164 protein-coding genes, 2 pseudogenes and 1 riboswitch are annotated in these 182,508 nt (G+C 40.2%); of the genes and pseudogenes, 33 read left to right on the top strand and 133 right to left on the bottom strand.

Annotation, left to right across the window (positions count from 1 at the left end; translation table 11 throughout):
• The 20 genes and pseudogenes from HNQ85_RS07695 to HNQ85_RS07600 all read right to left on the bottom strand — a co-directional run.
• On the bottom strand, nucleotides 1-1,883 hold a 1,883-nt coding region (locus tag HNQ85_RS07695; RefSeq protein WP_181537162.1), incomplete at its 3' end, for a Calx-beta domain-containing protein.
• Nucleotides 1,884-2,014: 131 nt separating this feature from the next.
• Nucleotides 2,015-2,131, bottom strand: a pseudogene (locus HNQ85_RS07690) (flagellin); the annotation flags it as partial.
• Nucleotides 2,132-2,474: 343 nt separating this feature from the next.
• Nucleotides 2,475-3,266, bottom strand: coding sequence for a flagellin N-terminal helical domain-containing protein (locus HNQ85_RS07685; RefSeq protein WP_181537161.1), 792 nt, complete (start codon nucleotides 3,264-3,266; stop codon nucleotides 2,475-2,477).
• A 161-nt stretch (nucleotides 3,267-3,427) separates the two neighbouring features.
• Nucleotides 3,428-3,613, bottom strand: coding sequence for a hypothetical protein (locus HNQ85_RS07680; protein WP_181537160.1), 186 nt, complete (start codon nucleotides 3,611-3,613; stop codon nucleotides 3,428-3,430).
• A gap of 2 nt (nucleotides 3,614-3,615) precedes the next feature.
• Nucleotides 3,616-3,858, bottom strand: a complete 243-nt coding sequence (gene csrA, locus HNQ85_RS07675) for a carbon storage regulator CsrA (protein ID WP_181537159.1) — start codon at nucleotides 3,856-3,858, stop codon at nucleotides 3,616-3,618.
• A gap of 14 nt (nucleotides 3,859-3,872) precedes the next feature.
• Nucleotides 3,873-4,310 carry a flagellar assembly protein FliW gene (gene fliW / locus HNQ85_RS07670; protein ID WP_181537158.1) on the bottom strand — a complete coding sequence of 146 codons (438 nt, stop codon included), beginning with the start codon at nucleotides 4,308-4,310 and terminating at the stop codon, nucleotides 3,873-3,875.
• 17 nt (nucleotides 4,311-4,327) lie between these two features.
• On the bottom strand, nucleotides 4,328-4,918 hold the full coding sequence (locus HNQ85_RS07665; protein ID WP_181537157.1) for a DUF6470 family protein: 591 nt from the start codon (nucleotides 4,916-4,918) through the stop codon (nucleotides 4,328-4,330).
• Between the two features lie 143 nt (nucleotides 4,919-5,061).
• Nucleotides 5,062-5,973: a flagellar hook-associated protein FlgL gene (gene flgL, locus HNQ85_RS07660; protein ID WP_181537156.1), complete on the bottom strand. Its 912-nt coding sequence runs from the start codon at nucleotides 5,971-5,973 to the stop codon at nucleotides 5,062-5,064.
• A 16-nt stretch (nucleotides 5,974-5,989) separates the two neighbouring features.
• Nucleotides 5,990-7,639: a flagellar hook-associated protein FlgK gene (gene flgK, locus HNQ85_RS07655; protein WP_181537155.1), complete on the bottom strand. Its 1,650-nt coding sequence runs from the start codon at nucleotides 7,637-7,639 to the stop codon at nucleotides 5,990-5,992.
• A gap of 35 nt (nucleotides 7,640-7,674) precedes the next feature.
• A complete protein-coding gene (locus HNQ85_RS07650) occupies nucleotides 7,675-8,172 on the bottom strand; it encodes a flagellar protein FlgN (RefSeq protein ID WP_181537154.1) in 498 nt (165 codons plus the stop codon).
• 56 nt (nucleotides 8,173-8,228) lie between these two features.
• Entirely contained in the window at nucleotides 8,229-8,495 is a 267-nt protein-coding gene (gene flgM / locus HNQ85_RS07645) for a flagellar biosynthesis anti-sigma factor FlgM (protein ID WP_181537153.1), read from the bottom strand.
• 82 nt (nucleotides 8,496-8,577) lie between these two features.
• Nucleotides 8,578-8,973 carry a TIGR03826 family flagellar region protein gene (locus HNQ85_RS07640; protein WP_181537152.1) on the bottom strand — a complete coding sequence of 132 codons (396 nt, stop codon included), beginning with the start codon at nucleotides 8,971-8,973 and terminating at the stop codon, nucleotides 8,578-8,580.
• A gap of 58 nt (nucleotides 8,974-9,031) precedes the next feature.
• Nucleotides 9,032-9,469, bottom strand: a complete 438-nt coding sequence (locus HNQ85_RS07635) for a DUF327 family protein (protein WP_181537151.1) — start codon at nucleotides 9,467-9,469, stop codon at nucleotides 9,032-9,034.
• A gap of 11 nt (nucleotides 9,470-9,480) precedes the next feature.
• Nucleotides 9,481-9,738, bottom strand: coding sequence for a flagellar biosynthesis protein FlhB (locus tag HNQ85_RS07630; RefSeq protein ID WP_181537150.1), 258 nt, complete (start codon nucleotides 9,736-9,738; stop codon nucleotides 9,481-9,483).
• Nucleotides 9,735-11,597 (bottom strand): hypothetical protein, encoded by a 1,863-nt coding sequence (locus tag HNQ85_RS07625; protein WP_181537402.1) that lies wholly within the window; start codon nucleotides 11,595-11,597, stop codon nucleotides 9,735-9,737. Before HNQ85_RS07625 ends, HNQ85_RS07630 begins: the two co-directional genes overlap by 4 nt.
• A 60-nt stretch (nucleotides 11,598-11,657) precedes the next feature.
• Nucleotides 11,658-12,371 (bottom strand): phosphoribosyltransferase family protein, encoded by a 714-nt coding sequence (locus tag HNQ85_RS07620; RefSeq protein WP_181537149.1) that lies wholly within the window; start codon nucleotides 12,369-12,371, stop codon nucleotides 11,658-11,660.
• Entirely contained in the window at nucleotides 12,368-13,867 is a 1,500-nt protein-coding gene (locus HNQ85_RS07615) for a DEAD/DEAH box helicase (RefSeq protein WP_181537148.1), read from the bottom strand. Before HNQ85_RS07615 ends, HNQ85_RS07620 begins: the two co-directional genes overlap by 4 nt.
• 107 nt (nucleotides 13,868-13,974) lie before the next feature.
• Nucleotides 13,975-14,817: a DegV family protein gene (locus tag HNQ85_RS07610; protein WP_181537401.1), complete on the bottom strand. Its 843-nt coding sequence runs from the start codon at nucleotides 14,815-14,817 to the stop codon at nucleotides 13,975-13,977.
• 243 nt (nucleotides 14,818-15,060) lie between these two features.
• A complete protein-coding gene (locus HNQ85_RS07605; RefSeq protein ID WP_181537147.1) occupies nucleotides 15,061-15,747 on the bottom strand; it encodes a response regulator transcription factor in 687 nt (228 codons plus the stop codon).
• Between the two features lie 39 nt (nucleotides 15,748-15,786).
• Complete coding sequence (locus HNQ85_RS07600; protein ID WP_181537146.1) at nucleotides 15,787-16,932, bottom strand: sensor histidine kinase; 1,146 nt, start codon at nucleotides 16,930-16,932, stop codon at nucleotides 15,787-15,789.
• 423 nt (nucleotides 16,933-17,355) lie between these two features.
• Between HNQ85_RS07600 and HNQ85_RS07595 the strand changes: the two genes are divergently transcribed.
• Nucleotides 17,356-17,997, top strand: a complete 642-nt coding sequence (locus tag HNQ85_RS07595; protein ID WP_181537145.1) for a YigZ family protein — start codon at nucleotides 17,356-17,358, stop codon at nucleotides 17,995-17,997.
• Between the two features lie 13 nt (nucleotides 17,998-18,010).
• Complete coding sequence (locus tag HNQ85_RS07590; RefSeq protein WP_181537144.1) at nucleotides 18,011-19,033, top strand: LCP family protein; 1,023 nt, start codon at nucleotides 18,011-18,013, stop codon at nucleotides 19,031-19,033.
• A 99-nt stretch (nucleotides 19,034-19,132) separates the two neighbouring features.
• Here HNQ85_RS07590 and HNQ85_RS07585 read toward each other — a convergent pair whose 3' ends face one another.
• On the bottom strand, nucleotides 19,133-20,197 hold the full coding sequence (locus tag HNQ85_RS07585; protein ID WP_181537143.1) for a glycosyltransferase family 4 protein: 1,065 nt from the start codon (nucleotides 20,195-20,197) through the stop codon (nucleotides 19,133-19,135).
• A 449-nt stretch (nucleotides 20,198-20,646) separates the two neighbouring features.
• Here HNQ85_RS07585 and secA2 point away from each other — a divergent pair, with 449 nt between their 5' ends.
• On the top strand, nucleotides 20,647-23,013 hold the full coding sequence (gene secA2, locus HNQ85_RS07580) for an accessory Sec system translocase SecA2 (RefSeq protein WP_181537142.1): 2,367 nt from the start codon (nucleotides 20,647-20,649) through the stop codon (nucleotides 23,011-23,013).
• A 13-nt stretch (nucleotides 23,014-23,026) separates the two neighbouring features.
• Nucleotides 23,027-23,905, top strand: a complete 879-nt coding sequence (locus HNQ85_RS07575; RefSeq protein ID WP_181537141.1) for an accessory Sec system S-layer assembly protein — start codon at nucleotides 23,027-23,029, stop codon at nucleotides 23,903-23,905.
• A 90-nt stretch (nucleotides 23,906-23,995) separates the two neighbouring features.
• Here the strand turns inward: HNQ85_RS07575 and HNQ85_RS07570 are convergent, their stop codons facing one another.
• The gene (locus tag HNQ85_RS07570) at nucleotides 23,996-26,503 is read right to left on the bottom strand and encodes a phosphodiester glycosidase family protein (RefSeq protein ID WP_181537140.1); all 2,508 of its coding nucleotides are present in this window, start codon (nucleotides 26,501-26,503) and stop codon (nucleotides 23,996-23,998) included.
• A 1,008-nt stretch (nucleotides 26,504-27,511) separates the two neighbouring features.
• Between HNQ85_RS07570 and HNQ85_RS07565 the strand changes: the two genes are divergently transcribed.
• The 3 genes from HNQ85_RS07565 to HNQ85_RS07555 all read left to right on the top strand — a co-directional run bounded on the left by HNQ85_RS07565 (nucleotide 27,512) and on the right by HNQ85_RS07555 (nucleotide 30,748).
• A complete protein-coding gene (locus tag HNQ85_RS07565; protein WP_181537139.1) occupies nucleotides 27,512-28,174 on the top strand; it encodes a hypothetical protein in 663 nt (220 codons plus the stop codon).
• A gap of 30 nt (nucleotides 28,175-28,204) precedes the next feature.
• Nucleotides 28,205-29,410, top strand: coding sequence for an efflux RND transporter periplasmic adaptor subunit (locus HNQ85_RS07560; RefSeq protein WP_181537138.1), 1,206 nt, complete (start codon nucleotides 28,205-28,207; stop codon nucleotides 29,408-29,410).
• Nucleotides 29,411-29,482: 72 nt separating this feature from the next.
• On the top strand, nucleotides 29,483-30,748 hold the full coding sequence (locus HNQ85_RS07555) for a polysaccharide deacetylase family protein (protein WP_181537137.1): 1,266 nt from the start codon (nucleotides 29,483-29,485) through the stop codon (nucleotides 30,746-30,748).
• Between the two features lie 30 nt (nucleotides 30,749-30,778).
• Here the strand turns inward: HNQ85_RS07555 and HNQ85_RS07550 are convergent, their stop codons facing one another.
• The 9 genes from HNQ85_RS07550 to HNQ85_RS07510 all read right to left on the bottom strand — a co-directional run bounded on the left by HNQ85_RS07550 (nucleotide 30,779) and on the right by HNQ85_RS07510 (nucleotide 47,089).
• Entirely contained in the window at nucleotides 30,779-31,135 is a 357-nt protein-coding gene (locus HNQ85_RS07550) for a hypothetical protein (RefSeq protein ID WP_181537136.1), read from the bottom strand.
• A gap of 116 nt (nucleotides 31,136-31,251) precedes the next feature.
• Entirely contained in the window at nucleotides 31,252-37,212 is a 5,961-nt protein-coding gene (locus HNQ85_RS07545) for an S-layer homology domain-containing protein (RefSeq protein WP_181537135.1), read from the bottom strand.
• A 228-nt stretch (nucleotides 37,213-37,440) separates the two neighbouring features.
• The gene (locus HNQ85_RS07540; protein WP_181537134.1) at nucleotides 37,441-37,920 is read right to left on the bottom strand and encodes a JAB domain-containing protein; all 480 of its coding nucleotides are present in this window, start codon (nucleotides 37,918-37,920) and stop codon (nucleotides 37,441-37,443) included.
• A gap of 190 nt (nucleotides 37,921-38,110) precedes the next feature.
• Complete coding sequence (locus tag HNQ85_RS07535) at nucleotides 38,111-38,617, bottom strand: sunset domain-containing protein (RefSeq protein ID WP_181537133.1); 507 nt, start codon at nucleotides 38,615-38,617, stop codon at nucleotides 38,111-38,113.
• Between the two features lie 227 nt (nucleotides 38,618-38,844).
• A complete protein-coding gene (locus HNQ85_RS07530; RefSeq protein ID WP_181537132.1) occupies nucleotides 38,845-41,757 on the bottom strand; it encodes an S-layer homology domain-containing protein in 2,913 nt (970 codons plus the stop codon).
• 603 nt (nucleotides 41,758-42,360) lie between these two features.
• On the bottom strand, nucleotides 42,361-43,770 hold the full coding sequence (locus tag HNQ85_RS07525; RefSeq protein ID WP_181537131.1) for an O-antigen ligase family protein: 1,410 nt from the start codon (nucleotides 43,768-43,770) through the stop codon (nucleotides 42,361-42,363).
• Nucleotides 43,771-43,853: 83 nt separating this feature from the next.
• A complete protein-coding gene (locus tag HNQ85_RS07520) occupies nucleotides 43,854-44,963 on the bottom strand; it encodes a glycosyltransferase (protein ID WP_181537130.1) in 1,110 nt (369 codons plus the stop codon).
• A gap of 96 nt (nucleotides 44,964-45,059) precedes the next feature.
• On the bottom strand, nucleotides 45,060-45,791 hold the full coding sequence (locus HNQ85_RS07515) for a WecB/TagA/CpsF family glycosyltransferase (RefSeq protein WP_181537129.1): 732 nt from the start codon (nucleotides 45,789-45,791) through the stop codon (nucleotides 45,060-45,062).
• A 23-nt stretch (nucleotides 45,792-45,814) separates the two neighbouring features.
• Complete coding sequence (locus HNQ85_RS07510) at nucleotides 45,815-47,089, bottom strand: nucleotide sugar dehydrogenase (protein WP_181537128.1); 1,275 nt, start codon at nucleotides 47,087-47,089, stop codon at nucleotides 45,815-45,817.
• Between the two features lie 268 nt (nucleotides 47,090-47,357).
• On the opposite strand from HNQ85_RS07510, the gene csaB reads away from it, so the two are divergent.
• From csaB to murJ, 3 genes are all read left to right on the top strand, one after another.
• Nucleotides 47,358-48,470, top strand: coding sequence for a polysaccharide pyruvyl transferase CsaB (csaB, locus tag HNQ85_RS07505; protein WP_181537127.1), 1,113 nt, complete (start codon nucleotides 47,358-47,360; stop codon nucleotides 48,468-48,470).
• Nucleotides 48,471-48,495: 25 nt separating this feature from the next.
• Nucleotides 48,496-49,668 carry a glycosyltransferase family 4 protein gene (locus HNQ85_RS07500; RefSeq protein WP_181537126.1) on the top strand — a complete coding sequence of 391 codons (1,173 nt, stop codon included), beginning with the start codon at nucleotides 48,496-48,498 and terminating at the stop codon, nucleotides 49,666-49,668.
• 82 nt (nucleotides 49,669-49,750) lie between these two features.
• The gene (gene murJ, locus HNQ85_RS07495; RefSeq protein WP_181537125.1) at nucleotides 49,751-51,274 is read left to right on the top strand and encodes a murein biosynthesis integral membrane protein MurJ; all 1,524 of its coding nucleotides are present in this window, start codon (nucleotides 49,751-49,753) and stop codon (nucleotides 51,272-51,274) included.
• A 124-nt stretch (nucleotides 51,275-51,398) separates the two neighbouring features.
• Here the strand turns inward: murJ and HNQ85_RS07490 are convergent, their stop codons facing one another.
• Entirely contained in the window at nucleotides 51,399-53,300 is a 1,902-nt protein-coding gene (locus HNQ85_RS07490; protein ID WP_181537124.1) for an S-layer homology domain-containing protein, read from the bottom strand.
• 284 nt (nucleotides 53,301-53,584) lie between these two features.
• On the opposite strand from HNQ85_RS07490, the gene HNQ85_RS07485 reads away from it, so the two are divergent.
• Nucleotides 53,585-55,210, top strand: coding sequence for a hypothetical protein (locus tag HNQ85_RS07485; RefSeq protein ID WP_181537123.1), 1,626 nt, complete (start codon nucleotides 53,585-53,587; stop codon nucleotides 55,208-55,210).
• Between the two features lie 48 nt (nucleotides 55,211-55,258).
• On the opposite strand, the gene HNQ85_RS07480 is transcribed toward HNQ85_RS07485, so the two are convergent.
• Nucleotides 55,259-56,260, bottom strand: coding sequence for a C40 family peptidase (locus HNQ85_RS07480; RefSeq protein WP_181537122.1), 1,002 nt, complete (start codon nucleotides 56,258-56,260; stop codon nucleotides 55,259-55,261).
• 263 nt (nucleotides 56,261-56,523) lie between these two features.
• Between HNQ85_RS07480 and HNQ85_RS07475 the strand changes: the two genes are divergently transcribed.
• Nucleotides 56,524-60,141, top strand: a complete 3,618-nt coding sequence (locus HNQ85_RS07475; RefSeq protein ID WP_181537121.1) for a S8 family peptidase — start codon at nucleotides 56,524-56,526, stop codon at nucleotides 60,139-60,141.
• Between the two features lie 77 nt (nucleotides 60,142-60,218).
• On the opposite strand, the gene HNQ85_RS07470 is transcribed toward HNQ85_RS07475, so the two are convergent.
• From HNQ85_RS07470 to wecB, 6 genes are all read right to left on the bottom strand, one after another.
• Nucleotides 60,219-62,141, bottom strand: coding sequence for a S8 family peptidase (locus tag HNQ85_RS07470; RefSeq protein ID WP_181537120.1), 1,923 nt, complete (start codon nucleotides 62,139-62,141; stop codon nucleotides 60,219-60,221).
• A gap of 90 nt (nucleotides 62,142-62,231) precedes the next feature.
• A complete protein-coding gene (locus HNQ85_RS07465; protein ID WP_181537119.1) occupies nucleotides 62,232-63,626 on the bottom strand; it encodes an N-acetylmuramoyl-L-alanine amidase in 1,395 nt (464 codons plus the stop codon).
• A 170-nt stretch (nucleotides 63,627-63,796) separates the two neighbouring features.
• Nucleotides 63,797-65,128: a UDP-glucose dehydrogenase family protein gene (locus HNQ85_RS07460; RefSeq protein WP_181537118.1), complete on the bottom strand. Its 1,332-nt coding sequence runs from the start codon at nucleotides 65,126-65,128 to the stop codon at nucleotides 63,797-63,799.
• Nucleotides 65,125-66,027 (bottom strand): UTP--glucose-1-phosphate uridylyltransferase GalU, encoded by a 903-nt coding sequence (gene galU, locus HNQ85_RS07455; RefSeq protein ID WP_220129143.1) that lies wholly within the window; start codon nucleotides 66,025-66,027, stop codon nucleotides 65,125-65,127. The genes HNQ85_RS07460 and galU (HNQ85_RS07455) overlap by 4 nt, the downstream gene beginning before the upstream one ends.
• A 222-nt stretch (nucleotides 66,028-66,249) precedes the next feature.
• Complete coding sequence (locus HNQ85_RS07450) at nucleotides 66,250-66,639, bottom strand: hypothetical protein (protein ID WP_181537117.1); 390 nt, start codon at nucleotides 66,637-66,639, stop codon at nucleotides 66,250-66,252.
• Between the two features lie 118 nt (nucleotides 66,640-66,757).
• Complete coding sequence (gene wecB, locus HNQ85_RS07445) at nucleotides 66,758-67,903, bottom strand: non-hydrolyzing UDP-N-acetylglucosamine 2-epimerase (RefSeq protein ID WP_181537116.1); 1,146 nt, start codon at nucleotides 67,901-67,903, stop codon at nucleotides 66,758-66,760.
• A 201-nt stretch (nucleotides 67,904-68,104) separates the two neighbouring features.
• Between wecB and tagU the strand changes: the two genes are divergently transcribed.
• Nucleotides 68,105-69,040 (top strand): polyisoprenyl-teichoic acid--peptidoglycan teichoic acid transferase TagU, encoded by a 936-nt coding sequence (gene tagU, locus HNQ85_RS07440; protein ID WP_181537115.1) that lies wholly within the window; start codon nucleotides 68,105-68,107, stop codon nucleotides 69,038-69,040.
• A 37-nt stretch (nucleotides 69,041-69,077) separates the two neighbouring features.
• Here the strand turns inward: tagU and HNQ85_RS07435 are convergent, their stop codons facing one another.
• The 4 genes from HNQ85_RS07435 to HNQ85_RS07420 all read right to left on the bottom strand — a co-directional run bounded on the left by HNQ85_RS07435 (nucleotide 69,078) and on the right by HNQ85_RS07420 (nucleotide 73,301).
• Nucleotides 69,078-69,878, bottom strand: coding sequence for an SGNH/GDSL hydrolase family protein (locus tag HNQ85_RS07435; protein ID WP_181537399.1), 801 nt, complete (start codon nucleotides 69,876-69,878; stop codon nucleotides 69,078-69,080).
• A 169-nt stretch (nucleotides 69,879-70,047) separates the two neighbouring features.
• The gene (locus tag HNQ85_RS07430; RefSeq protein ID WP_181537398.1) at nucleotides 70,048-70,722 is read right to left on the bottom strand and encodes a CpsD/CapB family tyrosine-protein kinase; all 675 of its coding nucleotides are present in this window, start codon (nucleotides 70,720-70,722) and stop codon (nucleotides 70,048-70,050) included.
• Nucleotides 70,723-70,735: 13 nt separating this feature from the next.
• A complete protein-coding gene (locus HNQ85_RS07425) occupies nucleotides 70,736-71,479 on the bottom strand; it encodes a YveK family protein (protein WP_181537114.1) in 744 nt (247 codons plus the stop codon).
• Nucleotides 71,480-71,888: 409 nt separating this feature from the next.
• Nucleotides 71,889-73,301, bottom strand: coding sequence for a C40 family peptidase (locus tag HNQ85_RS07420; protein WP_458296501.1), 1,413 nt, complete (start codon nucleotides 73,299-73,301; stop codon nucleotides 71,889-71,891).
• Between the two features lie 210 nt (nucleotides 73,302-73,511).
• On the opposite strand from HNQ85_RS07420, the gene HNQ85_RS07415 reads away from it, so the two are divergent.
• Nucleotides 73,512-75,110: a hypothetical protein gene (locus HNQ85_RS07415; RefSeq protein ID WP_181537113.1), complete on the top strand. Its 1,599-nt coding sequence runs from the start codon at nucleotides 73,512-73,514 to the stop codon at nucleotides 75,108-75,110.
• Complete coding sequence (locus tag HNQ85_RS07410; protein WP_181537112.1) at nucleotides 75,103-77,859, top strand: DEAD/DEAH box helicase; 2,757 nt, start codon at nucleotides 75,103-75,105, stop codon at nucleotides 77,857-77,859. Before HNQ85_RS07415 ends, HNQ85_RS07410 begins: the two co-directional genes overlap by 8 nt.
• Nucleotides 77,860-78,065: 206 nt before the next feature.
• Here HNQ85_RS07410 and HNQ85_RS07405 read toward each other — a convergent pair whose 3' ends face one another.
• Nucleotides 78,066-78,563, bottom strand: coding sequence for a hypothetical protein (locus HNQ85_RS07405; protein ID WP_343046494.1), 498 nt, complete (start codon nucleotides 78,561-78,563; stop codon nucleotides 78,066-78,068).
• Nucleotides 78,564-78,794: 231 nt separating this feature from the next.
• On the opposite strand from HNQ85_RS07405, the gene HNQ85_RS07400 reads away from it, so the two are divergent.
• Nucleotides 78,795-79,205, top strand: coding sequence for a helix-turn-helix domain-containing protein (locus HNQ85_RS07400; RefSeq protein WP_181537111.1), 411 nt, complete (start codon nucleotides 78,795-78,797; stop codon nucleotides 79,203-79,205).
• Between the two features lie 238 nt (nucleotides 79,206-79,443).
• On the opposite strand, the gene ssb is transcribed toward HNQ85_RS07400, so the two are convergent.
• Complete coding sequence (gene ssb / locus HNQ85_RS07395) at nucleotides 79,444-79,788, bottom strand: single-stranded DNA-binding protein (protein WP_181537395.1); 345 nt, start codon at nucleotides 79,786-79,788, stop codon at nucleotides 79,444-79,446.
• 522 nt (nucleotides 79,789-80,310) lie between these two features.
• Here ssb and HNQ85_RS07390 point away from each other — a divergent pair.
• On the top strand, nucleotides 80,311-80,751 hold the full coding sequence (locus HNQ85_RS07390; RefSeq protein WP_181537110.1) for a YwpF-like family protein: 441 nt from the start codon (nucleotides 80,311-80,313) through the stop codon (nucleotides 80,749-80,751).
• Nucleotides 80,752-80,956: 205 nt separating this feature from the next.
• On the opposite strand, the gene HNQ85_RS07385 is transcribed toward HNQ85_RS07390, so the two are convergent.
• From HNQ85_RS07385 to HNQ85_RS07355, 7 genes are all read right to left on the bottom strand, one after another.
• Complete coding sequence (locus HNQ85_RS07385) at nucleotides 80,957-81,514, bottom strand: REP-associated tyrosine transposase (RefSeq protein WP_181537109.1); 558 nt, start codon at nucleotides 81,512-81,514, stop codon at nucleotides 80,957-80,959.
• An 83-nt stretch (nucleotides 81,515-81,597) separates the two neighbouring features.
• A complete protein-coding gene (locus HNQ85_RS07380) occupies nucleotides 81,598-82,944 on the bottom strand; it encodes an aspartate kinase (RefSeq protein ID WP_181537108.1) in 1,347 nt (448 codons plus the stop codon).
• A 98-nt stretch (nucleotides 82,945-83,042) separates the two neighbouring features.
• Nucleotides 83,043-83,471, bottom strand: a complete 429-nt coding sequence (locus HNQ85_RS07375; protein WP_181537107.1) for a DUF1284 domain-containing protein — start codon at nucleotides 83,469-83,471, stop codon at nucleotides 83,043-83,045.
• A gap of 133 nt (nucleotides 83,472-83,604) precedes the next feature.
• A complete protein-coding gene (locus HNQ85_RS07370; RefSeq protein WP_181537106.1) occupies nucleotides 83,605-83,856 on the bottom strand; it encodes a hypothetical protein in 252 nt (83 codons plus the stop codon).
• Between the two features lie 523 nt (nucleotides 83,857-84,379).
• Nucleotides 84,380-84,901, bottom strand: coding sequence for a competence protein ComK (locus HNQ85_RS07365; RefSeq protein WP_181537105.1), 522 nt, complete (start codon nucleotides 84,899-84,901; stop codon nucleotides 84,380-84,382).
• Between the two features lie 467 nt (nucleotides 84,902-85,368).
• On the bottom strand, nucleotides 85,369-86,388 hold the full coding sequence (locus tag HNQ85_RS07360; protein WP_181537104.1) for a DNA sulfur modification protein DndB: 1,020 nt from the start codon (nucleotides 86,386-86,388) through the stop codon (nucleotides 85,369-85,371).
• The gene (locus HNQ85_RS07355) at nucleotides 86,388-87,482 is read right to left on the bottom strand and encodes a DNA sulfur modification protein DndB (protein ID WP_181537103.1); all 1,095 of its coding nucleotides are present in this window, start codon (nucleotides 87,480-87,482) and stop codon (nucleotides 86,388-86,390) included. Before HNQ85_RS07355 ends, HNQ85_RS07360 begins: the two co-directional genes overlap by 1 nt.
• A 231-nt stretch (nucleotides 87,483-87,713) precedes the next feature.
• A riboswitch (cyclic di-GMP riboswitch) is annotated at nucleotides 87,714-87,799 on the top strand.
• A gap of 398 nt (nucleotides 87,800-88,197) precedes the next feature.
• Here HNQ85_RS07355 and HNQ85_RS07350 point away from each other — a divergent pair.
• The gene (locus HNQ85_RS07350; protein ID WP_181537102.1) at nucleotides 88,198-88,767 is read left to right on the top strand and encodes a hypothetical protein; all 570 of its coding nucleotides are present in this window, start codon (nucleotides 88,198-88,200) and stop codon (nucleotides 88,765-88,767) included.
• Between the two features lie 162 nt (nucleotides 88,768-88,929).
• Here the strand turns inward: HNQ85_RS07350 and HNQ85_RS07345 are convergent, their stop codons facing one another.
• Nucleotides 88,930-89,079 carry a DUF3789 domain-containing protein gene (locus HNQ85_RS07345; protein ID WP_181537101.1) on the bottom strand — a complete coding sequence of 50 codons (150 nt, stop codon included), beginning with the start codon at nucleotides 89,077-89,079 and terminating at the stop codon, nucleotides 88,930-88,932.
• A 256-nt stretch (nucleotides 89,080-89,335) separates the two neighbouring features.
• On the opposite strand from HNQ85_RS07345, the gene gloA2 reads away from it, so the two are divergent.
• Together gloA2 and HNQ85_RS07335 are read left to right on the top strand one after the other, a co-directional pair.
• Complete coding sequence (gene gloA2 / locus HNQ85_RS07340; protein ID WP_181537100.1) at nucleotides 89,336-89,722, top strand: SMU1112c/YaeR family gloxylase I-like metalloprotein; 387 nt, start codon at nucleotides 89,336-89,338, stop codon at nucleotides 89,720-89,722.
• A 107-nt stretch (nucleotides 89,723-89,829) separates the two neighbouring features.
• Nucleotides 89,830-90,132: an SdpI family protein gene (locus tag HNQ85_RS07335; RefSeq protein ID WP_181537099.1), complete on the top strand. Its 303-nt coding sequence runs from the start codon at nucleotides 89,830-89,832 to the stop codon at nucleotides 90,130-90,132.
• Nucleotides 90,133-90,233: 101 nt separating this feature from the next.
• Here the strand turns inward: HNQ85_RS07335 and HNQ85_RS07330 are convergent, their stop codons facing one another.
• Nucleotides 90,234-90,665, bottom strand: coding sequence for a VanZ family protein (locus tag HNQ85_RS07330; RefSeq protein WP_181537394.1), 432 nt, complete (start codon nucleotides 90,663-90,665; stop codon nucleotides 90,234-90,236).
• Between the two features lie 175 nt (nucleotides 90,666-90,840).
• Here HNQ85_RS07330 and HNQ85_RS07325 point away from each other — a divergent pair, with 175 nt between their 5' ends.
• The 4 genes from HNQ85_RS07325 (at nucleotide 90,841) to HNQ85_RS07310 (ending at nucleotide 95,201) form a co-directional block, all read left to right on the top strand.
• The gene (locus tag HNQ85_RS07325; protein WP_181537098.1) at nucleotides 90,841-91,665 is read left to right on the top strand and encodes a VanZ family protein; all 825 of its coding nucleotides are present in this window, start codon (nucleotides 90,841-90,843) and stop codon (nucleotides 91,663-91,665) included.
• A 233-nt stretch (nucleotides 91,666-91,898) separates the two neighbouring features.
• A complete protein-coding gene (locus tag HNQ85_RS07320; protein WP_181537097.1) occupies nucleotides 91,899-92,882 on the top strand; it encodes a Gfo/Idh/MocA family protein in 984 nt (327 codons plus the stop codon).
• A gap of 386 nt (nucleotides 92,883-93,268) precedes the next feature.
• Nucleotides 93,269-94,789 (top strand): aldehyde dehydrogenase, encoded by a 1,521-nt coding sequence (adh, locus tag HNQ85_RS07315; RefSeq protein ID WP_181537096.1) that lies wholly within the window; start codon nucleotides 93,269-93,271, stop codon nucleotides 94,787-94,789.
• A 73-nt stretch (nucleotides 94,790-94,862) separates the two neighbouring features.
• A complete protein-coding gene (locus tag HNQ85_RS07310; RefSeq protein WP_181537095.1) occupies nucleotides 94,863-95,201 on the top strand; it encodes a DUF779 domain-containing protein in 339 nt (112 codons plus the stop codon).
• A gap of 154 nt (nucleotides 95,202-95,355) precedes the next feature.
• Here HNQ85_RS07310 and HNQ85_RS07305 read toward each other — a convergent pair whose 3' ends face one another.
• Nucleotides 95,356-95,673, bottom strand: coding sequence for an STAS domain-containing protein (locus tag HNQ85_RS07305; RefSeq protein WP_181537094.1), 318 nt, complete (start codon nucleotides 95,671-95,673; stop codon nucleotides 95,356-95,358).
• A 460-nt stretch (nucleotides 95,674-96,133) separates the two neighbouring features.
• Between HNQ85_RS07305 and HNQ85_RS07300 the strand changes: the two genes are divergently transcribed.
• The gene (locus HNQ85_RS07300) at nucleotides 96,134-97,183 is read left to right on the top strand and encodes an S-layer homology domain-containing protein (RefSeq protein ID WP_181537093.1); all 1,050 of its coding nucleotides are present in this window, start codon (nucleotides 96,134-96,136) and stop codon (nucleotides 97,181-97,183) included.
• A 48-nt stretch (nucleotides 97,184-97,231) separates the two neighbouring features.
• Here HNQ85_RS07300 and rbsB read toward each other — a convergent pair whose 3' ends face one another.
• Genes rbsB through HNQ85_RS07270 form a run of 6 tightly spaced genes read right to left on the bottom strand, consistent with a single transcriptional unit; the run spans nucleotide 97,232 to nucleotide 102,945 of the window.
• Nucleotides 97,232-98,161, bottom strand: a complete 930-nt coding sequence (rbsB, locus tag HNQ85_RS07295; RefSeq protein ID WP_181537092.1) for a ribose ABC transporter substrate-binding protein RbsB — start codon at nucleotides 98,159-98,161, stop codon at nucleotides 97,232-97,234.
• Nucleotides 98,162-98,191: 30 nt separating this feature from the next.
• Complete coding sequence (gene rbsC / locus HNQ85_RS07290) at nucleotides 98,192-99,142, bottom strand: ribose ABC transporter permease (RefSeq protein ID WP_181537091.1); 951 nt, start codon at nucleotides 99,140-99,142, stop codon at nucleotides 98,192-98,194.
• The gene (locus HNQ85_RS07285; protein WP_181537393.1) at nucleotides 99,142-100,617 is read right to left on the bottom strand and encodes a sugar ABC transporter ATP-binding protein; all 1,476 of its coding nucleotides are present in this window, start codon (nucleotides 100,615-100,617) and stop codon (nucleotides 99,142-99,144) included. The genes rbsC and HNQ85_RS07285 overlap by 1 nt, the downstream gene beginning before the upstream one ends.
• A gap of 50 nt (nucleotides 100,618-100,667) precedes the next feature.
• Nucleotides 100,668-101,066: a D-ribose pyranase gene (gene rbsD, locus HNQ85_RS07280; RefSeq protein WP_181537090.1), complete on the bottom strand. Its 399-nt coding sequence runs from the start codon at nucleotides 101,064-101,066 to the stop codon at nucleotides 100,668-100,670.
• Nucleotides 101,063-101,959, bottom strand: a complete 897-nt coding sequence (gene rbsK / locus HNQ85_RS07275; RefSeq protein WP_181537089.1) for a ribokinase — start codon at nucleotides 101,957-101,959, stop codon at nucleotides 101,063-101,065. Before rbsK ends, rbsD begins: the two co-directional genes overlap by 4 nt.
• Nucleotides 101,956-102,945 carry a LacI family DNA-binding transcriptional regulator gene (locus tag HNQ85_RS07270; RefSeq protein ID WP_181537088.1) on the bottom strand — a complete coding sequence of 330 codons (990 nt, stop codon included), beginning with the start codon at nucleotides 102,943-102,945 and terminating at the stop codon, nucleotides 101,956-101,958. Before HNQ85_RS07270 ends, rbsK begins: the two co-directional genes overlap by 4 nt.
• 514 nt (nucleotides 102,946-103,459) lie before the next feature.
• Between HNQ85_RS07270 and HNQ85_RS07265 the strand changes: the two genes are divergently transcribed.
• The 5 genes from HNQ85_RS07265 (at nucleotide 103,460) to HNQ85_RS07245 (ending at nucleotide 108,620) form a co-directional block, all read left to right on the top strand.
• Entirely contained in the window at nucleotides 103,460-104,737 is a 1,278-nt protein-coding gene (locus HNQ85_RS07265) for an ABC transporter substrate-binding protein (RefSeq protein ID WP_181537087.1), read from the top strand.
• 121 nt (nucleotides 104,738-104,858) lie between these two features.
• Complete coding sequence (locus HNQ85_RS07260) at nucleotides 104,859-105,869, top strand: carbohydrate ABC transporter permease (RefSeq protein ID WP_181537086.1); 1,011 nt, start codon at nucleotides 104,859-104,861, stop codon at nucleotides 105,867-105,869.
• 14 nt (nucleotides 105,870-105,883) lie between these two features.
• A complete protein-coding gene (locus tag HNQ85_RS07255; RefSeq protein ID WP_246326812.1) occupies nucleotides 105,884-106,735 on the top strand; it encodes a carbohydrate ABC transporter permease in 852 nt (283 codons plus the stop codon).
• 136 nt (nucleotides 106,736-106,871) lie between these two features.
• Nucleotides 106,872-107,558, top strand: a complete 687-nt coding sequence (locus HNQ85_RS07250) for a DUF624 domain-containing protein (protein ID WP_181537085.1) — start codon at nucleotides 106,872-106,874, stop codon at nucleotides 107,556-107,558.
• A 42-nt stretch (nucleotides 107,559-107,600) separates the two neighbouring features.
• On the top strand, nucleotides 107,601-108,620 hold the full coding sequence (locus HNQ85_RS07245) for a substrate-binding domain-containing protein (RefSeq protein ID WP_181537084.1): 1,020 nt from the start codon (nucleotides 107,601-107,603) through the stop codon (nucleotides 108,618-108,620).
• 199 nt (nucleotides 108,621-108,819) lie between these two features.
• Here the strand turns inward: HNQ85_RS07245 and HNQ85_RS07240 are convergent, their stop codons facing one another.
• The 36 genes and pseudogenes from HNQ85_RS07240 to HNQ85_RS07065 all read right to left on the bottom strand — a co-directional run bounded on the left by HNQ85_RS07240 (nucleotide 108,820) and on the right by HNQ85_RS07065 (nucleotide 146,256).
• Entirely contained in the window at nucleotides 108,820-111,570 is a 2,751-nt protein-coding gene (locus tag HNQ85_RS07240) for a dynamin family protein (RefSeq protein ID WP_181537083.1), read from the bottom strand.
• A 595-nt stretch (nucleotides 111,571-112,165) separates the two neighbouring features.
• Nucleotides 112,166-113,137: a UDP-glucose 4-epimerase GalE gene (galE, locus tag HNQ85_RS07235; protein WP_181537082.1), complete on the bottom strand. Its 972-nt coding sequence runs from the start codon at nucleotides 113,135-113,137 to the stop codon at nucleotides 112,166-112,168.
• A gap of 448 nt (nucleotides 113,138-113,585) precedes the next feature.
• Nucleotides 113,586-114,020, bottom strand: coding sequence for a VanZ family protein (locus HNQ85_RS07230; RefSeq protein ID WP_181537081.1), 435 nt, complete (start codon nucleotides 114,018-114,020; stop codon nucleotides 113,586-113,588).
• 404 nt (nucleotides 114,021-114,424) lie between these two features.
• Nucleotides 114,425-115,111: pseudogene (gene galE / locus HNQ85_RS07225) on the bottom strand (UDP-glucose 4-epimerase GalE); the annotation flags it as partial.
• A 255-nt stretch (nucleotides 115,112-115,366) separates the two neighbouring features.
• Nucleotides 115,367-116,479, bottom strand: coding sequence for a glycosyltransferase (locus HNQ85_RS07220; RefSeq protein ID WP_181537391.1), 1,113 nt, complete (start codon nucleotides 116,477-116,479; stop codon nucleotides 115,367-115,369).
• Nucleotides 116,480-116,548: 69 nt separating this feature from the next.
• Nucleotides 116,549-117,499 (bottom strand): glycosyltransferase family 2 protein, encoded by a 951-nt coding sequence (locus HNQ85_RS07215; RefSeq protein ID WP_181537080.1) that lies wholly within the window; start codon nucleotides 117,497-117,499, stop codon nucleotides 116,549-116,551.
• A 7-nt stretch (nucleotides 117,500-117,506) separates the two neighbouring features.
• The gene (locus HNQ85_RS07210; protein ID WP_181537079.1) at nucleotides 117,507-118,820 is read right to left on the bottom strand and encodes an O-antigen ligase family protein; all 1,314 of its coding nucleotides are present in this window, start codon (nucleotides 118,818-118,820) and stop codon (nucleotides 117,507-117,509) included.
• A gap of 13 nt (nucleotides 118,821-118,833) precedes the next feature.
• Nucleotides 118,834-120,033, bottom strand: a complete 1,200-nt coding sequence (locus HNQ85_RS07205; protein WP_181537078.1) for a CDP-glycerol glycerophosphotransferase family protein — start codon at nucleotides 120,031-120,033, stop codon at nucleotides 118,834-118,836.
• A gap of 4 nt (nucleotides 120,034-120,037) precedes the next feature.
• Nucleotides 120,038-121,276: an oligosaccharide flippase family protein gene (locus HNQ85_RS07200; protein ID WP_181537077.1), complete on the bottom strand. Its 1,239-nt coding sequence runs from the start codon at nucleotides 121,274-121,276 to the stop codon at nucleotides 120,038-120,040.
• Between the two features lie 29 nt (nucleotides 121,277-121,305).
• A complete protein-coding gene (tagD, locus tag HNQ85_RS07195) occupies nucleotides 121,306-121,701 on the bottom strand; it encodes a glycerol-3-phosphate cytidylyltransferase (protein WP_181537076.1) in 396 nt (131 codons plus the stop codon).
• A 28-nt stretch (nucleotides 121,702-121,729) separates the two neighbouring features.
• On the bottom strand, nucleotides 121,730-122,407 hold the full coding sequence (locus tag HNQ85_RS07190) for a sugar transferase (RefSeq protein WP_181537075.1): 678 nt from the start codon (nucleotides 122,405-122,407) through the stop codon (nucleotides 121,730-121,732).
• 15 nt (nucleotides 122,408-122,422) lie between these two features.
• The gene (gene galU / locus HNQ85_RS07185) at nucleotides 122,423-123,307 is read right to left on the bottom strand and encodes a UTP--glucose-1-phosphate uridylyltransferase GalU (RefSeq protein WP_181537074.1); all 885 of its coding nucleotides are present in this window, start codon (nucleotides 123,305-123,307) and stop codon (nucleotides 122,423-122,425) included.
• 864 nt (nucleotides 123,308-124,171) lie between these two features.
• On the bottom strand, nucleotides 124,172-124,939 hold the full coding sequence (locus tag HNQ85_RS07180; RefSeq protein ID WP_181537073.1) for a tyrosine-protein phosphatase: 768 nt from the start codon (nucleotides 124,937-124,939) through the stop codon (nucleotides 124,172-124,174).
• Nucleotides 124,940-125,337: 398 nt separating this feature from the next.
• The gene (locus HNQ85_RS07175; RefSeq protein ID WP_181537072.1) at nucleotides 125,338-125,697 is read right to left on the bottom strand and encodes a hypothetical protein; all 360 of its coding nucleotides are present in this window, start codon (nucleotides 125,695-125,697) and stop codon (nucleotides 125,338-125,340) included.
• A gap of 87 nt (nucleotides 125,698-125,784) precedes the next feature.
• On the bottom strand, nucleotides 125,785-126,222 hold the full coding sequence (gene fabZ, locus HNQ85_RS07170) for a 3-hydroxyacyl-ACP dehydratase FabZ (RefSeq protein ID WP_181537071.1): 438 nt from the start codon (nucleotides 126,220-126,222) through the stop codon (nucleotides 125,785-125,787).
• Nucleotides 126,223-126,393: 171 nt separating this feature from the next.
• A complete protein-coding gene (locus HNQ85_RS07165) occupies nucleotides 126,394-126,633 on the bottom strand; it encodes a DNA-directed RNA polymerase subunit beta (protein ID WP_181537070.1) in 240 nt (79 codons plus the stop codon).
• An 18-nt stretch (nucleotides 126,634-126,651) separates the two neighbouring features.
• Nucleotides 126,652-127,485 (bottom strand): flagellar hook-basal body complex protein, encoded by an 834-nt coding sequence (locus tag HNQ85_RS07160; protein WP_181537069.1) that lies wholly within the window; start codon nucleotides 127,483-127,485, stop codon nucleotides 126,652-126,654.
• A 138-nt stretch (nucleotides 127,486-127,623) separates the two neighbouring features.
• Entirely contained in the window at nucleotides 127,624-128,460 is an 837-nt protein-coding gene (locus HNQ85_RS07155; protein WP_181537068.1) for a flagellar hook-basal body complex protein, read from the bottom strand.
• A 215-nt stretch (nucleotides 128,461-128,675) separates the two neighbouring features.
• The gene (gene mreB / locus HNQ85_RS07150; RefSeq protein WP_181537067.1) at nucleotides 128,676-129,677 is read right to left on the bottom strand and encodes a rod shape-determining protein; all 1,002 of its coding nucleotides are present in this window, start codon (nucleotides 129,675-129,677) and stop codon (nucleotides 128,676-128,678) included.
• Between the two features lie 121 nt (nucleotides 129,678-129,798).
• Nucleotides 129,799-130,056, bottom strand: a complete 258-nt coding sequence (gene spoIIID / locus HNQ85_RS07145; protein ID WP_181537066.1) for a sporulation transcriptional regulator SpoIIID — start codon at nucleotides 130,054-130,056, stop codon at nucleotides 129,799-129,801.
• A 329-nt stretch (nucleotides 130,057-130,385) separates the two neighbouring features.
• Nucleotides 130,386-131,351, bottom strand: coding sequence for a M23 family metallopeptidase (locus HNQ85_RS07140; RefSeq protein WP_181537390.1), 966 nt, complete (start codon nucleotides 131,349-131,351; stop codon nucleotides 130,386-130,388).
• Nucleotides 131,352-131,493: 142 nt separating this feature from the next.
• A complete protein-coding gene (gene spoIID / locus HNQ85_RS07135; protein WP_181537065.1) occupies nucleotides 131,494-132,528 on the bottom strand; it encodes a stage II sporulation protein D in 1,035 nt (344 codons plus the stop codon).
• Between the two features lie 438 nt (nucleotides 132,529-132,966).
• Nucleotides 132,967-134,280, bottom strand: coding sequence for a UDP-N-acetylglucosamine 1-carboxyvinyltransferase (murA, locus tag HNQ85_RS07130; RefSeq protein ID WP_181537064.1), 1,314 nt, complete (start codon nucleotides 134,278-134,280; stop codon nucleotides 132,967-132,969).
• A 31-nt stretch (nucleotides 134,281-134,311) separates the two neighbouring features.
• Nucleotides 134,312-135,061, bottom strand: coding sequence for a YwmB family TATA-box binding protein (locus HNQ85_RS07125; protein ID WP_181537063.1), 750 nt, complete (start codon nucleotides 135,059-135,061; stop codon nucleotides 134,312-134,314).
• A gap of 312 nt (nucleotides 135,062-135,373) precedes the next feature.
• Nucleotides 135,374-135,613: a DUF1146 family protein gene (locus tag HNQ85_RS07120; RefSeq protein WP_181537062.1), complete on the bottom strand. Its 240-nt coding sequence runs from the start codon at nucleotides 135,611-135,613 to the stop codon at nucleotides 135,374-135,376.
• A 74-nt stretch (nucleotides 135,614-135,687) separates the two neighbouring features.
• The gene (gene nuoN / locus HNQ85_RS07115; RefSeq protein WP_181537061.1) at nucleotides 135,688-137,196 is read right to left on the bottom strand and encodes an NADH-quinone oxidoreductase subunit NuoN; all 1,509 of its coding nucleotides are present in this window, start codon (nucleotides 137,194-137,196) and stop codon (nucleotides 135,688-135,690) included.
• Between the two features lie 5 nt (nucleotides 137,197-137,201).
• Entirely contained in the window at nucleotides 137,202-138,728 is a 1,527-nt protein-coding gene (locus tag HNQ85_RS07110; RefSeq protein WP_181537060.1) for an NADH-quinone oxidoreductase subunit M, read from the bottom strand.
• On the bottom strand, nucleotides 138,728-140,587 hold the full coding sequence (gene nuoL / locus HNQ85_RS07105) for an NADH-quinone oxidoreductase subunit L (RefSeq protein ID WP_181537059.1): 1,860 nt from the start codon (nucleotides 140,585-140,587) through the stop codon (nucleotides 138,728-138,730). The genes HNQ85_RS07110 and nuoL overlap by 1 nt, the downstream gene beginning before the upstream one ends.
• A 78-nt stretch (nucleotides 140,588-140,665) precedes the next feature.
• Complete coding sequence (gene nuoK / locus HNQ85_RS07100) at nucleotides 140,666-140,980, bottom strand: NADH-quinone oxidoreductase subunit NuoK (RefSeq protein ID WP_181537058.1); 315 nt, start codon at nucleotides 140,978-140,980, stop codon at nucleotides 140,666-140,668.
• Nucleotides 140,980-141,489, bottom strand: coding sequence for an NADH-quinone oxidoreductase subunit J (locus HNQ85_RS07095; protein ID WP_181537057.1), 510 nt, complete (start codon nucleotides 141,487-141,489; stop codon nucleotides 140,980-140,982). The genes nuoK and HNQ85_RS07095 overlap by 1 nt, the downstream gene beginning before the upstream one ends.
• Nucleotides 141,486-141,905 carry an NADH-quinone oxidoreductase subunit NuoI gene (gene nuoI / locus HNQ85_RS07090; RefSeq protein ID WP_044749367.1) on the bottom strand — a complete coding sequence of 140 codons (420 nt, stop codon included), beginning with the start codon at nucleotides 141,903-141,905 and terminating at the stop codon, nucleotides 141,486-141,488. The genes HNQ85_RS07095 and nuoI overlap by 4 nt, the downstream gene beginning before the upstream one ends.
• An 18-nt stretch (nucleotides 141,906-141,923) precedes the next feature.
• Nucleotides 141,924-142,925 carry an NADH-quinone oxidoreductase subunit NuoH gene (gene nuoH, locus HNQ85_RS07085; RefSeq protein WP_181537056.1) on the bottom strand — a complete coding sequence of 334 codons (1,002 nt, stop codon included), beginning with the start codon at nucleotides 142,923-142,925 and terminating at the stop codon, nucleotides 141,924-141,926.
• Nucleotides 142,925-144,025 (bottom strand): NADH-quinone oxidoreductase subunit D, encoded by a 1,101-nt coding sequence (locus HNQ85_RS07080; protein ID WP_181537055.1) that lies wholly within the window; start codon nucleotides 144,023-144,025, stop codon nucleotides 142,925-142,927. The genes nuoH and HNQ85_RS07080 overlap by 1 nt, the downstream gene beginning before the upstream one ends.
• Before the next feature lie 3 nt (nucleotides 144,026-144,028).
• A complete protein-coding gene (locus HNQ85_RS07075) occupies nucleotides 144,029-145,381 on the bottom strand; it encodes an NADH-quinone oxidoreductase subunit C (RefSeq protein ID WP_181537054.1) in 1,353 nt (450 codons plus the stop codon).
• A 3-nt stretch (nucleotides 145,382-145,384) separates the two neighbouring features.
• Nucleotides 145,385-145,897 carry a NuoB/complex I 20 kDa subunit family protein gene (locus HNQ85_RS07070; RefSeq protein WP_027408015.1) on the bottom strand — a complete coding sequence of 171 codons (513 nt, stop codon included), beginning with the start codon at nucleotides 145,895-145,897 and terminating at the stop codon, nucleotides 145,385-145,387.
• On the bottom strand, nucleotides 145,888-146,256 hold the full coding sequence (locus HNQ85_RS07065; RefSeq protein WP_181537053.1) for an NADH-quinone oxidoreductase subunit A: 369 nt from the start codon (nucleotides 146,254-146,256) through the stop codon (nucleotides 145,888-145,890). Before HNQ85_RS07065 ends, HNQ85_RS07070 begins: the two co-directional genes overlap by 10 nt.
• A 155-nt stretch (nucleotides 146,257-146,411) precedes the next feature.
• On the opposite strand from HNQ85_RS07065, the gene HNQ85_RS18045 reads away from it, so the two are divergent.
• Nucleotides 146,412-146,597 carry a DUF4258 domain-containing protein gene (locus tag HNQ85_RS18045; protein ID WP_407638471.1) on the top strand — a complete coding sequence of 62 codons (186 nt, stop codon included), beginning with the start codon at nucleotides 146,412-146,414 and terminating at the stop codon, nucleotides 146,595-146,597.
• A 375-nt stretch (nucleotides 146,598-146,972) separates the two neighbouring features.
• Here HNQ85_RS18045 and HNQ85_RS07060 read toward each other — a convergent pair whose 3' ends face one another.
• The 24 genes from HNQ85_RS07060 to prfA all read right to left on the bottom strand — a co-directional run bounded on the left by HNQ85_RS07060 (nucleotide 146,973) and on the right by prfA (nucleotide 167,252).
• The gene (locus HNQ85_RS07060; protein ID WP_181537052.1) at nucleotides 146,973-147,836 is read right to left on the bottom strand and encodes a DUF4097 family beta strand repeat-containing protein; all 864 of its coding nucleotides are present in this window, start codon (nucleotides 147,834-147,836) and stop codon (nucleotides 146,973-146,975) included.
• Nucleotides 147,826-148,395 (bottom strand): HAAS signaling domain-containing protein, encoded by a 570-nt coding sequence (locus HNQ85_RS07055; protein WP_044749360.1) that lies wholly within the window; start codon nucleotides 148,393-148,395, stop codon nucleotides 147,826-147,828. Before HNQ85_RS07055 ends, HNQ85_RS07060 begins: the two co-directional genes overlap by 11 nt.
• On the bottom strand, nucleotides 148,382-148,711 hold the full coding sequence (locus HNQ85_RS07050) for a PadR family transcriptional regulator (RefSeq protein WP_044749359.1): 330 nt from the start codon (nucleotides 148,709-148,711) through the stop codon (nucleotides 148,382-148,384). Before HNQ85_RS07050 ends, HNQ85_RS07055 begins: the two co-directional genes overlap by 14 nt.
• Before the next feature lie 392 nt (nucleotides 148,712-149,103).
• Entirely contained in the window at nucleotides 149,104-149,508 is a 405-nt protein-coding gene (locus tag HNQ85_RS07045; protein WP_181537051.1) for a F0F1 ATP synthase subunit epsilon, read from the bottom strand.
• Nucleotides 149,509-149,533: 25 nt separating this feature from the next.
• Entirely contained in the window at nucleotides 149,534-150,955 is a 1,422-nt protein-coding gene (atpD, locus tag HNQ85_RS07040; RefSeq protein ID WP_181537050.1) for a F0F1 ATP synthase subunit beta, read from the bottom strand.
• Nucleotides 150,956-151,002: 47 nt separating this feature from the next.
• Nucleotides 151,003-151,860 (bottom strand): F0F1 ATP synthase subunit gamma, encoded by an 858-nt coding sequence (locus HNQ85_RS07035; protein WP_181537049.1) that lies wholly within the window; start codon nucleotides 151,858-151,860, stop codon nucleotides 151,003-151,005.
• An 89-nt stretch (nucleotides 151,861-151,949) separates the two neighbouring features.
• Nucleotides 151,950-153,458, bottom strand: a complete 1,509-nt coding sequence (gene atpA, locus HNQ85_RS07030; RefSeq protein WP_181537048.1) for a F0F1 ATP synthase subunit alpha — start codon at nucleotides 153,456-153,458, stop codon at nucleotides 151,950-151,952.
• 25 nt (nucleotides 153,459-153,483) lie between these two features.
• Nucleotides 153,484-154,020 carry a F0F1 ATP synthase subunit delta gene (locus HNQ85_RS07025; RefSeq protein ID WP_181537047.1) on the bottom strand — a complete coding sequence of 179 codons (537 nt, stop codon included), beginning with the start codon at nucleotides 154,018-154,020 and terminating at the stop codon, nucleotides 153,484-153,486.
• A complete protein-coding gene (gene atpF / locus HNQ85_RS07020) occupies nucleotides 154,017-154,532 on the bottom strand; it encodes a F0F1 ATP synthase subunit B (protein ID WP_181537389.1) in 516 nt (171 codons plus the stop codon). The genes HNQ85_RS07025 and atpF overlap by 4 nt, the downstream gene beginning before the upstream one ends.
• 462 nt (nucleotides 154,533-154,994) lie before the next feature.
• A complete protein-coding gene (gene atpE, locus HNQ85_RS07015) occupies nucleotides 154,995-155,207 on the bottom strand; it encodes a F0F1 ATP synthase subunit C (RefSeq protein ID WP_071460981.1) in 213 nt (70 codons plus the stop codon).
• A 55-nt stretch (nucleotides 155,208-155,262) separates the two neighbouring features.
• Nucleotides 155,263-155,973, bottom strand: a complete 711-nt coding sequence (gene atpB, locus HNQ85_RS07010) for a F0F1 ATP synthase subunit A (protein ID WP_181537046.1) — start codon at nucleotides 155,971-155,973, stop codon at nucleotides 155,263-155,265.
• A complete protein-coding gene (locus tag HNQ85_RS07005) occupies nucleotides 155,973-156,365 on the bottom strand; it encodes an ATP synthase subunit I (RefSeq protein WP_181537045.1) in 393 nt (130 codons plus the stop codon). Before HNQ85_RS07005 ends, atpB begins: the two co-directional genes overlap by 1 nt.
• 5 nt (nucleotides 156,366-156,370) lie before the next feature.
• Nucleotides 156,371-156,592, bottom strand: coding sequence for an AtpZ/AtpI family protein (locus tag HNQ85_RS07000; RefSeq protein ID WP_181537044.1), 222 nt, complete (start codon nucleotides 156,590-156,592; stop codon nucleotides 156,371-156,373).
• A 300-nt stretch (nucleotides 156,593-156,892) separates the two neighbouring features.
• Nucleotides 156,893-157,522 carry a uracil phosphoribosyltransferase gene (gene upp / locus HNQ85_RS06995; protein ID WP_181537043.1) on the bottom strand — a complete coding sequence of 210 codons (630 nt, stop codon included), beginning with the start codon at nucleotides 157,520-157,522 and terminating at the stop codon, nucleotides 156,893-156,895.
• 145 nt (nucleotides 157,523-157,667) lie between these two features.
• Complete coding sequence (gene glyA, locus HNQ85_RS06990; protein WP_181537042.1) at nucleotides 157,668-158,906, bottom strand: serine hydroxymethyltransferase; 1,239 nt, start codon at nucleotides 158,904-158,906, stop codon at nucleotides 157,668-157,670.
• A 96-nt stretch (nucleotides 158,907-159,002) separates the two neighbouring features.
• Complete coding sequence (locus HNQ85_RS06985) at nucleotides 159,003-159,578, bottom strand: TIGR01440 family protein (protein WP_181537041.1); 576 nt, start codon at nucleotides 159,576-159,578, stop codon at nucleotides 159,003-159,005.
• A 26-nt stretch (nucleotides 159,579-159,604) separates the two neighbouring features.
• On the bottom strand, nucleotides 159,605-160,051 hold the full coding sequence (rpiB, locus tag HNQ85_RS06980; RefSeq protein WP_181537040.1) for a ribose 5-phosphate isomerase B: 447 nt from the start codon (nucleotides 160,049-160,051) through the stop codon (nucleotides 159,605-159,607).
• A 197-nt stretch (nucleotides 160,052-160,248) separates the two neighbouring features.
• A complete protein-coding gene (locus HNQ85_RS06975) occupies nucleotides 160,249-161,538 on the bottom strand; it encodes a methyl-accepting chemotaxis protein (RefSeq protein ID WP_246326811.1) in 1,290 nt (429 codons plus the stop codon).
• A gap of 147 nt (nucleotides 161,539-161,685) precedes the next feature.
• Entirely contained in the window at nucleotides 161,686-162,120 is a 435-nt protein-coding gene (locus HNQ85_RS06970) for a low molecular weight protein arginine phosphatase (RefSeq protein ID WP_181537039.1), read from the bottom strand.
• 219 nt (nucleotides 162,121-162,339) lie between these two features.
• Complete coding sequence (locus HNQ85_RS06965) at nucleotides 162,340-162,894, bottom strand: manganese efflux pump MntP (protein WP_181537038.1); 555 nt, start codon at nucleotides 162,892-162,894, stop codon at nucleotides 162,340-162,342.
• 61 nt (nucleotides 162,895-162,955) lie between these two features.
• Nucleotides 162,956-163,999, bottom strand: coding sequence for an L-threonylcarbamoyladenylate synthase (locus HNQ85_RS06960; protein ID WP_181537037.1), 1,044 nt, complete (start codon nucleotides 163,997-163,999; stop codon nucleotides 162,956-162,958).
• Nucleotides 164,000-164,227: 228 nt separating this feature from the next.
• Nucleotides 164,228-165,115, bottom strand: a complete 888-nt coding sequence (gene spoIIR / locus HNQ85_RS06955; RefSeq protein ID WP_246326810.1) for a stage II sporulation protein R — start codon at nucleotides 165,113-165,115, stop codon at nucleotides 164,228-164,230.
• Nucleotides 165,116-165,322: 207 nt separating this feature from the next.
• On the bottom strand, nucleotides 165,323-166,186 hold the full coding sequence (gene prmC, locus HNQ85_RS06950) for a peptide chain release factor N(5)-glutamine methyltransferase (protein ID WP_181537036.1): 864 nt from the start codon (nucleotides 166,184-166,186) through the stop codon (nucleotides 165,323-165,325).
• Nucleotides 166,176-167,252 (bottom strand): peptide chain release factor 1, encoded by a 1,077-nt coding sequence (gene prfA / locus HNQ85_RS06945; RefSeq protein ID WP_181537035.1) that lies wholly within the window; start codon nucleotides 167,250-167,252, stop codon nucleotides 166,176-166,178. The genes prmC and prfA overlap by 11 nt, the downstream gene beginning before the upstream one ends.
• A gap of 368 nt (nucleotides 167,253-167,620) precedes the next feature.
• Between prfA and adhP the strand changes: the two genes are divergently transcribed.
• Nucleotides 167,621-168,634 (top strand): alcohol dehydrogenase AdhP, encoded by a 1,014-nt coding sequence (adhP, locus tag HNQ85_RS06940; RefSeq protein ID WP_181537034.1) that lies wholly within the window; start codon nucleotides 167,621-167,623, stop codon nucleotides 168,632-168,634.
• 167 nt (nucleotides 168,635-168,801) lie between these two features.
• Here adhP and HNQ85_RS06935 read toward each other — a convergent pair whose 3' ends face one another.
• From HNQ85_RS06935 to HNQ85_RS06880, 12 genes are all read right to left on the bottom strand, one after another.
• Nucleotides 168,802-170,259: a sigma-54-dependent transcriptional regulator gene (locus HNQ85_RS06935; RefSeq protein WP_181537033.1), complete on the bottom strand. Its 1,458-nt coding sequence runs from the start codon at nucleotides 170,257-170,259 to the stop codon at nucleotides 168,802-168,804.
• Nucleotides 170,260-170,284: 25 nt separating this feature from the next.
• A complete protein-coding gene (locus HNQ85_RS06930; RefSeq protein WP_181537386.1) occupies nucleotides 170,285-171,934 on the bottom strand; it encodes a sensor histidine kinase in 1,650 nt (549 codons plus the stop codon).
• A gap of 8 nt (nucleotides 171,935-171,942) precedes the next feature.
• Nucleotides 171,943-173,091, bottom strand: a complete 1,149-nt coding sequence (locus tag HNQ85_RS06925) for an iron-containing alcohol dehydrogenase (protein ID WP_181537032.1) — start codon at nucleotides 173,089-173,091, stop codon at nucleotides 171,943-171,945.
• Nucleotides 173,092-173,289: 198 nt separating this feature from the next.
• Complete coding sequence (locus HNQ85_RS06920; RefSeq protein WP_181537031.1) at nucleotides 173,290-173,742, bottom strand: hypothetical protein; 453 nt, start codon at nucleotides 173,740-173,742, stop codon at nucleotides 173,290-173,292.
• 80 nt (nucleotides 173,743-173,822) lie between these two features.
• Nucleotides 173,823-174,446, bottom strand: coding sequence for a thymidine kinase (locus HNQ85_RS06915; RefSeq protein WP_181537030.1), 624 nt, complete (start codon nucleotides 174,444-174,446; stop codon nucleotides 173,823-173,825).
• A 237-nt stretch (nucleotides 174,447-174,683) separates the two neighbouring features.
• Nucleotides 174,684-174,884, bottom strand: a complete 201-nt coding sequence (gene rpmE, locus HNQ85_RS06910) for a 50S ribosomal protein L31 (RefSeq protein ID WP_181537029.1) — start codon at nucleotides 174,882-174,884, stop codon at nucleotides 174,684-174,686.
• 163 nt (nucleotides 174,885-175,047) lie between these two features.
• Nucleotides 175,048-176,331 (bottom strand): transcription termination factor Rho, encoded by a 1,284-nt coding sequence (gene rho / locus HNQ85_RS06905; RefSeq protein ID WP_181537028.1) that lies wholly within the window; start codon nucleotides 176,329-176,331, stop codon nucleotides 175,048-175,050.
• 258 nt (nucleotides 176,332-176,589) lie between these two features.
• Nucleotides 176,590-177,552, bottom strand: coding sequence for a class II fructose-bisphosphatase (glpX, locus tag HNQ85_RS06900; RefSeq protein WP_181537027.1), 963 nt, complete (start codon nucleotides 177,550-177,552; stop codon nucleotides 176,590-176,592).
• Between the two features lie 31 nt (nucleotides 177,553-177,583).
• Nucleotides 177,584-178,867 carry a UDP-N-acetylglucosamine 1-carboxyvinyltransferase gene (locus HNQ85_RS06895; RefSeq protein WP_181537026.1) on the bottom strand — a complete coding sequence of 428 codons (1,284 nt, stop codon included), beginning with the start codon at nucleotides 178,865-178,867 and terminating at the stop codon, nucleotides 177,584-177,586.
• 161 nt (nucleotides 178,868-179,028) lie between these two features.
• On the bottom strand, nucleotides 179,029-179,673 hold the full coding sequence (gene fsa, locus HNQ85_RS06890) for a fructose-6-phosphate aldolase (RefSeq protein ID WP_181537025.1): 645 nt from the start codon (nucleotides 179,671-179,673) through the stop codon (nucleotides 179,029-179,031).
• Between the two features lie 575 nt (nucleotides 179,674-180,248).
• Nucleotides 180,249-181,106 carry a class II fructose-bisphosphate aldolase gene (locus tag HNQ85_RS06885; RefSeq protein ID WP_181537024.1) on the bottom strand — a complete coding sequence of 286 codons (858 nt, stop codon included), beginning with the start codon at nucleotides 181,104-181,106 and terminating at the stop codon, nucleotides 180,249-180,251.
• A 214-nt stretch (nucleotides 181,107-181,320) separates the two neighbouring features.
• A complete protein-coding gene (locus HNQ85_RS06880; RefSeq protein WP_181537023.1) occupies nucleotides 181,321-181,689 on the bottom strand; it encodes a response regulator in 369 nt (122 codons plus the stop codon).
• A gap of 177 nt (nucleotides 181,690-181,866) precedes the next feature.
• Between HNQ85_RS06880 and HNQ85_RS06875 the strand changes: the two genes are divergently transcribed.
• The gene (locus tag HNQ85_RS06875) at nucleotides 181,867-182,394 is read left to right on the top strand and encodes a DUF2529 domain-containing protein (RefSeq protein WP_181537022.1); all 528 of its coding nucleotides are present in this window, start codon (nucleotides 181,867-181,869) and stop codon (nucleotides 182,392-182,394) included.
• The last annotated feature ends 114 nt before the right edge of the window (nucleotides 182,395-182,508 follow it).

Raw genomic sequence — 182,508 nt, 5'->3', positions numbered from 1 at the left:
TTCTTTGTACTGCCATCGCTCATGTTCGCCACAATACTGATCGGCACACTTTTCCCAGGTGCTACCGTCACATCCACTGGGGTTGCTGTCAAGCTTTTTACGCCGTCATATTTATTTTTAATAGTAATCATCGCTGTACTGTTTATGCCAAGTAATGCCCCATTACTGGGAGAACTTAGCTTAATGTAGGCTGTTTCATTATCATCATCTACATCGTCGGATAATATCTTGACATAAAAGGATTTTGTGGTCTCTCTGTCTCCAAATGTCAACGTCCCAGATGTGCTTTCAAAGTCACTCTCAGACATAGCTGTACCGCTATTCACTTCGTAATTGACCGTAATGGGACCCTCTGAGCCTGATAGACGGTTGACGGTGACCATAAGATTATCACCTTCAGAAGCATAATAGGCTGAAGAGGAAAGTTCTAAAATACCCGGGTTAGTTCTCTCATTGTCAACGATTGTAACGGTTGCACTAGCTTTTTCGCCTAATGTCACACCATTAGTGGGATTACTTAGATTAATAATGAACCCTTCTTTTTCCTCAGTAATCCCATCATCAATAATTGGAACAGTCAAGGTCTTAAATTTTTCTCCTGGGAGAAACGTTATTGTACCAGTGACAGGAATAAAATCCTCCCCACTTTTTGCTTCTTTTTCTACTATAGAGTAATCTACATTAAATTCCCCATCAATTCCATTATTTCTCATAACAGTAACACTTACATTTCCTGCATCTTCAAGAACACCGAAATTTGTTGAGATAAATTCTACACTTTGGGCGGTAGAATGGCTTTGATCAACGGTAATGTTTACAATGGACGTATCAAGTAACGAACCATCCCCTCTAATCTCTATAGGAATAGTGTATGTTCCTTCTAAAGTTCCTGGCGGGATATGTACATTCACCTTTACCGTTTTTGATTCCCTTGGGCCTACATTAATGAAAGTAGATGGACTAAAAGAAATCCAAGATTTAAAATCTTCAGGAACATAAAAACCAAGTTCTTTGATATTTAATACTTCCTCACTTACCATTTCTATAATCTTAGATGAAACATCCTCCGCAGAAGCTAACGAGTAATATTGTCCATTTGTTCCTTCCAGACCATCAAATCCTATAGATACACCTTTGAATGTTGCCGCTGCCTCAGCGGAACTACCCGCCTGAAGAGCCAGCACCATTATCTTCTTGTCTCTAAGTGACTGAACAACTGTTTCGAAATCCAAATCGTCAGATGTATTTGCAATGCCATCTTCACCCGGGTCTCCCCCGAAATTGTAACCCGCGAAATCCATGTCATGGGTAGGAGCATCTCCAATTAAAACAATGATTTTTTTTGAATCCTCTCTCCAGTTCATTGAAGGTTTTGATGCTTCAAACAGCGCACGCGTATAACTTTCAGGCCAATCCCCTCCACCGGATGCGTAAAGAGACTGAATTGCATCAGACACACTGGAAATATCATTGGTTAACGTCTGTTCAATATAATACGGTTTATCTCCACTACTTCCGTATGTAGAATAATAGCCCGAATAACTGTAACTTCCATAATAGTCACGAAATGAAACTACACCAAAGTAGGCGTCCTCAACCTTACTTCTTATGTTGTTCATAATATCTATCGATCTTCTTTTAGCATTCTCTATCTCCGCTCCCATACTCCCTGTGGTGTCAATAACAAACACAACATCAAGCTTTTTGATGGGCGGGGTTCCGGTCGTAAATACCAAATCAAACTCGGTACTCTGATTTGGAGCCATATTTAGATCTATTATGTCAGGAGATAACCATGCCTCAAGAGCATATGTCATGTTCGGATACAAAATTAATAGGAATTGAGAACAAATAATAATAAAAGTTTTTATTAACCTCTTCATCACCGCTCTTAGAACTAAATAACCAATTAAGGTTAATAATTCTAAGGTTCACCTCTCTTTAATCAAGATGGTATGGTATAGAAAGAAAGACTCTGGAAATCTCCAGAGTCTTAGAATTACTTTTGGTAAAATTAACGGAGTAGTTGCAATACACCTTGCGGTTGTTGGTTAGCTTGAGCCAACATCGCTTGTGCTGCTTGAGAGAGGATGTTGTTCTTCGTGAACTCCATCATTTCCTTCGCCATCGTGCGAACATCCACTTTCGTGAATGACTAGACTATATCTTCACCCTCAGCTTTACCTGTTAGGGGCCGGGCACTTCGGATCCACCATGTCTCTCTTCATGGCCTCACCTACGGGTTTCATCGCCATAGCTTTCGCCTTAGGCGGTATACCCTAGTCGTTGAACCTTCTCCAGAGTTTCCTCACAGGAGCTTGGCTGCTCGGTTGCCCAATCCTTTGACTTTTCAAGCCATCACGCTTGCCGTTTCCAGCTACGTTGTGGCGTCAAAGGCTCTAAGGGGTTTCCAGCAATTCACCCGGTTATCCTCACTAGCCGTTTCCAGCTAGGACGACTCTGCCTGTTGCTGACTACGCAGCTAAGGCATAATCTACGTCACGGATACGAGACTCAGCAGCTGTTAAGTTCTCAGCTGATGTGCCTAAGTTGTTGATTGTGTGCTCTAAACGGTTAGTATAAGCACCTAATTTTGAACGCTCAGCTGACACTTTATCAATTGCAGTTTGGATAGTTGTAATCGCATTGGTAGCAGCTGTTGCATTAGAAGATATATCAATTCCAGCTGTTACTGTAGCATCCCCACCTGTCGAAGCAGCTGCTCCCGTTGCAACTCCTAGGGTAACAGCATCCATCGCCTTAATTGATAATGTGATAGTTTGGCTTTGGTTAGCACCAATCTGGAATGTTAAATCAGCGGCGCCTGCTACAGAAGAAGTGCTGTCTTTAGACCCATCTAAAAGCTTCATAGTGTTAAACTCAGTCGTATTTGAAATACGTGTAATTTCATTTGCTAATTGATCTACTTCCTCTTGAAGTCGCTGACGGTCAGTAGAAGTGTTAGTATCGTTCGCAGCTTGAACTGCTAGCTCACGCATGCGTTGAAGAATGCTGTGAGTTTCGTTTAACGCACCTTCTGCTGTTTGGATTAAAGAAATCGCGTCTTGTGAGTTTTTGCTAGCCATTTCTAAGCCACGAATTTGTCCACGCATTTTTTCAGAGATCGCAAGACCTGCTGCGTCGTCGCCTGCGCGGTTGATGCGAAGACCAGAAGATAATTTTTCCATTGATTTTGATGCAGCATTCGTACCAACTGTTAATTGACGATACGTGTTAAGAGCTGCAATGTTGTGGTTAATTCTCATTTTGTTTTCCTCCTTGAATTTTTTGTTATTCCACGTCCTTGTGGAAGTAATTTTTCAATTCGCAGATAGATAGAAAGTCGGCCGCCTTTCGTCTCTATGCTGCTTTCACTTTTATTATCGGCATGAGTGTTTGGTAGTTTAATAGGTTGTTATAAAAAATTTTATATTTTTATGTCGAGAAATTGTGAAAATGGCGAAGGCTGTTGGATTTCTTTAATGATGCGCGCTGGGTCATCTTTATGTTTGTTGATTATTTCATTTAACGCTTGTTCGGCAATTTGTTTGTTGTCTTCAACAATGCGCGCGATGACGCCTGGGATTTGTACGCCACCGATGCTAACGCTCATGACTATTTCCCCCCTTTCAAGTTTTTCAACTGCTTGTTTAATTCGTGTAGCGATGCTTCGGAGGCGAGGATGGCTTCATTATTTTCGTTTTGGATGGCGAGATAGATTTCTTTCCGATGAATTTCGACATGTTTCGGTGCGTTAATGCCAAGCTTGACTTGATCTCCGCTAATGGCAAGAACAGTAATTTCAATATCATCGCCGATTTGAATCGCTTCTTTCAGTCTGCGCGTTAACACTAGCATCTCTCTCGCCCCCTTTATTTTGCCTCGACTTTGTTTGGGAATAGCCGATGTTTCGTTTTATACGGTGTATTCGTTAAAATCACTTGTTTGCCGAGTTTCTTTTCGTAATTTAAGACAATTGGTGCTTGTAAGTTCGCGGTTGTATTGTCAAACGGATCGGCAACTGTCAAAATCACATATACAGCCACTTCTTTTTCTGAAGAAAGCTCGAGCTGTGTTACCGTTTGCTCATCCAGTTCAATATCGTAATCTGGAAAATACCCAAACGGATCAATCATCGCAAACCCGAGCGCTGGCGTTTTGACTGATTGTAAAATAACAAATGGAGTGTCTTCCAATGGCAATAGGACAAATTGTTTTTCGTCTAAAAAACCCGGAATACCGCACTCAAAATGAAAAATATCCTTTTCATTAATTTCAATTTCACCATGATATTTTGTACGAAGTTTCATCGTTTCACACCTTTTTGTTAAATCGAAATTTCAAAATTAGTACCAACAAACCGTAAGTTAACGAAATCGATTTTTAATGAATTACGCTGCGCAAGCTCTGTCGTCACTTTCCCCGGTGTATAGTTGATAATTGGCTTGTTTATTTTTGTATTATTAATCGGTTTATTGACCTTTACATCAATATGCACTTTCGCCGGTTCAAAGTTCGTTTTTACACTGAACAGAGATGGAATCCAAGTAATATTCAAATCATATATCGGGTCTTCACTGTTTTCTTTTGCCTGATCGGCAATCGGGTCGCCGCCATCTTCAATTCTCATCAACTCATCCCCTTGACGAGACACGCGCGCTATCCCTTCTAACCAATCTTCATAACCTTGTTGCGCAAATTCTTCAATGCGGCGGAAAATATGTTTCAAATCCATATCTTCCCATGCTTTTGTTTGGTCAATGGTTAGTTTTGATGGTGTCGTTTCAATCTTCATTTCTGCCGGAGGTTGCTGCAGGTGAAGTTCTGCTGGCGGCTGTTCGATTTCCTGCACAGGCGGAGTCGTCTCAATCGCGATTTTCGCAAAGGTAGATTGTAAGCGAATTTGCGGCAGTTGCATGTTTCATCCCCTCCTAGAGGAAAAGAGGCTGACCTAACAGTGTCTGACCTCACGCGAAATCCATCATATATAGTGTTCTTATCTCACATTATGTACTATATATTGTGGTTTTGGGGTCTGACACTTACATTCGGGTCAGCCTCTTAACGTAAAAAGTCAAGAAGCGTTGGCTGAATAATGCGGGCACCAACACCTAGCGCGGCGCGATGCACGCTTTCTTGTGTTTTTAAGTCAGTAATGACGCGCTCAATATCAGCATCTTCGTTATCCGATAAAATACGGTTGGCGATGACTTCTTGCTGGTCAATTCTTTCTTCCATTAATTCAACTCGATTCAAACGCGCTCCTAATTCCGCGCGAGCGCTAAGTAAACTATTAATATGTTTATCAATATAACCAAGGTATTGGTTTATATCTTTTCCGGATTTTGTCGCATCATTTAAGTCATTATTTAAAAATTTTAAATCACTAAATAATCCGTTTCCGTTTGCTGTTGTTGCCGTATTGTCATAATTAAATACTTTTGTCGGATCAACGTTTACCGAAATATAAATTCCTTTTGACAATTCAATTTTCACTTCTCCGGTGCTAGGCAACTTAGGTGGAACCACGTTTAAATCAACAGGCTGTATAAGTGTATCAGTTCCATTAAAAATGTATTTATCTCCAACTTTTGTGTTTGCAATGGAAACTAAATGATCAGTCAGCTGCTGAATCTCTTGCGCAATCGATTCACGTTGGCTTGCTTCGTACGTATCGCTGCTCGCTTGAACGACAAGTTCGCGAATGCGTTGTAATGCTTGTGTCGCTTTATCAAGCGCTGCATCCGAGTTTTCAATCCAGCTGTATGCCTCAGAAAAGTTTCGCTTATATTGTTCAACTTCCGTTAAATTTGTGCGGTATATCATCCCTTTCATTGCGATGACTGGATCATCTGAGGGACGATTAATTTTTTTCCCTGTTGCTAGTTGATCTTGATATTTGCCAAGTCGCGCATAACTGGCACTTAAGTTTCTAAGCATATTTCCGGTTAACATTCCTTGTGTTACGCGCATGTTTGTTCACCTACCTCTATCTACCTACAATGCCCATGCCGTTAATAATTTTGTCTAACATCTCATCAATGACGGTAATTTGACGTGCCGCTGCATTGTAAGCATGCTGGAATTTAATCATGTTCGTCATTTCTTCATCGAGGGATACAGAGCTGACTGACTGGCGACGCTCTTCTACGGACTGACGTAATACCTCACTGTTATTTTTTAGCCGCTCGGCTTGCTGTCCATCAACGCCAAGCTTTCCAATCCATCCCTCGTAATTTGACTTAATTGTACCGCTTGCTAGACGCGGTGGTGTCGATCCCAGAGTAGTTAAATCGATAGATATATCTATTAAATTCACTGTTCCAGAAGATAAAAGTATTTGTCCAACATTTGCTAGATTCAGAGCATTACTACCATTTCCGGATTCGCTTATTCCTGATGCGTTCAGTTTTGTTGATGCCGCAATTTTCGAAAGATCATCGATTGCCGATGATAACTTAATGTTCTTAGCAGCTCCCGGAACGTTTAATGTTGTGTCATCAAAGAATTCAACACCATTTGTATTACTGTTAAGTCCGTAACCCTGTTTATGAATAGCGTTAAATACTTTTCCAAATGTGTATGCTAAATTATCTAAATTGCTAATCATGTCTGGATAAATGCCGTGTACACTATTAGAAGAATCAACATAACCAAATGACTCCATTAATCCACGTAACTTACCTGATGGAAAGATAACTTGATTGGTCGCCGATGTGATTGAAATAGAATTTCCGCCTAACTGGACGCTGTCAATATCACCCGTCGGCGTTTCTTTAATTCCGTCTCCGTCAATATCTTGACCGTTTGGAAGAGAAAATGAATTAGCTAAACTACCTTGAACTAAGTAAATTTTATTGCCGCTGCCATCCACAATCGGATTACCATTGCTGTCCACAAGATAGACATTGTATGTTCCTTCAGCAATCTTTAACGCATTTCCACCGTTTGGAACTTTCTCAACTTGTACGTTCACTAATTTTGACAGTTCGTCAATCAAGCGGTCGCGCTCATCGTACAAATCGTTTGGCAAATAGCCGTGCGGCTCAATTTCGCTGATTTGCTGGTTGATTTTGCTGATTTGTTGTGCCAGAGAGTTAATTTCTGTAATTGTAACACCAATTTCATTACCTAAATCCTTTTTAATTTGCGATAACGAGTCATGCAAGTAATGAAACGTTTCAACAACCGCCAATCCGCGTTGACGAACGACCGAACGCGCCCCTTCATTTTCCGGATTAACACTTAAATCTTGCAGCGCTTGCCAAAACTGATCCATCGTTTTCGCTAAACCGCTGTCTGATGGCTCGTTCATGATATCTTCCATTTTCTTTAAGGCATCTGCTCGCGCTTCCCAATAACCAAGCTTGTTATTTTCCCCACGATATTGAATATCTAAAAAGCCTTCACGCACACGTTCAATAGAATCCGCTTTTACCCCTGTTCCCATTTGTCCTGGAATTTGCGGGCGGTTCATCGAAGCTGGTGGATATGGCTCTGTCTGTGCAAAATTGACGCGTTGACGCGAATAGCCTGGTGTGTTCGCGTTCGCGATGTTATGACCGGTTACATATAACGCTGATTGTTGTGTATACATTCCTCGCTTGGCCGTTTCTAAGCCATGAAACGTTGACCGCATCGTCTGTTCCTCCAATGCCTGAAAATTGCTTTTTCCTATGCCTTTGAATCAAATATCGACCGACTGTTTTCATACTGTGGTGTCGTGGCGGCGTTCGGTATTCCATAGTTCACTTCTTGCGGTTGCGGCATAATCATATCTAATGTCATGTTGACAAATTGTAATGATTGCTGTGTAAGCTGTTGGTTTAATAGATTAATATTTTTAAGCTCCGAAACTACCGCTGATAATTCATCTTTTAATCTCTCAAGTACCGACCGCTCTGATTCTTCCACTAATTCAATGCATGTCGTTAATGTCCGCTCATGCTCATGCTTGCCTGCAGTATTCACCATCGCTTCCACAACATGCATCCGTTCCCGCTCAACTTGATTAATCGCTGCAATATATTTTTGTTCTTGTTTCATAATTCCGCTGAGGGCTTCCATATCGCCTTTTTTTAATACTTCCGTTTTTTGGTTTGCTAACTCCAACAAACCTTTATGCAGTTTCACATGCTTTTCCAGCAACTCGATTAATAGTTTGACAGACAATCCAATCTCTCCTTAAACGTACATAAAAATTAAACCAGTATTATGGGAATACTGATTTAATTTTCAAAGTAAAACTTGTATATACTTTTCGCGATAGCCTCTGGATCAATTTTATATGTTCCGTTTTGTACTTGTTCTTTTAACTTGCGCACTTTCTCTTGACGCTCGATCGTCCATTGAGAAACTTGCTGCAGTTCTTTCGCCGCCGCGGAAATTTCTACTTTATCTTGCTTATCAACAACCTTTTTCACCTGCATCTCTTTATCATCTAACTGACGTCTGTAAGGATTCATTCCCGCCGGTCCAAAATGATTAATTCGCATGCCGCTCCCTCCCTTTTTCGATCCGCTTCCGTATCTTTCTATTTATATTATCGTCAAAAGAATAGGATTGTTTACAAAACGATCATCTTTTTTTTGCATAATAAATCGTGCCGATTTGACGTTTTTTCTCTTCTTCTTTTTGCAGTTTTTCTATTTGTTGATTCAAGTCTTTTAAACAATCAGCGCACAGTTTTCCCTCTCTGATTAACGTACCACAACAGTCGCAAGGATACCCTAAATTCGGGAATTGTACGAGTTTTATACGCCCGCTTTTAATGAATTTAATCAACAGCGATTCCTTAACCCCTGTTGCGTCTACCACTTGCGTCATGGTCGCCATGCGGTTTTCCCTTTTGCGCAAAAAATTATAAACTTTCTCGAACTCCTTTTCTTCTTCTCGATAACAATTCTCGCAAATATCGCGAAATTTGTTTTTAACGAATAAACTGCCGCAACTTGCGCAATTTTCTAAGTTCATGGTCCTGCCCCCAATGCTTTCGATCTATTTCTTTCATTATAAGATCACTAAAAACCTATTACGTATAAATATTAATAATTAACCCTTGAATTTCCCCGATTTTACTCAAAAGATCGATTCCTTCTTTTTCCTGTTGTAAAACTGCATTCGTTAAGTCGAGCAATTTTTGATTGACTTCTTTTACAACTTTGTATAGCCGTGAACGCCCGCTCCAATTGAAGCCGCGCTGTTCCGATAATTGCAAACCATTTTTTACAGCATCATCAAGCAGCGTTTTCACGAGCTTTTTATATTTTCGCAAATCTTCTACCGAACGAGATTCCGCTAAAATTTTTCCTTGTTCTTCAATTTCTTTCACAAGTTGCTGAAACCGTTCAAGTGCGAGTTCTTCATTCTGCTTTGCCACGACTTCTGCAAATGATACAGACGCTGATGCTGTTGCTTCCTTTTTACTTACGTTCATCATGTTGGCTTTGGTGATTTTTTGAATTTCCACATCCATCTCTCCTATTGTTGTTCAATGCTCTTAATTAATTTTAAAATTTCTCCAATGACTGCATAAAGCTGTGAAGGAACGCGGTTTTCCGGGTCTGCTAAATGTTCGACAAGCGATGGATCATTTTGTAATGGAATGTTTTGTTGCTGCGCTCTTTCCATCATTTGCTTCACGGCGCTTACATTGGACGAAGGGGCCGCTGAAAGCTGATTGGCTCCTTCTTCATAGCTTGTTAACGCGGAAAAATAATGTTGATAACCATTTTTCATACCGTAACATCATAACCTTTCTCGCTATTTGTTTCTTTCGCTTGCGTTGTTTCCGTAACTGCTTTTTGCTCTTCTTGTTCATTCATTTTCGTAAAAGTAATTCCTTTTACATTGTAGCCGATTGCTTCCAAGTTTTCCTTAGCCATCTCTGTTAACGATTTTAATGCTTCGGTAAGTTTTACATTGTCCGTTTTAATGGTAAGTGTTAAATTTCTTTCTAGTGCTTGAAGCAAAATCCCGATTTTCCCGTGTTTTTCCGTATCAAGCAAAAAGTATAGACTGCAATTTTGCCAATCAAGCTTTCCCCCATCATTGCGGGAATTTAAATAAACATTCACGGTTTCAATTTTCCCCTGCAATAACATCGGCAATTGATAAAACATCGTTTGCATATGATGGTTAGCGTCAAATTTACTTAACAGCTGCTGACCTGTCATATTCGTTAAAGCGTGCTCGGCTTGCTGAGCAATCATGCCATGTTCTCCTTGGCTTAATTTCATTAACAACGCCTTTATATTTTGCGGCTCGATGGCTGGCTGCTTAAACAATAAGGCTCGAGAAACATCTTTTTCATGCTGAAACCCTAATTGTCGAAACTGTTCAAACATATTTCGCGCTGAAACTTCCTCACCTAGCGGAAATTTTAATGTTCTGGCCATTTGCGAAAGAAGCTGCTGCTTTGGTGTTGCTTCTTGCTCGTTTAAATGAAAAGTAGAAACAAAATGCTTTATTTTTACATCTGCCGGTTGAAAGCGAAGATTTTCCATAAATTGCTTCACTTCGTTCACGATTTTTAAAGCATCGCTCGGCTTTCCCACAGTAAGCAACTGCTTCGCTTCCGCTAACTTCGCGCTTGCCTGAAGCATTTGTTTCTCTGTTTTCATGTCGGTAAAAAGCATAAATTCTCCTTGCAAAATGGCACGATCCAATGTGTGAATCACAGCCTCAATAAATTGCTTTGCCTGCTGGCGCGCCTGCACTTGTCCGCTATCAAGCAAAAATTGAACATTCTCTAATTTTTTATTGATCTCTGTTTGTAACTTTTTAAAATCTAGCGTCATTTGCGAAAGCTTTTCCGTAATCGTCTTCACGATGATATCTTTCGTTTGGACAGGTATGGTCTGAAACCATTCCTCATTCCAATACGGTAGTTCCGTTCGTTGTCCGTCCGTTGCTTCTACTACTTCTGCAGAAATGCTGCTATCCTTTTGCGAGATGAATGGATCTTCTAATAAGTCTGTTTTTGTTTGAGAAGGGAAAAGCTTGTTTTCATTGTTAACCGGTTCCCTGTTGTTCTCCTCCGAAGATGGTAAATGTGACAATAGATTGAGATGATCGGCCAACTGCGTTAATACCTCACCGAACGGTTCACCATGCAGCGCTTCATGGATGGATTGTAAATGGAATTCGGTGATTTCAAGCTTTTTATTAGCCAGTGCCTGTATCGTTTCCAATTTTTCGTTTAGCGTTCCTTTCGCTTTTTCGAAAAAACGTCTTAATATCGCTTTCTCTTCCTTAGATAGGCGAATTCCTTGCGCTAGCAAAATTTGTTCGGCTTTCTCTAATTCACTAGCAGGGAGCAACCCTGTGACTGCATCATTCGCTTCCGCTGTTTGCGGTACGACTTGCACTTGTAAAACATGATCTTTCATTCCGGTAATTTGCACAGCAAATTGATCTTCATTTGGTATTTCACCTTGAAAGCGAACGTGCACATCCTGCCCTTTAACCGTTACAATCGCCTCATTGTTGCTTAATCTTTCCTTCATTGTCGCGAAAAATGTTTCTCCCTCTTTTAAGGAAAACGATAATGGATTAGCCATTGACCCGCTTATGATGAAATCGTTGCGAATTTGCATATATTTCACGCTCCGCTCTATCCTTTACTATTTTTAATATCGGCATGTTTACCCTAGATATTAACCTCTTGCTAATGTGAATGAAGAAACAGAAGCGGCATCAGCCTCAAGCAACACTTTCGCCGCATGTCTTAGCGTCGTTCCTGTCGTGTAAATGTCGTCGATGAGGACAATACGCTGGTTCGCTAAAGAGATGGGTTCCGCTAATTGAAACACGTTTTCCGTTTGTAATCTCTCGCGGCGTGATTTTTTTGATTGTTTTTCGTGGTGATGACGTGTGAGGATATCGTGGATGGGGAGATTTAATAGCTCAGCGAGCGCTTTTGCCTGGTTAAAGCCTCGTTCGTATAAACGCTCCGTGCTGAGAGGAATCGGAGCGATGAGGAACGTATCATCAAAATGACGAAAAAATTCTCGAGAAAAATCCTCTTCAAACGCTTTGACAATCGCGTAATCACCGCGAAACTTCCAAAGGGAAACCACTTCTTTCATAAAGTCATTATATAAATAAACAGAGCGGTTTTTCGTTAAAACATCTTTCCAATCGTCATCTTCCTGCCAGCGAATACAGTCGGTACATACGGGGCCTTGACGATAAGAGGAGTCCAGATGCTGAAAAGGCCGCCCACAACTCTCGCACATTTCCCCGCTAATGAATAAAAATGAGCGGCGGCATTTTTCGCAGAGAATGTCGAGGTTCTTCAATGTTAATACATGCTGCCAAGTAACAATCGGATGGTAAGGTGCATGGCAAATCAGACAAGAATGCGTCACTTTGTTTTCAACAGCCCCCTTTTTGCCGCTTCTTTGTTCATTTTTTCAATGTGCTGTTTCGCAGCCATCATTTCTTTTGTTTTTCCGTAATGAAAAAAACGAACATCGCCGCTTGGATATTGTGCGCTTCTGCCAACGCGCCCGGCAATTTGCACGAGCGCTCCCTCCGTAAAAATGCGGTCTTCGGCACCGAGTACAGCAACATCGATATTCGGGACCGTCACACCGCGCTCTAAAATCGTTGTCGTTACAAGAAGCGGAAGTTCTCCTTTGCGAAAAGCAGCAACTTTTTCTTTTCTTGCCGGGTCTTCAGCGTGAACCCCTTCGATATTCGAATTGAGCTTTTTTAAAATCGCGACTATCTTCTCTAAAAGCTCGATGTGCGGCACAAATAGAAAAGCTTGCTTGCCCCCAACAAGACGATCATGAATCCACGCAAGAACGTTGCGGGGCAAAGACTGCTTCTTCACTGCTTTGCGCCAATTGCCACACCATTCAAAGGTAGGAACTGGGAGCGGAAAACCGTGATAGCGGGCCGGAATCGTCACAGCTTTTCGTTTTCCTTCTTTCACATCTTGCTGCCACTGGCGATTCGGTGTGGCTGTTAAATAAATAACAGAGGACGGCTCTTTTCTTGCTTTTTCCGCGGCATACTGTAACATCGGCTCGACTGAATACGGAAACGCATCAACTTCATCAATGATCATCACATCAAACGCTTTGTAAAATCGAAGCAGTTGATGTGTCGTAGAAATCACAAGCGGTGCTGTTTTGCCGCGGTCTTCACTGCCGCCATATAAGGCGATGACAGGAAGGTGAGGAAATACTTGTTTGAAGCGAGGAGCCAGTTCTAGCACCACATCGGTCCTTGGGGTAGCGATGCAGACCCGCTTTCCTAACTGCAACGCCCGATGGATTCCTGGAAACAATACTTCTGTTTTCCCTGCTCCACACACCGCCCAAACAAGCAGTTGGTCGTTATGCTCGATGGCTTGTACAACCGCTTCAGCCGCCGATTGCTGCCCTGATGAAAGGGTGCCGTGCCAATGTAATGCATCGTCATACATTTGTCCTCTCACCGGTATGCATGAAACAATGAGCGGTGTGCAGGCACTCACCCTTCCCATCGTAATGCATTTGCGGCAATATGGGCATGGTTGCTGGCAACGAGAACAGAAGAACGAAGCGAATAAATGAGCTTCTTCATTGCCGCACCGTTCGCAGCGATAGCCTTTCGTTGTTTTCGTAATGCCTTTTTTGTACATGACATATCCTTGTTCATAATGCGCATGAATTAATTCAATCGGAAAAGGAAGTTCATCAAGAAGCAGTTGTTTTCCTTCAAGGAATGAGAGAAGTTCAGTGGAGAAAGAAAAGTGAGGATGAACAGGAAAAGAAGGAAGATGCTCAAAACAGCTAATAGGCATTGCCTCTTTCCCCTGCACTTTCGCCAGCGGCTCTGGGATGAGGCGGTTATTTTCGAGGATAAAACGCATAGCAGCCCTCCCTGAATGAAATGAAGTTTTTCGTACTGTTTTCTATGGTCCTTACCATTTCTAAATAACGCCGCGCTCATTGGCACGGCGTTTCATTCTGGACTACATTAAAGTTTATACCAGCCAAGTCCAAGCGCACCTTCACCTAAATGAGTGCCGATGACTGGCCCGAAATAACTAATCATAAACTCTACATGCGGATAAGTTTGCGCAAGTTCATTTTTCCAAGCTTCCGCTTCTTCCAGGCGATTCGCATGAATAACAACTGCCTTCATCGGCACACCCGTACTTGCGTCTTCAGCAAACAATTCTTCAATGCGCTTGATCGCTTTTTTGCGCGTGCGAATTTTCTCAAATGGCACAATGACTTTATCAACGAAATGAAGAAGCGGCTTTACTTGCAGCAAACTTCCGATGAATGCTTGAGCACCGCTGAGGCGGCCGCCCCGCTGTAAGTGCGATAAGTCATCGACCATGAAGTAAGCGCGAACCGTCTTTTTCATTTCATCCAAGCGGGCGATAATTTCCTCAGGGCTTTTTCCTTCAAGTGCCATCTTGGCTGCTTCCATGACATAAAAACCTTGCGCCATGCAGCTAATTTCGGAATCATACGGATACACTTTGATTCCTTCTACCATATTGGCAGCCGAAACAGCCCCTTGATAGGTGCCGCTAATTCCGCTTGAAAGATGAATGCTAATGACCGCATCGTAATCTTTCGATAATTTTTCGAACGTTTCTACAAACAAACCAAGCGGAGGCTGAGAAGTAGTCGGAAGCTGATGATGCTTTTTCACCTGCTCATAAAATTCATCGGCATGGATGTCTACTTCTTCCCGATATGTTTCATTGCCGAACACAACACTAAGAGGAATCATATGTATATGCAATTTTTCGCGAATATCTTGCGGAATGTATGCCGTACTATCGGTTAAAATTGCCGTTTTCATCATAAGTACCTTCCTCATTCTTAGTTTCTATATAAGTATTCTATATGAAAATGGAACAAATTTCATTATAAAAAAGGGGCTGACCCATAAGTGTCTGACCTCACGTGCATGTCGCAATATATAGTTCATCGATCCAATATGATGTCCTATATATTGTATTGTGGGGTCTGACACGTTGTTTGGGGATCAGCCTCTTTGTCCACTGCCTTAAGCGGAACATAACGAACGCTAAGATTTCTCTTCTTAACGAACTTCCACCCATCCGTTTTTAATCGCCATAACAACCGCTTGCGTACGGTCATTTACATTCATTTTTTGCAAAATATTGCTGACATGGTTTTTCACTGTTTTTTCGCTAATAAATAATGCTTCACCGATGCCGCGGTTGCTTTTTCCATCAGCAAGAAGCTGCAATACCTCACATTCGCGGCGCGTCAGTAAATGAAGCGGCAAGCGAACTTCTTGTTTTTGTTGGTCTTTAAAAGCTCCATTTTGGTCTTCTGTCGCCAAGCGGCGATACTCTTTTACAAGATTGTGTGTCACTTTCGGATGCAGATAAGAGCCGCCCTCTGCCACAACTTTCACCGCTTCAATTAATGCATCCGCATCCATTTCTTTTAATAAATAGCCCATCGCTCCTGTTTGCAAAGCATGTGTCACATAGTTTTCATCATCATGAATAGACAAGATAATCACTTTTGTATCAGGATATGTCTTTATTAATTGGCGTGTCGCCTCAATTCCATTGATATTTGGCATATTAATATCCATGATGACAACATCCGGCTTATACTGTTCAACAATGCTTAATACTTCGCTTCCGTCTGATCCTTCTGCTACTACTTCAAAATCTTTCTCAAAATCTAAAATTCGTTTGACACCTTCACGAAACAATTGATGGTCATCAATAATGACGATGCGCGTTTTCATGTCACGTTCCTCCTTTTTTACTTCTATCCTAAATCGGATTTAAAGGTCTAATGGAATTTGAATCGCCACAACCGTACCGGCACCAATTTTTGAGCGAATCTCCAATTTCCCCTCCAACAAGTCAACACGTTCTTTCATTCCAATCAAACCAAACGCATTTTCCTTCTTTACGCTTGTATCAAATCCTTTTCCATTATCTTTCACGATAATAAATATGTAGTGATTGTTCATTTCGATTTTTACCTGGATTTCTGTCGGTTCCGCATGTTTTAACGCATTTTGCACAGATTCTTGAATCAAGCGAAAAATCGCTACCTCAAAGCGAGGAGGCAGTCGTTTTTCTTGTCCAAGATGAGAGAAGGAAATTTTTGTTACTTTATTATATTCTTCGACCGTTTGTAAATATTTTCTTAGTGTAGGAATTAAACCTAAATCATCAAGTGCCATTGGTCTTAAATCATAAATAATTCGCCGCACTTCGTATAATGCAGAACGAACCATTTTTTTAAAATCGCGCAGCTCTTGAATGGTTGCATCTGGTCCGCTCTCCCGGCAAATTCGTTCCAATAAGTCGGAACGCATCATCACATGAGCAAGCATTTGCGCAGGACCATCATGAATTTCCCGCGATAGTCTTTTTCGTTCTTCCTCTTGCGCCTCGATAATCTTTAAGCCAAACTCCTGCTTTTGTCTTGCCCCTTCGATAAATTCACCAATTTGCCGAAAATCGCTGTTTAAATAGTTCAACACAACCGTAATTTGGCTGATTAAGTGTTCCGCCCGCTCAATCGTTTCCTTTAAGCGAATCAAACGCCGTTCAATCTCATCGCGGCGCGCACGCAGCTGCCGCTCCTGTTCACGAATCATGGTTAATTTCATATGTAAGTCATGCGCTTTTTCATAAGCATCCCGAATCTCCGCTTCCGTATAGCGCGTAAAATTGCGATTCACCTCAGAAAGCCGTTGCCGCGCCAAGCGGCTTTGCGCTTCTAATCTGTCTCCTTCATGAATAACTTTATTGACAAGCTCCTTTGTTTGTGCCAACTCATCAAGCAGCCTTTCATACTCCTGCCGTGACTGTTCGCCAATCTGAAAAATTTCGTCTTTACTGTCGTGAACTGTGTCAATTATTTTTTCGACAATTTTATCTAATTGTTTAGCGTCAAACTGTTTATTAGAACACATCTTCATCCTCGCCTCGATGTAAGTAACATTTTTCCACGTTATGACACATGATGAGGTGGAAAAGGAGTTAAAGTTTGATACGTTCATACAAAAATGGTCTCAAAGCAGATATGTTTCATTAGTTATTGATCGCTCTACATACAAATGACCAATAGTACAAACAGGCAAATTTTTCAGACATTTATTCTTCTAAATTTCCAATTTTAAACGAAAAAAATTTTTATTTGAAGGAAGAAAAATGTCGATTTATAATAGAAAAAGCAATTATATATGCAAAAATTCAGCAACTGTAGCGCAAATTTATTATAACATGTTTTTTATTACTTAATAGTAATATTTTCGTAACAATTATGTTTCAAAAGTGCTTCTCTCCTCATTTTGTCGCAATCGATTTTAAGCAAATGATAACGAGGTGTATTCGCTTTGTTGGAAAAATATTATACAGTTAAAGGCTATGGAGAAAATGAAATTGTGATTGAGAAATCACGATTTATCTGCTATGTGCAACGAGCAACAACAGAGGAAGAAGCGGTTCAGTTTATTCAAGAAATTAAAAAGAAACACTGGGACGCCACACACAATTGTTCCGCTTATTTAATCGGTGAACACGACCAAATTCAAAAAGCAAACGATGATGGCGAACCGAGCGGTACAGCGGGTGTACCTATGCTCGAAGTCCTAAAAAAGAAAGGCTTAAAAGACACGGTCGTTGTCGTTACCCGTTATTTCGGTGGAATTAAGCTCGGTGCCGGAGGGCTCGTGCGCGCTTACAGCAAATCCGTCTCAGAAGGATTAAAAACAACAGGAATTGTTGAACGACGCTTAATGCGAGTGATGCATACAAAAATTGATTACACATGGCTAGGCAAAGTAGAAAATGAACTCCGCTCATCCGTTTACGAAATTAAAGAAATCCATTATCTCGAAAACGTCGAAATTGAAACGTATGTCGAAGAAGGACAAAAACAAGCGTTTATCGAGTGGATGACAGAATTGACAAATGGAAAAGCGGAGATTTATGAGGGAGAGGCCGTGTATTTAGAAAAGGAAATTAACGAAATTTAAAGGAGAACAAACTATGTCGATCAATCAGCGTTATCCTAAAATACAAAAAAGGAAAAGAAAAAGAAGAAGAAGGATTATAAAATTGATATTTTTCACATTTTTATTCTTTATTCTTGCAGGATCATCATACGCTTATTACCTATTGCATAAAGCCCAAAGTGCTGTGAACAAGTCTTATGAAGAATTCCGCCCTGATGCTGAAAAGCGAAACTTAAAAGAAGAAAGCTTTTCTATTTTGTTCATCGGTGTCGATGACAGCGAATCAAGGAAATTTCATGAGTCCACACGGACGGATGCGCTTATTTTAGCAACGTTCAATCCAAAAGATGAATCAGTGAAAATGGTCAGCATCCCACGTGACTCTTATGTATATATTCCCTCTGAGGAAAGCTATGATAAAATTAACCACGCTCATGTATACGACGGTGTAAAAGGCACAGTCGAAACGGTAGAAGAACTGTTTGATATTAAAATCGACTACTATGTGAAAATGAACTTTTACGCTTTCATTGATGTTGTCGACGCCTTAGGCGGCATTAAAGTAGAGGTGCCATATGACATCTCTGAAAAGGATTCAGAGGACCATCACAATGCCATTGTTTTGAAAAAAGGCGTACAAACATTGAATGGTGAGGAAGCTTTAGCGCTTGCCAGAACCCGTAAAAAAGACAATGATATTGAACGTGGAAAACGACAACAGGAAATTATTAAAGCCATTGTGAAAAAAGCTGCCTCAATGCATGCAGTTACAAAGTATGACGATATCATCGAAGCAGTCGGCAAAAATATGAAAACAAATTTAACGTTTAATGAAATGATGTCCCTTATTAGTTATGCCACAACAGGATCAAAGTTAAACATTGATTCTTACACATTAAAAGGTACCGATGACTATGTAGGCGACGCATATGTTTATCGTCTTGATGAACAATCATTAGAAGAGGTTAAGGAAGTATTTAAACATCATCTTGACGGAACAGCGTACACAAGCAACGATTATACCCAGCAAGCGCAAGCAAACAATGATCATCAATAAAAAAATAGACGCTTCATTTGAGGCGTCTATTTTTGTTCGTTCAAAAACAGGTTACATTTCACATAAAAAACAGCTCTTACACAATGGTAAGAGCTGTTTTTATTTCACCTGATTTTTTACATATGCATACCGAATGCCTCTAACTACCTTCAAGAGAGGCTGGTAGTTCTTGTCCACTAATCCAATCTTTTCAACAATCAACTCAATGGCTATGAGCAATACTGCAATGACAAGGAGAGATCCCCACATGGTGGCTCTCGAAAAGATGATCGCTGCAACACCGAATGCAGCACTCATACCGTAAATGATTAAAACGGTTTGTCGATGGCTATACCCTAATCGTAAAAGACAGTGATGTAAATGTGACTTGTCAGGAGCGGACAATGGTTTTTTCTTCACAATCCGGCGAATAATCGCAAAGAACGTATCAGAAATCGGCACTCCTAAAATAATGACTGGAACGATAAACGAAATCGCTGTTACGTTCTTAAAGCCCAGCAAGGACAGTACCGAAATCATGTAACCCAAAAATAACGCTCCTGTATCTCCCATAAAGATTTTTGCCGGATGGAAATTGTAAATCAAAAATCCTAAAATGCTGCCGAGCAAAATAAATCCCATGCTTGTCACGAACACATCGCCTTTTAAAATCGCCATCCAAGACATCGTAATCAATGCGATGGCAGAAACCCCAGCAGCTAAACCATCCAGTCCGTCGATTAAGTTAATCGCATTCGTAATCCCGACAATCCAAAGAATAGTTAAAGGAATGCTTAAAAAGCCAAATTCTAATTGAGAACCAAACGGTAAGTTGATGTACTCAACTTGTACACCGCCAAACACAACAACAGAAGCAGCTAATAACTGTCCTGCTAATTTAACTTTTGCAGGAAGTTCGAATAAGTCGTCTAAAAACCCGGTAACAATAATGATTACACTTCCCAATAAAATCGGGATTTCATAAGCATTGTCAGGATCTAAAAACAAAATTCCGACAATAAAACCAATGTATATAGCCAAACCGCCTAAACGCGGCATAATTTTCTGATGTACTTTTCGTTGGTTTGGTCGATCCGTCGCACCAATTTTAAACGCCAGCTTTTTGACAAGCGGTGTTACAAGTACGGAGGTGACGAAACAGATCAATAAGGTCAAATAAACCATGTAGACCCTCCTTAACTTTATCATAACCACTCGTTGCTTTTTTCTTCACAAAAATCATTCCGTATATTACGCAAAATATTGACAAAAATAAGAAGGAAAAATGCCTAGTTGCATCCACAATGTGGATTATAACACAACCTATGTAAACTCTTAAACAATTATTTTATTAAAAATTTGTAACAGAATGTAACAGAATGTCATTTATGTCATATATATCATTCGACAACTTGTCCACTAAAAAAGAGGGTAAATTCCTTCATTCGTCCATGAAGAAAAAGCAAAAGAAACGCTGGTAATCCTGTTTGCTTTCAGACAAGCTTCGTATCCCCCTATTTCCTGTTAAAGCTTCCGCCATTCCAAATAGAATATTATACCAATTATTCACATTTCTTAATTATGGCTAATTTGGTATACTATATTAGAATTTGGAATAAGGAGCGTAAGTAGGCATGCTTTCACTTTTGAAGAAAACAATAGGAGACGTGAACGAACGCCGATTAAAAAAATATAGAAAACTTGTTGAACAAATCAATGCACTTGAACCTCAAATAGAAAAACTAACCGATCAAGAATTGCAAGCTAAAACGGTATATTTCAAAGAACAGTTAGCTTCAGGAAAGTCAATCGATGACATTAAAGTAGAAGCGTTCGCTGTTGTAAGGGAAGCTGCCAAACGCATACTTGGCATGCGCCATTTTGACGTACAGCTCATTGGCGGTCTTGTCTTAGCGGAAGGAAATATCGCTGAAATGGCGACTGGAGAAGGAAAAACGCTTGTCGCCTCGCTTCCAAGCTACTTGCGGGCGCTTGAAGGAAAAGGTGTTCATGTGATCACCGTCAACGACTATTTGGCCAAACGCGACAGAAACTTAATTGGTCAAATTCACGAATTTCTTGGCCTTACAGTAGGTCTCAATCTTCCAATGATGTCCCCGGAAGAAAAGAGACAAGCATATCAAGCTGATATTACATATGGAATCGGTACGGAGTTCGGATTCGATTATTTGCGCGATAACATGGTGTACCAGCTTTCTGATAAAGTTCAGCGCCCTTACCATTACGCGATTATCGACGAAATAGACAGTGTTTTAATCGATGAAGCGAAAACACCACTCATTATCGCAGGCAAAATGCAATCGAGCCCTGAGCTTCATTATATTGCAGCACGTTTGGCAAAACGGTTCCAACGCGATGTTGATTACACATACGATGAGGAAACAAAAGCGACAAGCTTGACGGATACAGGTATTGAAAAAGTGGAAAAAGCGTTTGGCGTTGACAATCTCTACGATTTACAACATCAAACTCTTTACCACTATGTCATTCAAGCTTTACGGGCGCACGTTATATTTAAGCGCGATGTCGATTACATCGTCCGTGACGGTAAAGTGTTGCTTGTGGACATGTTTACGGGCCGAATTATGGAAGGACGTACATTAAGCGACGGGCTTCATCAAGCAATTGAAGCCAAAGAAGGCCTGGAAATCACGGAAGAAAACAAAACACAAGCTTCGATTACGATTCAAAACTACTTCCGTATGTATCCGATTTTATCAGGCATGACAGGAACCGCGAAAACAGAAGAAAAAGAATTCCAGCATGTCTATGGAATGGATGTTATTTCTATTCCGACCAACAGACCGAAAATACGCGTCGATCTGCCTGATAACGTATATGCAACAAAACATGACAAATACGTAGCGGTTGTAAAAGAAGTAAAAAAACGTCATGAAAAAGGGCAGCCGGTTTTAATCGGCACCACTTCAATTCTTCAATCGGAAAAATTAGCCGAATATCTCGATCAAGAAAACTTACCATATGAATTGTTGAATGCAAAAACCGTTGAGCAAGAAGCAGAATTAATCGCACAAGCTGGACAACGCGGCCGCATTACCATTGCGACGAATATGGCCGGACGCGGAACGGACATTATTTTAGGAGAAGGCGTTGCAGAGTTGGGCGGGCTTCATGTAATAGGAACAGAACGCCATGAAAGCCGAAGAATCGATAACCAGCTGAAAGGCCGAGCTGGGCGCCAAGGCGATCCAGGCTCCAGTCAATTCTTCATTTCGCTTGAAGATGATATGTTCCGTCGCTTTGCCAAAGAAGAAACAGAAAAGCTAAAACAAAAATTGAAAACCGATGAGACTGGACGGATCTTAAACAAAGATATTCATGAATTTGTCGACAAAGTACAACGAATTGTCGAAGGTGCGAACTTCTCCATGAGAGAATACAATTTAAAGCTAGACGACGTTATAAATGAGCAACGAAACGTAGTCTACCACATTCGCGATAAAGTATTAAAAGAGAATGATAGACTTGCTCTCATCATTCCGATGATTCAATCAGCATGTAACCAACTCATCGAAAAATATTGCTCAGAAGAACAAATACCGGAAGAATGGGATCTTGAGGCTCTTGCTGCAGAACTAAGCAATCTTATGTATCCGGAGCAAATCTCGTTTACACGTCCATTAGAAGACATGGACGAAGTAAAAGAGCAAGTAAATCGTGTACTAGATTCCTATATCCATCATCTAGAAAACTGGAAAGAACACGAAGAGCTGCAAACAACGTTAAAACAAGTAATGCTGATCACCATTGATCAAAATTGGATTAAACACTTAGAAAATATGACACGCTTAAAAGAAGGAATCGGCATGCGTTACTATCAGCAAGAAGACCCGATGAGACTGTATCAAAAAGAAGGATTCGAACTATTTACAATGATGTACAACACAATTGAAAGAGAAATCAGTTTTCATCTTTCTCAGCTAATCAGACCATTCATGCAAAGCCATACAAATGAATAAGGAGGTGTCTGCATTGTTATCATTTTTTAAGAAAAAGAAAAAAAGCGGAGAAGACAGTGCTGTTTCCGCCCAAGAACTAGTCAGCGAAACAGATGTGGCGAATGATGAGGAAATTGAGACGGAGCTTTCCTTACATCCGTCATGGAATCTTCCTCTCGAGCAACAATATGTGCTGCGATTTTTAAATAACGAACTAAAGCCGTTAAAACCAAATCAAATTTCGCTGTCCGGCATTGATTTAGCAAGAGAGACGGATTATGTGATTGTATCGGCCTTTGTGCGCCACAGCTTGTCCAAGCCTATCAAACTGGAAAAAGCAACGCTTTTATTGTTAAGCCCGGACAATAAAATCATCGCCCGAAAGCAATTTGATTTAGAGGAACTTGGCGAGATTCCGGCAAAAAGCAGCCGTCCTTGGCATTTTATCTTTGAAAATTCTATTCTAAAAACCGATGAAATTCCGAATGAAGGTTGGAAACTTGCTTTCGAGTTAAAGCCGCAGCATCGTTTAGATTTAGAAGAGAGCTGGGAGCAAAGTCTCTCCGATGAGGATAAAGAAAAATTGCGTCAGCTTGTTGCGCAGCTCGAACCACCAAAGCCAGGTGAAGTAAACTTTCTTGGCTTGCAGGCAAAGCTGACAGAGGAACACGAATTACACGTAACGGTTTTCATTCGCAACGGCAGCGAGCAAAACATCCAGATTCAGCAGCTTCCTCTTCAAGTAGAGGACGCTTCCGGCGAGGTCATTGCCCGCGGTGGATTTACGCTCGACCATTTCGAAGTCAAAGCGAATACGACAAAACCTTGGACATTCATTTTCCCAAAAGAGTTAGTACAAAAAACATCACCGGACTTAAGTAAATGGAAAGTGTATCCAATCCAACAACAATAAAAACGTCGCTAAACGCCGATTTTTTAGGTGATGAAAAAACAAAGAAGCCTGTTACCTTCATGGGTAACAAGCTTCTTTTTTATAGGTAAACTATTGAACGAAGAAAATGGTTTTATAGTCTTTAACAAGTGCCTTGCCTTTCTTTGAAGCAACCCCTTTTGTAATGACGAGACGGTAGAAGGTTCCTTCTTTATAAGCTGAACCTGGGGCGTAAACCTTCACAACTTTCTCTGTTTGATCAAGCTGGACGGAAATATCTTGACGGTTGCCGAATTGATCTTCGACATAGACCGTTTTAGCTGTCACGGTCTTAGGGTTTAACGGCATATTAAACGTTACTGTCCATGTTTTCATTTTATCTACTTTTTTTGCATTTGCGTTAGATTCAAAATATTTCTCTTTGTGGCTTGAGCTATAGACAGCTTGAACTTTATCAAAATATAAAACGCCCTTTCCTTGTTTAGCCGCGGCAGGCTCGGCGACATACATTTTTTCCAAACGGATTGGAAGCGCGATATTTTCAGGAAGCTTCGCCTGAACATATTTCCACCCGTACCAATCGAGTCCACCTTCCTTTGTGAAATCAATGGTTACTTCCTTGCCGTTCCCGTCACGTACTTTCCCACGGAGCCAATGTCCTTTTCCATCTCCATATACCCAAAGACCAATCGAGTCCGGCTTTCCGGCAAGATGAATCGGCTTTTTCGCAACAAGATATGAAGCTGCCGTTCCGGCCTTGCCAAGAGAAAAATTATATGTGAGCTTAACCGCTCCTTTTCCCTCTTGGGCTTCCTCTTTACCGACAGCGCTAATGGATGAGCTCGCCCGAATATTTTCCGTTTTCCAATTAGCGAAAGAATCAAAGGAGTCCAAAACAACCGGCTTGTCCGTTACTTGAACAGGAATCGTTACTGATTTGTTTCCAAATACCGCTTTGATGGAACCGCTGCCTTCCCGTTCTCCTGCTGTAAACACACCATTTTTATCCATCTTCCCAACACCGCCGGAAACCGACCATGTCACGGCCTCTGGCCCAAAATTGAACGGTTTGCCGTTTTCGTCTAAAGCTTTAACTGTGATTTTCTGTGATTTTCCTTTGCCAATCACAAGCGACTTAGGTTCAACGGATAACTGATGCGGGCTGGATACCACTGTTACCGGAAGTTTTTGCTGCGCTTTTCCGTATTTGACAATCACATATCCACTTCCCGGCTTTTCGGCCACAAACACGTTTCCTTCCGCACGTCCAATATTTCCGATGACTTCTAATGTGATTTTATCATTGGAAAACGAAAGCGGATTATAATATTGGTCTAATACATAATGAAGCTTGTAAGCTACTTTTCCGCCAACAGCAATTTTTCCAGATTGTGCTTGCGCAGCGGATAAATAAGAAGGCTCACCTAAAGGAGCGGTATTGACTACCTCTAAAATAGAAGAAACCGCTCTTTCCCTTCCATCAGACGGTGAGTTCACAATGGTCGCAAACGTTTTACCAGGATTTCGAGCCACCATCGTTGTAGAACCGCCGCCATCCAAATTAATAGCTTGATAGCCACCAAGCTGAACGATATACTGTGCAAATTCTTTTAAAGTCATTCCGTTGCTGTAGCCGCTTTTCCGGCCATCTACTGTAACAAGAAACACGCGCGTTCCCGTTTGGTCAATCGCAACTGCCGAATGAGGATGACGTTCATAAGCACGCGGGCTTCTTTCATCAATCGTCATTTGCACTTTTCCTTTTTGCACAAGCAATGGACCGCTTGCCACCATAAATTTGCTATCTTTCCATTGGCTATTAAGATCAATGGTTAATTCAACCTGATCGCCGATGGATAGCTGTCGAATAGCTTCCACTTTTTCCCCTTGGGCGGAGATGACAAAACCGTCCTTCGGAATCGTTGCACTGCTTTTCTGGCCATACGGACGAATGGATATGACTTTTCCTTGAATTTTCTCGCCAAATTTTGCTTCTCCATCAATTCGCTTGGTCACATTGGCAACAACGACTTCCAGTCCATATGGATTCGTTCTCGTATTAGGAAATCGATAGCTTGATGTATACAAAATACTTTCGTTATCATCCCGCGCCTTATTAAATGAGTCGATTTTGTATGTTTTTCCATGATGCGAAAGTTTAATATCTAACTGAAATGAATCGACAATCGCCTTCCCGTCTTTAGAAATGCCAAAAGCAGCGGGAGTATGCATATAGTCGTTAGAATCGTAGGAAACAGCTCCTAAATTAATAATCTTATTATCTTTTGCAAGCAAATAGGCTGGCTCTCCACTGTCCACATGGAAAAACGACCCATTGATCGCTCCGATGACACGGTGTCCCGAATATGTATGCTGCTTCGCCAGCGATGATGTAGTTGTTAATTTTGTCAATGGATTAGGCAGCCCGAGCTCAACTGTCGTATAGGGTGTAGAAAGCTGAACATCTAGAACATGAAAGGCATAATTTTTCCCCGAACTAGCTTTTCGTTCTTTGATCAATGTCACCCCTTGTGAAATTTTTATTTGTTCTTTATACTGCGCTGCTTTCACGAAAGGGTAAGAAACGATGGACTGCATCCAAACGACTATGATCGACAATAAGAATATTCTCCTAAGTAATTTCATAATTTTGGATATCCCCCTTATTTTCGTTACTACAAACTAATAAATTATTATATTTATATTTCCATTAAAATCCAATAGATTCGACAATCTTCTCGCCATCCTTTTTAATTTTTTACAAAAAAAGAAAAGATATCTACAAAACTGTAGATATCTTTCCCGGCATCAACCCGTCCATCGCACTCTACTCTATATTCAATACAAAACGGAAGATGGACTTCACTTTTATTCTACCACAACTAGTATCCTATACAAGTAAAAATATGAAAATATTAGATAAATTGTATGAATAACCTTTATTAATCATTAATTACCTAAATACGAATATTTTTCAAACTTTGGATATCATTATATTAAACAAATATTCACTATTCACCATTTTTACAAAAAGGTCGATTTTCTCCGATTAACCAATCCAAGTGATCATGAAGAACATTTCTGTTTGCTGAAATTTCCAATTATGCTGTTTCGGTACGATATGTGAACGACTTTACATAGAATGAACCGATTATACAACCTCGTTCTTTGATCCTGCAGACGTACTGCTTATGAAGCATACAAAACATTCATGCTAGTTTTACTGTCTATCCCCTAAAGCAACCCATATTCTCCGTATTATTTATTAGAATGAAACCAACCTTGTCGTTAATTGTCGAATTGGTAACCATGATTATTTCTCCCTATTTCACTGATTTTCTAATGATATCTCTATCATTCAGGCAAAAAATCGATCAATGTAAAAAATTACTTCTCGACAAATTTTGTCGAATGTTGTAGAATAAAGTTGCGATAAGCCTTAGGTTGATAAGCCAGTTTACAACTCCCTTAACTGGCTTATCTTTTTTTTTGCTTTTTTTTCTCTCCTTATTTCTTCCTCTTACATAAACAGGACTTCCCAAAAAATATTGTTTAAATTTGTCAAAAAATCCATTACAATATGTTTATGTCTACCCAATAAAACTATGCATGCTGGAGGCTTGCAAAATGATATATCATGTCGAGCTGTTAAAGGGAATGTTTCGACCAAAAATAAAATTTTCTCAACTTAAAGAAGCAGAATATGTGAAAAATATAACAGGAAAAATTCTTCTTGTTTTACTTTTGAGCGCTATCATTTCATTCCTTCGTGCTTATTACGGGATTGGAACAGAAGAACTAATAGGGAAAATGGAGCAGTATACAAAAGAGCAATTTGTACTTGCACAGTTCTTTTTTGCTCTCGGTCATGTGTTAGGTGGATTGATAATCCCTTTATTATTTCTATTCCTTTCTTCGGCGATTTTTTTCTTTCTTTTTGATGTCAATTTTGTGAAACTATTAGCTATTCACGCTAGCGTTCTACTCATTTATGTGCTGGAAGAAATCCTTCTCTTCCCATTACAATTATTTTTAGGAATAAAAGATACATTTTCACCGTTTACACTTGGCGTTTTGGGGCCATACATAACCGACAGTCCTTTTGTATGGACGTTACTCCGCTCCATTTCATTATTTTCTATCTGGGCAATGCTCATTCAAATGGTTGCCCTTGAACAATTAACGGAAAAACCAAAACGCGCGATCATGACAGCCGTCATTGCCGTCTACGTCTTTTTCGCTTTATTATCAGCAATCTTGACTGATATTCCGTTTGAAAAACTTTTATAACCTATTTCGCACTTAAAGGTGGGAATGTCGTTGAAACGATGGAAGATTTATTTGCTTATTGTCGCAATTGTTATAGTTGTGTGCACAAACCTTTACTTCATTTTTTATAAAGAAAGCAAAATTCCAAAGTCTGTCTATGTCAATCAAATCAGCTCAGCAACAAAGACAGATATGAAAGAAACAGTAAAAACCGTCGGGATGGCTGCACCGTCAGACCGGCAATCAATTTATTACAATCCAGAGTTAGGTCCAATTGACCAAATCCTTGTTAAAAAAGGGCAAGAAGTGCAAGTCGGCACGCCTCTTTTACAATATGAAAGTACGGAATTAGACAATGAAAAAGAGCGATTAGAGTTAAAAAAGCAACGAATCGATGAACAAATCGAAAAACTAGCTGCTGATATTCAACATTACGAAACAATGAAATCTTCCTTACAATCTGAAAATCTTGAAAAAGAGCAATTAGATAAAGAACTACAAGAACTAGAGCAAAGCATTAAACAAACAGAATATGAACAAACGTTACTGGAATTAGAATTAGAAGAATGCGAACAGCAATTGAAGGCGGTAACGGAGAAAAGTGAGCAACTCGTTGTAAAAAGCGAAATTTCTGGCATTGTTGAGGAAATCGGTTATGACACAACCAAACCGCTCATTACGATTGCTTCCATTCCACCTGTTATTAAAGGAAAAATTTCAGAAGAAGAAATCGAAAAGCTATCTGTCGGACAAAATGCCATTGTCACACCGCGAACCTTCCCAAATCAAAAATTAACAGGCTCTATTATGGACATCGGCAAACTACCTATTGAAGAAGCAAGCGTTAAACAAAAAAGCGAGTATCCATTTACCATACAGCTCAAAGAACAAGCAGAACAGCTTCGCCTTGGCTACCATGTAGATGTAACGATTATTACGAAAGAGAAAAACGGCATCATTACCGTGCCACATCAAGCCGTATGGAAAGAAGGAACGAAATCGTTTGTTTATGTCATCCAAAATGGCCAACTAGAAAAGCGAAAAGTGAAGCTGGGAATGAAACAGGGAACAAACCAAGAAATACTTGAAGGAATCAAAGAAAAAGAACGAATCGTTTTACATCCAACAAAACAGATGGATAACGGAATGGCTGTCATAACAACGCTTGACTGGAAACAAATCGACAAGAAAATGATAAAAGAAGGGTCAAAACGGGAAATGCTGAAACAATTCCTTAACGGATTTTTTACTAAATAAAACATATAAAAACTCTTTAAATGATAGATTTCAGGAAATTCGTTGAATCGATAGATTAATGGGGGAAAGGTTTTGAGAAAGCGGCTATTGCCTTTTATATTATTTGCTAGTTTATTTATATTGGCGGACAAAGTCCATGGGGCTTCTACCCAATATATAAAAGTCTATACAGACACGCCGATATATGACTTTATTGCAGATGATCGAGTGAGAGTGGGAACATTGTTGTCGGGACAAACTTTCCCACTTCTTCATGAAGACGAAAACTATTATTATATTCAATTTGGAAATGACCAAGCATTTTTAGAAAAGAATCATAAAGTAGAGTTGATAAACCAGGCTGTTCATGATAACGATGACACCGCTCGAAAGAACTCACAATCAACTGTCATTACAACGAGACAAACGGTTGTATATAATAGTATTTCTTCAAACCAAAAAGGGTTTGCTATTATCAATACAAATATAAGGTACCCGATTGTCTCTGTTAATGGAAATTGGCTAGAAATTAACTTTGGAAATCGCCGCGGTTATATTCATAAAAAGAATGTCATTGATGATTATGGCGTTCCTGTTCTGATGTATCATCATATGTTAAGAGACGAAGAAAATAAAATGTTTAAAAACAACAGTATGGTCATTTCGGTAAATGCATTTGAAGAACAAATGCAGTATTTACACAAACAAAAATATCGAACGATTCACCTGCAAGAGCTAGAAGACTATTTAAATAAACGAGCGAACCTCGTTGGTAAAATTGCCGTTATTACATTTGATGACGGGCTGTTAAGCAGCACCAAATATGCATATCCTATTCTCAAAAAGTATAAATTGAAGGCCACTCAATTTTTAATTGTCTCAAGAATCAGACTGTCCGAAACTCCCTTTGACCCTGACTCTTTGCAATATTTTAGCGCGATCACCATGAAAAACACGAGTGATGTATTTGACTTTCAACATCATACATATAACATGCATCTTAGAAACAGAGAAACAAATGTACCTTTTCTAATTGAGAAGTCATTTGAGGAAATTCAAGCAGATTTCATGCAAGGACAACAAGTGATCGGAAAACATCATAAGGGAGCAGAAAATGTTAAATATTTAGCATATCCGTGGGGACAATATGATGAAAAAACGATTCAAGCAGCTAAATCGGTCGGAATTACCATGGCATTTACTACAGAAACAGGAAATGTAAAAATAGGCGATGATCCATTTCTGCTTAAAAGACAAGGAATCGGGCCTAGACATTCCATGGATGATTTTATTAAAAAACTAAATGGGACATATACTGAGCAATCCCCTTCTAAAAATGGTGCTGACCCATTGTTTTAGGTCAGCACCATTTTTCTATCAATGATCCTTTTACTCATTCTCATTCGGATCAAAAATTTGAACCGATTGAACTTCTACGTCGTTTTCGTAAGGCATTTCTGTTGTCAACATGATGACCTTTCCGTTACGTACAAACAACTTATCGACGTATCCGTCCACAAACCAGCTATTAAGAATTTCAAACGATGTGCTATCGTACATAGTAACGAAGTCAGCGTCACTCGTATAAAATACGCCTTGTGCCGGATCGAATGCAATGGCTGAAAATGGATCAATCGTTGTTACATATGTCATGTTTGTACTTTTTAAAGTCGTTGCACGGAAGATGGTTCCTGCATGATTAAAAATGTACTTACCATCCGTTGAAACCGTCATTTCCGGTTCCATTTCGTAGTCTCCATGATACGGAGAATCATATTTTCCTGTAAATTGTCCGTTCGAAGTGTCAGACCCCACAACTACCATATATGGTGCGTGAGGTCAGACACTGATGGATCAACCTCTTACTTTAACACTTTAACGTGTTGGGGGTCAGACCCCAACACGTTTAGCATGCGGTAGAGCATGACGGCTGTTTCGGCGCGTGTTGTTTGTTTCTTTGGTTCGAAGTTGCCGTTGGAGCGACCGAAAATAATTCCAAGCTCGGCTGCTTGTAAAACGGCTTTTTTAGCATAATCATTGATTTGTTTCATATCATTAAATTTCTTATTTAATGGAAGGGATTGTAACAGTTTTTCATTTTTATATTCAATCGCACGTATCATCATCGCTGCCATCTGCTCTCGAGTGATATTCGCATCCGGATGAAAGGAGCCATCTTTCGCTCCGTAAACGATTCCCGCGCGGTATGCAGCTTCTATTGATTGAGCAGCCCATGCTTTTTCCATTGGAACATCCTTAAAAATCCCTTTATACTCTTCTGTGCGTATTTGCATCGCTCTTACAAGCAACACAGCAAATTCCGCTCTTGTCAATTTTTGCTCTGGCGCAAATGTATCGTCCGTTTTTCCATGAATCACCCATTTTGAAGCGAGCGATTCAATCTCTCTCTTCGCCCAATGTTGATGAATATCTTTAAATGTTTTATCGTTAAAAATGACAGCAAAAGTGGATAAATGTTCTGTTGGAATAACCCAATAATCGCCTCTCAATTGTCCTCCTGCATATTCCCATTTTTTAAGTTCTTCATTGTAATACGCGCCTGTTGTCTTATCTTTTTGAACCGGCTTTTGAACCTTTAAGTAGAGCTCAATCGGTTCAGGGAATTGGCTGATTGCTTCTTTTTGGTCATTCGTAATTGTCACATCTAAAATCGTAGACTTTATTTGTTGAACAGGAGGTTGTTCAAAGTCTTGCTGCTTTCGTTCTTTTAAACGTATGTTTATACCGGAGCCTGATTTTCCATTTATATATTTTACATTCCCCGGAGACAGCGAAACTGTATAATGGGTATTGACAACAAGAGTTAAAGGTTTATTACTATTGGCCATTTTGTCAGCGATATCTTTTGCGAGCGAAACAGTCATATTGGCGGTTTGGTTCGATTTTGTTAAATCAATCTTCCAATCCTGGTCCGTTTCTTTGACCATTTCTTCCGTAACGTTTATAACCTCTCCTTCAGGCTGTTCCGGTATTGGCGTTGTTGTCCCGCCGTTCCCGCCAGTTCCTGGATTAGCCGTCTGTTTCCTGGTTATGAAAGTCCAAATAGTTGAACGGGATGTTCCCTTAAAATCATCACGCGCAATAACATACCATCCATACTCTTTTTCCGCCGATAGATTCTTCCATTCAACCTCAGCTGTTTCATTGTCTCTCACTTTAGCTGCTACGCCAATTTTTTCATCTGTAAAAACATTTACTTCAAATTTGTCTGTCGCTACTACTTTTTCTCGTGGTTGCAAATTTAAATCAATGACAAATTCGTCTTTTCCAGGGTATGTGGCACTATCATAATAGTTGTATCGGTTTAAGTATGGGGAGTATGTTTTGACATAAATTTTGTTTTCAACAGGACTTACGTGAAATAGCCGCATAAATCCCTGTCCGCCTTCAGGTCCGCCCTGGTAGTTAGCGAGCATTTGATATACTTTGCGGTCCGGCGTGCCGTCTTTGTTATCATCGATTTCATCAATTAATGTTTCGCTGTCATGATAATGTCCACAAAGCACTGCAATTACGTTTTTATTCGGTACAACAACTTCCTCATAAATTTTATTGCCAATCGGGCTGCGGTTTCCTGAGACAAGCAAATATTCATGGAAATTCAAAATCGCCATTCGGTCAGGATATTTCGCAAGCACTTGATTCATCCAAGCAATATCGTCGTCACTAACACCCCATCCCATGTAAATCATAATGAAATCGTTTCCGTTTACGCTTATCAGATCGTAATGCCCGCGATTGTTTTTATACGATTCTCCGTAATAGTCTTTTCCTTTAAAACGTTGTTCGCCAAAGTATTTGCTGTATTGGTTATAGTCGCCTGTTTTATGACCAACATCATGATTTCCAGCCAACACGCCGTATGGGATGTTTTGCTTGTCAAGAACGCTCATCGCGTCATTTGCGTTGTGCCACTGTATTTCGTCTGCCGCGGCATCGACTATGTCACCCGTATGGAAAACATATTTAATGTTTAACTCTTGTTGCTTTGCCGCGATCCACTCTGTCATTCGCTTAAAAATATGCGGATAACTTTTCGAATAATATTGCGTGTCAGACATCCAGACAAAGGTGTAATCAAATTGGGTAGTTGCAGCCGTTTCATCCTGCACGATGACTTGCACAGTTTGGCCTTTTATATAATCTGCCCCTTTCACCGTTCCACGCAATGTAAAGTTTTCATTGTTTTCGGCTACTTTCCAGCTCACCGCTTCCCATTGGTTTTCCGTGTAATTCCAGACATACATCGTTACTTTTCGGCCTAAAAGGGATTTCCCCTCCCAATTTAATTCGATTTCATCATTCGCATCGATTTCTTGATCTAATTTTACTTGAAAACGTTGATACGGAAACTTCGTTATGGATTTCGTTGTCACATATTGAGAGTCTGCTTTTTCTAATTTTTTTCGTTCTTCATTCGTTAATGCTGTCTCTCCGTGAGGAATCATCTCTTTAGGCGGTTCACGGTCAACGTTGTTTTGATAAATGGACAAGTTTTCCTTTTCCCCTGGCTCGTATTGATACCCTTTGAAGAATGTCACATGTAAATCATCTCTCGTAGGGTCAGAAACTTTCACCTTTAATTTAGGCGATGTCGATACATTTTCTTCTTGATTTTTAGGTGAAATGACTTCAGGGCTGAAAGAATGCTCCTCCACCGTAGAAAATGTGACCGTTTTAGATGCAGAGTTCCCGACATGGTCGACCGCTTTCAAAATTAACGTATGTTCCCCTTTGGATAATTCAGCGGATGACGTCGCAAATGGCAAGGTGATTGGTTTGCCGTCTAAAGTGGCTTCCACTTTACTTACTCCAGCGATTTCATCCTTCGTCTCTGCATCAATCGTAAATTCCCCTTTATACTCTTTTCCTTCTTCAATCGAAGGAATCATCACTGGAACAGTGTTATCCACTTTTACTTTGGCAGTTACCGTGTTCTTTCCGTCCGTTGCTTTGATAACATGAGTCCCTTCCGCTGCTTTCGTCGTATCCCACACATACGCTTTGGCATTGTACTTTTCATCAGGGATGGTAAAAGTAAAATCGACCGTTTCCTGCGATGACGCTCCATCCCCTACAGAAATTTCTTTTTCAGGATCTGTATAGTTGGAATCATAAAGAACCGTGCCGTCTTTCAATACTAATCTGGCATTTTTAATATAAAAATCATCACGGTTTTCTTCTGACTCTTGATCAAATGGAGAGACTTTTGTACCTGAACGAACGGAAATCGTCGTTCCTTTGCCTTTCTCAAAGTGCTTTGGATCAATTGGCACGGTTAAAGTAACATATTGATTGATCGTATCATCAAAGATAAGCAATACTTCGTCTCCGATTGTGATTCCATTTTTAAAATAAAGATTGGTTTTCTTCACATCTACCGCAAAATAAGCTTGATCTTCTAGAGCCGGTTTTGTTTCGGCAGTGACATCTTTTGAATCCATTTCAATCATTGTGCTTGTGATATCATCTGAACTGGCTTTAATGATTGCGGTTTTATTCAAAATGGTTTTGTCCGTTACATTCAGTCTGACTCCTTGCTTCTTCTCTTCCTGGATAATAGCGATTTTTTGTTTTTCCGTTGTTACATCATTCGTTCCATCTGAAATGACTAAGTAATATTCAATAAATGCCTTTCCGATTAGTTCCGGCGAGTAAATCGTATAATGATATAATTCGTCGTTAAAGTCCTGAAGCAGATCTACAGCTTTATATTCTGCCGCTTCATTATGTTTGTAAAAAAGACGGACGGTTTTGACTTGTTGATCATCTTTTACGTCAAACAATATCTGGATATTTTCGTATTCTGATACTTGCTTTTGCGTTGTTAAATCTTCAAATTCCGGCTCTTCATTGTCTTCTGGAATGGTAACAGGTTGATGAGGCACTTGTACCGATGCGACTTGTCCCGGCGTTGCCTGTTCTTTGGCGCTGCTGTATTTTTTCATCATAAGAGAACCGTCTCTTGGAAACGTATATAAAATTCCTTTATCCGCCGCGGTGTCTTTTACGTTCGGTTCATCGTTATAATAAGCAACCGCAACATCATGACCCGTATTCGTCGCAATCGCAATGCCGTTATAGTTCGCATTGGACATGCCATTGGAGTAAATTTTCACAATGCTTTCATTTTCGACTAATTGAGTGCCATAATGTTTATTAAAATCGGCAACGGTTTTATCTTTATTCCCTTGATTGATAATCCAAAACACCATCGTTTTTCCTGCCGGCAAGATGATATCTTCTTTTTCCGCTCCCCATACTAAATCCGCTTCAGGGCCATCCATTGGATAACGGTAGTGAAGCTTATAGTCTTTTAAATGAATGTCTTTTGAGGAGTTGTTATAAATCTCAATAAATTCGTAACCATCAAGTCCATTGACATTCGTTGAATCTGGAACAAGCTCCGTAATGAATAACGGCGGCAATTTTTGCGCATCAAATGCCCCGCTGTCAATGGTAATTTTCTGTTCTGTCGTTTCCGCTTTTTTCGTTCCGTCAAATGCTTCAATTTTATAAAATACTTCATTGGTTAAAATACTTTCTTTTGGAATAATCGCTGAATACCTATTTGTTTCTGCATTGGTTAGTTTCATTGGAATGGACTTATATTCGCCATTTTCTTGAAAACGATAAGATAAGACAACACTAACGACTTTCTCATTATCCATCACGTTCGCTTCAATCTGAATATCTTCCTGCCATTTTCCTTCCGTTACGGGTGTATGCGTAATAACTGGAGGTTGAGTATCTTGATTCACTTGAACAGGTTCATCAGGTACTTGTCCTTCGAGTATTTTCCCTGGATTTGCTGGATGGCTCAGGCCGATATGGACAAGCTGTGGTTGATGATTGACGACCTTATATTGAATCCCTTTGTTTTCGATAACATCTTCTTTTACATAACGTACCGATGAAATCTCGTGATTGAATGAATCAGCGATCATAATCGTTCTTTCGGATGTATTTGCCATCCCATCCGAGTGAATGGTCGTCACCCTATCTTCGCTGACAGCGGAGTTATAAATATGGTTGAAATCTTCAATTGTTTTTTCTTCATTCGATTCATTTTTAATCCAAACAACAAATGAGGACTGGGCTGGAATAGTCTTGTTGTCGTCAAACTTCCAAATGACATCTTCTTTATGATCAGACGCGGGATAGCGGTAAATCATTTGATAGTCTTGCAGTGAGATGGGTTGATTGCTGTTATTGTAAATCTCGATAAACTCGTATCCATCGCTTTTTCCTATGTTCGGTGAATTAGGAACGATCTCCGTAATGAGCAATTTCGGATTTTTCTGCGGGTCATCATTTCCTTCCACTTGTACCGTTACTTGAATTGGTTCTTCCTTGTTAGCTGGGTAGTAGGTTGTTTGCTGTCCGTCTTTTGCCTCGATGTAATAAGATAATTGCTTTCCAACATACTCATTAGCGGAAATCGTACCTGAATACTCGAAATTCTCTCCTTTTGTCAAAGGCTTTGACTTCCACTCTAAATCCGGTGAAGTTTGATAAAAAAGGGTAACAGTCGTATTCTCGCTGCCATTTTCCACTTTCGTACGAATGACTAAATCTTGCTGATGGCTGATGGTCGTAACAGGAGTATGTACAAGCTGCAATGTCGTGGTGTTAGCAGGCTCTGCTTGCGGTGATGTTGGACTGTCAGTGGGACTAGTTTGCTGGAGTGCTGGAATTTCTGTCGATTTTGCCGCCACAACAGACAGAGATGGTGAAAAAATTGTGGCAAAGCTAAGACAAGCGGCGATAACTTTTGCCAGAGTCGATCTAGAATGGGGCATTTTCAACTTCCCTCCTTGTATCAAGTTATGTAAAATATTACAAAATTTACATTATAGGGATATTGATGATATGTTAATTTTAGGTAAAAAAATAGGAGAAAGCCTAATTAGGAAAAGATAAAAATAAGGAGAATAAACCGCTTGATTTCGGAACATTCTTCCTTAAAGTATTTTTCAAATGTAACAGAAACACACTCAAAAGAAAATTTCTATTTCCCCTTCTTTTATCTATTTTGCGAAATTTACATTTTTATATGTATCTTTTTTCTTTAAACGACAATATCCATCAGGACAAACAATCAAATAGCCCAGCACATCAATTCCAACGATTCTTCCTGCCTCTACTAACCGTTTCGTTACTTCAATGTCCTCCCTCGACGACTCACAATGACCGCTAGGATGATTATGGTCTACAATGACAGAAGCCGAGGCAGCCTTTATCATCACCCTCGGATGCACGATGCTTGAATTGAGACTGCCTACGGGCTGGTTTTTCGTATCAAGGCAGACAACGACAAACTTCTCACAGTCGGCTTCCACAAGAAACGGCTTCAGCAGCTTGTACGCATCTTCCAGAGATTTGATTTGCCGCTCCTTGTACAGCACGCTAGACTCCCGATGTTGACGCGCTTCGCTGGCTGCATGAATGGACACCTCTCTTTCTAGCAACTCTAGCTGCTGGTGGTTGTTGGTTTGATACTTGCTCATCCTTTTCCCTCCTAAAACAAAAATAGCCCCAATTCCCCGAAAGGAATTGAGGCTTTATGACTATAGGTTCAAAATCATAATATATGTGAAATCAAGGTTGATACGATTTGAGCAAAAAGAAAAGCCCCGCAGAGATTCCTCTCCGCAGAGCTTTTCGGCATATTTCGAAGCGTAACAGGAACGGCCATCCTTAACGTTTAGATTTTCTATAGCCAGCAGCGATTGCTTCTTGCTCTGTACAGAAAATTTCTTCTGGTTCCGTACTATCGTAAAATTGTCCTCCCGGCAAGTGGTAAATTTTTTCACCCGAACTTGAAATGTTCCCTTTAATATTTAAGCAAGCTTGTTTAGGTTGTTGCTGCGGTTCAGGCTTAGGTTGAGATTTCGGCTGTGGTGCTGGTGACGATTTGGATTGTGATTGTGGTGACGTCTTTGGCTGTATATTAGATTCTTCGTTAGTTTCTTGTAAAGGTACTGGTGTTTTTTCATTCTCTTTGTTTTTGGTTGACGCCGCTTTTTCCTTTTCTTCCACTGTCACCATTTTTTTCTTATCATCCTTATCATCGTTACCTCCGCCACCATCACTGTCTCCAAATAAAGCTGTACAACTCCCCAAGAGAATGAGTAATATAAAAATCAAACAACCACAACCAAAACAACCGATTTTTTTCTCTTTTTCCTTTTTTTCTTCAGACATCGTTCTACCTCCTCTATATTTCTAACAAGCAATCAATTTAATTCTAGTTCGTAATCACGAACGTTGTATTCATTAATTTAAAAAATATAGATGTCACACATATCAAAAACACACACAAAAAAGCCCCGCAGAGATTTCTCTCCGCAGAGCTTTTCGACATATTTTGATAATCTTCAAGCGGTGACAGGCACCTATTGAAGAGATGACAAGCATCTAGCTATATGTCTTTACTCAGCCACTACTCTTACAGTTGTTTTAGATCCACCAGCGTTGATAGTTACATCAAACTCTTCTCCAGCTTGAACTGATGTTTTATCAACTGTAGCTGTTGCAAGACCATTATCTGTAATTTTAATTGATCCTTTTACTGGAACAATTGTTAATGTTGGAGCTACGACAGCCGTTGTATCTGGGAATGTAACTCCAGTAGAAGTTGCTACTACAGATACACCATATTGGTCAGTCACCACTAGGTTATAACCTGTAGAAGAACCTGTAGTTAAATCAGCAATCGAGAAAGTAGCGTCGCTATCAACAGATGGTTTATATGTGATGCTTGTTAGAGCATCATCTTTGACATCAGTAGTGTCTACTACTTTCACTGCAGTTGCTTTAGGAGCAACCTTTGAGAATGTAATAGTTTTAGTAAATTCTTGACCAGTTGCATTAATTGTTACTGTTAATGTTTCTTCTTTGACATCTGCTGCAGGATTCGATGGGTAAGTTGGTGAATAAGGTGTTCCACCATTTACAGTATCAATTACTCCATCAGCTGCATCAGTAGCTAAGTCAGCTAGAGAAGATTTTACAGTGTATTCTGTCGGATCAAGCTGAACTTTACTTCCATCAGCAAGTACACCGTATACTTTAATTTCTTTGTCGTAAGCATTGTTATCAGATTTTGAAGCTCCAGCTTCATCGTAAACAGTTCCAATATCATCCATTTGATATGAAACATATTCAGATCCATCCGTTACTCGGAATGTTACTTCAGCAGTGCTGCTTAGAATATCCTTTGTACCATCGTTAAGTACAAATTGTAATTTTTCGGTTCCGTTAGTACTTCCTGCAGTCAGAGTTGCAGTAGTAGATGAAGTAATATCGCCTACAAATGTCACTACATTAGAGTTAGTATCTACGTCTTTTACAACGATTTTCTTACCGCCAGTTAAACCAGCTTTTACTTTTGCAGAATCCATTACACGTCCGTATTGGTCTTCAATCACTAAATCACTTACATCTATTTGTTTATTAGTACCAGCTTTTAATGTTGAGCTTACAGTAGATTTTAATCCACGAATAACTGTAGGCTCTGCAGCTTTCTTAACATTTAACGTTAATGTTGCTACTTTGTAAGTTGAAGATTGAGCAACGAGTGGGAAAACACCGTCAGTAGTTACACTTGTAGCAGGAATTTTCACATAAACATTATTGTCTTTTATTACGAAAGCATTTGAAATTGGGCTACCATTATAAGAAACTTTAACACCTTTAGTAGCATCATTCAATACTTTCGTATCTGTAATAGCTTTTCCATCTTTATCAAGAACAGTTGCTGGTACAAAGATATCTTCACCCGCTACAGCAATTGCTGGTGCAGATAAAGTAACTGCATCCGTTCTAGTTGTTTCAGCAACATTAATTTTATATGTTGCACTTTTACCTGAAGTAGCTGAAATTAAAGTTACTTGATTTTCTCCAGCTTGAACCGGTCCCGTAAGTTTTAATCCTAATCTTTGTTTTCCATCAATAGTTAATGTAGTTAAATCAACATTATTTCCAGAACCAGCAGTTCCGACAACAGTAGGATTAGATTGAGCTTTGATGAGACCAGCCTCAGCAAGGCTTTCGTTTGTGATTGTATTGCCGTATTGATCTTTTAAATCAACAAGTAAATAGAAACTATCAGTTGAGAGATCAGAATCTTCATTTAATTGTTTACCATCTTTGTTGTAAATTCCAGATATCGCTACATCAGAAACTGTCGATGCTGCAGATAACGTAACTACTTGACTTGCTGTTGTTGCACTGTCGACGTGAATAAGAGTTAATGGAAGTTTATCTCCAACTTTAGCACCACTTGCTAAAGTAATAGTAACGACCCCATTAGCAGCAGTAATACGTGCTGGATCATTTGTAGTTAGAGAAGTTGTTTTTGTGATATCTTCACCATATTGGTTCTTCACTTGGTAAGCAACTGTTGCTTGTGTAGGAGATGTAGTGTTATCTACAACTGCCACGTCAGATAGAATTTCAATAGATGCTACCTTTTCATCTTCTACTTGAGCAGATTTTGTAAGAACTTCGTCCGCAACACCTGTTACATTAACTGTATATTCACCTTTTGTTAATTTTGTTGAAAGTTCTAGTGTAGCAGATTTGTTGTCATCAGCAAAAGTAACTTTAGAAACGTTGACAGTAATACCTGCTTTTTTCACTTCGAACTTAGCTTTTGCAGGATCAACAGCTTTGTTGAATTCAACTTTTAGGCTTTTAGAGTTAATCGCACTTACACTTACAACTTTAGCTTCTGCTGGTTGAAGGTTCATCGCTCTGTATAAGAACTTCGCGAAGTCACCGCGTTTGATTTCTTTGTTAGAACCGAATTCAGTAGCAGATACACCTTGAGTGATGTTGTTTGCGTAAAGTGCTTTTACGTAAGTTTCGAATGTTTTGCTTACGTCAGTGAATGGTAAAGTAGTGTTGCCTGCTTCTAATTTGAACGCAAGCGCGATAACTTTTGCCATTTCCGCGCGAGTCATTGGCTCGTCAGAACCGAATGTAGTTGCAGTTTTACCGTTGATGATTCCAGCTGCTTTAAGCGCATTAACTGCACCTTTTGCACGCTCAGGAACATCTGTGAAACCAGCGTCTGGAGCAGAAGCTGTGTCAAGTTTAAGCGCACGTGCGATCATAACTGCAGCGTCAGCGCGTTTGATTGAAAGATCAGTACCGAATTTTGTTTCGCTGATACCGCTTGCGATACCTTGAGAAACGATGAAATCAACTTCTGTTTGGTAAGAAGCCGGTACATCTGTGAAGCTTGCAGCAGATGCTACAGGAGCTAAAGCAGATGCTACAACGGCAGCTGTTGCTGTAGTAGCAACGAATTTGCGATAAGACTTAGGTTGATAAGCCATGTAAGTTTTCCTCCCCGTTTTGTATATATTTCTAAATTTCTATAATAATATAATAAATCGAGGGTATCAAAGTACCATCGATCAATTAACTGAGATTAGGAGTTGAGTAGAAGTCCCTATCTATGAATCATTTTCATGAAAATCTTTTTAGGACAAAAGACGTAAAAAACTCCCCAAAATAGTATGTATGTTGGGTCCTCCATAAAGATTCCATAAAATGACTCATAAAAGCATTTATAACAAATTGTAGAATATTCCCCTGCAATAGAAATAATTAGAACTCCCAAGCTCGTCTTCTATTCTATCAAAACCGCAGGATTTTTCAACTATTTTTTACAAAATTCTCGTGAACTAAGTGTTTTTATACAAATAAAACATTTTTTAGGTTGATAAACACTTATTTCCCTCTATAGTAAATAATTATCACTTTTTTATTATATAAACAAATCAAAATAAATCAAATTATTTAATTTCTACAAATCCACTATTTCATATTAGAGAATAAACCCTCTGCTTCTATATCATTAAACGATCCAATGTAAGCAAAGGTTTCACATTTAAATTTTTTGTAACTACATAAAAACAAAAAAGCATGCGGTTCATTTACCGCATGCTGATAGATTGTTCTTGGTTTTGGTGTAAGAAAGCGATGACTAAGCCAGATACAAGCCAGAAGACCGTATTTAGCTGTGGAATAAAAATGAGATTGTTAGATAAATTTTGCACCATAAACGTCAAGCTGCCGACAATCAGGCCGATAGCGAGCACCTTGCTTAAGCGGTTTTGCGCAGCAAAGTACAAGCGGATAATGTATAGATAATAGACAATGTAAACAAGAAGAAACGCCGCAAGACCGATGAAGCCTGTTTCAGCACCAACTTTTAAATAGGAGTTATGGACGGAGTACTGGTCGTGTCCAATATACAACTCCGGATATTTCGTTACATATTCTTTATATCTGACGAGGTAATTCCCCATACCAACACCAAGCACTGGGTTTTCTTTTAACATCACCCAGCCGGTTTTCCATAGCGTTACACGGGAGACAACGGCGCGATTCGTCGTTGCTGCATCTTGCGCGTTTTCCTCTTCGTCTTCATCCTGTTCATCCTCAAATAATCCGCCCTGATCTTCTTCTTGTGAGTTGTCACCGCTAGCAACATGGAACGGAAGATTGCTGACTACCAGCTTTTCCATCGCATAAATCGCTGAAGATGTCCGAGACTGAACATCTGGCATAAAGTAGACGATGGTCATAAGAGCGACAAATGAAAGCAAAATATGCGGCCGCAAAGCATTTTTAATGAAATCTTTCGGAATAAGCATTACCATTAAAATGAAACCGCAGGCCATTGTCACCCAAGCTGCTCTCGTATACGTCAAAATTAAGTTAACGACATAAATTCCATAGAACGCGAACATCAATAATTGTGCTTTTTTGTCTTTAAAATAAACGACCGCTAACAATACTAATGTTGGAATAACCAAGTTTAAAAACGAAGCATAATAGTTCGGGTTAATTAATGTTGAGTCTACACGTCCCTTTGCCTCTTTTAATGCATATAAACCTGCTGTGTTGAGAGAAATTCCAAAAATATATTGCACAACGCCGTAAATGCCGACAATGGCGACAGAGGCGCCAAATACTTTAGCAAAGTTGAGATATTGTTCACGAGTAAATTTGACTTTTACGACAATCGTAAACAATACAACATAGGAAAGATAGCGGGCGAGCTCCATCATTCCTGGAGCGAGGCTCACTGCCTTAACAAGAGAAATGGCTCCAATCACGAAAAACAAAAGGAAGGCAGCCAGCATCGGCTTCATGTTTAAATCGTTCAGCGTAATTCTCTTTCGCAAATAGTCGCTTACAGCCGCAACAGTTAAAAGAGGAATCGTCACAACCTCAATCGATAGTGGCAAGGGACCGATATAAGTTTTATAGGCAACAAGCGGAACGAAAAACAATGACAAAATCACAGCGTAATAGGTCAAATTATTCTGTAAACGCATGATTTAAACTCCTTTTAAAAAAAGTTGCAAGTTTACATGTGGTAGATTACCATAAGAGTTTTCACGTAAACAAGGGTTGTTTTTTATTTTTTTATTTCCAGTACATATTCATAAGTTGCAACTGTTTCTTCGTACAAACGATCCAATGAAAAATGAGTGGAAGCGTATTGGTATAAAGCCTGTCCCATCTTTTTCAACTCTTGACTTTGCTTTTTTTCATATGCTTGCTCGATTGCATCGGCAAGCGCCTTGCTATCGCCGACCGGGACAATCCAGCCCATATGGTCATCTGCAATTAATTGGCTGACTCCGCCGACATCGGTTGAAATAACAGGAATGTGTTGATTCGCTGCTTCAAGCAAAGCTAAAGGAAAGCTTTCGCTGTAAGAAGCCATGAGCGCGACATCCGATAACGAATAAATGGCATCGACATCCTGACGGAATCCAAGAAATTTTACTTGATCTTCCAATTGAAGCTCGGCTACTTTGCTTTCCAATTCTTGCTCAAGGGGACCGTTTCCAACCACTAACAGCTTCATATCAGGGCGGTTTAACGCTTTGATTGCTTCAAACACAAGCATATGCCCTTTAATCGGATGCAATCTTGCCACCATGGCAATAACAAAATCGTCTTCATTCACACCAATATCAAGCCGTTTTAAGGCATGTTCAGAAGGGAATTGGCAAAAATCAATTCCATTGTAAATCGTTTTCACCTGTTCTTTAGGAATGCCAAGAGCAACGAGATTCTCTTTAAACCGTTCTGACACGGCAAAAAAATAATCGATTTTTTTTAAAGCCCAAAGATTCAGCTTGGTAAAAAGGAAGCCTTTTATTCCAGACTTCATAAAATCAAGCCGCGGGTCACTATGAATGGTTGTTATCCAAGGAATCCCGATTTTATTTTTGATTAACGCACCGTATAAGTTGGCTCTTGGACCATGCGTATGTAACAGATCATAGCCGCCCTTTTTAATAAACTCGACGAGCCTGTTTAAGATAGACAAATCATAACGGGACGTTTGTGAAAGAAGATGGACATCGATGTTATGTTCCCGCGCTTCTTTCGCCAACGGGCCTTCCTGAAAGACAACGAGGGTCGCCGTTTCTTTTGGAAATTTCGATAACAGCGTAACAACGTGTTTTCGAGACCCGCCCGTTTCACCGCCACTAATAACATGAAGAACTTTCAAACGAATCTCCCCTTGCAGCTTGAATGAATTTTTCTTAAATGGTCCGGCTACCGGAACATAACCGATTTGAATGTCCCGGTAACCTCTTTACAAAGCCTACGCTTTGGATGAAGATGATTTTTCAAATAAGATTTTCCATAAAAAGTGCGGCAAGGCAAGCTGCCGTTTGAACCGTTTTGGATCGGTAATTAATCGGTAAAACCATTCTAAGCCAAGGTTGCGGAATAATTTTGGAGCGCGTTTGACGTGTCCGGCAAACACATCAAAGCTTCCGCCGACACCTTGGAATACTTTTACATTCAAATCGTTCATATATTTTTTAATCCATAGCTCTTGACGCGGGCTTCCAAGCGCCACAAACAAGATGTCTGCTCCCGAGTCATTGATTTTCTTGACAAGAGCTTCATGGTCTTGAACATAGCCGTTTGAATAGCCGGCAATTTGCAGTCCAGGGTATTTCGCTTCAAGATTTTCTTTCGCCTTTTTCACTACTTCTTCTTTCGCACCATATAAAAACACGCGGTGATTTTCCTGAGCGGCAAATTGAATTAACCGCTCCATCATATCAATCCCTGTGACGCGGGATTTAATGCTTCCGCCCTTTAATTTAGAAGCAAGCACTACCCCAATACCATCAGGGATTTGGTATGTTGCCGAGTTAATGAGTTCCTTTACTGATTCATCTTTGCCGGCAGCGATTAATTTTTCGGGATTGACGGCAATAATCGTCGATTTTTCCCCTGCTGCCATTCGCGTTTTTAAATCAGCGATAATCTCGTCATAGTTTAATGTCGATACATATACGCCTAAATATTTCTCTTTCTTCATGGTCGACCATACTCTCTTTGTCATTATTCTTGAATAGCTTTCACAGAGTATAAGTTTCCGATTTTATATACCGTTACGTTCTCATCCTCGATATGGATGCAATTTTTCGTGTCAAAAATGACTTTTGTTTTCATTGCCGCAAAATCTTCCGCTTTCATGTTTTTAAATTCATTATGATCGGCAAGAATAACAACTAAATGAGCACCGTCTATTGCTTCTTCAAAAGAAGAAAGCGGGAATGAGACTTGCTCTTGTTTCACATGCGGATCATACGCACGCACATCAAAACGAGTGTTACGCTTTAACAATTCATAGATTTCAATCGCTGGACTTTCGCGCACATCATCAATGTTGCCTTTGTAAGTCAAACCAAATACCGCGATTTTCGGTGATGGCAACTCAGTCGTCATGCGCTCGATTTGCTCAACAACAAAATGCGGCATTGAATTGTTAATGCGGCGTGCTGTTTGAATCAGCGGTGACTCTTCTGTCGCCTTTTCCACAATAAAGTACGGGTCAACCGCCAAACAGTGACCACCGACACCAGGTCCTGGCAAGTGAATATTAACGCGCGGATGTTTGTTCGCTAACTCGATGACTTTGTGAGCATTAACACCGATTCGCTGAGAAATTTTTACAAGCTCATTCGCAAGCGCAATATTCACATCTCTAAACGTATTTTCCATTAACTTAGACATTTCCGCTGTTACAGCTTCTGTCTCAATGACGTCGCCTTTTACAATCGCGCGATAGACATCCGCCGCTTTTTTAGCTGCCTCTGGTGTAACACCGCCGACAATCCGTGTATTTTCAATAAGCTCAATCAAAATTCTTCCTGGTAATACACGCTCAGGGCAGTGAGCTAAATAAATATCTTTTTCTGGGGCGAAACCGTGCTCACGAATGATTGGCGCCACAACATCATCCATCGTGCGCGGCGGAATCGTTGATTCAACAATGACAACGTTCCCCTTTTCTAAATAAGGTACAATCGCTTTCGTTGCAGCAATAACATAGTCCACATTTGCTGTATAGTCTTCATGAATAGGAGTTGGAACAGCAATAATGAAAACATCTGCTTTTTCAGGAGTAAGTGAAGCACGGAGTTTGCCTTCTTCTACGACTTTCTTGACAAGCTCTGGCAAACCGACTTCTTCAATATGAATTTCCCCTTTATTAAGCGTTTCTACTACTCGTTCATTGATATCTACTCCGATAACATTGTAGCCGGCATTTGCAAATATTGCCGCTGTTGGAAGTCCGATATATCCTAAGCCAACAACACAAATCTTTTCCATATTTAGAAAACCTCTCCTTGGTTTTTTCTTTAATTTGACTGTCTAGCTTTCTTTCTATCCCCGCTCTAAATCTTCAGGTCTAGAAAAAAGCACACTCTTCATCATTTCAAATAGTTTTTTTGTCAATCGTAACATAGTATATCAAATTACGACACATTTTGCATCATTTCATTGAATGTCGACATGGCAAATGTTAAAATAAAGGTTGGTTTTTATGCCAAAAACACAAAATAGCTAAAAAAGCTTTATATAAGGAGGAAATACTTCTTTGAAAATCGTTATCTCAGGTTTTTACGGTCTAGGAAACACAGGAGATGAAGCCATCCTAGAAGCGATTATTGATAATCTTCGTGAAGAATTAGACAATCCAGATATTACCGTATTTTCACTTTCACCAGAAAAAACAGCAAAAACTCACAACGTAAAAAGTGTTTATCGCGGCTGGCGCCATGATAATAAAGGAAAAATTAAAGCATTACGTGAAGCCGATTTACTCATTAGCGGCGGAGGCGGTTTGCTGCAAGATACATACCCAACGAAGTTCATATTTGGGCCTCTTCCTTATTACTTATTAATCGTTTTTCTCGCAAAACTTTGTGGGACAAAAGTCATGTTTTTCTCTCAAGGAATTGGTCCAGTGAGCAGTACATGGGGAAAGATATTAATGAAGGTTTTCGCCAATATGGCAGACTTTGTAACCGTACGCGATCAGTATTCGAAAGATTTATTGCATCAACTTGGCGTAACAAAGCCAGAAACAGTCGTAACAGCGGATATTGTTTTCGCGTTTAAGCATAAGGTGGATGATGCTTGTTTCAATAGCCTTCCTCTCAAAGGCGACGAAAAGCTCGTTGCTGTGTCAGTAAGACCTTGGTTTAGCCATGACGAATATTATTCGCAGCTGGCAGAAGCGCTAGATCGTTTAATTGAAGAGGAGAAAATCACACCTGTATTTGTACCGATGGAAGGGCACCATGATGTGCGCGCTTCTCAACAAGTGATGGAAAAAATGAAGTATAAAGACGAATGTCATCTTCTTGGACCGGATTTTACACCGAATCAGTACTTGCATTTTATTAGCCGTTGTCGTATGACAATCGGATTAAGATTACATTCGCTTATCTTCTCAGCGCTTACGGGCGTGCCTCATATCGGCATTAGCTATGATAAAAAAGTAGAAAGTTTATTGAACCGTTCTGGAATGTGGGAATACTCATTCCGTTTAGGAGAAATTGATGTGGAAAAACTAATATCTAACACCAAATATGTGCTAGAACATCGCGAGGAGCTCAGCGAAATCGTTCAGAAAAATGCTGAATCCATGCGCAAAGACGCAATGGAAAATATCCGTCTGTTAAAAGAGAAGTTTGTAGTCCATTAATTCTCGTTTAGGGAGAAGATTGAACATGAAAATATTATTAACGACCGTTTTTGATTATCCTCATGCTGGAGGATTATCGACACATGTGACAACATTAAAAGCAGGATTAGAAGCGAGAGGCCATGAAGTAGATGTCCTCTCGTTCAGCGATATTAGCCCGTTACAACAAAAATTGTTCGCTAAAGGACCAAGCTTTGTACTCAACAAGCTATCCAAGGGCAGCGGTATTATTTGGAGTCACCAAGTTCGACAAAAGATGCTTTATGGATTAATCCAAAAACATAAGGCAAAAGGCTATGATATTATCAACGCCCAAGAAGTATTTGCGACACTTGCTTCTGTAGAATCGGGCATTCCAACTGTAACAACGGTGCATGGCTACATGACGTATGAAGCCATCAGCCGCGGATCAGTGGTAGAAGACAGCCCTCAAGCCCATTATTTATTACAAAAAGAAATTGAAGCATATACAAAAACAAGAAAAATTATTACTGTTGACCAACGGATTAAGGACTATGTTCTTAAGCAAGCGGGTGTGGAAGCGACAGCAATCCGCAACTTTATTGATGTGAACGGTTTTAAGCCGGATAAAGAAAACCGTCTATCCTATCGTCAAAAACACGGGTTTGCGGAAGATACGAACATTATTTTCGTCCCTAGACGCCTTACAAAGAAAAACGGTGTGATCTACCCTGTACTAGCTTTACCGCAAGTATTAGAAAAATATCCAAATACGATGCTTGTTTACGCTGGAATGGGTGAGGCATTAGGAGAACTAAAATCGCTCATCCAAGAAAAAGGACTTGGGGAAAAAGTAAAACTTTTAGGGGCGATTCCGCATGAATTGATTAAAGAATTTTATGCGTTATCTGATATCGTTCTCGTACCAAGTATTCATTCAGCAGGCGTGGAAGAAGCAACGTCCATTTCCGCTCTTGAAGCGATGGGCTCTGGTTCTCCGCTAATTGCTTCGGCGGTTGGCGGCCTAAAAGAAATCGTCAGCCATGAAAAAGACGGTCTCCTTGTTGAAGAACGTAACGTTGACCAACTCGCTCAAGCCATGATTTACTTGTTAGATCACCCAGAAGTAGGACAGAAGCTCGCCGAACATGCAAGACGGAAAATTGAAGATGAATATTCACACTTGGCAGCGGCGAAAAAATACGAGGAGATTTATTTAGCAGCATTGCAACAATAAGATAGAGAGGCTGTCTCACAAGCAAAGGGTTCAGACCCTTACGAGACAGCCTCTTTTGGATTCTAAAGAGGAAGTGAGACAGATGTCAACATTAAAACGGACGGCGATTTGGATTACATTGCTCGCTTTAGTACTGAAACTATCAGGCTTTCTTCGTGAGAGCATCATTGCCAAACAATTTGGGGCAAATGAATATACAGACGGTTATTTGCTGGCATTTTCCTTTATCACCCTAGTGTTGGCGATGATTTCCGGCGGGTTTAATAACGTTTTTCTTCCTTTGTATGTACAGCATAGAAAAGAAGATCCGGAAGCGGCTGAAAGAAACGCGAACGGCATTATGAACGCAACAGTAGCGGTATTCTTAATCGTTACTGTCGTCGGTTATTTCTTTGTTCCTTCATTTGTTCCTTTTATTTTTGGGCAAATGACACCTACTACAGAAAAGGTAGCGGTAGAAATTACGCAACTCTTTTTCCTGTTTATGAGCGCAATCGCCTTAAACGGAATACTTGATTCCTATTTGCAAGGACGGCGCATCTTTGTTCCGTCGCAAATTTCTAAGATTCTCGCAACGTTAATGGGCGCCGTTTTCGCCTTGCTATTTTCAGATATTTGGGGCATATACAGCCTTGCTTACGGTTTTGTGTTTGGGGTTGTGTTAGGGATTGTTCTTATGTTCTTCTACTTGTGGAAAAGCGGCCATCATTGGTCCCCGACATTCGCAGTCGAGAAAGAATTTCGTAAAACTTTTCTCGTTCTGTTAATACCATCTTTACTAAACTCGGTGATCGGCCAAATCAACATGTTCGTAAATAAAATGTTTGCTTCCGGTACGATCGAAGGAGCGGTTACTTATTTAAATAACGCTTCGCTATTGGTCAGCATTCCGCATACCATTTACGGTACAACAATCGCTGCGATTATCTTTACACTGCTGTCCGAACAAGTCGATAATAAGGAAAAGTTTCAGCAAACGTTTTATATGGGCATGGAATTGTCCTTAGTGACATTGATGCCGATTACCGTTGGATTATTATTAGTTGGAGATGCGGCGATTTCATTTGTGTATGAACGTGGTAAATTTACTGCGGAAGATTCGTACAATACGTATATCGCCTTATTGTTTTATTTGCCGCTTATTGTGACACAAGGATTACAATATATTGTGTCAAAAGCAATGTATGCACGAGGAAAAACATCGATCATATTGCGTATTAGCGTAACAACGATTGTGTTGAATGCATTATTGAACTATTTATTTGTCAAGCCGCTTGGATATCCAGGATTGGCGCTATCCACCTCTCTTGTTTCACTCTATTATTTAACGGTATCGACCATTTTTGTTTACAAAGATTTCGACCGTGGGGAAGCGAGAAAACTGTTTGCCTTAATCGTTCGCGTGATTTTGCCGACACTGATTATGGCCATTCCGCTTTATCTCATTAAGCACTTTACACCAATCGAACAATGGTATTCGCTCGTTCAGCTAGCAATCCTTGTTCCGCTTGGAGTCATCTTATATGCGGCTGGAACTTATCTGTTCAACCGCCCAGGTTTCAACCGACTTCTCGGGCTCGTAAAACGAAAACAAAAAGCGGTATAACATAAAAAGCCTGCTATTTCAGTAGAATAGCAGGCTTTTATTTACAAATGTTAGCTTTCCCAACAAGCCGCTAAACTCACGCAAATGCGCGAACAAAGCAACATGTTTCTAGAAAGCAACCATTTTATTTGGCCATCGGTAATTCTTTTAGTAAATCGCTGCGGATATAGGCATTCGTATTAGCGGCTAAATCGGTCTGAATTTTATACCAAACGTACCCATCCGCCTGTTTTACCGTTTCACCGAGCTTAATAACCGGGCTGTTTTTTGTCGGATATTTGTATAAAGGAGATTTTGACGTATTAGGTTCAGGACGAACGTTTACGCCATCCACTGTTGTTCCGGTAATCGTATATTTTAACCAGTCTTTTTTCCCTAAATATTTGTCGGCACGGTACATAAAACCGGCAATTTTTTGTCCCCAATATGGGTCAGATGCATACCGAACGTTAAATCCAATCGTTTTGTCTCCAACAACCGCACCGTTGTATTTCCAACTGCTCGGATTCGCATATTGTTTTGAAATGAAGTCGGCCATGTAATCAATGCAGGCTTCAAACGTATCAAATTTCATCGCGCTATTCGTTGGGTCACTATCATACGCTTGAATACCAAACAAGTTTTTATTTTTCTTCGCAATCTCACTTGTTCCCCATGCGCTCTCATGGATGGCATTAGCCAATAAATAAAGGGCATTCACATTATATTTTGCTTCCGCTGCCTTAAAAGCGGCACCTAACGTTTTTAACGGGCTGTCTGCTTTGTTTGCAGCCACATAGGCATTTAGCTCTGCTGCTGTATAATTCGTTTTCGTACGAATCGGCAGCACGTTAAAGTATTGATAAGCCGTACCAACTGATTGTCCCGACGCATTATAAAATGTTTCGCCGTCCCAGCTGTAATATTTTTGTCCTTCCTGCATAAACGATGGTGCTTTTCCGTAGTGATAGCTTACATATGTATTGCTCGTTGGACGATAAATATAATGGTACAACTCTCCACCAGATGCCTGATAATAAGACCGTCCTTGAATCATGGCTGTTGGAACTAGCCAAACTTCTGACGGCTTGACATAACCAATAGTATTAGCAACTTGCACTTTTACCTTTGTTTCATCAGCATCTAAATATTTCATTTCTGTATTTGGTTCCACATATGTAAGAGATGTACTTAAATTAGATTGATAGATGGTTGTTGTAAACTTTCCAGGAGACGGCTGGGCAATGACATTTCCGCTGTACATTTTAACAATTTTTGTTCCTTGCACAATGACTTGTGATGCTGGATTGGTAATCGCTGCTTCAGCTTGGGCAAAAGTAGCATACTTTTTCGGACCGTATACCAATTCCCCTTTTTGAATCGTTGCCACTTGATAAGCTAGTTCTGGCGTTTGTTCTTTCATCACATCGAGCAAACGGTAAATGAATGCTGCTGCTTCCGCCCTTGTTGCATAGGCTTTCGGTGCGAAACGAAACGTACCGTCGAACGTACCGTCCTCGTTTTGGTTTTGAATACCGCGAATAATTCCATAGTAAACGTTATTGGATACAGCCGCTTTCGAAGTCGATGAAACAATTTGATCCACATCAGTAAAATTAAGTGGAGCAGATTGCCGTTCAATTCCTAAGTATTGTAACGCGCGGTCAATCATTATCGCCATTTGCTCTCTCGTAATATTGTCATTGATTCCGAACACTCCAGTAGAGTATCCGCTGACAATTCCCGCTGAACTTGCTTTATAAATACCATCGGCTAATTTAGAAGATGGCGGAACATCGGCAAAGTTTCCAGACCCTTCTGGTAACTGTAAAGCCCTCGCGACAAATGTCGCAAATTGCCCGCGTGTCACCTTTTCAAAAGGACGATACTCTCCTTCCGAATATCCTTGAATGATACCTTGGGCAATCATCGCTCTCATTTCCGCTTCGAGCGTAATTCCCGTAATATCATCCTCAGCTGCCAAAGAAACTGGACCATTCGTAAAAAGCAATCCAAACACTAGCAAAAGACTGAACAGTATCCTCAATGTTTCTACTCCCCCTGTCGTATTTTAGTAGATATATATAAATAAAAAAGAATATCGTCAAACGGAAACAATACTACAAAAACTGATTGGATTTTACAGATTTTTATTCTATTCTATCAAAAATTGACAAGGTATTTAATAGTAAATTTTATATATTTTCACCTTCACTTCCTTATCATTCTCCTATCCTTGATTTTCTGATAGAAAAATGGAAAAATGGAAAAGTACGTAATACAAAACATGACAAATTTCGCACTATGTTTACTATTAGCTGAGGTGATAAAGTGAACGCCCGGAAATTCATCACATTACTTATATTTATGTTCTTATGTCTGATAGGAGTAACTGGCTGCTCGGAACAAGGCGAACCGTATGCGAAAGTCCCTATTAACAAGCAACAATTCGTCCAATTGTCCGTACCAAACTTTCAGTTGCAGAAAAAGACAGTAAAGAAGAATTCCTACTTTACACTGGTAAAAGATACTTCCTATGAATTTGCCATCGTACATAAAAGAGAAACCGTAGGGAAACTGTCGGTAACAACCCGCCACCTTGATAACGGCGATGTTTTTCTTTTTACCAAATTGCAAAACGATACGAAAGAGCCTCTTAATGCGGAGGTTTCTATCCATTTAAAAGAAGTAAACCGTTATCATCTAATTGACTGGGATCAGCGTTTTAAAAAACAGGAACATCACAAAACAACTGGGGTCGATGAGACGACCTACCCAATGGGTCTCGTAAAAGCTTTTTCCTACGATAAAGAAAAATATAATCTTGTTTTAAGCAAAAACTATTTATCTCGCGAGCTTGTCAAAAAATACGAAGACGATAGAAAAAGCATTGTCCGTGAATTAATTAAGGAAGAAAAAGCATTTTCGGCGAACGTAAAAGGAGATTCTCTCTCCTTTGTCTTACCACTTCAATCAACAGGAAATGATATTTCAGAAAACTGGATGCTTTTTTCAAAAGAGAAGCTGTTCAAAAATGACCAACATCTCCAACAATGGATTAACGAGCAAATCGATAATTACAAGCGGGCAAATTCTTGGCTCACAGCAGAAGGCCCTTACACGAAGCTTCCTTGGTCCATCGAGCCTGGCACAAAAAAGGGATATGGACGCAACTTAGGAATCATGCAAGATCAAATGTCACTTGATTACTTTGAACAATATAAAGATCGATATTTCTATGACCTCGTGCTTAACTCAGCAGCTAATCTTCTCGCATATAAACAAACAAAAGGTACTAAGCTTTGGGAAACGGAATATACAAGCACATGGTTAAAAAAAGCCTACGGCACAACGGCGCCATATATGGATACTCGTCATAATGAATACATCGCTCTTTTCTTAACGAAAGTAGGAAAATTATTGAATATTGATGAATTAACAAAGGCGGAAACGATTTACGGAGATTATTTAGTTCAGCAAGTGAAAATAGGTAATATAATTCAAGTGAAAGAAGGCTATTTAATCGCCGATTATTTCTCGCCATACAATCAATCTAAAAAAACGCATACATCAATGAACCATATTCTTGGCGGCGTCAACATTTTACTTCATTGTTATATGTCTACCGGAGACAAAAAATATTTAGATGTCGCTTTAAACATTCGAAAAGGAATTGAAGAGTTAGGAGACCAATGGATTCGCGATTCGGGAGACTTATGGTATCAAGTCAATCCTGATTTAACGTTCACCGGAAATGACTACGAACAGTTGACACTGATTGATTTATTAATGACTCAGGAAAACTTTGAAAAAGCAGGCATTCACAGAAGCAAAACGTTGGACAAATTGATCCGTTCAAAAGCAGGCTATCTTGTTCGCGAGAAAAAGCAATTATATCCTTATGTGATCGAAATGCTTACTTCTCAAGGGTTCAAAGATGTCCTTCTACAAAAATAAATCGCACCTTCAACTGAAGGTGCGATTTATTATACACAAAAGTTCATTTTATTTTTTGGCTGCTTGGATGGCGACATAAGCTGCAGCGGCATAGTCTGCCCTTGTAGCATAGTCGGCAGCCCGGAAGTAAAAACTATTAAATACGTTAGTAGAATCAACCCTTTTCAGTGCGATAATGGATGTATATGCCCAATGCTTAGTAGAAACATCTTTATATTTCACATCAACTTTAGAAGAAAAAGGTAATGAACTAATTTTAAATGCCCGATCCATAATCACTGCCATTTGCGCCCGTGTTAATTTGTCATTTGGGCGAAACGTACCGTCGTCAAACCCAGTAATAATTCCAGCTTCTTTAATCGCAGCGATATCTTTAGCAAAAGTCATACCGCTTGAAACATCTTTAAATGATGTTTTGGAAGAAGCGGTTAATTTTAGATAGCGATTTAAAATCGCAGCCGCTTGTCCTCTTGTGACATGAAGTTCTGGCTTGAAATAAGAACCTTCAAAACCAGTAATCATTCCCGTTTTGCTTAACTCGCTAATCGCCTTATAAGCAGGATGCTCTTTACTTACGTCATAGAATTGGCCAGGAGGAAGCTGATGATCGTCAATGACCCGTTTACCACCAGCGAACTTAGGTCCCCAATAAGAACTGTCTAACGACGCAGTCGTGACTCCTTTGCTGGTTGTGGCGCTGATGAACTCTTGATCACCTATGTATATACCAGAATGGGAAATTCCCGCTTTATATGTATTCTCGAAAAATACTAAATCCCCAGGCTGTAAATCTTCCTTATCAACTTTGATGCCCGTATTATATTGTTCACTCGCTGTTCTCGGTAGCTCTATTCCAACTTTATCAAATACATACTTGATAAATCCAGAACAATCAAAGCCTTTCGGTGTTGTACCGCCAAATTGATAAGGAGCCCCAAGTTGTTCTTTAGCAATGTTCACTACTTCATCTCTGCTCGTTGACGCCTCCACTCTAGGAACCGTTGCAATTAGAACAACTAGAGCAAATATAAACGAAATAGCTTTTTTCATCAGCATCATCCCCAAAAAAACAAAATTCACGCTCTTTTTCCGTATTTTTCAGATGTTTATGATCGAATTTTGCAAGATACGGGAATATTCTAGCAAATTTTATCAGATTGTTATGTTACAAGTGTATTACAAATATGTTACTATTCACAGATTTTTTGAAATTTTTCTTAGGTTACTAGAGGAATATTTTAGTAAAATGTGGTATATTATAGACGGTGCCATATTATGTTATTAAATGATATAGAAGGGAGAGTCTTTTTATTTTGAAAAAAAAGAATTCATCTAAAAAACTACTTTCATTAGGACTTGCTGTCTCTTTAACATTTGGAGGAATCCTTCCTTATACAGCCGCTTCTGCAGCGGAGTTAAAACAACCGGGAAACATTCATCAGGTACTGGAGCGCCTCCACTTAAAAAGCTCAACAAAACAAGTACAAGCGAATACGGTGCAAAAAGATGAAAGAAACAAGCGATTTAGCGAAAATCTACTTATTATTAAATATAAACATGCCCTTTCATCCACTGAGCACCAAAAAGCTGGAGCTAAGCTCGTAAAACGAATTTCCTCTCTTAACTACGATGTTGTGCAAATTACCGGCAAGAAGAAGTTAGAAGAGGTCGTAAGCGCTTATGCCAAACATCCAGACGTCGTTTCTGTATCGCGCAGCGCTTATTTCACGAAGGCAGCTACTGATGATGTGAAAAGCCATGAGATGTATCACCTTACAACGCTGCAAGTCGATCAAGCTCTTAAACTAGCAGGAAAACATCCTGTAAAAGTAGCTGTCGTCGACACTGGAATCGATGTCAACCACCCGGAATTAAAAAATAAAATCATTGCAAACCATAATGTCATGAATCCTATACAAAAAGGTGCGGTAGATGTTCATGGAACACATGTTGCCGGCATCATCGCAGCGGAGAAAGGAAACGGGATTGGCGGATACGGAGTATTTCCAAATGCGCAAATCATCTCCATTGATGTGTTTAATCGTTCATTTTTCAGTTCAGACTACATTGTAGCAGAAGGAATTTTAGAAGCGATTCGCCAAAAAGCACAAGTCATTAACTTAAGCTTAGGCTCATCCGTTCCATCACCGATTGTGGAAGAAGCCATCAAAAAAGCGATTGACGCAAACATCACTGTAGTCGCTGCAGCAGGTAACTCAGGAATAAATATGAATGAATACCCAGCTGCTTATGAAGGTGTAATCGGGGTTGGGGCAACGAACGCGAAAAATGAATTGGCTGATTTCTCTACTTATGGACCTGCCGTCGATGTGGTTGCACCTGGCGAAGACATTTATAGCTCTGTTTACGATGTAGATAAAAAGTCCACATTTATGAACCTGAGCGGAACATCAATGGCAACGCCAGTCGTTACGGCAACAGTGGCCATGTTGCTGTCGCAAAATCCAAAGCTTACACCATATGAAATTAACTATATTTTAAATAAGACAGCTAAAGATTTAGGCGCGAAAGGATATGACCTTAAATACGGCTATGGATTAGTCAATCCAGTAGCAGCGTTAAAATACAATCCAAAAAATATCCCAGCCAATCCTCGCATTGCCGAAAAAGATGTATTAAAGAAAGCAAAAAACATTAACGTTACATCCCTTTCCGTACAAACTGGTTCCATTACGAAATTAAACCAAACCGATTGGTATCAGTTTAAAGTCCAAAAGGGAGATTACATTCAAACAAAGTTAAAAGGAACGGCTAACTACGACTATAAATATGAAATCTTATTCTATCCTAGCGGTAAAACGGTACCATCTATAAAAACGGCAGTCAATGACGTACCAACAGGCAAAGAAGAAGGATACTTATTTGAAGTTCCGCAAGACGGTACCATCGTCATTGGAGTAAAAGACGCACTAGGCAATTATAATGAAAGCGGCAAATCAACGTATACGCTTTCCATTGACCGGACAAAGAACAAATTAGATGATGGCAACAATGAAGAAAATCCTTTATTGATTGAATCGCTGCCATATAATTCACAAAGCAAACATGGGTGGCTCTTCTTTACAAACGAGCTAACAGAAAACAGCAAAAATACGGACACATCAACTAAAAATACAGAAGCAGAAGAATCGGCTGAGGAAGACATTCCGAAAGGCGAACAGCCGAAAGAAGAAGTGAAACCACTGCCAGGAGACAGCGATTATTTCCGTTTTACAGTACCAGAGTCTGAAGAAGGAACTGAGCAAACCGTTCAAGTTTCTTTAACTGGAGTCCCTGGCATTGATTCGACCATCAACTTATATGTCGTAGAGAAGTTGGAAGGTGAACCTGGTCTCGAAGGAGAAGCACCAGCTGAAGAACCAGTAGAAAACCAATTTATCATTGATTCTGCCAATGAGAAAGGTTATGGCGAGGGCGAAGAGCTCACATTTAATGCGATGCCAGGCACGGAGTATGTAATCGAAGTAACAAATAAGCCTTTCTTTGATCCATTTATGATGCTTTTATTGGGCGAACCAGAAATTGATTTAACAAGAAGCTTCTCTTCTCACCTTCCTTACCGGTTAACCGTTGATTCGACAACTTTACCGCCAGATGAAGACGGTTTTCCAATGATGCAGGAACTTCCGGAAGAAGAACTAATGAAGGGTAACATTGAATCCTATTTAGAGAAAAAAGAAGAGCTAAAAGAGATTTTATTAGATCCATTAATGTTCTTTGGCAGCAACGATTTTATTGAAACAATACGTAAAGCGGCTCAGCCTTATCATTTAGGTCAGACAGCAGGCGGTCATTTCCAATACACAGGAGATGAAGATTGGTTTGCCTTTACCCCTAAAGAAACAGGAATTTATGAGTTTAGCTTTGCTTCTGGCGAACATAATGATGTGCCAACAATGGAAATATTCACTTACGATGAAAAACTAAAAAGCTTCTCTTATATTGGATCTAATCTTTCATACGAATTCGACTTGGAGATGAAAAATCCTTATCAAGTTGGCTTAAAAGGCGGCAAAACTTACTATATTAAATTGAACGAAAAAACATACCGTCCATCGTTTAAATCATATACATTTACTTCTAAATTACTCGTAAGCGGTGTAGCAGACAAATTTGAGGATAATGATGACTTTGAAAAAGCAACAAAAATCGGACTCAAGGAAATAACAGGAAATTTCGCATCCGCTCAAGATGTAGACATCTACTACTTCAAACCTGAGCAGAACGGACTTTACGGATTTGTTACGGAACCGTTAAGTATTCCTGCTAAATATGCGAAACTGCCAAAAGAGCTGTTAGCACCGATTGATCCAGTAGTCATTGTCATCGAAGATACAAACGGCAACAAAAAGTTAGATAAAGAGGAAGAAGGAAAAGAACTGCTCACCGACCGTGGCTTATATAATGAGGAAGAGCGCGGGGCATTTAGAGCCGCAAAAACGAAAGGCTACTTTATCGTCACGCTGAACTACTTTGGAGACACTGCTTCGTTAATGCCATACAAATTCACATTAGCAAAAGCGGATTTAAAAGATGAAGATGAAGGTTCAGTTGTGAGAAATAATATTCCGTCCAAACGGACTACTTTGAAAAAGGCGAACAAAAACACATTCTATGGCAGCGGCTATATGAACGTAACAAATCATAAAGGCGATGCCGACTACTATGTGTTTACAGCCTATGAAGAACGGACATATAAATTTAAGCTTGAGCTCCCTTCAGACCTTGACGGAGTTATTACGGTTTATGACGCAAAAGGTAACCAAGTTGGCAAAGCGGATTATTACCGCAGCGGAGATGCCGAATATTTAGTCAAGAAGCTTAAACAAGGAAAATACTTTATTAAAGTCGAAGACGTATTTGGAAATGCAAGCATCAGCCCGTATAAACTAATTGTGAGAGAAGAATAAAAAAGAAAAAGGGATATCTCCCCATCATGGAGATATCCCTTCTTTATTGAATGAAAATCAAGCTTTTGTGTACACCATTATTTAAATTCTTCATTTTCAGCTCTTGCCACAAATACGGAAAACTCTGAACGGGTCATATATTGATATGGTTTAAATGTTCCATCAGGATATCCTTTTGTAATATTAGCCGAAGCAACTTTATAAATCTCAGCATATCCCGTCACGCCCTCCGTCACGTCTTTAAACGTAACACTGCTTGCGTCACTTAATTGATAGGCCCTTGATAGCAAAATGGCCATTTCTGCCCGAGTTACCGGCTGGTCGGGACGGAAAGTACCATCCGGAAATCCACTCACAATTCCTTGCTCATACGCTGATTGAATATAACCAGACGCAAAGCTCCCAGGATCTACATCTTTAAACACCGTTTTTCGCTTTGTTGAATTAAAGCCTAACGCACGACCTAACATAGCAACTGCTTCAGCCCGTTTCACAAGCGATTTCGGTCTTACCGTACTATCATTGAAACCAGTGACAACACCTTGGCTTGATAAATAGATAATATGAGGTGCATACCAGTTTTCATTTGTCAAATCTTTATAATATGGCGATGAAACGGTTACGGTAAATGGGCTAGACAGCGAAGATTCTTTTCCTTTGCTAGATATCGTAGAAAACTGATAATGGTAAGTTCCTTTTAATACATAGTCGGTAAACGTCAAACTAGTCTGTAACTCTTTCACTTTTTTACCGTTACGATACACGTTATATCCTTGAACATTGTCTCCAAGTGACTTTATAGAAAATTTTACAATTCCGCCTTTACTCAATTGTAGTTGCACGCCAATCTGCGGCGGTTCGCTTCCTTCAGTCTGTACCAGTCCATAACCGTACCAATTGTCTTTGCCGGGATTGCCTAAATCAACTGCATTTGTTTTTAACAGCTCGCGTAGTTCGACATTGGTTTTATACGGATACTGTTGTTTATATAAAGCCAATATGCCGCTTACAAACGGAGCAGCCATCGACGTCCCCGTCATCCATGTATATCCGTTATTATTACCGTCAAAATCATAAGCTACAGGAACCGTGCTGTAAATAGCTTCCCCAGGAGCCGCTACTTCAACTTCTGGACCTGTCGCTGAGATAGAAACCCGAACATTGTTTTGATTAATGGCCGAAACAGCAATCACATTGTCATATTTAGCAGGATATTCAACGGTATCCCCTGTTCCTTGGGAATTCCCATTATTCCCGACAGCAGAAACAATAAGAATCCCTTGCTGATAGGCTTTATCAATCATCGCCTTTAACGCAGGGTCAGATTCAGGCGTAGAAAGACTTAAATTAATAATATCCATATGGTGTCGAATGGCCCAATCAATCCCTGCTAAAACGGTAGAGGTTGTTCCTACTCCCTCGCTATCAAGCACTTTCACAGCATATATGCTTGCATCAGGAGCTACCCCAATTGTTCCGATACTATTGTTTTTCGCTGCAATAATACCTGCTACATGGGTGCCATGCCCATTGTCATCATTGTAGGATTTCGGGCATTCAGTAAGCAGGCAAGCGCCGCCCGATACATGCAAATCAGGATGCTTTGTATCAATCCCTGTATCTAAAACAGCAATCTTAACTCCTTTTCCGGTAACGCCTTGAGGGTGCACTTGGTTCGCCTTTGTTTTCGTCATCCCCCAGCCAACCACTTGTCCTTGAATAGTAAGCAATTGATCTTGCTGAACAAACTTGACTTCTGGATGTTGGCGTAAAACAGGGACATTAGCCGACGGCATGCTTACAGATAAAGCATGAATCGTTTCAAACCGTTGATATACCTTTCCTTGAAGCTTCTCAATAATACTTTCATCAATGTCGTTTTTAAAGAGAACAATGACATCTTCACGCTTGACTTCCGATGCAAAAGAAACGTTAGCGGGAGCAAAACACACCATGACGAGAACTACAAAAGTTAATAGGAAATGAAGCAATCTCTTCATGCAAACAACCTCTCAATATAAAGAAATCTATTACCAGTTTACTAGTTTTCATGATCGTTTTCTTCTTGTAAAAAAAGGAATATTTGCTCCCTATTGAACACGATCATATAAAGGCTGAAGTTCAATTCCTTCAGACTCATAATAGTCTAAAATCCCGAGATAAATGGCCTTAGCCGCTTTCTCTTGCCAATATGAAGAACTTAGCTTTGCAACATCTGTTTTATTATCAATAAAGCCCAACTCTACTAGAGTAGCAGGCATATTGTTTTCCCGAAGCACATGTAGATTCCCTTTTTTAACACCACGGTCATTTAAATTCCATGCTTCAATCAAGCGGTCTTTAATAAATTGGGCAAGCTTTTTGCTCTTTTCAACGTACGGATTGGTAGCAGCAGAGCTATAATAAAACGTTTCTGTTCCAGTTCCGCCACCCGAATTCACATGAATACTGACAAATACATCTCCGTTCATTTTTTTGGCAAAAGCAACCCTATCGCTTAAAGCCACATATACATCCTTCTCGCGCGTTAAAGCGATGTTAAACCCTGTACCTTGAAATAGAGATTTTACTTTTAAGCCAACACTGAGAGTGATGTCTTTTTCTTTTAAGCCGTTGCCTACCGTACCTGGATCATGGCCGCCGTGACCAGGATCAATAATAATCGTTTGTGTTTTTAAATACTCCTGTAACTTATCATTTTGATGAACCCCATCAAGGTAGTTTGTATGTACAAATCCTTCCATGTTTGCAGTGCGAATGTAGGCCCAACTGCCGACTTTATGCAGGATCTCCACTTTTTGTCCTTTATTGAGCTTGCCAACGACGTCAAAGTTTGTAGAAGGTCCTTTGCGAACGTTAAGAGATGAAGTATTTACGGTAGCTTCTTGAATAGCAGTAGCTTGATAGTTTACACGATATTTTGGGTGAATCGCTCTAGCAATAAACACAGCAAAATCCGAGCGTTTAATAGGCTTGTCCTTGCCAAACGTTCCATCTGCCATCCCTTGCGCAATTCCTTTTGTTATAAGCGATTGAATAGCAGCTGATATCGTACTCGCGTCGAATGAGTAAGCCCGGCTCATAAGCAGTGCCATTTCGCCTCTTGTTACGAGTTGATTCGGGTGAAAAGAACCGTCCTTATAACCGGTAATAATCTTTCGATTTGCAGCTTCTTGTATGTATCCAGAAGCAAAATGTGCCTTCCCTACATCAGTAAAAGTCGTTGGTCGTTGCGTTCCATCGAAATTGAGAGACCTTCCGATGATGGCAGCCGCCTCCGCTCTTGTGACATAGCTGTCTGGAAAGAAATATCCAGATGAATTTCCTCTAACAATTTGCCCTTGTGCCAAATAATAAATTTCTTCTTTCGCACGATGAGATGCACCGACATCATAAAAAGTATTAGCAGCAAAAGCATGGTTGAGAGGACCAGATGCTCCGATGACCAACAACAAACAAAAAATGACAAATACTCCTTTTCTCATACTTCCATGCTCTCCTTTTTCGATATGTTTTTCTATATTTTTTCTATTATTCTATCATAATGGATACATTTCCTGAATAACCCAATCGGTCTATTTCGACAAAAGCACCATAAAAAAATCGACAAGTTCCAGATAATGCCCTTCACTTGTCGATCTGCTCATTGCTTGCGCTAACAATTTAAGTCCACACTTTCTTTTTGAATAATTTCTTTTCTTCCAATCGAAATATAGGTAATCGGATATGATTGTACTTCGTTTAACGAATAACAATTTCTCCCATCAAAAATCACTGGGTTATTCATTAAGTCACAATATTGTTGTAAAGGAAGGGTTTTAATCATGTCCCATTCTGTTGCAATAAACGCCATGTCAGCTCTAACTAATGCCGTTTCGATTTGTTCGGTATAATCAATCATGCTTCCTAGTAATCTTCTCGCATTAGGTACGGCGATAGGATCATAAGCAATGACGCTTGCCCCTTCTTGCAATAATTGACGGGCAATGACGAGTGAAGCGGCTTCCCTCACATCATCGGTATTTGGTTTGAACGATAATCCTAAAAGCGCCGCTCGTTTTCCGTATAGCGAACCGAAAAATTTTTTTGCTTTTTGGACGAGCAAAGATTGCTGATAATTATTCACTTTAATCACAGCCTCAAGCAACTCAAATTGATGTTGGACATTTCCTGCCAGCTGTACAAGCGCTTTCGTATCTTTGGGGAAACATGAGCCTCCGTATCCAATTCCCGCTTGCAAAAACCTTAGACCAATCCGTTCGTCTAACCCGATCCCGTACGCAACATCATCGATATTCGCTCCAACTTTTTCACAAATATTAGCAATTTCATTAATAAAACTAATTTTTGTTGCTAAAAACGCATTGGAAGCATATTTAATCATTTCCGCACTGCGAATATCCGTTTTTACAATAGGAATTCCTAGAGGGCGATACAATTCTTCTAATACTTCAGCAGCCTTATCATTTTCTGTACCAATGACAATGCGGTCACCATGAAAGGTGTCATAAATCGCCGAGCCTTCACGCAAAAATTCTGGGTTTGAAGCCACTTCTACATGAACATTGGCTGGCTTTATTCGTTCAATCATCTGCTTAATCTTCTCGTTCGTTCCAACAGGTACTGTGCTTTTCGTTACAACAACCACATCTTTTTGAATATGCCGGGCAATCGTCTCAGCCGCTTGCTCAACATATGTCAAATCGGCTGAACCGTCTTCATTTTCAGGCGTACCAACCGCAATCATAATCATATCAGCATTCGAATATGCCTGCTTTGGATCGACAGTAAAATATAACCGCCCTTGAGCCATGTTCTTTCGTAGTAGTTCTTCCAAGCCTGGCTCATAAATCGGAGGGATTCCCTTTTGTAATGTATCCATTCTTTGCTGATTCGTATCCATACACGTAACGTCGTGACCAATCTCTGAAAGGCATACTCCAGTAACGAGGCCTACGTACCCTGTTCCGGCAATGGCAATTTTCAAGATGATCCCTCCGCTTTTATTTCCTCACACTGATGAAGAATTTTTTTCAAATACGCCAACAATTCTGGACGAAGATCCTCCCGCTGTAATGCAAAATCAATCGTCGCTTTTATAAATCCGAATTTATCCCCTACATCATGACGAATTCCTTGAAAATGATAAGCTAAAACAGCCTGTGATTCTCGTAAAATGCGGATCGCATCTGTTAGCTGGATTTCCCCTCCGGCACCAGGTGGGAGATTTTCTAACACTTTGAAAATTTCCGGACGCAAAATATAGCGCCCCATAATCGCATAGTTTGAAGGAGCTTCTTCTATCGAAGGTTTTTCAATTAACGTATCAATCTGGAATACACCGTCATCCATACTTGGATATTTTCCACTGACAATTCCGTACTTTACGACATCTTCTTTCGGTACTTGTTGAACACCAATGACGGAACAATGATATCGTTCATATACATCGATTAATTGACGAAGACACGGTATTTCACTTTGAACAATATCATCCCCAAGCATAACCGCAAAAGGTTCATCGCCAATAAATCGATGCGCGCAGTAAATAGCATGTCCGAGTCCTTTTGGTTCTTTCTGTCTAATATAATGAATATTTACCATATTAGAAATAGACTGGACTTCCTCAAGCTTATCCCACTTTCCTTTTTTTTCAAGGGTTTCTTCCAACTCATACGATTTGTCAAAATGATCTTCAATCGCTCTTTTCCCGCGTCCGCTAACGATTAAAATGTCTTCGATTCCTGAAGCCACAGCCTCTTCCACAATATATTGAATCGTTGGTTTATCGACAATCGGCAACATTTCTTTCGGCTGTGCTTTTGTTGCTGGTAAAAAACGTGTACCTAACCCCGCCGCTGGAATAATCGCCTTTCGAATTCGCAATATCGGCTCCTCCTCCACTTAGGCTATATGAGTTTCCATAACTCTATCGTAGTACATCATACTTTAAAAATAATAGGAAAATTCCGTTAAATTTATGTTAAATAATGATGAACCCCTTCACTCTAATGGTTAAAAAACGATGGAGAAGGAACATCTTTTCGAAAACAGCCAATAAAAAAAGAACCATCTTTAAAAAATGGTTCTATTGTTTCGATCTTACGTTTATTGTTCGAACATGGCCTTTAGCCGATCAATATGATATTTCGCTTCTGTTTTACATGTATAATCAATATCCTCTATTCCAAGCTCTTGGATGAGACGGTCTAACTCTTTCATTTGTTCTTCTGTTGGTGGCTCTGTGAGTATTTTTTCAATCGTTTCATTGATTTTAGCAGCTAATTCTTCATGGAACTCGGGATTTGATTTCATTTCTTCATTCATTTTATCGAACCAAGAAGCATTTTTTTCTGCATAATCCCGCCAATAATTCACAAATGCTTCTAAATCATATTTTTTTTCATCCCACTGAATGCTTTTCATATATTGCTCAAAAGCAGCTGAAATAGACCTTGTAATGCTGATTTTTATCCCATGTGGCAAACTGTTAAACATGTATTACCTCCAAGAAATGATTGTCTAATCTATAATTCTACCATAATGCAGTCGAATATGACAAAACATTTCACCTTTTCCGCTTAATAAAAGAGCATTGGTTCATACCAACGCTCTTTTAAAGAGTAAAAGGTTCTGGAGCAGATTCTGTTTTACCAAAATGATAAAGAATCGCTTGAACAATGCGGTGAGAAGCTTGTCCATCCCCGTATGGATTAGATGCTTTTGCCATTTTTTCATATTCTTTTGGATTGTTTAATAATTCATAAGCCATGTTATAAATCGTTTCTTCATCCGTACCTGCTAATTTTAATGTCCCTGCTTCAATGCCCTCAGGACGTTCTGTTGTATCCCTAAGAACGAGTACAGGAACTCCTAAAGATGGTGCTTCTTCCTGTACACCGCCGGAGTCTGTCAAAATTAGGAACGCTCTTGCCGCAAAGTTATGGAAATCTAATACCCCTAACGGCTCAATTAAATGGATTCGCGGGTCATTACCAAGGATTTCATCCGCTACTTCACGTACGGCTGGATTTAAATGAACCGGATAAACAACCTGTACATCTTCGTGTTCATTGACAATCCGCTTGATCGCACGGAACATATTGCGCATCGATTCGCCTAGATTTTCTCTACGATGTGCCGTTAATAAAATCATCCGGTCATTGCCGATTTTCTTTAAAATTTCATGTTCATAACGCTCTGTCACCGTTGTCTTTAAAGCGTCAATCGCCGTGTTTCCTGTAATAAAGATGGAGTCGGCTTTTTTATTTTCATTGATTAAGTTTTCATACGCTTTTTTCGTTGGCGCAAAATGAAGATCAGCAATGACTCCTGTAAGCTGACGATTCATTTCTTCAGGGAAAGGAGAGTATTTATTCCATGTTCGCAAGCCTGCTTCCACATGACCAACGGCAATTTGATTATAAAACGCCGCAAGACTCGCCACAAACGTTGTCGTTGTATCTCCATGCACAAGGACTAAATCCGGCTGTACCTCTTTCATTACTTTGTCAAGTCCTTCTAAAGCACGAACCGTAATTCCTGTCAATGTTTGGCGGTCTTTCATAATATTTAAGTCGTAATCAGGTTTAATATTAAAAATTTCCAATACTTGATCGAGCATTTGTCGATGCTGGGCTGTTACGGTCACAATGGATTCTATATGTTCAGGGTATTTTTCAAGCTCTAAAACAAGCGGAGCCATCTTAATGGCCTCTGGTCTCGTGCCAAAAATCGTCATCACTTTAATTTTTCCAGACATAATTTCACCTACAATTGTAAAATGTTTCTCACCATGTAAACTTTCAATCCTTACATTATCATAACCTCTATATTTCCTCAACACTTATCAAATGATTACTTCACCTATATAGACAATTCTTACCTTGTCTATTGTATCTGTATATAAAAATCTCTATAATCATCCTTAGATTTACAATTTAAGACAAAAAGGGAGATGTTCATGCGAGCAAAACAACGCAAAAGAAAAAAATGGTTGTGGATCATTGGCGGCGGATTACTATTCATCCTTTTATCTGCTGGGATTTACGGCTATTCCATTTACCATAATGTGAAGCAAACAGCAAATCTGATGCATGAGCCGATTGAGCGGTCCATTTCAGAAAAACGTCCAGAGCCGATTTCTCTTGAAAAGCGAGAGCCGATTTCGATTTTGCTAATGGGCGTCGATGAACGAAAAGGAGACCGCGGCCGTTCGGACTCTCTTATTGTTGTTACCGTTAACCCGAATAAAAAGTCGATTGAGATGGTCAGCATCCCGCGCGATACGCGGACCAAAATCGTTGGTAAAGGAATTGAAGATAAAATTAACCATGCCTATGCGTTTGGCGGAGTGGAAATGACGATGGCAACCGTCGAACAATTTTTAGACATCCCAATTGACTATTACATTAAAGTCAATATGGAAAGCTTCAAAGATATTGTCGATGCAGTAGGAGGTGTTACAGTCAATAATCCATTCACTTTTACGTACGAAGGTGTCACCTTTCCAAAAGGAGAAATTACTTTAGACGGGGAAAAAGCTTTAAAATATTCACGCATGCGCTATGAAGATCCGCGCGGTGACTTTGGACGCCAAGACCGGCAGAAGCAAATTATTGAAGCGGTTATTAAAAAAGGAGCAAGCTTTAGTTCCTTGGTCAACTATGATGAAATTTTAACAGCTATTGGCAAAAACTTAAAAACAAACATGACATTCGAACAAATGAAAGATATCCAAACCAATTATAAAGATGCGCGCCAACAAATTGAGCAGCTTCATATTAACGGAAAAGGAAGAAAAATTAACGGCACCTATTACTTAATCGTTCCTGAAAAAGAACGTTTAGCCGTCTCCAATAAGTTAAAGGAGCATTTAGAAATTGATACAACGTCTTAAAAAAGAAAACGATGTTTCCTTGGTGAAACATCGTTTTTTATTGCTTTTTCGCAATAAAATAGTCCTTCAGAAAGTCTGCCCATAAACGATGACCGTCCTCATTCGGTGTGCTATCGTCTTCAGCTATATAATTTTTTATTTCCGCTGACTTGTAATCTGGCCAGCTTGTCCAATGGTCAAGATAAATATAACCTTTTTCTTTTGCATATCGCTTCAATTCATCGACTTCCATCGGATAGTAACGGGCATTATAAATAGGATGAGCCGGTTGTAACATCACGACAACATCAGGAAGAGCTGATTGAATTTCCGTTAACATCGTTGTAATGTCTTCTAAAGTCTGTTCAATTGGCACGGCGCCGTTATTATTTAAAATAAAAGGCTCAAATAAAATGACATCCGGCTTTAACGCAATAATTTCTTGCGCAATATCCTCTTGAACCGCTTCTGTTGTTGTCATGTCTTTGTACTCTTTTACAGTAACAGAAAATAGATCAGAACCGTATGTATCATCAAGAGAGTGTTTCAGTAAATTCGGCCAGCCTTTTGGATCAGAGGAGGTCGCTTCTGAGCCAAAGATCACCAGTCGGACAGGTTGGTTACTGAAAATAGCGTTTTCCATCTTTTGCTGAATCGCTTCCGGTAAGTTGCCCGCATATTCGATGAACTGCTTTTTCCGATCATCTTGTTGCTTGCTCTCTTTGTTCACTGCATGACTGCCATTTTGCGCTAATGCTTGCTGGACAGACTGATGAATTTTTTCATTCCAATATATATGACCGACAATCATTAAAACGATACTAATCACAATCACAAAAATCGTCGCGACTTTTTTCATCAAATGGTAATCCCCTGCCTCAATTGTTAAAATACGAGGCTGACCCAAAAGTGTCTGACCTCACGCGAAATCCATCGTATATATGGTGTGGTGGGGTCTGACACTTTGCTTTAAGGTCAACCTCAGTCGTATCAAGCCGAGGAGCGAAATCTTCCATCAAACATTCCTTTTATTTATTTCCATAGTAATAATAATATTGCCCTTGTTGTTGTTTCTTTCTGTTGAGCACGACACCTAATAGTTTAGCATTCGCTGAGAGCAACAATTCTTTTGCTTTGACAGCTGCCTCGATTTCCGTTTTACCGCTGGATACGACAAGCACCGTACCATCGCACTTGTTCGCTAAAATTTGCGCATCCGTAACGGCTAGCACTGGTGGTGTATCAAAAATGACTAAATCAAAATGTTTATATACTTCCTCAAGAAACGTTTCCATCGCTTTGGATGCTAATAATTCTGCCGGGTTTGGCGGAATGGGTCCCGATGTTAGCACAAACAAATTGTCGATTTCTGTTTCTTGATAAGCTGAAAGTAAAGTAGCTGATTGAGTTAACACATTGGTGAAGCCAATAATATTGTTCAAGCGAAATGTATAGTGCATCGTTGGTTTGCGCATGTCCGCATCAATCAGCAACACTTTTTTCCCTTGTTGCGCAAATGTAACCGCTAAATTAGCTGTCGTAGTCGATTTTCCTTCACTTGGCCCCGCGGAAGTGACCATTAACGAACGCATGGTTTTGTCAACGAAGGAAAACTGGATATTCGTCCGAATCGTTCGATATTGTTCAGAAATCGGGGATTTTGGGTTTTGTACCGTAATTAAGCTCCGTTCTAATGTTTGCATTTGCTTTCGATTACTACGAGCCAAACGACTCACCTCTTGCTTTGCTCAGTTTCACTTCTGTCTTTTTCGTTTTTGGTTCATTCCGTTCGATGACGCCGATTGCACCAAGGACAGGAAGCTGCAGATGTTTTTCAATATCCTGTTCCGTTTTTACAGTATTGTCAAGATACTCCAATAAAAACGCTATCCCTACACCTGTCATTAAGCCGACAACAAAGGCAATCGCGATATTTAATAGCGGTTTTGGTTTGACAGGCTGTTGATTTTCCTTCACTTCTGCTTTGGATAAAATGCTGACATTGTCAATCTTCATAATTTTGACGATTTCTTCTTTGAACACTTCTGCTGTTTTATTGGCAATTTCCGCTGCTAAAGCCGGATCCGGATCATTGACTGTAAGAGAAAATACTTGTGAATCTTTTTCGCTTGCCACTTGAATTTGTTCGTTTAATTCCTCAACAGAGCGATCGATATCGAGCTCTTTTTGAACCTTTTCTAAAATGGCCGGGCTTTTAATAATGACGCTATATGTATTAATTAATTGCACGTTTGTTTGAATCTCGCCAATATTGTAAATTTGCTGCTCCGGATTTGCTTTATTGACAAGAATTTGTGTCGAAGCTTGATAGATTGGTGTTAGAAAAAAGTAGCTTACAATTCCGCTTGTTACAGTTGCAATGGTTGTAATTAAAGCAATTAACCACAAGCGTTTACGCAATGTTTGAAACAGTTCCTTCAAGCTGATCGTCTCTTCCATTTTATCCTCCTCGTTCAGCCACCATATAGTTAAACCAATGTCGATTATAACATAATTTCTGACAAAAAACGTCTTTATTTAAACAATAAATAGTAATTTAAGCAATAAATAGTAGAATTTTGTCAAATTGATTCCCTTCCCTCTTTTCTCTTCTCCATCATTGAATCTCTCCAAAAACAAAATCAGCGGAGTGATGCAGCCTACTAAATCAACTACTTAACATCCTTACCAATTGTTATTCTTGGATCATATCTCCTGCTCGTTGAAACAAAAATGTTCACGGTGATTGATTTTAAACTTGATGCTTACTTATAAACATGCACATTTGTTCTAAAAATAAAAAAAGTTTACCTGATTTGGATACAAATATAAAGTACCAATCAGGTAGACTTTCTCTAGTAGAATGGATTTAATAATATCGTTTCGCTCCTAAATAACGTTTGCTCCAATAAGAGTTGTCCAACTTGCTGATCGTAACACCGGTGGAGCTTCCGCTATGAATAAATTGGTTATTGCCAATGTAAATGCCAGCATGGGATGCACCAGGCTGATGCGTTTCAAAAAAGACAATGTCTCCGACAGAAGGAGCATTAACAGGTGTACCTACATTCCAAATGGTTGCGACCGTGCGCGGCAGCGAAATACCTTGTTTCTTAAAAACGTATACAAGAAAACCGCTGCAATCAAATCCTGACTTTGGTGTCTCTCCTCCCCATACATACGGAGTACCTAACAATTCGGCCGCATCAGCAATTAAATTCATAGGATCAAATTTTTTTACTAGCTGTTTCCCCATCAATTGTTCATACGTTGTCTGGTCAACTACTCCTGTTGGTCGCAATTGCACACTTTTTTGAAATTGCTTGACCGCTTCTGCTGTTACACTGCCGTAATAACCTGTAATCGTAGGATAGGTAAAATAACCTAATTGTTTTAATTTCGTCTGCACCTGCTTGACCTGTTCCCCCATCGAGCCGATTGTTAAATAAATGTTCTTCTTCGGTTCGGAAGCTTTCGATTTTTCCTTCTGTTCGATAGCTTGGCGGATTTTTGCCAATGTGAGGCTGTCGGCTATTCCTGTCACCGTTAACCCGTTCTCTTTTTGAAACTTTTTTACTGCATCAGACGTTATAATGCCGTAATAGTCTGTAATGGTTGGATATTGGAAATAACCGAGCGTTTTTAAATGGAGCTGCAACTGGCTGACTTCTTTTCCCTTTGTCCCCAGTTTCAGCACTGAAGAGGAATGGGTTCCTTTATTCTGCTTCGATGCGGATTGAGGCTCGGTTTTCCGTTGAACCGCCTCTTGAATTTTTTTCAGCGTTTGCGAATTAACCACTCCATCCGCTGCCAAGCCGTATGCCCGCTGAAAACGTTTGACCGCCTCCGCTGTTACGCTGCCGTAATAACCTGTAATTTTCGGATAAGTAAAGTAGCCTAATGTTTTTAAATGCCTCTGTAAAACGCTGACACTTTCGCCTTTTGCACCGATTTTTAACACACTGCTCGCGTAGTATTTTGGCTGACTAGTTGAAACGCTACTTTTTAACTTTTCATAAGTCACTTTGTCGACAATGCCCGTCGGAGTTAAATGGACGGATGCTTGAAACTCTTTGACCGCTTTTTCCGTAATCGGTCCGAAATAGCCTGTCGACGTATGATAAGCAAAAAAGCCTTTTGCTTTTAACAAGTCCTGCAATTCCTTTACTTCCTGATTACTCATTCCAAGCTTTAGCTCAGAGGCTTCTCCAACCATCGGCACCATAAATAACGCCGAAGCAAATGCCGATGAGATAATGACTTGCTTTGGTGTAAATCTCACTCTCTTCATCCTCCGTCCTCTATCGTTTCTATGTATCAAACGTTCACGCGTTATATCCCTGAGCAAATTTCGTATATACTAGTATTTTTTTTCTAGTATACCGAAACCTTCTTTCTTATTATAAGAGACTTTTGTTATAATTTTGTATCAAATTTTTAAAGTTTCATAATAATAGATGATAGAGACTTTTCCGAGAGGATGGACGTTTATATGTTAGAAACATACTTTCCGAAATATGTGCTTGTTCAAGCTGCTGAGCAAATCAAGTCGGAATTAGATACATATGAAAATAGTCAGACGTTAATAAAAAAAGCATTGTTACTCTATCGTATGGGTACCATTTCTAAAGTCAAAGTAGAGAACGGGATGGCAGCCTCCTTCGTATTCGATGATCGAAAACATATACCGACCCTTAATTTAGAAATCATTCCATCCAGCCATTGCACATGCGGGATCGATCGGCTTTGTCCGCATTTACTAGCATTGTTTTTCTATTTATACTCAAGCGTTGACCAAGTTAGTCAATTAATCAATGAATGGAAAATGAAACGGAGCGGGAAAGGATTGCCGTTAAAAAAAGCAGGTGAATTATTGCATCATCGACACTCTATAAGCGGTTGGATGACGTTTTTTGAACAAAAATATGAGACATTTCAGCAAATAAACAAAAGAGATCCATATGAATATATCCACCAATTGTGCTATCAGTTTCTACCATCTCTACGCCGCGAAGCTCCGATACAGCTTGAATTAAAACACCTTTACTCGCTTCATGCCGGGCTATTTACGTTTCGCAAATTAGTCGAGTACGGTGAACAGCTGCAGCATCTTTCGCGTTATCATACCTTCTTGCAATCGAATGCATCGCATTTGGCAAGCGCAATTGAAGACGAGCTGTCCCTTTCTTTTTCTGCTGCGCTCGAACCGCTTTTGGAAGAGAGCAGTGAACACGTCCGCCGCATGTTATTATCTGGACATATATTGCAGCATGAGCGCGTGAACATTTATCGCTCGATTTGGTCGACCATCTTAAACAATCAAAAGTGGATAGCAACGGAGCGGGACATTTTATTGGAGCAGCTCCAATTAGAACGTGAACGTCATGACAAGAAAAACTTTCTCGTCGAATGTCAACTCGCACTCGCTCATCTCGCCTTTTTACAGCAAGAGGACAAAGAAGCAATGTCTCGATTAAACGGCATTCAACCTTATCCTCTCTCTTATACGATTGGCTGGATGGAGCATATCGCACGAAGACAACAATGGGAACGGCTCAAGCAATGGCTCGATGATAGCTTGCCACAGGTCGAGTCCTATATCGATGCCATGAATCATTATGAAAGCCATTATATGGCCTATCGGATCATCCAGCTGTTTGGTTCATATGCCGATGCAACGAATGAATATGACAAATATGAAAGGGTGCTAGACGCACTATTTCCTTATAGTGCAGCTGAATATAGCCGTTTTTTGTTTGAACGCGGTGAATACCGAAAGTGGGTGGATCTTCATCTTTTTATGGAGATCGACGTTGAAGAACTGGACTGGTCGCTTTTAAAAGTGATAGAAACGCATGATCGTTCATTACTTTTGCCGCTTTATCATCGCTCCGTTATCAAAATGTTGCAGCTAAAAAACCGCCAAAGCTACAAAACCGCTGTGAAATATTTAAAAAAGCTGCGCACGTATTACCGTCATTTAAAGCAGGAAGACGAATGGCAAACATTTATAACAAGATTAGTCGAAGAATATAAACGATATCGCGCATTTCAAGAAGAATTAAAGAAAGGAAAGCTAATCAATGGTTAAATTAGGAACGGTGAAAATCGAAAGCCAGTGGCTCGATGATGAACAACGATTTCTTCTTCGCGGCAGCACTTCATTGGAAAAATGGCGTCCTCTTGCCTTTGCCTGGCATAAAGAAAGCTTTTACGGAACGTTTTTACAAACGAAAGAGGATGCGATTTTGCTTTCGCCATGGCAGGCGCTCACGTTTTTCGCCTCTGACTCGGAAAATGCATTTGCGCAAATAGAATGGGATGAAGCTTCCCGCCATTATCAACATCTTGCGCAAACCATCATGAATGAGATTCGCTCGCTTCGCTTCATGCCTGACTTCTCAGCATGGAAAAACGGTGCATTTGGCTGGAAAGCGACCGATGTATCATTTGATCCTTTCGCGGAGACCTGGCTCTCTCTGGCTTTGAATGACTGGCTGACACAAGACGGCGAACTGCAGGAAGTTTGGCAGGATATCGTTAAGACTTATCCGATCATCAACAGTGGACCACATCCATGGGTCGTTGACGAAGATGATTGGCTTTGTAAAATTGGCTGGAAAGAAGATGACACTCCATTTACGGTAGCGTTTCGGCTTGCCGAGCCAAATGAGGGAGACAACCAATGGCATCTTCGTACGATGTTATGCTCCAAAAATAGCGGAGAGTGGATGGCTTTTGAAGAGAATGACAGCCTGCCGGATGAATGGATGGCATATACCAGTGCCATTGAGCGTGAACATCAAATATGGATGACACTCGCTCCATTGCTAAAAGATGCAAGCGGAAATTTGCGGCGAACGCTTACTGATGAACAAGCCTGGCTCTTTTTAACGTCGGCAAGCGAAGAGTTATTAAAAGCAGGCGTACGCATTTTTCTGCCTTCCTGGTGGGAGTCTGTCAAAAGTTCCCGATTAACAGTCAAAGCAAAAGTGAAGTCGGTTCCGAAAACAGGAAGCGCTTTGCTTGGCCTCAACGCGCTTGTTGACTTTGACTGGCGTTTTGCAACAAACGGAGTGGAATTAAGTGAAGAAGAATTCAACGAGCTTGTTGCCCAAAAACGGCACCTTGTGCAAATTCGCGGTCAATGGGTGCAGCTTGACCCCGCCTTCATTCAACAAATCCAAACATTAATGAAGAAGGCAAAAAAAGAAGGATTGCGCATTCGTGATGTGCTGGAACAAGAGCTATTGCAAAAGGCAGAAAAACATGTGCTTGCCGCTGAGGAAACGCACCCATTCGAGCTCATTCCTCTTGAACTAAACCGCAGCTTCAAAACATTCGTACGGCAACTAACGGAAATCGAACGAATTCCATCGATTGAGATTCCCGCTGGTTTTTGCGGTACATTGCGTCCATATCAAAAGCAAGGGGTCGAATGGCTTGTCTTTTTGCGCCGCTTTGGTCTTGGCGCCTGCTTAGCCGATGATATGGGGCTCGGAAAAACGGTGCAAATGATTGCTTATTTCTTGTACGTGAAAGAACAGAAAAAAGAACAGCAACCTTTCCTATTGATTTGTCCGACAAGCGTACTTGGCAATTGGCAAAAAGAATTAGCCAAGTTTGCTCCTTCGTTAAACATTTACGTTCATTACGGTACTAATCGAGCGAAAGAAGAAACATTTCTATCTACAGCAATGCAAGCCGACGTCGTCATTACATCCTATAGCTTGGCGCATTTAGATTTCCATGAGCTGTCGCAAATACAATGGGGTGCGATTTGTTTGGATGAAGCACAAAACATAAAAAATGCACATACGAAACAAGCAAAAGCGATTCGAAAACTAGAGGGGGCTCATAAAGTCGCTCTAACCGGCACACCGCTGGAAAACCGCTTAAGCGAACTTTGGAGCATTTTTGATTTTATGAACCCTGGATACTTAGGCAGCTTGACGAAGTTTCAACGCCGCTTTGTCACCCCCATTGAGAAAGAGCGCGACCAAGAGAAAGTGGCTGAACTTCAAAAGCTTATTCGTCCGTTTTTACTGCGTCGCACAAAAACAGATGAAGCCGTTGCTTTAAATTTACCAGACAAGCTCGAACAAAAAGAATATTGTCCACTTACAACCGAACAAGCTTCTCTTTACAAAGAGCTTGTTCAAGATACGCTCTCACGCCTTGAAACATTAACAGGTTTCGAGCGACGCGGACTGATTTTGCAAATGCTCAATCGTCTTAAGCAATTATGCAATCATCCGGCCCTTTATTTAAAGGAATCTGAGCCGAACAACATCGTCGAACGATCCTATAAACTTGAAAAATTGTTACAATTGGTCGGACAAATTCAGGCAAACGGTGAAAGCTGCCTCATTTTCACGCAATACTTGCAAATGGGCGAAATGATTCAGCAGCTGTTAGAATCAACGTTTAAAGAAAGCGTGTTGTTTTTAAACGGCCGCACAAGCAAAACTGAGCGGGACCGCATGATTGAACAATTTCAAGCAGGTGAATTTCGTATTTTTATTTTATCAATCAAAGCGGGTGGCACAGGGCTGAACTTAACGGCCGCCAACCACGTCATCCATTTCGACCGTTGGTGGAATCCAGCAGTGGAAAACCAAGCAACGGACCGCGCTTATCGCATCGGGCAAAAGAAGCTCGTTCATGTGCATAAACTCATTACTCTCGGTACACTTGAAGAAAAAATTGATGAAATGATTGAACGAAAACAATCATTAAATGAACAAATCATCCAAAGCGACAGCTGGATGACCGAATTGTCTAACGAAGAATTGCGAGAACTGCTCGCCATTCCTAGCAAAAGCGGAAAAGGAGCGTAAGGATGAAACAGAAAAAGACAGCACAAAAGGAAAAGAAACCATTCGTCAAAGCACCAGCCGAGCAATGGCAAAAGCTATATGATGTGATCGCCAAAAAACTGAAACTAACAAAGTAGCTTCAAACGATCGGGGACTGCCTTGCTGAATCGGCTAGTCCCTTTTTTACATCTGCCTGAAAGAAACGGAAGCAGCATGTAATCCTATGTTTATACTTTCGGATCAGTTTTTTTCTTAGATGCAAGCGTGAAAAAGAGTGAGCGTCGGTCTTCCGAACGGATGTGTAACGATTGGAGTATATCGTAAATCAGCTGTTTTTCAACTGCAAGCAGATGATTCGTATGGATGCGAAGATATTTTTGTTGGGGTTGGTTCCATTCATAAGAGGTAATTTCGATACTTCTTTTCTTTAAATTCATCCTAATGACAAACATATAGAGCTGATTAACAGATTTAAAAACAAAGTATAACTGGGCGTTCTCCTTGCATTCGATCACACGAAACCCCACATCCCCATGCGGCATTTCGACAAATCCTTCCTCATTCCGTAAAAAACAAAGCGAATCACCAAAACTGACAGGAGCAATGGTTTTCAGCTTAACAGAAAATGGACTTTTCATTTCTTTAATAAAAATATGATATTTCTTTAAAAATCGCCTGGTTGTTTTTTCTTCACTAATAATCAAATCGGCAAGATAAATGTTCACACATATCCCCCGCTTACTTCCTTCACCCAAAATTATTCAATTTTTTATCATTTATTACATATTTTAACAATATACTTCATATCAAAAAAGTCGTTCAACTTTCATATCACTGTATTTTTTGTTCTGTTTTCGAACATTTCATCATTTGTTCCTAATAAGAACAAAAACTTCTGCCACAATCCCCTATGTTTAAGGTAACGTCCCTTATTTTGAAGAGTTGTGGTGGAGAAAATGAAAAAACTTGCCGATAATTTGAAGTTTTTACGGAAGCAAAGAAACTGGACACAAGAGGAACTGGCACAACGTCTAAACATATCGCGTTCGCAAATTACCAAATGGGAAAGCGGCGACCAATTGCCGGATTTAGAAACATTGGAGAAATTAAGCAATCTTTACGAGGTAAGCATAGATTATTTAATTGGAAGACAATTTTATAAAAAAGACTTGCTGCGAGAAGTCAATCGCATTTATCGAACAAATGAAATCGATGAAGTTATGTTAGACATTATCGATTATTTAAAACAAAATCCAGAAATGGAAAAGACGATTCATACCCTTTCCAAGCTGCCGATTAAAAAGCGAAAACATCTTGAAACAGTGATTATAACAATGCTAACGGAATTTTCACGCGCCATTGATTAACATGGTACTAAGCGCGATTACCGTGCATGTTTATTATGTTCATTCATGGCGTACTTTTGCTCCCAGTTTATACTTATCTTCAGACCGACTCAGCTTATTAGCCAAAAAAATCGCCAACCAAACGCTGGTCGGCAAAGAGAGAGGAAACATGGAGGAATCAACTTTTTTCTATATCGGGGTAACGTTTCGGAAGGAGAATGGAGGAGGAAAAAAAGAGGATTTTCGTCACCAGCAAACATTAATAACTTTCGAGTAACTCTGCCGTTTTGCCACCCATAAATCGCACTGATTCCGCAACAACTTCTGTCACATATACGCGTTTTCCCTCTTGATTTTCGTAATTTCTTGTTTGAATCCGCCCTGTTACACCAATGATGGACCCTTTTCGGCAATAATTAGCCGTATTTTCTGCTACTCGTCTCCACAATGTACAATTGACAAAATCCGTATCAACCATACCATTAGCGTTACGAAAGTTTCTGTTCACGGCCAATGTGACATTCGCAACTGCTGTTCCATCCGCTGTGTAACGCAGCTCTGGATCTTTAGTGAGGCGGCCAACAAGAATCACTTGATTAATCATGACTTCCCTGATTACTAAAATGTTGACGCGCGATCCAATCAGGAAACTATCGCTCCCCACCCACCTCACGGTGTGCCATCTATACTGCAAAGGGGCGGCTTTTGTCATGTACGATTCTTTCGCTCAATCTGTACATGACCATCATTTTAGCAACCAGGTTACACCTCCTTGAGTGAAATTTGATAGAAGACAATGGATAGTGAATGTAGCGATTCTCCCTCCTTTCGATGTGCTGTTGCACCCTCATCTTACTTAATGAGTGATTTTTTGTAAAACGATTATTTTTTAATTTTCTAAACATTTTTGTTACAAAAAATCAACATCTTTCTCACTTTTTTATAGAAAATCGACAAGAAAATTTAATTTTTGCACTTCCTTAAAAAATTTTGCGGTGCATGAAACCAAACAATAGCAGCACAGCCACAGCGACAATGGAAAAAGATGCCCTTCCTGCTCCTCTTTTAATTTTACATTGCTTATATGTTATAATTTCTAATAGGACAATGTTGACGAGGTGATAGGATGAAGACCTTTAAGCTCGCCGCTCTATCTATCCTTCATGATGAGGTGCACCGTGAAGACATTTCTCTCATTGATGGATTAATCATTAACAAAGAAGACAATAGAAACCGCTGGCTTATTGAAATGTACTTAGATAAAAAATACGAAGAGCTATTTTCGCGCCTACAGCAAGCCAATGAAGAATTCCGCCTTCAAGTGACGATTTCGCATAAAAGCAATGATCCCGCCAATATGCTAGCAACGGTACGTTCCATTACAAGAATGAGCGAGCATATGAGCGTGCTTATGGATGGGCTGTTAGTTCGGAATAAAACCGACTTAGCGGAAATTGTCCTTGCCAACCTAGTCGAACAAGGATTACAAGGCGAAGCGCTACTAAAAGAATTCAAACACCAACTACACGAAAGACGCGGAATAAAAGAAACAGTGAAAGGGGTCTGACCCCCATCGCGTTAAAGCGTTAAATTGCCTTGCTTCGTTACAAGGCATTTTAAAGCGATATCCACACAAAAATACAAGCCGATAACGCATAATATATATGGAATAAAGAAGCTGCCCTTTAAGTGTCTGACCTCATACTCATTCCACAATATGGCTATTTATATTGTGTCGTGAGGTCTGGCACTTTTCTTTTGGGGCAGCCTTTTTACTTGGAACGTTTTTTTGTCAACATCCCTATTTTGCTTTCTACGTATTTTCGATAGTTTTCTGAAGTTTGAAAGTAAAAGAGGAGTTTGGATGTGATGATATGAGGGTTTTCGTTTCCGAGGGCATAGGCGGCATAACTGCTCCATTGATATTGCTCTGGAGAGGAAACAAGGTTGGCCTCTACAGGATTTAAATGAATGTAACGACTTGCTTCACTGAAATAATCAACGCTGTCAATTAATTTTGCACCGTATCTCCCTTGAAAAACATGACCGACTAAATCGTAACGCTTATTGAAGTATATCGCATATTGAGAATGTAACATTTTCATAATCTCTTTTATATGGATATCGATTGTTTCAAGAAGCAAGTGAAGATGATTAGGCATGAGGCAATAGGCGTGGAGAATGAAAGGATATTTTTCGCGGGTTTCTTCTAACAACGAGAGATACTTTTCATAATCCTTTTGTGAATAAAAAATAGCAGCTTTTCTATTTCCACGACTCGTAATATGATAGACCGCTCCTGGAAACCATACACGAGGCTTTCGTGACATGATCTTCCCCCTTTCTAAACAACCATTCATAATAACTCCCCCACTACTTTAACGATTTAAAGTAGTGGGGGTCAGACCCCCTTTTAAAAATAAGCTTCATACAGTGCTTGGACGGCTTTGTTTACAGCTTCTTCTTTGACGCCGAACATCATGCTGACTTCAGAGGAGCCTTGGTTGATCATTTCGAGATTGATGTTGGCATTGGCAAGTGCCATTGCTGCTTTAGCAGCGACGCCGACAGTTCGTTCCATTCCTTCACCAACGACCATGATCAACGCTAAATTCCGCTCTACATGAATGTCATCAACGTTTAATTCTGTTTGAATGCGGTCAATAATGCGCTGTTCTTTCTCCCCCTCTAATTGATGAGCTCTTAAAATGATCGACATATTATCAATTCCCGATGGAGTATGCTCATAAGAGATGCCTTCCTCTTCTAAAATTTGCAGCACTTTTCGTCCAAAACCAATTTCACGGTTCATTAAATACTTGCTGATGTTAATGCTGCAAAATCCGGTATCACTTGCAATTCCGGCAATAGGCTGTCCCTTATGGTCTCTTTCTGCCACAATCCATGTGCCTGGTGCTTCCGGGTTGTTCGTGTTTTTCACACAGACCGGAATACCTGCTCGATAAACAGGCTCTAAAGCCTCATCGTGGAATACGGAAAAACCAGAATACGACAGTTCACGCATTTCCCGATACGTCAGCTCTTTCAATTGACGCGGATTGTCCACAATGGACGGATTGACACAGTAAATCGAGTCTACATCGGTAAAGTTTTCATACACCTTAGCCCCTACTCCCGCTGCAACAATCGAGCCTGTAATATCCGAGCCGCCACGCGGGAACGTCACAATATGTCCTGTTTGTGAATAGCCAAAAAATCCTGGAATGACTAAAATACCGGTACGCTTCTTCAAATCTTTCAATCTCTCATAAGACTCCGGTAAAATTTGCGCATTCCCTGGCTCATCTGTCACAAAAATACCAGCCTCTTTTGGATTGACGTAATGCGCTTCATGACCTAAATGATTCAAATAAAATGCCATCAGCTTAGCATTATTATCTTCTCCGCTTGCTTTAAGCGCATCCATTAACCGCTCCGGCTCATTCTTATAAGTGTCAATGACTTTCTCTAAATCTATTTTTATTTTTGCAATAATCTCATGCGACAGCTCTAACCCTTTAGCAATCTCCTCGTAACGTTCTATAATGGCTGCAAATACGTCATCATAGCTGTCTCCGTTGATCACCTTATTTGCTAGCTGAATAAGCAAATCCGTCATCTTAGTATCCTCTTTAAATCGCTTCCCAGGTGCTGATACAACGATGATGCGACGCTGTTCGTCTGACAAAACAATATGCGCAACTTTTCGAAACTGTCCGGCACTCGCCACCGAACTTCCCCCAAATTTCGCTACCTTCATTATCGATAACCCTCTCTATGTAAAAGTTATTTATATTTTGATATCATATCACACTTTTATAAGAAGGGAAGAGTTACTTTTTATAAATTCTGACATTTTCATTTTTGCTGAATATTTCCTGCTCTTACATTCGCAATCCCTTCTTTGCACACCCCATACTGTAACCATGAACAACCGTGACATAAGTAATCCAAATCATCAGGATGGACTTTGTGCGCCGTTAATTTAAGCAGTTCCGACTTTAAATATACCCCATTTTGTTCAATCCCAAGATGTTCTAATACTTTTCGATCCATCGATGTCACATGTTCCTCGGAATTCGGGTCAGCTTCACAAGTGGCCTCACCGTGATGCGGACATGTAAAACAAGCCTCATCAAGCGCCACAACTACTTTTATGAAAAAGTCTTTTTCTTCATCCCGAATCTCTTCAACAATCTCCCGCATTTTCTTAACAAACTCCGGACTATAACCCATTCCGCGAAATCCATGGATACATAACAAATGATGTCCGCGCAGCGTTCTCATCTTTCATCCCACCTTAGCCGTCTCAACAAAATTATTTTCTCTCTTATATTTTAATGGGTCTTCAGATTATCTAGCGGAATACCATTTAAATTTCGTATCTTCAAATAATGTTTTGTGACACTTTTTGATCGTCTTATACATGTTGGTTTAAGCCTTGCAAGTAATCTTTTACCTCTTCTACTGTCATCAACGCTATCGTATGATTGTGTTTGTTTATATAGCTGTAAATACCATATATCGTTTGATATTTATCAGACTCTCCTGCCTGCCAGTAATGCTCAAACCGTTCTATGATGTATGTCATGACATCTTTTAAGTCTGTACAGTTTTGTTCTACATAAGTGAGTATTTCTTGTAACGTTTCTTGATCAACATGTCTGTTCATTTGTATGCTCCCTTGTTTGTTGTACAATATCGGTCAACTATGTAATGTGTTATTTTTTATTATCATTTCGAAATCAACTTTTCCACCATTTAATCCGAAGAGCCATTTTAATTTAGTTCTATCCAATTAGGATGAAAACCTTTTTCTATTGGCCAATCTCACCACTTGCCTCCGCCATACATAAACATATAAATCTATCTTACACTCTCAACACGTGAATCAAACACGAAAATAGACTGGGGTTCTGTTTATAAGCAGCAGGGCGTCTTTTCAATATATTCAAAAATCCAGTTTGATTTATACAGATTGATTTTCCGACATATCTTATGAAGTATTTCAACCGCTCTTTTGTCTCGCTTAAACGTCTTACTTATGTCGGTTTTTCGTTCTCAATTAGTTTACTTAAATCTTGCCCGGCAATAAAAAAGAGGCCGCCCGATAAGTGTCTGCCCCCGCCCATACCACCATATTGTGTTGTGGGGTCTGACACTTCTTTTTAGGGCCAGCCTCATCACTTATCCATTTATAATAAGCGCCAAATTGCACTCAATCCTAACCGACTCTCCCACTTCTCATACACTCCGATCCGAGTGGTCAATACGTAATGCAATAAGGTCATTTTCGCCCATCTCGATTCAAGCGTATCTTTGTGCACATCAATAATGAGCGAGCTGTCATCTGTAAAAATGACTTTCGCGCGCTTTTTTTCATGCCGCTCAATCTTCTTCATATGCGCTAAAAACAGCCAGCAACACTTATCACTTTCCGGGGAACAAGTTGGCATTGCATATAACCCCAATGCCACACTTAAAGCAATCGGCACCATTTGTTTAATACCAAGAATTTGTTTCGCTGATTCAAGTATCCCTTCATAACTGCATCCATAAAAAATGCAATTTTCTTCAATAATTTGCTTCGGAGATTTAGTTACCATATATGTTTCATGCGATTCATGTACAATCGTACATAAATTGCCATACTGATCATACGTCGGCTCCAGAGCCACCGTTTCTTTTGTGATTCTGTAATCACTTCCTTTTGTCATAATTTCCCCTCCTTTTCGAATTTAAAACATTTCATTTTTTGAAAAGAAAGGGTATACTAACTATGAGGTTGGTATACCCAACTCTTGCAGCCCTTTTGGTGAATCCGAGTCCAATTTTTCACCAAAAGGGGCTTTTTATTTTGATCGATTCCGTCCGCTTCTCTCCCTCCTTTCTGTTAAAAAATTCGGGATTAATCGCGAATTCCGGTGCTTCGTTCATTTCCACAACAATTAACGACATTTCTTACAAAAGATTACTATTTTTTCCTTTTTACGACTAAATTATACTAAATATTCAAATAATTTTAATACCCTTTTTGAACAATTTTTCTAATTTTTTGTGATATTCTTCATCCCTGCAGCTAGACTGACTCTACTTCCCTTAAACATTTACAAAATACAATTTATTTTATATAATTAAAAATTTAAAAGGATGCCTCAAAACAATGAGACATCCTCTTTCATCATCAAACAAGAGCTTGTTGGGATTTCAACCATTGCACAATGCTCAACAATGTTTCTTTATCATGATCGAAAAAGTATAGGCGCTGACTGCCGCGAAAATGGCCGTTAAATTGCTGCCACCCGCGGTTATGGACATCCCAATTCACGGTACGCAGTGCTTCCATGCGTCTTTTCATCACTTGTTTTCGTGCCGCAAACGTATTTCTAACCATTCCTTCATTGACATAGTAGGCGATCGCTAAAATCATCGGAAAACTGGCTAAAATCGTTTTTTCATAGTTTCCGATATCCTCATGCGGATACAATAAAAATAATTCATTGAACCACTCATTGATCAATTCGACATACTCTTCAGGCTGTAAATTCAGTTTTACATCGAACTCTAGCGATTTTATATATATTTTTCCTGTAATAAACAACACAACTAACTGGCGCAATTGGGACAGCGACAAAAATTTTTTATTCGCCGGACGTATCACCGCACGCTTTTCTGTTTCAATTCCCGCTAACCGAAGCAGCGGATTTTGATGCAGCACTTGATTGGCAATTTGGTTTACCGCATTGCGCGAATCATACTCAATTAACTTCGATAGCGCGACTTTTTTTCCTTTTGTATTAAAATCAATGTAAAGCTGGTCTTGTTCTTCTTTTGTTAAACCGCTGAACAGCTGCACACCAATGGCTGTCTCGCTTAAAATAATATCTAACTTGATCCGCTCTTTATTCTCTTCACCATTTTGAAGCATTTTTTTATTCGTTTTGTACAATTGCGTTAACGCAACCGCACGCTTCGAGCCATCAATCATTCTCATTTGTAATGTTTTCCAATCCGCCTCCTGCTGATTGGTGTGCGCGATCAGCGGAGGGAAGTATACTTGCTTCTTGCTAAACGCCTCCTCCATATATTTTTTAATGCTTCTTACTTGTGGTTGATTAACATTGCGTATTTCAATTCGTTTTTCATCCATCATTTGGACTAACTCAGGAATTGGAACGACAATCATCGTTTGTTCAGCACCCATTAACATACCACCGCTTTCTGCTTCATCTCTTTCAAAAACAGTTCGCTCAGTTTTTTCACTTTGCCTTGCTCGGATAAACGAACGACTTGCTTTTTCTTTTCATCATAAAACGGTGCAAACAAAGGATCATCATGCCGCCAGCTTGTAAGCTCTTTTAACCGTTTCAAATGTTCGATCGCTTCCGTATAGCTCTTTCCTTCTTCCGCAACGAACCGATACACGGTATACGCAAGCGAAATTTGTACCCCAGACAAACCGGAAACATACTTTTTCCGATTCGCTCCTTGTTTCGGAAAAAGGTGAAGCCATGCTGTAAAAAACCGCTCCGCAATATCGATCACTTCTTCTTCTCGGCAATACTTGCATATCGGTTCTCCCTCTTTATAACCGACATTTCCTTCAATGAGGGCTATCAAACATTTTTTCATAATGACCATCGACGTTAATGAAGAATTCGTCGTCGTCAAACGCGATAAATTTCTTTCAATCTCAAATTTGCTGTCTAACCGTTGCACTAACGTTCTTGTCCATTCCGCATAACGGTCGCGCTGGTCATACTTCACTACTAAACCGCCATGCGCTTCTTTCCGCTCCGTATTAATGTCCGTAAAAAGCTGGCGTTCATCATCTTCAGACAAATCTAAATAAATTTGCATCGCGATTTCATAGGATTCAAGTGTATCAATCCACTTTTGTATTTCCTCTGCTTTTTGCCTATGGCCGTGATCTTCATACGCTTCTTTTTCAAACTTTAGCTTTTGCAAAGCGCTTTCTAACGCTTTGGCACGATGCTGTCCGTCGAGAATCGCCATTTTCACTCCTGGTACAAGTTCCCACTCCTCTTCACGAATCCGCGACAATGCGCCACGGGCAGAAAAAACAAATGGTGAAAAATAAAATGTCCCTTCCTTCACCGTTTCCAAAATAAAATCGCGTATCGCATTTTTTCGCCGCGGGTCCAATTCCCGCTGCACTTTTCCATCTACCGTAAAAACCGACTGTAATATCCGAAAAGGCATTTTCGTAAGCAGCACACGGCGTCCAAACTGTCTATATTCCCGAACTTTTATTCGCGCTAATAGATGATCATTCATATCTTTCACCTCTATTTTTATTATACAAAAAATTACAAATATACAAATGTTTCTCTCAATTTCTTTTTAATGATGCTTCTGATTCTACCTTTCATAAAAATCAGCAGCTAAGTTGAAGAGTTTTACTCCAAATGACCTATAAAACCGAACCGATTTCCTTAGCAATTCCATACTTTCGCACTATTTGATCGTCATTCTTGCAAATGGTAAGTTAATAATGTCTACATAAGGCGAACGAAAGGGCAAAACCGTTGAAAAACGGTGACGCAAAGCTATAGGGGCTAATGTCTCTTTGACGATGCCAGCCAGCTGCCGAATCGCTTCCTCCGTTCGTCTTATGAAATCGAAATGGAGGGATTACATCAATGAATGAATCATGGTTAACACCGGAACGAAAACAAAAGTTAGTATACGGCGCTTTAACTTTAACAGCCATCGTTGTTGGAACACTTACAACTTTGCTTGTAAATCAAGCATTATAACGAAAAACATAGTCTGCTAATGCTCCTAAATGTGAATAAAGAAGATGAGCCATACAGATCGTATAAGCTCATCTTTCTTTTTACTTATCGCTGATTTTTGATAACCTCCCTATAAGCCTCCTGAAAAGGTCCTCTGTCGTGAAAATAACATTTCCATTGACTCTTTATGGATTGGAATGGCATTCTAAACATAAAGACCAATTCATTTTTCATAAGAAAGGACTAGTTCGCGCATGGGCTTAACAAAAGAAGAAGTAACAAAAGTATTGTCTGTGATCCTCCATCAATTAACCGATAGCTGGCGAAAAGAAAAAATTCATTCGGATGTCATGGAAATCATTATGAACATGAGAATAAAAACGGAAAACGAGCAAGAGTATATGGATTTACTGTTAACCAACATCGCTTTTGCCGTCGAATCAAGCCGTGCCCTACAACAAATCATGGAACTTATTTTAAAACAAAAAACGTTCCCACCTGCGCAAGCGATCGAAACAATGATGAAAGACGCACACACGCGCATCAATGAGCAGTTAGGAAACATCATTGGAACATATCATACGCATTTCGAGGGGATTGAAGATGTAAAGGAACGAAAACGAAGACTAGAGCTGACTTATTGTCCGATTATTATTGCTAATCGCATTAAAACCGATTTCATTCTCGGCTTTGTTCATGAAAACAACCGTGAAACGATCAAAGAACTGCTAGATACGGAGCCAGCTTATATTCTTGAATCGCTTCACCATCTAAGCGGCCTTTACGCGAGCATGCTGTTGGAAGGAATGGAGCTGGAATATTAAATCGTTCACATGCTGAATAAAACGAATGCGCGCGAAGAAATCGAGCACTTGTGGTATAGCAGAGAGTATTATGCTACCCTCGAAAAAAAGAGGCTGAACCTAAAAAGTGTCAGACCCCACAACACAATATGTGAAATGTGCGTGAGATCAGACACTGATGGATCAGCCTCTTTTTCTCTTCTCCCATTCGCCACCTTCTGCTTCCGTGATATAGCCTCTCTGCTCATCTGCCTGCTTGGCAACAAACATTAAGCTCATCGTTACTAACATCGCAAGTGAACCAACGAATACTCCTGCTATAAAAGTCCACATACAGCCTGGCCCTCTCCTTTCCTTCAAACCTTCTATCCTATAAAACTCTCTCACAAAACAAGATTTTTACCTTACGATGATTCAACAATATCAGTCTTACATTCATGATTTCCAAGCTGGAAAGGAGATATACTTTTCTTTATAAAAAACAGATGCAATCTCTTTTTTATATGACGTTTTCATTTATGTATATTGATCATTCTTCGAGAAAATTGTGTTAAAATAAGGAAAATTATATAAAAAAAGGAGTCATACGATGAACCTGAAACGAATTCATCATGTTGCTATTATTTGTTCTGATTATGAACGTTCAAAGCATTTTTATGTCAATGTTCTTGGGCTTGAGGTGATTCATGAGCATTACCGTAAGGAACGCAACTCATACAAGCTTGATTTAAAAGTGAACGAATATGACCAAATTGAGCTGTTTTCATTTGAAAACCCACCAAAACGGTTAAGCTACCCGGAAGCTTGCGGGCTGCGCCACCTTGCCTTTGAAGTAGAGAACATTGAAGAAGCAATCGCCCACCTTCATAAACACGACATTGAAGTAGAACCAATTCGCATGGACCCAATCACTGGGAAACGATTTACGTTTTTTGCTGACCCTGACGGATTGCCAATTGAGTTATATGAAACATAACTCCATTCTCGGATGCGCCAGACTGTATCATGATTCTATTGCGAGATGGAACCTTATAAAACCTGTTCATATAACGATGAAAATGAACAAAATAGGAAGAAAATGAGGTGATTCCATTGTTTGAACATTTATTAGTAGGTTTACTCTTTCTCGGAAGCGGTTTCCTTCTTTTTTGGTTCCCACCGAAAAAAATCAATGGCATATATGGTTATCGAACACCAAAATCAATGGAAAATGAGAAAAATTGGGTGGTTGCCAACCGGTATAGCAGTCAATTATTTATCGTTTTTGGATTATTGTTATTGATCATCGGAGGTGTAAGTCAAAATGCTCTTATAACACTTACTTTTACTGTTATTTTTACCATTCTCCTTTTCTTGCTCGTTGAAAAAAAGCTCCGTTCCTTGTAAAAGACGATGAGTATTCGTGACTCCGTTTTTCAACCGTATCATTTAACAAAGCCGATTACCTCTATAAGCGGATATCAGCGGAAGCATGACATCAGCATCCTCTAAGAACGCTTCAGCCGCCAATAAATATGGACAAATAATAACGCAAGAGCCGCACCAACCGAATCAATCATCACATCAGATACAAGAGCAGAGCGCCCCGGCTGAAACGATTGATGCCATTCATCCGTAGCGGCATAAACAGTCGCAAAACTCCATGCAGCGATATATGCAAAACGATGGGGACTCATTGCTTTCCATACGAGAAAAGCAAGAATACCAAACTCAGAAAGATGGGCAAACTTACGGACAATAAAATTCCATGAAAAGAAACGAGTATCCTTGTTATTCATCGTTTCCAATCCTAAATATTGGGCAATATCATCAATTACCTTCGCTGTATTTTCTCCTGTGAATGCAGGAGATTCCGTAAAGTAATAAATGAGACCGCACCATAAAAAGACGAGTCCCCACCAAAGCCATTTGTTTTTCATCATCTCACCTACTTGTTTTTCCATTTTGATTCTAATCGTTCCCACTACTTCCTTCTATACGATTCACATCCTTTTGTCAATCCTAATGCAGAACAAGGAAAACGGCCAATGTCCGGACTCGCCCCTCGTTTACCGCCACCGCTTTCCGGCCATACTTGGTAAATGAGGTGAGAGGATGTTAGAAACAATGACTTTGCATAGTGTAGGTATCGATAAACTACAACACTTCTCTTTTTATGCTATCATCGCTTTTTTATTGGCCGTCATCGTATGTCTGATTCCGCCGTTTGTAAATGGCTTTTCACGTATTTGTGCCGTTGCATTTTCACTGATGTTCATTGGAATATTAGAAGAATACCGGCAGTTGCTCGTCCCCGAGCGAACGACCGAATGGCAGGATGCTGTGGCGAACATGCTAGGTGTTTCCATCGGCGTGTTCCTTCCACTTCTCATTCATTTACAATGGAGAGGAACGAAACAACTCCAACGAAGCTTCCTTCCGCTAGGAGCAGTCACTCTCTTTGTTTTAGCTCCTTTGCTGTATGGATTAACGGTTGTGAGTGAACCACTTCCTACCATAACGGTTCGCAACGACGCTTTCCCCGTTCACAACGCCTATCCGGAAGACATCCAGACAGATAGCGAACAGGCGCTTACACCTGAAACGATTATCAAGAAATATCGCTTACAGCTAGAGGAATTAAAACAATATGCGAATCAAAACATAGAACAGCTGGCGGAAGAAGCTATAAACGAATGGAAAGCAAAGCAAATACCACTAACAGCTCTTTATACAAAATACATGAAACGGGCCAACGAATTGGAAAAACAAATCAACACAGAGTTTCAACAAATTTATGAGACAGCGAAAACAGACTTACAACAGCACGGCTTTGCATCGGAATATGCCAATCCATTGAAGCAAGAATACGAAGATACAAAAGAGGAACAGAAAGCCGAGATGATGCAGAAAGTAGCTGGTGAATGGTTTGAACAATGAAACTACTGAGGCTGATCCAAATGTAAAGTGTCACCCAACACGATATATCGAACATCCTATTGGATCCATGAACGATACATGGTGAAATTGACGTGAGGTCAAAAAGGTAGAAAGAATGTTTAATCATATTCGTATTTCTCCCTGATTCGCATGTTGGTCAAAAATAGGGATTTTCCTCAGAAACATGTTAAAATAAATAGAAACATGTTTTACCAAACAAGGAGTGACAAACGATGATTAAATTCGCCACAATCGGAACGAACTGGATTACCGAAGAATTTATTAAAGCAGCAAAAGAGGTACCGGACTTTGCCTTAACAGCTGTGTATTCACGAACAGAAGAAAAAGCGAAAGAATTTGCCGCAAAAGTGGGCGCGGAACGAACATTTACAAGTTTAGAAGAAATGGCCCAAAGCGATGAAATCGACGCCGTTTATATCGCAAGCCCCAACTCTTTTCACGCCGAACAAGCGATTCTGCTGATGAACCATGGCAAACACGTCATATGTGAAAAACCAATCGCCTCCCATACAGCGGAATTACAAGCGATGATTGAAGTGGCAAAACAAAACGATGTCGTCTTAATGGAAGCGATGAAATCGACGCTACTTCCAAATTTCCAAGCGATTCGTAAACATATACATAAAATCGGGAAAGTCCGCCGCTATTTCGCAAGCTATTGCCAATATTCATCACGCTATGACGCGTACAAACAAGGAACAGTATTAAACGCCTTCAACCCTACTTTTTCCAGCGGAGCATTAATGGACATTGGCGTTTACTGCCTTTATCCAATGGTTGTTTTATTCGGGAAGCCTCTTCACATAAAGGCCAACAGTTTCCTACTTGAATCCGGAGTCGATGGAGAAGGCAGTATCATTCTCGATTATGGAGATATGGATGCGGTTGTCATGTACTCAAAAATCACGAATTCGTACATTCCTTCCGAAATTCAAGGCGAAGAAGGAAGCATAATCGTAGACACAATCCATACGCCACAAAAAGTCGAAATTCACTATCGCGACGGCCGCATCGAAGACATTACTGAAGCACAAACACACCATCCAATGTACTACGAAGCAAAAGAGTTTATCGAGTTAATTCAAAATGGAAAACGAGAATCGGAAATCAATTCTCATTATCATTCACTAACGACAATGGAAATTATGGAAGAAGCACGGAAACAGACAGGGATCGTCTTTCCAGCGGATCGCTAAAGCCTCTTGCCTATGGCAGGAGGTTTTTTCATATCCGGATGGACTAGCCTGGAATATCCCCAGAGGCTTTCGGGTTTACAGATTCCACGCGCTCAGCCGAACCCCCTGCTTTCCCGTTCATTTTTTGTGATAAGGCAACAAGCCGGGCTGGGCTAGTTCGTGTATTCCATGATGACTTTCTAACAGGTTGCTTTCACTACTTATCAATGTGGTTGTTGAGGTTATAAATAGCGGTTTTCATCATACTATTTAATAGTGATTTAAATTTGACATAAAATTCTTACAATGATAATATTTATATCAGCGAATGAATTTTTCTAAATATCTAAATATTTGAATTTGTATGCGCTTACTTATCATCCATTTAAACAAAGGGGGAATTAATCATGATTTATGCTCAACCTGGAAAACCTGGTTCACTTATCACTTTCAAAAAACGTTATGAAAACTTTATCGGAGGAAAATGGGTTCCTCCAGTAGACGGTGAGTATTTTGAGAACATTTCCCCTGTGACTGGGGAAGTTTATTGCGAAGTACCGCGCTCTAAAGCAGCGGACATCGAATTGGCGTTAGATGCGGCACATGCAGCAAAAGAAGCATGGGGACGCACATCTCCGGCAGAGCGTGCAAGAATTTTAAATAAAATTGCCGATCGCATGGAAGAAAACCTTGAAATGTTAGCGGTTGCAGAAACATGGGAAAACGGAAAACCAATCCGTGAAACATTAAATGCTGACATTCCTCTTGCTATCGACCATTTCCGTTATTTCGCCGGCTGCATCCGTGCGGAAGAAGGTTCATTGGCAGAGATCGATCACGATACAGTAGCTTACCACTTTAAAGAGCCAATCGGCGTTGTTGGACAAATCATCCCTTGGAACTTCCCGCTTTTAATGGGAGTATGGAAACTTGCCCCAGCATTAGCTGCCGGCAACTGCGTAGTGTTAAAACCAGCGGAACAAACGCCGACTTCCATTCTTGTTTTAATGGAACTGATTCAAGACTTGCTTCCACCTGGCGTTGTGAATATCGTTAACGGTTTTGGCCTTGAAGCAGGAAAACCGCTTGCATCCAGCAGCCGAATCGGAAAAATTGCGTTTACAGGTGAAACAACAACAGGCCGACTTATTATGCAATACGCTTCCCAAAACATTATTCCAGTCACATTAGAACTTGGCGGTAAATCACCAAACATTTTCTTTGAAGATGTAATGGACAAAGATGACGAATTCTTCGACAAAGCGCTTGAAGGCTTCACGATGTTCGCGTTAAACCAAGGTGAAATATGTACGTGCCCATCTCGCGCTCTCATCCAAGAGTCTATTTATGATGCGTTTATCGAGCGTGCCTTAGAGCGTGTGAAACAAATTAAACAAGGAAATCCATTAGATACAGAAACAATGATTGGTGCTCAAGCTTCTGCTGAGCAGCTTGAAAAAATCTTATCTTACATTGATATCGGTAAACAAGAAGGAGCCGAGCTATTAATCGGCGGTGAACGCAATTTCCTTGAAGGCGAATTAAGCAACGGCTATTATGTGAAGCCAACAGTATTTAAAGGCCATAACAAAATGCGCATTTTCCAAGAAGAAATTTTCGGACCGGTTGTATCAGTGACAACGTTTAAAGATCAAGAAGAAGCATTGGCCATCGCCAATGAATCATTATACGGTCTAGGTGCAGGCGTTTGGACACGCGATATCAATACCGCTTACCGTGTTGGCCGCGGCATTCAGGCTGGACGTGTTTGGACGAACTGCTACCATGCTTATCCGGCTCATGCGGCATTCGGCGGATACAAATTATCTGGTATTGGCCGCGAAACACATAAAATGATGCTTGAACACTATCAACAAACAAAGAACTTGCTTGTCAGCTATTCTCCTAAGAAACTAGGATTCTTTTAATACGTAACATCAACAGGCAGCGTGCTACTTAGCTCGCTGCCTGTTTTACCAATAAGCGAAAGGAGGTCTACTTATGAGCAAGCAACCAAAAGTCCTTGCGACAGAAGCCGCTTTACAATTAATTGAAAAATTGAAAGCGAAATATGGTCCTCTCATGTTTCACCAATCAGGCGGATGCTGTGACGGCAGCTCCCCTATGTGCTATCCACAAGGAGACCTCATCATCGGAGACTCTGATGTCCTACTTGGTGAAATTGGCGGTTGTCCATTTTATATCTCAGCCGCACAGTATGAATATTGGAAACATACACAACTCATTATCGATGTCGTGCCCGGCCGAGGTGGCATGTTCTCGCTTGAAGGACCAGAAGGGGTACGGTTTTTGACACGTTCGAGGGTATTTGGAGAGTGAATCAAGTAGTTTTTCAATCATTAGATGGGCTTCGTAATCACTCGTATTTGCGTGAAGCCCATTTTTTAAAGCCTATATTTCTTTACCGTTTCGTTTTCTATGCTAAGAAAATAGTTTCTATCCTGAAATATGTAAATAAAACAAGAATCTAGCGTCAAACGATCTCTTTTTGTACCGTTTCTAAAATGTAATAGACTCCAAGGGTATCAAAAATGTCATGAATCATTGGATTCATCCCTTGTAATTTCAGCTTACATTTTTGTTTCTCAGACAAACGAATAGCATTGATAATTGATCCTACCCCTGTAGAATCGATAAATTCTAAACCTTCCAAATCAACGACTAATTGGTCTATATTCCCTATTTCCTCCAACGTTTGATCCAATATTTTTGTCGTTGAAATGTCTAAAACCCCTTTTACATAAAGCGTCATTTGAGAGCCTTCTTTCAACATGTCAATCGTCAAAGACATACATTCCCTCTCCCCGATTCATTGGTATTTGAGCTATATCTTTCGAAGAGTTTACTATCATTGAAGATATACATGTGTTTACGTTCGTATGATCCATCACCTTTTTTACCAAAATTTTCAACTGATATCATTATAACGATTAGGTTAAAAAAATGTAAACAATGTTTTTAGTTAGATATACTATACCACAAAACAATCGTTTTCCACCAAGAGACATAAAAAGCGATGAGAGCCCCATCTACCACTGCCTCCTTCTAATGAAAGCGTCGACAAACATTCATATCCAGATGACAAATTCAGAAGTTAGGTGAAAGGGCTGCTCCGATTCGCTTCCCTATCCCCCTCCGCTATTGGTAAAACTTCCAAACGATCGTAAAAGGAAAATAATTCTAGTATCAATCTCTTCCTATCTTTGTTAATATTTTAATTGGATGCCAAATACTCTATCCGGAGGTATATCATGAAGAAATTTCTAGTATTATGTAGTTCTTTGATTCTCTTTCTTTCAACGTTTTCATTTTCTCACAAAGCCGAAGCCGCTACATTTAGCGACATTAATGGCTCGTTTGCAAAAGAATATATTGAAGCACTTGGAAAAGAAGGAGTTATTACCGGTTTTCCTGATGGAACATATCGTCCAAACATAACGATTAAACGTTCCGATTTTGCGAAAATGCTAGCATTGGCATTAGAGTTACCTTTAAATGAGGCTAGCGCAAAATCTTTCACCGATGTTCCTAATTGGGCAAAACCATATGTTGGCGCGCTAGTGGATGCCGGCATTACAAGCGGAAAAAAACCTGGATATTTCGGTGCCGCATTACCAATTACCCGTCAAGAGATGATTATCATGTTTGTACGTGCGATGGGATTGGAAGACTATGCACAACTTTTATACTTGCAATCTGAATTTAAAGATGAAGCAAAAATCTCCCCTACAGCTTATCCGTATGTATCGTTTGCAGAACATATAGGCTTTGCGGAAGGAAACCCTAACAACGAATTTATGCCATCTCAACCAGGAACGCGTGCCGCTGCAGCAAAATGGATTTATTTCTTCAAAATAAAAGGGGACCAATTCTTTGAAAATGCCTTATATGTCATTGGAGCTAACACCGTAGACAATATTGAAGATGTTCAATTCGTCAATGATGACGCGGTTAAAGTGGTCTACACCGACGGAACTTCTGAAACGATTGATGTCGTCACCTTCCTCGATGACATGTATATGCGTCTTCAATATGATCAGTTCAACTACTGGACTGGCTTTGACTGGGCAGATTTATCAGAGGGAGAAAAAACAGAGATCATCCAATTTATAGTTGAATGTTGGCAAGCGGATTGGAGCGATTATAAATTATTAGCCGCTCCTGAAGTAGTAGTTGAAAAAGTGAAACAACGCTTAAACAACTATTTTATTAATCATAACAACAATCAAGATATTCTACTAGAAAAAGCGATTTGGGTCGCTATTGATGAAAGACTTATACAAGCAAAAAACCACCAATAACATTGTAGGAGCAGTTCAATAACTGCTCCTACATATTTTACGGTTCGATTATTTCACTAACTCCAACGGCACTGGAATAAATTTCTCCACTTTTTCCCCTTTTAATACTTTTAACGCTGTTGTCACCGCATTTTCCCCAATCAGTTCAGGCTTTTGTGCGACTGTTGCTGCCATTTTTCCTTCTTTTACTGCTTTTACAGCATCTTCTGTCGCATCAAAACCAACAACAAGAACATCTTTCATACCGCGAGCTTCAAGCGCTTCTAATGCTCCTAACGCCATTTCGTCGTTATGAGCGAACACCGCTTTAATGTCGCTTTGGCTTTGCAAAATGTTTTCCATGACAGACAACCCTTTTGCACGGTCAAAGTCCGCTGCTTGCTTTGCGACTACTTTTATATTGCTTGCCTTATCAATTACTTGATGGAATCCTTCACCGCGCTCACGTGCCGCAGATGAACCAGGGATCCCTTCCAACTCGACAATATTTCCACCGTCTTTTAACTGTTCAATTAAAAATTCGCCTGCCATCTTACCGCCAGCAACGTTATCAGAAGCAATGTGAGAAACGACTTCTCCACCTTCTGCACTGCGGTCTACCGTAATAACTGGAATGTTTGCGTTATTCGCTGATTCAATCGCTGATGTGATGGCACTTGAGTCTGTTGGGTTCACTAAAATAAAGTCAACGCCTTGTTGAATTAAGTCTTCAATATCGTTAATTTGCTTCGCGGAATCATTTTGTGCATCAACGACTGTTAATTCTACCTTTGCTTCCTTCGCTGCTTTTTCCGCTCCTTCTTTTAAAGATACGAAGAACGGGTTATTTAACGTAGAAATCGACAAACCAATTTTAATATCTTCGTCTTTCTTTCCTTCTTTTTTGTCACTTGTTGCACCATTTTCAAGTGAGCAACCCGCTAATACGCCAATGGCCAGTAAAACCAATATAAACATGCTTGCTAGTTTCTTTATCATGTCTCCCATCTCCCTTAATGATTTTCTATATCAAACTTCTTTACGGCGATCTAAAATGACCGCAAGAAGAATGACAGCACCCTTGATGACTTGTTGATAGAATGAAGATACATTTAATAGATTCAATCCGTTGTTCAACACACCGATAATCAGTGCGCCGACTAACGTTCCGAAAATCCAACCGCGACCGCCGGATAAACTTGTTCCGCCAAGCACGACAGCGGCAATGGCATCTAATTCATAAGACGTTCCCGCGGTCGGCTGTGCCGAGTTGAGTCGGGAAGTTAAAATCATTCCCGCTAACGCAGCGAGTCCGCCTGTTAACGAATAAATCCAAACTTTTAATCGGTCAACACGGATACCAGATAAGCGGCTCGCTTCCTCATTGCCGCCAATGGCATATGTATGGCGGCCAAATGTGGTTTTCTTTAAAACAAAGTACAAGACAATATAAATAACCATCATAAACACAACGGGAACAGGAATCCCGAGAAAATAACCTCGCCCCATCATTTGGAATAAAATATCATCGGAAAATCCCGTAATGGGGCGTCCGTCTGTATACACTAACGTTGCACCGCGAAAAATCGTCATCGTTGCTAATGTCGCAATAAACGGAGCGACACGTCCTTTTGTAATAATCGCACCGTTCAACGCTCCCATCAGAAAACCGGCGAGTAATCCAATGATGATGGCTGTCCATCCCTCCATCCCGTTGGCCATCATCCCCGCTGTAATCGCGCTCGAAAGCGCTAACACAGAACCGACTGATAAATCAATTCCTCCTGTGAGAATCACAAATGTCATCCCAAAGGCAATCAACGCGTTAATCGATACTTGGCGTAAAATATTTAACCAGTTGTCGACCGTTAAGAAATTATCGCTTAATACAGACAATACGATACATAACAATAGAAAACCGATAAGCGGACCCAACTTTTTCACATCAAAACTCCATGCTTTTTCCCGTACGTCTTGCATTATGCTTCCCCTCCCGTCGCCGCACGCATAATCATTTCTTGATCGACATTTTCATTGTCGAAAATGGCCGTTACTTTTCCTTCATGAACAACCATAATGCGGTCGCTCATTCCCAGTACTTCCGGAAGCTCCGACGACACCATAATAATCGCCACACCTTGCGCGGTGAGTTCATTCATAATCTCATAAATTTCTTTTTTCGCCCCGACATCGACACCGCGCGTCGGTTCATCTAGGATGAGAATGCGCGGCTCCATCGCCAGCCATTTTCCAAACACCACTTTTTGTTGATTTCCCCCACTTAATGCCTTTACTTCTAGTTCCGGTGAAGCCGTTTTAATTTTTAAGCGGGCAATGAGCGATTGAACTAAACTTTTTTCCTTTTTCGCCTGAATGACACCGACATTGGCTAATTGCTCCGCTTTTGGTAGTGTTAAATTTTCACGAACACTCATATTCAAAACGAGCCCTTTGCTTTTTCGGTCTTCCGTGATAAACGCAATGCCGTGCTTAATCGCTTGACGAGGAGACTTCACATTTACCGGCTTGCGATCAATATATATCGTTCCCTCTTGCACTTTTCTCGCGCCAAAAATCGCTTCCATGATTTCCGTTCGTCCCGCTCCCATCAGCCCGGCAACACCAAGAATTTCTCCGGCGCGTACAGAGAAGGAAACATTCTCGAATACCCCTTTTTGTGTCAATCCTTCCACTCTCAATCGTTCTTCGCCAATTTGTTTTTCCCGCTTTGGAAAGCGTTCACCAATTTGTCTGCCTACCATCATATGAACAATTTCATCAAAGTTCGTTTCCGGAATCTTTTTCGTTCCGATAAACTGCCCATCTCGCAGCACCGAAATCCGGTCGCAAATCGTAAAAATTTCTTCCATGCGATGCGAAATGTAAACAATCGCGACTCCTTGCTGTTTGAGCGTGCGAATGACCTCAAACAACGTTTGAATTTCCCGGTCCGTAAGTGCTGCGGTCGGTTCATCCATAATGAGACATTTCGCATCCGTTGATAACGCCCTAGCAATCTCGACAATTTGTTGTTTCCCTACTGATAGATTGCCCGCTATTTCATTGGGTGAAATCTCGATGCCGAGCTTTTGCAGATAGATCTTCGCCTGCTCCGCCATGTCTTTGCTGCGAACAATGCCGGTACGCCCAAGCGTCTGCTCGCGGCCTAAAAACATATTTTCCGCAACCGTTAACGTCGGAATGATGTTCAATTCCTGGTGAATGACGGAAATCCCGTCTTGTTCCGCCTCTTTCGGATGACGGTAATGTACTTCCTTTCCATTCACCATGACCGTACCGGAATCCCGTTCGTAAATCCCCGTTAATATTTTCATTAATGTGGATTTGCCGGCTCCGTTTTCTCCCATCAAGGCATGTACTTCACCGGAGCGCACTTCAAAGTCAACGCCATCTAACACGACATGCCGATGGAACGACTTTTTAATCCCTTTCATTTCAATAAACGGCCTTGTCACGTTCCTCTCCCCTTTAAAGGTGCGATGTTTTAAGAAAAATTGACGCCTGAGTGAAGAATAATATTCGCATAAGGAGTTGCTTCCCCTGTGCGGATAATCGCTTTCGCTGATTTTGTCATCTCTTTAAACTGCTCATGAGAGACAAATTGCTTTGTCGTTGTCTCAAACCGTTTATGAATTTCTTCGTTCATTTTTTCATTATTCGTTTTAATCTCTTCCGCAAGCGTGACCGCCTCAATCTCTAACTCTGCGACAATCGCGTCCAGCACAGTAAGAAACGATGGAAACCCTTTCACAAGCGACAAATCAATGCGTACAACGTCATCGGGAATCGGCAATCCGCAGTCAGCGATGACAATCGTATCCGTATGGCCTAAAGAAGCTAAAACCGTATTTAATTCTTTATTTAAAATGCCGTGCTTTTTCATGAAGAACACCCTTTCTTCGTCTTAAGAAACGCTTGAACCTCATCTTCTGTCGGCATTCCCGTTTGCGCTCCGAGCTTTGTCACAGAAAGCGCCGCTGCCGCGTTTCCGAATAAACACGCTTCTTCTAAACTCATGCCTTTACTTAACGCTACCGCCAGCGCGCCATTGAACGTGTCTCCAGCTCCTGTCGTGTCTACCACAGGAACACTGAACCCTGGAATTAACGTCGGTTGTCCATTTTTTATGATTGTGACGCCGCGCGCTCCTTCTGTCACAATGAATGGATTGGCGAATCGGCTCGCATCGATGTCCGCAAAGACAATATCGCGCTCATGTTCATTCGGCGTCAGAATGTCCACTTGCTCTAACAATGACAGCGGTAACGGCTGTGCAGGAGCCGGATTTAAAATGACGCGGACTCCATGCTTTTTCGCTAATGCCACCGCTCTCTCAACAACCGGAAGCGGAATTTCTAACTGCAGCAAACAAATATCGCTCGATGCAATCACTTCCTCACACACCTCGACATCTTCCGGGCGAAGCGAATGGTTCGCTCCAGGAACGACAATGATTCGGTTATCCCCTTCTGAAATCGTAATCACCGCCACTCCTGTTTCCACATCTGTAACCGGTTTCACATTGTCGACAGAAACACCTTCCCGTTCAAGGCAGTGAAGAAGCTCCTTTCCAAAAGCGTCCGTACCGACCGCACCAATCATATGGACCTTTGCGCCTAAACGAGCCGCTGCGACTGCTTGATTTGCCCCTTTTCCACCGGGAATCAGGCGAAACCTTTCCCCAAGAATCGTTTCACCTTGTGACGGAACACGGCTTGCTATGGTGACAAGATCCATATTGATACTTCCAATAACGGTTACTACTGGTTTGGTCATCCCTTTTCCCCCTTACGCGTCGATTCCCGCTGAATGAGCTGAACCGGTAATACATAATGAATTTGATCAAGCGGCTGTCCTTCAATTCGTTTCACTAAGAGCCTTGCTGCCATCGCGCCCATTTCATAAATCGGCTGTGAAATCGTCGATAACTCCGGCGTTGTCATCTCTGTGAGCGGAATGCCGTCATATCCGATAATCGCTACATCTTCCGGCACGCGAAGACCAAGCTGCTGTACCGCCTTCAGCGCACCAACCGCCATCACATCATTCCCGGCAAAAATACCGTCAATCGTATGCTCTTTGAACGCTTGTAATACAGCTTCTTTCGCTTGTTTTAGATGATAGTTTCCGAGAATGACAAGATTCTCATCCCACAGCCCTAACTCCTTCATTTCATCGCGATAGCCGTTGAACCGTTCCACTGCGTTGACAACGTGTGGTGGTCCTTGAAGATGGGCAATCTTGCGGCAGCCGATGTCATATAGATGCCGCGTCGCCAACCGCGCCCCGCCATAATTATCGGCAATCACCGACGGAAACGAGTGATTCAACGGACGGTCCAAGACAACAACCGGCACATCAAGCTCAGACACTTCCGCAAGCTCCAATTGATTCGTCGTTAAAATAACGCCATCGACATACTTTTGTTTTAATACCTCAATATACTCTTTTTCCTTTTCATTTTTCTCATCGGAATTACACAAAATCACGGTGTAATCATAAATATTTGTTACATCTTCCACTGCACGGACAAGCTCCGGAAAAAACGGGTTCGAAATATCCGGAACAATCAAGCCAATCGTTTTCGATGTCTTTTTAAAAAGCGTCCGCGCGACTTCATTTGGTTTGTAATTTAACTCTTGAATCGCTCGCCTCACGCGCTTTTCTGTTTCTTCATTGACATAGCCATTTTGATTCAACACGCGCGAAACTGTCGCGACAGATACACCTGCTAATCTAGCAACATCACGAATCGTTGCCATCTTTATTCTCCACCTTAATCTTATGTAACCGGTTACATACAATATAACAGGCAAAACACCCAATAATCAAGTAGTTAGTCAAAATATTTACGACTTCACTGATGGATCATATGTCTACATTTGAAAAATAGGAAACTACCTTGTTTATCGGAGCGGAGAATGAACATAGAACCTCTACCCGTTCACGTTCCATTTTCTTCCTCGAAACCTTTATAACATTACAAAATTAATTACAAAAATTATTTTCAACATTACAAATACATATTGTAATTCGATATTTTTAAGCATTTCATTCAGAAATATTTTTGTTTTATACCTTTTTCTTTAGTTTTTAGTGAATTTTTATTTTCCTACTCATTATTTCTCCAAATATTCTAATTTGACGAACCCCAATCAATCATATAATAATCAAATTGTAATGTAACGTTACATTACTCATTAGTAATCTTTCTTTTCTGATTACAAACTGATGACAAATGTTATCATTTGAAAAAATCAGAAAGGAGAGAGAGAAATGAAGAGAAGCTTTCTTAAGAAACTAGCAACCGGACTTTTAGCATCTATTTTGCTCGTTGGAACGGTAGGATGTTCCAAGGCGTCAGATGCTGCCGATTCCGATTCATCTAAAAACGGAAAAGTGGAATTAAAAATCGGAACATGGGCTGGTGCACAAGAATTAAAAGAATTTCAAGCCATCGTCGATAAACTGAATAAACAATCCGATGATTATCATTTAACGATCCAAAGCATCCCTGCCGATTACTACAAAAAGATTCAAACCATGGCAGCTGCGAAACAAGCACCTGATTTATTCTGGTTATCTCAAGAATACATACCGATGTATGCAGAACTAGGGGTCATCGCTCCACTTGATGAATACATTAAAGGAAATCCGAAAGTAAACCTTAATGACTACTTTGAAGGTCCATTACAAGTGGGAAAAGTTAACGGAAAACTTTACGGTTTACCTTGGATTAACCAACCTGTAATGCTTTACTATAACAAAACACTCTTTGAAAAATCCGGTGTTGAACTTCCAAAGCCAGACTGGACATGGGAAGATTTCGAAAAAGCGGCAAAAGCTTTAACAAAAGATACGAATAACGACGGAAAAGTGGATCAATTCGGAACCGTGATTGACGGTTGGCCACCAATCGCAACATGGGTTTGGACGTATGGCGGAGAAATTATCGATAAAACCGGAAAAGTTCGCATTGATGAGCCAGAAGCCATTGAAGGTATTAAAATGTTGAATAAACTAGTCAACGAGGACAAAGTAACACCTACTAAAACTCAAGCACAAAATACAGGCGGCCCAGAAATGTTTAAAACAGGCAAAGTCGCTATGTTCTTTGGTGGTGCCGGTGACGACTTGGAAAAACAAGTCGGAAATGCTTTTGAAGTCGGTATGACGAAAGTGCCTCATGCTAAAAAAGAAGCGACGTTCAGCTGGATCGCCCACACAGTCATGTCCAACAACACGAAGAATAAAAAAGTCGCGGCAGAAGCATTAATCGACTTGACAAACGCGATTCATGAATGGAAAATCCTCCCTCCTACAAAATCAGACTTAGAAAAGGTAGAAAAAATTCGTCCAGATAAAAAATATGCGGTTGATATCATCAAAGAAAGTGCAAAAGTGGCACGCGGCTTCAATAACCAGAAGCAACAAAACGAACTTGACTCTGCCATTTGGCAAGAATTATACGAACCAATTCTTCTAGGTAAAAAATCTCCAGAAAAAGCAGCAAAAGACGCTGCAAAAGCACTTCGTAAAATTTTAGGTCAATAATATCTCCTGAAGGGGCTGACTCAAAAGCAACGTGTCAGACCCCACACACATCCCATTGAATCACCTATGAGGTCCGACACGGATTGGTCAGCCCTTTACTGATTAAAAGAGGTTGATCGAAATGAAAAAGTTAAAGAAATACGAAGGATTGCTGTTTATATCCCCTTGGATTCTCGGATTTTTCATCTTTACCGTGTTTCCAATCTCTTTTGCCTTTTATATCGGATTTACCGATTGGAACTCCTTTACCGAACCGAAGTTCATTGGTTTCGACAACTATATCCATCTATTTCAAGATCCCAATTTTTTAAACTCGCTGAAAGTTACCGTTTTGTATGCTCTATTTGCCATTCCTTTAGGAATCATCTCTTCCTTAACACTCGCCGTCATTGTGAACGTAAAAGTGAAAGGAATCTATTTCTTCCGTACGGCCTTATATCTTCCTGCCGTTGTATCAGGCGTATCCATTTCTCTTTTATGGAGATGGATTCTCGATCCTGATTATGGTTTGATTAATTTACTATTATCGTACATTGGTATCTCTGGACCGAACTGGCTTGGCGACCCGTCTTGGGTTTTACCTTCTTATGTGATGATGGCCATTTGGGGAGCTGGCGGCGGAATGTTAACATACTTGGCAGGATTACAAGATATTCCCCGCAGCTTATATGAATCAGCCGAAATAGACGGAGCAAACTGGTGGCACAAATTCCGCCATATTACCCTTCCGATGCTGAGCCCAGTGATTTTTTACAATCTCGTCATGGGAATGATCGGCTCATTCCGGAAATTTAATGATGCATATATTATTGGCGGTGCTGAAAACCAAGGAAAATTTTATATGGTCTATTTATACGAAAATGCCTTTAACTTTTATAAAATGGGATACGCAACAGCGATGGCATGGGTTCTTTTTGCCATCATCTTGCTTTTGACGTTGCTTGTTTTTAAAACATCACCTTTATGGGTTTTTTATGCCGGTGAAATTCAAACGGCAAAATCAAAAGAGAAAAAGAAACTTGGAACAAACGTATTCGCAGGTTCGAAACTTAAACGTTTCAAAGGTCCAGAAATGAACGGTTTAAAAGGTGCCGAAATCAATAGTTTCAAAGGTTCTGAAATCAACGGTTAAGAAGGTGAATCATCTTGACATTCACGTTGACAAACACGCAGCGAAAAAAAATTCAAACCTTTTTGGTCTATCTGTTTCTTATGATCGCATCTGCGGCAACGGTATTACCATTACTTTGGATGATCTCCACCTCCTTAAAGTCTGGAGACATCATCTTTCAAATCCCGCCAAAATGGCTACCTGATTCTTTCCATTGGGAAAACTATCACCGTGCCGTCACCGATATTCCATTTTTTCTCTATTTAAAAAATACCGTGATCATTACCGTTTTTCGGGTATTTGCCGAAGTGTTTATTTCTGCGCTCGTTGCTTATGGATTCGCTCGTTTTCACTTCCCAGGTAAAAATATTTGGTTTATGCTTCTTTTATCCACGATTATGTTACCTGGAGAAATTACGATGATTCCTTTATTTATTATGTTTGACAAACTCGGATGGATTAACACATTCAAACCTCTCATCGTCCCTGCCTTTTTCGGTGGACAAGCCGTGTTTGTGTTTCTGTTGCGGCAATTCTTTTTAACAATACCAAGAGAATTAGAAGAAGCCGCCTTAATCGATGGGGCAACACGATTTCAAATCTTTTATAAAATCTTTCTCCCATTATCAAAGCCTGCTTTAATCACCATTGGATTATTTTCCTTCCAAGGTTCGTGGAACGACTTACTAGGACCATTAATGTACTTAAATGATTCGAACAAATTTACATTACAATTAGGTCTCGCGATGTTTAATGGAATGACGAGAGTCGAGTGGGGTCCATTAATGGCCGCTTCCCTTTTAGTATTGCTGCCTACACTCCTCCTTTTCTTCGCGATGCAAAAATACTTTGTGGAAGGAATTTCTGTTACAGGCATTAAAGGCTAACGCAGAGGCTGACCTAAAATGCAAAGGGTCAGCCCCCACCACACCATATAGAGGACATCACATTGGATCAATGAACGATATATAGCGACATGCACGTGAGGTCAGTCATATCTTTTAAGAATTGAGGTCGATTCTAATGCTTCCAACAGCTGATTTACAAGACAATCTTTTTTATCGAATCATTCTTTATAGCTATTGGTTCATCTTATGTAATGTTTACTTTTTCCTTTTATGTATCCCGGCATCCGTATTTCTACTCTTTCAGTGGGATGATTCCAATTTATTCACATGGATCATCTTCTTCCTTGTCAACATTCCGATTGGTCCTGCCCTTACCGCCTCCTTTAGCGTCATGGGAAAAATAGTGAAAGAAAAGCAAGTAGAAATAACAAAAACGTTTTTTCAAAGCTTAAAAGTCAACTTTGTTCAATCCGCTCTTTTCTTTTCAATTCAATGTATTCTTATTACAATATTAATGACCGATATCGTTTTTCTGAACAACTATCCAATCGGTCGTTATATTCGTCCGTTATTATACGTCCTTTTACTCATGAATGTAGTCGTAGGATTATATGTATATCCTTTGCTCTCGCGTTTTTTCGTCACCAATAAATCAGCGTTAAAATTATCGATTTGGTGCTCCTTCACGAAATGGAAAACAACGTTATTGTTACTTGCTTTGCTTTTGTTGACAGGGTTCATCCTGTATTATATTCCTAAAGTATCTTTCTACTTCTTCATTAGTCCTTTCTGCTTTGCGGTCATGTTGATTATGAATAACCTGTTTCAAGATATCGAAACCATGTTTCACAAGCGTCATTAAACCGATGTCATTAGGATAGGTCTCAATAGTAGGTGTTGAATGATGAAAAAGAAAGTCACGATGCAAGACATCGCCGATCAATTAAATATATCGAAAAACTCGGTATCCCAAGCTTTAAGAGGAAAAGAAGGCGTGAGCGAAGAAACTCGGGAGCGAATTAAACGTGTAGCCGAAGAAATGGGATATCAATATCCGGGAGCGCGAAAGCAAAAGAAACAAGGAAGAACGGGAAACATCGGATTCATCGCTTCCGACTTAACCTTTTCCTTTAAAAACTTTTTTGGCGAAATTTATTTAAGCATTGAAAAAGAAGTTGTCAAACGGGGCATGAACTTACACATTCAATCGATTAACCGCGAGCAACAAGAAAACCTCATTTTACCTTCTTTCATCGAAAATAAGATGGTGGATGGAATCTTAATCCTTTCCCAAATCAGCACCGAATATATTAATAAAGTCATCTCTACCGGTATTCCGACGGTGCTTGTTGACCACCATCATCCTAATATCAACGCGGATGCTGTGTTAACGAACAATCGCTTCGGGGCTTACTTGGCCGTACAACATTTAATTGAATTAAATCATCGTGACATTGCGTTTGTCGGCAATGTGGCATATTCACCGAGCTATGAAGAACGGTATGAAGGATATTTGCTTGCATTGCGGGAATACGGCATCGAACCAAAGGAAGAGTTTATTTTCAAAAAGGCGGAAGAAAAAGAAGAAGTCATCCTCCAATATATTCAACAATTAAAGCGACAACCAACGGCTTGGTTTTGCGTCAATGACGGGCTAGGATTTTTAGTCAACTCATGCTTAAGACAACAAGGCATTCAAGTTCCCGAGCAAGCGTCGATATGCAGTTACGATAATGGGCAATTATCGAAAATCTCTACACCGAAAACAACGACAGTGGACATTGATCTAGAGCTTTACGGAAGAAGAGCCGTCGAACTACTTTTCTGGAGAATGGAAAACAAAAACGAACCGTTCCAAGAAATCCTGCTTTCTTCGAAACTCATTAAAAGAGAATCGACCGCATTCGCGCCAAAACAATCATGAACGTTCACAGCAAAAATGACATCAAGGGGCTGCTCCCAAACATTTGGGATTCAGCCCCTTTTTTAGTTCATCAGCAAAAGACGGATCATACGCCCTTCTCTGGTGAAGGGAGAAAGCGACAAGCACCGTTGTAGGAAAATAAAAACATTTTCACAACGAAAAAATCGGCCTCATGGACCGATTTTTTCGTTACATCTCGTTATACTCGAAGAACTCCTCTTGCGGAAATGGTAATCCACTCGTATTGGCGGAGTTTTACTTCAAACAATGTTAGCGGATCGCGGTAGTTTTGAGGATTCGCTCTCATTTTCTCCAGCTCTTCTTCTTTTTCACGGATTTCTTTTTTCGTTTCTTCTACCATTTGATTCAATACGTCAAACGGGTTTCGGAAGAAGATCGAAATATCTCGTTCCAGTGATTTCTCAAACAATTCGAATTGCAGAAGCAACTTGTTCATAATCGATTCGGTAACATCTAAATAATCCTGATTTTCAACAAGCTGCTTGTATTTGTTATATAGCATCTCATTGTTTTGCTGGAAGGCTCCAAACAGCATGCCGGCACTTTTCAATAAAATTTGATACGGTGTGCGGCGGAGAAAAATATTCACCTTCTCCAATTGCACGCCGCTCGTCATCCGGTCTGCATCCCGGCACCAGTCATCAAGCACTTTAAAATCGCACTTCAGCTTAAGCCGCTCTTCCCCATACATCGCATTAAACCCATCGCTCATTTCATCCAGGAAAGATTGACAATGATCAAGTTCATCATTTGCCGTTACAATCCATTCCTGAAGAGAACGATAAAACTCAGGCAAGACCTTATCATTTATATAAGCATGTACCCTACGGTTCATCTCATCATTTAGTTCAAGGTGAATTTTACGGAAATCACTGTCTTCTTGAATCATATCCGAACAGTCTCGTAAAATTTTCGGAATATTTTCCGATAGATCCGATCTGATTTCCTCCAAGACTTTATGGAACGTTCTCGTGATAATTCGCGCTTTTTCTTTTTTCAAATCCGTTAATTGATGGATTGCACCACTTAGTTTCGCTACCATCTCTTCATTCCATTTAATGGACTCGGCCAGGCTGTTTTCCATTTCTGCCCGTTTATCCAATAAATGCATGATTAATTTACGAATAAAGATTAATAATTTTTCAATTCGATCGTCCTCAGCAATTTGTCGGCTCACGTTTTTCAAGAACTCTGCTAGATCACTTTGTTGTTTTCTGCTTCTTACATGTGATGAATAAGCAAACACCTTCGCCTGCGGAAAGTATGCCCAAACTCTCGAACGAGTGTCGTCAATCATTCTAGCCGCCTCTTGTTCATCATAAATTTCATCGATTTTATTGAGCAGAAAATGAATTGGAAGATTAGGCGCATATTTCCGAATCTGCATGAGAATCTCTTCTTCTTTTTCGGTAAAAGGATCGTTCGCATCAAGAACAAATAATAAACTGTCAGCAAAATGCAGATATTTCAACGCTTCACCTTCCATACCATTACGGCCGCTAAATCCCGGCGTATCAATAAGAGCTAACCTGTTTTCCTGCAAAATTGGCGATGGAAGAGAGAACTCAATAATCGCATTGTCAGAACCCTTATTCAGCCGTCTATCTACTGCCTCCTGGAATTCATGGAAACTTGAAAATGTCGTTAATTCTTCATCGGATATTTTTCTAATCTCCGTCTCCTCATCCCCCTTAAATACAATAACAGAAGATGTCGGAGCCGTTAGGATATTTTCTCCGAGGACCGAATTGATAAAAGCAGACTTTCCATTTCCGGAAGTTCCAGCTACCAATAAATGATGTGTTTGAAAATCAACCAGTTCTCGGATAATCCATCTAAAGCGGTGACCTGGATCAACATGCTGCTCTTCCGCCCATTTTACGATGGAATCGAATAATGCAAGGCTGTATTCCAAACCGTCTGTCTCATTGCGGGAATGGAAAATAAGATTTTCAGCATCATTGACAACCTCTGGACGAATACTGGATGGAAATTTCTCGCTCCATGCCAATACCGCTGCAGAAGCAAATAAAGCATGAGAATAATCGGCTATTTTGAGCCAGTTCGTTAAGAGATTCGGAATAATCTCCGCCAGTTCTTTCATTAAATACGTTCCATCGATCAATTCAAAATAGGTTTCTTGATAAAGTGCGGACAGCTCTTTCCAAGACTGCCCTCGGTTTGCATCCAGATTTAAGAAAAGGTGGTTAAATTCCCGCAGCCATGAAAAATAGGAATCCTCGTTTTTGTAACCCTTCCATAATACCTGAACCATCTGTTCAAATCTTGTCTGATCCACTCCGTATAACACGACTAAGCATTTTGAAAAATAATGCGGTTCAAAGATGTTGGTTAATCCTCGTTCTGCATAAGTTTTCAAAATATCAAACCAGTGATAAGACTCTGTACGGATCGCTTCATTGACTGCCAGTTCAATGGCGCTCTTCCAATCCTTGTGTTTCTCGAAAAAGGCACGAGCAATGTCCGTCACATTCGGATAGTCCGGATTCAAGGATACGGCTTTTTTAATCACTTGATCCGCCTTTTCAAGACTGCCTTGGTCTACGTAAAGCGAGAATAATTGCAGGGCCACTTCTGATCGTAAGACACTACTTTCCGTATCAATGGATTTATAAATCTCTTCAGCGGTTGATAATTGCCCGAGTTCATAATAACAATCCGCTATATTCTTCTTCGCCCATGGCTCTAAATCATTATGAATGTTTTCCCATTTGAAAATCGCTGCTTCATAATCTTTGTTATGAAAATATACTTCTCCTTGGGCAAAACGGATGGCGGAAATGTCATCTGTCCCCTCTTTATGCCCGGCAAGAAAAGCTTCTCCAAGCACACGGACAGGATCTTTTTCATTCGCTCCTACAAATGTTTCATAAAATGTCTTTTTGATCAGTTGATGTTCTAACGTCATGTTTATCACCCGACCTATATATTTATCAATATATTTTACTTACCGTATGATATAGTTATTAAAACTTTCCTGTTTCTAACCTTCATATTTTAACAGACTTACTTTTTCATAAAGTTTCAAATTGGTTTCATTTCTAATACAGATTTTTATCATCGTGTAAAATTTCAGCTAAATTCTGTTATTAATTGGATGGAAATGTAAAAAACCTGCACAATCCTTCTGAGAATCATGCAGCTTCGATTCATGCTGGATGCGTTAACCGAGAATCCTTTCGATGTACCTCATTTCGTTTTACCCCGATTCTTCATATACTTCATTTTTACGAATACTCTGTTGCCAATCTTCTTTTCATGATTGAAACTACGGTTCTATTTGTAAGTGAGGAATTTTATTGCGGCTATATGGGGGATTATTAGAGGTATGCTCCCTGATAAATGAGAAGATTCGCTAAAGTAATAATGAGCCCGCACCAGAGAAGGACGTGGACCCATTGAAGCCATTTGTTTTTTCATATAATTTACCTATTTATCCCTTCTATTTTCTTTTAAAAACAATTCAGCCTCCCGCTGACACTCATTCAACAGGAGGCTTTCTATTACTTCACATTTCGGCTATGCCATTTCCATGCGCTTGCGATAATGTCTTCAAGCGAATATTCCGCTTTCCATCCCAACTCTTCGTAAATTTTTTGTGATGACGCGACAAGTCGCGCCGGGTCGCCCGGGCGACGGTCCGTATATTTAATGACGGCTTTACGGCCCGTTACTTTTTCGCATGTTTCAATCACTTCTTTAACAGAATAGCCTAAGCCGTTGCCGAGGTTGTAAACCGCGGTTTTCTTTTTGCCTGACAATAAGGCTTTGAGCGCTAAAATATGCGCCTTCGCTAAGTCAGTGACATGGATATAGTCGCGAATACATGTCCCATCTGGTGTGTCGTAGTCCGTACCAAAGACAGAAATTTTGTTGCGCTGGCCTAACAAGTGCTGTAAGACAATCGGAATTAAATGTGTCTCTGGATTATGGTCTTCACCAATCTCCGCTGACTCATGCGCCCCAGCCGCATTAAAGTAGCGAAGAACGACATAGTTAAGACCATAAGCCGCCGCAAAGTCCGCTAAAATTTGCTCGATCATTAACTTCGAACGGCCGTATGGGTTAATTGGATTTGTTGGGCAATCTTCGGTAATCAATTCGACATTCGGAATTCCATAAGTCGCCGCAGTAGATGAGAAAATAAAGTTTTTCACATTATATTTCAACATTGTCTCTAGTAATGTTAATGTCGCTGCAACGTTGTTTTGATAATATTTCAGCGGATTAACAACCGATTCCCCGACTAAGCTGTTCGCCGCAAAATGCATGACCGCTTTAATCGGGTATTTTTCAAAAATCGCTTCCAAATCGGCCCGATTCCCCAAATCGCCTTGAACAAACACTGCACGATCATCAACTAAATAACGATGACCCGTCGATAAGTTATCAAGCACGATGACTTTCTCTTTTTCCACTAACTCTTTCACTAAATGACTGCCGATATAACCGGCGCCGCCAACGACTAAAATCATACAAATCCTCCCACCCAGCATGTTCATTTTTTGTGTATCTAACTCTTCCTATCTTATGAACTTCCCATTTGAAACATATTCTCGAACATCTTTTTGAGAATAAATTTCTTGATTCGTTAAAAACACTTCCCATCCAATAAAATTCGATGCTCGTTTTTCCATTTTCTTTTTTAGGAAAAAAGGAACGTTGAAATGAGCAAACTCCGCTCCCGCAGGTGAATCTGTTAACTCGTCATAAAAGGTTTCATCTGTCTTCTTATAAACGAACGATCACTCATTTATCTACAAAACTAATTGGGAGTTTTTTGAACATAATGGTGACATCGAGAGGAAAACCCGCCTTAATCAAAGAATGCTACGATGAATCTTTCTAGCGGGCATAACCAGAAGAATAAATGAAGAGGAAAGTCTACCAAAGCGTGAAGGAAATTCTTATTGTTTTTAACACCTAAGAACGTTTCATCCGCAAATAAATTCGAACGAATAATAAAGCAAGAGCCGCTCCACATGCATCAATCACCACATCAGATACAAGAGCCGTCCGTCCCGGTTGAAACGATTGATGCCATTCATCGGTCATGGCATAAACAGTCGCAAAACTCCATGCTCCGACATAGGCAAGTCGATGAGGGACAAGGGCTTTCCATACAAGAAAAGCAAGAATGCCAAAAGCAGAAAGATGTGCGAACTTGCGGACAACAAAATTCCATGAGAACGAAAAGCCGTGATGATGATAGACTGTTGCTTCAGGTGGCTGAGCTTCAACGATATGATTAATCACTTTGGCCGTGTTCTCACCAGTAAATGTAGGAGATTCGCTAAAGTAATAAATGAGGGCGCACCATAGAAGTACGAGAGCCCATGAAAGCCATTTGTTTTTCATTTATATCACCTTTTTTAATTGAGTTTTACGTTTTTGTATATAAAAGTGAATAGTTTTTCCAATGAATTCAAGCTTCTCAAGCAAATGAATATTCTACACAATGTAACGGATTGTCCTTTTGATAGACTTCGGTAGTTGTTTAAACGCTTCCATTAGTACCCACTGATATTATTTTTGTTTAAATTTACAAAATGTTGTAATTGAACGGCGAGATCCTTAATTAAATCCTTTGGGGTTATATTAGCATGCAATTCTCCTTTACGATAGTTTTCTATTAATATATGTTTAAAATGTTCGATTTCGGATTCTGAAGGCTTTTTTTCTCATTTGAAGCAATCTCCCCCTTTCCGTTTTAAAATAAAATTAGCCACCCTCTGAACAATGTGGCGGGTGGCTGTTGTTGTTTACTTCACATGTCGACTATGCCATTTCCATGCGCTTGCGATAATGCCTTCAAGCAAATATTCCGCTTTCCATCCCAACTCTTCGTAAATTTTCTGTGATGACGCGACAAGGCGCGCCGGTTCGCCCAGGCAGCGGTCCGTATATTCAACGAAAGCTTTACGCCCCGTTACTTTTTCGCACGTTTTAATCACTTCCTTGACGGAATATCCTAAGCCATTACCAAGATTGTAGACTGCAGTTTTCTTTTTACCTGACAATAATGCTTCGAGCGCTAAAATATGTGCTTTTGCTAAGTCGGTGACATGGATATAATCGCGAATGCATGTCCCATTTGGAGTGTCGTAGTTCGTACCAAAGACAGAAATTTTGTCGCGCTGACCTAACAAGTGCTGCAAGACAATTGGAATCAAATGCTTCTCTGGGTTATGGTCTTCGCCAATCTCCGCCGACTCATGTGCTCCTGCCGCATTAAAATAGCGAAGGACGACATAGTTAAGACCATAAATCACCGCAAAGTCCGCTAAAATTTGTTCGATCATTAACTTCGATCGGCCATATGGGTCAATTGGATTTGTTGGGCAATCTTCCGTAATCAATTCCATATTCAAAATGCCGTAAATAGCCACTTTATATCGAAGAAAAAATAAAGTTTTCGAGCTACACTCTAACATTGTTTTTAATAACGATTAACGTTTTTGCTAATTTTTTTGGCAATATTTCGATGGTTAACCAACTAAATATTTGACAAAAATTTTGTGAGCTTTTAAGTTAAATAATACCTAAAAATCCCCTAATATCACTTTGTTTACAAATATTAATAAAACAACTTCAACAACTTGAGTCATAAGACTTCTAACTTTAATTCCCTGATTTTATCTTGTTTTGTTTTTAATCAGAAAAACAATAATTATTACATCTATGATGGTAAAACGATCACTTTATTAGACAATTTTCGGAGATGCAGCAGTTGTATCTAAAAGTTGACGATACACATCTAAAATTGATTCATTCATAATTTTAGAAGAAAATTTTTTCTTAAAAGTCTCATATCCTTTCAGTCCCATTTGTTTTAATTGTTCTTTATCTAATTGGTTTAATATGTTTAATAATTCTTCTTCTTTGCTTAAATCAAAAATATAACCATTATTATCATGTTCAACAATCTCCGGTAATGCTCCTCTATTACTTGCGATAACAGGAACTTTATTTTTCATCGCTTCAATTGCCACCAATCCAAATCCTTCCCACCTTGAAGGCATAATCACTGCATCAAATTGTTTATAATACTGATCCATCAATTGATTTGATACCCAACCTAAATGTTTGACATTGTCAGGGAACGTAAAGTTTAGGTCTCCGATAACTGATTCACCAATGACATAGAGCTCAATATGATTAATATGGTACTTATGAAAGAAATTGATTAAAATGTCAAGCCCTTTTTGTCTATCAAAGCGACCTACAAATAGTAGATTAATTTTATTTTTATTTATCTTTAGGTCTATACCATTTTTCAGATGATTATTGTTAGAAAAATTAGATATACCATTTAAAATTACTATAGATTTTTCTTCTGAAATTCCGTACTTAATAGAGTTTTTATATTCATATTTAGAAATATTAATAATCTTATCTGTTTTTATAGAAAGCATTTTTTCTATGAATGCATAAAGTCTTTTCCTTAAATTGCTTGTATCCATCAGGAAAGACCAACCATGAGAACAATACACTATTTTTACTTTTTTTCTTTTTATGAAATAGGGAAGCCGAACGAACATTCCCGCAAATGAACTATGAATATGGACTATATCCGGAGAAACAGACTCAATATATTCACTAATTTTTTTTATAGCTGACCAAAAGTGTCTAGGATGCCTTTTATAATCATATTTTAATAATTGAAATTTCGCATCCTCCATTTCTTCAAAATGAGTAGCATGCACAGCGCTACATACTAAATAAACCTTTGATATTTCCGAATGTTTTTTTTGAAAGGTAATCACATTCTCGAGATAGGTTGCCACGCCACCTTTTGTGTACTCCGCAACATGCATTACTTTCAACAAAAACCCCTCCCAAAATCAACCTATATGTACAAATAAATCCATTAGGCCATACACTTTTTAAACCAGTCTTTCTTTCACTCCTTGTAAATAAAACTTCGCAAGATAAAGTTTATAAACTGATGTACTATATTTACTGTTTATAAACCACCCGTTATTTATAAACCAAGCAAAAATAAAATGGAAATTTTTTATAATAAGTTGAATAACAATCTTTTTTATTAAATATTTATCAAAAAGGGAGATAGGCTCAAGTAATTTATAATTATTAAAGTAATTAATAATATCAGGATGTTTTTTAAGTAAAATAGGAATATTGTACTTTGAAAAGTTAAAAATCCTACTTGTATATGTTTCTAAATCTACCCGTTCATCGTAATGATATACATCACCTTCGGTATCAACCATTCCTATGATCAAGTGCTTTTTAAAAGCTCTGTAACCTAATTCGATATCTTCAGCACCCCAATATTTAAATTCCTCATCAAACCCGCCTAAATCCAACATATTTTTTTTAGATATACTCATATTAGCCGTAGTTAAAAACACAAAGTCAAGGTTTGCATGATTAACTCTACGGTTTCGTATATTTTCTCGGTTATCCCTAAATTTATCAAACGGATTTTGACTTGTTTCTGGAAAATACACAGAGCCAATACCAATGCTATTTTTTCTTTTATTATGAAATTCCACATGGCTTTTAATAAAATTTTTCGTTTTTGGAATGCAATCGCTATCAAGAAATAACAATAACTCATTACAAGCATATAAAATTCCTTTGTTCCTTGTTTTACTACGTCCTTGATTTTTTGAATTAACATATAACTTAATATTAGAATATTTCTTTACATAATCTTTAATAATCGAAATACTTTGGTCTTTTGAACCATCGTCAACCAATATTACTTCATAATAATGTTTATCGTAATTTTGTTCCAATAATTTATCTAATGTCATACCTATAGTTTGTTCAGCGTTATACACTGGTATAACAATACTTACAGACATCATCTTTCATTCACTCCGTTGAGTTACCTTTAATAAATTTGAGATTATACTCAATAAATGCACACAAAAGCCATATCTCATATTTAATATCTAGCGAAATATATGTGGTGACAGCTAAAAATGTAAAAATCAAAGAAAACCTAAGAATCGATAGTTCTTTTGTTGCTTGATTTAAATATTTAAATGTAAGCACAAAAAACAACAGTGAAAAAATTCCACCGACCATTAACCAGTGTAAAACTCCTGACTTTACACCCAAACCAGTAGTAGAAGTTGTTAACCGTTCCAATTCTGATAAGTTGGGTTGTATACCAAAAATAGAACCAAAAATAAAATTCAATGTATTAAAGCTACTGAGAATTTCATTAGGCAAAAATATAATATAAGTCCCAGTCCCTGTTCCCCAAGGATGAGTTAGTATCACTTTTAAACTTGCTAATATCAAACCAATCCTTGTCGCAAGAGAAGTATACTTTTCTATGTCTCTCATAAACGCGTTATAGTATACCTCTCCGAACACATTCAAAATAACAAAAAATATTACAATAGAAACAAACACCATGAAAATATTTTGAATTGATAATTTTTTAAAACTAAAATACCTGAGCGAATACAACACAATAGATAATAACAGTACAACATAAAATCCCTTAGACTGTGTTAATAAAAGATACATAAGAAACGACAGGATAATATATAACTTATAAAATAAATTCTTTCTATACAATGTCATTACTAAATATAAGGTAATAGTACTGTATACAACATAAATTGTACCTGTCCAACTACTTTCTGCTGTTAATAATCGAACCCGGTAATAGGGAAGATCTGTTGAATGTAAAAATAGCAACCCTTCTGGCATCGTGAAATACTCTATGATAAGCACAAAATCCAAAAACGTTAATGCTATTAAGAAAGAGTAAAGCACTTGTTTTCTGCTCAGTCTGCACATAATCAAGTAAACATGCCTAATATATAGAAGGATAATAATAATATACACTTGCCCCTTAATATACTTAAAAAATAAATTTTCACCGAGAAATACGTATTTTCCACTTATAAAATAGTAAAAAACATAAATACATCCTACAAATGTAATAAATAAGAAATAAATGCTTAAATTTTTTTGCAAAGTAGTTATATTGAGAGAATTGCTCTTTTTGTATAGTAGTCTAAAAAGTTCATAAAAAACAAAAATTGGAGTAAAAAGGAAAATTGGAGATCGAGCTAACTCTCCAAATTTATTTACAAGATTAAAATCTTGATAAGTCGTACAAATGAGTAAAATTGAAAAATATATTAAAATAAAATTGTTTTTCCTCAATACCAAAATCCTCCTATAGAGAATTTGCAACAAGATTTTCTAGAAATTCCTTAACTCTCTTACAACTACCTTCTTCAAATTTATTAAATTCAGCTAAAAAATTTTGTGTTTCAATCATTCGCTTTTCGTCAAATATTGCATTCATTAGTTCTTTCCAATTATATACCTTTGGGTAGTCCTTTAAAAGGCTATTATAATCATAATAGAAATCTTTAAAATTATTCAAATATTCATCGTAATCAAAAGGAGCTAATATAATCGGCTTCTTCGTCATAGAGAAATCAAAAAAAATACTGGAGTAGTCCGTTACTAAAATATCAGTAAAAGCTAATAATGGATACGGATCAGCTTCATCATAAATATGAATATGACTAAAGCTCTTTAATCTATCTTTTAAGACATTCATTTCTATGAAATGTGGCTTGATAATTAGAATACTGTTATTTGCTTTTAACTGTCGATTAACTTCTTCAGGATTAAAAGAATAGCCAAATAATAAATTTATGATATTTTTGCTACTGCCATGTCTATGTGTTGGGAGCCAACTAATAACTTTATCATAAGAGGACAGATTATGAAGAAAATCCATTTTGTCTGTATAAACTGCTGATATTTTCTCTTTTTTAAACAGTATATCGTTTCTAGGTTGTCCTAAAACAAATATTTTATTCTCAGGTCGCCTAAAAGCCGAGCTAAAAATCTTCTTTTGGTTATCAGCGGCTACAATAATATAGTCTGCTTTCATATAATATAAATGTGGAAAAAAAGTATAAAAAACCTTCTTTAAAAGATTCTTCGTTCTCGAATTTAAAAGTGCATCTCTATCATGTCCTAATCTCTTCAATGGTGTTCCATGCCATAATTGAATAATTTTTTTGCCCCCATGCAGAGGGGGGAAAACATCATTAATTTGATGGGATAAGACCAAATATTTAGCCCTCAAAAGAATCCATAGCCCTTTAAATGAGTATAAGTAAAGAAAACGATCTGAGTTTATTTTTAAGTACAAGCTTTTATTTTTTGTAATCCAATAGTATTCAAAGTTCGGATTGTGTTCCTCTAGATAAAGAAACAAATACTTTGGATTATCAGCAAAATGCTGTCCAAGCGATGATCCAAGTACTATCAACTTTCTGTTTTTCGGAAATATTACAGATAATAAATAAATTGGCGTTAGTAATATATATATCAACGTCAAGAACCTTGTTTGCATAGTGTTACATTTGCTCCTTCATCGATAGATTTATTTTAACCCTCACACCATATATCCTAATACCAAGAACAATTAGTTGTGTAACAATAAGGATATAAGTAATAACATAAATATCTATAAAAGGTATCGTAGTAAAAAGAAGTAAGACATGAATTATTGAAGCAACTACAACACTGTAATTGGCGTAATTCGCATGACCAAAAGCTGCTAATAAAGGATAGCCGATTAACATACTTGGTACAGAAATGTAAGTTGCTACAAGCATAAACTTAAAAATATTACTACTAAACAAAAATTCTTTCCCGAATAGAAGAATAATGATTTGGTCACTTAGGAGAAAAATTATTGCACATCCGACTGTTGCAGCGACCATTACAAACATAAAAATCTTTTTAAATATTTGAATATCTTTATTTTTAGACATATAAGGATATATAGCATCGACAATTGTTGATATTCCTACTGATAAAATATTAGCTATTTTTTCAGCTACTACAAAGTATCCTGCCATTTTATTACCTAAAAAAAGACCGATAAGAACCGTATTTGTAACAGTATAAGCACTTACAGAAATCCTAGATAGAAAATATTGTGCACTTTCTTTCAACTGATCAACCAATAACCCTTTAGAAGGAATAATAAGTCTGACTGAAAACTGCTTTATAGCTGTTGTAAAACCAATTATTCCAGCGATAATAACCCCCAAAGAATTCAATAAGGGAACTAAATACACATCAGATTTATTTTTCACAAAGAAAAAAATAAAAGTTGTAAAGAGTACCTTAGAAGTAACATTTAAAATAGTTGTATATTTCATTTTTTCTATACCTTGGAAAAACCAAGTTGGAAATAAAGTATTACCAATAACGACTCCGAAATTCAACATATAAATATACCAGAATTCTTTAAATCTCGGAACTAAAAAAACAATAACTACCATTGAAATAAAACTAATAAATAATAGACACAACTTAATAATAAAAACAGCTGAGAAAATTTCATTAACTTTTATAGCATCATCTCTATGGATAGAAATTTTTCTCGTAGCAGATAAATTAAATCCAAAATCAGTGATCAATATAAAATATTGTATAAAAGCCTGAGCTAACATAATTAATCCAAATCTTTCTGCTCCTAGAACAACACCTAAATAAGGATATGTTAATAACGGCAATAAAAAATTACCTAACTGCATAAACGTTAGTGCAAAAAAATTACCCGAAAGTCGTTTTATAACAGACATTTTAGCTCCTTATTACCACATTTTTATTCCTATTTAATATTATATTGAATATCTGACTTGATCTTAGTCGTTGAAATTTCTGGTGTTCGCGGAAGATAAACAACCTCACAATAATCCTTTAAAAAATCAAATTTTCCCTTCCAATCGTCTCCCATTACAAATACATCTATCTTATACGAAATAACATCATTAATTTTTTGATCCCAATTTTCTTCAGGAATCACTTCATCTACATACTTAATGGCTTCCAATAAAAGCTTTCTTTGCTCATAAGAAAAATATGATTCTTTTCCTTTTATTTTATTAAACTCGTCTGTAGATAAAGCAACAATTAAATAATCACCTAACTGCTTTGCACGTTTCAGTAAATTAATATGTCCGTAATGCAGTAAATCAAAAGTACCGTATGTAATTACCCTTTTCACATTTTCACCCCGGATTGATTAATATAGATTAATATGCATTTTCAGAGTTTATAACAGTTTTTAATGTTTTTAAAATAATCTTTATATCAAGTAATAAGTTTCGATTTTCAATATAAAATAAATCCAACTCCACCATTTCTCTAAATCCAACATTACTCCTCCCACTCACTTGCCAAAGTCCTGTACATCCCGGAGTAACAAGCAAACGCTGTTTATGATACTCAGTATATTGTGCAACTTCTCGTGGAAGCGGTGGTCTAGGACCTACTAAACTCATTTCTCCCTTTAATACATTCCATAATTGTGGCAGTTCATCAATACTTGTTTTCCTAATAAATCTTCCAACTTTTGTAACACGCGGGTCATCTTTCATTTTAAACATCGCACCCGTTGTTTCATTTAAATGAAGCAACGATTCCAGCAATTCCTCAGCATTTGTTACCATCGAACGGAACTTATACATATAAAACTCTTTTCCGTCTTTGCCAATGCGAACTTGTCTAAAAAACACTGGTCCTTTTGGATCTTCTAGTTTAATTAAAATGGCTACAATTAGAAATAGCCACGAAAGACACACCAAACCAAATAGAGCTCCACATATATCCATTAATCTTTTTAAGATTAAATATCCTTTACTATCATTGACAATAACCCTTTGGCGGCTATGCTCGATCTGAAAGCTAACTGCACTACCCGATTTGGCCAACTTCTTCCATCTCCTTTACTTCTTTTCTACTTTTGCTTCACTCAATATCTGTTCCATAAATTGGATGAGATCCTCTCTCAATTCCTCATTCTGAAACGCAAACTCAATCGTCGTTTGAATAAATCCTAACTTTTCCCCTACATCATAGCGTTTTCCTTCAAATTCATAGGCAAAAACTCGCTGGATTTCGTTCAGCTTTTGAATCGCATCGGTAAGTTGAATTTCCCCGCCAGCTCCTGTTTCTTGTTTTTCGAGGAACATAAAGATTTCCGGTGTTAATATGTATCGGCCCATAATCGCTAAGTTAGATGGTGCCGTGCCTGGTGCTGGTTTTTCGACGAATTGGCGCACTTGGTAGCGGCGACCTTGTTGTTCAATTGGGTCGATAATGCCATATCGATGCGTTTGGTTGTCAGGAACCGCTTGTACACCAATGACGGAACTAAGTGTTTGTTCGTATTGGTCAATGAGTTGTTTTAAGCATGGTGTCTCTGCTTGTACAATGTCATCGCCAAGTAGCACAGCAAACGGCTCGTCTCCGATAAAATTGCGCGCGCACCAAACCGCATGTCCAAGCCCTTTTGGCTCTTTTTGGCGAATATAGTGAATATCCACTTTTGACGGTTCTTTTACTTTCTCAAGTAGGTCAAGTTTTCCTTTTTCAATTAAGTTTTGTTCTAGCTCAAATGCATTATCAAAATGGTCCTCAATCGCTCGTTTTCCTTTTCCGGTGACGATAATGATATCTTCAATTCCTGATTCAATGGCTTCTTCCACTATGTATTGAATCGTTGGTTTATCGACAATCGGCAGCATTTCTTTCGGCATCGCTTTGGTGGCTGGTAGAAAGCGTGTACCGAGTCCCGCTGCTGGGATAATCGCTTTTCTTACCTTTTTCATCAAAACATCCCCCAGTAAAAATTAAAATTTTTTTGGAATAATATATAAAACTAGGTTTCTATTATCCGATATAAATAATAGACACCTAGTTTTACATAAAATGGAATGTGAAGTGGGCATCTAACCCGCCCTCACGCCACACCCTCGACGACAAGCGTCTAAGGTGACCGGACCGTCATCGTCCTCACCCACGGCATGACCGAGTGCCTCCATTGATAACGGAAAGGAGACATCTCCGAAAACGAAAAGTGGAAGCGTCCCGCCTAGCTGCGACGGGCAAATGTTCTTCCGGAGCAAGAAGTAGCTTTTTGACTTCGCTCCGGAAGGTTATTTGACCCCGAGCAGCTGGACGCTGGAACTAGACATCTTGCCGCGATTAGCTCTCAAAGCCAAATGTTCTTCACCCGCAGAGGTGCTTGTCACCTCGAGGGGGAAGAACATTTGGCAGAAGAAGGCTAGGCGCTGAAGCTAGACATCCCGAAAAGTGGAGGCGGTCCACCTAGCCGCGACCAGCATTTCGAAGCCACCGAGGAGGCTCAGACCAAACTTTGTTTGGTCTTGCGTGAGTTACTCAAAGAAGTTGACTCAATGTGTTGCCGCCACAGCGGGGCCGAAGCGTCGTGAGGGGATAGCCACCGGAACTAGACACCACCGAAAAGCTAAGCCGCCTCGATTAACCGCCACCAGCATCAAAACAAACAAAACTTGAATCTACAATCATGGAAAACGCTAGAGTGAAATACCTTGTTCATCTGACACAAACGAAAAAAATTCTCCCCGAAGAATAGGGATTTTTCGACAATACTAGCAAAAAGAAAATATGTTTTATGACAATAGAAATTATCATAAAACATACTCATCAAGCTAAAACAATCCTAAAAACTTCTTCTTTTTGATCCGTTCCGGCTGTTGGCGGTCAACGTTTTTCCCTTCAACGAGAAGCTCGGCGTTTTCGTGGAAGAAGTAAACCATTCCCGCTCCAAATTCTTTTTTAATCACTTGATAGGCTTCCCGCATGTGGAAAGCGCGGTTCGTGATGTTGTGCGCATCGGAAGCGATAAAATGTGCTAAGTTTGCCTCGATTGTCTGCAAGGCAAACTTTTTAATTTTCTTGCCGAAATAGCCAGCAACGCTTGCCGCTGTCAGCTGCGTCAAGGCTCCCCGTTTGACAAATTGATAAAGAAGTTCCGGGTTTTCGCTGATTTCCGCGTTGCGCTCCGGATGAACAATGATGGGGACAAGCCCTTTCATTTGTATATCAAACAATAATTGCTCTGCATATCGTGGGACATGATTAGAGGGAAATTCGATAAAGAAGTATGGACTTTCATTGGTCAATGTTAATAGTTCGCCATTTTCATAGTCTTTTAATATATCCCCATAAATGCGCACTTCCTGACCTGGCAAAACGGTTAAAGGAATGTTGCGTTCTTTCAAGACAGCGTTTAGGTGGTCGACGTGCTGTAAAATTTTTTGTTTTGGATTTTCATAGTTTCCGTTTTTATGATGAGGAGTTGCGATGATTTTTGTAATGCCTTCGCTGGCGGCAGCATGTGCCATCGCGATCGCATCGTCGATTGTTTGTGCACCGTCATCAACACCCGGTAAAATATGACTATGTATATCAATCATCGCCTCATCCTCCTGACTGATTTATCTTATTTATTTCCTAACATTCTGGTTGATATTGGATACATCGTTTATCTTAGCATAGGTCTATAGTTCTAACAACTGACATTTTTTGTAGAATTATGTCTAAAAAGATATAAATTCCTCCCCTTCTTTTTATTTTGTGATAAACTATTATTTTCCTAAAAGACCATTATTACTAAGAGAGCCGTGTATTTGGATTAAGAAATATATACTAACAGACGTATTTTGATGGATAAAATCCCCAATGCATGAAAACAAAAAAAGGGCTGACCCCATCCGTGTCAGACCTCACGCACCATCCACCATATATAGTGTTTGTACTATATGGGATGGTTGTGAGGTCTGACACTTTGCTTTCGGTCAGCCTCTTTTTTCATTTATTCATCTTTATTATCGCGATCGTTTACATCTTGTTGATCTTCAATGGTGTCTTCCCGGTCTGGAACGGCATCATTTTCGTCGTCGCCAGGTCCGTTATTCGTGTCGTCTCCTGGAGGTAAGCCATTGTTGTCGTTGTCATTGATAATGTCGTTATTGTCATTGTTATTATCATTGTCAACGTCATCATTTTGGTTGATATCATCAGCTGGATTCATATCATTATCGTTGACGTCTTCGTTTTCTGCTGGCGGCGGTGGGTTTTGGTCATCGTTGTCATCGTTGTTCATATTACAGCCCGTAATGAGCAACGCCGCAAGAAGAGAACCGGAAAGTTTGAGTAGCCATTTTTTGTTCATGATATATTCTCCTTTCTGGGTATTTGTTCATCTTCCTTGTTTAATTTACCCAGTAAAGAGAATATCATACATGATATTTAAAATTTTTTATTCCGCTTGTTTGTCGCCTAACGCAAACATGATTTCTGTTTCGCACACGATCTCGCCGTCGACAGTGGCGATACCTTTCCCTTTGCCGATGGCGCCTTTTGCGCGGATGATTTCGACTTCAAGACGGAGCTGGTCGCCTGGTGTAACTTGTTTTTTGAAACGGCAGTTGTCAATGCCGGCGAAAAAGGCAAGACGGCCGCGGTTTTCTTCTTTTTTGAGCATGGCCACCGCACCGACCTGAGCCAATGCTTCAACGATTAATACGCCCGGCATAACCGGATAGTTCGGGAAATGTCCGTTGAAAAATTCCTCGTTCGCCGTGACATTTTTAATGCCGACTGCCCGCTTTCCTTCTTCGATTTCAAGAATGCGGTCAACGAGCAAAAACGGATAACGATGCGGAATAATTTCTTTAATTTGTTGAATGTCAAGCATATGTATTGCCTCCTTTGTTTCTTTTCCATTCCATTTCTTCTATGGTCCACTAGATGTTTTCATTTCTCCCGTTTGTATCATTGTACCACGAACGCTGCCATTCACACATTTTATTTTAAATTAGATACAAAAAGGAAGGTGTCCCCTTCCTTTCCGTTTGATTGAAACCCTCTAATCTTTTTTGACGATATCTACGATATGTTGCCATGTAGAAGGCTTAAACACATCAAGCGGTTTGCCATCACCGATGACTCCATAACCGATCATCGCACCTGTCATGGTGCTGACGACAATAAGCACCGCGACAATGACAAGACGCAGCCAAATAGGAATTAAGCGGACGCGATAGCGCCTCCAAGGGGGCAGCGTTTGTTTTCCCTCTTGTTGTTCTTCTTTCGTTTCTTCTTTCATTGAACGTTCTCCTTGTCGTTAACGAATTCCGTTAATCAAGCCTAACATTTGGTCGGAAAAAGCTATCGATTTTGCGTTCATTTGATAGGAACGCTGCGTCATGAGCATATCGGTCATTTCCGTGGCTAAGTCGACGTTCGATTGTTCTAACGCAGATTGCTGGATACCAATTTGTCCGCGCAAATTGCCAGTCATATTGACGGCGACATCGTCTTCATTGACGCCATTTGGCAGTCTGTATCTATTTTCCCCAAGCGACTCGAGAAGCTGCGGGCGCAAAATGGTTGTAACACCTAAATCAAACGTCTGCATCACTTCTCCATTCGGCGCAGTGACACGAATGACTCCCGTTGCGGAAATTTGAATATCTTTAAAGCCATCATTAATAAAAATCGGCTCGTTGCGGCTGTCGAGAACTGGATTGCCGTCGCTTGTGACAAGCATAAGCTGATTTGGATTATTCGCAGATGGACTTAAGTAAAACGCGCCGTCTCGCGTATAGCCAATCTCTTCCGTACCGTTTTCATGTTGCATGAGCACGCGGAAAAACTGTCCTTCTTTTGTGAGGGCGACATCCAGCGGACGCCCTGTCTCAACGATTGTCCCCTGCTTCAGCACAAGGCTCGTTGCCGCTAGTTTTGCCCCGACACCGTGACGCACACCGTCTGGAGTTAAGCGGTTTTGTTCATCGTGCGGCAAGTTGTTGAATTGTTGTACGAGCAGTTCGCCGAAGCTCGTTTGCCGGCGTTTATATCCGTTTGTATTGACGTTTGCGATATTATGGCTGATGACATCAAGCTGCTGCTGCAATTGATTCATCGTATTGGCAGCGGTAATCATTGAGCGTAACACCGTTTGTTCCTCCTATAACATTGATCCCGTTCTAATCGTCCGTAAGACTCCCATCTTTACAGGTAAGAGATAACGGACACTAGAAATGCGATACGTTCAACGAACATCTGTGGAAGACCCCACTGATGAAGTTTCACTTTATCTAATCCGTCCAATCTCGTTAACCGCTTTGTCCATGCTTTTATCGTATGCCTGCAATATTTTTTGGTTTGCTTCAAAAGCGCGGTAAGCAGCCATCATATCGGTCATCGAGCGCGCTAAGTCGACGTTGGAACGCTCGAGAAAACCTTGCTGGAGCTGATAGGTCACATTCGGGTTGCCGATCGCGCTCGGAAGCACGCCTGCCTCGCTGCGGAATAGTCCGTTTCCTTCTTTGACAACGCGGTTAGGATTGGCGGCAAAAGCGATATTGATTCGTGTAACGGGAACGTCATTTTCGAAAATCGTGCCGTCTTTAGTGACTTTAAAATTCTCGCTTGTCAGCTGAATGCGTCTGCCATTTTCATCGAGTACATAAAAGCCATCTTGCGTTGTTAAAAACCCTTCCGCATCTAATGTGAAATTTCCGTTACGCGTATAACGAATCTCGCCATTTCCATTTTCGACAACGAAAAAGAGCGCACCTTTCATGCCTGTTTCCGCATCCACTGGTATATTGCCATCGATCAAGGCTATATCTGTGTTTTGTCCTGTTTCTTTTATATCGCCCTGCAGAAAGAGCGGCATCATTTCCTGCATGTACACGCCTGTATTGAGTTCACCGATAGGCCTTTGGCTTCGGAACGAACGCGGCTCTTTTGTCGGAATCGATGTTGTATGTAACCTTGTCAAAAGCATGTCGGGAAAGGCACGCAATGAAGCTTGGTCCGCCTTATATCCAGGCGTATTGGCATTAGCAATGTTGTTCGTTAACATTTCGACGCGGCGCTGCTGGGAAAGCATGCCTGAAGCGGCTGTATAAAATCCTCGTAACACAGGTTTTCACCTCATATATGTATAAATATAGACATGTTTCGTCACAAAAAGTCTATTTCGCCAATTTTCCGACAGAATTTGATAATTTTATTATAAAGCAAACACCTCATAAAAGCGAATAGGTACCATTTCCTAATGGTACCTATTCTAGCAAATTTTATTGTAAAAGTGTGGTTCCCTTGAGAAATGACTAAGAGATTCTATTGCGCTTTTTCTTAGACAAAGTTACGGCTTGGCACTTTGTCGATGTTATCAAGCATAATGCCTGTGCCGATTGCCACGCAGTCCATCGGATTTTCAGCGACTAATACAGGCACTTTCAATTCTTCTGCGAGCAGTTGGTCCATGCCGTGCAGAAGGGCGCCGCCTCCTGTTAAAATGATGCCGCGGTCGATAATATCCGCTGACAACTCAGGCGGTGTGCGCTCCAATACGCTTTTGGCAGCTTGTACAATGACAGCGACTGATTCGCGTAATGCTTTTTCAATTTCTTTTGAACGAACGGTAATCGTGCGCGGCAAGCCTGTAACGAGGTCGCGGCCACGAATATCAATTTCTTCGTCACGTGCGCCTGGGAATACAGTCGCGACTTTTATTTTAATGTCTTCCGCTGTCCGTTCACCAATAAGCAGCTTATACTCCCGTTTGATGTAATTTAAAATTTCCATATCGAACTTGTCCCCAGCCATTTTAATCGAAGAGGCGGTGACAATATCGCCCATTGAAAGAACGGCAATATCTGTTGTACCACCGCCAATATCGACAACCATATTTCCGCTCGGTTGAAAGATATCCATTCCTGCACCAATGGCTGCTACTTTTGGTTCTTCTTCCAGGTACACTTTTTTACCGCCGCTTTTTTCTGCTGCTTCTTTAATCGCTTTTCGTTCTACGGATGTAATGTTCGTCGGGCAGCAAATTAAAATGCGTGGTTTTGCTAAAAAGCCTTTTAAATTTAATTTGTTTAAGAAATGCTTCAGCATTGCTTCCGTAATATCAAAATCCGCAATGACGCCATCTTTCAGCGGCCGAATGGCAACGATATTCCCAGGTGTACGTCCGACCATTCGTCTTGCTTCCTCGCCGACAGCTAGCACTTTATTTGTGTTTTTATCAATCGCCACAACTGATGGTTCATTTAAAACAATGCCTTTTCCTTTTACATAAATGAGCACGTTCGCTGTGCCGAGATCAATACCGATATCTCTTGCAAACATCCATGTTCCTCCTTGCATTCAATCCGTCAATTACTCCTAATTGGTTATTTTAACATATTGTAATGGGAAAAACATACTATTTTCTTAATAAAATACAATGCAAGGAAGAAATTTTTTCATTTTATTGAATCGCTTCTTTTTTATATTTCCTTTTTGTCGCTTCACCGCCTCGCAAATGGCGAATTGATTTATGATAATCAAGAATTTCTTTTACTTCATTAGCCAGCTCGGGATTGATTTCCGGAAGCCGCTCTGTTAAGTCTTTATGAACGGTACTTTTGGAAACGCCAAATTCTTTCGCGATCACGCGAACGGTTTTCCTCGTCTCCACGATATACTTTCCAATCTTGATAGTACGCTCTTTGATGTAATCGTGCACACCACTCGCCTCCCTGAATTGGATGTGAGAAGTGTGAAATGAGACTCGCTTTTGTATACGATAAAAGGTACTTCTACTTGTTCATTTTGAAAATATCTAGGGCCGATTTCTTGCTGTTAATGGACGATCCCCACCTCAAACACTCTCTTTGTAGTTAAGTTTGTATTATTTTATTAGGCAAATGGAGCATATATACCAGAAAAGTCAAGAGGGACAAGTGTTTTGTGCGAATTTTTTTATATTTTGTATTAAAAAATAAAAACGCCCATCCCTTCTCTTCTGAGAAGGAATAGGCGTTTAGAACCGTTTTAGTTACTTGTTCATTATTATTATGTTCTTGCCATTCCGATTGAGGTATCTGGAGTTTTATAAGATTCTTCCCCGGAATGTTGCTCATCAGTTGGTGTGGTTGTGCTTTCATTTGTTGATGGTTCCTCAGATTGAGTTTCTTCATCTGATTGTGTCTGTTCGTCGGATTGTGTTTGTTCATCGGATTGCTGAGATTGCTCATCCGTTGTTTGCGTGTTTTGTTCAGTCGCGTTTTCTTCTCCAGCTTGTTTTGTTTGTTCATCAGAAGCCTGTTCATCAGCTTCTTCTGTTAATGCCGTTAGTGGCTGATCAAAATAGTCGATAGGATTGACTGCTTGGCCGTCTTTGCGAATTTCAAAGTGTGCATGAACGCCTGCCTCTTGATTAAATTGGCTTTGGCCTGCCTTACCGATCACTTCTCCTTGTTCTACTTCATCTCCGGCTTTCACTTTCAGTTCAGCGAGTGATTGATAGACAGTAACCACGCCTTTATCGTGCTCAATTTCTACCACATATCCAAAAATCGGGTCTTTTTCCGCCTTCGTTACCGTTCCGCTTAAAGACGCTGTGACGTCAAAACTTTTTCCATCTTTCATTACAATGTCGATACCTTTATTTTGATGATACGTATTATTATAAAAGACAAGGGCTGCTTCTTGTTCATCTTTTGACGCCTTAGAGTCATAGAACGGTTTTTGAATTTCTATGGAATCTGGATCAAGCACAGGCATGGCAAAACGTTCTAATGCTTCATTGACTGGTACAGCTGGTTCTTCGTCATTGTAAGAAGTGCCTGGCATATCGGAGTTGTACTCATACTCGTCTTCTGCTACTTGATTGTCATTTCTGTTTTGGAACCAAAGCACTCCTGTCAAAATCAAAGCGGCACTAGCTAGATAAATAGCTGGAAATACCCAACGCTTTCTGAACGCACGTCGCAAACTTGGTTTCATTGGAGAAGGCTGTTTCTTTTCTTCCTCTCTCATGTTCATCACCTCAGCAACCATTCTGAACAAAAAGAGGAAAATATATACACACTTTCAAAAAATTTTTTATAAATTGGGGGTCTGACCCCCACCGCTTTAAAGCTTTAAAGAAATGGGGGACAGACCCCCACTTGCCCCCCACTTATTTCTTTGCGGTTAGTTTGTTCAAGAAGGCGGTGGCGGAGGTAATGTTGACTCCTTGATAATAGTATTTAACAATTTGGTCATACGTTTTTCCTTCTTGCGCCATGCCGTTTGCTCCATATTGGCTCATGCCAACTCCATGGCCGTATCCTTTTGTCGTAATGACGATTTCGTCTCCTTTACGCATCCATGTAAAATCTGTTGATTTTAAGTCGAGTTTTTCGCGCACTTCCCGACCTTTCAATTTTTTTCCATTAATTTCTACCGTTTCTACACGTTTACCAGGTGTTCGTGAAAGAACAATTCCGACCGAACCATCTTTTGGAAGTGTCACGCCGAGCTTTTTCTCAAATTCAGCGACAGACATGACTTTTCGGTCATAAAATTTCGGTGACTCCTTATCCCAAGGGCTGGCAACGCTTTTTAAATAAGGAAAGGCATTTTCCCAATACGCTTCGGAATTTTCCGTAAAGCCGTTGCTCGTTGAGAAAAACGAAGCTTCAATCGGAATGTTATTATAGGTTAGAATTTGTCCACGCGTTGCTTGAACGGCCTCGGTAATCTTTTTGATCTTCCAGCTGTAATCCGTTCCCCATAAGCGCTTTAATTCTTCATCGCTATAGTACACTTGGTGCATGATGGTATCCGTAACGTTTGCACCTTTTGGCATGCTAATTGGTTGGTCATTGATCATTTGCTTAACGATATACGTTCTTGCTGTCAATGCTTGTGCCTTAAGCGCCTCTAATTCAAACTCAGCCGGCATTTCGGCTGCGACGACCCCAATGACATATTGCTCTAACGGAATATGTTCAATCTTCTTCTCTTTGCTTCGGTACACGGCTACTTCTACTGCCGGTCCTCCATTTTTGCCGTTTGTTTCTACTGATGACGATGATGGTTGCTGTTGAATCCCTTCAGATAGTTTTCCATCTACTTTTTCACTAAATGGTACGACTAACAAAGTAGGAATAAGCAATACGATGACAAATAAGAATGCTACTAGTACGATGAAGGGTTTTACACGTTTCATAGCTCGAGCCTCCAATGTGAAATTTTCAAAGAGCAAAGAAGCGGCTGAGATTTTTCCGCCTTTTATATACAGGCGCGGCAATCTGGGTGTAAGATGCTTATTGCCTCAATCTCCATATTGACTAAACTGGCCTCTTTATTACATTGTTATGGGCTTGGACAAGTATATATGACAATTTGAATGAGGAAATCGGGAAAGCATAGAATATAGATGAGGGGAAAAAGGTTTGCGGAAAAAGAAAAAAGAACTCGAAAATGAGTTCCCACTGCCATATTCCTTCCTGTTCTTCTACTTTTGCCGCAAGCGATTCAATCACGCCACGATGCTGCACTTCTTCTAAATGTTTCTTCCATTGCATTTTTGGCAAAAACGAAAATCAAATAAAAAACGACCATTCACTACTTCTTTGAGCGTAGTTCACGGTCGTTTTTGTTCGTTTCAAATATTAATATTATTTACATCAGTTACTGCTGCATCTTGAACAACACTTTCTTCCTCGTTTACCCGCTCAATATCAGCTCCAAGAGCGGCTAGTTTTTCATGGAAACGAACATATCCGCGGTCAAGATGCTTCAATTCCGTTACACGTGTGTAACCTTCTGCTACTAATCCAGCTAAAATTAACGCTGCCGCCGCACGTAAATCCGTCGCTGCTACTTCCGCCCCTTGCAAATTACAAGGACCGTTAATGATGACGGAACGACCTTCAATTTTAATATCTGCATTCATGCGGCGAAACTCTTCAACGTGCATAAATCGGTTTTCAAATACTGTTTCTGTAAGCATACTTGTGCCTTCTGCTTTTAAAAGCAATGCCATCATTTGCGATTGCATATCCGTTGGGAATCCTGGATGCGGCATTGTCTTTACATCAACCGCTTTTAATTTTTCTGGACCGATAACACGCAATCCTGTTTCCTCTTCAATAATCGTCACGCCCATTTCTTCCATTTTTGCAATGAGCGAGCTCAAATGTTCAGGAACAGCTCCTTGTACTAATACATTGCCACCTGTAATCGCTGCAGCAACCATGAATGTACCTGCCTCAATGCGATCAGGAATAACCGTATGCGTCGTGCCATGTAACTTAGCTACACCGTCAATTCGAATCGTTCCCGTTCCTGCACCACGTACTTTTGCCCCCATTGCATTGAGGAAATTCGCTAAATCCACAATTTCCGGCTCTTTAGCGCAGTTTTCAATCACGGTTGTCCCTTCTGCCAAAACAGCAGCCATCATAATATTTTCAGTCGCTCCCACGCTCGGGAAGTCCAAGTAAATTTTTGCACCGCGAAGTTTTCCTTTTACTTCTGCATCGATAAAACCGTTTCCTACTTTCACCGAAGCCCCCATCGCTTCAAAACCTTTTAAATGTTGGTCAATCGGGCGTGAACCGATGGCGCATCCGCCAGGTAAAGCCACACGCGCACGGCCATGGCGCGCAAGTAATGGTCCCATTACAAGAACAGAGGCACGCATTTTACGCACATATTCAAATGGGGCTTCCAGTTTGAGCTCTCGTGATGCATCTACAGTGATTTTATTTTCTTCCATCGTTACTTCTGCATTTAAATAACGCAATACCTCACTGATTGTATATACATCGGAGAGAGCAGGTACATCATAAATTACACTTTTTCCTTCACTTGCTAATAAGGTTGCGGCGATGACAGGTAAAACGGCATTTTTCGCACCTTCTACTTTGACTGTGCCGTTTAACCGCTTTCCGCCACGGACGATGATTTTTTCCAAGGTATTCCCCTCCGCGTCCAAATTCTCTATATTAATATTCAATCGTGATGATTGGGGTTCCAACTACGATGGTAGTCTTTTCGCCCAATCCTGTGGTTCTTAATGCTAGTTGTATGTTCATAAGCTGATTTTTGCTGGGGAGCGCGTTCTCCCACTGCTCAGTATATGCGGATACTGAGACAAATGTCTCTTCTTGCAATGCTTCAACTGGTTTTGCTTGAAATTCAGCTAAAAGATGATTTGCTCTATTAAACAAAACACCTTTCATCTTATCACTGAATTGCCCTTTTACACAAGAGAAAAGTGTAGGTTCTTTCACAAAGATTTTAGACAAGTTTTTCCGGGTTTCTTCAAGAACTGCTTGTGAGTTTGCTTCGCTCCAACCAAATCCCTTCATTTCATAGGAGATATACGTTTGGGGCTTGTTGTTTGTGACGGTCATTACTAATTGAATTTTTTCTTTAACAGAGGAATGTTCGTACAGGCCTGTCGCTTTCCATATGTCGTTGTCTTTTTTTACTGCCCATTGAAATTGACGATGTTTTTCCTTTAGTTCATTTGCTTTTTGTAAAAAAGTTGAATGATCTTTTACTGTTTGGGAATACTCTCTTGTGTAAATAACCCATTCTTCGATCTTTGCGCCGTTTTTCTGCAGCACACGAGCCATTTCTTTTATTTCTGTAAATGGCTCTTTCCCCTTTGCTTCGCCCAATGAATATTGATACATAACGGTGATAACACTAAGCATGAAAACAATGATGATCATCTTTATCTTTCTCATACTGTTTCACTTCCTCTCCTTAGCTGTTATTGTTGCCATATTGGAAGTGAACATACACAAAAAAAGTCGACAAAATCACAAAAAATACTGGATAATTTTAGGGGGAAAGTTCACGAAAAAAGGCCTGACCTAAAAGTCATGCGTCAGGCCCCAAAGCTACCATATTACACGTGAGGTCAGACGATGGTGAGTTGGAAAGTTTCACAAAACAAAACAAAATAAAAAAGAGATAGATCAAAAGCAACGTGTCAGACCCCACCATTATATAGAACATTACATTATGAAATGCATGTGAGGTCAGACACTTACAGGTCAGCTCCCTCGGAATATGAGCGGAAGCTGACGCGACCATGATAAATAATCTAGAAAAAAGTTGCTTACGGTCGAACCGATCGCAATCGTAAGCAAAATGTAAAATATGCGCGCTTGCATGACCCGATTCGGCTTTAATATTTTTTCAATATGCACCCCTTGCAGCGTCCACCATGTTAAAGCAATAAACACGAGATGGGACAAAATGTTAACGAAAGCTTGATAACCAAAGCCCGACATATATTTCCACTCCTTTTCATCAATCAAATAAAAAGAAGAGGCGTCTAGTCCTCTTCTATATTCTTAACGCTTGTTTAGCTAAAAAAGTCCCCAAAGTGCTCAAATTGATTTAAGAAATCGTAAGCAATGCTTGGAATAATTCCAAATACAATTGTACCAATTGCACAGAAAATGACAACTATCATGACTCCGAGCGGCAGCTTCATTGGAGTTTGCTCCACTGCTGGTCGGAAAAACATTTGCGTCAAAATCCCGAAATAATACACGTATGAAATGACGGTTGTCGCAATCATCACCGCTGCAAGTACGTAATGAGCTGGCTCTGTGACAAACGCCCCTAAAAAGATGTTTACTTTGCCGATAAAGCCGGCTGTTCCTGGAATGCCGGCAAGCGATAAAATGAAAATTCCCATCGCAACCGCAACAAGTGGAGAGCGGTGGTAAAGACCGGCAAACTGACTAATATCCTCAGAATCTGACTTGTCGGTCATCACTTGTAAAATCGCAAATGCTCCAAGGTTCATTAATAAATACGCGACTAAATAAAACCAAATCGAATCAACGATAAACATCGACATGGTCACAAATCCAACGAGTAAATAACCGGCATGAGCGATGCTTGAGTAAGCAAGCATCCGCTTCACATTGCGCTGCTTGAGAGCGATTGTATTACCGATGATCATCGTTGCCCCCGCTAAAAAGGCGATATAATCCTGCATCGACAATAACATGGATGACGAATTCGTGCCTTCAGCTGGAGTCCCAGAAAACATGTAAATCATTAAACGTAGAACAATGACAAATCCAGCCGTTTTAGAAACGACGCTTAAAAATGCCGTAACAGGCGTTGGCGCTCCTTGGTACACATCAGGTGCCCACATATGGAACGGCGCAGAGGCCAACTTAAAAGAAAGACCGACAAATAACATCAGCAGCGCAAGCGCCAGTAAATATTGCTGGCCCATATCAATAATCGCGCTAAGTCGGCCGGCAATGTCTTTTAAATTCGTTGTTCCTGTTAAGCCGAAAACATAACTCATTCCGAATAACGTAATGGCTGTCGAAATTCCGCCGTTAATGACATATTTCATTGCCGACTCATTCGACCGTACATGTTTTTTGCGCAAACCGACTAGTATGTAAGAGGAAATCGACAACAGCTCAAGACCGACAAACAGTGTAATCAAATCGCCGCTTGATGCCATCATCATCGCACCAAGCAAAGCAGTTAAAAACAAATAGTAAAATTCACCGCGATACCGTATGCCTTCTGCAGGCTGATAATCCATTGCCAACAGAATAACAAGAGCAGCACCGGCTAATAAGATGAACTTAAATGCTTTCGCAAACGAGTCAAGCCGGAATGTATCCTCTAAAATGGAAGTCACTTCGACAGGTAATAGTCCTACTAATGAGATAAGAGCCACCATGACGCCGGCGAATGCGAACCATCCAAGCAAACGACGGTCTTTTTCGCTAGGCATAAACAGGTCGATGAGCGAGAGAATGGTCGCAACGCCAAGAATGATAAACTCTGGTATCATAATGCCCCATTTATATTGCAATAAAGTTTCTAACTCCATTCCTCTCACCCTCCTAACCCATTCATAATCGTCTCTAATGTTGCTTGCAATGGTTCCGCTAAAATGTTCGGATACACGCCAATTAGAACAATCAGCGCGACTAATAACCATACTGGAAGCGCTTCGATAAAGCGGATATCCATCACGCCGGCATAATCACGATTCGCGTTGCCGTATGTGACCGTTAATACAGCGCGCAATAAATAGACAGCGGTCATAATAATGCCGAGTGCTCCAATCGCAGCAATGACCGGATTCACTGCAAACAGTCCTAAAAACGCTGTAAATTCACTAACGAAACCTGACATTCCTGGTAATCCAAGTGATGCCATCGCTCCCGCTAATAAGAAACCTGCTGTAAGCGGCATTGCTTTCGCCAAGCCCCCCAGCTTGTCAATCATAGTCGTATTTACCCGTTCATACAAGACACCGACTAAGAAGAACAAGAGAGCGGAAATTAAACCGTGGGAAACGACTTGGAAAATCGCCCCTTGAATGCCTGCTTCGTTTAATGCGCCTAAACCAATTAAGACAATTCCCATATGGGAAATACTTGAGTAGGCCAGCACCATTTTGAAATCATTTTGAATGAATGCTAAAAACGCGCCATATAGCAAATTAACGACACCTAAAATGGCGATGAATGTCGCTAAATTTCGAAATTCCTCGGGAAATAATCCAAGGCCAAAGCGGATTAAACCGAATGCCCCGATTTTTAATAAGACGCCTGAATGCAGCATAACAATGGACGGAGGCGCTTGAACGTGAACGCGCAACATCCAGCTATGAAGCGGAACAATCGGCAATTTTACGCCGAAAGCCACTAGTAAAGCAATCAGTAAACCGTAACGCAAATCCTCGGAAATCGGTGCCATCATTTGCGCTTGGGCAGCTGGGTCATTAAATATTTCTTTTAACAGTGCGATGTTCGATGTGCCTGTACGTGCTAATAAGATTAAAATAACAAGCAGTAAAACCGCTGAGCCGATTCCGTTATAAATTAAATAGCTATAAGCTGCTCTTTCCCGTTCGAAATAGCCCCATTTGCCAATTAAAAAGAACATTGGAATAAGCGTAATTTCAAAGAAAATAAAGAACAAGACTAAGTTTTCTGCCGCAAAGACACCAAGCATGCCAATTTCTAAAAGAAGAAACAGCATAAAATAGCCTTTCCATTCTTTCTTAATATGAATGGACGCGACAGCAGCGAACGTTGCCAAAATCGTCGTTAACACAATCATGACAAGGGCAAAACCATCAATGCCTAATTCGTAGTCAACAGTAAATGTATTTTTATTTAAAAACGTAAATTTGCCAAAATGAATCCAACTCCGTTTTTCTTGGAGGCTGCTTATGTCATATCCAGAAAGATATTGCACAAACGCCAGCAATGCAAAAAACAAAGACGGAAGCGTTGCTAAAAATCCGATCAGTTTAATCATTTGCTCTTGCGTTTTTGGCACGAAAGCTAAGGCAATAATGCCAAGCAGCGGGGAGAAAACGAGCAAGGAAAGAAAATACATTTCATTCATTATAAGTACCCCCCTGTTAAAGCAAGAATCGCGACGAGTGCCGCTAAACCGATAATGGTCACAGCGCCATACATTTGTACTTGTCCGTTTTGCAGCCTTGCTCCCGCTTTACCAACACCTTGTGTCAGCACTGCAACCGCACTGGCGGCTCCTTCGACGATAAAGCGGTCGATATACTTAAGCAGCAGGCTGACTACTTTTGCCGCATAGACGACCGTTAATTGATAAAATTCGTCGATATAATATTTATTTAAAAGCACATGATAAAAGATAGACGTTCTTGAGCTGAGCCAATCTCTTGATAGCGATTTTTTGCCGTACATGAGCCATGCCAGCAAAATGCCAAGCAATGAAACAGCGGTTGCAACAATCATAATCCAGCTAGGTGCTTCATGATGCGCGTGCATATCTGTTCCTTCTGTTAACCAATCGCCAAGGAACGTACCAAACCAAGGTGTGTTCACATAACCAGCTACGACCGATAAAATGCCAAGCACGATCATTGGCAATGTCATCACAAACGGTGACTCATGCACCTCTTTTACATCACCACGTGCTTCTCCGGTAAACACGAGGAAAAACAGTCTAAACATATAAAATGCCGTAAAGAAGGCTGCTGCTACAGCGAGCCAGAACAACACTGTATGGCCGTGTGTCCAAGCTGCGACTAAAATTTCATCTTTACTAAAAAATCCGGAAAAGAGCGGAACACCACTAATCGCTAACGTTCCAATTAAAAATAACGGTGCGGTAATCGGCATTTTTTTCCAAATACCACCCATTTTTTCAATATCTTGCGTATGAACGGCATGAATGACACTTCCAGCCGCCAAGAACAACAATGCTTTAAAGAAGGCGTGCGTCATTAAATGGAACACACCAGCTACATAACCGGCAGATCCGAGAGCAAGCATCATGTAACCGAGCTGACTGACCGTTGAATAAGCGAGCACGCGCTTAATATCCGTTTGTACTAAGCCGATGGAAGCAGCAAAAATCGCCGTAAATCCACCGACAATCGCGACCGTTAACATCGCGATATGGCTTGCTTCATAAAGCGGGAATAACGTTGCGACTAAATACACCCCTGCTGCAACCATCGTTGCTGCGTGAATTAATGCCGATACAGGTGTCGGGCCTTCCATCGCATCTGGAAGCCATGTATGAAGCGGAAACTGACCGGATTTACCGACCGCTCCGATAAAAATCAAAATCGCCGATAACGTAATCATGGTCTCCGAAACCTTTCCCGCTTGTACAGCGGCAAATATGTCTGCATATTCAAAGCTTCTAATTTCCCAAAACAGCAAAATCATGCCAATCAATAAACCGACATCACCGATGCGCGTCATAATAAATGCTTTTTTTGCAGCCGCTTTTGCTTCTTCTTTGTAGAAGTAAAAACCGATTAATAAGAACGAACCGAGACCAACAAGCTCCCAAAAGATATAGGTTTGCAATAAGTTCGGCGAGATGACAAGCCCGAGCATTGCGAACGTAAACAGTCCTAAATATGCATAAAAGACCGGAAATCTTTCATCGCCGTGCATATATCCTTTGGAATATATATGTACAAGAAAGCTAACAAGCGATACAACAACAAGCATGAGCGCATTCAACTGATTCACTTCAAACCCCGCTGTTAGCTTAATCGTTCCGACTGTTAACCAAACTTGCTCTGCTTTTAATGTCGGCGCATTCAAACGATCAAATAGTACCATAACCGAATAAACGAAAGAAATAAACGTCAGCAAAATGCCTATATACGCACTACTTTCCTTCAATCGTTTACCTACTACAAGCAGAATCAAGAACGAGAAAAGCGGGAAAAGCGGTATGATCCAGGCATTTTCCATCATTGTATCACAATCCCCTTTTTCAAGCGGCTGCGAGTGAGCCGCTAATCTTTATCAACAAACCCCTTTTTACCCGTGAAATTAATGTTTCATCGAATCGATTTCATCAATATGAACCGTCTTACGATTACGATAAAGCGACATTAAAATCGCAAGGCCAACCGCTACCTCTGCGGCAGCAACTGTAATCGTAAACAGCGAGAACACTTGTCCGGTAATACTTGGATGGACTCCATATTTACTGAACGCAACTAAATTGATGTTAACGGCATTTAACATGAGCTCAATACAAATGAGCACAATGACCGTATTTCGCTTTGTCAACGCTCCGTATAAACCGATACAGAACAACACTAACGCAAGGATAAGGTAGGCGGACAATGGAACAGCACTCATTATTTTTTCGCCTCCTCATTATCTTTTTTCGCTAAAATAATCGCTCCGACAAGCGCTACTAATAATAAAACAGATGTTAGTTCAAATGGAATGAGGTACTTGGAATATAGAGCGATACCGATTTGTTCTGTATTTTTTTCATGAAGCGTTGTTGCCTGTCCACCAAGGTCTAAGTCGTCAATGCCGAAATACACGGCAACACCAAACACAGCAACTGCTAAAAATATCAATGTTTTACGAAGAAATCCCCCTGTTGAATATCCTTCATCTTGATGACGTGTTAACATGATACCGAACAACATGATAATCGTAATCGCTCCCGAATAAATGAGCACTTGAACAGCGGCGACGAATTCAGCGGATAAAAGAATGTATATACCGGCAATGCTGACGAACGTAAATACAAGGGCCACGACCATATGGACCACTTTTGTTAAATTTAACATCAATACTCCGCCGGCAATCGCCACAAGCGCAAGACAGAAAAAAGCTAAATACTCTCCGCTCATGGCTTATTCCCCTTTCTCACATTCGTATCGTTTTCATCGAGCCATTCCAAGTTTTTAAACAGTGCGTCGCGACTATATTCGGCCAGTTCAAAGTTATTCGTCATGACGATAGCCTCAGTCGGACAGACCTCGGTACAAAGGTCGCATAAAATGCATATTTCAAAGTTAATGTCGTACGTATCAATGATTTTCCCTTTTTTTGTCGGGTCTGGATGCTTTTTACCCGTCAGCTGAATACAGTCGGTTGGACAAATGTTCGCGCATTGATTACAAACGATACATTTTTCCGGATAAAATTTTTGAATGCCGCGAAACCGATCAGGAAGCGGAAGCGGTTCATTTGGATAATCGTATGTGACTTTTTCCTTTGTTAAGTTTTTCAGGGTATATTTTAAACCTTTCGCTAAGCCAAGCAAACTTTGTCACCCCTCTAATTAGAAAAATAATTCCTTAATCAGCGCTGTGATAAAAATATTTGCCAACGCTACCGGAAGCAACACTTTCCAACCAAATTCCATCAACTGGTCAGCCCTTAGACGCGGGAAAGTGATGCGGAACCAAATTAATAAAAAGACGATGAAGCTAAATTTCAGCGAGAACCAAACCGCTCCTGGAATAAAGTCAAGAAACATGACTGGCTGCCACCCGCCTAAAAACAGCACCGTTGTTAGCGCGGACATCGCAAAGAAATAAACATATTCCGCAAGCATAAAGAATGCCCAGCGAAATCCGGAATACTCGACATGGAATCCGGCAACAAGCTCCGACTCTGCTTCCGGCAAGTCAAACGGCGTCCGGTTTAATTCGGCAACAGAAGCGATTAAAAAGACGAGAAAACCAATGGGTTGAATAAAAATGTACCAAACATCTTCCTGCGCTTCAACAATATCATTCAAATTGAGACTGCCTGTTAAAAGAATGACACCAAGCACAGACATAACAAGCGGAATTTCGTATGAAATCATTTGCGCCGCGGCGCGCATTCCGCCTAAAAGCGCATATTTATTGTTCGATGCCCACGCTCCGGTCACAACGCCAACCGTCGTTAATCCAGAAATGGCAATGTAGTAAAGCAAGCCGACACCGATATCCGCAAACTGCAGCTTATCCGTAAATGGAATGGTTGCTAACACCATAAATGCAGGCGCAAACGCGATGACAGGCGCCAAAATAAATAACGGTCGGTCTGCTGCTTTTGGAATTGTATCCTCTTTTAACAAAAGCTTTAACACGTCAGCAACGGTTTGCAATAGACCCCAGCGCCCGCCAACTTGGTTCGGGCCGTAGCGGCCTTGCATAAAGCCCATCACTTTACGTTCGGCGAGAATTCCGTAAGTAACAAAACCTAAAACAACTAATAACAGCGCTGTCCCAAGCCCGAAAAAGATGGCGACATTCGTCCAGCTTGGCACTGACTGTAATAATTCCTCCATCATTATCCATCGACCTCCCCGAGTACAATGTCAATTGCACCAAGAATCGCAATTAAGTTTGCGATATTTTCACCTTTTAATAGTTTCGGGAGTATTTGCAAGTTATAAAAAGATGGCCGACGGAATTTTAAGCGATATGGTTCTTTTTTACCATCACTTGCGATATAACAGCCGATTTCTCCGCGCGGTGATTCAATCCGTACGTATGCTTCCCCTGGCGGCGCTTTAATGATGCGTGGCACTTTCGCCATAATTTCTCCATCTTTTGGAAACTGCTCACATGCCTGCTCGATGATTTTCAATGATTCTTCGATTTCGGCAAGGCGGCACTCATAGCGGGCAAAACAGTCGCCGTCTTCACGCACGGGGACATCAAAGTCAAAACGATCATAAATCGAATACGGTTCATTTTTGCGTAAATCCCATTTAACCCCCGTACAGCGAAGGTTTACGCCGCTTAATGAATAGGCAAGCGCATCTTCTTTTGTATATTTGCCGACACCAATAACACGGTTGCGGAAAATTTCGTTTCCTGTTACGAGCTCATGATAGCCTGCTAGCTGTTTGCGCATATAAGGAACGAAATCTTTGACTTTTTCAATCCAGCCATCCGGAGCATCCCATTTTACTCCGCCAACGCGCATATAGTTAAACGTCAAACGCGCTCCTGATAACTCATTTAATAGATTAATAATCATTTCGCGCTCACGGAAGGCATAGAGGAATGGGCTGACGGCACCGATGTCCAATAAATACGTTCCCCACCAGACGAGGTGACTTGCAATACGCCCTAACTCCATCGCTAAGACACGCAAATATTCAGCCCGCTCTGGCACTTCAATCCCCATCATCGTCTCCACCGCATGACAGATGACATAGTTGTTCGTCATCGCTGATAAATAGTCCATTCGGTCCGTATAAGGGATAATTTGCGTATATTGCAAGCTTTCAGCAATTTTCTCTGTTCCGCGGTGAAGATAACCAATAACAGGTGTAGCTTCCTTAATGATTTCTCCATCGATTTTTAACACGAGACGAAATACACCGTGCGTACTCGGATGTTGTGGTCCAACGTTAAGAAGCATTTCTTCTGTGCGAAGCATGAGCTACACCTCCACATCATACGGTTCATAGTCTTTTCGAAGCGGATGACCGACCCAATTTTCTCCTAAAAAGATGCGAATTAAATTCGGATGGCCTGTAAATTGAATCCCGAGCAAATCATACGCTTCACATTCCGGCCAATTCGCTCCCGGCCAAAGCGGAACGAGCGAATCAATTTCCGGATTGTCTCGGTCAATCTTTACTTTTAACGCAACGGATTGATTGTTTTTGTAAGAATACAAGTGAACGTACACTTCCATATGAGTTTGAAAATCTGTTCCGTGCAGTTCCGATAAATAGTCAAATCCAAGTTGTTCATTAAACTTTAAGAACTGCGCTATCTTAAAATATGTATCTTTTTTTGCGACAAGTGTCGGAACATCTTTAGAAAGCCGGTTAATGTAAGCATCTTCTAGTACATCTTCACCAAGATGTTCTTTAATGACTTTCACATATTTTTCGAGAAAGACTTGATTCGGTGACGGTTTCTCTTCCTGCTTTGGAGTTTCTGCCGCTTGAGCTTGCGCCACTTTTGCTTTTGCGGCTGCGGCTGCTTTTGCTTTCGCGGCGGCAATCGCTTTCGCCTTGGCCTTAGCGATTTCGTCCTCGTTCGCTTCCGTATTGCCTTGTTGTTTGGCCAATGCCGCAGCTTTCGCCTTTGCGGCGGCAGCGGCCTTCGCCTTCGCTGCTGCGATTGCTTTTTGTTTGGCTAATTCATCACTGTCAGACGCTTCTTTCTCCCCGCTTTGTTCAGCCGCCTTTTGTTTCGCTAATGCTGCGGCTTTTGCTTTTGCTGCCGCTTTTTTCTTTGCTAACTCAAGGTCGTCCTCTGATTGTCCTAAAGCACCCTCTTGTTCTGCTTCTTTTGCTTTTTGCTTTGCCAGCGCTGCGGCCTTCGCTTTCGCTGCCGCCGCCGCTTTTTTCTTTGCTAACTCAAGGTCATCGGCTGCTTCCTCAGATCCTTCCTCTTGCTTTGCTTCTTGTGCCTTCTGCTTTACCAGCGCTGCAGCTTTTGCCTTTGCTGCTGCCGCGGCTTTTTTCTTCGCCAATTCTAAATCGTCTTCTGCCGACTTAGTCTTCTCCTGCTCTGCTTCCTTCGATTTTTGCTTCTCCAGCGCTGCGGCCTTCGCCTTTGCTGCCGCCGCCGCTTTTTTCTTCGCTAACTCAAGAGCGTCATCTTTTTCATCTGCTTCTTCTTGCTTCGCTTCCGCCTCTGTATTCAATGAAACCGCTTCCGAGATTGTTTGCTCGGTTTGCTCCACTTCCTTTTTTGCCGCCATCCGCTCACGGGCCAGTTGTTTCGCCCTTTCTGCGGCTTCTTTTTTCCGCTGCTGTAAATCTTTCTCGTCACTCATCGATTACAGCACCTTCTTCCCTGTCTTTGCTTCATAACGAATTTTTTCTTTTAATTTATTAATTCCGTAAATTAAGGCCGCTGGGTTAGGTGGACAGCCCGGGATATAGACGTCAACCGGTACAATTTGGTCGACACCTTTGACGACGCAATATGATTTGACATATGGACCTCCTGCTGTGGCACAAGAGCCCATCGCAATCACCCATTTCGGTTCAGGCATCTGATCATATAAACGGCGAACAATCGGTGCCATTTTTTTCGTGACCGTCCCCGATACAATCATGACGTCAGATTGGCGAGGGGACGTACGGAAGAAGGAGCCAAAACGGTCCAAATCATAATGTGAAGAACCGACTCCCATCATTTCAATTGCACAGCAAGCAAGCCCAAATGTTAACGGCCATAACGAATTGCTTCTTGCCCACGCCTTTAACTGTTCAAGCGTTGTCAAAAAGACGTTTCGTCTCAGCTCTTCCATTTCTTCTTCAGGTACATTCAATAATTTTACATCCATTTTAACACCTTCTTCTTCCAAGCATACACGAGTCCAATCACAAGCATGATGACAAAAATCAACATCTCAATCAGAGCAAACAAACCTAGCTTATCATACGCTACGGCCCAAGGATATAAAAATACGGTTTCTACATCAAAAATGACAAATAAAAGGGCAAAAATGTAGTAGCGTACATTAAATTGAACGCGTGAATCATGAAACGGTTCAATCCCGCTTTCATACGTCGTTTGCTTCACAACATTCGGCGCATGCGGCCGTAAAAAGCGCCCCGCTGTAAGCGCTATAACTGGAAGCAAAATACCTAAACATAAAAAGACAAACACGATTAAATAGTTATTAAGATACACATTTAACAACGTGACATCTGCCCCCTTTGTTGACTTAATCAAACTTTTCAAAATGGTCTCATAATTAAGACAATGTAACCGATACCATTATAACATTTATATCCAGTAGTGTCGACCAACCGTAGGCAAGAAAAGCGGAGGCGAGCGCCTAACGTCATACGGACATAAAAAAGAAGCGGAGGGGGCAACGGAGATATTCAAAAGTTGATCTCGTTGCCGCGATTATGAATGGTCAAATTGTGGAAGTACCATACGAACGGCAGACATTGAAATATATCGTACAAGGGAAAGATCATCATCCTATAGTGGTAGTTATCGCAGAAAACAAAGATTTAGATTGCTCAATTTGATTTAGAAGAACCGCTCCACCCTATAAATGGAAAGCTGGAATTAGACCTAGAAATAGCTTAACTCTACGCTTCCTTTTCATACATCTATATGGCTGTTTTTGGACTTACCCGTATTAGATTCATGTCGCCAATATCTATGTTACTTACAATTTTATTTGAAACTATTTTTGATAAGCCTATGTTCCCACTGTCTGCTTGAATGTGAATATTTTCTCCATTCAAATCAATTTTTTTACGTCCCCGGATTTCAATACGACGTTATATTTTGAGCAGCAACATCATTTCAGAGCTGGTCATGACTATATCGAATGAAGATGAATGATTTTAGACCAAATTGATTTAGATTTTCCATTCTCCCTCTGAATTGTAAATAAATTATTTTAGCACTGAAATACTTCCGTTATGAGTGGTTAGCATTATAAGGTTTTCTCCATTTCCGATAACAGCATTCCCATTATATTTATTCAGGATATTCACTTTTCCATTGCCGACGGAGACATTGAATTGAACATTCGTTGGCTCTTTTTCAGTTTTAATCGAGATACTTCCATTATTCGTATCAAAATTGATATTTCGATCAAGTTCTTCTGTTATAAGAGAGATGCTTCCGTTATTAGTTTTCCCTTCAAGTTTTCCCTCAACACGATCAAGTATAATTCTTCCATTATCCGTTTTCACCTGAATATTTTGTGCCATTATGTCTTTCAAGTCCATACGTCCATTGTTTGATTCTGCATGAATATTTTGTGAATAGATATCTTTCAATTCAACACGCCCATTGTCTGTATTTATATCAAAATGTGTTACCTTTAATTGTTTGACAAAAATGTAGCCATTATCACTGGAAACTTTTAATGAGTCATACTGTTTTTCAGGTAAATAAACATTCAATGTTATTGGTTCTAATACATCAAAAATGTCTAAGTTGATCCAGCTGCGTTGCTTTTCATTATAAGTAATAAAAAGAGTTGAATCTTTAACGTTACTAGCGAATGATCTTTCTATGTTATAGGAAGTTTTTCCATCTAATGTCACTTTCACCATATTATCTGTTGCAGGAGAAATGTTAACACGAACATTATCAGTATCTATATTAACGATTGATACTTGCTTATTGTTGATGACCTTTTCTTCTGAGAAAGGTTCTGGGGCAACAAAACGATAAGTGATTAGACTTCCAGCAATACCAATAATGAAAAGAATACCTGCAATGATGGAGAGTTTCTTTTTATTGATCATGCTTTAAACCACCTTTCACTAGCGCTACATTAAACTTTAAATAGCGAACAAATCCGTTTTTAGCTAGTTTCGTTACAAATAACATACCGATTACAATGAAATATCCAATACCACAAAGTGCTAAAGAAACGAAAAGATTAAAGAGTTTTAATGTAAATGCACTTGGATGTAAAATAGCATCAATAATAACGAGAAGCGGGGAGGCTATAAGTGATATTCCCATCACCCAACCCGAAAAAATGAATGCTGCTAATGCAATGGCAGGCGCAAAAACAATTACTAAATTGAAAAAACCTAATCCAATTACTGCCCAAATTGCACGGAACATATTTCCTAGCGTCGCACTCGTCGTTACTTTGTCAAGATGATAATCTGCCAATATCTCTTTTGCTATTTGAGATGGAGAACCTAATGATGCCGCAATTTCTTCTTCGGTTTTTCCTTCCTCTAATCCGAAAGTAAAATGTTCTTCATAGTCTTGTAAAATATCTGCACGTTCTTTTTCAGATAATCGTTTTAAGGAGTCATTTAGTTGTTGTAAAAATTTATCTTTCGTCATGGTTCACACCTTCCTTAATCAATTGATTCACTCCATTGGAAAATTCGTTCCATTCATCAATAAGTTGGTATAAATACTTTCTTCCTTTATTTGTAAGTTTATAGTACTTCCTTGAAGGGCCCTCACTCGATTCTTGTAAATACGTTGTGAAATACCCTTCTTTCGTTAACCTTCTCAATAATGGATATATAGATCCTTCCGATATTTCAATTTGATCAGAAATCTTCTGTACTAGCTCGTATCCGTACCGATCCTGTTTATCCAATAGCACAAGCACACAAAGCTCTAGTACACCTTTTTTAAATTGTACGTTCAATGTTTCATCACCCTATCCATATATTATCCACTACCTTTCATTATTCAGTACCAATCTGTAAAATGTAGCCGGCAAATATAATATATCACTCAGTATCTTTTATTGCAAGGTAGTGTTTATAAATTATTTGACATGATAGGTAGAGGTTAAGGCTAGGAAAATGAGGATTTATCATATAAGCATCAAACAGAAGAAAAACCTTGGCATTGCAATCACTGAATCTCCAGTTGCCTCTATTCGAGCGGTTAAACAAGGACAAAGAGCCCATCGCAAAGAACAATTTTATCAAATGGAGCGATTCTCTTTTATATTTTTTGCAAAATAAGAAGGGCGACCCCTTAAAGGAAATTTTTAATTCCTTTTGGGTCAGCCCCTTCCTTATCATCATATAATTAGTCGCGTGCACCCGCTACGTTTAAGCGGTTAATTGCCCGTTTTAAAGCAAGCTCTGCACGTTTGAAATCGACATCTTCTTGTTTGCTTTGTAAACGTCGCTCAGCGCGTTCTTTCGCTGCCTTCGCGCGCTCAACATCGATGTCCTCTGCTTTTTCTGCCGCTTGCGCTAAAATGGTTACTTGATCTGGGCGAACTTCAAGGAAGCCTCCACTAACTGCGACTAACTCAGTGTTGCCTCCCTTTTTTAACCGTACAGCTCCAATGTTTAGCGGAGTGACCATCGGAATGTGCCCCGGCAAAATGCCAAGTTCACCGCTTTGTGCTTTCGCGCTTACCATTTCCACATCTGCTTCATACACTGGGCCATCAGGAGTAACTACACTGACTTTAATCGTCTTCATTTAAAATACCTCCTAGGTCCCAAAATTAAACTTCTACGCCCATTTGCTTCGCTCTTTCAACGACTTCTTCAATGCGCCCTACTAAGCGGAAAGCATCTTCAGGAAGATGGTCGTATTTACCTTCAAGAATTTCTTTGAAGCCGCGAACTGTTTCTTTAATAGGCACGTAAGAACCAGGTTGACCTGTAAATTGCTCTGCAACGTGGAAGTTTTGTGATAAGAAGAATTGAATACGACGAGCGCGATGTACGACAAGTTTGTCTTCATCAGAAAGCTCATCCATACCAAGAATCGCAATGATATCTTGCAATTCTTTATAACGTTGTAAAGTTTGTTGTACTTTACGTGCCACTTGGTAATGCTCTTCTCCAACGATTTCCGGTGAAAGCGCACGAGAAGTAGATGCAAGTGGGTCTACCGCAGGGTAAATACCCATTTCTGCTAATTTACGCTCTAAGTTTGTTGTCGCATCTAAGTGCGCGAACGTTGTTGCCGGAGCTGGGTCAGTATAGTCGTCCGCTGGTACGTAAATCGCTTGGATCGATGTTACCGAACCTACAGCTGTTGATGTGATACGTTCTTGTAATTGACCCATTTCTGTCGCAAGTGTTGGCTGGTAACCTACCGCAGACGGCATACGTCCTAATAACGCAGATACCTCAGAACCTGCTTGCGTGAAGCGGAAAATGTTGTCAATGAAGAACAATACGTCTTGGCCTTGCTCATCACGGAAATATTCTGCCATTGTCAAACCTGTTAACGCAACGCGCATACGTGCTCCAGGCGGCTCGTTCATTTGTCCGAATACCATCGCTGTTTTGTTAATTACGCCGGAATCTTTCATTTCATGGTAAAGGTCGTTACCTTCACGAGTACGTTCACCTACACCCGCGAATACAGAGATACCGCCGTGCTCTTGAGCGATGTTGTTAATAAGCTCTTGGATAAGAACGGTTTTACCTACACCCGCACCACCGAATAGACCGATTTTTCCACCTTTAATGTATGGAGCAAGAAGGTCTACTACTTTAATACCTGTTTCAAGAATTTCAACTTGTGTTGAAAGTTCCTCGAACTTAGGCGCTTGCTTATGGATAGAATCGCGACGTGCGTCAGCTGGGATTTCCTCGCCTAAATCGATTGGTTCACCTAATACGTTAAATACACGACCAAGTGTTACTTCACCTACTGGAACGGAAATTGGCGCACCTGTATCGATCACTTCCATGCCACGAATCAATCCGTCCGTAGATGCCATCGCAATTGTACGAACTGTATCATCACCAAGGTGAAGGGCAACTTCTAATGTTAAGTCAACATCGACTTCGTTTTCGTTGCGCGCTTTATGTTGGATTTTAAGGGCGTTGTAAATCGCAGGAAGATGTCCGTTTTCGAACTTAACGTCTACAACTGGACCCATAACTTGAAGAACGCGTCCTTTTGCCATCGTTTTCCCTCCTAACTTGCTAGTCAAAACAAATTATGCAGCTATCACTATTGCAACGCATTCGCTCCTGCAACGATTTCCGTAATTTCTTGTGTAATGGCTGCTTGCCGAGCGCGGTTGTATGAAAGCGTAAGCGTGCGAATGAGCTCTTTTGCGTTGTCTGTTGCGTTTTTCATCGCTGTCATACGCGCTGCATGTTCACTTGCCTTTGCATCTAATAACGCACCGTAAATTAAACTTTCCGCATATTGCGGTAAGAGCACTTCTAAAATTTCCTCTTGTGAAGGCTCAAATTCATAAGAAGTTAATTTTTTGTTTGCCGCCAAATCCGTTAACGGCAACAGTTTTTTCTCCGTTACATCTTGTTGAATCGCGCTTACATAATGGTTGTAATACATATACAACTCGTCAAACGTGCCATCGGCAAACATGTTCACTGTTTGGCTGGCGATTCGCTTAATATCCGCGAATGACGGCTGATCAGGCAGTCCTGTAATATTTAATACCACTGGAATATTGCGCTTCGTGAAAAAGCTTAATCCGACACGACCAATCGCAATGACTGCATATTCATCCGTTGATTTATGCCGTTTTTGAATGGTCTGGTAAACCGTGCGGAGAACGTTGCTGTTATATGCACCAGCTAAGCCACGATCCGATGTGATAACTAAATAGCCTGTCTTTTTCACCGGGCGTTTCACTAACATTGGATGGTTTGCGTTAGAGCTTCCAAGCGCGACGCTCGCAACAACATCTTGAATTTTTTCCATATAAGGAACGAATGATTTCGCATTGTTTTCAGCGCGGTTTAACTTAGAAGCAGAAACCATTTCCATCGCTTTCGTGATTTGGCTCGTTTTCTTTGTTGCGTTAATTCTCGTTTTTATATCGCGTAATGATGCCAAAGGTTTTCACCACCTTTTTGCGCTGAATCTATTTTCACGTAAAGGAGAAGCGGAACAGAAGAAGTGTCCCCTTCTGTTCCTATGCTATTTTACTCAGAAACAACAAACGTTTTCTTGAACTCTTTAATCGCGTTGTTAAAGTCTTCTTCGTTTGGAAGATCTTTTGTTGTACGAATATGGTCAAGCAATTCTTTACGATTGTGATCTAACCATTGATAAAATTCTTTTTCGAAACGACGGATATCTTCAACTGGAATATCGTCTAAGAATCCACGTGTTAACGCATAAAGAATCGCAACTTGTTTTTCAACTGGAAGCGGCTCATGTAATCCTTGTTTTAATACCTCTACTGTACGAGCACCACGAGCAAGTTTCGCTTGTGTTGCTTTATCAAGGTCCGAACCGAATTGAGCGAACGCCTCAAGTTCACGGTAAGCAGCTAAGTCAAGACGAAGCATACCTGCTACTTTTTTCATCGCTTTGATTTGTGCTGCACCACCAACGCGTGATACAGAAAGACCTGCGTTAATAGCTGGACGTACGCCAGAGAAGAATAAGTCAGATTGTAAGAAAATTTGTCCGTCCGTAATTGAGATGACGTTCGTTGGAATGTAAGCAGAGATGTCACCTGCTTGTGTTTCAACGAATGGTAACGCCGTTAATGAACCTGCACCTTTTGCGTCGCTTAATTTTGCAGCGCGCTCTAAAAGACGAGAGTGCAAGTAGAAAACGTCACCTGGATATGCTTCACGGCCTGGTGGACGACGTAATAATAGAGAAAGCTCACGGTAAGCAGCTGCTTGCTTAGATAAATCATCGTATACAACAAGCACGTGCTGCCCTTTATACATGAAGTATTCACCCATTGTTACCCCAGCATATGGAGCTAAGAATAGCAATGGAGCTGGTTGTGATGCAGAAGCCGTTACAACGATTGTGTAGTCTAATGCACCGTGTTTGCGTAATGTTTCTACTACGTTACGAACCGTTGATTCTTTTTGTCCGATTGCCACGTAGATACAAATCATGTTTTGATCTTTTTGGTTAATAATCGTGTCAATCGCAACAGATGTTTTACCAGTTTGACGGTCTCCGATAATTAACTCACGCTGACCGCGACCGATTGGCACAAGCGCGTCAATTGCTTTAATACCTGTTTGTAATGGCTCATGTACAGATTTACGATCCATTACACCAGGAGCTGGGCTTTCGATTGGACGAGTTTCTGTTGTTTCGATTGGACCTAAACCGTCAACAGGTTGTCCTAATGGGTTCACAACGCGACCAATCAATGCTTCGCCTACAGGAACTTCCATGATACGGCCAGTACGACGAACTTCGTCGCCTTCTTTAATATCTGTGTATGGTCCTAAAATAACGATACCAACGTTGTTTTCTTCAAGGTTCAGTGCCATACCCATGACACCATTTGAAAACTCAACAAGCTCCCCAGACATAACATTGTCGAGGCCATGAGCACGAGCGATACCGTCACCAATTTGGATAACTGTACCTACATCGCTCATTTGGATTTCAGACTGATAGTTTTCAATTTGCTTTTTTATCAGCGCGCTAATTTCTTCAGCTTTGATGCTCATGCATTTCACCCCTATCTACAAATCTTTAGCCAATTAATTGACGCTCTAGTCTTTCTAATTTTCCGCTGACGCTGCCGTCATAAATGCGATGACCGATGCGAAGCTTCACACCACCGATTAAACTTGGATCAATAACGTTGTTAATGCGGAGCGTTGCTTTGCCGATTTTCTTCGCAAAAGTTTCAGAGAGCGCTTGCTTTTCATCTTCTGTTAACGGGCGAACAGAATAAACAGTCGCTTCGGCAACACCGCGTTCTTCGTTTGCAAGAGCAATAAATTCGTTTGTAAGCTCTGGAACGATTTCAATGCGATGACGGTCAAGCAAAATCATCAATGTATTGAATAGAGGCGTTGATAAAGACGAGAATATTTCTTGTAACAACGCTTTCTTCTTTTGCACCGCTAACTTAGGGTGTTTTAACACATCTACAAATTGTTTGTTTTCTGCAAATACTTGCTGTACGATACGAATTTCTTCTTCCAACTGATCAAGGAGCTGTTGTTCTTTCGCAATTTGAAAAAGAGCCAAGGCATATCGTTTTGCTACGACTTCTTTGTTCATCGCCCTTCTCCTACCTCTTGAATGTACTCCTGGATCAGCTTCGCTTGATCTTGCTCAGTTAACTCTTTTTCAATTACTTTAGAGGCAATTAACACAGATAAAGATGCGACTTGCTGACGCAATGCAGCAACAGCTTGCTCTTTCTCCTGCTCGATTTCTTTTTTCGCAGCCTCTTTTAAGCGCTCTGCTTCTGCACGAGCTGCCGCGATGATTTGTTCTTTTTGCTCTTCACCAAGTTTACGTGCGTTTTCAATTAATTCTTGTGCTTCTTGACGAGATTTTTTCATTAATTCGCGTTGCTCTTCTGCAAGCTTTTTCGCTTCTTGATGATGCTTTTCTGCCTGCTCAATTTCGTTAGCGATATGCTCTTCGCGTTGTTTCATGACGCCCATCAATGGACCAAACGCATATTTACGGAGCAATGCTAACAACACTAAAAACGTGATTAACTGGAAAAGAATATCGCCGCCGTTGAATCCGCTATGTGCAGCTCCAGCGCCTAATACAAACATGTTTAACACCGCTCGTTTCACTCCCTTCAAGAGTCGCCTTCACTTCAAGTTAGTTGCTGATGTGAACTGAACCTCTGCACGACTATAGTCGGAAGGTTCTAGTGTGCGCAAGAGTTTTTTCTGTATTTTCTACAGACTCTCACTCTTGTTCCACTAAACTTTCATGAGCAAGGACTCCCTCGAATCCATTCGCTCTGTCGGCTTGGTTTCAAAACCGTTTGACCATTTCAATCTGCTCACTCAGTCACAGACTTTCGTGGTTTGTTACTACTTGTAATGGTGTTGATTCCATATGAACATAAAGGAATGGCGAAGGTTCTCATGGAATGATCTTCGCCATTGTTGAACGATTTTTGTTCATCATCGTATGAAATTTTCAGGTCATCCTGCCCAAGCGCTCAGCTTGACCATGCAGACAGCATGTTGCTGCGCAATAAGCAAAGCGCGGCGCTTCGGCTTGTCTTATCGACCTAAAACCATGAATGCGATAACTACCGCGATGATTGGAATCGCCTCTACTAATGCAACCCCGATGAACATTGTTGTTTGAAGCATACCGCGAGCTTCTGGCTGACGAGCGATACCTTCAACTGTACGAGATACGATTAAACCGTTACCAATACCTGCACCAAGTGCAGCTAAACCGATAGCAATTGCAGCTGCTAATAAACCCATGTTAAAAGTCCTCCTTTAAAATATTTATTAAAATTTATTGAATTGGTTTTATAAATTAATGGTCATGACTCACTTTGTGTGCCATATAAACCATTGTTAACATTGTGAAAATAAATGCTTGAATCGCACCAACGAAAATACTGAAACCTTGCCATGCAATCGTCGGAATGATTGCCGCAATCGTTCCGCCAACACCTGTCGCTAAACCACCTGCAAGCAGGCTCAGCAAAATTTCACCTGCGAAAATGTTACCGTAAAGACGCAGACCAAGCGTTAATGTGTTAGCGAATTCTTCGATAATTTTAAGTGGGAATAAGATCCACATCGGAGTAACGAAACCTTTTGCATAATGACCAAAGCCATGTAGCTTAATGCCATAGTAGTGGGATAGTGCTACAACCATTGTTGCAAGTGTTAGTGTGACAACTGGGTCAGCTGTCGGCGACTTCCACCATAATTCTCCGTCAATCACAACGGAAAACGGAAGACCAAGCATATTGGCTACGAAAATGTACATGATTAATGTTAGCCCAAGCACGTGGAAGCGTCCGCCTGTTTTCCAATCCATGTTGCTTTTGATGATATTTTTCACAAAGTCCATAACCCATTCAAGGAAGTTTTGCATTCCTGTCGGTTTCATCGACAAGTTGCGGGTTGCTAAAACAGCAATGATAAAGACAATAACAGATGTGACAGTAATCATTAAGATATTAGCTAAGTTGAAAGTAAGGCCTAAAAATTCAGCTGTTGGAGCTCCGTGATGCACTAGTACTCACCTCTCTTCCCACCGCTTTTGCGTATTTTTTGGAGAAAATAATCTATTATAATGACAAAATAAGATGTCATTAATCCCAATACCATCGGAATCATGGAGAAATCTTGAGGATAACGCATCACAATCAACACTGCCAATCCTGCCGCAGCCATACGTGAAAATGTACCGAGAGAGCTGACTTTTTTCCCTTCGATAACTGCCTGTCCGAAACGGTTCGTCTTTCTTGCTAATATCCATAGCCCGTAAAAGCTGATGGTCGTGCCAAGAATCAAGCTTAAAAATATCGTTTTATACTGCGTAAAACCCCAGCCTAATGTATAAAGGGATAGCAAATAAAACATATATTTTCGCTGCCTTTGAAACATTTGCTGAAGTTCTTCCATGTAGCTTAGTCTCCTGAAAAATATTGACGAACTGTTCGTAACACGGCATATACACCTGTAGCAAGTCCAAGCAGTAACCCAATAATTAAAAAGAGAGGCTCCGTATCAAACTGTCGATCGATCCATCTGCCGCCGAATATGCCGACTAAAATCGAACCGACCAACTGGGATGCAATTGCGGACATCAAGCCGATTGCTTGAAGAGGATGGCGTTGATTTGGGCGCATAAATCGATAATCCTCACTTAAATCTAATTTCATGAAAAATTAGAGGAATAAAACTTATTTTCTAACGTTATGAAAACCTTATCATTATTATCCCTTGTAAGCATACAATAGGGACCCGGCAATGTCAATGTGTTTACGATGAAAAAAGTAAATAATCTCCTATAATTGTTAATAAATTGTCACAATTTATTAATGAATTTTTCTTTTCTTATTGTTATAATGGTTTTTCCCATAAAAAAACGCTAAGCGCCTTTGACACTTAGCGTTCGCTCTATGCACGAGAGATGATCAACGATGGGGTTATTTTGTACCAAATAGACGGTCGCCCGCATCGCCGAGACCCGGAACAATATAGCCGTGGTCATTTAATTTTTCATCTAATGCTGCGATATAAATATCGACGTCAGGATGAGCTTGTTTGACTGCTTCTACTCCTTCTGGTGCGGCAATTAAACACATAAACTTAATGTTTTTTGCCCCGCGTTTTTTCAAAGAATGAATCGCTTCCACAGCGGAGCCTCCTGTTGCCAGCATCGGATCAACAACGATAAAATCGCGTTCTTCGACATCTGTCGGCAATTTTACATAATACTCAACCGGCTTTAATGTTTCCGGGTCGCGATATAAACCAATGTGTCCTACCTTGGCAGCTGGAATCAGTTTTAAAATTCCGTCTACCATACCAATCCCTGCCCGTAAAATCGGGATAATACCAAGTTTCTTTCCAGCAATGACTTTTGATTTTGCCTTGCTGACCGGCGTTTCGATTTCCACTTCTTCAAGAGGAAGGTCGCGTGTAATTTCAAACGCCATTAACGTTGCTACTTCTTCTACAAGCTCGCGAAATTCCTTTGTTCCCGTTTGTTTGTCGCGAATATATGTAAGTTTATGCTGAATAAGTGGATGATCAAAAACGTATACTTTGCCCATCGTATCTCTCCTTTTTTCAATTTACACTTCATTAAATTCTACCGAAAAAGACAAACTTGTTCAACAATCGTGTCGAAAACAGCAAAAAATTGTAAAAAAAGAGGCTGTCTCAAACAGCCTCTTTAATACTTTAACGCATCGGGGGTCAGACCCCATAAAGAGGGAACTTCTCCGTAAGGGCAGCGACGCGTTTTCTTGCTTCTTCCAGTTTTTCTTCGTTGTCGATGTTTTTCAATGTTAAAGCGATGATGCTAGCGATTTCGTCCATTTCTTCAAGACCAAAACCTCGGCTTGTTACAGCTGCTGTTCCGATGCGAATGCCACTTGTAACAAACGGGCTTTCTGGATCGTATGGAATTGTATTTTTGTTTACAGTGATCCCAACTTCATCAAGCACTTTTTCCGCGACTTTACCTGTTAAATTTAATGAACGTAAATCGATTAATAATAAATGGTTGTCCGTGCCGCCGGAAACAAGTGTAAAGCCTTCTTTCATTAACGATTCTGCTAAACGTTTTGCATTGTTCACAATGTTTTGTGCATATGTTTTAAAGCTATCTTGCAACGCTTCGCCAAGCGCCACTGCTTTTGCCGCAATGACATGCATTAACGGCCCCCCTTGGATACCTGGAAAGATGGCCTTGTCAATTTGCTTTGCAAATTCCTCTTTGCAAAGAATCATGCCGCCGCGCGGTCCACGCAATGTTTTGTGCGTTGTCGTCGTGACAAAATGCGCATAAGGCACAGGGTTAGGATGAAGACCTGCCGCAACAAGACCTGCGATATGCGCCATATCCACCATTAAATAAGCACCAACTTCATCGGCAATTTCGCGGAAACGTTTAAAGTCAATGACGCGAGGATATGCGCTTGCACCAGCTACAATTAATTTTGGTTTATGTAAGCGCGCTTTTTCCAACACATCATCATAATTAATGGTGTGCGTTTCTGGATCTACACCATATTCAACGAAATTATATTGAATACCGCTGAAATTCACCGGGCTTCCATGTGTTAAGTGACCGCCGTGGGACAAATTCATGCCAAGCACTGTATCCCCATGCTCAAGAACAGTAAAATAAACAGCCATGTTCGCTTGAGCGCCAGAATGTGGTTGAACGTTCACATGTTCTGCGCCAAACAATTGCTTCGCCCGTTCACGTGCCAAATCTTCCACGACATCGACATGTTCGCAGCCACCATAATAACGACGGCCAGGATATCCTTCTGCATATTTGTTTGTTAATACAGAACCTTGCGCCTCCATGACTGCACGGCTGACAAAGTTTTCAGAAGCAATTAACTCAATTTTTGTTTGCTGTCTTTTTAATTCATTTTGAATCGCTTGAAAAACTTGCGGATCTTGCTGTGGCAAGTAATTCATCGCCGGCTCCCCCTTTTTATGAAATATTCGAATATTCCCTTCTATTTTAACAGCTTTTTACCGCTTTTTAAAAGAAAAAAGTGAACAAAATTCTTATTAACTGCATGATATATTCGGATTTTCTAATGAATAAACCGCTCTCGCGCCACCAATCAATTTCGGTCTTGTCTTCGCCAAGGTAACATGGGCATGTCCAACTTGTTTCAATGACGTACGAACCGGTACAGCGACATGCTTCAAATGCATACCGATGAGCGTATCACCGATGTCAATACCTGCATCCGCCTTAATAAATTCGACAACAACCGGCTCTTGCAAGTGATGGTACGCATATTCAGCCATCGCGCCTCCCGCTGAACGCACCGGAATGACCGATACAATCTCCAGCTTATTCTCGACGGCTGTTTTCTTTTCTACAACCAAAGCGCGGTTGAGATGCTCACAGCACTGAAAAGCGAGCTGTACCCCTGTTTCTTCTTGTAGCTTTTTCAGTTCATTAAACAGCATTTCCGCCACTTCCGTTGTGCCAGCTGTGCCAATCTTTTGACCGATGACTTCGCTCGTGCTGCAGCCGATGACAACAATTTGCTCAGAAGAGAGGGGAACTTGCTTACGAAACTCTTGCAAAATCGTTTGCCATTGCTGCTTCCATTGTTGTAAATCAGCAGACATTCTTCATTCCCCCTCAACAAAATGATTTATAAATTTTCTTCTTCGTACTTTTTAATTTTATTTAAGCGATTTTCGTGACGACCGCCTTCATATTCCGTTGTGAGCCATACTTTTGCAATTTCTCGGGCTAATCCTGGGCCAATGACGCGCTCTCCCATCGCCAATACATTGCTGTCGTTATGTTCGCGCGTCGCTCTTGCACTGAATACATCATGAACGAGGGCGCAACGAACTCCCTTGACTTTGTTAGCGGCAATACTCATGCCAATACCTGTACCGCAAATTAAAATTCCGCGGTCCACTTCGCCTCTAGCCACTTTTTCCGCTACAGGAATCGCATAATCAGGATAATCTACGGATGTGCCGCATTCACAGCCTAAATCAATATATTCGATGCCCATTTCGTCCATCAGTTTTTTTATTTCTTCACGAATATTGACCCCGCCATGATCGGAAGCAATGGCTACTTTCATTCTTTTTTCCTCCTTCATTGATATCGCTGCACGGGAATGCTCTTTTAGAAAAAGCCGCCCTTCTTTTCATTTTAAATGATAGAAGGCGGCTTTTTCATTAATTTCAGCTTTTATTGTTTATTTTATCCCATCAGCTGCTGCCTCTTTGCTTAGCAAAAAAGGATGTTCTGCCACTGATGATGTTTCATGACAGCCTATTATAATGAAAAACGTTCAATGGTGTGTTTTAATTTTTCAGCCTGCTCTGCCAACTGTTGAGCAAGCTCATTGACATGATTAATCATGGCTGTTTGTTCTTGTGTTGTCGTTGTCACTTCAAGCGCCCCCGCCGATGTTTCTTCAGCGATGGCCGCTACTTCTTGCGACTGAATGGAAGTACGCTCAATATGCTCCATTTGCTGTTCGACAAGTTTGGCAATTTGTTTGACTGCATTAGCAACTTCATGAATCGAATGCGTCATCTCAGTAATGGCACGGTTTGTGTCGCTTCCTTTCGCCGCTTCCTCGTTGGCTAATTTTACTTGCTCATTCATTTGCACAACAACACGGGTAACTTCCTGTTGAATGTTTTGTATCAGCTCTGAAATTCCTTGGACGGCCTTCGCGCTTTCATCCGCCAACTTGCGCACTTCTTCAGCAACAACCGCGAACCCTTTGCCATGCTCCCCGGCACGCGCTGCTTCAATCGAAGCGTTTAAGGCTAATAAATTCGTTTGTCCGGCAATATCCCCGACAAGCGAGATAATATTTTCCACTTCTTTTGCATGCTGCTCCAAACGGTGAACGGACTGTAACGAAGCCTGATTGTTTTTCGCCAAATTTTGAATACCTGTAACAAGTGAATGAATGACTTGTTTGCTTGTATCTAATGTTTCAACCATCTCAACAGACAATTGTTCTGACTGCTGCGCTTTTTGCTGTACTTGATTCGCGATTCGCAATAGATCATCTACTGATTCGGCTGTCGTCTGCATCGAAACGGCTGAATGATCAGCTCCCTTAGAAATTTCTTCAATCGTACGGGCAATGTTTTCTGATTGCTCCACTGCCACACTAGAAGCTTTCGTAATCTCCATAACTTTCTGATTTGTATTCTCAAAGTTTTTTTCAATATTTTTCACTATTGAGCGCAAATTGTGAAGCATTTCATTAAAAGCCAAGCCTAATGAACGAATTTCATCATCAGATTTTGAAACAGGCACATCTTCGTTAATTTGTCCATTAGCTGCCTTCATTGCCACTTGTTCAAGCTCCTTTAATGGTTTCGTAATGAAACCGGCGGCAAAATACGCCAACACCCCCGACCAAAAAACACCTAATAATAGAGTGATAATTGTAAAGAGATGTTCACTGATTAGATGAGATACAAAATCATACAGATAATAGATATAAAATGCACTCGTTGAATAAGTAATCACGGCTAATATCGTTGTAAACGCAACAAGCTTTAAACGTAAGCTAAATCTATATCCCATTTTCTCCTGCATCTTAAATCCCCCTATGTATGCTTGGCTTATCACTAGATAACACCAAGCAGAGCGATAATAACATCCGTTATGATTCGATATCATTAAGCCTCGTCCAAAACAAGACGTGTTCTAACCAATCATCTAATCGTTTTTTCGGCTTATTTTCTATAATTTATTTGCCAACTGTTCAATTAACTGTTCCAACTCCTCCCTTGTTTGACGATACGTCTCTACAGAGCCACCAAAAGGATCAAATATATCCCCGCTTTCCCCCAAGACAAATTCTTTTAAGGTAAATGTTTTATCCTTCGCTTCCGGAAAGCGGCTAATCACATGTTGTTTGTGTCCTTCTGTCATGGTCAAAATATATGTCGCCCACTCTACATGCTCTTTCGTTAACATCGAGGATTGATGGGCCATCTCCACCCCTTTTTCCGCTAATACTGTTTTTGCATGTTCTGAGGCATCGCTACCGTCCATCGCAAAAACCCCTGCTGACTTCACTTCGACACCAGGAAGATTTTTATTTTTTAATAACGCTGCAGCCATTGGGCTTCGGCACGTATTTCCTGTGCACACAAACAAAATATGATTTGCCATCATCAACACTCCTTATATACAGACAAACATCGTTGATCTTGCAAAAGTAGCTCCATACAATGTTATTAATATTATAATGGAATTTTTCTGTTAAATATAGTGGATATGAAAAAAGAGGCTGACCCAAGCAAAGTGTCCCCCTCAAATAAACATTGGAGCCATGAATAATATATGATATGACATGTGCGTGAGGTCAGACACTTTTGTTTGGGTCAGCTCCTAGAAAGAACATAATAATTTAACCCCGAATGCAAAAAGAATGCTTCCTCCCAACACCTCGCTGTACACTCCAAGCCATTGCTGAAATCTGTGACCAAGCAAAAGACCGCCCCATGTAAGAACCATGCTGAACAAACCGAACAGCATAATGGCTAATACTGTCCTTGCGCCATAAATCCCTAAACTAAGACCAACCGAAAAACTATCTAAACTGACGCTTAAGGAAAAAAAAAGCAAGCCGATTCCTAAGGGAGAAATAAACGGCTCATTGTCCTTCCTAAAAGACGAAACAACCATTTGCCCTCCTAAAATTAAAAGCAAAAAACCACCGATGTAAGAAGCGATTGCCCCGAACTGCTGCGATAAAAAGCGACCAAGCCACATACCAAATAAAGGCATAAACATATGAAACATCCCGATCGTCAGCCCTATATAAAAAATTTGCTTTAAACGCAAACGAATTAGTCCCATTCCTAATCCTATCGAAAAGGCGTCCATTCCTAAAGCAAACGCCATCATGCATAATGTAATGAACTCACCGATTAATGTTTCCATGGTTCCCCTCCTCGGACCTGCCTTATTGTCAACATATGCATGTCCGAAGAAGTTTAGAAGACTATTTTTCGCGAATTACCTGATATCCAGCGGCTTTCTTCAATCGATTCATAATTGCCGAGCCAATCCCTTCTACAGGAAAGCTTTCACTATAAATGAGTTCCACATCCGTCTCATCAAAATGTCTCAATACTTGATACAGATGCGCTGCAACGGTATGTAAGTCCTCACGCCGTCCGCACGGGAGAACAACGTCTGCTTGATAAAAATCTTTATTTTCCTCGGTTGTCAATATACCAACTTTCATACCGTTTTTTCGTTGTTCATCAACAAGGTGCTGTAAAAAGGTACGGCTTCCTTCGATGATAATCACGGGAGACTTTGGAGCATAGTGTGTATATTTCATGCCCGGCGATTTCGGAGTTGCTGTTTTGTCTTCAAGAGCTGCATCGATACGTACCTTACCAATCACTTGTTCAATTTCTTCTTTCGTAACACCGCCTGGACGCAAAATAACGGGAATTTCTTCTGTGCAGTCTAACACCGTTGATTCCACTCCAACGCCTGTTTCCCCTCCATCAACAATACCGGCAATACGCCCGTTTAAATCATCATAAACATGCTTGGCTGTTGTTGGGCTTGGACGGCCGGATAAATTTGCGCTTGGTGCAGCAATCGGCAGACGACACTCTTGAATTAATGCTAAAGCAACCGGATGATTCGGCATGCGCACCGCGACAGTCGGAAGCCCTGCCGTTACCTTTTCGGAAATCTTTCCTTTTGTCTTCAGTACAAGCGTTAATGGCCCTGGCCAAAAACGTTCCATTAATTTGTAAGCAAAAGCTGGAATATCTGTCGCGATTTCTTCAAGCTGTTGCAACTGAGCGATATGAACAATCAACGGATTGTCGCTTGGACGACCTTTCGCCATAAAAATTTTCTCCACCGCAGCTGTATCTGTAGCGTTCGCCCCTAATCCATATACCGTTTCTGTCGGGAATGCAACAATTTCATTCGCCCGCAGCAATTCTGCAGCCTGTGAAATTTGTGGATAAAATTGCGATTTATCCTCAATGTTATCCACAACCCAAATTTTTGTCTCCACTTTATCCACCTCAAATGTTACGTAATTGTATAGTAAAAAAATACGATTCTATCAAGATGATGGCAAGATATTACGTAAAAAGTATAAAAGAAGCCTATATATAACACAAGCTTTATCCACAAAATGTGGATAAAGCTTTCGTTTTAGTGGATAACTTTGTGGATATATAGGCGTTTTCGTCATGTTTTCAACAAAACAACAAAAGTTATCCACAAAAAATTCCGAAAACTATGGAATAATACTCTTCAGTAATTCACTGACAAAAAACTTCACTTCGATTTTTTCCGCCTTTTCTTCTACGACGAATTCAGGTTGCTGAATCGGCAAATCGGAAGGTCCTGTCGTTTTTAGAGATTCCATTTCTGTTTGGTTTAATTCCTGATCTTGTTCTCCCGCCTTTAAGTGCTCCATTTCTATTTCTTGCTTTGGCTCCTGACCTTGTTCTCCCGTCTTTAGATGCTCCATTTCTGTTTCTTGCTTTGGCTCCTGACCTTGTTCTCCCGTCTTTAGATGCTCCATTTCTGTTTCTTGCTTTGGCTCCTGACCTTGTTCTCCCGTCTTTAGATGCTCCATTTCTGTTTCTTGTTTTGGTTTCTGACCCTGTTCTCTCACCGCTTCCCCATTTGAAAAATCGAGAAAACATAACGGCGGGAATAGTACACACCACCAGTTGGCTCCTTCACCTTCACCAAGAGTAATTAAAATCGCTTCGTATTGGCCAGCCGGATAAATATAGTTGCCATAAAGTTTCGTCGGAAAGTTTACTTTCCCAAACTCCACTTTATATGTTTGTCTACTGTTTTCTTCTTTTAGCACAGTAGCAACAATCTGCTCAATATCGTCGATATGGCTTTGAATGACCGCTTTTGCCTCAGCAAAAGAAGTTAAATCGGCAACCCATTTGTTAATTTCCTTATTGACTGCATCGCGCACCTTTCGTTTCAATTCCTGGTCCTTTGCTGAATCGCTGTTCGCTAATATTCTTAAGCGAATCGCTTCGTCCGGTATAGCGACTGCCTCATTTCCTCCCGCATTCGTCTGATGGCCATAAATATTCACCAACGCTCCAATCATCAACAACAATATATATAAAATAATCGCCTTTCGCTTCATCATTTATTCGCACCGTCCTTTCACTAACCATTTTGGACAGTGATGATGAATCTTAAACTATTAATTTTAAAAAATTTTCTAGCAATCTAAAAAAATAAAGAGGCTGACCCTCAAACAAAAGTGTCCGCCCCCACAACCACCATCATATAGCCATGAAAACACTATGTATGATGGATTTCGCGGGAGGTCAGACATTTTTGGGTCAGCCCCTTATCTAAGTTCTGCATATACCATACGGTCTTTTCCATTAATATCATAAACTACTTCAACCATCGCCTCACGAAACGTTTCCCTCAGCAACTCAGCAACGGCTTCGGCCTGTCCAACGCCGACTTCAAATGCAATTAAAGCGCGCTCCTTTACAACGAGTGGCAATTCGCTCATAAAACGACGGTAAAAATCAAGACCATCTTTTCCCCCAACAAGTGCTCTAAGAGGCTCATGATTTTTTACAATCGGAGAAAGAAACGCAATATCGCTTTCGGGAATATAAGGCGGATTCGAAACAACAATATCCACTTTGCGGCCTGTTCGAATTAACGGCTGCAACAAGTCTCCACATATAAACTCAACTTCCGCTCCGAGACGATTGGCATTTTCTTTGGCTACTTGTATCGACTCATGGGCAATATCAATTGTGCTGACACGCAGCGCCTTATTCTCAAGCGCGAGTGTAATCGCAATCGCACCGCTTCCGGTTCCAACGTCCACGACATCAATCATTTCATGTTCCGGAAACAGCCTCTTTATCCTTCTCAACACGCCCGCTACTAACTCTTCCGTCTCCGGGCGGGGAATGAGCACGTCTTTATTGACCAAAAAAGAACGCCCGTAAAACTCCTCGTAGCCGGTTAAATATTGTACAGGCACATGTTCGTATACATGCTTTTGCAAATCAGCGATGAACGCTTGTTTTACCTTGTCCTCGATTTCATCACGTAAGCGGGCAAACAGCTGCGCGCGCGTCATGTTTAAATGGTGGCGCAGCAATAACTCAGCAACATTTTCCTCTTTGCCGTTTTCTTTTAAAAAAGAAGAAGCCCAGTTCAGGACTTCATAAATTTTATTGCTCATTGTTTGCCTGCTCCAATTTTTTTGATTGGTCGTCTAAAATAAGCGCATCAATAATTTCATCGAGTTTGCCTTCTAACACTTGGTCAAGCTTCTGAATCGTTAAACCGATGCGATGGTCGGTAACGCGGTTTTGTGGGAAGTTATATGTGCGAATGCGCTCGGAACGGTCTCCTGTTCCAACTGCCTGCTTACGCGTTTGGTCGTATTCCGCACGCGCTTCTTGTTGATATTTATCATAAATGCGGGCACGCAATACTTTCATCGCTTTCTCTTTGTTTTTAATTTGCGATTTTTCATCTTGGCAGGAAACGACGATTCCTGTAGGAATATGTGTCAAGCGAACGGCTGACATCGTCGTGTTCACGCTCTGTCCGCCCGGACCACTCGAAGCAAACGTATCCACGCGAATATCTTTTTCGTTAATTTCAATTTCAATCTCTTCCATTTCCGGCAGGCAGGCAACCGTTGCTGTCGATGTATGAATGCGCCCGCCAGACTCTGTTTCCGGAACGCGCTGCACGCGATGAGCGCCGTTTTCAAACTTCAGCTTAGAGTAAGCCCCTTTACCGTTAATCATAAAAATAATTTCTTTATATCCGCCAAGTCCTGTCGGATGTGCTTCAATCACTTCCGTTTTCCATCCTTGTGATTCAGCATAGCGCGTATACATGCGATATAAGTCGCCGGCAAACAATGCCGCTTCTTCACCGCCAGCCGCACCACGAATCTCCATGATGACGTTTTTATCATCGTTCGGATCTTTTGGTAAAAGAAGAACTTTTAGTTTCTCGACAAGCTCTTCTTCACGGCTTTCAAGCTCATTAATTTCTTCTTTCACCATTTCGCGCATTTCCGCATCAAGTTTCTCTTCCAGCATCGCTTTTGCATCAGCTAACTGCTGGCGAACTGATTTGTATTCTCTATATGTTAGCACCGTTTCCTCTAAATCGGACTGCTCTTTCGAATAATCACGCAGTTTTTTCGGATCGTTGATGACTTCTGGATCCATTAATAGTTGATTTAGCTTTTCATAACGTTCTTCTACAGCTTGAAGACGATCAAACACGTTATTCACCTCTGTTTTTATCCATACAAGTCTAATTTAAAATTATACTATAGGTTTTGTAAAACAGCAAAGTGATTAAAAATTATAGAAAAAAGACATTTAGCAATAGAATATCGTGTTCCTGTTCAAGCGTAAGAGAAAAAGGATTCTCTTGCTTTTTTATGCCGTACCGCTACTTGGAAATGAAATCATTCACGATAAGACGCGCCAATTTTACGAGGGAAATACCAATTATTCGTACAAAATTGACGAAATTTTGGCACAAAAAATAAAATAGATACGTATTTTACTATATTTTTACTTTGGCACACTTTTTGCATTATAGTTTTGTGAAACGAATGAAACCAATTTGAAAGGGGATTGGGAGAATGAAAGCAGCTATTGTCAATGAATTTAAACAAAAACTTGAGATTAAAGAAGTAGAGAAACCGAAACTAGAGTATGGTGAGGTGCTTGTAAAAATTGAAGCCTGCGGTGTCTGCCATACCGACTTGCATGCCGCACACGGAGATTGGCCTATCAAACCAAAACTTCCATTAATTCCTGGACATGAAGGTGTCGGCGTTGTTGTGGAAGTGGCTGAAGGGGTCAAATCGATAAAAGTAGGAGATCGCGTTGGCATCCCTTGGTTATATTCTGCTTGTGGTGAATGTGAATATTGTTTGAGCGGAGAAGAAACACTTTGTCCACATCAATTAAATGGAGGATATTCCGTAGACGGCGGATATGCTGAATATTGTAAAGCACCAGCTGACTATGTTGCTAGAATTCCAGAAAATTTAGATCCTGTTGAAGTCGCACCTATTCTTTGTGCGGGGGTAACAACATACAAAGCATTAAAAGTTTCGAATGCAAGACCTGGCGAATGGGTAGCTATTTACGGGATTGGTGGTTTAGGACACATAGCGCTTCAATATGCCAAAGCAATGGGATTCAATGTGGTTGCTGTTGATATAAGTGATGAAAAAATCGAGCTCGCCAAAAATTTAGGTGCTGACATCGCGATTAACGGATTAAAAGAAGATCCGGTAGAAGCAATCCAAGAAAAAGTTGGCGGCGTACAAGCAGCGATTAGCGTCGCGGTAACAAAAAAAGCCTTTGAGCAAGCTTATCAATCTGTGAAACGGGGCGGAACCTTAGTTGTTGTCGGTTTACCAAATGCTGATTTACCGATTCCTATTTTTAACACCGTCTTAAACGGAGTGACTATCAAAGGTTCCATCGTAGGTACAAGAAAAGATATGCAAGAAGCTTTAGACTTCGCTGCAAGAGGAAAAGTCCGTCCGATTGTGGAAACGGCTCCATTAGATTCTATTAATGAAGTATTTGAAAAAATGGAAAAAGGACAAATCAATGGCCGGATTGTATTGACAATGAATTAAACAAAATCATTCATTCACTTTGCAATAAATAGAGAGCGCTTTCATTAACCGCTCCTGTTATTAAAAACGAAAAATATACTATATTTCTAAAAATGAAGGATTGCCACCTCAAATATTGGATAAAATTGAAACGAACCAACAAGAAGGGACTGAATCCCAAAAGTGATTTATACTTTTGGGTCAGCCCCTTTTTCTTTTAACAAATATCTAAGTTTACGAATAGTTATATTCAATCGTTCCGCCGCTTCTTTCCTATTCCCTATTGTTTCCCTTAAAGTTTTCATCACAAAAGCTCTTCCGATTTGTTTCTCTAAATCTTTGACGAATGATAACACATGTTCAAGGTCAACTTTCTCGTTCTCTTTCCATAATGAAAGAATATAGCTTGTCCATTCGTACAAATAACGCTCTAAATCTATGCCATCTTCCGTATTTTTACGAACGGAAAATAATTTCTGCGATAGCGAGGTCCTTTCCGTTTTCAATTTTTCAGGCAAGAAATCAGGAGTGATGATTGTCGTTTCCCCTTCTGCCAATGTCACTGCCCGCTTCACCACATTAAAAAGTTCTCGCATATTTCCCGGCCAATGATATTGTTTCATTTGTAAAATAGCGTCATCGGAAAAAGATAGATTCGAATTCAATTTTTTTAAGAAGTATTCGATGAAAAGTGGCAGATCCTCTATTCGTTCTCTTAGTGGGGGAAGCGTTAATTTCACTACGTCTAACCGATACAATAAGTCTTCCCTAAATCTTTTTTCAGCTACAGCTTGGGCAAGGTTGACATGAGAAGCAGCAATAACCCGTGTATTTGTTCTGCGGATCGTCTCGCCCCCTACCCGAATATACTCCCCTGTTTCCAACACCCTTAGCAATTTCACTTGAATGGCAAGAGAGGCTTCTCCAATTTCATCCAAAAACAAAGTCCCTCTGTTGGCTATTTCAAAAATTCCTTTTTTTTCTTTCACAGCCCCTGTAAACGCACCTTTCTCATGGCCAAACAATTCGCTTTCCAAAAGGGTTTCAGAAACTGCACCGCAATTGATTCCGATAAAAGGTTGCTCGTAACGCATACTCGCATGATGGATAAAATGCGCTAACACTTCTTTTCCTGTCCCTGTTTCTCCTTCAATCAGCACATTGACATTTTTTTTCGCAATTTTGTAAGCTAATTTGATTAAATCGTTCATCTCTTTGTTTTTTCCTACAATAAACCCAAGTGTTTCAGCCAACTTATACATATCATTTTGGGATGATGTTGAACCGCTTCCTAATAACCCTTCGATTAATCTTTCTAATTCATTAATATCATCAAATGGTTTTTCGATATAATCGCTTGCGCCATATTTAATCGCTTCGACTGCTGTTTTCACCGTACTATAGCCAGTCATAATAATCGCTTTACAAGATGGCAATTCGCTTTTCAATTGTTTTAATAGATCTAAACCGTTTGTATCTGGTAATTTTACATCAATGAATGCAAGATCAAATGGGTGTTCTTTGATTAGTCTTGAAAAATCTTTTCCATTCAATCCGAGTTTTACATGATGGCCCTTCCCTTCTAATAAATGTAGAAAGAAAGTGCCTACTTCCCGTTCATCATCAATTACTACAATATTTGCCATAAATGCCCTCCATCCCAATTGACCGTTATTGCTTTGCTGGAAGTTTTAATATAAACTCACTTCCCTTTCCAAGTTCACTGATTACCTCAATCGTTCCACCGTGGGCTTCCGCTATTCCTAAACTGACGGATAATCCAAGTCCAGTCCCTTTTCCTGGCCGCTTTGTTGTAAAAAACGGATTAAAAATTTCTTGTAAATGTTGTTCGCTTATTCCTTTTCCGTTATCTTTGACAGAAAGAAGAACCCAACGTTTTTCGTTTTCTAAGATGGACTTTGTCTCAAGCGTTATGACTTTTTTTGGAAGATTCATATCTTCAAGTGCATCTTTGGCATTGATTAAAAAGTTTAAAATGATTTGTCCAATTTGTTGAACATTCCCTTCAATGAATTCAATCGAATCATCTAATTTTTTTTGAATCGTAATGTTCTGCTTTTTGATTTGATCGCCGACTAATCCTAACACTTGCTCAACAGCCTCATTGACAGAGCAATCTTCAAACATGTATTCATCTTGACGCGAGAAGGTCAATAAATTTTGAATGATGGTTTTGCATCGTTTACCGCACAAATAGATATCGGACAGAAGTTTATACGATCGGTCATCTTTTGGAGCAGATCTTAACAATAGTTGAGCATTTCCGAGGATAGCGGTTAACGGATTGTTTAGTTCATGGGCAATTCCCGCAGCCATTTCGCCAATCGCCGCTAGTTTTCCAGATTGTACTAATTGTGCTTCCATTCGGCATTTCTCTGTAATGTCATTGATATAAATAATGACTGCATACATATTTTGATCTTCGTTAAAAACAGGATATGAATGGAGCTCACATACCCGTTGTTGGATGTGAATCTGCCGATGAACAGGTTTTTTCGTTTGAAGATTTTCTGTTATGGGACTTTCATTGATATTCATTGATAGCAGTTGATGAATGTTTTCTCTAGAACTTTTCTGCCAATCGAATTGAAAAAATTCTTTCGCCGCATCATTAAAACGTAAAATATTTCCTTGCAAATCAACCACTAATATCATTTCCGAAACGGCTCGAAAGGTCTCTTCCCACTCTTTTTTACTTGTAAGCACCTCATTATAAAGCCTAGCATTTTCAATACAAACAGCCAATTGATCGCAAAGTTGCTGGAAGAAGGAAAGATCAGCTTCATCATATTGGATAACTTCTTTACTTCCTATACTTAACACCCCAATGACTTTCCCCTTGCTAATGAGGGGGATTAGCAGCACACTTTGAATTCCCAATATTTCATAAGCTTTATGTTCAATATAAGAAGCTCCTTTTTCCTGTATCTGATAGAAAACTTTTTTGATGGATTGAATCGCTTTCCAATAAAGAGAATTTTCTTTTGGCAAAACAAAGCCAATCGGGAAATATAAGGAATGAGTCGGGTAAACATTGGTTAAAATCAATTCTTCATTTTCGTATAAAGATAAGCTGATCCTTTCTAGCGGAAAAATTTCTTTTAATTTATCAAAAATGTTTTTTAACATTTCTTCCATTGACATATCGATGTTAAAACTTTTGGTTACATCATTTATAATTTCTAGCTGCATATTTTTCTTTTTTAGCTCCACAACCATCTTTTTTAATTCTGTATAATAACTTTTTTTGGAAGATTGGACTCCCGTTAGAAGATTAATCATTTGCTGCCGTTCGCTCATTACCATCATTACCATGCCTTTCTAAATATCTCTTCAATATCTTCAACCGTTACGTCCCGAGGATTGGTAATCATGCAAGCATCATGTAAAGCAATGAGGCTCATTTTTCGTATTTCCTCTTTCTCCAAACCAATATCGGATAATCGTTGGGGAGCCCCGATATCCAATGTTAAATTTTTTACGTACTCAATTGCTTTTTTCCCTGCTTCCATATCAGACATACCACGAATATCAATGCCAAGGAAAAGAGCAATATCAGCAAATTTTTTTGGATTGGCTAGAAGGTTATATTCCATTACATGTGGAAGTAATATGGAATTTACATCACCATGAAGGATTGGATACTTCCCTCCTATTGCATGTGACATAGCGTGTACAGCTCCTAAAATGGCATTGGAAAAAGCAAGACCGGCTTGCAAGCTTGCCATCGCCATATTAGTCTTAGCTTCCTTATTGATTTTTGAAGCGACAGAAGGGCGTAAATATTGCGCTACTAAAGAAATGGCATTTTTAGCTTGAACATCGGTTAACGGAGTCGCAGCTAAACTTACGTATGCTTCAATGCCGTGAGTTAAGACATCTAACCCTGTTGAAGCGGTTAAATGAGCGCTTTTGGTTGACAATGTTTCTGGATCTACAATGGCAATATCAGGAACAAGAGATTTTGAAACAATAGTCATCTTTTTTTGTCCCGCTGTATCTAATATTACCGAAAATTGCGACACTTCCGATCCTGAGCCTGCTGTTGTTGGAATCATGACTTGCGGAGGAAGGGGATTTTTAATTTTGTCAATTCCTTCATAGTCATGAATTCTCCCGCCATTCGTTGCAAGAATAGCAATCGCCTTTGCCACATCGATGGCACTTCCCCCACCAATTCCAATAATCGAATCACATTCATTTTGAATATATACTTCACATCCCTTTTCCACTTCACTATCTTTTGGATTCATCGTTACATCATAAAATGTCGTATATTTTAAACCAATTTGTTTACAGCTTTTGATCACAACATCTAGCCATCCAGCTTCAATAACACCAGGGTCACTAACAATTAATACATTTGTAGCCCCAAGCCTAAGACAGCTTTCCCCTACTTGGTGAATAGCACCATTTCCGAAAATGACCTCAGGCATGACAAATTTATGGATATTCATCGTCTTCCCACCTAACAAAAAATCGTATGATCACATGTCAAACGCTTTCACTATCTTAAAATAAAAAGGTTGCCATACAAGTCTTTGTCCAATAAGGCTTTCATGTTGATATCTTTATTCGATAGACAAATGAAAATTTCCTTTTTAACCATCTGCCTCATCTAAGCAATAAAAAAACCCGTTCATTTACGAACGAGTTTAATCCATGTTCAAGTGAATTTGATAACGAGGCATTGCTCTTGTAAGTGTTTTATATATTTTGTCGCGATCTTTTTCCCTTTGTTCTTGGGAAACATTTTTTGTGGCGTGCACAGTTACCCATGCATCGCGCCCATTAATCCAAATGGATCCTGGTCTGTAGTCCGTATATTTTTCAATCACCTGAGCTATTTTATTCACATCAGCGCGATTGTTTGCACTACCTTCCGTTAAGCTAATAAAATTTGGATTTTGGTTTGTTTTTTCCGGATTCGCAAAATCGTTATAAAAGTCTTTCGATAAGTAACGTTTATAAGCTCGATCATCCTTATCATACGTCATTAATCTTGTCCCATCTTTATCTAAGCTGTTCTCTTCATAATCTGAATGATTGGGATTTACCGCACAAGCTGAGAGAAGTACAAAAATAAAAAACGGCAGTAAGGTTCTCATATTTGTCGCCTCCCTGCCGTTAGCTTTCCCAACCATATGAAAAGTATTTATCCGCTTAGCCAACAATCTCTTCCATTACATTATCTCGCACCATTTTTCGCTTCTTTATAAACTGCGCCGCTCACTGGCTTGTCCGGCACTTCATGGTGATGGCGGCACCGCGGTTCATACGATTCGCTTGCGCCAACTAAAATAACTGGGTCATGATACGAAGCGGGCTTGCCGTTAATCAGTCGTTGGGTGCGGCTTGCCGGTGAGCCGCATACCGTACAAACAGCTTGCAGTTTTGTGACAGATTCAGCGATTGCCATCAACACAGGAACAGGTCCAAATGGCTCACCGCGAAAATCTTGATCTAACCCTGCGACAATGACGCGATATCCTTGATTGGCTAATGTTTGCACGACTTCAATAATGTCGTTTTCAAAAAATTGTACTTCGTCAATCGCAATGACGTCTGTTTGTTCAGTAATATGCTGGAAAATTTCCACAGCTGAAGAAACAGGAATGGCAATGACGGATGTGCCGTTATGGGAAACGACAGCTTCGTCACTGTAACGGTTATCAATGGTTGGTTTAAATACTTTGACTTCCTGTTTGGCAAATGTCGCCCGACGGACACGGCGAATTAATTCCTCTGATTTCCCAGAGAACATGCTTCCGCAAATCACTTCGAGCCAGCCGGATTGCTTCATCACATACATAATAGACGGCTCTCCCTTCTTCGTCCTTTTCTCTCATTCGTTCGTTTTGACGACTGTATAACCGCCATTATTTACGCTTATCTTTTTCTCTATTCAGTAAAAAAACAGGCAAGCTCTTTTTATTCACTTGCCTGTTCCTTATGATTGGCTTCGCTTTTCTTATTGTCTAGCTCCAGCGCCCAGCCGCTCCGGAAGAACATTTACCCATCGCGGCTAAGCAGGGCACTTCCGCTTTTCTTACTTCAAGCCGTATTTTTTGTTGAATTTATCTACACGTCCTGCAGCAGAAGCGAATTTTTGACGTCCTGTATAGAATGGATGGCACTCAGAGCAAATCTCAACGCGCACTTCTTCTTTAACAGAACCGCTTTCGAATTCGTTGCCACAAGCGCATTTTACCATTACCTTTTTGTACTCTGGATGGATTCCTGCTTTCATTCTTTTCAACTCCTTCCGCCCTGAATCTTTTCGAAACAGAGTTATATATTAAGTTGTGAGCAAGATAATCTTCTCACGTTTTATCAAAACACACATGTTAAAATTATAACAAGCCGTATCTCTTTTTGCAACTACCTGTTTTTTCATGACGACAAAGACTACTTTAAATTCGCTTTGCTGCTGTGGCACTTAGTCCTTTCCATTCCTCATCGAGCATTTCGAAAAATTCTTCGTTTGTTTTCGTTTGTTTTAATTTATTTAAAAATCTTTCAACGAAATCCGGCGTATCAGACATTGTTTTGCGAATCGCCCACAATTTATCAAGATGTTCTTTCGGAATTAACAGCTCTTCTTTGCGCGTGCCGGAGCGGCGAATGTCAATGGCAGGGAAAATGCGCTTTTCCGCTAAGGAACGGTCAAGATGAAGTTCCATATTACCTGTTCCTTTAAATTCTTCGTAAATGACGTCATCCATTCTTGACCCTGTATCCACTAACGCTGTTGCTAAAATCGTTAAGCTTCCGCCCTCTTCAATATTACGCGCTGCTCCAAAGAAGCGCTTTGGACGGTGAAACGCTGCCGGGTCAATCCCTCCAGAAAGCGTGCGGCCGCTTGGTGGAATGACTAAGTTGTAGGCGCGGGCTAAGCGAGTAATACTGTCCATTAAAATGATGACATCGCGCTTATGTTCAACAAGACGCATCGCTCTCTCTAACACAAGTTCCGCTACTTTAATATGGTTTTCCGGCACTTCATCAAACGTGGAGCTAACGACATCTGCATTGACAGAACGCTCAATATCTGTCACTTCTTCAGGACGTTCATCAATAAGAAGGACAATCAATTCTGCCTCAGGATGGTTTGTTGTAATGCTGTTGGCAATTTCTTTTAATAACATCGTCTTACCGGCTTTCGGCGGCGCTACAATGAGACCGCGTTGGCCAAAACCGATCGGAGCAATTAAATCAATAATTCTCGTCGATAGTTTGTCTGGCGTTGTTTCCAGTTTCATTTGACGATTTGGATAAAGCGGAGTCAAGGCTGGAAAGTGAACACGTTCTTTGGCGATTTCAGGGTCTTCTCCGTTAACCGCTTCCACGTGAAGCAAGCCATAATAACGCTCGTTTTCTTTTGGCGGACGCACTTTTCCGGATACTTTATCACCATTTCTTAAATCGAAACGACGAATTTGTGAGGCAGAAATATAAATATCTTCAGAACTTGGCGAATAGTTAATAGGCCGTAGGAAACCAAACCCTTCTGATTGAATAATTTCCAGAACGCCTTCCATAAATAACAATCCGTCTTGTTCTGCTTGCGCTTTTAGAATCGCAAAAATTAATTCTTTCTTTGTTAGTTTACTGTAATAAGAAATTTTGTACTGACGAGCTAATTCATAAAGCTCTTTCAGTTTCATATTTTCTAAAGTAGCAATTGTTAAATCCATTTCTACACCACTCTTTTACTATTTTTAGTTTTCCTCCCATATGTCAATGCGAGTTTTTAAATTGATGAAATCACTATGGATGGAATGAAAGAAGATAAAGAAGATTGATGCAATGGAAGCAGAATAGCAGGGCTTGTTATTTACGCAAGCACAACACGACTATTTTACCCTTTTCCTCGTTTTTTAATCAACATATTTTATTTTTTAAAAAGCAAAAATAGGCGAGGTGATAGGTACACCCCGCAAAAATTCCGAAAATTATTTGATGACTAAGTTTGGTTTTTTATTTAAATTATGACGTCCTTCAATAAAGCGGACAGATCCTGATTTGGCGCGCATAACAACGGAATGGGTCTCGGCATAAGCGCCTTTAAATTGGACTCCGCGCAGCAATTCTCCGTCCGTTACACCCGTTGCGGCAAAAATGGCGTCGTCTCCTTTCACAAGATCCTCCATACGCAATACTTTATTAACATCCAACCCCATTTTTTTGCAGCGTTCTAACTCTGCATCGTTTTGTGGCAATAATTTTCCTTGAATTTCGCCGCCTAGACATTTTAAAGCAACCGCAGCTATAACACCTTCAGGAGCTCCGCCAGAACCAAATAAAATATCAACCCCTGTATGGTCAAATGCTGTATTGATCGCAGCGGCTACATCTCCGTCATTAATCAGCTTAATACGGGCACCTGCCTCGCGAAGCTCGGTGATAATTCGTTCATGGCGAGGACGATTCAATACGATCGCCACAATATCTTCAATATCTTTATTTTTTGCCTTTGCAACCGCTTTTAAATTATCGATAATAGGCGCATTAATATCAATCATGCCAACTGCTTCTGGTCCAACGGCAATTTTGTCCATATACATATCAGGTGCATGGAGCAAATTACCATGGTCGGCAATGGCGACGACAGCGAGCGCATTCCATCCTCCGGAAGCAACAATATTCGTTCCTTCAAGCGGATCGACGGCTACATCGACGCGAGGACCGTAACCTGTCCCTAATTTTTCACCAATATATAACATTGGTGCTTCGTCCATTTCTCCTTCACCAATCACAACCGTACCTTTCATCGGCACTGTATCGAAAACATCGCGCATCGCTGAAGTGGCGGCATCATCCGCCTCATTTTTCTTCCCGCGTCCCATCCAGCGCGCAGATGCTAATGCAGCAGCTTCTGTCACACGAACAAGTTCCATCGATAAGCTTCTTTCCATGATAATTTCTCCCTCTTCCCCTTTACTCACATCAATTTTGCATTTGTTCGATTTCCTGGTCGCTCATTTTCTCGCGCCAAATAGTTGCGCCTAAACCATTCAGCTTTTCAACTAGATTGCAGTAACCGCGATCAATATGTTCTAGACCTGTAATTTCCGTAATTCCTTCCGCCATTAAACCAGCCACTACAAGAGCTGCGCCAGCACGCAAATCGCTTGCTTTCACTTTTGCCCCTTGAAGCTGGGTAGGACCAGTAACAATGGCTGAACGACCTTCCACTTTTATGTTGGCGCTCATTCTTCGCAATTCATCAATATGTTTAAAACGAGAGCAGTAAATCGTATCCGTTACTACGCTTGTCCCGTTTGCTTTTGTTAAAAGTGTGGTAAACGGCTGCTGCAAATCAGTAGGAAATCCCGGATAAACGAGCGTTTTTATATCGACTGCCTTTAACTCTTTCGTTCCAGCCACTAAAATTTGATCATCACTCGTTTCAACCCGTACTCCCATTTCGCGTAACTTCGCTGTTAATGATTCGACATGTTGAGGAATGACATTGTCGACAACAATTTCTTCGCCCATTGCGGCACCGATAATCATAAACGTTCCAGCTTCAATACGATCAGGGATAATCGAATGACGGCAACCGGACAGCTTTTCAACACCGTCAATGCGAATAACGTCCGTTCCGGCCCCTTTAATTTTTGCTCCCATATTGGATAAAAGGGTCGCAACGTCAATAATTTCCGGTTCTTTTGCTGCGTTTTCAATAATGGTGCGTCCTTTCGCACGTACCGCTGCCAACATAATGTTAATCGTCGCTCCGACGCTTACCACGTCCAAATAAATGCGGGCACCGCGCAGTTCGTCCGCACGTAAATAAATCGCACCTTGTTCATTTGTTACTTTTGCTCCAAGTGCTTCGAACCCTTTAATGTGCTGGTCGATCGGCCGAGGTCCTAAATGGCATCCACCTGGCAAACCGACAACAGCTTTTTTAAATCGTCCGAGCATCGCTCCCATTAAATAATAAGAAGCGCGCAGTTTTTTCACTTTTCCGTTTGGAAGAGGCATGGACACTATATTCGTCGGATCAATCGTTGCCTCTTTCCCATCAAAATAAAATGTTCCGCCTATTTCTTCAACTAAATCTCCTAAAACGCGAACATCGGAAATATCCGGCAACCCTTCAATGGTGACGGGTGATTCGGCTAGGATCGTAGCTGGAATTAAAGCAACAGCACTATTTTTTGCTCCGCTCACTCTTACGGTTCCTCTTAAAGGATAGCCGCCAGCGATCTTTAACTTTTCCATTATAGTCTCCCTTCCAGCGAAGATAACTGCGTTAACACGATGCGATCGGTAATTTCTACCATTATAAAATAACGCAACAAAATATAGTATCTACTTCTTTAGTTTACACAAAAATATATAAATCATGTAAGCGTTTTTAACAAATTTCGTCGTTATTGTTATTATTGATTTTGCTTATTCCAGTCAGCTAGAAACTTCTCAATGCCTTGATCTGTCAATGGGTGATTAAATAATTGCATAAGTACTTTATACGGTATAGTGGCAATATGTGCTCCTCTCAACGCTGCTTCTGTGACATGAAGCGGATGACGAATAGAGGCAGCAATAATTTCTGTATCGATACCATGGATATTAAAAATGTCTGCAATCGTTGAAATCAATTCTAAACCGTTATGACCAATATCATCTAAACGACCGAGGAATGGGGAAACATATGTCGCACCAGCACGTGCTGCCAAAAGCGCTTGATTGGCACTAAAAATAAGCGTAACATTCGTTTTAATTCCTTTTTCGCTGAACACTTTTACTGCTTTTAAACCGTCTGGGGTCATCGGAACTTTAATAGTGATATTAGGGGCAATTTTCGCAAGTTCTTCTCCTTCTTTAATCATTTCTTCAGCGGTTGTGGAAATGACTTCGGCACTCACAGAGCCAGAAACAATGGCTGTAATTTCGCGAAGGCGGTCATGAAAAGATACGTTTTCTTTCGCAACAAGGCTTGGGTTGGTTGTCACTCCCGCTAAAATGCCTAGCTCATTTGCTTTTTTAATTTCCTCGATATTGGCGGTATCAATAAAAAATTTCATAATAAAACATCCTCCTCTTTCTAATCTTTCATCATCAACAAATGAAAAGGAAACCGCCCTGATGTGACAATTGATTGGTCACAACAGTGCGGTTTTTTTCACTTTTATGATCCCGGCACCTAGTGGAAAATAGCCTTCCTCTGTCGAAGCGACAAGCGTTTCTCGTCGGAAGAACATTTTCCTTCGACATTAGGCGCTCGGCTCTACTTTTCTTTTTGTATAGCTCGGCTCGCAACGCCTTCTGGAAAATAACCTTCCTCCGTCGAAGTGCAAGCACTTCTCGTCGGAAGAACATTTTCCTTCGGCGTTAGGCGCTCGACTCCGCTTTTCTTTTTGTCTAGCTCCGTCGCCTAGCTCTCTTCTGTCAAATAACCTTCACTCTCGAAGTGTTAAACACTTCTGCGAGTGAAGAACATTTGGCTTTGAGAGCTAATCAAGGTGCCTTCGCTTTTCTTATTGTCTAGCTTCAGCGGCTAGCTCTCTTCTGCCAAATAACCTTCTCCCTCGAAGTGCAAGCACTTCTGCGGGCGAAGAACATTTGGCTTCGAGAGCTAATCGCGCCGCTTCCGCTTTTCTTATGCTTTTCCTGAAGAGCCGAATTCGCGCATTTTGCCAATCACAGTAGCTTTGATGGCGTCGCGGCCAGGGCCGATAATTTTGCGCGGATCGTATACTTTTTCATCTTTCGCTAATAATTCGCGTACTACTTTTGTAAATGCCATTTGGTTTTCTGTATTTACGTTAATTTTGGAAGTACCTAATGAAATCGCGCGTTGAATTTGTTCTGTTGGAATGCCTGTACCGCCGTGTAATACAAGCGGAACACCTGTTAAATCGCGGATTTCCTCCATCTCTTTAAAGCCCAATTTTGGCTCTCCTTTATAAGGGCCATGAACAGAGCCTAACGCAGGAGCCAAGCAGTCGATACCTGTCCGCTTTACAAGTTCTTCACACTCTTTCGGGTCAGCGTAAATGACGCCGTCTGCCACAACATCGTCTTCTTGTCCACCTACGATACCTAACTCTGCTTCAACAGAGACACCGCGAGCATGAGCATACTCTACTACTTTTGATGTGATTTCAACGTTCTCTTCAAATGGATGATGAGAAGCATCGATCATGACAGAAGTAAAACCTGCATCAATCGCTTCTTTACACTTTTCAAAGCTGGAGCCGTGGTCTAAGTGAATCGCCACAGGAACAGTGATGTTCATGTCTTCCATTAAACCTTTTACCATGTTGACAACCGTTTTGAAACCGCCCATGTAGCGCGCAGCACCTTCGGATACACCGAGAATAACAGGCGATTTTTCTTCTTCTGCAGCCGCTAAAATCGCTTGTGTCCATTCAAGGTTGTTAATATTAAACTGACCAACTGCATACTTGCCTTCCAATGCTTTATTAAGCATTTCCTTCATTGAAACTAAAGGCATCGTAAAGTTTCCTCCTTACTATCTAGCTTCGCCTTTCTGTCAAAAAATCTAATCCAGCTATCATGTGTAGCATGCCGAAAATGAGAAAATGTATGTATGAAAGGCGGTAATACTGCACGTTATAAGCATACCAACTTACAGAAAAAACAGCAATATAAACCGCTTGAACTTTATCAAACAATCATAGATAAGATAAAAATCGGTCTATAAAACATTATGTTGTAATGGGCAAATGTTTTTTCACCGCTGCACGCAGTTCGTCAATATCAAACGGCTTAGCGAAATGCATAATCGCTCCTAATTCTTTTGTCTCCTGAATCATATCCAGCTCTCCGTACGCTGTCATAATAATAACGCGAATATCTTGATTAATCGCTTTAATTCGTTTTAAAATCTCAATTCCATCCATCCCTGGAATTTTCATATCCAATAACACAAGGTCTGGAGAATGTTTTTGAACAATATCTAACGCCTGAACACCATTTGCAGCTTGGAATGTCGTATAGCCTTCCTTTTGAAAAACTTCGTTTAATAAAATACGAATACCGTATTGATCATCTACAATTAAAATTTTGTTGCTCATGGTATACACCCCAATTCCATTTTCTATAAAATATTAATTCGCAATGAAACATCAATTTCCTGCTGTCTTTTGTTAACAATAATTGACAATTTTTATCGAATTTCATTATTTTTCTCATTTATATTTTTCACTTGTTATAATTAATATAACTTAGTCAATAGAAGGAAGGTTAGCCAAATGTTAAAAATTTTCATGACACAGTTAAGCGGATATTTTAAAAAAATTGCCGAGCAAGAGGAATTTCATTTAGAAGACGGAGCGCGTCTTCTTGCTCAAGCACTCTTTGGAGATGGGCATATTTTTCTTCACGGCTTTAACGAAATGGAAGCGATTGTCCTTGAAGCGACAATGGGACAGGAGCCGATGCCGAAAGCGAAGAAACTAATTGAAAATGGAACAATGGCCGAGGTTGATGAAACGGACCGTATTTTGTTAATTACGCGCTTTTCGCATGACAAAGAAGCGATTTCTTTAGCTCAACAATTAAAAGAGCGGGGATTGCAGATCGTCGGTCTATCAGCAGTTGTAGATGAAACGAATGCTTCACTTGCAGATTATGTCGATGTACATATTGATACGAAGCTCGTTAAACCGTTAATTCCCGATGAAGATGGCAGCCGCTTCGGCTTTCCGGCTGTAATGACCGCATTATTTGCCTATTATGGTTTGCTGTTTACAATAAAAGAAATTCTAGATGAATATTAAGGTAACAAAGGGGCTGACTCATAATGGTCTTACCCCTGTCAAGTAGACAGAATAAAAGAAAGTCTATGCAACCTTTCTCCGATATTCCACCGGAGAAAGGTTGTTCAATTTCTT

Origin of the sequence: [Anoxybacillus] calidus (assembly GCF_013760845.1) — a bacterium.
Lineage (GTDB): Bacteria > Bacillota > Bacilli > Bacillales > Anoxybacillaceae > Paranoxybacillus > Paranoxybacillus calidus.
Note: the sequence above shows the minus strand (reverse complement) of the source record. Positions and strands in the feature narration are given on the sequence as shown.

What these genes read in the sequence shown, in the direction of transcription:
- HNQ85_RS07685 (WP_181537161.1), bottom strand. Translation starts at nt 3,266, where the DNA reads ATGAGAATTAACCACAACATTGCAGCTCTTAACACGTATCGTCAATTA.
- HNQ85_RS07680 (WP_181537160.1), bottom strand. Translation starts at nt 3,613, where the DNA reads ATGAGCGTTAGCATCGGTGGCGTACAAATCCCAGGCGTCATCGCGCGC.
- csrA (WP_181537159.1), bottom strand. Translation starts at nt 3,858, where the DNA reads ATGCTAGTGTTAACGCGCAGACTGAAAGAAGCGATTCAAATCGGCGAT.
- fliW (WP_181537158.1), bottom strand. Translation starts at nt 4,310, where the DNA reads ATGAAACTTCGTACAAAATATCATGGTGAAATTGAAATTAATGAAAAG.
- HNQ85_RS07665 (WP_181537157.1), bottom strand. Translation starts at nt 4,918, where the DNA reads ATGCAACTGCCGCAAATTCGCTTACAATCTACCTTTGCGAAAATCGCG.
- flgL (WP_181537156.1), bottom strand. Translation starts at nt 5,973, where the DNA reads ATGCGCGTAACACAAGGAATGTTAACCGGAAATATGCTTAGAAACTTA.
- flgK (WP_181537155.1), bottom strand. Translation starts at nt 7,639, where the DNA reads ATGCGGTCAACGTTTCATGGCTTAGAAACGGCCAAGCGAGGAATGTAT.
- flgM (WP_181537153.1), bottom strand. Translation starts at nt 8,495, where the DNA reads ATGCGAATTAATCATTTTGGACCGGCGGGAATGAATCCTTACAGACGT.
- HNQ85_RS07640 (WP_181537152.1), bottom strand. Translation starts at nt 8,973, where the DNA reads ATGAACTTAGAAAATTGCGCAAGTTGCGGCAGTTTATTCGTTAAAAAC.
- HNQ85_RS07630 (WP_181537150.1), bottom strand. Translation starts at nt 9,738, where the DNA reads ATGAAAAATGGTTATCAACATTATTTTTCCGCGTTAACAAGCTATGAA.
- HNQ85_RS07625 (WP_181537402.1), bottom strand. Translation starts at nt 11,597, where the DNA reads ATGCAAATTCGCAACGATTTCATCATAAGCGGGTCAATGGCTAATCCA.
- HNQ85_RS07615 (WP_181537148.1), bottom strand. Translation starts at nt 13,867, where the DNA reads ATGCGTTTTATCCTCGAAAATAACCGCCTCATCCCAGAGCCGCTGGCG.
- HNQ85_RS07610 (WP_181537401.1), bottom strand. Translation starts at nt 14,817, where the DNA reads ATGAAAACGGCAATTTTAACCGATAGTACGGCATACATTCCGCAAGAT.
- HNQ85_RS07605 (WP_181537147.1), bottom strand. Translation starts at nt 15,747, where the DNA reads ATGAAAACGCGCATCGTCATTATTGATGACCATCAATTGTTTCGTGAA.
- HNQ85_RS07600 (WP_181537146.1), bottom strand. Translation starts at nt 16,932, where the DNA reads ATGTGTTCTAATAAACAGTTTGACGCTAAACAATTAGATAAAATTGTC.
- HNQ85_RS07590 (WP_181537144.1), top strand. Translation starts at nt 18,011, where the DNA reads ATGTCGATCAATCAGCGTTATCCTAAAATACAAAAAAGGAAAAGAAAA.
- HNQ85_RS07585 (WP_181537143.1), bottom strand. Translation starts at nt 20,197, where the DNA reads ATGGTTTATTTGACCTTATTGATCTGTTTCGTCACCTCCGTACTTGTA.
- secA2 (WP_181537142.1), top strand. Translation starts at nt 20,647, where the DNA reads ATGCTTTCACTTTTGAAGAAAACAATAGGAGACGTGAACGAACGCCGA.
- HNQ85_RS07565 (WP_181537139.1), top strand. Translation starts at nt 27,512, where the DNA reads ATGATATATCATGTCGAGCTGTTAAAGGGAATGTTTCGACCAAAAATA.
- HNQ85_RS07550 (WP_181537136.1), bottom strand. Translation starts at nt 31,135, where the DNA reads ATGGAACCGGAAATGACGGTTTCAACGGATGGTAAGTACATTTTTAAT.
- HNQ85_RS07545 (WP_181537135.1), bottom strand. Translation starts at nt 37,212, where the DNA reads ATGCCCCATTCTAGATCGACTCTGGCAAAAGTTATCGCCGCTTGTCTT.
- HNQ85_RS07540 (WP_181537134.1), bottom strand. Translation starts at nt 37,920, where the DNA reads ATGAGCAAGTATCAAACCAACAACCACCAGCAGCTAGAGTTGCTAGAA.
- HNQ85_RS07535 (WP_181537133.1), bottom strand. Translation starts at nt 38,617, where the DNA reads ATGTCTGAAGAAAAAAAGGAAAAAGAGAAAAAAATCGGTTGTTTTGGT.
- HNQ85_RS07530 (WP_181537132.1), bottom strand. Translation starts at nt 41,757, where the DNA reads ATGGCTTATCAACCTAAGTCTTATCGCAAATTCGTTGCTACTACAGCA.
- HNQ85_RS07525 (WP_181537131.1), bottom strand. Translation starts at nt 43,770, where the DNA reads ATGCGTTTACAGAATAATTTGACCTATTACGCTGTGATTTTGTCATTG.
- HNQ85_RS07515 (WP_181537129.1), bottom strand. Translation starts at nt 45,791, where the DNA reads ATGAAGAAAGAGAAATATTTAGGCGTATATGTATCGACATTAAACTAT.
- HNQ85_RS07510 (WP_181537128.1), bottom strand. Translation starts at nt 47,089, where the DNA reads ATGGAAAAGATTTGTGTTGTTGGCTTAGGATATATCGGACTTCCAACA.
- HNQ85_RS07500 (WP_181537126.1), top strand. Translation starts at nt 48,496, where the DNA reads ATGAAAATATTATTAACGACCGTTTTTGATTATCCTCATGCTGGAGGA.
- murJ (WP_181537125.1), top strand. Translation starts at nt 49,751, where the DNA reads ATGTCAACATTAAAACGGACGGCGATTTGGATTACATTGCTCGCTTTA.
- HNQ85_RS07480 (WP_181537122.1), bottom strand. Translation starts at nt 56,260, where the DNA reads ATGAAAAAAGCTATTTCGTTTATATTTGCTCTAGTTGTTCTAATTGCA.
- HNQ85_RS07470 (WP_181537120.1), bottom strand. Translation starts at nt 62,141, where the DNA reads ATGAAGAGATTGCTTCATTTCCTATTAACTTTTGTAGTTCTCGTCATG.
- HNQ85_RS07465 (WP_181537119.1), bottom strand. Translation starts at nt 63,626, where the DNA reads ATGAGAAAAGGAGTATTTGTCATTTTTTGTTTGTTGTTGGTCATCGGA.
- HNQ85_RS07450 (WP_181537117.1), bottom strand. Translation starts at nt 66,639, where the DNA reads ATGTTTAACAGTTTGCCACATGGGATAAAAATCAGCATTACAAGGTCT.
- wecB (WP_181537116.1), bottom strand. Translation starts at nt 67,903, where the DNA reads ATGTCTGGAAAAATTAAAGTGATGACGATTTTTGGCACGAGACCAGAG.
- tagU (WP_181537115.1), top strand. Translation starts at nt 68,105, where the DNA reads ATGCGAGCAAAACAACGCAAAAGAAAAAAATGGTTGTGGATCATTGGC.
- HNQ85_RS07435 (WP_181537399.1), bottom strand. Translation starts at nt 69,878, where the DNA reads ATGAAAAAAGTCGCGACGATTTTTGTGATTGTGATTAGTATCGTTTTA.
- HNQ85_RS07430 (WP_181537398.1), bottom strand. Translation starts at nt 70,722, where the DNA reads ATGCAAACATTAGAACGGAGCTTAATTACGGTACAAAACCCAAAATCC.
- HNQ85_RS07425 (WP_181537114.1), bottom strand. Translation starts at nt 71,479, where the DNA reads ATGGAAGAGACGATCAGCTTGAAGGAACTGTTTCAAACATTGCGTAAA.
- HNQ85_RS07415 (WP_181537113.1), top strand. Translation starts at nt 73,512, where the DNA reads ATGTTAGAAACATACTTTCCGAAATATGTGCTTGTTCAAGCTGCTGAG.
- HNQ85_RS07410 (WP_181537112.1), top strand. Translation starts at nt 75,103, where the DNA reads ATGGTTAAATTAGGAACGGTGAAAATCGAAAGCCAGTGGCTCGATGAT.
- HNQ85_RS07400 (WP_181537111.1), top strand. Translation starts at nt 78,795, where the DNA reads ATGAAAAAACTTGCCGATAATTTGAAGTTTTTACGGAAGCAAAGAAAC.
- ssb (WP_181537395.1), bottom strand. Translation starts at nt 79,788, where the DNA reads ATGATTAATCAAGTGATTCTTGTTGGCCGCCTCACTAAAGATCCAGAG.
- HNQ85_RS07390 (WP_181537110.1), top strand. Translation starts at nt 80,311, where the DNA reads ATGAAGACCTTTAAGCTCGCCGCTCTATCTATCCTTCATGATGAGGTG.
- HNQ85_RS07385 (WP_181537109.1), bottom strand. Translation starts at nt 81,514, where the DNA reads ATGTCACGAAAGCCTCGTGTATGGTTTCCAGGAGCGGTCTATCATATT.
- HNQ85_RS07380 (WP_181537108.1), bottom strand. Translation starts at nt 82,944, where the DNA reads ATGAAGGTAGCGAAATTTGGGGGAAGTTCGGTGGCGAGTGCCGGACAG.
- HNQ85_RS07375 (WP_181537107.1), bottom strand. Translation starts at nt 83,471, where the DNA reads ATGAGAACGCTGCGCGGACATCATTTGTTATGTATCCATGGATTTCGC.
- HNQ85_RS07370 (WP_181537106.1), bottom strand. Translation starts at nt 83,856, where the DNA reads ATGAACAGACATGTTGATCAAGAAACGTTACAAGAAATACTCACTTAT.
- HNQ85_RS07365 (WP_181537105.1), bottom strand. Translation starts at nt 84,901, where the DNA reads ATGACAAAAGGAAGTGATTACAGAATCACAAAAGAAACGGTGGCTCTG.
- HNQ85_RS07360 (WP_181537104.1), bottom strand. Translation starts at nt 86,388, where the DNA reads ATGGGTGCTGAACAAACGATGATTGTCGTTCCAATTCCTGAGTTAGTC.
- HNQ85_RS07355 (WP_181537103.1), bottom strand. Translation starts at nt 87,482, where the DNA reads ATGAATGATCATCTATTAGCGCGAATAAAAGTTCGGGAATATAGACAG.
- HNQ85_RS07350 (WP_181537102.1), top strand. Translation starts at nt 88,198, where the DNA reads ATGGGCTTAACAAAAGAAGAAGTAACAAAAGTATTGTCTGTGATCCTC.
- HNQ85_RS07345 (WP_181537101.1), bottom strand. Translation starts at nt 89,079, where the DNA reads ATGTGGACTTTTATAGCAGGAGTATTCGTTGGTTCACTTGCGATGTTA.
- gloA2 (WP_181537100.1), top strand. Translation starts at nt 89,336, where the DNA reads ATGAACCTGAAACGAATTCATCATGTTGCTATTATTTGTTCTGATTAT.
- HNQ85_RS07330 (WP_181537394.1), bottom strand. Translation starts at nt 90,665, where the DNA reads ATGAAAAACAAATGGCTTTGGTGGGGACTCGTCTTTTTATGGTGCGGT.
- HNQ85_RS07325 (WP_181537098.1), top strand. Translation starts at nt 90,841, where the DNA reads ATGTTAGAAACAATGACTTTGCATAGTGTAGGTATCGATAAACTACAA.
- HNQ85_RS07320 (WP_181537097.1), top strand. Translation starts at nt 91,899, where the DNA reads ATGATTAAATTCGCCACAATCGGAACGAACTGGATTACCGAAGAATTT.
- adh (WP_181537096.1), top strand. Translation starts at nt 93,269, where the DNA reads ATGATTTATGCTCAACCTGGAAAACCTGGTTCACTTATCACTTTCAAA.
- HNQ85_RS07310 (WP_181537095.1), top strand. Translation starts at nt 94,863, where the DNA reads ATGAGCAAGCAACCAAAAGTCCTTGCGACAGAAGCCGCTTTACAATTA.
- HNQ85_RS07305 (WP_181537094.1), bottom strand. Translation starts at nt 95,673, where the DNA reads ATGTCTTTGACGATTGACATGTTGAAAGAAGGCTCTCAAATGACGCTT.
- HNQ85_RS07300 (WP_181537093.1), top strand. Translation starts at nt 96,134, where the DNA reads ATGAAGAAATTTCTAGTATTATGTAGTTCTTTGATTCTCTTTCTTTCA.
- rbsB (WP_181537092.1), bottom strand. Translation starts at nt 98,161, where the DNA reads ATGATAAAGAAACTAGCAAGCATGTTTATATTGGTTTTACTGGCCATT.
- rbsC (WP_181537091.1), bottom strand. Translation starts at nt 99,142, where the DNA reads ATGCAAGACGTACGGGAAAAAGCATGGAGTTTTGATGTGAAAAAGTTG.
- HNQ85_RS07285 (WP_181537393.1), bottom strand. Translation starts at nt 100,617, where the DNA reads ATGAAAGGGATTAAAAAGTCGTTCCATCGGCATGTCGTGTTAGATGGC.
- rbsD (WP_181537090.1), bottom strand. Translation starts at nt 101,066, where the DNA reads ATGAAAAAGCACGGCATTTTAAATAAAGAATTAAATACGGTTTTAGCT.
- rbsK (WP_181537089.1), bottom strand. Translation starts at nt 101,959, where the DNA reads ATGACCAAACCAGTAGTAACCGTTATTGGAAGTATCAATATGGATCTT.
- HNQ85_RS07270 (WP_181537088.1), bottom strand. Translation starts at nt 102,945, where the DNA reads ATGGCAACGATTCGTGATGTTGCTAGATTAGCAGGTGTATCTGTCGCG.
- HNQ85_RS07265 (WP_181537087.1), top strand. Translation starts at nt 103,460, where the DNA reads ATGAAGAGAAGCTTTCTTAAGAAACTAGCAACCGGACTTTTAGCATCT.
- HNQ85_RS07260 (WP_181537086.1), top strand. Translation starts at nt 104,859, where the DNA reads ATGAAAAAGTTAAAGAAATACGAAGGATTGCTGTTTATATCCCCTTGG.
- HNQ85_RS07250 (WP_181537085.1), top strand. Translation starts at nt 106,872, where the DNA reads ATGCTTCCAACAGCTGATTTACAAGACAATCTTTTTTATCGAATCATT.
- HNQ85_RS07245 (WP_181537084.1), top strand. Translation starts at nt 107,601, where the DNA reads ATGAAAAAGAAAGTCACGATGCAAGACATCGCCGATCAATTAAATATA.
- HNQ85_RS07240 (WP_181537083.1), bottom strand. Translation starts at nt 111,570, where the DNA reads ATGACGTTAGAACATCAACTGATCAAAAAGACATTTTATGAAACATTT.
- galE (WP_181537082.1), bottom strand. Translation starts at nt 113,137, where the DNA reads ATGATTTTAGTCGTTGGCGGCGCCGGTTATATCGGCAGTCATTTAGTG.
- HNQ85_RS07230 (WP_181537081.1), bottom strand. Translation starts at nt 114,020, where the DNA reads ATGAAAAACAAATGGCTTTCATGGGCTCTCGTACTTCTATGGTGCGCC.
- HNQ85_RS07220 (WP_181537391.1), bottom strand. Translation starts at nt 116,479, where the DNA reads ATGCATGTTGCGGAGTACACAAAAGGTGGCGTGGCAACCTATCTCGAG.
- HNQ85_RS07215 (WP_181537080.1), bottom strand. Translation starts at nt 117,499, where the DNA reads ATGATGTCTGTAAGTATTGTTATACCAGTGTATAACGCTGAACAAACT.
- HNQ85_RS07205 (WP_181537078.1), bottom strand. Translation starts at nt 120,033, where the DNA reads ATGCAAACAAGGTTCTTGACGTTGATATATATATTACTAACGCCAATT.
- HNQ85_RS07200 (WP_181537077.1), bottom strand. Translation starts at nt 121,276, where the DNA reads ATGTCTGTTATAAAACGACTTTCGGGTAATTTTTTTGCACTAACGTTT.
- galU (WP_181537074.1), bottom strand. Translation starts at nt 123,307, where the DNA reads ATGAAAAAGGTAAGAAAAGCGATTATCCCAGCAGCGGGACTCGGTACA.
- HNQ85_RS07180 (WP_181537073.1), bottom strand. Translation starts at nt 124,939, where the DNA reads ATGATTGATATACATAGTCATATTTTACCGGGTGTTGATGACGGTGCA.
- HNQ85_RS07175 (WP_181537072.1), bottom strand. Translation starts at nt 125,697, where the DNA reads ATGAACAAAAAATGGCTACTCAAACTTTCCGGTTCTCTTCTTGCGGCG.
- fabZ (WP_181537071.1), bottom strand. Translation starts at nt 126,222, where the DNA reads ATGCTTGACATTCAACAAATTAAAGAAATTATTCCGCATCGTTATCCG.
- HNQ85_RS07165 (WP_181537070.1), bottom strand. Translation starts at nt 126,633, where the DNA reads ATGAAAGAAGAAACGAAAGAAGAACAACAAGAGGGAAAACAAACGCTG.
- mreB (WP_181537067.1), bottom strand. Translation starts at nt 129,677, where the DNA reads ATGTTTGCAAGAGATATCGGTATTGATCTCGGCACAGCGAACGTGCTC.
- HNQ85_RS07140 (WP_181537390.1), bottom strand. Translation starts at nt 131,351, where the DNA reads ATGAGAGAGGAAGAAAAGAAACAGCCTTCTCCAATGAAACCAAGTTTG.
- spoIID (WP_181537065.1), bottom strand. Translation starts at nt 132,528, where the DNA reads ATGAAACGTGTAAAACCCTTCATCGTACTAGTAGCATTCTTATTTGTC.
- HNQ85_RS07125 (WP_181537063.1), bottom strand. Translation starts at nt 135,061, where the DNA reads ATGAGAAAGATAAAGATGATCATCATTGTTTTCATGCTTAGTGTTATC.
- HNQ85_RS07120 (WP_181537062.1), bottom strand. Translation starts at nt 135,613, where the DNA reads ATGTCGGGCTTTGGTTATCAAGCTTTCGTTAACATTTTGTCCCATCTC.
- nuoN (WP_181537061.1), bottom strand. Translation starts at nt 137,196, where the DNA reads ATGGAGTTAGAAACTTTATTGCAATATAAATGGGGCATTATGATACCA.
- HNQ85_RS07110 (WP_181537060.1), bottom strand. Translation starts at nt 138,728, where the DNA reads ATGAATGAAATGTATTTTCTTTCCTTGCTCGTTTTCTCCCCGCTGCTT.
- nuoL (WP_181537059.1), bottom strand. Translation starts at nt 140,587, where the DNA reads ATGATGGAAAATGCCTGGATCATACCGCTTTTCCCGCTTTTCTCGTTC.
- nuoK (WP_181537058.1), bottom strand. Translation starts at nt 140,980, where the DNA reads ATGAGTGCTGTTCCATTGTCCGCCTACCTTATCCTTGCGTTAGTGTTG.
- HNQ85_RS07095 (WP_181537057.1), bottom strand. Translation starts at nt 141,489, where the DNA reads ATGAGCGGAGAGTATTTAGCTTTTTTCTGTCTTGCGCTTGTGGCGATT.
- nuoH (WP_181537056.1), bottom strand. Translation starts at nt 142,925, where the DNA reads ATGATGGAGGAATTATTACAGTCAGTGCCAAGCTGGACGAATGTCGCC.
- HNQ85_RS07080 (WP_181537055.1), bottom strand. Translation starts at nt 144,025, where the DNA reads ATGCTTCGCACAGAAGAAATGCTTCTTAACGTTGGACCACAACATCCG.
- HNQ85_RS07075 (WP_181537054.1), bottom strand. Translation starts at nt 145,381, where the DNA reads ATGAGTGACGAGAAAGATTTACAGCAGCGGAAAAAAGAAGCCGCAGAA.
- HNQ85_RS07070 (WP_027408015.1), bottom strand. Translation starts at nt 145,897, where the DNA reads ATGGATGTAAAATTATTGAATGTACCTGAAGAAGAAATGGAAGAGCTG.
- HNQ85_RS07060 (WP_181537052.1), bottom strand. Translation starts at nt 147,836, where the DNA reads ATGATCAATAAAAAGAAACTCTCCATCATTGCAGGTATTCTTTTCATT.
- HNQ85_RS07055 (WP_044749360.1), bottom strand. Translation starts at nt 148,395, where the DNA reads ATGACGAAAGATAAATTTTTACAACAACTAAATGACTCCTTAAAACGA.
- HNQ85_RS07045 (WP_181537051.1), bottom strand. Translation starts at nt 149,508, where the DNA reads ATGAAGACGATTAAAGTCAGTGTAGTTACTCCTGATGGCCCAGTGTAT.
- atpD (WP_181537050.1), bottom strand. Translation starts at nt 150,955, where the DNA reads ATGGCAAAAGGACGCGTTCTTCAAGTTATGGGTCCAGTTGTAGACGTT.
- atpA (WP_181537048.1), bottom strand. Translation starts at nt 153,458, where the DNA reads ATGAGCATCAAAGCTGAAGAAATTAGCGCGCTGATAAAAAAGCAAATT.
- HNQ85_RS07025 (WP_181537047.1), bottom strand. Translation starts at nt 154,020, where the DNA reads ATGAACAAAGAAGTCGTAGCAAAACGATATGCCTTGGCTCTTTTTCAA.
- atpF (WP_181537389.1), bottom strand. Translation starts at nt 154,532, where the DNA reads ATGTTTGTATTAGGCGCTGGAGCTGCACATAGCGGATTCAACGGCGGC.
- atpE (WP_071460981.1), bottom strand. Translation starts at nt 155,207, where the DNA reads ATGGGTTTATTAGCAGCTGCAATTGCTATCGGTTTAGCTGCACTTGGT.
- HNQ85_RS07005 (WP_181537045.1), bottom strand. Translation starts at nt 156,365, where the DNA reads ATGGAAGAACTTCAGCAAATGTTTCAAAGGCAGCGAAAATATATGTTT.
- HNQ85_RS07000 (WP_181537044.1), bottom strand. Translation starts at nt 156,592, where the DNA reads ATGCGCCCAAATCAACGCCATCCTCTTCAAGCAATCGGCTTGATGTCC.
- upp (WP_181537043.1), bottom strand. Translation starts at nt 157,522, where the DNA reads ATGGGCAAAGTATACGTTTTTGATCATCCACTTATTCAGCATAAACTT.
- glyA (WP_181537042.1), bottom strand. Translation starts at nt 158,906, where the DNA reads ATGAATTACTTGCCACAGCAAGATCCGCAAGTTTTTCAAGCGATTCAA.
- HNQ85_RS06985 (WP_181537041.1), bottom strand. Translation starts at nt 159,578, where the DNA reads ATGTCTGCTGATTTACAACAATGGAAGCAGCAATGGCAAACGATTTTG.
- rpiB (WP_181537040.1), bottom strand. Translation starts at nt 160,051, where the DNA reads ATGAAAGTAGCCATTGCTTCCGATCATGGCGGGGTCAATATTCGTGAA.
- HNQ85_RS06975 (WP_246326811.1), bottom strand. Translation starts at nt 161,538, where the DNA reads ATGCAGGAGAAAATGGGATATAGATTTAGCTTACGTTTAAAGCTTGTT.
- HNQ85_RS06970 (WP_181537039.1), bottom strand. Translation starts at nt 162,120, where the DNA reads ATGGCAAATCATATTTTGTTTGTGTGCACAGGAAATACGTGCCGAAGC.
- HNQ85_RS06965 (WP_181537038.1), bottom strand. Translation starts at nt 162,894, where the DNA reads ATGGAAACATTAATCGGTGAGTTCATTACATTATGCATGATGGCGTTT.
- spoIIR (WP_246326810.1), bottom strand. Translation starts at nt 165,115, where the DNA reads ATGATGAAGCGAAAGGCGATTATTTTATATATATTGTTGTTGATGATT.
- prmC (WP_181537036.1), bottom strand. Translation starts at nt 166,186, where the DNA reads ATGAGCAATAAAATTTATGAAGTCCTGAACTGGGCTTCTTCTTTTTTA.
- adhP (WP_181537034.1), top strand. Translation starts at nt 167,621, where the DNA reads ATGAAAGCAGCTATTGTCAATGAATTTAAACAAAAACTTGAGATTAAA.
- HNQ85_RS06935 (WP_181537033.1), bottom strand. Translation starts at nt 170,259, where the DNA reads ATGGCAAATATTGTAGTAATTGATGATGAACGGGAAGTAGGCACTTTC.
- HNQ85_RS06930 (WP_181537386.1), bottom strand. Translation starts at nt 171,934, where the DNA reads ATGAGCGAACGGCAGCAAATGATTAATCTTCTAACGGGAGTCCAATCT.
- HNQ85_RS06925 (WP_181537032.1), bottom strand. Translation starts at nt 173,091, where the DNA reads ATGAATATCCATAAATTTGTCATGCCTGAGGTCATTTTCGGAAATGGT.
- HNQ85_RS06920 (WP_181537031.1), bottom strand. Translation starts at nt 173,742, where the DNA reads ATGAGAACCTTACTGCCGTTTTTTATTTTTGTACTTCTCTCAGCTTGT.
- HNQ85_RS06915 (WP_181537030.1), bottom strand. Translation starts at nt 174,446, where the DNA reads ATGTATGTGATGAAGCAATCCGGCTGGCTCGAAGTGATTTGCGGAAGC.
- rpmE (WP_181537029.1), bottom strand. Translation starts at nt 174,884, where the DNA reads ATGAAAGCAGGAATCCATCCAGAGTACAAAAAGGTAATGGTAAAATGC.
- rho (WP_181537028.1), bottom strand. Translation starts at nt 176,331, where the DNA reads ATGGATTTAACAATTGCTACTTTAGAAAATATGAAACTGAAAGAGCTT.
- glpX (WP_181537027.1), bottom strand. Translation starts at nt 177,552, where the DNA reads ATGGAAAGAAGCTTATCGATGGAACTTGTTCGTGTGACAGAAGCTGCT.
- HNQ85_RS06895 (WP_181537026.1), bottom strand. Translation starts at nt 178,867, where the DNA reads ATGGAAAAGTTAAAGATCGCTGGCGGCTATCCTTTAAGAGGAACCGTA.
- fsa (WP_181537025.1), bottom strand. Translation starts at nt 179,673, where the DNA reads ATGAAATTTTTTATTGATACCGCCAATATCGAGGAAATTAAAAAAGCA.
- HNQ85_RS06885 (WP_181537024.1), bottom strand. Translation starts at nt 181,106, where the DNA reads ATGCCTTTAGTTTCAATGAAGGAAATGCTTAATAAAGCATTGGAAGGC.
- HNQ85_RS06880 (WP_181537023.1), bottom strand. Translation starts at nt 181,689, where the DNA reads ATGAGCAACAAAATTTTAATTGTAGATGATCAATACGGTATTCGTATT.
- HNQ85_RS06875 (WP_181537022.1), top strand. Translation starts at nt 181,867, where the DNA reads ATGTTAAAAATTTTCATGACACAGTTAAGCGGATATTTTAAAAAAATT.